At 65.5% G+C, this 230,686-nt stretch carries 172 protein-coding genes and 38 pseudogenes (2 of these 210 cut by a window edge); 126 read left to right on the top strand and 84 right to left on the bottom strand.

All coding sequences use genetic code 11. The annotated features are described in order from the left end of the window. From ACZK2V_RS20485 to radC, 4 genes are all read left to right on the top strand, one after another. A protein-coding gene (locus tag ACZK2V_RS20485) for a YqaJ viral recombinase family nuclease (RefSeq protein ID WP_101101288.1) crosses the window boundary here: on the top strand, positions 1 to 251 show its final stretch. It extends 727 nt beyond the left edge of the window; 251 of the gene's 978 nt are visible here — the last part of the coding sequence; its start codon lies off the left edge, out of view; its stop codon occupies positions 249 to 251. Positions 252 to 253: 2 nt separating this feature from the next. Beyond that, complete coding sequence (locus tag ACZK2V_RS20480) at positions 254 to 1,147, top strand: recombination directionality factor (RefSeq protein WP_101101481.1); 894 nt, start codon at positions 254 to 256, stop codon at positions 1,145 to 1,147. A 24-nt stretch (positions 1,148 to 1,171) separates the two neighbouring features. Further along, on the top strand, positions 1,172 to 1,330 hold the full coding sequence (locus tag ACZK2V_RS20475) for a hypothetical protein (RefSeq protein ID WP_153854607.1): 159 nt from the start codon (positions 1,172 to 1,174) through the stop codon (positions 1,328 to 1,330). Positions 1,331 to 1,476: 146 nt separating this feature from the next. Continuing rightward, positions 1,477 to 1,965: a RadC family protein gene (radC, locus tag ACZK2V_RS20470; RefSeq protein ID WP_228756292.1), complete on the top strand. Its 489-nt coding sequence runs from the start codon at positions 1,477 to 1,479 to the stop codon at positions 1,963 to 1,965. Positions 1,966 to 2,064: 99 nt separating this feature from the next. Here the strand turns inward: radC and ACZK2V_RS20465 are convergent, their stop codons facing one another. Further along, positions 2,065 to 2,970: a hypothetical protein gene (locus ACZK2V_RS20465; RefSeq protein ID WP_153854606.1), complete on the bottom strand. Its 906-nt coding sequence runs from the start codon at positions 2,968 to 2,970 to the stop codon at positions 2,065 to 2,067. A 171-nt stretch (positions 2,971 to 3,141) separates the two neighbouring features. On the opposite strand from ACZK2V_RS20465, the gene ACZK2V_RS20460 reads away from it, so the two are divergent. From ACZK2V_RS20460 to ACZK2V_RS20420, 9 genes are all read left to right on the top strand, one after another. Further along, on the top strand, positions 3,142 to 4,593 hold the full coding sequence (locus ACZK2V_RS20460) for a competence protein CoiA family protein (protein ID WP_101101282.1): 1,452 nt from the start codon (positions 3,142 to 3,144) through the stop codon (positions 4,591 to 4,593). A 198-nt stretch (positions 4,594 to 4,791) separates the two neighbouring features. Then, positions 4,792 to 5,037, top strand: coding sequence for a DUF4258 domain-containing protein (locus tag ACZK2V_RS20455; protein ID WP_101101280.1), 246 nt, complete (start codon positions 4,792 to 4,794; stop codon positions 5,035 to 5,037). A 2-nt stretch (positions 5,038 to 5,039) separates the two neighbouring features. Next, positions 5,040 to 6,935 carry an N-6 DNA methylase gene (locus ACZK2V_RS20450; protein ID WP_101101278.1) on the top strand — a complete coding sequence of 632 codons (1,896 nt, stop codon included), beginning with the start codon at positions 5,040 to 5,042 and terminating at the stop codon, positions 6,933 to 6,935. Continuing rightward, positions 6,932 to 9,112: an N-6 DNA methylase gene (locus ACZK2V_RS20445; RefSeq protein ID WP_153854605.1), complete on the top strand. Its 2,181-nt coding sequence runs from the start codon at positions 6,932 to 6,934 to the stop codon at positions 9,110 to 9,112. Before ACZK2V_RS20450 ends, ACZK2V_RS20445 begins: the two co-directional genes overlap by 4 nt. Further along, complete coding sequence (locus ACZK2V_RS20440; protein WP_153854604.1) at positions 9,109 to 10,269, top strand: restriction endonuclease subunit S; 1,161 nt, start codon at positions 9,109 to 9,111, stop codon at positions 10,267 to 10,269. Before ACZK2V_RS20445 ends, ACZK2V_RS20440 begins: the two co-directional genes overlap by 4 nt. Positions 10,270 to 10,340: 71 nt before the next feature. Continuing rightward, entirely contained in the window at positions 10,341 to 10,676 is a 336-nt protein-coding gene (locus tag ACZK2V_RS20435) for a type II toxin-antitoxin system Phd/YefM family antitoxin (protein ID WP_153854603.1), read from the top strand. Between the two features lie 3 nt (positions 10,677 to 10,679). Beyond that, positions 10,680 to 11,036 carry a type II toxin-antitoxin system RelE/ParE family toxin gene (locus ACZK2V_RS20430; RefSeq protein WP_153854602.1) on the top strand — a complete coding sequence of 119 codons (357 nt, stop codon included), beginning with the start codon at positions 10,680 to 10,682 and terminating at the stop codon, positions 11,034 to 11,036. A gap of 4 nt (positions 11,037 to 11,040) precedes the next feature. After that, on the top strand, positions 11,041 to 14,370 hold the full coding sequence (locus tag ACZK2V_RS20425) for a type I restriction endonuclease subunit R (protein WP_153854601.1): 3,330 nt from the start codon (positions 11,041 to 11,043) through the stop codon (positions 14,368 to 14,370). Positions 14,371 to 14,556: 186 nt separating this feature from the next. Then, entirely contained in the window at positions 14,557 to 15,417 is an 861-nt protein-coding gene (locus ACZK2V_RS20420; RefSeq protein WP_228756291.1) for a MobA/MobL family protein, read from the top strand. 213 nt (positions 15,418 to 15,630) lie between these two features. Here ACZK2V_RS20420 and ACZK2V_RS20415 read toward each other — a convergent pair whose 3' ends face one another. The 5 genes from ACZK2V_RS20415 to ACZK2V_RS20395 all read right to left on the bottom strand — a co-directional run bounded on the left by ACZK2V_RS20415 (position 15,631) and on the right by ACZK2V_RS20395 (position 19,415). Continuing rightward, the gene (locus ACZK2V_RS20415) at positions 15,631 to 17,091 is read right to left on the bottom strand and encodes a YfjI family protein (RefSeq protein WP_153854600.1); all 1,461 of its coding nucleotides are present in this window, start codon (positions 17,089 to 17,091) and stop codon (positions 15,631 to 15,633) included. Beyond that, complete coding sequence (locus ACZK2V_RS20410) at positions 17,088 to 17,486, bottom strand: hypothetical protein (protein WP_101101264.1); 399 nt, start codon at positions 17,484 to 17,486, stop codon at positions 17,088 to 17,090. Before ACZK2V_RS20410 ends, ACZK2V_RS20415 begins: the two co-directional genes overlap by 4 nt. Positions 17,487 to 17,492: 6 nt before the next feature. Beyond that, a complete protein-coding gene (locus ACZK2V_RS20405) occupies positions 17,493 to 17,711 on the bottom strand; it encodes a helix-turn-helix transcriptional regulator (RefSeq protein WP_099476181.1) in 219 nt (72 codons plus the stop codon). Positions 17,712 to 17,924: 213 nt separating this feature from the next. Further along, positions 17,925 to 18,455, bottom strand: coding sequence for a hypothetical protein (locus ACZK2V_RS20400; RefSeq protein WP_143570088.1), 531 nt, complete (start codon positions 18,453 to 18,455; stop codon positions 17,925 to 17,927). Between the two features lie 114 nt (positions 18,456 to 18,569). After that, on the bottom strand, positions 18,570 to 19,415 hold the full coding sequence (locus ACZK2V_RS20395) for an HNH endonuclease (protein WP_228756290.1): 846 nt from the start codon (positions 19,413 to 19,415) through the stop codon (positions 18,570 to 18,572). Between the two features lie 327 nt (positions 19,416 to 19,742). Here ACZK2V_RS20395 and ACZK2V_RS20390 point away from each other — a divergent pair, with 327 nt between their 5' ends. Together ACZK2V_RS20390 and ACZK2V_RS20385 are read left to right on the top strand one after the other, a co-directional pair. Next, entirely contained in the window at positions 19,743 to 20,276 is a 534-nt protein-coding gene (locus ACZK2V_RS20390) for a hypothetical protein (RefSeq protein WP_486322736.1), read from the top strand. 172 nt (positions 20,277 to 20,448) lie between these two features. After that, on the top strand, positions 20,449 to 21,120 hold the full coding sequence (locus ACZK2V_RS20385) for a hypothetical protein (protein ID WP_486322735.1): 672 nt from the start codon (positions 20,449 to 20,451) through the stop codon (positions 21,118 to 21,120). Between the two features lie 37 nt (positions 21,121 to 21,157). Here ACZK2V_RS20385 and ACZK2V_RS20380 read toward each other — a convergent pair whose 3' ends face one another. After that, a complete protein-coding gene (locus ACZK2V_RS20380; RefSeq protein WP_486322734.1) occupies positions 21,158 to 21,550 on the bottom strand; it encodes a DoxX family protein in 393 nt (130 codons plus the stop codon). 118 nt (positions 21,551 to 21,668) lie between these two features. On the opposite strand from ACZK2V_RS20380, the gene ACZK2V_RS20375 reads away from it, so the two are divergent. Together ACZK2V_RS20375 and ACZK2V_RS20370 are read left to right on the top strand one after the other, a co-directional pair. After that, positions 21,669 to 22,088, top strand: coding sequence for an H-NS histone family protein (locus ACZK2V_RS20375; protein WP_049423730.1), 420 nt, complete (start codon positions 21,669 to 21,671; stop codon positions 22,086 to 22,088). 49 nt (positions 22,089 to 22,137) lie between these two features. Beyond that, the gene (locus ACZK2V_RS20370; RefSeq protein ID WP_201117403.1) at positions 22,138 to 22,545 is read left to right on the top strand and encodes a hypothetical protein; all 408 of its coding nucleotides are present in this window, start codon (positions 22,138 to 22,140) and stop codon (positions 22,543 to 22,545) included. Between the two features lie 21 nt (positions 22,546 to 22,566). On the opposite strand, the gene ACZK2V_RS20365 is transcribed toward ACZK2V_RS20370, so the two are convergent. Then, positions 22,567 to 23,208 carry a glutathione S-transferase family protein gene (locus ACZK2V_RS20365; protein ID WP_486322733.1) on the bottom strand — a complete coding sequence of 214 codons (642 nt, stop codon included), beginning with the start codon at positions 23,206 to 23,208 and terminating at the stop codon, positions 22,567 to 22,569. Positions 23,209 to 23,335: 127 nt separating this feature from the next. Here ACZK2V_RS20365 and ACZK2V_RS20360 point away from each other — a divergent pair, with 127 nt between their 5' ends. Beyond that, positions 23,336 to 23,752, top strand: a complete 417-nt coding sequence (locus tag ACZK2V_RS20360; RefSeq protein WP_032128572.1) for a hypothetical protein — start codon at positions 23,336 to 23,338, stop codon at positions 23,750 to 23,752. A 7-nt stretch (positions 23,753 to 23,759) separates the two neighbouring features. On the opposite strand, the gene ACZK2V_RS20355 is transcribed toward ACZK2V_RS20360, so the two are convergent. After that, positions 23,760 to 24,563, bottom strand: a complete 804-nt coding sequence (locus ACZK2V_RS20355; RefSeq protein ID WP_486322732.1) for an AraC family transcriptional regulator — start codon at positions 24,561 to 24,563, stop codon at positions 23,760 to 23,762. Positions 24,564 to 24,628: 65 nt separating this feature from the next. Between ACZK2V_RS20355 and ACZK2V_RS20350 the strand changes: the two genes are divergently transcribed. After that, positions 24,629 to 25,522 carry a DMT family transporter gene (locus ACZK2V_RS20350; RefSeq protein WP_486322731.1) on the top strand — a complete coding sequence of 298 codons (894 nt, stop codon included), beginning with the start codon at positions 24,629 to 24,631 and terminating at the stop codon, positions 25,520 to 25,522. 8 nt (positions 25,523 to 25,530) lie between these two features. Here the strand turns inward: ACZK2V_RS20350 and ACZK2V_RS20345 are convergent, their stop codons facing one another. Together ACZK2V_RS20345 and ACZK2V_RS20340 are read right to left on the bottom strand one after the other, a co-directional pair. Continuing rightward, positions 25,531 to 26,559 (bottom strand): IclR family transcriptional regulator, encoded by a 1,029-nt coding sequence (locus ACZK2V_RS20345; protein WP_189720079.1) that lies wholly within the window; start codon positions 26,557 to 26,559, stop codon positions 25,531 to 25,533. Between the two features lie 258 nt (positions 26,560 to 26,817). Continuing rightward, a pseudogene (locus ACZK2V_RS20340) lies at positions 26,818 to 29,650 on the bottom strand (TonB-dependent receptor). Positions 29,651 to 30,204: 554 nt separating this feature from the next. Here ACZK2V_RS20340 and ACZK2V_RS20335 point away from each other — a divergent pair. Further along, complete coding sequence (locus tag ACZK2V_RS20335; protein WP_005419568.1) at positions 30,205 to 30,657, top strand: PA2169 family four-helix-bundle protein; 453 nt, start codon at positions 30,205 to 30,207, stop codon at positions 30,655 to 30,657. Between the two features lie 101 nt (positions 30,658 to 30,758). Here the strand turns inward: ACZK2V_RS20335 and ACZK2V_RS20330 are convergent. Continuing rightward, positions 30,759 to 32,148, bottom strand: a pseudogene (locus ACZK2V_RS20330) (MFS transporter). A gap of 188 nt (positions 32,149 to 32,336) precedes the next feature. Between ACZK2V_RS20330 and ACZK2V_RS20325 the strand changes: the two are divergent. Together ACZK2V_RS20325 and cml are read left to right on the top strand one after the other, a co-directional pair. Further along, positions 32,337 to 33,242, top strand: coding sequence for a LysR family transcriptional regulator (locus ACZK2V_RS20325; protein ID WP_032128595.1), 906 nt, complete (start codon positions 32,337 to 32,339; stop codon positions 33,240 to 33,242). 198 nt (positions 33,243 to 33,440) lie between these two features. Further along, positions 33,441 to 34,627, top strand: a pseudogene (gene cml / locus ACZK2V_RS20320) (CmlA/FloR family chloramphenicol efflux MFS transporter). 66 nt (positions 34,628 to 34,693) lie between these two features. Here the strand turns inward: cml and ACZK2V_RS20315 are convergent. Beyond that, positions 34,694 to 38,084, bottom strand: a pseudogene (locus ACZK2V_RS20315) (autotransporter domain-containing protein). A gap of 188 nt (positions 38,085 to 38,272) precedes the next feature. On the opposite strand from ACZK2V_RS20315, the gene ACZK2V_RS20310 reads away from it, so the two are divergent. Both ACZK2V_RS20310 and ACZK2V_RS20305 read left to right on the top strand, forming a co-directional pair. Continuing rightward, positions 38,273 to 38,473 (top strand): hypothetical protein, encoded by a 201-nt coding sequence (locus ACZK2V_RS20310; RefSeq protein ID WP_080291777.1) that lies wholly within the window; start codon positions 38,273 to 38,275, stop codon positions 38,471 to 38,473. 124 nt (positions 38,474 to 38,597) lie between these two features. Further along, entirely contained in the window at positions 38,598 to 38,948 is a 351-nt protein-coding gene (locus tag ACZK2V_RS20305) for a VOC family protein (RefSeq protein ID WP_032128579.1), read from the top strand. Between the two features lie 15 nt (positions 38,949 to 38,963). Here the strand turns inward: ACZK2V_RS20305 and ACZK2V_RS20300 are convergent, their stop codons facing one another. Then, positions 38,964 to 39,584, bottom strand: a complete 621-nt coding sequence (locus ACZK2V_RS20300; protein ID WP_032128580.1) for a TetR/AcrR family transcriptional regulator — start codon at positions 39,582 to 39,584, stop codon at positions 38,964 to 38,966. Positions 39,585 to 39,710: 126 nt separating this feature from the next. Between ACZK2V_RS20300 and ACZK2V_RS20295 the strand changes: the two are divergent. Beyond that, positions 39,711 to 41,181 (top strand): annotated as a pseudogene (locus tag ACZK2V_RS20295) (MFS transporter). 10 nt (positions 41,182 to 41,191) lie between these two features. Here ACZK2V_RS20295 and ACZK2V_RS20290 read toward each other — a convergent pair. The 3 genes from ACZK2V_RS20290 to ACZK2V_RS20280 form a co-directional block, all read right to left on the bottom strand. Next, entirely contained in the window at positions 41,192 to 41,497 is a 306-nt protein-coding gene (locus ACZK2V_RS20290; RefSeq protein ID WP_032128582.1) for a KGG domain-containing protein, read from the bottom strand. A 135-nt stretch (positions 41,498 to 41,632) separates the two neighbouring features. Next, a complete protein-coding gene (locus ACZK2V_RS20285) occupies positions 41,633 to 42,307 on the bottom strand; it encodes a CerR family C-terminal domain-containing protein (protein WP_486322730.1) in 675 nt (224 codons plus the stop codon). Then, positions 42,300 to 43,556 carry a M24 family metallopeptidase gene (locus tag ACZK2V_RS20280; protein WP_049423757.1) on the bottom strand — a complete coding sequence of 419 codons (1,257 nt, stop codon included), beginning with the start codon at positions 43,554 to 43,556 and terminating at the stop codon, positions 42,300 to 42,302. Before ACZK2V_RS20280 ends, ACZK2V_RS20285 begins: the two co-directional genes overlap by 8 nt. Positions 43,557 to 43,763: 207 nt before the next feature. Between ACZK2V_RS20280 and ACZK2V_RS20275 the strand changes: the two are divergent. Continuing rightward, a pseudogene (locus tag ACZK2V_RS20275) lies at positions 43,764 to 44,183 on the top strand (alpha-amylase family protein); the annotation flags it as partial. Between the two features lie 91 nt (positions 44,184 to 44,274). Beyond that, positions 44,275 to 45,246 (top strand): hypothetical protein, encoded by a 972-nt coding sequence (locus ACZK2V_RS20270; protein ID WP_486322729.1) that lies wholly within the window; start codon positions 44,275 to 44,277, stop codon positions 45,244 to 45,246. Positions 45,247 to 45,251: 5 nt separating this feature from the next. On the opposite strand, the gene ACZK2V_RS20265 is transcribed toward ACZK2V_RS20270, so the two are convergent. Then, positions 45,252 to 45,716 carry a MarR family winged helix-turn-helix transcriptional regulator gene (locus ACZK2V_RS20265; RefSeq protein WP_486322728.1) on the bottom strand — a complete coding sequence of 155 codons (465 nt, stop codon included), beginning with the start codon at positions 45,714 to 45,716 and terminating at the stop codon, positions 45,252 to 45,254. A gap of 50 nt (positions 45,717 to 45,766) precedes the next feature. Here ACZK2V_RS20265 and ACZK2V_RS20260 point away from each other — a divergent pair. The 3 genes and pseudogenes from ACZK2V_RS20260 to ACZK2V_RS20250 all read left to right on the top strand — a co-directional run bounded on the left by ACZK2V_RS20260 (position 45,767) and on the right by ACZK2V_RS20250 (position 50,410). Beyond that, positions 45,767 to 46,677 (top strand): annotated as a pseudogene (locus ACZK2V_RS20260) (S41 family peptidase). A 98-nt stretch (positions 46,678 to 46,775) separates the two neighbouring features. Beyond that, positions 46,776 to 47,669, top strand: coding sequence for an NAD-dependent epimerase/dehydratase family protein (locus ACZK2V_RS20255; protein ID WP_049401072.1), 894 nt, complete (start codon positions 46,776 to 46,778; stop codon positions 47,667 to 47,669). A gap of 210 nt (positions 47,670 to 47,879) precedes the next feature. Next, positions 47,880 to 50,410, top strand: a pseudogene (locus ACZK2V_RS20250) (methyl-accepting chemotaxis protein). Positions 50,411 to 50,505: 95 nt separating this feature from the next. On the opposite strand, the gene ACZK2V_RS20245 reads toward ACZK2V_RS20250, so the two are convergent. After that, positions 50,506 to 50,892: a DUF2628 domain-containing protein gene (locus ACZK2V_RS20245; RefSeq protein ID WP_049423770.1), complete on the bottom strand. Its 387-nt coding sequence runs from the start codon at positions 50,890 to 50,892 to the stop codon at positions 50,506 to 50,508. Positions 50,893 to 51,109: 217 nt separating this feature from the next. Between ACZK2V_RS20245 and ACZK2V_RS20240 the strand changes: the two genes are divergently transcribed. Beyond that, positions 51,110 to 51,280 (top strand): hypothetical protein, encoded by a 171-nt coding sequence (locus tag ACZK2V_RS20240; RefSeq protein WP_165929944.1) that lies wholly within the window; start codon positions 51,110 to 51,112, stop codon positions 51,278 to 51,280. A 58-nt stretch (positions 51,281 to 51,338) separates the two neighbouring features. Here the strand turns inward: ACZK2V_RS20240 and ACZK2V_RS20235 are convergent. Then, positions 51,339 to 53,382 (bottom strand): annotated as a pseudogene (locus tag ACZK2V_RS20235) (TonB-dependent receptor domain-containing protein). Positions 53,383 to 53,875: 493 nt separating this feature from the next. Between ACZK2V_RS20235 and mdoH the strand changes: the two are divergent. The 5 genes and pseudogenes from mdoH to hemC all read left to right on the top strand — a co-directional run bounded on the left by mdoH (position 53,876) and on the right by hemC (position 59,860). Continuing rightward, complete coding sequence (mdoH, locus tag ACZK2V_RS20230) at positions 53,876 to 55,801, top strand: glucans biosynthesis glucosyltransferase MdoH (RefSeq protein WP_032128590.1); 1,926 nt, start codon at positions 53,876 to 53,878, stop codon at positions 55,799 to 55,801. 50 nt (positions 55,802 to 55,851) lie between these two features. Further along, positions 55,852 to 56,511 (top strand): alpha/beta hydrolase, encoded by a 660-nt coding sequence (locus ACZK2V_RS20225; protein ID WP_486322727.1) that lies wholly within the window; start codon positions 55,852 to 55,854, stop codon positions 56,509 to 56,511. A gap of 3 nt (positions 56,512 to 56,514) precedes the next feature. Further along, positions 56,515 to 57,558, top strand: a complete 1,044-nt coding sequence (locus ACZK2V_RS20220; protein WP_185749935.1) for a sensor histidine kinase — start codon at positions 56,515 to 56,517, stop codon at positions 57,556 to 57,558. Between the two features lie 10 nt (positions 57,559 to 57,568). Further along, positions 57,569 to 58,296, top strand: a pseudogene (locus ACZK2V_RS20215) (LytR/AlgR family response regulator transcription factor). A 655-nt stretch (positions 58,297 to 58,951) separates the two neighbouring features. Further along, positions 58,952 to 59,860: pseudogene (gene hemC, locus ACZK2V_RS20210) on the top strand (hydroxymethylbilane synthase). A 114-nt stretch (positions 59,861 to 59,974) separates the two neighbouring features. Here the strand turns inward: hemC and ACZK2V_RS20205 are convergent. Both ACZK2V_RS20205 and ACZK2V_RS20200 read right to left on the bottom strand, forming a co-directional pair. Continuing rightward, entirely contained in the window at positions 59,975 to 60,751 is a 777-nt protein-coding gene (locus tag ACZK2V_RS20205) for a DUF481 domain-containing protein (RefSeq protein ID WP_010481298.1), read from the bottom strand. A 107-nt stretch (positions 60,752 to 60,858) separates the two neighbouring features. Continuing rightward, positions 60,859 to 61,461, bottom strand: a complete 603-nt coding sequence (locus ACZK2V_RS20200) for a LolA family protein (protein WP_049399177.1) — start codon at positions 61,459 to 61,461, stop codon at positions 60,859 to 60,861. A gap of 81 nt (positions 61,462 to 61,542) precedes the next feature. Here ACZK2V_RS20200 and ACZK2V_RS20195 point away from each other — a divergent pair, with 81 nt between their 5' ends. Then, positions 61,543 to 62,514 (top strand): helix-turn-helix transcriptional regulator, encoded by a 972-nt coding sequence (locus tag ACZK2V_RS20195; protein WP_010481302.1) that lies wholly within the window; start codon positions 61,543 to 61,545, stop codon positions 62,512 to 62,514. 26 nt (positions 62,515 to 62,540) lie between these two features. Continuing rightward, positions 62,541 to 63,335, top strand: a complete 795-nt coding sequence (locus tag ACZK2V_RS20190) for a MetQ/NlpA family ABC transporter substrate-binding protein (protein WP_049399178.1) — start codon at positions 62,541 to 62,543, stop codon at positions 63,333 to 63,335. Positions 63,336 to 63,430: 95 nt separating this feature from the next. On the opposite strand, the gene glpK is transcribed toward ACZK2V_RS20190, so the two are convergent. From glpK to ACZK2V_RS20175, 3 genes and pseudogenes are all read right to left on the bottom strand, one after another. Further along, the gene (gene glpK, locus ACZK2V_RS20185) at positions 63,431 to 64,930 is read right to left on the bottom strand and encodes a glycerol kinase GlpK (RefSeq protein WP_107433284.1); all 1,500 of its coding nucleotides are present in this window, start codon (positions 64,928 to 64,930) and stop codon (positions 63,431 to 63,433) included. Between the two features lie 79 nt (positions 64,931 to 65,009). Next, a pseudogene (glpD, locus tag ACZK2V_RS20180) lies at positions 65,010 to 66,489 on the bottom strand (glycerol-3-phosphate dehydrogenase). 173 nt (positions 66,490 to 66,662) lie between these two features. Beyond that, positions 66,663 to 67,298 carry an OmpW/AlkL family protein gene (locus ACZK2V_RS20175; RefSeq protein WP_032129052.1) on the bottom strand — a complete coding sequence of 212 codons (636 nt, stop codon included), beginning with the start codon at positions 67,296 to 67,298 and terminating at the stop codon, positions 66,663 to 66,665. Between the two features lie 186 nt (positions 67,299 to 67,484). On the opposite strand from ACZK2V_RS20175, the gene ACZK2V_RS20170 reads away from it, so the two are divergent. From ACZK2V_RS20170 to lpdA, 3 genes are all read left to right on the top strand, one after another. Further along, entirely contained in the window at positions 67,485 to 68,000 is a 516-nt protein-coding gene (locus tag ACZK2V_RS20170; RefSeq protein WP_049421431.1) for a DNA-deoxyinosine glycosylase, read from the top strand. A gap of 167 nt (positions 68,001 to 68,167) precedes the next feature. After that, complete coding sequence (gene aceF / locus ACZK2V_RS20165) at positions 68,168 to 69,880, top strand: dihydrolipoyllysine-residue acetyltransferase (RefSeq protein WP_486322726.1); 1,713 nt, start codon at positions 68,168 to 68,170, stop codon at positions 69,878 to 69,880. A 107-nt stretch (positions 69,881 to 69,987) separates the two neighbouring features. Next, a complete protein-coding gene (gene lpdA / locus ACZK2V_RS20160) occupies positions 69,988 to 71,796 on the top strand; it encodes a dihydrolipoyl dehydrogenase (RefSeq protein ID WP_486322725.1) in 1,809 nt (602 codons plus the stop codon). A gap of 456 nt (positions 71,797 to 72,252) precedes the next feature. Here lpdA and ACZK2V_RS20155 read toward each other — a convergent pair whose 3' ends face one another. Next, positions 72,253 to 73,071, bottom strand: a complete 819-nt coding sequence (locus tag ACZK2V_RS20155; RefSeq protein WP_010481314.1) for a hypothetical protein — start codon at positions 73,069 to 73,071, stop codon at positions 72,253 to 72,255. 459 nt (positions 73,072 to 73,530) lie between these two features. Here ACZK2V_RS20155 and ACZK2V_RS20150 point away from each other — a divergent pair, with 459 nt between their 5' ends. The 9 genes from ACZK2V_RS20150 to ACZK2V_RS20110 all read left to right on the top strand — a co-directional run bounded on the left by ACZK2V_RS20150 (position 73,531) and on the right by ACZK2V_RS20110 (position 80,747). Continuing rightward, positions 73,531 to 73,896 (top strand): hypothetical protein, encoded by a 366-nt coding sequence (locus ACZK2V_RS20150; RefSeq protein ID WP_006394654.1) that lies wholly within the window; start codon positions 73,531 to 73,533, stop codon positions 73,894 to 73,896. 31 nt (positions 73,897 to 73,927) lie between these two features. Then, positions 73,928 to 74,728, top strand: coding sequence for a F0F1 ATP synthase subunit A (gene atpB, locus ACZK2V_RS20145; RefSeq protein ID WP_010481316.1), 801 nt, complete (start codon positions 73,928 to 73,930; stop codon positions 74,726 to 74,728). Between the two features lie 73 nt (positions 74,729 to 74,801). Beyond that, complete coding sequence (atpE, locus tag ACZK2V_RS20140; RefSeq protein WP_005411133.1) at positions 74,802 to 75,107, top strand: F0F1 ATP synthase subunit C; 306 nt, start codon at positions 74,802 to 74,804, stop codon at positions 75,105 to 75,107. Between the two features lie 106 nt (positions 75,108 to 75,213). Further along, positions 75,214 to 75,684 (top strand): F0F1 ATP synthase subunit B, encoded by a 471-nt coding sequence (locus tag ACZK2V_RS20135; protein WP_005419512.1) that lies wholly within the window; start codon positions 75,214 to 75,216, stop codon positions 75,682 to 75,684. 2 nt (positions 75,685 to 75,686) lie between these two features. Continuing rightward, on the top strand, positions 75,687 to 76,214 hold the full coding sequence (locus tag ACZK2V_RS20130) for a F0F1 ATP synthase subunit delta (protein ID WP_005411131.1): 528 nt from the start codon (positions 75,687 to 75,689) through the stop codon (positions 76,212 to 76,214). A 44-nt stretch (positions 76,215 to 76,258) separates the two neighbouring features. Continuing rightward, positions 76,259 to 77,806 (top strand): F0F1 ATP synthase subunit alpha, encoded by a 1,548-nt coding sequence (atpA, locus tag ACZK2V_RS20125; RefSeq protein ID WP_005411130.1) that lies wholly within the window; start codon positions 76,259 to 76,261, stop codon positions 77,804 to 77,806. A gap of 97 nt (positions 77,807 to 77,903) precedes the next feature. Further along, a complete protein-coding gene (atpG, locus tag ACZK2V_RS20120; protein ID WP_005411129.1) occupies positions 77,904 to 78,767 on the top strand; it encodes a F0F1 ATP synthase subunit gamma in 864 nt (287 codons plus the stop codon). A 37-nt stretch (positions 78,768 to 78,804) separates the two neighbouring features. Then, positions 78,805 to 80,211, top strand: coding sequence for a F0F1 ATP synthase subunit beta (gene atpD / locus ACZK2V_RS20115; RefSeq protein ID WP_005411128.1), 1,407 nt, complete (start codon positions 78,805 to 78,807; stop codon positions 80,209 to 80,211). A 113-nt stretch (positions 80,212 to 80,324) separates the two neighbouring features. Then, positions 80,325 to 80,747, top strand: coding sequence for a F0F1 ATP synthase subunit epsilon (locus ACZK2V_RS20110; protein ID WP_005419509.1), 423 nt, complete (start codon positions 80,325 to 80,327; stop codon positions 80,745 to 80,747). A gap of 229 nt (positions 80,748 to 80,976) precedes the next feature. Here ACZK2V_RS20110 and ACZK2V_RS20105 read toward each other — a convergent pair whose 3' ends face one another. Continuing rightward, positions 80,977 to 81,360 carry a GtrA family protein gene (locus tag ACZK2V_RS20105; RefSeq protein ID WP_049460896.1) on the bottom strand — a complete coding sequence of 128 codons (384 nt, stop codon included), beginning with the start codon at positions 81,358 to 81,360 and terminating at the stop codon, positions 80,977 to 80,979. 83 nt (positions 81,361 to 81,443) lie between these two features. Here ACZK2V_RS20105 and glmU point away from each other — a divergent pair. After that, a pseudogene (glmU, locus tag ACZK2V_RS20100) lies at positions 81,444 to 82,809 on the top strand (bifunctional UDP-N-acetylglucosamine diphosphorylase/glucosamine-1-phosphate N-acetyltransferase GlmU). Further along, positions 82,778 to 83,311: a GNAT family N-acetyltransferase gene (locus tag ACZK2V_RS20095; protein WP_486322724.1), complete on the top strand. Its 534-nt coding sequence runs from the start codon at positions 82,778 to 82,780 to the stop codon at positions 83,309 to 83,311. Before glmU ends, ACZK2V_RS20095 begins: the two are co-directional and overlap by 32 nt. 47 nt (positions 83,312 to 83,358) lie before the next feature. On the opposite strand, the gene ACZK2V_RS20090 is transcribed toward ACZK2V_RS20095, so the two are convergent. The 7 genes and pseudogenes from ACZK2V_RS20090 to ACZK2V_RS20060 all read right to left on the bottom strand — a co-directional run bounded on the left by ACZK2V_RS20090 (position 83,359) and on the right by ACZK2V_RS20060 (position 91,140). Then, positions 83,359 to 84,711 (bottom strand): sensor histidine kinase, encoded by a 1,353-nt coding sequence (locus ACZK2V_RS20090; protein WP_049399192.1) that lies wholly within the window; start codon positions 84,709 to 84,711, stop codon positions 83,359 to 83,361. Next, positions 84,708 to 86,054: a sigma-54-dependent transcriptional regulator gene (locus tag ACZK2V_RS20085; RefSeq protein WP_486322723.1), complete on the bottom strand. Its 1,347-nt coding sequence runs from the start codon at positions 86,052 to 86,054 to the stop codon at positions 84,708 to 84,710. Before ACZK2V_RS20085 ends, ACZK2V_RS20090 begins: the two co-directional genes overlap by 4 nt. Positions 86,055 to 86,177: 123 nt before the next feature. Then, positions 86,178 to 86,555, bottom strand: coding sequence for a PDZ domain-containing protein (locus ACZK2V_RS20080; protein ID WP_486323347.1), 378 nt, complete (start codon positions 86,553 to 86,555; stop codon positions 86,178 to 86,180). 16 nt (positions 86,556 to 86,571) lie between these two features. Then, positions 86,572 to 87,774 (bottom strand): ABC transporter permease, encoded by a 1,203-nt coding sequence (locus tag ACZK2V_RS20075; RefSeq protein WP_486322722.1) that lies wholly within the window; start codon positions 87,772 to 87,774, stop codon positions 86,572 to 86,574. Positions 87,775 to 87,794: 20 nt separating this feature from the next. Beyond that, positions 87,795 to 89,098 (bottom strand): annotated as a pseudogene (locus ACZK2V_RS20070) (ABC transporter permease). 10 nt (positions 89,099 to 89,108) lie between these two features. Then, positions 89,109 to 89,829 (bottom strand): annotated as a pseudogene (locus tag ACZK2V_RS20065) (ABC transporter ATP-binding protein). 35 nt (positions 89,830 to 89,864) lie between these two features. Continuing rightward, positions 89,865 to 91,140 (bottom strand): annotated as a pseudogene (locus ACZK2V_RS20060) (efflux RND transporter periplasmic adaptor subunit). Positions 91,141 to 91,343: 203 nt separating this feature from the next. Between ACZK2V_RS20060 and glmS the strand changes: the two are divergent. Further along, positions 91,344 to 93,181: pseudogene (gene glmS / locus ACZK2V_RS20055) on the top strand (glutamine--fructose-6-phosphate transaminase (isomerizing)). Positions 93,182 to 94,526: 1,345 nt separating this feature from the next. Here the strand turns inward: glmS and ACZK2V_RS20050 are convergent. Then, on the bottom strand, positions 94,527 to 96,632 hold the full coding sequence (locus ACZK2V_RS20050; RefSeq protein WP_486322721.1) for a peptidase domain-containing ABC transporter: 2,106 nt from the start codon (positions 96,630 to 96,632) through the stop codon (positions 94,527 to 94,529). A gap of 74 nt (positions 96,633 to 96,706) precedes the next feature. On the opposite strand from ACZK2V_RS20050, the gene ACZK2V_RS20045 reads away from it, so the two are divergent. Further along, positions 96,707 to 97,866 (top strand): IS3-like element ISPa39 family transposase gene (locus ACZK2V_RS20045; RefSeq protein WP_086009122.1). Its coding sequence is split into 2 segments (ribosomal slippage): positions 96,707 to 96,965 and positions 96,965 to 97,866, totalling 1,161 coding nucleotides; the frame shifts between segments, so codons are not numbered across the junction. A 183-nt stretch (positions 97,867 to 98,049) separates the two neighbouring features. On the opposite strand, the gene ACZK2V_RS20040 is transcribed toward ACZK2V_RS20045, so the two are convergent. From ACZK2V_RS20040 to ACZK2V_RS20030, 3 genes are all read right to left on the bottom strand, one after another. Then, positions 98,050 to 99,192: an aKG-HExxH-type peptide beta-hydroxylase gene (locus tag ACZK2V_RS20040; RefSeq protein ID WP_486322720.1), complete on the bottom strand. Its 1,143-nt coding sequence runs from the start codon at positions 99,190 to 99,192 to the stop codon at positions 98,050 to 98,052. A gap of 114 nt (positions 99,193 to 99,306) precedes the next feature. Continuing rightward, on the bottom strand, positions 99,307 to 100,362 hold the full coding sequence (locus tag ACZK2V_RS20035; protein WP_486322719.1) for a radical SAM protein: 1,056 nt from the start codon (positions 100,360 to 100,362) through the stop codon (positions 99,307 to 99,309). A gap of 229 nt (positions 100,363 to 100,591) precedes the next feature. Then, positions 100,592 to 100,741, bottom strand: coding sequence for a hypothetical protein (locus ACZK2V_RS20030; protein ID WP_486322718.1), 150 nt, complete (start codon positions 100,739 to 100,741; stop codon positions 100,592 to 100,594). A 1,026-nt stretch (positions 100,742 to 101,767) separates the two neighbouring features. Between ACZK2V_RS20030 and ACZK2V_RS20025 the strand changes: the two genes are divergently transcribed. Next, positions 101,768 to 102,199, top strand: coding sequence for a CBS domain-containing protein (locus tag ACZK2V_RS20025; protein WP_046984986.1), 432 nt, complete (start codon positions 101,768 to 101,770; stop codon positions 102,197 to 102,199). A 67-nt stretch (positions 102,200 to 102,266) separates the two neighbouring features. Here ACZK2V_RS20025 and ACZK2V_RS20020 read toward each other — a convergent pair whose 3' ends face one another. Both ACZK2V_RS20020 and gloA read right to left on the bottom strand, forming a co-directional pair. Beyond that, positions 102,267 to 102,695: a VOC family protein gene (locus ACZK2V_RS20020; RefSeq protein ID WP_032129035.1), complete on the bottom strand. Its 429-nt coding sequence runs from the start codon at positions 102,693 to 102,695 to the stop codon at positions 102,267 to 102,269. Positions 102,696 to 102,787: 92 nt separating this feature from the next. After that, positions 102,788 to 103,306 carry a lactoylglutathione lyase gene (gene gloA, locus ACZK2V_RS20015; RefSeq protein WP_071228879.1) on the bottom strand — a complete coding sequence of 173 codons (519 nt, stop codon included), beginning with the start codon at positions 103,304 to 103,306 and terminating at the stop codon, positions 102,788 to 102,790. A 122-nt stretch (positions 103,307 to 103,428) separates the two neighbouring features. On the opposite strand from gloA, the gene ACZK2V_RS20010 reads away from it, so the two are divergent. After that, on the top strand, positions 103,429 to 104,541 hold the full coding sequence (locus tag ACZK2V_RS20010; RefSeq protein WP_107433291.1) for a PLP-dependent cysteine synthase family protein: 1,113 nt from the start codon (positions 103,429 to 103,431) through the stop codon (positions 104,539 to 104,541). A gap of 71 nt (positions 104,542 to 104,612) precedes the next feature. Here the strand turns inward: ACZK2V_RS20010 and ACZK2V_RS20005 are convergent, their stop codons facing one another. Then, positions 104,613 to 105,017, bottom strand: a complete 405-nt coding sequence (locus ACZK2V_RS20005; protein ID WP_049460886.1) for a hypothetical protein — start codon at positions 105,015 to 105,017, stop codon at positions 104,613 to 104,615. A gap of 170 nt (positions 105,018 to 105,187) precedes the next feature. Between ACZK2V_RS20005 and ACZK2V_RS20000 the strand changes: the two are divergent. Further along, positions 105,188 to 107,216 (top strand): annotated as a pseudogene (locus ACZK2V_RS20000) (M3 family metallopeptidase). Positions 107,217 to 107,384: 168 nt separating this feature from the next. On the opposite strand, the gene ACZK2V_RS19995 reads toward ACZK2V_RS20000, so the two are convergent. Both ACZK2V_RS19995 and ACZK2V_RS19990 read right to left on the bottom strand, forming a co-directional pair. After that, positions 107,385 to 108,188 carry an SDR family oxidoreductase gene (locus ACZK2V_RS19995; protein WP_132810809.1) on the bottom strand — a complete coding sequence of 268 codons (804 nt, stop codon included), beginning with the start codon at positions 108,186 to 108,188 and terminating at the stop codon, positions 107,385 to 107,387. Further along, a complete protein-coding gene (locus ACZK2V_RS19990; RefSeq protein WP_032129027.1) occupies positions 108,185 to 108,751 on the bottom strand; it encodes a DUF1415 domain-containing protein in 567 nt (188 codons plus the stop codon). The genes ACZK2V_RS19995 and ACZK2V_RS19990 overlap by 4 nt, the downstream gene beginning before the upstream one ends. A 193-nt stretch (positions 108,752 to 108,944) precedes the next feature. On the opposite strand from ACZK2V_RS19990, the gene ACZK2V_RS19985 reads away from it, so the two are divergent. The 3 genes from ACZK2V_RS19985 to ACZK2V_RS19975 all read left to right on the top strand — a co-directional run bounded on the left by ACZK2V_RS19985 (position 108,945) and on the right by ACZK2V_RS19975 (position 112,808). Further along, positions 108,945 to 110,411, top strand: coding sequence for a benzaldehyde dehydrogenase (locus ACZK2V_RS19985; RefSeq protein ID WP_071228883.1), 1,467 nt, complete (start codon positions 108,945 to 108,947; stop codon positions 110,409 to 110,411). Positions 110,412 to 110,428: 17 nt separating this feature from the next. Continuing rightward, positions 110,429 to 111,556, top strand: a complete 1,128-nt coding sequence (locus ACZK2V_RS19980) for an NAD(P)-dependent alcohol dehydrogenase (RefSeq protein ID WP_049399218.1) — start codon at positions 110,429 to 110,431, stop codon at positions 111,554 to 111,556. A 157-nt stretch (positions 111,557 to 111,713) separates the two neighbouring features. Beyond that, positions 111,714 to 112,808, top strand: a complete 1,095-nt coding sequence (locus ACZK2V_RS19975) for a helix-turn-helix domain-containing protein (RefSeq protein WP_240792089.1) — start codon at positions 111,714 to 111,716, stop codon at positions 112,806 to 112,808. A 35-nt stretch (positions 112,809 to 112,843) separates the two neighbouring features. On the opposite strand, the gene ACZK2V_RS19970 is transcribed toward ACZK2V_RS19975, so the two are convergent. Then, a complete protein-coding gene (locus ACZK2V_RS19970) occupies positions 112,844 to 113,326 on the bottom strand; it encodes a YajQ family cyclic di-GMP-binding protein (protein WP_006471121.1) in 483 nt (160 codons plus the stop codon). Between the two features lie 183 nt (positions 113,327 to 113,509). Here ACZK2V_RS19970 and ACZK2V_RS19965 point away from each other — a divergent pair, with 183 nt between their 5' ends. From ACZK2V_RS19965 to ACZK2V_RS19955, 3 genes are all read left to right on the top strand, one after another. Beyond that, complete coding sequence (locus tag ACZK2V_RS19965; RefSeq protein ID WP_107433295.1) at positions 113,510 to 114,406, top strand: DMT family transporter; 897 nt, start codon at positions 113,510 to 113,512, stop codon at positions 114,404 to 114,406. Between the two features lie 200 nt (positions 114,407 to 114,606). After that, positions 114,607 to 115,614, top strand: coding sequence for a methionine ABC transporter ATP-binding protein (locus ACZK2V_RS19960; protein ID WP_032129022.1), 1,008 nt, complete (start codon positions 114,607 to 114,609; stop codon positions 115,612 to 115,614). Next, a complete protein-coding gene (locus ACZK2V_RS19955) occupies positions 115,611 to 116,300 on the top strand; it encodes a methionine ABC transporter permease (RefSeq protein WP_032129021.1) in 690 nt (229 codons plus the stop codon). Before ACZK2V_RS19960 ends, ACZK2V_RS19955 begins: the two co-directional genes overlap by 4 nt. A 121-nt stretch (positions 116,301 to 116,421) precedes the next feature. Here the strand turns inward: ACZK2V_RS19955 and ACZK2V_RS19950 are convergent, their stop codons facing one another. Beyond that, positions 116,422 to 117,024 carry a lipocalin family protein gene (locus tag ACZK2V_RS19950; protein WP_010481371.1) on the bottom strand — a complete coding sequence of 201 codons (603 nt, stop codon included), beginning with the start codon at positions 117,022 to 117,024 and terminating at the stop codon, positions 116,422 to 116,424. Between the two features lie 127 nt (positions 117,025 to 117,151). Between ACZK2V_RS19950 and ACZK2V_RS19945 the strand changes: the two are divergent. Then, positions 117,152 to 117,476 (top strand): annotated as a pseudogene (locus ACZK2V_RS19945) (hypothetical protein). A 69-nt stretch (positions 117,477 to 117,545) separates the two neighbouring features. Then, positions 117,546 to 119,642 (top strand): prolyl oligopeptidase family serine peptidase, encoded by a 2,097-nt coding sequence (locus ACZK2V_RS19940; RefSeq protein WP_197615758.1) that lies wholly within the window; start codon positions 117,546 to 117,548, stop codon positions 119,640 to 119,642. A 136-nt stretch (positions 119,643 to 119,778) separates the two neighbouring features. Here the strand turns inward: ACZK2V_RS19940 and ACZK2V_RS19935 are convergent, their stop codons facing one another. Then, the gene (locus ACZK2V_RS19935; protein WP_049399229.1) at positions 119,779 to 120,966 is read right to left on the bottom strand and encodes a pyridoxal phosphate-dependent aminotransferase; all 1,188 of its coding nucleotides are present in this window, start codon (positions 120,964 to 120,966) and stop codon (positions 119,779 to 119,781) included. A gap of 192 nt (positions 120,967 to 121,158) precedes the next feature. On the opposite strand from ACZK2V_RS19935, the gene ACZK2V_RS19930 reads away from it, so the two are divergent. The 9 genes and pseudogenes from ACZK2V_RS19930 (at position 121,159) to hslU (ending at position 128,993) form a co-directional block, all read left to right on the top strand. Beyond that, the gene (locus ACZK2V_RS19930) at positions 121,159 to 123,270 is read left to right on the top strand and encodes a S9 family peptidase (RefSeq protein WP_486322717.1); all 2,112 of its coding nucleotides are present in this window, start codon (positions 121,159 to 121,161) and stop codon (positions 123,268 to 123,270) included. 54 nt (positions 123,271 to 123,324) lie between these two features. Continuing rightward, a complete protein-coding gene (locus tag ACZK2V_RS19925; RefSeq protein ID WP_049463222.1) occupies positions 123,325 to 123,750 on the top strand; it encodes a YbaN family protein in 426 nt (141 codons plus the stop codon). Between the two features lie 69 nt (positions 123,751 to 123,819). Further along, on the top strand, positions 123,820 to 124,092 hold the full coding sequence (gene lptM / locus ACZK2V_RS19920) for an LPS translocon maturation chaperone LptM (protein WP_005411097.1): 273 nt from the start codon (positions 123,820 to 123,822) through the stop codon (positions 124,090 to 124,092). Continuing rightward, a pseudogene (dapF, locus tag ACZK2V_RS19915) lies at positions 124,085 to 124,940 on the top strand (diaminopimelate epimerase). Before lptM ends, dapF begins: the two are co-directional and overlap by 8 nt. Further along, on the top strand, positions 124,937 to 125,611 hold the full coding sequence (locus tag ACZK2V_RS19910) for a DUF484 family protein (RefSeq protein ID WP_049463225.1): 675 nt from the start codon (positions 124,937 to 124,939) through the stop codon (positions 125,609 to 125,611). The pseudogene dapF and the gene ACZK2V_RS19910 overlap by 4 nt, the downstream one beginning before the upstream one ends. A 13-nt stretch (positions 125,612 to 125,624) precedes the next feature. After that, positions 125,625 to 126,515: a tyrosine recombinase XerC gene (xerC, locus tag ACZK2V_RS19905; protein ID WP_107433297.1), complete on the top strand. Its 891-nt coding sequence runs from the start codon at positions 125,625 to 125,627 to the stop codon at positions 126,513 to 126,515. Between the two features lie 77 nt (positions 126,516 to 126,592). Further along, complete coding sequence (locus ACZK2V_RS19900) at positions 126,593 to 126,793, top strand: DUF3079 domain-containing protein (RefSeq protein WP_032129030.1); 201 nt, start codon at positions 126,593 to 126,595, stop codon at positions 126,791 to 126,793. Between the two features lie 173 nt (positions 126,794 to 126,966). Next, positions 126,967 to 127,516, top strand: a pseudogene (gene hslV, locus ACZK2V_RS19895) (ATP-dependent protease subunit HslV). Between the two features lie 103 nt (positions 127,517 to 127,619). Then, on the top strand, positions 127,620 to 128,993 hold the full coding sequence (gene hslU, locus ACZK2V_RS19890) for an ATP-dependent protease ATPase subunit HslU (protein WP_014038532.1): 1,374 nt from the start codon (positions 127,620 to 127,622) through the stop codon (positions 128,991 to 128,993). Positions 128,994 to 129,047: 54 nt separating this feature from the next. Here the strand turns inward: hslU and ACZK2V_RS19885 are convergent, their stop codons facing one another. Both ACZK2V_RS19885 and smeT read right to left on the bottom strand, forming a co-directional pair. After that, a complete protein-coding gene (locus ACZK2V_RS19885; RefSeq protein WP_071229052.1) occupies positions 129,048 to 130,040 on the bottom strand; it encodes a Gfo/Idh/MocA family protein in 993 nt (330 codons plus the stop codon). A gap of 45 nt (positions 130,041 to 130,085) precedes the next feature. Next, a complete protein-coding gene (smeT, locus tag ACZK2V_RS19880; protein WP_107433300.1) occupies positions 130,086 to 130,745 on the bottom strand; it encodes an efflux transporter SmeDEF transcriptional repressor SmeT in 660 nt (219 codons plus the stop codon). A gap of 227 nt (positions 130,746 to 130,972) precedes the next feature. On the opposite strand from smeT, the gene smeD reads away from it, so the two are divergent. The 3 genes from smeD (at position 130,973) to smeF (ending at position 136,802) form a co-directional block, all read left to right on the top strand. Beyond that, entirely contained in the window at positions 130,973 to 132,157 is a 1,185-nt protein-coding gene (gene smeD / locus ACZK2V_RS19875; protein WP_071229051.1) for a multidrug efflux RND transporter periplasmic adaptor subunit SmeD, read from the top strand. Between the two features lie 12 nt (positions 132,158 to 132,169). Next, positions 132,170 to 135,292 carry a multidrug efflux RND transporter permease subunit SmeE gene (smeE, locus tag ACZK2V_RS19870; protein ID WP_486322716.1) on the top strand — a complete coding sequence of 1,041 codons (3,123 nt, stop codon included), beginning with the start codon at positions 132,170 to 132,172 and terminating at the stop codon, positions 135,290 to 135,292. A gap of 109 nt (positions 135,293 to 135,401) precedes the next feature. Continuing rightward, the gene (gene smeF, locus ACZK2V_RS19865; protein ID WP_125893439.1) at positions 135,402 to 136,802 is read left to right on the top strand and encodes a multidrug efflux RND transporter outer membrane subunit SmeF; all 1,401 of its coding nucleotides are present in this window, start codon (positions 135,402 to 135,404) and stop codon (positions 136,800 to 136,802) included. A 146-nt stretch (positions 136,803 to 136,948) separates the two neighbouring features. On the opposite strand, the gene ACZK2V_RS19860 is transcribed toward smeF, so the two are convergent. The 4 genes from ACZK2V_RS19860 to ACZK2V_RS19845 form a co-directional block, all read right to left on the bottom strand. Then, positions 136,949 to 137,371: a low affinity iron permease family protein gene (locus ACZK2V_RS19860; protein ID WP_032129005.1), complete on the bottom strand. Its 423-nt coding sequence runs from the start codon at positions 137,369 to 137,371 to the stop codon at positions 136,949 to 136,951. A gap of 76 nt (positions 137,372 to 137,447) precedes the next feature. Next, positions 137,448 to 137,774 carry a hypothetical protein gene (locus ACZK2V_RS19855; RefSeq protein ID WP_014038526.1) on the bottom strand — a complete coding sequence of 109 codons (327 nt, stop codon included), beginning with the start codon at positions 137,772 to 137,774 and terminating at the stop codon, positions 137,448 to 137,450. A 75-nt stretch (positions 137,775 to 137,849) separates the two neighbouring features. Then, positions 137,850 to 138,110: a hypothetical protein gene (locus tag ACZK2V_RS19850; protein WP_049421388.1), complete on the bottom strand. Its 261-nt coding sequence runs from the start codon at positions 138,108 to 138,110 to the stop codon at positions 137,850 to 137,852. A gap of 199 nt (positions 138,111 to 138,309) precedes the next feature. Further along, complete coding sequence (locus ACZK2V_RS19845) at positions 138,310 to 138,762, bottom strand: nucleoside deaminase (RefSeq protein ID WP_005411083.1); 453 nt, start codon at positions 138,760 to 138,762, stop codon at positions 138,310 to 138,312. 80 nt (positions 138,763 to 138,842) lie between these two features. Here ACZK2V_RS19845 and ubiE point away from each other — a divergent pair, with 80 nt between their 5' ends. From ubiE to ACZK2V_RS19825, 4 genes and pseudogenes are all read left to right on the top strand, one after another. Beyond that, positions 138,843 to 139,604, top strand: coding sequence for a bifunctional demethylmenaquinone methyltransferase/2-methoxy-6-polyprenyl-1,4-benzoquinol methylase UbiE (gene ubiE, locus ACZK2V_RS19840; RefSeq protein ID WP_005411082.1), 762 nt, complete (start codon positions 138,843 to 138,845; stop codon positions 139,602 to 139,604). 246 nt (positions 139,605 to 139,850) lie between these two features. Continuing rightward, a pseudogene (locus ACZK2V_RS19835) lies at positions 139,851 to 141,778 on the top strand (M1 family metallopeptidase). A gap of 122 nt (positions 141,779 to 141,900) precedes the next feature. After that, positions 141,901 to 142,632, top strand: coding sequence for a hypothetical protein (locus tag ACZK2V_RS19830; protein ID WP_019337678.1), 732 nt, complete (start codon positions 141,901 to 141,903; stop codon positions 142,630 to 142,632). Continuing rightward, a complete protein-coding gene (locus tag ACZK2V_RS19825) occupies positions 142,632 to 143,252 on the top strand; it encodes an HAD family hydrolase (RefSeq protein ID WP_486323346.1) in 621 nt (206 codons plus the stop codon). Before ACZK2V_RS19830 ends, ACZK2V_RS19825 begins: the two co-directional genes overlap by 1 nt. A gap of 208 nt (positions 143,253 to 143,460) precedes the next feature. Here ACZK2V_RS19825 and ACZK2V_RS19820 read toward each other — a convergent pair whose 3' ends face one another. Then, the gene (locus tag ACZK2V_RS19820) at positions 143,461 to 144,399 is read right to left on the bottom strand and encodes a carbohydrate kinase family protein (protein ID WP_107433306.1); all 939 of its coding nucleotides are present in this window, start codon (positions 144,397 to 144,399) and stop codon (positions 143,461 to 143,463) included. A gap of 283 nt (positions 144,400 to 144,682) precedes the next feature. On the opposite strand from ACZK2V_RS19820, the gene ACZK2V_RS19815 reads away from it, so the two are divergent. The 9 genes and pseudogenes from ACZK2V_RS19815 to ACZK2V_RS19775 all read left to right on the top strand — a co-directional run bounded on the left by ACZK2V_RS19815 (position 144,683) and on the right by ACZK2V_RS19775 (position 156,613). Beyond that, the gene (locus tag ACZK2V_RS19815; RefSeq protein WP_005419402.1) at positions 144,683 to 145,729 is read left to right on the top strand and encodes a rod shape-determining protein; all 1,047 of its coding nucleotides are present in this window, start codon (positions 144,683 to 144,685) and stop codon (positions 145,727 to 145,729) included. A 121-nt stretch (positions 145,730 to 145,850) separates the two neighbouring features. After that, positions 145,851 to 146,889 (top strand): annotated as a pseudogene (gene mreC / locus ACZK2V_RS19810) (rod shape-determining protein MreC). Next, a complete protein-coding gene (gene mreD / locus ACZK2V_RS19805; protein ID WP_049463232.1) occupies positions 146,886 to 147,371 on the top strand; it encodes a rod shape-determining protein MreD in 486 nt (161 codons plus the stop codon). The pseudogene mreC and the gene mreD overlap by 4 nt, the downstream one beginning before the upstream one ends. Before the next feature lie 3 nt (positions 147,372 to 147,374). Further along, a pseudogene (gene mrdA, locus ACZK2V_RS19800) lies at positions 147,375 to 149,448 on the top strand (penicillin-binding protein 2). Continuing rightward, positions 149,445 to 150,555 (top strand): annotated as a pseudogene (gene rodA, locus ACZK2V_RS19795) (rod shape-determining protein RodA). The pseudogenes mrdA and rodA (ACZK2V_RS19795) overlap by 4 nt, the downstream one beginning before the upstream one ends. A 192-nt stretch (positions 150,556 to 150,747) precedes the next feature. Next, positions 150,748 to 151,825: pseudogene (gene rodA / locus ACZK2V_RS19790) on the top strand (rod shape-determining protein RodA). A 1,059-nt stretch (positions 151,826 to 152,884) separates the two neighbouring features. Further along, positions 152,885 to 154,030, top strand: coding sequence for a lytic murein transglycosylase B (mltB, locus tag ACZK2V_RS19785; protein ID WP_049400491.1), 1,146 nt, complete (start codon positions 152,885 to 152,887; stop codon positions 154,028 to 154,030). Then, positions 154,027 to 155,301 (top strand): septal ring lytic transglycosylase RlpA family protein, encoded by a 1,275-nt coding sequence (locus tag ACZK2V_RS19780; RefSeq protein ID WP_071229501.1) that lies wholly within the window; start codon positions 154,027 to 154,029, stop codon positions 155,299 to 155,301. The genes mltB and ACZK2V_RS19780 overlap by 4 nt, the downstream gene beginning before the upstream one ends. Before the next feature lie 100 nt (positions 155,302 to 155,401). Next, entirely contained in the window at positions 155,402 to 156,613 is a 1,212-nt protein-coding gene (locus ACZK2V_RS19775; RefSeq protein WP_486322715.1) for a D-alanyl-D-alanine carboxypeptidase family protein, read from the top strand. A gap of 174 nt (positions 156,614 to 156,787) precedes the next feature. Here the strand turns inward: ACZK2V_RS19775 and ACZK2V_RS19770 are convergent, their stop codons facing one another. Beyond that, positions 156,788 to 157,861 carry a lipid A deacylase LpxR family protein gene (locus ACZK2V_RS19770; RefSeq protein WP_032130312.1) on the bottom strand — a complete coding sequence of 358 codons (1,074 nt, stop codon included), beginning with the start codon at positions 157,859 to 157,861 and terminating at the stop codon, positions 156,788 to 156,790. Positions 157,862 to 158,121: 260 nt separating this feature from the next. Here ACZK2V_RS19770 and ACZK2V_RS19765 point away from each other — a divergent pair, with 260 nt between their 5' ends. The 7 genes and pseudogenes from ACZK2V_RS19765 (at position 158,122) to gnd (ending at position 165,644) form a co-directional block, all read left to right on the top strand. Next, positions 158,122 to 158,400, top strand: a complete 279-nt coding sequence (locus ACZK2V_RS19765) for a YbeD family protein (protein WP_107433311.1) — start codon at positions 158,122 to 158,124, stop codon at positions 158,398 to 158,400. Continuing rightward, positions 158,388 to 159,098 (top strand): lipoyl(octanoyl) transferase LipB, encoded by a 711-nt coding sequence (lipB, locus tag ACZK2V_RS19760; protein WP_032130311.1) that lies wholly within the window; start codon positions 158,388 to 158,390, stop codon positions 159,096 to 159,098. The genes ACZK2V_RS19765 and lipB overlap by 13 nt, the downstream gene beginning before the upstream one ends. Before the next feature lie 18 nt (positions 159,099 to 159,116). Then, positions 159,117 to 160,125: pseudogene (gene lipA / locus ACZK2V_RS19755) on the top strand (lipoyl synthase). Between the two features lie 318 nt (positions 160,126 to 160,443). Beyond that, positions 160,444 to 162,621, top strand: a complete 2,178-nt coding sequence (locus ACZK2V_RS19750; protein WP_486322714.1) for a carboxy terminal-processing peptidase — start codon at positions 160,444 to 160,446, stop codon at positions 162,619 to 162,621. Between the two features lie 242 nt (positions 162,622 to 162,863). Beyond that, positions 162,864 to 163,472, top strand: coding sequence for a DUF2242 domain-containing protein (locus ACZK2V_RS19745; RefSeq protein WP_032130308.1), 609 nt, complete (start codon positions 162,864 to 162,866; stop codon positions 163,470 to 163,472). Between the two features lie 17 nt (positions 163,473 to 163,489). Then, entirely contained in the window at positions 163,490 to 164,728 is a 1,239-nt protein-coding gene (locus ACZK2V_RS19740; RefSeq protein ID WP_071229535.1) for a hypothetical protein, read from the top strand. 10 nt (positions 164,729 to 164,738) lie between these two features. After that, a complete protein-coding gene (gnd, locus tag ACZK2V_RS19735; protein ID WP_071229503.1) occupies positions 164,739 to 165,644 on the top strand; it encodes a phosphogluconate dehydrogenase (NAD(+)-dependent, decarboxylating) in 906 nt (301 codons plus the stop codon). Positions 165,645 to 165,922: 278 nt separating this feature from the next. On the opposite strand, the gene ACZK2V_RS19730 is transcribed toward gnd, so the two are convergent. Beyond that, entirely contained in the window at positions 165,923 to 167,035 is a 1,113-nt protein-coding gene (locus tag ACZK2V_RS19730; protein ID WP_486322713.1) for an oxidoreductase, read from the bottom strand. Positions 167,036 to 167,206: 171 nt separating this feature from the next. Here ACZK2V_RS19730 and ACZK2V_RS19725 point away from each other — a divergent pair, with 171 nt between their 5' ends. From ACZK2V_RS19725 to ACZK2V_RS19710, 4 genes and pseudogenes are all read left to right on the top strand, one after another. Continuing rightward, on the top strand, positions 167,207 to 167,590 hold the full coding sequence (locus ACZK2V_RS19725; protein ID WP_107433314.1) for a BON domain-containing protein: 384 nt from the start codon (positions 167,207 to 167,209) through the stop codon (positions 167,588 to 167,590). Between the two features lie 231 nt (positions 167,591 to 167,821). After that, complete coding sequence (locus ACZK2V_RS19720; RefSeq protein WP_071229505.1) at positions 167,822 to 169,639, top strand: sensor histidine kinase; 1,818 nt, start codon at positions 167,822 to 167,824, stop codon at positions 169,637 to 169,639. Further along, complete coding sequence (locus ACZK2V_RS19715) at positions 169,636 to 170,076, top strand: response regulator (protein ID WP_005411057.1); 441 nt, start codon at positions 169,636 to 169,638, stop codon at positions 170,074 to 170,076. The genes ACZK2V_RS19720 and ACZK2V_RS19715 overlap by 4 nt, the downstream gene beginning before the upstream one ends. A gap of 4 nt (positions 170,077 to 170,080) precedes the next feature. Beyond that, positions 170,081 to 171,590, top strand: a pseudogene (locus ACZK2V_RS19710) (two-component system sensor histidine kinase NtrB). Between the two features lie 779 nt (positions 171,591 to 172,369). On the opposite strand, the gene ACZK2V_RS19705 reads toward ACZK2V_RS19710, so the two are convergent. Continuing rightward, positions 172,370 to 173,113 (bottom strand): proteasome-type protease, encoded by a 744-nt coding sequence (locus ACZK2V_RS19705; protein WP_049421375.1) that lies wholly within the window; start codon positions 173,111 to 173,113, stop codon positions 172,370 to 172,372. A gap of 91 nt (positions 173,114 to 173,204) precedes the next feature. Between ACZK2V_RS19705 and folK the strand changes: the two genes are divergently transcribed. Then, positions 173,205 to 173,690, top strand: a complete 486-nt coding sequence (gene folK / locus ACZK2V_RS19700) for a 2-amino-4-hydroxy-6-hydroxymethyldihydropteridine diphosphokinase (protein WP_329894243.1) — start codon at positions 173,205 to 173,207, stop codon at positions 173,688 to 173,690. A gap of 31 nt (positions 173,691 to 173,721) precedes the next feature. Here the strand turns inward: folK and ACZK2V_RS19695 are convergent. Beyond that, positions 173,722 to 174,457: pseudogene (locus ACZK2V_RS19695) on the bottom strand (pteridine reductase). Between the two features lie 59 nt (positions 174,458 to 174,516). Here ACZK2V_RS19695 and ACZK2V_RS19690 point away from each other — a divergent pair. Next, on the top strand, positions 174,517 to 175,701 hold the full coding sequence (locus ACZK2V_RS19690) for a class I SAM-dependent methyltransferase (protein ID WP_486322712.1): 1,185 nt from the start codon (positions 174,517 to 174,519) through the stop codon (positions 175,699 to 175,701). Continuing rightward, entirely contained in the window at positions 175,698 to 176,090 is a 393-nt protein-coding gene (locus ACZK2V_RS19685; RefSeq protein ID WP_049421371.1) for a VanZ family protein, read from the top strand. The genes ACZK2V_RS19690 and ACZK2V_RS19685 overlap by 4 nt, the downstream gene beginning before the upstream one ends. A gap of 175 nt (positions 176,091 to 176,265) precedes the next feature. On the opposite strand, the gene ACZK2V_RS19680 is transcribed toward ACZK2V_RS19685, so the two are convergent. The 3 genes from ACZK2V_RS19680 to ACZK2V_RS19670 form a co-directional block, all read right to left on the bottom strand. Further along, positions 176,266 to 178,623 carry a beta-N-acetylhexosaminidase gene (locus ACZK2V_RS19680; RefSeq protein ID WP_486322711.1) on the bottom strand — a complete coding sequence of 786 codons (2,358 nt, stop codon included), beginning with the start codon at positions 178,621 to 178,623 and terminating at the stop codon, positions 176,266 to 176,268. A 111-nt stretch (positions 178,624 to 178,734) separates the two neighbouring features. Then, positions 178,735 to 181,443, bottom strand: a complete 2,709-nt coding sequence (locus ACZK2V_RS19675) for a TonB-dependent receptor (protein WP_049421369.1) — start codon at positions 181,441 to 181,443, stop codon at positions 178,735 to 178,737. Positions 181,444 to 181,586: 143 nt separating this feature from the next. Continuing rightward, entirely contained in the window at positions 181,587 to 182,606 is a 1,020-nt protein-coding gene (locus ACZK2V_RS19670; RefSeq protein WP_486322710.1) for a glucokinase family protein, read from the bottom strand. Positions 182,607 to 182,998: 392 nt separating this feature from the next. Between ACZK2V_RS19670 and ACZK2V_RS19665 the strand changes: the two genes are divergently transcribed. The 6 genes and pseudogenes from ACZK2V_RS19665 to ACZK2V_RS19640 all read left to right on the top strand — a co-directional run bounded on the left by ACZK2V_RS19665 (position 182,999) and on the right by ACZK2V_RS19640 (position 191,953). Continuing rightward, entirely contained in the window at positions 182,999 to 184,270 is a 1,272-nt protein-coding gene (locus tag ACZK2V_RS19665; RefSeq protein ID WP_486323345.1) for a sugar MFS transporter, read from the top strand. A gap of 39 nt (positions 184,271 to 184,309) precedes the next feature. Continuing rightward, complete coding sequence (locus tag ACZK2V_RS19660; protein ID WP_032128950.1) at positions 184,310 to 185,377, top strand: LacI family DNA-binding transcriptional regulator; 1,068 nt, start codon at positions 184,310 to 184,312, stop codon at positions 185,375 to 185,377. Positions 185,378 to 185,384: 7 nt separating this feature from the next. Next, a pseudogene (locus ACZK2V_RS19655) lies at positions 185,385 to 186,412 on the top strand (SIS domain-containing protein). Then, entirely contained in the window at positions 186,412 to 187,560 is a 1,149-nt protein-coding gene (gene nagA / locus ACZK2V_RS19650) for an N-acetylglucosamine-6-phosphate deacetylase (RefSeq protein ID WP_071229514.1), read from the top strand. Before ACZK2V_RS19655 ends, nagA begins: the two are co-directional and overlap by 1 nt. Next, a pseudogene (locus ACZK2V_RS19645) lies at positions 187,560 to 188,626 on the top strand (acyltransferase family protein). The gene nagA and the pseudogene ACZK2V_RS19645 overlap by 1 nt, the downstream one beginning before the upstream one ends. A 297-nt stretch (positions 188,627 to 188,923) precedes the next feature. Then, positions 188,924 to 191,953, top strand: a complete 3,030-nt coding sequence (locus ACZK2V_RS19640; RefSeq protein WP_486322709.1) for an autotransporter family protein — start codon at positions 188,924 to 188,926, stop codon at positions 191,951 to 191,953. 47 nt (positions 191,954 to 192,000) lie between these two features. Here the strand turns inward: ACZK2V_RS19640 and ACZK2V_RS19635 are convergent, their stop codons facing one another. Continuing rightward, positions 192,001 to 192,153 carry a hypothetical protein gene (locus tag ACZK2V_RS19635; protein WP_486322708.1) on the bottom strand — a complete coding sequence of 51 codons (153 nt, stop codon included), beginning with the start codon at positions 192,151 to 192,153 and terminating at the stop codon, positions 192,001 to 192,003. Between the two features lie 195 nt (positions 192,154 to 192,348). Between ACZK2V_RS19635 and ACZK2V_RS19630 the strand changes: the two genes are divergently transcribed. The 5 genes and pseudogenes from ACZK2V_RS19630 to ACZK2V_RS19610 all read left to right on the top strand — a co-directional run bounded on the left by ACZK2V_RS19630 (position 192,349) and on the right by ACZK2V_RS19610 (position 195,579). Further along, complete coding sequence (locus tag ACZK2V_RS19630) at positions 192,349 to 193,353, top strand: S41 family peptidase (protein WP_486322707.1); 1,005 nt, start codon at positions 192,349 to 192,351, stop codon at positions 193,351 to 193,353. Positions 193,354 to 193,356: 3 nt separating this feature from the next. Then, complete coding sequence (locus ACZK2V_RS19625) at positions 193,357 to 193,605, top strand: hypothetical protein (RefSeq protein WP_486323358.1); 249 nt, start codon at positions 193,357 to 193,359, stop codon at positions 193,603 to 193,605. 483 nt (positions 193,606 to 194,088) lie between these two features. Next, entirely contained in the window at positions 194,089 to 194,757 is a 669-nt protein-coding gene (locus ACZK2V_RS19620) for a S41 family peptidase (protein ID WP_486322706.1), read from the top strand. Between the two features lie 3 nt (positions 194,758 to 194,760). Beyond that, a pseudogene (locus tag ACZK2V_RS19615) lies at positions 194,761 to 195,095 on the top strand (hypothetical protein). A 49-nt stretch (positions 195,096 to 195,144) separates the two neighbouring features. Continuing rightward, positions 195,145 to 195,579, top strand: a complete 435-nt coding sequence (locus ACZK2V_RS19610) for an SseB family protein (protein ID WP_189720034.1) — start codon at positions 195,145 to 195,147, stop codon at positions 195,577 to 195,579. Between the two features lie 48 nt (positions 195,580 to 195,627). Here ACZK2V_RS19610 and ACZK2V_RS19605 read toward each other — a convergent pair whose 3' ends face one another. From ACZK2V_RS19605 to ACZK2V_RS19595, 3 genes and pseudogenes are all read right to left on the bottom strand, one after another. Then, entirely contained in the window at positions 195,628 to 196,848 is a 1,221-nt protein-coding gene (locus ACZK2V_RS19605) for a multifunctional CCA addition/repair protein (RefSeq protein WP_075676247.1), read from the bottom strand. A gap of 113 nt (positions 196,849 to 196,961) precedes the next feature. Next, positions 196,962 to 197,198, bottom strand: coding sequence for a hypothetical protein (locus tag ACZK2V_RS19600; RefSeq protein WP_071229519.1), 237 nt, complete (start codon positions 197,196 to 197,198; stop codon positions 196,962 to 196,964). A 106-nt stretch (positions 197,199 to 197,304) separates the two neighbouring features. Further along, positions 197,305 to 199,289, bottom strand: a pseudogene (locus ACZK2V_RS19595) (transglycosylase SLT domain-containing protein). 151 nt (positions 199,290 to 199,440) lie between these two features. Here ACZK2V_RS19595 and ACZK2V_RS19590 point away from each other — a divergent pair. Continuing rightward, positions 199,441 to 199,848: an ExbD/TolR family protein gene (locus ACZK2V_RS19590; protein ID WP_071229521.1), complete on the top strand. Its 408-nt coding sequence runs from the start codon at positions 199,441 to 199,443 to the stop codon at positions 199,846 to 199,848. A 9-nt stretch (positions 199,849 to 199,857) separates the two neighbouring features. Here the strand turns inward: ACZK2V_RS19590 and ACZK2V_RS19585 are convergent, their stop codons facing one another. Further along, complete coding sequence (locus ACZK2V_RS19585) at positions 199,858 to 200,457, bottom strand: hypothetical protein (RefSeq protein WP_486322705.1); 600 nt, start codon at positions 200,455 to 200,457, stop codon at positions 199,858 to 199,860. Between the two features lie 102 nt (positions 200,458 to 200,559). Here ACZK2V_RS19585 and ACZK2V_RS19580 point away from each other — a divergent pair, with 102 nt between their 5' ends. Then, positions 200,560 to 203,421 carry a TonB-dependent receptor gene (locus tag ACZK2V_RS19580; RefSeq protein ID WP_486322704.1) on the top strand — a complete coding sequence of 954 codons (2,862 nt, stop codon included), beginning with the start codon at positions 200,560 to 200,562 and terminating at the stop codon, positions 203,419 to 203,421. Between the two features lie 108 nt (positions 203,422 to 203,529). On the opposite strand, the gene fhuE is transcribed toward ACZK2V_RS19580, so the two are convergent. From fhuE to ACZK2V_RS19565, 3 genes are all read right to left on the bottom strand, one after another. Then, positions 203,530 to 205,674 (bottom strand): ferric-rhodotorulic acid/ferric-coprogen receptor FhuE, encoded by a 2,145-nt coding sequence (fhuE, locus tag ACZK2V_RS19575; RefSeq protein ID WP_486322703.1) that lies wholly within the window; start codon positions 205,672 to 205,674, stop codon positions 203,530 to 203,532. A gap of 172 nt (positions 205,675 to 205,846) precedes the next feature. Continuing rightward, positions 205,847 to 206,398 (bottom strand): M23 family metallopeptidase, encoded by a 552-nt coding sequence (locus ACZK2V_RS19570; RefSeq protein WP_486322702.1) that lies wholly within the window; start codon positions 206,396 to 206,398, stop codon positions 205,847 to 205,849. A 77-nt stretch (positions 206,399 to 206,475) separates the two neighbouring features. Beyond that, positions 206,476 to 206,958: an Lrp/AsnC family transcriptional regulator gene (locus ACZK2V_RS19565; protein WP_049400468.1), complete on the bottom strand. Its 483-nt coding sequence runs from the start codon at positions 206,956 to 206,958 to the stop codon at positions 206,476 to 206,478. Positions 206,959 to 207,030: 72 nt separating this feature from the next. Between ACZK2V_RS19565 and ACZK2V_RS19560 the strand changes: the two genes are divergently transcribed. Continuing rightward, positions 207,031 to 207,906, top strand: a complete 876-nt coding sequence (locus ACZK2V_RS19560) for an EamA family transporter (RefSeq protein WP_012512098.1) — start codon at positions 207,031 to 207,033, stop codon at positions 207,904 to 207,906. A 59-nt stretch (positions 207,907 to 207,965) separates the two neighbouring features. Here ACZK2V_RS19560 and ACZK2V_RS19555 read toward each other — a convergent pair whose 3' ends face one another. From ACZK2V_RS19555 to ACZK2V_RS19540, 4 genes are all read right to left on the bottom strand, one after another. Beyond that, positions 207,966 to 208,703, bottom strand: a complete 738-nt coding sequence (locus ACZK2V_RS19555; protein ID WP_206138664.1) for an endonuclease/exonuclease/phosphatase family protein — start codon at positions 208,701 to 208,703, stop codon at positions 207,966 to 207,968. A 53-nt stretch (positions 208,704 to 208,756) separates the two neighbouring features. Continuing rightward, on the bottom strand, positions 208,757 to 209,587 hold the full coding sequence (locus ACZK2V_RS19550) for a thiol:disulfide interchange protein DsbA/DsbL (protein WP_132810783.1): 831 nt from the start codon (positions 209,585 to 209,587) through the stop codon (positions 208,757 to 208,759). 106 nt (positions 209,588 to 209,693) lie between these two features. Then, on the bottom strand, positions 209,694 to 210,344 hold the full coding sequence (locus tag ACZK2V_RS19545) for a thiol:disulfide interchange protein DsbA/DsbL (RefSeq protein WP_049400466.1): 651 nt from the start codon (positions 210,342 to 210,344) through the stop codon (positions 209,694 to 209,696). Positions 210,345 to 210,450: 106 nt separating this feature from the next. Beyond that, a complete protein-coding gene (locus ACZK2V_RS19540) occupies positions 210,451 to 211,251 on the bottom strand; it encodes a c-type cytochrome (protein ID WP_486322701.1) in 801 nt (266 codons plus the stop codon). Between the two features lie 156 nt (positions 211,252 to 211,407). On the opposite strand from ACZK2V_RS19540, the gene yihA reads away from it, so the two are divergent. Beyond that, positions 211,408 to 212,010, top strand: coding sequence for a ribosome biogenesis GTP-binding protein YihA/YsxC (yihA, locus tag ACZK2V_RS19535; RefSeq protein WP_132810782.1), 603 nt, complete (start codon positions 211,408 to 211,410; stop codon positions 212,008 to 212,010). 73 nt (positions 212,011 to 212,083) lie between these two features. Here the strand turns inward: yihA and ACZK2V_RS19530 are convergent, their stop codons facing one another. The 3 genes and pseudogenes from ACZK2V_RS19530 to ACZK2V_RS19520 all read right to left on the bottom strand — a co-directional run bounded on the left by ACZK2V_RS19530 (position 212,084) and on the right by ACZK2V_RS19520 (position 215,254). Next, the gene (locus ACZK2V_RS19530) at positions 212,084 to 213,055 is read right to left on the bottom strand and encodes an MBL fold metallo-hydrolase (protein ID WP_486322700.1); all 972 of its coding nucleotides are present in this window, start codon (positions 213,053 to 213,055) and stop codon (positions 212,084 to 212,086) included. Positions 213,056 to 213,729: 674 nt separating this feature from the next. Then, positions 213,730 to 214,555, bottom strand: a pseudogene (locus tag ACZK2V_RS19525) (helix-turn-helix transcriptional regulator). Then, a pseudogene (locus ACZK2V_RS19520) lies at positions 214,552 to 215,254 on the bottom strand (VIT1/CCC1 transporter family protein). The pseudogenes ACZK2V_RS19525 and ACZK2V_RS19520 overlap by 4 nt, the downstream one beginning before the upstream one ends. Before the next feature lie 152 nt (positions 215,255 to 215,406). Here ACZK2V_RS19520 and ACZK2V_RS19515 point away from each other — a divergent pair. Beyond that, positions 215,407 to 216,771 (top strand): glutamate--cysteine ligase, encoded by a 1,365-nt coding sequence (locus ACZK2V_RS19515; RefSeq protein ID WP_486322699.1) that lies wholly within the window; start codon positions 215,407 to 215,409, stop codon positions 216,769 to 216,771. A gap of 130 nt (positions 216,772 to 216,901) precedes the next feature. On the opposite strand, the pseudogene ACZK2V_RS19510 reads toward ACZK2V_RS19515, so the two are convergent. The 4 genes and pseudogenes from ACZK2V_RS19510 to ACZK2V_RS19495 all read right to left on the bottom strand — a co-directional run. Next, positions 216,902 to 217,411 (bottom strand): annotated as a pseudogene (locus ACZK2V_RS19510) (GrpB family protein); the annotation flags it as partial. Positions 217,412 to 217,442: 31 nt separating this feature from the next. Then, positions 217,443 to 218,204 carry an NnrS family protein gene (locus ACZK2V_RS19505; RefSeq protein WP_486322698.1) on the bottom strand — a complete coding sequence of 254 codons (762 nt, stop codon included), beginning with the start codon at positions 218,202 to 218,204 and terminating at the stop codon, positions 217,443 to 217,445. Between the two features lie 55 nt (positions 218,205 to 218,259). Continuing rightward, positions 218,260 to 218,562 (bottom strand): annotated as a pseudogene (locus ACZK2V_RS19500) (NnrS family protein); the annotation flags it as partial. A 249-nt stretch (positions 218,563 to 218,811) separates the two neighbouring features. Then, positions 218,812 to 219,870, bottom strand: a complete 1,059-nt coding sequence (locus ACZK2V_RS19495) for an NAD(P)-dependent alcohol dehydrogenase (protein WP_032129891.1) — start codon at positions 219,868 to 219,870, stop codon at positions 218,812 to 218,814. Between the two features lie 107 nt (positions 219,871 to 219,977). Here ACZK2V_RS19495 and ACZK2V_RS19490 point away from each other — a divergent pair, with 107 nt between their 5' ends. After that, a complete protein-coding gene (locus tag ACZK2V_RS19490; protein ID WP_180845154.1) occupies positions 219,978 to 220,862 on the top strand; it encodes a LysR family transcriptional regulator in 885 nt (294 codons plus the stop codon). Positions 220,863 to 220,991: 129 nt separating this feature from the next. Beyond that, a complete protein-coding gene (locus ACZK2V_RS19485) occupies positions 220,992 to 221,654 on the top strand; it encodes an SMI1/KNR4 family protein (RefSeq protein WP_486322697.1) in 663 nt (220 codons plus the stop codon). Positions 221,655 to 221,705: 51 nt separating this feature from the next. On the opposite strand, the gene ACZK2V_RS19480 is transcribed toward ACZK2V_RS19485, so the two are convergent. Continuing rightward, entirely contained in the window at positions 221,706 to 222,368 is a 663-nt protein-coding gene (locus ACZK2V_RS19480; protein ID WP_049421841.1) for a TetR/AcrR family transcriptional regulator, read from the bottom strand. 75 nt (positions 222,369 to 222,443) lie between these two features. Between ACZK2V_RS19480 and ACZK2V_RS19475 the strand changes: the two genes are divergently transcribed. Further along, positions 222,444 to 223,139, top strand: coding sequence for a DAPG hydrolase family protein (locus ACZK2V_RS19475; RefSeq protein WP_107433164.1), 696 nt, complete (start codon positions 222,444 to 222,446; stop codon positions 223,137 to 223,139). Positions 223,140 to 223,151: 12 nt separating this feature from the next. Here ACZK2V_RS19475 and ACZK2V_RS19470 read toward each other — a convergent pair whose 3' ends face one another. Both ACZK2V_RS19470 and ACZK2V_RS19465 read right to left on the bottom strand, forming a co-directional pair. Beyond that, complete coding sequence (locus ACZK2V_RS19470; RefSeq protein WP_486322696.1) at positions 223,152 to 223,568, bottom strand: VOC family protein; 417 nt, start codon at positions 223,566 to 223,568, stop codon at positions 223,152 to 223,154. Positions 223,569 to 223,627: 59 nt separating this feature from the next. Next, positions 223,628 to 224,729, bottom strand: a pseudogene (locus ACZK2V_RS19465) (alkene reductase). A 130-nt stretch (positions 224,730 to 224,859) separates the two neighbouring features. Here ACZK2V_RS19465 and ACZK2V_RS19460 point away from each other — a divergent pair. Beyond that, positions 224,860 to 225,765 carry a LysR family transcriptional regulator gene (locus tag ACZK2V_RS19460; protein WP_201117306.1) on the top strand — a complete coding sequence of 302 codons (906 nt, stop codon included), beginning with the start codon at positions 224,860 to 224,862 and terminating at the stop codon, positions 225,763 to 225,765. Between the two features lie 8 nt (positions 225,766 to 225,773). On the opposite strand, the gene ACZK2V_RS19455 is transcribed toward ACZK2V_RS19460, so the two are convergent. Next, positions 225,774 to 226,271, bottom strand: coding sequence for an Imm70 family immunity protein (locus ACZK2V_RS19455; protein WP_293797536.1), 498 nt, complete (start codon positions 226,269 to 226,271; stop codon positions 225,774 to 225,776). 135 nt (positions 226,272 to 226,406) lie between these two features. Beyond that, complete coding sequence (locus ACZK2V_RS19450; RefSeq protein ID WP_486322695.1) at positions 226,407 to 229,496, bottom strand: TonB-dependent receptor domain-containing protein; 3,090 nt, start codon at positions 229,494 to 229,496, stop codon at positions 226,407 to 226,409. Between the two features lie 212 nt (positions 229,497 to 229,708). On the opposite strand from ACZK2V_RS19450, the gene frmR reads away from it, so the two are divergent. Further along, positions 229,709 to 229,984 (top strand): formaldehyde-responsive transcriptional repressor FrmR, encoded by a 276-nt coding sequence (frmR, locus tag ACZK2V_RS19445; RefSeq protein ID WP_005411009.1) that lies wholly within the window; start codon positions 229,709 to 229,711, stop codon positions 229,982 to 229,984. Positions 229,985 to 230,050: 66 nt separating this feature from the next. After that, a protein-coding gene (locus ACZK2V_RS19440; RefSeq protein WP_012512082.1) for an S-(hydroxymethyl)glutathione dehydrogenase/class III alcohol dehydrogenase crosses the window boundary here: on the top strand, positions 230,051 to 230,686 show its 5' portion. It continues 474 nt past the right edge of the window; only the first 636 of its 1,110 coding nucleotides appear in the window; its start codon is at positions 230,051 to 230,053; its stop codon lies beyond the right edge, outside the window.

Genomic DNA, 230,686 nt, shown 5'->3' with positions numbered 1-230,686 from the left:
TGCGCGACGAGATTGCGCAGATGGACAAGCGGGCAGAGCAGATGCGCCAGCAGCTGGAGCAGTCGATGGGGGATGCCTCCCGGGCGATCTTCCCGACCGGCGAGATCACCTACCGGCGCTCCAAGGACGGCACGAGCGTCGACCTCAAGAGGTTGACCGAGGCTCACCCGGATCTCGTGGTCGGTTTCACCGTTGAGCGTCCCGGATCCCGGCGGTTCCGGATCGTCCCCAACCAGAACGAAGGAGCATGATCATGCTGAAAGGCTTGGCGATCACACCGCCCGTGATCGGGCGGATCTCAATCGGCCGCGTGGTCGAGCGCAACGGCAAACGCCTGCCGGAGAAGGATGACCAGTTCACTCTGACGAGCCAGGTCCAGAATCGGGAAGGCTGGATTTTGCATCCGCTGGATGAAACGTTGCGCAAGGAGTCCGGCGGCAAGCTGCGTTCGATTCCGGTTTGCCTGCTCTTCAACGATCCCGGCTTGAACCTGCGCGCGGACTATTCGCTCTTTGACCGGACGACCGGCAGGCCGGTGTGTGTCGGCAACGGGGAGACCAGCCGGAGGATGGGCAAGGGCGGAATCACGCAGGAAGCTTGTCCTGGCCCCGACGGCTGCCCCTTCGCCATGGGCGAGTGCAAGGCGTACGCCCGCTTGAACGTGAGGGTCGGGGACGAGGACGAACTCGGAAGCTTCGTGCTCCGCACCACGTCGTACAACACGATCCGGACGTTGGCAGCCCGGTTGGCGTACTTCGATGCCGTCTCGGGTGGTCGTCTGGCGTGCATGCCGCTCGAACTGAAGCTCCGCGGCAAGTCCACGACGATGAGCTTCAGGTCGGCGATCTACTACGTCGACCTGGTGATCAGGTCAGGCCTGTCGCTGGAGCAGGCCATCGTGGAGGCGAGGACGCTTGACCAAGCCCGCAAGGACGCGGGATTCGATCAGGCGGCGCTGGATGAGGCCGCCAGGCACGGTTTTGCCAACGGTGCGTTCGAGGACCTGGTGGAGGACGTACCGGCCGTGGTGGAGGAGTTCTATCCCGCCGAGGCGGGTGTGGGCGGGAATGGCGTCACGAACGGGCCTGCAGGCGGCAACTTGCAGGACAGGCTGGAAAACAAGGTCGCCCGATTGGGGACCGGTTAGTCGTCAACGAATAGGAGAAAGACAATGCTGAAAGCGATTGGTGGGGCTGTGGTGTACGGCTTCGCGCTTTACGGCCTCAACACCTTCATGGAGAAGGTCAAGGTCATGCAGCGCGTCAAGCGACCGCTGGATCTGGGGGATCCCGGTCAGGTTGCCGGGCAGGAGGACGTCCCCGTCGCGTAGCGGGGGCTCGTCGGAACTGCCTGGCTTGCGGGCAAGGCAGGGCAACGTGAGGGCAGGGAACAAGGGGCGCATCCGCGCCCCTTTTCTGTTGCCGTCGAATCAGGACACGAAAATTCATCGAGGAGAACCAGATGGAGTCACCACCCATGAGCTTGCCCCCGCTGTACGTTCGAAGCGGCACGCGATCCTACAAGGTTGCCAGCGCCGACGAGGTCTTGGAGGCGGCCCGCGCCGTCGTCGGGCAGAGGATGCACCGTGGGGCCGCCTTTTCGGACCCCCAGACCGCCAAGGCATTCTTCCGCGACAAGCTGGGCGGGTTGGGTCAGGAGGTCTTTGCCGCTGCCTTTCTGGACACCCGTCACCGTCTGGTCGAGTACGTGGAACTGTTTCACGGAACCATCGATGGAGCCGAAGTCCATCCGCGGGAGGTAGTCCGTCATGCACTCCGCTGCAACGCCGCCGCGGTGATCGTGGCCCACAATCACCCTTCTGGTTCGGAACATCCCTCAGCTGCCGATCGCGCCGTGACAACACGCCTCAAGCAGTCGCTCGCCCTGGTCGATGTGCGCCTGATCGATCACGTGGTAGTCGGTGGACTGCAGACGGTGACCCTGGCGGAACGTGGCTGGCTTTGACTGCCACACGCGACGCCCGGTGGGGAGCGCAACCTGATCGACTAGCCTGCCAGCCAATGGGGGCTGGCAGGCTGGGGTCGAGTCTTCATTTTTTTGGTCTTACGAGGGTGAATTAGTCTCTTCGCGCGTTGTTTCGACCAGCGGCCGACCCACTAGGCGCACCGGGTCGAACGAGAACACGTGCTCCAGCGGTGCATCATGGCAGCGACCAACCAGCCGATCCGGGAACGCGGCCCGTCCGTGGTCGAGATCCACTTCGGCCGAGCAGATCGGGCACGTGCCCCAGTGGCGCACGACGGCGAATTCGCGGGACTTCAGCTTTCGACCAGGTGCCGGCATGGTGCGAAGCTGGCCGTAGAGCTCGCTCAGAGCCAGAAATGACGGCCCTGCCATGGTGACCCGCTGTGTGGGCAGCTGGAACACCGGCCGCGACAACCACCACAGCCCGGCTGTCACCAGCATCACGAGGCCGAGCTGAGCCAGTGTTGCGGTGGTCACAGGGGCGCTCCGGCCCCATGAGGAAAACAGCAAGAACCAGGCGATTCCCATCAGCACCATGTTCATGGCGGCACTGCCGATGAGCACGTAGCCACGCCAGGACTGCACAGGGAACGGCCGGCTGCCGACCGTCAGCCTTAGCCACAGCGCAGGCTTGACCGGATCCATTTGGTAGCGCATCGAGGTCGGGTTGACCTCGGGCGTCGTGTTGTCCTCAGTTTCCGCCTCACGCGTCGGGCGAAACCCGAAGGACAGCCGGGAGGGTAGGCCACGGCCGCCACCCTTCTTGACCACGAGGTCGGGGGTCAGGGCGCAGCCCTGCTGGGCGCACCGCTGTCGGAGCTGCTCCTGTCGCGAGTCCCACCATTTCTCCAGCTCGGTCGCCCGGAATACCTTGGAGAGGCCATCGCCGGTTCCTTCGAGTTGGTGAAAGAGTGCTCGAAGTGTCGTGGTGTCCGTCTCAGGAGGCGGTTCTCCGCGCGAGATCGCCGTCAGGGTCGTGTCCATGACCTCCCGGAGGACACGAGCGTTGCGCTGCTGGCCCCCCTCCCGATCAAGCCATCCAAGGGCCAACTGGAGGGATTCAACCTGCGGATTACCCGTTTGAGCGGGTTTAGATCTGTTTTCGTCCATGGCCTGCCGCGAATTTCTGCTTTCCCTCCGATCAAGGAAAGCACCATGGACACCATCCCAGAGCGGTTCTCACTCCGCAATCCGTCGGGCAATCCGCTGGCACGGCGCGGCGGGTTTCGCGTTCCATTTGGACTGAAAGATGGCCGTGTCTTAGCGCCGAGCGAGGTCCCGAAGGGCAAAGCGTGCGGCTGCGTTTGCCCGGGGTGCCATGCCCCCTTGTCCGCCAAGGCCCAAGAAAGCCGGCGCAAGCGCCCCCACTTCGCTCACCTGGTCGACACTGGCTGCCACACTGGTCGCGAGACCGGAATCCACGAGCGAGCCAAGCAACTGATTGCCGATCATCGGCGGCTGGTGATCCCGGCCTGGACCGGTGACCCAATAGACATGCCCAATCCGCCGCATGCCCGGGACGCAGATGGTCTGCTCCACTGGGGCCGCCAGATCGATCATCCGACCCGCGGCATGGAGTTGCGCGACATCGAGATTGAGCGATCGTTTGGCACCTACCAGCCCGACGTGGTTGCCCGAGATGAGGTCGGCGAGCTCCTGATAGAGATCCGCGTGACCCATGCCGTTGGCGACATCAAGGCGGCGCGAGTTCAAGCCGAGGGCCGGAGGATGGTCGAAGTCGACCTCTCCCAGCTGCACCGGGACATTCCTCACGACGTGGCGGCCTTCGAGCATGCGGTGCTTGTCGACCCCGCCAATCGCAGCTGGATCTCCTGCCCCAAAGCAGTTGCGGAGTGGCAGGCCTCCAAGCTGGAATTGGACGAGCAGGTTGCAGCCCGGAACCTGGAGATCGCCCAGCAGCGCGACCAAATGGTCAAGGCGGCCCAGGCACGCCAGGAGCGTGAGGCCCAAGAGACCAAGGACAAGGAGGGCCGGAAGGCCTACGTGCGTCGACAGAAGCGCGCGAAACACGCCGAGGACCTGGAGCATCTAATCGAGCTGACGTCGCCTGAGCGAATCGACCGGGTCCTGCGCGAGTACCGGATCAGTGCAGAAGATCGGGTCAGCGAGCTCCTGAACTCTGTGCCGGCGGCGGTGCGCTCGGCCTGTCTGCGCGCCCACAAGGATGCTTGGATCTTTGGAGTGGATCCGGTTCTCTGGCAGCTCCTGGCCCATGACCACTTCATCACGAAACGATCCCCAGGTGATCGGTTCAACCAGAGGGACGTCGCCACTTGGGTTCGCCGGAGCTTCTACACAGAGAGGGCGCTATACAGGCTCTTCGTCACCCAATATGCCAACCGAGCCGAGGCCCAACGCGCGGGCTTTCCCAAAAGGCGGCTGGCCTACTGGGTATTCACTGACGAAGAGAACGACCGGATTCCGAACTTCTACACCCCCGTCAACGACTTCATCGACCGGCTAGAGTCCGCCAGAGTCATTCGGCAACTGCCGGCGCCCAAAGGCGAGTGCGAAGTCCTTCCGCCGCCGTCTTCGGGCTTCACGCCTGCGGCGGCAGTGGCAATGGGGCCGCTTCCGCTCGGCTAGAAGGGGGAGCGCGGAGGGCCTCTGTTCCTCTTTTCTCTTTTTTTTTCAATAGGATAGAGTGCTTTTGGCACGCTAGCCTACCGAAAAAACTGAACATAATTTAAATAAACACAACCGCATTAGGCAATTACTGCAGCTTTCGCATTGACTTGCGCCGCGCATAGGTGCAGCCTACGCTTAACAGCGGAGGGAGCTGCAATGCATAAGACGAAGCACTTTCAGCAGCGGATGGGCCAGCGGGGCATCAACCAGGCGATGATCGATCTGGTTTTGGGGTACGGCGAAAACGAGGGCAGCAAGGTGGTCCTGAGCCGCAAGAAGTCGGAGCAGCTTCGCGAAGCGCTTCGCACCCTCATGAAGATCGTAGACAAGGGCGGCTTGGTGGTCGTTGCCGAGGGCGATGCCCAGATCACCACGTATAACTATGCGGGCAGGAGCCAGTGACTATGTCCAAGGACAATGCCGGACAGGTCCTGTTCCAGGTGATGGAGCACTTCCGCAGCACCTCTCTCAGCGTCGACGAGTCCAAGTTGCTCGCGTTCCAGTTGCTCACGTGGGCGCATCTGTCGGCAAAGGACAGGCTTGAGCCCAGTGTCACGCTTGATACCGCCGTGGCTCAGGGAGGCGTCGAGGGGCTGTTGAGCGTTCTGAAGAAACTGTTCTGGCAACCGGGCGCGCTCGGAATGGCGTTTTTCAATGCCAATCGATACGTCGAGCAGGCGAATGATGCGGTTTTCGCTGCGCTGAGAACGGTGAAGTACCTGGTCGACGGCGGTGTATTCGAGAGGTTCTCGCCGGTCGATGTCGCCGGTGACCTGGTCGGTGGCACTTTCGAGGGTTTCGATGTGCCCGTCGAGCTGGCGCGTCTGATGAAAGATGTAGCGGTCGGTGAGACTACGCGTGCGGCCTACTTGCCTTGGGAGACTAGCGGCCAGCTTGTCGGGGTGCTGATGGATCAGCCTGACCTCCGCGTCCACGCTGAAGCACATCTCGGATCGCAAGTTGCGGCATTGCTGGCCCTGTTTCGTGGAGCGCCTACAGACGTTGCGTCAAACGATCCGCTGCGTGCGCCTGCAGCAGTTCATGGCGGACACCTGGAAAGATTTGACGCAACTCTTTCGATTCCACCGATGGGCATGGCCGGCGGCGTCGATGACGTGGTGATGCAGGACATCTACAGCCGCTTTCCTGTGGTCAAGGCCAGCGTGACAGGTCTGATGGTGCAGCACATTGCAGCGCAGACACGTGGCATTGCCGCCATCGTTGTACCTAATGGCTTTCTCTTCAGCTCAGGCAAGGACAGGGACGTTCGCGAATACCTGTTGAAGCAAGGCTGGGTCGAGGCGGTCATTGCGCTGCCCAATGGCATCTTCCAATCCAGCGGGCTGGGAACATCCATGCTGGTGTTGAACACGCAGGCACGCCACCGTCGCGTTGGATTCGTCGATGCATCGTTGCCGCACTTCCGTGCGTCGATGGGCAGGGGGCGGGTTGCGCTGCAGAGTACTGGCCTCATTCTGGACTTCTGCAGGCAGGTGCGCGTCGAGTCTGATATCCAAGCGGCTGCTGGACGTCAAGAAGAGGACTCGTATACGCAAGTCGTCAGTCTGGACGCCATCTTCGACAACGATGCCACGCTGGATGTCGGTCGCTACGTCATTCCAGACCAGCAGCGTGAAGCGCAAGCGCGGATGGAAACCCTGCCAACCGAAACACTGGAAGATGTGGTCCGCATTCTCATTCCAATACCCAACAGGGACCGCGGAGTGGATGTGTCAGCAGGAGTCGATGTTCTCGAGGTCGGGGCCGTCGATCTTCCCAGCGCAGGCTACATCCGGACCCCCGAGAAGAGTGTCAGAGTGCAACTGGCCGCCAAGCGTTCCGGCGATGTAATGGATATCTTCCTGCGGCCGCATGATCTGCTGTTGGTCGTGAAAGGCACCGTTGGAAAGATTGGCATCGTGCCCGACAACGTGCCGCCACCCGGGGATGGTGGCTGGATTGCCGGACAGTCGTTCGTGGTCCTGCGGGGGGCAAAGCCCGGCGTGGACCTCCGTGGCCTGGGTTTGTGGTTGCGGTCGAAGATGGGCCAGCAGGTGCTGGACGGCATCAAGACCGGCGCGACCATTCCCATGATGTCCATCAGTACGCTGCGCAAGCTCAAGGTCTTTGCGCTGAACGCGGCATTGACTGAGGCCGCAGTCGAAATCATCGAACGAGAAAAAGAGCTGCAATGGCAGATTGAGAGCTTGCAGGATGAGCAAGCCGGGATTGCAGAGGACTTCTGGAAGGAACTTCTCGCACAGCTACAGCAGGTCGACAAGGGTCAGAACACCCCATGAACATCCAGCAACTCGAAAGCGACCTGTGGCAATCGGCAGACGACCTGCGCGCCAACTCCAAGCTCACCGCCAGCGAATACTCGATGCCGGTTCTGGGGCTGATCTTCCTGCGCCACGCCAGCAACCGCTTCAATGCCTACCTGTCCGGGATCACCGCCGGAATCGGCCCGAAGGTTCCCGCTTCACGGCGGGAAGCCCTCATCAAGCTCGGCTTCCAGGGCAAGGCCGCAATCTATCTGCCGGAGGCGGCGCGCTTCGAGAACATCGCCGCCCTGCCGGCGGGCCCAGGAGTCGGCGAAGCGATCGATGCGGCCATGGACAGCATTGAAGCCGAGCATGAAGTCCTGCGAGGCGCGCTGCCGCGTGGCTTCCCCGCGTTCGAACCGGACCTGCTGGCGCGGCTCATCAAGGTCTTCGACGGGGAGGCGATCCGCAACGCTACCGGCGACGTGTTCGGGCGCATCTACGAGTACTTCCTCAACAAGTTCGCCATGACTGGCGCCCAGGAGGGCGGTGAGTTCTTCACCCCGCCATCGCTTGTGCGGATGATCGTCAACGTCATCGAACCCGACCACGGCCTCGTGCTGGATCCGGCCTGTGGGTCGGCGGGCATGTTCGTGCAGTCCGGCCATTTCATCGAGGGCCGCGGGCAGGATCCGCTGGACTCCGGCGTGGTGTTTCACGGGCAGGAAAAGAGCGACACCAACACCAAGCTGGCGCGCATGAACCTGGCGGTGCACGGACTGGATGCCAGCAACATCCGCCAAGGCAATACCTTCTACGACCAGATTGAACCGCTGATTGGCGAGTGCGATTTCGTCATGGCCAATCCGCCGTTCAACGTGGACGGCGTGGAGACCAAGAAGGTCGAAAGCCAGGTCGCGCTCGGTAGCCGCTTGCCGTTCGGTCTGCCCGGCTTGAACGCCAAGACCGGGGCGATCTCCAATGCCAACAGCCTGTGGATCCAGTACTTCCACTCCTATCTGAACCCGACCGGCCGCGCCGGGTTCGTGATGGCGTCGAGTGCATCGGACGCCGGCAACAAGGACAAGGAGATCCGCGAGAAGCTGGTCAGGACCGGCGATGTGGACGTGATGGTCGCCATCGGCAACAAGTTCTTCTACACCCGCAGCCTGCCGTGCACGCTGTGGTTCTTCGACAAGGGCAAGCCGGAGTCGCGCAGGGACACGGTGCTGATGCTGGATGCACGCAACGTCTATACGGTCGTCTCCGCGCGTTCGCATGTCTTCACCGAGGAGCAGCTCGCCAACCTCAACGCGGTGGTGTGGCTGTATCGGGGGGAGGGCGACAGGTTTGCGGCGCTGGTGGCCAGCCATCAGCAGCAAGCGGATGGCTGGTTGGCGCAGCTGCCGCAGCGGCTGGCCGACGACACGGCGGCAATCGAGGCGCTGGCCCGGAATCTGACCGTGTTCGGCACAGGCGCGACGCTGGCCGAGCTCAATGACGGCGTTGACGACGAGGCCCGGCTCGATGAAACAACGCTGGAGGCCTTCAAGGCAGAGCTGGACGCGGCTCGGGAGGACGGCAAGGACACCGGGCAAGCCGTCGCAGACCTAGAGGCGGCGGTGAAGCTTGCACGCAAGGTCGTTGCGAAGGCCCGGCCGGACAAACTTGCCAGCGTGAAGGTCGCGCAGGCCGCGCTGGAAGACCTTGCGCCGCAACTGAAGGCCACGGCCCGGCAGCTTGAGGCCCGACACAAGCAATGGCTGAAGCTGCTGGACAAGGCTGAGAAGGAACTGCGCGGGCGCAAGAGCGACGCCTTCGATGCCAAGGCCATCCGAGAGGCCAGGCGCGCCTTGCTGGCCGCCGACCGAAATCGGAACGAAGAGGCCACGGTTCGCGACCTGGCGCTGGAGGCGCTCAAGCAATCCGGCTACTTCATCGCCCAGGGGCACTGGTTGCTTTCGAGATTTCCCGACGGCGTGTTCGTGGACGTTCAGGGCCTGTGCGCGGCCGTCACCCGCGAGCGCATCGGGCAGAACGACTGGTCGCTCACGCCGGGACGCTATGTCGGCGTGGCGGTTGTCACCGAGGATGACGAGGAAGGGTTCGTCGACCGGATGCGGATCATCCATGACGAGCTGGTGGAGTTGAACGAGAAGGCTTCAGAGCTTGCAGCGACGATCAGCGCCAACTTCGAGGAGTTGTTGGCGTGAGTTGGAAGTCAATGCGGTTAGGGGATGTGCTTCGCCTGAAACGTGGCCACGACTTGCCGAAAAATAGTCGAACTTCTGGCGATATCCCAATCGTGTCGTCCTCGGGCATCACTGGCTGGCACAACGTAGCTAAAGTTGCCGGGCCGGGCGTGGTGACGGGACGATACGGAACACTCGGCGAAGTGCATTACATTGAAGGCGACTATTGGCCGCTGAACACGGCGTTGTATGTGGAAGATTTCAAGGGAAATCATCCGCGTTTTGCCGCATATTTGCTGATGACTCTGGAGCTAGGGTCTCAGAACGCGGCCGGGGCGGTTCCAGGCGTGAATCGGAACACACTGCATCAAATGCCGGTGAGCGTGCCGGATGTCGAAACACAGAGACAGGTCGCTCAGGTGCTTTTCGCCTACGACGATCTCATCGCGACAAACCAGCGCCGGATCGCCCTGCTGGAGGAAGCTGCCCGCCGCCTGTACCGCGAATGGTTCGTGCACCTGCGCTTTCCGGGCCATGAGGCCGTCAATGTGGTGGATGGCGTGCCGGAAGGATGGGCAAGAACTGCTTTCTCCGATGTTGTACAGATCAATCCGAGAACACCGTTCGAGAAGGGTGTCGAACGCCCATTCGTCGAGATGGCCGCATTGTCCGAAAGGTCAATGGTGGTTGGGGAGCGCTCGTCGCGAGTCATCAGTGGCGGGGCGAAGTTCAGGAACGGTGATACGTTGCTGGCGCGTATCACCCCTTGCATCGAGAATGGAAAGACCGGGTTCGTCCAGTTTCTGGAAGGCGATGATGCGGTCGCCAGTGGGTCGACCGAGTTCATCGTTCTCCGCAATGCGAAGGTCAATCGATGGTGGGTCTACTGCATGGCACGCGAGGACAGTTTTCGCGAGCACGCGATTCGTAGCATGTCGGGTTCCGACGGTCGTCAGCGTGTGAACACAAAATCATTCTCACAGTTTGAAGTGCTGCTACCACCACAGAGTTTGCTGGCGCAGTTCGCGGAGATGGTGGGCGGCTCGTTCACTCAGATCGAGCAACTGGCCAGTCAGAACAGCATGCTGGCCAAAGCCCGCGGCGCCCTGCTGCCCAAGCTGATGAGCGGACAGCTGCACGTCTCCGGGCTCCCGCTGCCGCAGCCAGAAGCGGCGTAACCCGGCGGACGGATTTGCCAGACATAAACGAATACATTAAGGTTTGCATGTACTAACTCCCGGAGCCCGCCATGCCTATTACCTCGCAGGACATCGTGCCCTTCAATAAGGCCCGTGCCGACCTGACCCGGCTGGCCGATGAAGTCCGCGCCGGCCACGAAAAGATCATTACCCGCAACGGCGAGAGCTATGTGGCGCTGGTGGACGCACGCAAGCTGGACTACTACCACCGGCTGGAGCGCGAAACCCTAGCGCGGGCCAACTTTCAACTTGGCCTGCTGAACGACGTGGCCGCCGGTTTGCAGGACGTTCGCGCGGGTAAGCCCGGGATCCCGGTGGAGGAGGCCAGGTCGCGGTCGCAGGCCCGGCTGGACGCGGCCAGGGCCGCACGCAAGACGGACGCCTGACGCATGCAGGTCGTCCTGGGTGCGGCCTACGAGCGCAGACTGGACGAGGCCGTGGCGTACCTGATCGGCGTTAGCGCGGATGCCGCGGCGCAGGAGCTGCTGGACGACGCCTATGACGCCTTGCCCAAGCGCCTGGCTCAGACGCCGCGCATCGGGCGCGAATTCATCGCCCACAACCCTGAAGCGCCCGAAGTGCTCGCTGCCTGGACAGCCGTGCGCGACCTGCTGGGCGATGACATCGAGCTGCGCGAGTACATTCTGGAAGAATACCTGGCGCTGTATGCCATCCATCAGGACTGCATCCATCTGCTGACGCTGCGCCATCACCGCCAGTGCGGCTTCGACTTCAGCGAGGCGTAAGGCGATGAACGCACGGGGGGATTACAGCGAAGACGGCATGATCCAGAAGGATGCCGCCGCAATCCTGGGTGAGCTTGGTTGGTCGTCGATCCATGCCCAGGCCGAGACCGAGGACAGGCCGCATCTCACCGGACGTAACAACTTCACCGAGACGGTGCTCAAGCCCGACCTGCGCGCCGCGCTGGAGCGTCTCAATCCCGGTCTGCCCGAAGAGGCCTACCAGCAGGCCATCGACCAGGCGACCGCCCACGATCACGCCAAGACCCTGGTCGCCATCAACCAGGACAAGTACGAGCTGTTGCGCAACGGTGCGCTGGTCCGGTTCAAGGATGGTGCCGGGCGAGCCGTGGAACGCCGCCTGCGGCTGGTCGATTTCGTCGATCCGGACAACAACAGCTTCAAGGCCGTGCGCGAGCTGTGGGTGCGCGGGAGAAACTACCTGCGTCGCGCTGATCTGGTGGGCTTCGTCAACGGCCTGCCGCTGGTGTTCGTCGAGCTCAAGCGCTTCGACGTGGACTACCACGACGCCTACAAGAAGAACTACCGCGACTATCGCGGCACCGACGAATCCGGCAAGCAGGCCGCCATCGAGGGCAGCGTCGAGCAGTTGTTCCATTGGAACCAGTTCGTGGTGTTCTCCAATGGCCACATCGCCAAGTACGGCAGCATCACGGCCACGCCCGAGCATCACTATCAGTGGAAGCGGCTGGACGAGGACGATCCGGAGCCGGGAAAGAGCACGATGCAGCTTCCGCTGCTGCTGCGCGGAATGATGGACAGGGCGCAGCTGCTGGACATCGTCGAGAACTTCATCCTGTTCGACACCAGCGAAGGCGGTGCCGCGAAGATCGTGGCCCGCAATCACCAGTATCTGGGCGTGAACCGCGTCATTGCGCGCCTGCAGTCGGACGATGACAAGGTGAAAGCCGAGCTGGCGAAGGGCCAGCTCGGCGTGTTCTGGCATACCCAGGGTTCGGGCAAGTCGTACTCCATCGTGTTCCTGAGCGAGAAGATCCGGCGCAGGGTGTCGGCGGGCTACACCTTTGTTGTCGTCACCGATCGCAGCGAGCTGGATGACCAGATCGCCGGCACCTACACCCATTGCGGGCGCGCAAATGCCAAGGATGACCAGGCCCAGAGCGGCGCCAGCCTGCGGGCCATGCTCCGCGACAGCAACCGCAGCCATGTGTTCACCCTGATCCAGAAGTACCGCGAGCGCGTGACGGAGCCCTATTCGGAGCGCGGCGACATCATCGTCATCAGCGACGAGGCGCATCGCAGCCAGTACGGACGCCTGGCCCTGAACATGCGCAAGGGATTGCCCAATGCCAAGTTCATCGGCTTCACCGGCACGCCGCTGATCGAAGCGGCGGAGAAGCAGCTGACCCGCGAAGTGTTTGGCGACTACGTCTCTGTCTACGACTTCCAGCGTGCGGTCGCTGATGGCGCGACCCTGCCGCTGAAGTATGAGAACCACGGTGAGAAGCTGAAGATCGTTGATGATGATCTGAACGAAAAGATCACCCGCTACATCGAGGAAGCCAGGCTCGACTCCACGGCGGAAGACCCGTGGACGGACGAGAAGGAAGACAAGCTCTACAGGAAGCTGGCCAGGGAATACACCATCTTCACCTCGCCCACGCGCCTGGACGCGGTGGCGGAGGATTTCGTCAAGCACTACTCGCAGCGCCGCAATGCCGTTTCCGGTGGCAACAGCAAGGCGCTGATGGTCTGCATCGACAAGATCACCTGCGTGAAGATGTACGACCTGATCGCCGACAAGTGGAAGGCGCTGGGCGACATGCTGAAAGTGGAGCTGCTCGCCGACGAGGCGATCTTCAATGCCAAGTATCCCCAGCGCCCCTTGCCCAGGATCATGCAGCAAAAGCGCGAACGCCTGGAGTGGATGCGCGAAACCGAATTCTGCGTGGTGGTGTCCAGCGAGCAGGGCGAGGTGGAGGAGTTCACGAAGTGGACCAATCACCGTGGTGAGCCGCTCGACATCGCGCCGCATCGGGCCAAGATGACCTCGCGCAACCTGGAGCAGGAGTTCAAGAAGGCCGAGAACCCGTTCCGAGTCGCCATCGTCTGCGCGATGTGGCTGACCGGCTTCGACGTGAAGTCACTGGCCACCCTGTACCTGGACAAGCCAATGCGGGGCCACACCCTGATGCAGGCCATTGCCCGGGTGAACCGCGTTGGGGGAGGTAAGGCCAACGGCCTGATCATTGACTACAACGGCATGATCAAGAGCCTGCGCAAGGCGTTGGCGACGTTCGCCCAGGGCGACCGGGACGGCAAGCTGGAAGTTGGCGAAGGCGAGGACCCCGGCTATCTGGAAGACGACGCCGAAGGGATTGCCGAGTATGCCGCGAGCATCGAGCATGCGGCCGAGTTCCTGGCGGACCTTGGCTTCGAGCTGCAGGACGTGATCGACGCCCAGGGCATGGACAAGGGCGAGAAAATCCTGGAGGCCTGCGATCTGCTGGCGGCCAGCCATGAGCGGCGCAAGACCTTCATGGTGATCGTGGAGGACGTTGCGGCCAAGTATCGCGGCCTGTTCCCGAATCCCGGCCTGTTCGCCTATGACGAGCAGGAGAGCGCCCTCAACGCCATCTACAACAAGCTGCAGGCGGCACGCACGTCGCCGGATATCACCAGGCTGCTGCAGGGTTTCTATGACGTGGTGGACCTTGGCATTGGCCTGGAGCAGGGGGCCAGCAAGGCGCCTGCGCAGTTCGACCTGAGCACCATCGACTTCGACCGGTTGCGGGCGGAGTTCCAGAACATCAAGCAGAAGAATCTGGTCGCGCTGAACCTCATGGAGAAGATCGAGGAAGGGCTGAAGGCTATGGTGCTTGAGAACCCGACGCGGATCGACCTGTACGAGAAGTTCCAGCGCATCGTTGCCGAGTACAACACCGACAAGGACGAGGCTGAGATCCAGAAAGTGATGGGAGAGCTGTTCGCTACCCATGACGAGATGGACGAGGAAGCCAGGCGCTTCCAGCGGGAAGGCCTGGAGACCGAGCAGCAGCTCGCCGTGTTCGACCTGTTGCGGAAGAAGTCACTCAGCCGGAAGGACCGGGAGGCGGTCAAGAAGGCGGCCGTCGAGCTGCTGGCGAGGCTGGAGGAGCGCAATCTGCTGATGGGCCACCTGCGCGACATGGCAGCGAAGCAGGCGCAGTTGCGTCACGAGATCGAGAACCATCTGTGGGACAGCGGAATGGCCGACATGGGCTATTCCGAAGACGAGGTGGTGAGCAAGGGCGATGCCGTGTTCGCCTATCTGTTTGCCGGTGCTGCCAGCGGCAGTGCGCGGATGCTTCATTGACGCGTGTCGGTAGGCATCTCAGGCCTGGACCGCCGAAGGTCTGGCTGTGTTGCTCAAGCGAGCCGCTTTCGCCATCCAACTTCAGTGTCATGAAGAACCAGTAAAAGTAATTTTATACCTGCGTAACACTACCCTATGAGCAAGGGTGGGTTCGATGATTGGTAGTTCGCAGTAATCAGTGCTGGCTTGTCCCATATTGATAGGGGGGGCAAAGCCTTCGCGCACTTACCGTTTCCCCACGAATCACTTCAATTGCTCAAAGACCGGCCAAGGCAACCTGGCCGGTCTTTTCATTTCTACAACCAAGAAAAGGGTAGTGCGCTGATGGCAACGTTTCATGTTCAAATCAAGAGTGGAGGCAAAGGAACCGCAGGTGACCATGCGGATTACATCGCCAGAAATGGCTTTCACCGCAAACGCGACGATCTGGTTCATGCGAGCCATGGAAACCTGCCGCGGTGGGCGGACAACAATCCGAAGGTCATGTGGAGGGCCGCGGACAAGTACGAACGCAAGAACGGTGCCGCATACCGGGAGGCGATCATTGCGCTGCCTGCTGAGCTGACAGCAGAGCAGAACGCGGCTTTGGTGGACGATATCGTTGCGAAGCTGACGCCTGGAAAGCCATACCAGTTTGCAATCCATGCGCCATCATCCTCGCTGGAGGGTGAGGCCAATCCACATCTCCACCTGATGACGTGTGATCGCATGGATGATGGAGTCGAGCGATCTTCAGATCGCTTCTTCACTCGGTACAACAGTAAGCGACCGGAGGATGGCGGTCGCAGGAAAGCCAGTGGAGGACGCAATCGCATGCAGCTCAGGGACGAGGTCATCGCGATGCGAAAGTCGGTGGCGGACACCATCAATCAGCATCTTGAGATCAACGGGCATGCTGCGAGGGTCGATCACCGGACGCTCAAGGAGCAGGGCGCTGATAGAAGGGCTGAACGCCATCTCGGACCGGCGAGGATTCGAGGAATGTCACCGCAGGAGAAGGCTCAATACGTTTCGGTACGTCGAAATGGCGAGAGCGATTCGGCCTGACCTGCCGTGGGGGCTACGATGGGTTGGTGGGTCAGTGCCATGACCCTAGCGGCGTGCCGGTAGGCCTGCGCTGGGGGCGATTTGCGGCACTTGTAGCAGAATCGCACGTCGTGCAATCGGTTGTTCCCTCAAATCGGCCTTTCGGCAGGGGGATAAGGAGCGAGGCCGCCCCGTTAACGGGGCGGCCTCGGTCGCTGTAGTTGGCAGGGTCTCCTACTGGGTCGTGATCTGGCTGAAGACTGCCCCGTTCAAGTGGATCCAGAGCCTGCCTTTCCCTCGGGCGGCGTCTTGATGCATCACGCGGACAGAGTCCTCCATCTGCAGTTGATGGAGTGCCGCTTCGAAGCGTCCCTGGTTCCGGATCGGGCCGCTCTTTCGTACTTCGTTGCGCACAGCCGCCCCATATCCAGCACACCAGTAGCGCCTCCACAGGTACATGGCCAGAGTGCGGACATCCTTGGCCTGCTCAGGCTCGTGATTCCTGTCTCCAAATACATCGAGGAACTCTTGGAAGTGCCAGCCCACGACTTCCAGCGCTCGGCCCAGAGTTTCCTTAGTGATCAGGTTGCCCTCCTGTGCGCTGAAATGGTGCAGGATTGCGGCAACCCGTCCCGTGATCTCCATCGATTTTGATGCGAAGTCCCGAACACTGGACAGATCGCCATCCTGGCGCAGGCGCGGTTCGATCGCGTTCTGAGTGTTCACCCAAAGCTCTTTCGCCTCTTGCGTGAACGTGAGCGTCTTACGGGTGTTATCACCGGCGATACGACGTGCCTGTGCGGCCGTGAGAAGTTCGCTCACACGCTGATGGAATCGGGGCAGCTGCTCCCAGACAGGTTCCTCAAGCGACATGAAGCGGAAGCCCTGCGTGGACGCGGGCCACGCGACGAGGTATCGCGCGAGGTGACCGGACCCGCGAGCCACCTCACCCCGCTTGTTCATGAACTCCCTGAACACCCTTTCCTGCACCATCATGCTGATGGTCAGGCGAGGATTGTTGACCACGATGCTGTCGTCTGCGCGATCCAGCGTCAGTGTTTTGGCGCCGTCCCAAGCCTTGTTGAGCGTGCCAAACTTGTTCATGGCACCTCCCTTGAGCACGATTTCGCCTTCATCACTCAGGATTGCGATCGACTTGCCATCGCCCTGCATGCTTTCCATCAGGGGGCGTTCGGTGATGTTCTGGTGCACGATGCGACTGAGGACAGGCTTGGCGGGCTCGCACGCGCCATGGCTGATGAGTTCTTCGCGCAGTTGTTCGATGTCGTCGTCTGTGCCGCTGTCCAGTGCCTTGGCTACCCTGCGTTGCAGGGACGCCTCCTTGGCATCCCAAAGGCGCCGGTCTGCCTTGTAGGCGAGCAGGGCCAGGGCGTGATCTCTTGCCACCTTCTCGTCGTGCTCGTAGATGGGCGCGCCAACAATACTGTCGGTGGCCGACTTGCGTTCGCCGGAATCGGCAATGACCAAGACATCCAACGAAACCGGGCGGAGCTGGCCAGTGGGGAGTTCGACATCCACATCTCCCTGCGACGCGATGGACATCGCCGTGAGGAACGAACCGGCGATCAGCGCGTCGGGCGCTTTCAGGTTGTGCTGGACTTCCAGGATCGCGTCCCGGATGGCGCTGTACATAGCGTGGATGGGGTAGGCGCGAGGCAGATAGGGAGTGTTCATTCCTTACCCTCCTCTTCAACGCGGGAGCCCGAAATGCTGGGGATCTTCTGGGCCTCCATCGCCATCATCTCCTTGAAGCGGGCAGGATGGAGCTTCAGCCCCTTTTCCGCGAGGGTGGCCAGGATCGCTTTTTGTGTGACGTTCTTTTCCAGCATCTCGACGATCGCCGGATAGAGCAGCGAGAAGAGCTGGCCCTTCCGGTGCTGAGGGTTGGATTGCAATTCCCGAAGCGCTCCCATGATGTCGTCGGCTTCGAACTGAAGGTCATCGTTGATGTTGTGCTGCATTTTGTTTACCCAGAGTCTTGTGAGGTGGTCCGCCACGTTGTGTGGCGGGGTGTGGCAGGTAGCGTTTAAAACAACTCCCCGCAGGACAGTCGCGAACCAGTCGCGCATCTACTGTCAGTCCACACCCCCTCTGGCCTGCATCAGGCCAAGGATGTAGTCGTCAATTTCGTGCTCGATGAAGCCGACGCTTGAGCCGTAGCGCACGGGCTTCGGCAGGTCAGGGTCGAAGTAGGGTGATTTCCGATCGAGACGCGTGTAGAGCGTGGAGCGCGCAAGGTTCAGGCGCTTCGTAGTCTCGAGCAGGGAAATGATTTGGAGTGGCTGCGAATTCATGAGTGTGTCGGCAAGCTGATGCTTGGGACACACGCTAAAAATTCGGAGAGAAAGTGCCGATCCCTACTGGATGCAATCCGCTTTTATAGCGGCTATCGGGTTGAATAATAGCGGCAATTCAACGTCGTTGTGATGCACTCGGACGAGCGTGCCGCACGCTCGCCAGGAGTCCGCGATGTATCAGGAGCGCATTGGCCGGTACTGCAGATGCAATCAGCGGGTTCGCCTGCTCGTCGGAGGCAAGATTCTCTTGATGTCCTGGCGCTTGAGCAACGCGCGCCACTGATAGTCAGTTGCATTGAATCCGGAGACCTCGTCGGCCAGTTCGAAAAACTGCCGATGGACCTCTGGGCGGCTCTTCCATCCGTTCTTGGGTGTCGCGGCAATGAGTTTGCGGGCGACAGCGTCTTGAAGCTGCTTGGCGTTCTCGCCCTTCTTCAATCCGCCTTTGCGGCCATATTGCTCTAGCTTCGCATTGATGGCCTGTTCTGGCGTAGTCAGGGACTCGGCTTCATTGATGCCAATGAGGTACCCCAAGTGTTCCGATGCTTGGACGAGATAGGACCAGGCAGCAGGTTCTTGGTTCTCTTGGATGGCGCCGGCGGCTGCCTTCAGCAGATCGACTACCGATTCGCGCTTCAGCCCGTTGAAAAAGATGACGTCGCTGCGGCTGGACTTTTCGGGTGTACTGTCGAACATGGCTGCGAGTGCTGCCAAGGTTTCTTGAACGCTCTTCTGTTTCACCTGTACGACCATCCGCAACGATTCGTGTACTTGAGAAGCTTAACTCGACGGTCTGTGCGCTGGTTCGCTCGATGGAACACAGACACTTTGAGCAGCTCAAACAGTCGCATGGGTTCATGCTCTCGGATGGCCAGCTTGGCACCGCGCAGCGTGATGGGCGAGGTGAGCCGGGTTGGGGTGGTGAACCGATGCTGCAGGCAGGACCAGTGCCTTGTTCTGCAGGACAGCGTAGTCGGTGATCAGCAGCGATGGTGCCAAAGCCACCGTATGCTCGGGAGTGATCCAGAGCAGGTGGCAATCGAAGAGCGTGTGGAGGTCGGCGCGCAGCAACAGGCCGTTGTCCACCCGGTTCGTATGCGCGCCCTTGTAAGGCAGCACGTGCGCGGCTTCCAGCACCTCCAGCGCGGAGCACCCGGTGACAGCGCAGCGGCCGCCGTAGGCGTCCAGCAGCTTGGCGCGGAACAAAGGCTGGCCGCGGCGCTGGGCCACAGCGCGCATCGCCGAGACGCGGGCGTCGTGGTCGCTATCCACTTGAGCGGCGAACGCCCCTGCCTGCGCTTCGGCCTCCACCCGCGCTTGGTCGACCATGACCAGAGGCATGACCTTCCACTTTCCGTCGCCGCCCTTTAGCAGGTCCACGTGTCCGTGGTCCGCTGGGTTGAACAACACGTAGCGGGTGCGCCGCGGCGGGCCGGGATCGACCAGCTTGAACAGGCGGTCATGCGGGTGATCCTGGTCACTTCGCCAGTTGGTGCGCGAGTAGTTGTAATGGATTCGGCTGGGCGAGTTGACAGTGAACAGCTCCAGGTCGGCGCGGGCGTTGCCCAGCGGGTCGTGAGGGTGGTGCGACAGGTCCCACTCCTTGACCTCGGCCAGCGACGCGCTGCCCAACGCCTCAATGGCGTCGACGGCTCGCCAATACTTGACGCCATCGCGTCCCGGCTTCTGTGTAGCGGCCATCGGCTACGTCCCCTGCCCAATTGTCCCCACGGCCCATGGAGGTCGCCCCAAGCGCGGCGCCATGAAGAAGACTGGATAGTACTTTCCTGTACAGCGTGGGACTATTGCTCTACTGCTCACAGCGATCGTCAGGCTTCGAATCCCGTCCCCTTTTGGGGAATGTGAGTAACGGTGCGAGTAACCGCAGCTGGCCTTCTGAAGAAAAGGTCTTCCCTCACAATCTCTTGGGGGATGAATGTGATTGCTGGTGGGCCACCAACCCAGCGTGCATGAACCGCTGCTGGTCTGCCTTCAAGGCAACATCTGATCCACACGCAAGGATCGAACATGCCCGACACCCGCGCCCCGGTGGAAGACTTCACCACTGAAATCGAAGACAGCCGGCATCTGTTCGCCTGGTGCCTGGTGCGCTACGGCCAGATTCCCGAAGCGCTGGCAATCGAACAGGCACGCGAACGCTATCCGGACCAGACCGCCGGCCACGAATACGAGCACGAACTGCTCTTCCACGACGAGCCCTGGCATTGGGCGATGCTGCATGTGCTGGGCGAAGGGTACTGGCACCAGAACCCGGAACTGTTGCAGCCGTCGCTGGAGTACGACACCGAATCGGACGCGCTGTGCCTGGCGCGCGGCGAGCCGATTCCCTTGCTGGATGAGGATGAGTATCTCGGTGCGCTTGCGCACGCGCGCCATATGCATGCGTGGACGTTGATCCATCAGGCAGGGATTGACGAAGAGCAGGCACAGCGGCAGGCGCTTGAGTACTACGCGTACTTTCCGCCGCATCATCGCTGGCGCATGTGCGTCCACGATGCGCGCTGCATGGGTCGACGTGATGAGCGTGCTGCACATCAATGACTACTGGAGCCGGCCCGAACTGCAGAGGCCGCCTGAGGCGTACTGGCGCGCGTCACGTGCATTCGCCCTGGCACAGGGGCTCCAGCTGCCGGAAACTCCGCCTCCCTCATGAGAGGGCGCTGCAAGGGTGGCATGATGCGGCTTCCGCCGATCCGTACGACAAGGAGCCCGCATGAAGCGCAGTGCCCGTATGTTCGTCGCCCTGACTACCCTTGCGGCATTGCCTGCCGCTGCCGAGCCGTCCGACTCACCCAAGCGCCCGTCGGTTGACACCCTGCAACGCCTGATCGTCGACAAGGCACCGCAGACGCGCGTAGCAACACCGGACCACGAGCGCATCACCGCACGGCGCATCGATATCGTCGATGACACGGGGGTGATCCGCATGACGCTGTCCGGCAAGACACCGGCACCGATCATCGATGGCCTGCAGTACACGCGCGCCTTCAACGTTGCCGGCATGGTGCTGTACGACAACCAGGGCAGCGAGCGCGGTGGATTCGGCACCGCCGATGTCGACGGCGGCATGGCGGTGCTTGCGCTGGACCATCCGGCGATGGATGCGATCGGCTGGCGGGTATCACCCGATGGTGCGGTGAGCTTTTCGATCAACCAGGCGCCGAAACTGATCCGTGAGCCTGCATTGGGCAACAAGCTGATTCCTGGGGTGCAAGCACCGACCCGCATCGGTCTGGTGGTCGGGCCTGACGGCACCCCGGCCATTGCGTTGAATGACAAGGCCGACCGCGCGCCTGCGCCTGACCGTCACTGCGGAAGGCTACGGCGCGATCGAGTTCCTCGATGCGCAGGGCAAGGTGATCCACACATTGGCGCCGGAGGCTGAGCTTCGGCGCTAGCGCGTGCGGGTCGCCGATCGGCGCTTACCCGCGCCGCCCCCTGCCATCAATGCTGTAGCGCCCGGCGCCGGTACAGGCCAGCAGCAGGAAGCCACCGGCCAGCCCCAGGTCCTTCAGGAACATGATCTGTTGGGTCTGGTCGGCGAAGTTGTGATGGAAGATGAAGGCGGTGACCAGGCTGAAACCCACCAGCACGATCGACACCAGCCGGGTCTGGAAGCCGAAGAGGATGCACAGTCCGCTGCCGATCTCGAAGGCGATGGTCGGCCAGAGCAGGATGCCGGGCACGCCCATCGCTTCCATGTAGCCCTGGGTGCCGCTGAGATCACCGAGCTTGCCCAGGTCGGAGATGAGGAACAGCGCCATCAGCAGGATGCGTGCAAGCAGGTAAGCGAGCGAATGGGATGAGTGGCTCACGTCGGTGTCCTCGGAGATGGCCGGCGAAGGCGATCGGAGCCCACCGGCAGTGAAGCCCGTGTCTACGCCAAGGGCAAGGCGCCTTGACAGCTGGCCGTCCGCAGGAGACCTTTCTCCCATGACGATTGATATTGAATCGCTCAGCCTTCGGGAGCTGGGCGCCTTGGTGGTTGCCGCTGAACAGCGGAAACAGCTGATTTCCAGCCGCCGTCCGGCCAGTGCGGTACGGCGGATGTTGAAGGCCGCAGCAGCAGAAGCGGGGTATACCCTCGAAGAGCTGTTCGGCGGAGAGGTGAACGAAGAGGCCGCTCCCCGCCGGAAACCGGCACGGCGCAGAACCGGGAAAGTGGCTGCCAAGTACCGTGACCCGGAGTACAAGCGCCTGACCTGGTCTGGCCGCGGGCGCATGCCGCGCTGGCTGGCGTCCAAGGTGCAGAAGGGCCACAAGGTGACCGACTTCCTGATTCCCGGCCTGGCCCGGCCGACGGCGCGCAAGAGCAGCCCGATCGGCAAGCGCACGGTCTTCAAGAAGGATTGAACCTGCCGCGCTGCTACCCTGCCAGGGTCTTTGAACGAAGGAGCGCGCGATGGCACACGATGGCAGCCTGACGATCTCACCCAGAGTCCTCTACATCGCCGCAGGCGCGGCGGTGCTGGTCAGCCTGCTGGCCTGGGCGGTGGAATGGAGCGGGATGGCCTATGTCTGCCCGTACTGCCGCGTGCAGCGCACGGTCATCGGCGTGCTGGGTGTGCTGACGCTGTTTGCGCGGCCGGGCGGCCTCATCGTGCCGTGGTTGTCGTATACCGCGGGCGGCTTCGCATTCGTGGTCGCGGCGATGCAGCACTTCAACGGCTGGAAGCGTATTTCCGCCGGAGATTTCAGCTTCAACGCGCAGTGGTACATCGACCCGTGGCTGCTGTCAGGTTGCGCGATGCTGATCCTGGTGGCGCAGCTGATGCTGGTGCAGGCCGCATGCCGGCGCAGTCTGCACTGAGGCTTGCCCACGGGCGTAGCGTCAGGCGTTCTGGAACACCGCCAGCTGCGCAGCAAACGCACGCTGGTAGGCGGGGCGCTGCGTTGCACGGCCCACATAGGCCACCACCTGCGGGTACTCATCGAGGAGGCCGCTGCTCTTCAGGCGCAGCAGCACCGAAACCATCATCAGGTCGCCGGCGCCGAACTCGCCCTCCAGCCACAACGCCGATCCCAACCAGGCGGACAGCTGCGCCAGCCGCATACGCACACGCTCATCGAGCATTGGCAGACGCTGCGCATACCAGGGCTGCTCGTGCTCCAGCACCCAGGCCATCGAGCGCTCGACGATGGGCGGCTCCACCGTATTCAATGCAGCGAACACCCACATGATCGCGCGCATGCGTGCATCTGGATCAGCAGGAAGCAGGCCGGCATGCTGCTCGGCCAGGTGCAGGACGATCGCGCCGGATTCGAACAGGATCTGGCCGCCGTCCTGCCAGGTGGGGATCTGCCCGAAGGGGTTGCGGGCCAGGTGCGCGGGCTGCTTCAGCTCGGCAAAGCCGAGCAGCTGCACGTTGTAGGGCACGGCCAGCTCCTCCAGCGCCCAGCGTACGCGCATGTCACGGGCCAGGCCCTGGCCGCGGTCCGGGGAAGTGGCGAAGGCGGTGAGGATCGGGCACATCGTGGCACTCCTGCAGGTCGAAGGGCCTGCCTTTCCTGTTCCGACGAACCATGGGGCGGGAAATCGACACCCTTCCCGGGACGGCGGGCGATACACTGCCCGCCACCCACCACTCCTGTGCCTCCTCATGTGGCAGCGCCGCACTTCCCTGGCCGAACTGCAGCAGCAACGCGATGTGCTGCAGGCTGAGATGGATGCGGACGCCCAGCGATGGGTCTCACAGCTTCCGCCGGATGATCTCGTGGCAGCGCTGATGCCGCAGGCGCGCCGGCTTCAGGAGCTCAATCAGCTGATCCTGCGGGCTACACCGCCGCGTGAGCTGATGAAGCGCCTGAAGGCGCTTGAGCGCCAGCTGCTCGAACCCGGTACACAGAACGCAGGCGTGCGGAGGGGACTGGAAGATGAACTGCGCGATCTGCACCTCTATTTCAGCAATCCCCGCCGTCGCCCATTGACGGCAAAGGTCATTCTCATCCTGTTCGCCTGCGTTCTGGCCGCCTTGTTCCTGCCAAGGCTGCTTGTGGACCTGCTGATCGCTCTCTAGGCCGCCCTCACCCCGCCCGATGCAGCTTCCGGTACTGATCCGGTGTGCACTGCGCGTGTCGCTTGAACATCTCGGCGAAGGCGCTGACGCCGGAATAGCCCAGCTCCTCGGCGATCCGGCTGATCGGCCGGCGGGTGCACAGCGCCTCGGTGGCGCGCACGAACTTCACCCGTCCACGCCAGTCGCCGAGCGACATGCCCAGCTCGCTGCGTGCCATGCGCTCCAGCTTGCGCACGCTCATGTGGTGGCGCAGCGCGATTTCGGCAACCGATTCGGCCATCGACAGGTGTTTCTCCATGTACTCCATCACCTGCTTCAGTGCATCGCTGCTGGCGATCGGCAGGAAGCTGGGCAGTACGGCCGCATTGACGATCTGGTCGATCACCACGGCGGCCATGCGCCGCTGGGCCGGGGTCTGCGGATCGGTCACGCCCTGCCGTGCCAGTTCGTGCAGCAGCTCGCGCAGCAGCGGGCTGACTTCCAGTGCACGGCAGCGATCAGGCAAGCGGCGTGACAAGGCCGGCGACAGATAGGCCGAGCGGTAGGCCAGCTGCGAGCGGTTGCGCGAATAGTGGGCCATTCCCGGTGGAATCCAGATCGCGTAGTGCGGCGGGGACACCATCCATTCGCCGTCGATCTTCATCTCCATCACACCCTGCGCGACGAAGTTGAACTGGCCCCACGGATGGCTGTGCGTCCCCCAGTCCGTGGGCTCCATCGCACCCTGCCGGAAGTAGATCGGACCGGGCAGCTGGCGGAAGGTGGGGATTGGCTCCATCGGTTGCCGCAAGCCGGGGTCGGTGTGGCGCATTTTCGGGATGTCCTCGATATGCGCCAAGCGTACGCTGGGCAATCCCCCACGTACACCCGCGTTCCGTGAACTATCTTTTCCCGATCCTTGCCTGCCTGCTGTGGGGCGCGAACACCATCGTTACCAAGCTTGCTTCGGGCTCGGTCGGTCCCATCGACATCGGCTTCTTCCGCTGGCTGGTCGCGGCGGTGGTCCTGCTGCCGTTGGCGCTGCCACGTCTGCGCGAAAGCCTGCCGACCGTGCGCGCCAATCTCGGGCGCTTCCTGGTGCTGGGCTGCCTGGGTGGGGTGATGTACCAGTGCCTGGCCTACTATGCGGCGCACTTCACCTCGGCCACCAACATGGGGGTGATCCAGGCGCTGATTCCGTTGATCGCGCTGGCGCTGTCGCGCGTGTTCATGGGCCATCCGGTGCGAGGCACTTCCATTCTTGGCGCGGTGATCTCCACTGCCGGTGTGGTGGCGGTGGTCTCGCAGGGCGACCTGGCGCGGTTGGCAGCGCAGGGCCTGAACCGCGGCGACGCGATCATGCTGATCGGTGCATTGGCGTTCGCCGCCTACAACGTGCTGATGCAGCGCTGGAAGATTCCGCTGTCGGTGCTGGAGTCGCTGTTCCTGCAGGCCACCGCTGCATCGCTGATCCTGTTGCCGGTACAGCTGCTGGTCGGCACCGGGGTGAATAACCTCACGGCGGTCGGCTGCATCGGCTTCGCCGCCGTGTGCGCTTCGATCCTGGCGCCGCTGACCTGGATGACCGGACTGTCACGCCTGGGCGCTGCGCGCGTCTCTGGCTTCTTCAACCTGGTGCCGATCGTGACCGCCGCGCTGGCTGTACTGCTGCTGGGAGAATCGCTCAGTGGCTGGGTACTGGGCGGTGGCCTGCTGGCGGTGTCCGGCGTGGTGTTCGCTGAGTACAGCGCCAGGCGCGCCGCCGCAGTGCCGAGCGAGCAGCCCGCATAGGGCTTCGGTCATCCGGGATACGTGTCTCCGCTCAGCGCCTGTTCCACTCGCTGTTGCAGCGCGTCTGCATCATGGCCGCGTTTGCCCTGCAGGCTGAGATACAGCGAAAGCGGGTCCACCACATCGCCAATACTGGTGAATGCCGGCGGATAGGCCCAGATCTGCAGCCGTGCGCTCTGGAGGCAGTCCGGGCCGGGCATGGGAAGTGCGCCCAGCAACCGCCACGCATCGATGTGCAGTGCGCGGGTGCCACCGATTGGGGGCGGTGACGTTTCAGCAAGCGCATCGAGGCCTGCCATCGGCGCCGGATGCCCCGCATCGCGGAGTGCCTCGGCGGTCGGGCCCCAGCAGACATCCACTTCCTTCAGGATGGGGGAACGCAGGAACGGCTGTGCCCTGGCCCAGACCTCGTCGCGGTTGCCGGCCAGCTTCAGGAAGCGCTCGCGGCCCCCGGTGGAGCGTTCAACCAGGCCGCGACCGACCAGTTCGGCAGACAGGCGCGACGCCGTCATCGAGGTGTAGCCGGCGACGGCACTGATCTCGCGCGGCGACCACCAGCGCGACTGGCCGCTCAGCAGCACATGGATCAGCACGGCCTGCGCCGAAGGCAGCAGCGAGATGGCTTTCTTCTCATGATCGGGGTCGTCGCGGAACTCAATGGCCAGGCTGGGCGCGAACAACTGGGTGTGCGGGACCACGAAGTCGATGTGGTTCTCGACCAGGAAGCGGCGCTGGGTCGGCGTGAGATAGGGCGAGACGTACAGCACCAGTGCATTCGCTGCAGAGCGCAGGCAGCGCACATCCTGGATCACGCGGGTGCTGGACTCGCCCGGCTCGCGGGCCACGGCGAGCATGGCGGGGGTTTCCCCGTACAGCATCAGCCCTGCGAGGTGGTAGCGCGATGCCATCGCGTGGGGAATGGCATGCAATGAAGCAAGTGGATGCACTGCCGAGGCGAGCCCGGGGAGAATCCTGCGCAGGTACCGCTGCGCGTCAGCGACCAGGTCGGTCAGGCCGGTGCGAACTGCCGTCGTCATCTCGTACTTCCCTTGCGGCGGCATGTCCGGAAGATCGGAACCCGGCCACACCGTCACATTCAGTGGTGAACCTGGAGACGGGTGTGCAGTGTCGGGGCGCGTGGCGATCCATGCGGTCCTGCTCCTTAGCCGTCATGACATCAAGTGTTGCCGGGAACCTTGGAGATTCCGTCGAAAAACGATGGAGATTGGGTGGAGGCGGTGTGCATCGTGGCCGGCGGACTCCCCTTCCGCCGGCCACGAGCACGGACCTGCCCGTCAGAAGCGCTGCGAGTACTTCACGTACACGGTGCGGCCGATATCGAAGCCGCCGTAATAGGGGAAGGAGCTGGACGGCTTGGAGAACATGATCGGGCCTTGGTGGTTGAACACGTTGTTCGAACCCAGCGCCACGGTGCCGTCCCACGGCAGCTTGTAGCTGACCTGGATATCGTGGAAGGCATTGGAACCGACCTTGCGCAGGGCATCCGGCTCACCGTAGGCGTAGCGGTCGGGCAGGGTGCACGGACGGTTCGGTACGCAGTTTTCAACCATGCCGGAGTAGTAGCGCACGGTGTACTGCGTGCTGAAGTTGCCGAGCTGCCAGTTCACACCCAGGTTCGAGCGCAGGCGGGAAATGCCCGGCTGGCCGATGCGGCCCATCATGATCGTATCGCCGGCCGAGTTCTGGTTCTCCTCGTCGTACTTGGAGACATAGCTGTTCTGCAGGTCGATGGTGAAGCGGCCGAACGAGAACTCGGGCAGGCGGTAGCGGATACCCAGGTCCCAGCCTTCGGTTTCCATCGAGCCCAGATTGGCCAGACCGTAGAACATGCTGGTGATGTGGCCATCGCCAGCGCGCTTGACGCTGCCACAACGCGAAGCGTTGCCGAGCACGTAGCAGTCACGCAGGATGCGGTCGACGCTGTCCTGGATGATCATGTTGGTGATCTTGTAGCTGTACCAGTCGAGGTTGATGTCCAGCCCGTCCACCCAGCGTGGGCTCCAGACCACGCCCACGGTCTTGCTCTTGGACTCTTCCGGGCGCAGCTTCGGATCGGAGCCGGTGGTGAACTCGTCAGGCGTGGCGCACGGATAGCTGGCGCAGGGCTTCAGGCTCTGGTTCAGCTGCTGGTAGCCCAGCGGGACGCCGGCGGCGTTGCAGGCGGCATTGCCGTTGACGCTGTTGGTGGCGCCGATGCCGCACGGGTCGACATAGGTTTCGAAGCTGGTGCCCAGGCCGCCATACAGATCGGAGATGCTCGGTGCGCGGAAGCCTTCGGCGAAGGTGCCACGGATCATGAGCTCTTCGATCGGACGCCAGGCGAAGCTCGCCTTGGAGTTGGTGGTGCTGCCGAAGTTGCTGTAGTCGGAGTAGCGCGTAGCCAGGTTCACGGTCAGTTCCTTGGCGAACGGCAGGTCGCGCAGGATCGGCACGTTCACTTCGGCGAAGAACTCGTTGAGGCTGTAGTCACCGGCGGTGGTGGATGCGCCCAGTGCAGTGCTCTGGCGCGACTGGGCGAAGGCATCGGGCACGAAGCGGCCTTCTTCCTTGCGGTACTGATACCCCAGGGCGACGGACAGGTCACCGGCAGGCAGTTCGATCACCGGGCCGGAGATGTTGGCGAAGTAACTGCGGGTCTTGGTGATGCCGGTATCGTTGAACGTCGGGAACAAGAAGCGCTGCAGTTCGGGATCGGAGAGAGAGCCAGCCCCCGCGACCCCGAACGGCAGCAAAGGATTCCAGGCCAGGCAACCCGAGACCGGCGATGCCGCCGTGCCACACCGGGCCACACCGTTGGCATCGAGGTAGGAGGGCCCCAATGCCTGCCGGGAAGCGATCAGGCTCATGTCGCCACGGCCTGTTTTTGTAACTTCATTGCGGTTGAACAACGCGCCGACTTCCCAGTCGTACGTCTTGGTCCCCAGCTCGAAGTAGCCGGACAGACTGGGTGCAACCCGCAGCGACTTCAGCTTGCTTTCGGTCGTGCGCGGCACTTCCCACAGGCGTCGATTGAACGCGATTCCGTGGTCGAGCGGGTTGAATACGCTGGCCGCGTCCAGGGGCGTGCCGAACTTGGTCGACTGGTACGGGTAGCCCGCGATCTGCTGGTCGGTGGTGCGCTCGTTGTAGCCGATGTCGGCAGTGAACTTGATCTGGTCGGTCAGCGCATAGTCCGTGCTCAGGAACAGCGAGCGGCGCTCGATGCCGGTCTGCAGGTGCATCTGGTCGTTGCCGTTGGCGAACTCGGCCGGCGTGATCGGGTGGTAGTCGTTCGGGTTCTTCGGATCGCCGCCACGATTGAGGGTCTTGAATACGGCATCACCGGTATTGCACTTGTAGAGCGCCGGGTCGCACCACGAACCGTTCTGGCTGATGTTGCTCCAGTCCGCGCCCGGGTAGTTGGGGCCGGCGCCGCCGTACCGGGAGAACTCCCGGTCGCGGGCAAACACCGGGTCTGACTTCTGGTATTCCAGTGCGAGCGTGTACCCGCCACGCTCCCCACGGGCGCCGGTGACCAGCGAGAACGTGCTGTCCTTGCCATCGCCCTGGCTGAACTGCCCGTGCTGCATGGACACTTCCAGGCCTTCGTAGTTCTTGCGGGTGATGATGTTGACCACGCCAGCGATTGCATCCGAGCCGTACAGCGAGGAGGCGCCGTCCTTCAGCACGTCGATGCGTTCCACCGCGCTCATCGGAATCTGGCTGAGATCCTGCAGGCCGCTGGTGGTCGCGCCGAGCCGCTTGCCGTTGACCAGAACCAGGGTGCGCGTGGCACCCAGATTGCGGATGTTGACGTAGTAGCCGCCAACGTTCTCGCCGGACGCCAACGCGCGCACGCGAGATGGTCGGCGCGCCGGTGGAGGTCAGGTTCTGCAGCAGGTCGGCGATGGTGGTGAAGCCCTGCTGCTCGATCATCGCGCGGGTGATGGCGATGATCGGCTGCTGCGTTTCGATATCCACGCTGCGGATGGCCGAACCGGTAACCTGGATGCGATCGAGGTTCTTCGGAGTTTTATCGCTGCCATCCTGCGCATGCGCGGCCGGTGACCAGGCAGCGGCCAAGGCCGTGCCCACTGCCAGGGAAAGCAGGGTGTACTTGTAGTGCATTTGGCTCTCTCCAAATCCAGTTGAATGGGTTTCCGCATCGCTGCGTGGAAACCGATCTGAAATCCCGCTGTGCGGAATCGGAAGGAACCTAACACTCCGTTTACAACTCAATTACGTTATGGACGCGTTATCGTCGCGCGCCGGATACAGCGTTCATGCACAGGCCATGCACGAAACCGCGACGCGCACCAAGGGTGCTCTGCTTCAGTCTGGCTGCGGGCTGATGACAGACTCCAGGAGACATCCGATGAATACCCCCGGCAAACCAAGACCCACGTGGAAGCAGTGGCATGTGCTGTTGCTGGTGCTTGCCATCGCACTGTTGGTGACGCTGATCATCGTCATCGCGCCATGGTGAATCGTCGGCGTTCTGCTCAAGTACCGTGAACGCGGAAATGCGACGGGATGAAGGAGTCAGGGCGCGTTGAGGGTGGTGATGCATGCATCAATTCGTACTCACCCAATCGGCACATTCAAACCTCCACAGTGGTCCCGAAGGCAACGCACTCGCGCTGTCATTCTCCATAGACCATCGAGCACACAGGAGCGATTCCATGAGCACCCAGTCCACCATCGAACACCGCCTCAACGATCTGATCGAGATCGCCCGCGACGGAAAGTCGTTCTACGAGGAAGCTGCGACCAAGGTGAAGGATGCCGAACTGTCGGCCCTGTTCACTCGTATTGCCGGCGTCAAGGGCCGCATCGTCGCCGCACTGAGTGGCTCCGTTGCTGCCAGCGGTGGCAAGCCGGCCGAGCACGGCACCGTGGTCGGTTCGATGCAGCAGTTCTATGGCAAGGTCCGCGCTGCATTCGGCGACACCAACTATGGTTACGTGGCCGAGCTGGAAGAGTCCGAAGACCGGCTGCTTGGCGCGTTCAAGGACGTGCTGAAGGACAACGAACTGCCGCCGGCCGTGCGCCAGGAAGTCACCCAGCTTCTGCCTGAAGTGCAGGAGTGCCATAACGTGATGCGTGCGCGCAAGCACGCCATGAAGGCGGCCTGACGATCATCGGCGGCCTTCTCCCCGGGGCCGCCACGGTCGGGGCAGCGTGGCTGCCCCGGCCATCTTTGCAACCAGCGCTCCAACATCATCGCCGCGTGGTGCTACGGCCCAGCAGCAACACCGCAAGGCCGGCCAGCAGCGCGGCGATGGCCGACGTCCACAGTGCACTGGCAAATCCGTGGCTGTAGATCGCCTGTGCGAAGGCGGCGGTGCGCGTATCGGCGAAGGCGCCGGTAGCGATCGCATCGGCCATGGGCAGTACGTCGCGCGGGAACCGCCGCGGACAGTGCGCTGCGGATGCCCAGGCTCAGGGCACTGGACAGTACGGTGAATCCGAGCAGGATGCCGACAAAGCGCGTGGTCGCGCTGATGCCTGAGGCCATGCCGGCGCTCTCGCGCGGTGCCGCGCCGATGATGGCTTTGGATGTCTCGCCATTGAGGATGCCGCCGCCGGCACCGATCACCACCATTGCGACGAGTGCCAGCCAAGGCAGGTGCTGCCACGCGGCCAGTCCGGCCACGGCATTGCCCGCGGCGGTGACCGACAGCCCGACCGCCAGCACCGCCGGACTGGTCAGATGGCGACCGAGCCGCCGGCCCACGCTGGGAAACAGCAGCATCGCCGCAGCGAACGGAAGCATGCCAGCACCGGCAGCCAGTACGCTCAGGCCGATGCCGTTCTGCAGGTACTGCGGCAGCATCGATGCCATCACCTGTGCGCTGACCGAATAGCCGACCATGGCAATGAGTGCACCGACGAAACGCGGACTGGCCAGCAGCCCGAGATCGACCATGGGATGTGACCGTGTCCGTTCAACGATGACGAAGGCAACTGCCATGATGATGGCCAGGCCCAGCCCAATCAGCGCCGGCGCCGATGTCCATCCTTCTGCCAGTCCTTCCACCAGGAAGAACACGATGCCGAAGATGGCAGCGCTGAACGTGATGATGCCGGGTGGATCGAGCGGGCGGACCACGCTGTCTGACGACTCGGGTATCCAGCGCAGCGTGCCGTAGCCGAGCAGGCCCAGGAACGGCAGGATCGCGACGAACACCGCGCGCCAGCCCCAGAGTGCGGACAGCACGCCGCCGATCAGCGGTGAGAGCACCATCATCACGCCCATGGCTGTGCCCCAGAACGCCCATGCAGTGTCCTTGGCGGCCCCCTCGTGGTACGTGTGGCCGATGATCGACAGCGAGGGTGCCAGCAGAAAGGCTGCACCAATGCCCTGCAGAGCGCGCCAGGTAGAGCAGGGCAGCACCGGGCGCCAGTGCGCAGAGCAGAGAGGTGAGGGCGAACAGGCTGATGCCGATCAGCAGCACCCGGCGGCGGCCGTAGCGGTCGGCGACAGCACCGGCGGGAAGCAGCAGTGAGGTGAAGGACAGGATGTAGGCACTGATCACCCACTCGATATCCGCGAATCCGGCGTGCAGGTCACGCGCGATGCTGGGCAATGCGACCGCGACGGCATTGGTCTCCAGCACGGTCATCGTGCAGCCCAGCGAGGCCACCAGCAGGACCGCGTCAGGCAGCGTGTGCCGTGCAGGCAAAGGGGGAGGAGAGGGCGGCACCGGTCACTCGCAGGAAGGGGAGGACGGCCATTCCATCAATGATCGGTGTTTGTTTCATTCTCGGTGTTTTCTGGTTACGTTAGCTTGAACCTAACGAAATGCCGCCCATGGAACGCCGTCACCTGGAGTACTTCGTCACCCTGGCCGAGGAGCTGCACTTCGGTCGTGCGGCTCTGCGCCTGGGAATTGCCACTCCCACGCTGAGCGTGCAGATCCAGGACATCGAGCGTCGGCTCGGCACGCGCCTGTTCGACCGCGGCCGGCGCGAGGTGCTGCTGACCTCGGCAGGCGAGGTGTTCCTCGCGGAAGCCCGCGATGTGCTGCGCCGGTTCGAACAGGCCGAAACCCTGGGCCGGCGCGCGGGGCGGGGTGAGATCGGCAAGATCGAGATCGGCTACGTCGGCTCGGCGCTGTATGCCGGAGCATTGCAGGATCAGCTCAGCCGGTTCCGCAGCCGCTACCCGGGCGTGGAACTGCAGGTGAGCGAATGGCCGATGGGCGAGCTCCCGCAGCTGCTGCAGGAAGGACGGGTGGATGTGGTGTTCTGCCGGCCTCCGATGGATGTGCCCGACAGTTTCGGCGAACACACCCTGGTCGAAGACCAGTTCTGCGTGGCCCTGCCGGAAACCCATCCGCTGGCGCAGGCCCGGTCGCCGGTTCAGCCGGCGTCATTGGCCCGGGAGGGTTTCGTCATGCCGGAGCAGCCGGTGGGCGCAATGGAAGTCGGGCGCCGCGGCGGGTTCATTCCACGTATCCGTTCCCAGCCCGGGCATCTGGCGGCGGTGTTGGCCGAGGTGTCGGTCGGCGTTGGTTCGGTGGCGATCGTGCCATCGGTACTGCAACGCACGCTGGTGCTGCCCGGAATGATCTATCTGCCACTGGCGGGCCCCACCATCGTCTCGACCATCGCTGTGCAGTACCGGCGGGCAGAGACTTCGCCCGTGGTGCGACGGCTGATCGAGCAGGTGAAGGAGACACCGTGCAGGCGCATCGACATGTTGCCCCTGGCCTGAGCGCCGCGCGGCAGGTGGACGATTGCTACACTGGTGCCACCTGCATTCGCATTCGATGGACACCATGAACAACGGGAACGGTCCGCAGACAGTTCGCTGAGCCGCAACAACGATGCAGACGTTGTTGCGGTGATCATCCCTGCGATGCACGCGAATTGGATGGATCACCGCCGGATTCACTCTGGGCGGAGACTCCCCATGTTCAATCGACAGGCCCCGCGTTGGGCCCACCCGCTGCCATCGGCCATTGTGCTGATGGCGCCGTTCGACCTCCTGGCCTCGCTGGCCATGGACATCTATCTTCCTGTGGTGCCGGTGATGCCGCAGGCATTGCAGACATCACCGACGCTGGTGCAGCTCACATTGAGCATCTACCTGCTGGTACTTGGCCTCGGCCAGTTGCTGTTCGGCCCGTTGTCCGACCGCATCGGGCGGCGGCCGGTCCTGTTGCTGGGGGCGTTGCTGTTCGCGCTTTCGTCGTTCGCGCTGGCCATGTCCAGCAGTGGCGCGGCATTCCTGGCCTGGCGAACCGTACAGGCGGTGGGGGCGTCGGCGGCACTGGTGGCGACCTTTGCCACGGTGCGTGATGTGTATGCTGATACAGCCGAAGGCGCGTCGCTGTACGGGCTGTTTGCCTCGATGCTGGCCTTCGTGCCGGCGCTGGGACCGATCCTCGGCGCGCTGCTGGCAGGCGCCTTCGGCTGGCGCGCGATCTTCGTTCTGCTCGGGGTACTGGGCATGATCGCCGGCATGGCGCGGTACGGCATTGGCAGGAAACCCGCCCGCAGTGCCGGGACGCGTCGCGACCCGCGCTACGACGCATCCTCGGCAGCGGCGCGTTCTGGGTCTATACGCTGGGCTTCAGTGCGGGCATGGGCACGTTCTTCGTGTTCTTCTCGGTCGCGCCCCGGCTGCTGGTCGGGCGCATGCAGTACTCGCCGCTGTCGTTCAGCCTGGCCTTCGCCACGGTGGCGCTGGTGATGATCGTCACGGCGCGGATGGCGAACGTGTGCATTGCCCGCTGGAACGTGCGCGGTACCTTCCTGCGTGGCCTGTGGGTGATGGTGGCCGGCGTACTGCTGATGGCGTTGGCCGCAGCGTGGCCTCCCTCGTTCGTCGGAGTGGTGCTGCCCATGTGGGGCATCGCGGTGGGGCTGGTGATGGTGGTTTCGGTGGCTGCAAGCGGCGCGCTGCGTGATTTCGCCGATGCGTCAGGTACGGCGGTGGCCCTGTACTACGCCGTGCAGAGCCTGATCGTGGCAGGCATCGGCACGCTGGTTACCCTCGTGCTGCCCGGCGATACCGTGTGGCCGCTGGTGGCCTATGGGTTGCTGTTGCCACTTGCCAGCCTGGCAGGTGCCGCCGCGCTGCGGCATCGCGCATAACGCTGGGTGGCGGGCAAAAAAGGGGGCGGCCGCAAGGCCGCCCCAACCCGTCAAGAGAGCACGTGTTTAGAAGCGCACAGACCAGCGTGCGGTGGCGCCATGGTCGCGGCTTTCACTGCCGAACTGGCCGCTGTAGCCCAGCTCCAGCTGCTGCCGCGGGGTCAGCCACGCTGCCAGGCCCAGCTCGGCCACGACGGCGTTGTCGGCAATCGGTGCGCCCTCGACTGCAAAGGTGGTGCTGCTGTTGGCGAAGGCCAGGTTGGCCACCTGGCTGCGGTCACCGAAGGCGCGGCGATAGCCCACGCCACCGCGCAGGTGCAGCCAGCTGTCCTGCTGGAACGATGCCTTCAGGCCCTTGTCGAAGCGCAGGCCAGCGGTGGCGATGGTGGTGCCGGTGTCGTCCACCTTGCCGTGCAGTGCGGCCGCGCCGCCACGCTCGTTGATCTGCTTCAGGTCCACTTCCACGCGGGCGACCTGCAGGTATGGCTCCAGCCCGCCTTCCGCATTGCCGAAGCGGTAGCCCGCTTCGATGAAGGCCTGGCGCGTACGTGCGTTGTAGCGCGCTGAGGCTGTCGCTGAAGCCGGCGAAGGCAACATCACGCGTGCTCTTCACTTCGTTGCGGCTCCATGCCACGCCACCACGCAGGCCGAAGCCGCCCCAGGTGTGGCTGGCATAGGCGCCGAAGTGCGTGTTGTCGATCTTCGACTTGGCACGACGCTCTTGCTGCTTCACGTCGGTGCGGCCTGTACCGGCCAGCACGCCGATCTGCCAGCCACCGAACTCGCGGTCGATGCCGACCAGCAGGCCGTTGCTGTTGGCGTCGGTGCGCGCGGTGTTGCTGTTGCCATCCAGCTTGCTGTTGCCGCCCAGTGCCTGCACCCAGGCGCCGGTGGCATCACCCGCATCGGCACCGGGTGCGGTGGCACCGGCACGACGTGACAGTGCGGCATCGCGCACATAGCGGCTGCCCTCGACCAGGGCCAGCGCCGTGGCCGGATGCAGCTCGCCGCTGAGGCCATCGAGCACGCCACCCACCTGTTGCGGGAACAGTTGGGTCAGCGGCTTGGGCAGGCCCTGGTTGATCGCCAGTCCATCGGCCACCGCCGCGGCCGCACGCTGGTTCGGCGTGGTGGCGGCGCTGGCGAGCGAGGCACCCCGAGCCACGTCGATGCGGGTGCCATTGGCGCCGTAGGCCAGGCTGAACTGCAGGAACGGCGAGAACGCGCTGAAGTCGGTTTTCGCGAACTGGCCGCTGACACCGCCGTCGGCGCGGATGAAATTGAACTGCTCGCCGAGGTAGTAGGTACCCGGCTCCGGCAGTGCGACCAGGGTGCCGCCGAGAGTGGCGGTGCCGGTTACATGCAACTGGTCACTGCGGCCGCCCGGGGCAAGTTCGGCGGCATAGACGCCGGTTGCGCCCTGCACGTAGTTGCCGTTGATGGTCAGCGTGCCGATCGAATTGCCGGGCGCGATGATGCCGTCCACACGGGTGTTGCCCAGCGTGCCGATGCCCTTCAGCAGGCCGTTGGCACCGACCGTGGTGGTGCCGCCGGTCTGCGTGCCGTTGAAGGACACCACGCCACCGTTGACCGTCAGGTTGCTGTCCTTCAGCAGGCCGCTGCTGCTGACCGTGCTCACGCCTCCGGTGGTGTTCAGGGCCGTGGAGACCAGCGAGCCGTTGAGCAGGAACTGGCCACCCTGGACCTCGACCGCTGACGTGAGTGTGTTGGTGCCGTTCAATTCCAGCGTGCCGTCCTGCAGCACTGCGCCGTTGAAGGTGTTGCCACCACTCAGGCGCAGCCAGCCGATGCCGGACTTGGTCAGCTTGCCGGGGCCGCCGATGTCGTTGGTCCAGTCATCCCAGGCATCGCCTTCCCACACCTTCAGGCCACCGGCCTTCTGGTTCATCACCACGTTGGTGTCCACGCGCAGCGAGCCGTAGCCTTCGATGGCCTTGCGCAGGTCGACCATGCCCCAGCCGTAGATCTCGTCGACGCCCGGTGCGCCAAGATCGCGCGCAGTGGTCAGCAGCACGTCGCGGACCTGTGCGCTATCGAGATAGGGGAAGCGCTCAAAAAGCAGCCCGAGAGCACCGGTAATGTGCGGGGCCGCCATGGACGTTCCGCTCTTCTCTCCATAGCCGTGCGTCGGCACGCGCTGAGTTACGTCAAGCGAGATGTTGCCATTCGCATCGGTGCGAATATCTGCCGTTGGCGGGGCAGAGGGGTCGTAGGTAGTTGAGTTGATGTCTGTCCCAGGCGCCGCAATGCACCAGTTGGCGCTCAGGCCACATTTGTTTGATCGATTGCTCAGCGTCAAGTCCTCCTGGACGTTGACCACGCTGAGCCAGTACCGCTCGATGTCGGGAAGGGCTCGCGGCAAGGTTGCATATATGCCGGCAATCGGACTTTCCTCAGGCGTGGGAATTTCCACATCAGTGTTGCCGGCTGCCCAGACCTGAATCATGCCCCTGGCGCGTGCGCCGTCCGCGAAGATGGAGAGTCTCTCAAGCCATTCGGGATCGCTGTATCGGCTATCAAATTCAGCTGCTGACTTGGGCTCTTCAGCCAATCCCCAGCTGTGATTGATCGCACGCACGCCCTGGGTATTCATCTGATCGTATAGATCGACAAGCGCCGAATTCTCTGGCCCTGTGGACTTAACCCGCGTATCAAGACCGAGTCCTTTGAGATAGATCTCGGTGACGCTGTTAAAGAACAATCTGGCGACGGTCAGATCTGCACCGAATCCCACGCCATGCATGCCTGCGCCATCCCGATTGGCAGCGATGGTGCCACCCACATGGGTGCCATGATCCTCATAGGATGCGTTTCGCAGGAGCTCGCTGATCTGCGGGTCGCGCAGAATCAGATCGGCAATGAACTTGGGCATCTTGGGATCAAGCGTATACCGCTGAACCTGCACCTCATCGCCAGCACTGGAGAAGCATGCATCCGGACCCGTCAATGCAGTCCTGTTCGTACACCGGCTGCCATCGCTCAACAGATCAGCAATAGTGACGCTGCGATGATTCTTGCCGGCGAATTCCGGGTGATCCAAGCCGGTGCCGCTATCGAACACCCCCAGCCGGACGCCAGTGGCGGTCAGCCCCCGCGCGTACGCAAATTGGGCATTCATTGCACCCAGACCCCAGTCGGCATTGAATTCGTCCGTGCGCCAGCTGGCCGGGTCACCCGGCTTACCGAGAATCGAAGTGGTGCTGGCTGCTGCTGCGGCTGCTGCAACCGGCAACTGAAGGGACGTGGAAGAGGGCGCCGACGTGGCAGGTTGCGCCCAGGCCGCCTGCAATTGTCGCTGTTGTTGCCAGGTGTCGAGTGATTCGCTGGCGATGGCGGGCGTAGCAGCCAGCAGCAGGGAACTGGCTACAGCCAGTGCGAGGCGGCTATGCATCGGAGAACGGGAGTGGGACGAACGGCCGTGCAGCGGGTGATTCATCGGACAACTTCCTTGGATGACGGACTACAAAGCCGTTAACGCCAAGGCACGGCGATACCCCCCAGCTATGTGGCAGGAATTTTATGAACACGTTAATTGGGCGTGACGCTGGCGTTCACTCCATCTCCCGGAGGCCTCGCTACCGTGGCCCGGCCTGGGCTCACCAGGCTTATCAAGGAGTGATGTCGATGCGTACTTTCAGGAAAATGATCGCGGGTGCGGTGTTCGCCTTGGCCTGCAGCGGTTCGGTTGCTGTGGCTGGGCCGATTCCGCCATGCGATCTTCCCTGTTGGAAGGCTTACCAGGCGTGTCTGTCCGGTGGCGTTGATGCGATGGAATGCCAGTACGAATACGATCGTTGCATCATGGATCGCTGCGGCGCTGTGTAAGCAGTGGCAATGCAGGATTGATGACGAGCCCCGTCCCTGACGGGGCTCTTCTGTTTCAGTGCCGCCCGCTTGCAGGCCATGCACGCAGCGGCGAGGATGGGGAATCGCATCGGAGCCGCCGCACATGGCCGTCAAACGTGTCGTCGCCAACATCGCCACGCCTGACCCTGCGCGTGCTGCAGCGTTTTATGGCGAGCTGCTGGGCATGCCGGTGGTGATGGACCACGGCTGGATCGTCACCCATGGCGGCGAGGGCAGCGCGCTGGCGCAGGTCAGCTTTGCCACTGAAGGGGGATCCGGCACGGCGGTGCCGGATCTGTCGATAGAAGTCGACAATCTGCAACAGGTACTGGAGCGCATGCGCGCGGCCGGCATCCCGCTGGAATATGGCCCCGCCGATGAGCCCTGGGGCGTGCGCCGCTTCTTCGTCCGTGACCCGTTCGGGCGGTTGTTGAACATCCTCGCCCACACCTGAGCGGCAGAAAGTCTGTCAGCGCCGTTTGGCACTGGTCGGTGGCACGCCGACCATGCGCAGGCAATCATCCACCACGGCGGCGATGAAGGCATCGGCATCCTGTGCGGGTGTGGCGATCAGGTCGTCGGTGGCGCCGTGCACGCCGGCATAGATCAACGAGGCGGTGACTTTGGGCGCTGGAAGCTGCCACAGAGCTGCGGCATTGCCTGCTTCGAGGATGCCCAGCAGTTGCTGCTGGATCGCATTGCGTTCGGCGTTGCCACGCTGGTGGTGATGATGGTTGGCGTACACCACGTCGTGCAGTGCATGGGTGCGCACATAAAGTTCGATGTTGGCGCGGATCCAGGCGCGCAGGCGCGCTACGCCATCGCTGGCCGGGTAATGCTGCACGGCGCGGTCGACGTCTTCCATGAAACGCCGGGTATAGCGCTGCGCCAGCGCCTGCAGAATCTCGGTGCGCGAGGCGAAATAGGTATAGAAGGTGCCCTTGGCAACGTCGGCTGCGGCGACGATGTCGCTGATGGTGGTGGCATCCACTCCCTTTGACAGGAACAGCGCCTGCGCGGCGTCCATCAGTTCTTCCTGGCGGGTTTCCGCAGGTTTGGTGCGTGGCCTGGCGACAGCTGGGGTCTGCATGTGGGAGGGATCCGGGTGCGACGGGAGCCATTCTAGCTTGCCTGTGGCATCGACTGACCGTCAGTCATTGACCGACGGTCAGTCAGTGGCTACGATGCGCACACATCCTTCCCCCGGGAACCGTACATGCGACGTTTCCAGCGGCCGGCCCTGTTGCTGGCGGCCTACCTCGGCACATTCCTCGCCTCGCTGGACATCAGCATCGTCAACGTCGCCCTGCCGACCCTGCAGCAGGCGTTGAATACCAACATGGCCGGCCTGCAGTGGGTGATCAATGCGTATGCAATCGCGCTTTCGGCGTTGATGCTGTCGGCGGGGCCGCTTGGGGACCGTTACGGTCATCGGCAGATGTGGCTGCTCAGCGTCGCCACCTTCACGCTGGGGTCGCTGCTGTGCGCCTGTGCCGGCAATCTTGCGACCCTGGTAGCCGGGCGTGCAGTGCAGGGCATCGCTGGCGCGTTGCTGATTCCCAGCGCGATGCCGATTCTCAGCCATGCATTCCCGGATCCGCGCCAGCGCGCGGGCGATCGGTGGCTGGTCGGCGTTCAGTGCGTTGGCCCTGGTGCTTGGGCCGTTGCTGGGTGGGGTGCTGGTACAGCGCGTCGGATGGCCCAGCATCTTCCTGATCAACCTGCCGTTGGGCCTGCTCGCGCTGGCGCTGGGCGCCTGGGGAATTCCGGAGCGGCGGCATCCGCAGCACGCTGCGCTGGACCCTGCCGGGCAGCTGCTCAGCGTCGTCGCGCTGGGTACGCTGAGCTATGGCCTGATCGCGATCGGCGCGCATGGCCTGCTGGCCCCGGTGACGCTGCTGGCGCTGGGCGTGGCAGCTGCCGGGTTGATCCTGTTCGGCATCGTCGAACGCCGGGTGGCACGCCCATTGCTGCCGCTGGACCTGTTTGCCGACCGCCGCTTCGGCATGTTCAACCTGGCCTCGTTCGTGCTGGGCTTCACTGCCTATGCCAGCCTGTTCTTCCTGTCGCTGTTCTTCCAGCAGGCACAGGGGCACAACGCTGCGCTGGCAGGCTCCCAGTTGGCCCCGCAGTTCCTGTTGATGGGTGCCGTCTCGCTGTTGTTCGGTCGTCTGGTCGCCCACCTCGGGCTGCACGCCGCGCTGGTGCTGGGCTATGCCCTGGCCGGGGCGGCGCTGTGCGCGATGGCCACGTTCGAACCGGCTACTTCGCACGCCTATTCCAGTGCTGTGCTGGTGCTGCTTGGCATTGGAATGGGGCTGGCAGTGCCGGCGACCGGCATGGCGGTCATGGCCAGCGCGCCGGTCGAGCGCGCGGGTATTGCCTCAGCCACGATGAACGCGTTACGTCAGGCAGGCATGAGCCTGGGCATCGCGCTGCTGGGCAGTCTGATGGGCCAGCGCGCCGTGCAGCAGTTCGCCGCGTCCGCGCAGGCGGCCGGGCAGCGGGAGCTGGCGGCACAGGCGCGCGAACTGATCCTGCAACCGGGCTCGATGCACGCCACGCCGCAGATGCTGACGTGGTATCGCAGTGCGATGGCCAGTGGTTTCGGATGGGCGATGGCTGTGGCCGGTGCGCTGGCCCTGCTTGCGGCGCTCGGGCTGTATCGGCAGCGCGCACAGGCCTGACGCGCTGCATTCAGCCCTGCTGGCGTTGCGGACCCGCTGCCGTGCGTTCGATCTCCTGAGGCTGTTGTTGCTGCTGGCGCGCATTGGCGTGGCGAGCGTGTCCACCTTCACGACCGATCTCGGCCATGTGCTGGCGGTTGCGGCTGATCGCCTCGCCGCCTTTGCGGCCTGCGACACGTGCCTCGGCCGGACTGAATTCATGCGCGTTGCCGGAGGCATGTGCGGCGCGCCCGCCCTTGGCAGCGATCGCGCGCTGCTTTTCCTGGTCCATTGATGCGAAACCCCGGTTGGAGCTGCGCGGGTTCTGCTCAGTCATGTGAAATCTCCTGCGGTGTGGGCGTCGCCTTCGTAGACGACGGCATCCATGCTTGGCCATCGCACGCTAAGTCCAGGTCGCCATCTTGGCCCTGGTTTTCACGCGCCCTGCGCACGGGGCTGTTCAGGCAGCCATTCAGGCGGGCGCTGACTTCGCTGCCGCCAGTGCCATGCCACTGACCACCGACCCGATCGTCTCTACGTCTGCCAAGGGAGCTCCCTGGTTCAGTCGCGCCTGCAGAGCTCCGTGGGAGACGGCGAAGACGATCGCTTGGCCGAGCAGGGCGTGGGTACGCAGCACCGTCTCGGCGCTGGATGGTTCGCTGCCGCGCAGGCACGCTACGCACGCGGCCAACGTGGAGTGCAGGGGTTCGAACAGCGTACGGTGGGCACTGGCGAACGCCGCCGTCGGTTGGATCTGTTCGCGCGCCAACAGCAGCGTGCGTGGACCTGCATCCGGCGCCAAAAGCAAGGCATGGACGAATGCCCGCATCAACTGCTGCAGCTGCTGCGCGGCCTGCCGCGCGCCGTTGGGTGGCGTTGCCGGCAGCGGCAATCGCTCGGCAATGGCTTGAGCGCAGCGCTGCAGTACGGCGGCATACAGTTCCTGCTTGCCACCGAAGTGATAGGGAATGGCTGACTGGCTGCAGCCGGCCATGTCCACCAGCTGGCGGGTACGCACACCCTCCACGCCGAACGCGCTGAACAGCTGCAGCCCCGCGTGCAGCAGTCGGGCTCGGGTCTGCCCGCTGCGCGTCTCGGCCGCGCGCCGCCGTGCCGGTGTCTGCAGATGGGCGATGAACTCAGGCATCGGCCTGCATCAGCCGTGTCGAGTTTTCATTGAGCGCGGTACCCGCGTCCGCGCCGACGATGACCGTACCGCCGATGTTGGCCATGTGCCGGCCGAATGCACAGTTCGGTTCGAAGGCGAAGCACATGCCGGCCTGGAGGGGCAGTTCGCGCCCGACAGTCGGCAGCGGCGCGATGTGCGCATAGCGCGCGGCCTCCGGCAGCGCTTCGATGCCCGGTGCACGGCCGAAGCCAATCGGTCCATAGGGGTTGAGGCTGTGGACCAACGGATGCACGTGCCAGCCGCCCGCCTCCAGCAGGGGCGCTTCCATCGCGTCGACGACATCGCCGAAGGTATTGCCCACGCGCAGTGCGGACAGGCCTGCTTCGTAGCTGCTGCGGGCGACGGCAGCGGCGCGATGGATGTCGTCGTGCACCTCGCCAATGGCAACCGCGGCCTGATGCTGGGTTTCCATCAGCCCGTACAGTGCGAAGATCTCCGACAGCACCAGGTCACCATCGCGCAGAATGCGCGGCGGCTGCGCACGATACTGCCAGGCGGGTGGTCCCCAGCCCACATACTCGGGACCCGAGCCGAGCAACACCTCGGCGGTATAGCCCCCCAGCGAGAAACAGGCGGCGGTCACTGCGGCAACCAGTTCGGCTTCCGAAACACCGGGGCGAGCAGTGGCACGCAGCGCCTCGCTCATGGATTCACCGATCCAGGCGGCATGCGCAATCAGCGCCAGTTCCTCCTGGCTCTTTACCGAGGCGCGCTGGAAGAACGCACGATATACCGGTACGAATTCCGCGTTCGGCACCGCCGCCTGCATGCCCTGCAGGGTGCGCGCGGGCATCGCGCCGTCGAAGTAGAACGGTGGATAGGGCTCCAGCCCCAGCACGCCGATACGTGCCGTGTGCAGGCCACATTGCTGCAGCCAGCGGCCAACCTCCAGACCGGATTTTCCAACCCACAGCTGTTCGGGTGCGATCCACTGCAGGTCGCCGCGCAGGCAGGCCTGCAGGTGGTCGGCAATCATCAGCGAGGCAAAGGTGAACACCCGTGGCGGCTGGTCGCCGACGAACACCACGATCGAGCCGGGCCGGTCATTGGTGAAGTAGCAGTCCGGCGAGAACCCGGCCGGTGCGGCGGCTTCCCGGTCGCCATGCACAACCAGGGCATCGAGGCGTTCACTGGCCATGAGGTCGCGGGCCAGGGCCCAGCGGCGGTCGCGTTCCATCAGGCTGAGCGGTGCGGGCGGCGTGCGCATGAGGAGTATTCCAGGGGAAGGAGCGCGCAGGCTCGATCACGCAGTTGAATGAATCAACCGCTTGAATCGGCATTGCACGTGCGCTGCTGCGGGGGCAGCTGAAGTCGGCGATTGCGCAGTGTTGTCGATGATCGTGATGGGGCCACCGTCGCTGTTGATAGGATGCGCAACAACGCCACTCGCCTGGCCACGACAGGGACGTAGAACATGAACAGGATTGGATTGATCGCAGTGCTGGCCTGTACCGCTCCCGTCCACGCAGCCAGCCCTCTGTTGTCCGGCAGCTTCGTCCACGTTGGCTACTCGGGCAGCGACGAACAACTTCCGGCCGCGCAGTTGCCGCTGTTCCTGGATGAACTGCAGGACCTGGGCAACGACACGATCATCCTCGGTCAGGTGCGTGCCACCCGTGCCGGCGTCGGCTGCGCCAGCGGCGTGCAGGATTTCGAATGGATTGCCGGCTTTCCCGGCAAGCTCGGCACCGTGCTCGATGCGGCGGCCGCGCGCGGCATGAAGGTCGTGGTCGGCACCACCTACAGCTCGGGGCAGTGCGCCACCTTCTGGCAGGGGCAGAACGCAACGGCCGTGGCACAGGATGCGGCGCAGTCGCTGGCCCAGCTGGGCCAACAGTACGGATCGCATCCGGCGTTCGCTGGCTGGTACATCACCGACGAGCCAGCACAGGTGCCGGCTGATCGCGCCGTTCTACCGTGCGATCGTGACGGCGCTCAAAGGCAGTACACCCTCGCGGCCGGTGATGGTGGCCCCCTACCTGGTGTCATCCAGCGTGGATCCGGCCAGCGTGGGCCGGGCTGCTGCACAGTTCCGTACGGCCACCGGCGTGGATGTGCAGATCTGGCAGGACGGCATCGGCGCCGCCTCGCATGCACGCCTGTTCCAGTGGGATCGCCCAGGTCATTCCACCGAGGCGTATTACGAGGCGCTGTCGGCGGCGCTGGGGGCCAGCGGCCTGTGGGCCGACATCGAACTGTTCAACCATGGCAGTCCCTTGTTCCTGGAAACCGGCAACGGATTGTCCGGTGCCTATCGCTCCGCGTCGGTGCAGCGCATCAACCAGCAGTTGTGGAGCGCGCGTTTGGCCGGCAAGCGCGTTGCCTGGCTCAACCAGTACCACATGTCCGAGGTGGTCGGCCCCGGCCAGGGCTATGCCGAATCTCCGCGGTTGATGAACACCTATCGCGGGCTGTATGGGCTCGGTGCGTCCTACAGTGTCGATCCCGTGCAGACCACCTACAGCTACAGCGTGGCGCCGGATGCAAACTATCCCGACAGCACCGGGCATGAACTGTTCGATCGCCGGGTGGGGGATCCGCGCAACCCGATGGATGCCGGCTGGGTAGGCGTGCATGGCAACGCCAGCATCACCATCGACCTGGGCCAGCGCCGGCGGGTGGACTGGATCGGCCTGCATACGATGACCCGCCCGGCGTGGGGCATCGTCACGCCGACAGCTGTGGAGGTGATGTGTGCCGAGCCGGGCGCCGCTGCGGTGAAGATCGGTGTGCTGTCGGCGCCATTCCCCCAAGCCGGACTGAGCGGTTCGACCGAAGAGGAATACGTGCTGGGCAACGCCGCGCCGCTGGCCGCGCAGTGCCGCACGCTGGAGCTGCGGTTGGCCAATGGCAGCTGGACGTTCCTCAGTGAAATCGAGATGGCGGCCGAGCAGTAAGCGCCTCAGCGTTGGGGCGTGCCACGCAGTCGCTGCGCCAACGGCCGCTGTTCAAGCGCCTGCAGTGCCTCGCGCAGCACCTGCTCCAATGACTGTCCAAGATCGGCATCGAGGCTGCGCGCCGCGCGTGCCGTGGCCCGCCACTGCGCCTGCAGCGCCGGCAATGCCTGCAACGCGCGCGGGCTCATCTGCAGGATGCGCTCGCGGCTGTCTTCACCGACCGCAGCGTGCAGCCAGCCGTCGCGCACCATTGCTGAAACCGTCTGGCTGAGCGCCGAATGGCTGAGCCCGCAGGCCAGTGCGAGATCCTTGATGCGGCAGGGTCCCTGCGCCATCAGCGTGCGCAGCACCGGGGTGTAGCGCGGCCGGTAGTCCAGCTTCAGGTCGCGGTAGGCCTGCTCGACCGCCGGGTCCAGCTGGTCGAGCAGGGCCCGCAGCAGTGTTCCCAGGGTGGCATGTTGGAGATCCATGGTGGCGATGATATATAAGCACTTACATATCATCAACATGGGGTGCGGTCATGGCGGTTTCGTGGATGCTGGGCGCGCTGCTGGCGGCGTCCTGCCCGGCCCAGGACGCGGTGCTGCAGGCGGCGGCCACGGCGATAGAGGCGCAGTACCTGGACGTGGCCGAAGGCGCGCACTTGCCGAGGCCGTGCGCGGCTGGTCCACCCAGCAGCGCTATGTGGACAGCTGCGCGGACCCCAAGGCGTTCAGCGCACGCTTGAACCAGGATCTGGACGTGTTCGATGGCCACTTCCATGTCGAGCGGGTGGATGCCCGCGCCGGCCAGGACGACTGGCTGATGGCCTGGCGCGCGGATGCGCGCAGCAATGGTGCGGGCGTGCGCGAGGTGCGGGTGCTGGAAGGCAACATCGGTTACCTGCGCCTGAGCACCTTCTATCCGCTCGATCTGGCCCGGCCGAAGCTGGCCGCAGCCTTCACCCTGCTGGCCGACTCCGACGGCCTGGTGCTGGACCTGCGCCAGAACGGTGGTGGCGATGACGGCAGTGCGGACCTGCTGGTGCGGACCCTGGTGGCGGCGGAGATCACCCAGGTGCAGTCACTGCAACGCCGTGGCCAGCGCAGTCCGGTACCGTTGCCACCGGCGAGCCTGGGGCTGTACCTGAAGCCGCTGGTGGTGCTGATCGACCGCCGCACCGGGTCGGCCGCCGAATTCGTCGCGTACTCGCTGCAGGCGCAGGGGCGGGCACGTGTCGTTGGTAGTCGAAGTGGCGGTGCGGCACATATGTTCGATGATCCTGTGCTATTGCCGGATGGCTATCAGATCAGCATTCCCGACCGGCAGCCGATCAACCTCCGTACCGGAACCAACTGGGAACGCACCGGCGTCACGCCTGATGCAGCAGGCGGTGACGATCCGCTGTTCGTCGCCCGGCAGCTGCTGGCCCGATCGGCATCGCCAGAATGAACGCACAATTGCAACCGCGCCCTATCGCAGACGACATGCAGCGTGCCTAGAATCGATGCATCCCGGTAGTTCCCGGGCGCTTCGAGTGAATGGACTCAATGAAGATTCTGTTGACCGGCAGTTCCGGGCGGATCGGGCGTGCGATCTTCGGCGCGCTGGCGGCGGCCCACGAAGTGGTGGGGCTGGATCGCAGCCCATTCGCCACCACCCGCATCATTGCCGATGTCACCGATCGTCAGGCCGTGAAGCGGGCAGTGCAGGGCGTCGACGCGGTGATCCATACCGCCGCCCTGCACGCACCCCATGTCGGCCTGGTGCCGGATGCGGTATTCCAGCAGATCAATGTGGAGGCGACCGCACACCTGTTGCAGGCTGCCCGCGAGGCCGGTGCACGCCGCTTCGTGCTGACCAGCACCACGGCGCTGTATGGCCATGCGGTGGTGGCGGGCGGTTGCCGCTGGATCGATGAAGATACCGAGCCGCTGCCACGCACCATCTACCATCGCAGCAAGCTGCAGGCCGAGGCATTGGCTGAAGCCGCTGCGGCGCCGGGCTTCAGCGTGCGCGTGCTGCGCATGGCCCGCTGTTTCCCCGAGCCACCGGAGCGGATGGCGATGTTCCGCCTGCACCGCGGCATCGACGCGCGCGACGTGGCCAGCGCACATGCCGCGCTGCTGCACGATGAGGGCGCTGCCTTCGCACGCTACATTGCCTGCGCACCGACGCCGTTCCTGCGCGAGGATTGCCTGGAACTGGCGACCCAGCCGCGCAGGGTGCTGGCCCGCCGCGCCCCGCAGTTGCTGGCCGAGTTCGAGCGCCGTGGCTGGCCGCTGCCGCTGAGCATTGACCGCGTCTACGACAGTGCACTGATGCGCAGCACACTGGGCTGGCAGCCGCGCTTCGGCCCGGACGACGTGCTGCAGCAGTACGCGGTTGGCAGCATCGAGGTGCTGCCGCGGGCCGAATGGATCAAGGACCGCGTGGCCGAATAGGGCGGCAGCGGGGCGGGTTCCTGACCCGACCCTGAGCAGGTTCAGGAATGTGCAGATGGACCGCCTCAACCTCGTTCGCAGGCGGCCGCTAACCCGGTGCGCTTCCAGCGCCGGGCGTGTCCCGGCGGCCGGTGGCCTGCGCGACGGATCGCGCACCTGCGCGGTGCCCTCGCGGTGCCGGTCGTCCTGAACTGCCTTGCGGACCCTTCCATGCCTTCTCCCCGTTCCGCCGCTGCCCGCCGCCCGGGCAGCATCGCCCACAAGCTGATGCTGGGCACCGCTGCGATCGCGCTGCTGTGCTTCGGCCTGACTGCGTTCCTGATCTACCGCCAGGCCAGCGCCAGCCTGATCGACGCCTCGCGCCAGACCATGGCCAGCGAAGCCACCGCCGAAGCCCGCCAGGTCGCGGCCGATCTGGGCACCGCCTTTGCCAGCAACGACGCCATGGTCGAGGCCGTGCTCGCCCAGCGCGGCGCGGCGATGTTCCGGACCGTGCCAGCCTGGCTGCCGTGCTGGGCGAGCAGCTGCGCACCCACCCCGAGTGGCTGGGCAAGAGCACCATGTGGGAGGCCGACGCCTTCGATGGCAAGGATGCCGAGTTCGTCAACACCGAAGCGCACGATGCCACCGGTCGTTACATGAGCTACTGGGCCTGGCACGACGGCAGGCCGCAGCAGTCGACGATGACCGACTACACCGAGACGGCCAGTGGCTCCGGTGACTGGTACATGGTGCCCAGCCGCGACAAGCTGGCGAAGGTAAGCGAGCCCTATGCCTACGACATCGGTGGCCAGCAGGTGCTGATGAGCACGCTGAGCACGCCGATCATCGAAAACGGCCGGTTCCTCGGTGTATTCACTGTGGACTTCTCGCTGGCGGCACTGCAGAAGCACCTGGCCACGCTCAAGCCGATGGGCGCCGGGCGCGTCGAACTGCTCTCGCCGAATGGCGTGGTGCTGGCCTCGGCCAATGCCGCCGAAATCGGCAAGCCACGTGGCGACGCATTGACCCGCAGCATGCTGGCAGACATCGCCGCCGACCGCCGGTTCGAAGCCTTCACTCCGGATGCCGCCGGCAACGTGCGCGTATACGTGCCGCTGCGTGTGGGCGATGCGCCGCAGCGCTTTGCACTGGGTGTGGTGATGCCGCACGCGGTGATCGTGGCCGAGGCGCGCCAACTGCTGTGGCTGACCCTGCTGGTTGGCGTGGTGGCCGCGCTGACGCTGAGTGCCGGTGTCTATGTGCTGCTGCGCCGGCTGGCGATCCGCCCACTGGCCGAAGCCGTGCGCGTGGCCGGCGACGTCGCCGCGGGCAAGCTGGACAGCACCCTGCCGGCACGCAGCAACGACGAAGTGGGCCGCCTGCTGGACGCGATGCAGGGCATGCGGGGGCAGCTGCAGTCGGTGATGGCGGCGCAGGCGGAAATGGCGCGTCGCCATGACGCCGGTGAAATCAGCTACCGCATGGACGCCTCGGCGTTCCCTGGTGAGTACGGTCGGATGGTGGCTGACAGCAACCAGCTGGTGGCCTCCAGCAACGCCGTCACCCAGCGCCTGGTCGACGTGATGCAACGCTATGCGGTGGGTGACCTGAGCGTGGACATGGAAGCGCTGCCGGGCGAGAAGGCAGTGTTCACCGCTGCAATGGCCACCACCAAGAACAACCTGGCGGCGATCAACGATCAGATCCAGCAGCTGGCCGCTGCCGCCGCCGCCGGCGATTTTGCGGTGCGCGGCGACACGCTGCGTTTCGACCACGACTTCCGCCGCATGGTGGAAACCCTCAACACCATGATGCAGGTCAGCGACCACAACCTGGCCGAGCTGTCGACGCTGCTGCGCGCGATTGCCGCAGGCGACCTCAGCGCGCGCATGCAGGGCGACTTCCACGGCGTGTTCGCGGTGATGCGCGACGATGCCAACAGCACCGTGCAGCAGCTGACACAGATCGTTGGCCAGATCCAGCAGTCGGCGGCCAGCATCCGCCTGGCGGCGGGTGAGATCGCCGCCGGCAACAGTGACCTGTCGCGCCGCACCGAGCAGCAGGCGGCGAACCTGGAAGAGACCGCGGCCTCGATGGAAGAGCTGACCTCCACGGTGCGCCAGAATGCCGACCACGCGCTGCAGGCCAACACCTTGGCCGGCTCCGCGGCGGGCGTGGCCAGCGAAGGCGGGCAGGTGGTCAGCCAGGTGGTGCAGACCATGGAACAGATCGAGGCCTCCTCGCAGCGCATTGCCGAGATCATTTCGGTAATCGATGGCATCGCGTTCCAGACCAACATCCTGGCGTTGAACGCGGCGGTGGAAGCGGCGCGTGCCGGCGAACAGGGCCGCGGATTCGCCGTGGTCGCCAGCGAAGTGCGTGCGCTGGCCCAGCGCTCGGCAGGCGCGGCCAAGGAGATCAAGGAGCTGATCGACGCCTCGGTGGCGCAGGTTGGTGCCGGTGCGCAGCTGGTGCACGGCGCGGGCCGCACCATGCAGGAAATCGTCGGCCAGGTCGGCCGAGTGAACGAGATCATGGCCGAGATCTCGGCAGCCTCGCGCGAGCAGTCGGCGGGCATCGAGCAGGTCAACCAGACCGTGGTGCAGATGGACGAGACCACCCAGCAGAACGCCGCACTGGTGGAAGAGGCCAGTGCCGCCGCGCGTGCGATGGAAGAACAGGCCGAGCAGCTGGCGGTGGCGGTCTCGCGCTTCCGCCTGCAGGCCGAGCCGGTGGCTACGGTCCGCCGCGCGGCCTGATCCCGTTGCGCGCACATGAAGACGCCCGGCCAAGGCCGGGCGTCTTCATTTCTGCTTGATGCTATGCCAGGCCGGAGTGCGGCGGCAGCATCGCGTCAGAACATGCCTTCGAAGGGATTCCAGCTGGCTTTGCCCTTCACCTGCTCCAGGTAGTAGCTGTAGTTGGTGCTGGCGGCAACCAGGAAGTTCATGGCGATGAACAGCGGGCGCGCGATGATGTCCGGCAGGAACAGGGACACGATGCCCAGCACGAGGCCGATGCCGATCACCACCAGCGCCTTGCGCCACATGCCCAGAATGAACAGGTAGATGAAGCCGAAGAAGAAGGCGAAGAAGTTGATGTTGATCTTGAGGCGGTCGCCGAAGGACAGCGCCTTCCAGGCTTCCTTGAAGCGCGGCTCCTTCGGAGCGCCGTGCTGCTGGAAGAAATTGAAGCGGAACTGCCACTTCGGGCTGAAGCGGGAGAGGTCGACGGTGTTCATTGACGATTACGTCCTTGTAGGAAAACGGTTACATGATACGAGGCCGACGGTTCAGGAAACTACCCTCAACCGTCAAAAATGTGACGCGCCCGGCATGTGCAGGCCTGCGGCGGGGCGCCGCACCGTCACCCATCCGCCTTGTTTTTAGGATAGGGTGCGCAGTTCCGCTGCCGCCCCAGCTGAACCCGGGCGGCGGCGGGATGTCCATGGAGGTTGCATGACCACACCTGCTATACCGGAAAACGCACCGGGACCGGTGCTCCTGCCGACACCTGAAGTGGTGCAGGCACAACAACTGCTCGCACGCCAGCAACTGGCGGTAGCGATGGACCGTGCACGCACGGCCGCTACGCAGAACGCGGCCGCGGCCGCGCTGGAAAGCGAGTAATCCGCAACACCGCCGATCGCGCTGGCGTGCTGCCAGCGCGATCGCGGCGCGCCGCCGGTCAGAACCGCGCGGTCATGCTCATGAAGTAGCTGCGCCCGGCCACGAAGTAGTCGGTGGAGCCCTCCGCATACAGCTTCTTGTCGGCCAGGTTGCTGACGCCGCCGCGCAGGGTCAGTACCTCGTTGACGTTCCAGGCTGCGGTCAGGTCATACAGGGTGTAGGCCTTGAGGAAGGTCGTGGCGGTACCGGTCTGCTTGCCGGTGTACTGCGCCGACAGGCTGCTGGAAAACACCGTATTGGGCGTCCAGTCCAGCGACGAATAGCCGGAAAACTCCGGCGTATCGATCAGATTCCTGCCGGTGGTCAGGTTCTTGGCTTCCTTCATCCAGGTGGCCGAGGTGCGCCAGCGCCACTGCTCGCCGAAGCGGACATTGAAGTTGCCTTCCATGCCACTGGTGCGCGCGCTGCACGTTGCTCATGCGCGTCCACCAGATGCCGTTGAACTTGCCCAGGGGCGCGTACTCGATCTTGTTCTTGAAGTCGGTATGGAAGTAGGTCAGGCCGGCATCGAACAGGTCATTGTCGAAGCTGATGCCGATCTCTCGGTTGGTGCTGGTTTCCGGGTCCAGGTCCGGGTTGCCGGCCATGTAGCAGCCACCGCGGGTATAGCCCAGCGGAATCAGCGAGGTGCAGCCGCGGCCGCCGGACTGGGTGGCCGCGCTGGGCGAATTCTCGGTCAGGCTGGGCGCGCGGAAGCCCTTGGAGACGCCACCGCGGATCGTCCACTGTTCGGCCGGGTGCCAGACCAGGTACGCACGCGGGCTGACGTGGCTGCCGAACTTCTCATGGTGATCCAGGCGTGCGCCCACGGTCAGCGCCAGCGTGCGGTGCAGCTTCAGTTCGTCCTCGACAAACAATGCCCAGGTATCCACTTCCAGGTTGGAGCCGCTGACGGCATTGCCGGCATAGTCGATCGGCGCGCGGCCGATGGTATCGGTATTGGTCAGTTCCTGGCGCTTCCACTGGCCACCGACGGCGAACTGGTGTTCAACGCCCAGGGTGAACGGCGTGGTCAGGCTGCCTTCGATGATGGTATCGGTGGCCTCGGAGCGGCCGGTGGCACCGATGTCGTTCTTGTACTCGGTCCAGTACGCGCTGAGCTTCGAGTTGCCGAAACTCCACTTGCCATCGTGGTTGAGTGCCAGCGAGCTGCGCTTGAGTTCGCTGGCACCCCAGGCGCCTTCGTCCTGCTTTTCCAGCGATGCGTCGATGAAGGCCTGCTGCACGCCGTGGCCGGCTTCCAGCGACAGTTCCTGCGCATCGCTGAGCTTCCACTGCAGCAGCGCGTCGACATTGCGGTCCTTCTCGCCGGCGTAGGCATTGCCATAGACACCACCGTTGGAGCGGTCCGAGTCGCGGCGCATGCTGTTGGCACCGATGCGCAGGCCGAAGCGCTCGCCGAGCGGGCCGGAGAACGTCGCACCGATCTGCTGGGTATCACCGCGCTTGCCATCACCCGGGCGGGTATAGCTGTGGGTGGCGCTGCCGTTCCAGTCATCACCGATGCGCTTGGTGATGATGTTGATCACGCCGCCCATGGCGTCGGAGCCGTACAGTGACGACATTGGTCCGCGCACCACCTCGATCCGTTCGATCTGGTCGGGCGAGATCCAGTTCAGATCCTGGCGGCCGAGGTCGGGACGGTAGTTGGTCGAGGCCGAGCTGCCCATGCGCTTGCCGTCCACCAGCACCAGCGTGTAATTGGACGGCATGCCACGCAGCTTGATCTTGGACTGCTCGCCGACCGCGCTGAGGCCACCGGTCACGCCCGGCACGCGGCTGAGCAGGGTGGCCAGGTCGTGCACCGGCTGGCGCTCGATGTCCTCACGGCTGATCACGCTGACGCTGGCCGGTGCATCCTTGATCCATTGCTGGTTGCCCGAGGCGGTGACCACCACGGTATCCAGATCCTTGGTGGAGGCATCGGCGCTGGCCTCTGCGGCGGCCAGGCCGGGCAGGGCCAGCAGGCAGGCGGTGGCCAGAGCGCAGGCCAGGCGGGTGCGCGGCAGGCGCGCGGAAGGGGTACGGAACGACAGGGACATGACGGCTTCCATCGGAGGAGGGGGACCCGGTGGAAGCAGCAGGCGCACGCAGACAGCAGGCAGCCCCCTTCCATGGGTCGTTGGGCGCTGGGTGGGAACCGGCGCAGCTGGGTGGGTCTCGGCCGTGCGGAAGACGGTGACCTGCCTGGTTAATGAAATGATAACCGTTCGCGTTTGTTACGATCCAGTACCTGGGGCGACCAAGTGACATCCGTTCCCCTGCCCCGGCACTCGCCTGCTGTTTGCTGAATGGGGATAAATCCCGGCGTAGACCTTCGCACTCGGCTTACATCCGGCGCCCTAGACTGAGCCGCATTTTCGATTCCGCCCCGTTGGAGATCGTGTGGGTTCCGGTAGTGACAGACAGCGACTGCGTGGCGTGACGCCGACGCAGCCAGGACAAGTGCGGGCGCCGGGAAAGCGCGCCGGGAACCTTGGTGCATGCAGCCCGGCCGGGATGGCCGGCCGTGCCGACTGCGCGGAGTAGGCGGCAATGGAGGTGCAGACCATCCATGCGGAAGCAGATACGTCCCGGCTTGATGCCGGCTGGACGCTGCTGCCGGCCGAATCGCCGTTGCAGATGCCTGAGCAGACCCTGCGCGAAGGCCAGCTGAAGGTTCGCCGCCACCGCACCTCGCCGCGGCTGATCGGCCTGCGCCGGTTCTATATCTTCGGCGGCACGCTGGCGATGACCGCCATCGCTACCCGGATGATGTGGCGGGTGCTGTCGGCCAATGGCATCAGCGTGCTCGAGGCCTGCCTGCTGGTGCTGTTTGTCGGCCTGTTCGCCTGGATCGCGCTGTCTTTCGCCAGCGCCGTGGCCGGCTTCCTGACTGCCGTGTTCGACCGGGGGTATCGCCTCGGCATCGACCCGGACAAGCCACTGCCGACGGTGCACAGCCGCACCGCGCTGCTGATGCCGACCTACAACGAAGATCCGCGCCGGCTGCTGGCCGGCCTGCAGGCGATCTACGAGTCGGTGGCCGCCACCGGCCAGCTCGACCGGTTCGACTTCTTCGTGCTCAGTGATACCCGGCGCGAAGACATCGCGCGGGCCGAGGAGCAGGTGTTCGCCGAACTGCGCGAGCGCGTGCCCGATGGCCAGGCGCGGCTGTTCTACCGCCGCCGTGGCGACAACAGCGGGCGCAAGGCCGGCAACATCGCCGACTGGGTCCGCCGCTTCGGCGGCGCCTACCCGCAGATGCTGATCCTCGACGCCGACAGCCTGATGACCGGCGACAGCATCGTGCGTCTGGTGGCCGGCATGGAGCACAACGCCGACGTCGGCCTGATCCAGACCCTGCCGTCGGTGATCGGCGGGCGCACCCTGTTCGCGCGCATGCAGCAGTTCGGCGGCCGTGTGTACGGGCCGGTGATCGCCCGTGGCGTGGCCTGGTGGCACGGTGCCGAGAGCAATTACTGGGGCCACAACGCCATCATCCGCACCCGCGCCTTCGCCGATCAGGCCGGGCTGCCGGCGCTGCCGGGGCGCAAGCCATTCGGTGGTCACGTGCTCAGCCATGACTTCGTCGAAGCGGCGCTGATGCGTCGTGGCGGCTGGGCCGCGCACATGGTGCCGTACCTGGGCGGCAGCTATGAAGAAGGTCCGCCGACCCTGACCGACCTGCTGGTGCGCGACCGCCGCTGGTGCCAGGGCAACCTGCAGCACGGCAAGGTGGTCGGCAGCCGTGGCCTGCACTGGATCAGCCGCATGCACATGCTGATCGGCATCGGTCATTACTTCACCGCGCCGATGTGGGCGATGCTGATGCTGATCGGCATCGCCATCCCGCTGTTCCAGGAAGGCATCGATTTCAACGCCCTGCTGCACCTGTCGCCCAGCGTGTACTGGCGGGCCCAGGACGAGGAACAGGTGGTGCGCCTGTTCGCGGCGACCATGGCGGTGCTGCTGCTGCCCAAGGTGCTGGGTTACCTGGCGATGCTGCTGGACCCGGTCGACCGCCGCGGGTGTGGCGGTGCCCTGCGCGCGTTCGTCTCGATGCTGGTGGAAACCGTATTGGCCGCGCTGATGGCGCCGGTGGTGATGTACGTGCAGTCGCGCGGCGTGGCCGAAGTGCTGTCCGGCCGCGATTCGGGCTGGGACGCGCAGCAGCGTGACGATGGTGGCATTTCGTGGCTGGCGCTGATCCGTGGCTACGGTGGGCTGGGGGTGTTCGGCGCCTTCATGGGCATGCTGGCCTGGGCGGTGTCGCCATCGCTGGCCGCGTGGATGGCGCCGGTGGTGATCGGCATGGTGCTGGCGGTACCGGTGGTGGCACTGACGTCTTCGCGTGGCCCCGGCGCCTTCCTGCACCGTCTTGGCCTGCTTGATATCCCCGAGGAGAACATCCCGCCGCCGGTGCTGGTACGCGCCGCGCAGCTGCGCCGGGAAGCGGCCGAACAACCGCCGCTGTACTGATCGTCCCGCGGCAGCGGCATAATGCGGCTCGAACTTGAAGGAGCCGCATCATGCTGCAAACGGTGGAACAGGAGACCGGCGCCTCGCCGCAGTGGTCGGTGATCTGGCTGCACGGCCTTGGTGCCGATGGCCACGACTTCGCGCCGATCGTGCCGGAGCTGGTGCGTCCGCATTGGCCGGCGCTGCGCTTCGTGTTCCCGCATGCACCGGTACGGCCGATCACGATCAACAACGGCGTGCCGATGCGCGGCTGGTACGCCATCGTCGGCATGGATTTCCGTTCGCGCGCCGACATGGTGGGCGTGCAGGAATCGGTGGTGCAGCTGGATGCGCTGATCGCGCGCGAGATCGAGCGAGGCATCGCGCCGGAGAAGATCTTCCTGGCCGGTTTCTCGCAGGGGGGCGCGATCATCCTGACCGCCGCGCTGTCACGCACTGCGTCGCTGGCCGGCCTGATCGCGCTGTCCACCTACCTGCCCGAAGCCGACGGCGCAAAGCGCGCTGAAGGCGCCGTGCAGGTGCCGGTGTTCATGGCCCATGGCAGCAGCGATCCGGTGATTCCGCAGGCGGTGGCCGCACACAGTGCGCAGGCACTGCAGGCGCTGGGCCTGGAGGTGGAATGGCACAGTTACCCGATGGCCCACCAGGTCTGCGCCGAAGAGATCCAGGCGCTGGGTGACTGGTTGCAGGAACGCCTGGGCGCTGCCTGACCCATGCCGCCGGCCAGCGCCCCGCCCTGGATGCCGGAACTGTGCCGCCTGCCGCGGCTGGCGGCGATGCTCGGCCTGGCCGAACTGGTGGTGGTGGTGCTGGCCCTGGCCCCGGATGGCAGCCGCCACTGGACTGTGGGCGAACTGCTGTCGGCCAGTGGTTTCGCGTTGTGGCTGGCGCTGGCCGTAACGGCCAGCCTGTGCCTGCTGCGGAACGCGTTGTCGAGGTTGCCACAGGTTCTGGGGGCGGTCTCGGCCATCGCACTGGCGACGCTGATCGCGGTGGTCTGCGCGGGCATCGTGCATGCCCTGTACGCGGTGCTTGGCGACAACTTCGCCCGCGGCATCAGCTTCTGGCGCTTCACGCTGGGCAGCGCGGCGACGACGGCGCTGATCACTGCCTTGGCCCTGCGCTACTTCTATGTGAGTGATCGCTGGGCCGCGCAGGTACAGGCCAACGCACGCGCACAGGCCGATGCCCTGCAGGCGCGGATCCGCCCGCACTTCCTGTTCAACAGCATGAACCTGATCGCCAGCCTGCTGCATCGCGACCCGGTCGTGGCCGAGCGTGCGGTGCTGGACCTGTCCGATCTGTTCCGTGCCGCGCTGGGGGCGGGCGAGGGTGATTCCACCCTGCGTGACGAATGCGAGCTGGCCGAGCGCTACCTGTCGATCGAATCACTGCGCCTGGGCGAGCGCCTGCAGGTGCGCTGGCAGCGCGACGAACCGCTGCCCTGGGATCTTCCCCTGCCTCGCCTGGTACTGCAGCCGCTGGTGGAGAACGCCGTGCTGCATGGCATCTCGCGGCTGCCCGAGGGTGGCACCATCGAGTTGCAGCTGATGCGCGAGGGTAATGAACTGCAGATCTGCGTGCGCAATCCGGCGCCCGACCCGCAGGCCCCCGGGCTGGCCCTGGCGCGCGGTGCCGGCCATGCCCAGCACAGCATCGGCCATCGGCTGGCCTGGCGCTTCGGCAGCGCCGCGCGGATGACGGCTGGCTGGAGCGAGGGCTACTATGCCTGCCAGGTGACAGTGCCGATCCAGTGAGGGAGCGATCGTGAGGGTAGTCATCGCCGATGACGAACCGCTGGCGCGTGAGCGCCTGCGCAGCCTGTTGGCCGCGCAGGACGGCGTGGATGTGGTGGCCGAGGCCGGCAACGGCGAGCAGGCCCTGCACGCGTGCGCGGAGCTGCAGCCGGACCTGGTCCTGCTGGATATCGCCATGCCCGGGCTGGATGGCCTGGAAGCCGCCCGCCACCTGGCCAGCTTCGAGCCGCGGCCGGCGGTGGTGTTCTGCACCGCTTACGATGCGCATGCGCTGTCGGCGTTCGAGGCGGCCGCGATTGATTACCTGATGAAGCCGGTACGTGCCGAGCGTCTGGCCGCGGCCATCGCGCGCGCGCACGTTCCTGGCCGGCCGCGATGGCCAGCCACAGGACCACCGCGGGCAGCAGGCGCGCAGCATGCTGTGCGCGCGCCTGCGCGGCAGCCTGCGCTTGATTCCGCTGGACGACATCCATTACCTGCAGGCCGAAGAGAAGTACGTGGTGGTGCACCACGCGCGGCGAGGACCTGATCGAAGAGTCGCTGAAGTCGCTGGAAGAAGAGTTCGCCAGCCGCTTCATCCGCATCCATCGCAACTGCCTGGTGGCGCGCCACGAACTGGTCGAGCTGCGCCGTGGCACGGGTGGGCAGGTGCAGGCGATGTTGCGCCATGGCAAGCAACCGCTGGAAGTCAGCCGCCGCTGCGTGGCGACGCTGAAGCAGGAATTGCGGCATCTGTGAGTGTTCCGCGCGGCCTGCGGCCGCGACTGCTTACAGATCAACATCAACATCAAGATCAACAGCAACAGCAACAGCAACAGCAACAGCGGGTCATGGCTCGGTATTTCTACGTGCTGGGTCGGGCCGGGGTGGGGTGGCGGGACACGCTGCAAGTACATCCCTGTAGCCCGATGGCGCCTTGCTCGTGTGCGCAATCCTGCGCACACAGCAAGACCGGGGTTGGGCGTCCTGCCCAACCCGCCCGAGGCATGCCTCGGGCCCATGGCGCCAACGGTCCCGCCACCCCACCCCGGCCCAACCCTCTCGTTCTCCACTGCATCGGACAGCAAAAGCATTGTTGTTATCGGGTGGGGAGAGAAATGTAGAGTCGAGCCATGCTCGACTCAGAGCGAAGCGACCCGCTGTTGCTCTGCTTTTCTTTTGATCTTCCGTGGCTGGCGCGCACGGAAACTGTCATAGGTCGGGCGGGATGGGCTGCGCAGGGGCGTGAGCCGCATGGATGCGGCGACCGAGCTTACATGGACGTACTTGCAGCGGCCCCTGCGCAGTCCATCCCGCCCGGCCAAGCACGGCTGTTGCTTTCACGCCCCCCCCAGCCAGCCACGAGGGGCTCCGCCGTTGGCCGTATCCGCGCCGAAGGCGCGATAATGACCGGATGGAAACCGTCCGCATCGCCACCCGCAAGAGCCCGCTCGCCCTCTGGCAGAGCGAACACGTCGCCGATCGCCTGCGCCAGGCCCACCCCGGCCTGCATGTGGAACTGGTGCCGATGAGCACCCGCGGTGACGAGGTGCTGGACCGCTCGCTGGCCGCCATCGGTGGCAAGGGCCTGTTCCTGAAGGAACTGGAGCTGGCCATGCTGCGTGGCGAGGCCGACTGCGCCGTGCATTCGCTGAAGGATGTGCCGATGGAACTGGATGAACCCTTCGCGCTGCCGGCGATGCTGACCCGCCACGATCCGGCCGATGGTTTCGTCTCCAACCTGTACGCCTCGCTGGATGCGCTGCCGATCGGTGCGCGGGTTGGCACCTCGTCGCTGCGCCGCCAGGCCTCAGCTGCGCGCTGCGTCCGGACCTGGAACTGCTGGACCTGCGCGGCAACGTCAACACCCGCCTGGCCAAGCTCGACAACGGTGGCTACGACGCCATCGTGCTGGCCGTGGCCGGCCTGGAGCGTCTGGGCCTGGGCGCGCATCGTCGCGCGCCTGCAACCGCCGCAGTGGCTGCCGGCCCCGGCGCAGGGCGCGGTAGCGGTGGAGTGCGACGGTGGTAACGCGCGCCTGATGGCGCTGTTCGCGGGCCTGGATGACGCGGAAACGCGCGCCTGTGTGGAAGCCGAGCGGGCAATGAACCGCGCGCTGCATGGCAGCTGCCACGTGCCGGTGGCGGCGATCGCGCAGTGGCAGGGCACCGACCTGCACCTGCAGGGCCTGGTCGGCAGTGCCAGTGATGGCCGTGCGGTGCGTGCCGAGGCGATCGGCCCGGCCAGTGACCCGGAAGCACTGGGCCAGCGCGTGGCGAAGATGCTGCTGGATGCCGGTGCCGGCGAACTGCTGAACGTCTGAGCCATCGCAGGTAGTGCCGGCCGCTGGCCGGCAACCTCTGCTCCGATTGAATGCAGTTGCCGGCCAGCGGCCGGCACTACCGAAAGAAGAACGGGCGCCTTCGGCGCCCGTTTCTTATTTGAATTTGTAGACCACGTTCATCGTGGTCAGCGTATCGGTCTTGCGCTTGTCCTCGGCCACGTCACTGTTGTAACGCGCCTGCCAGCCGGCCTTCAGCGCCAGATGTTCGTTCATGCTCACCGAAACACCGAAGTCGTTCTGGCCGAAGGTGTTGTAGGAACCCGACTCGACCAGCAGGGTGTTGACCAGGTCGGTGTTGTCGGTCAGCGAGTACTTCATGTCGAACAGGCCGCGGCCGATCATGCCGGTGCGGGTGCGGTCGTCCTCGGTGCTGTGGGTGCGGCGCACACCGGGGCCGATCTGCGCGTCGAACGAGAAACGCTCGGTGTTCCACAGGCGGGTGCCGTAACCCAGACCGAACGAGCTCTGGCGGTCGTAGGTGGCGAAGTCATCGCGCTCGGTACGCACCGTGGCCGTCAGCTGGCGGTGCTCGCCCAGCTGCAGCGCGCTGCCGGCACTGCCGGTATAACGGTTGGCGGTGGTGTTGTTGCGGCGGCTGGTGGAGCCGTCGTCGCGGGTCTCGATCACCTTGGAGCTGGAACGCAGGCCAGCCAGATCCATGCTGTGCACCCAGTCGCCATCGGTGTAGCGCAGGCGCAGGCGGCCGTTGAAGCTCTCGGTGCTGCTGTTGCCGCGTGCCGAAGCGAAACCGAGCTCGCCGCCACTGCCGCTCCACGGCGAGGACATCGCCGCCAGTTCGGAGGCATCCTGCGCATACGCGAGCGGTGCGCACAGCAGCAGGGGGATCAGCAGGGACACGCGCAGGGACATCGGGGCTTCTCCGAAGCGGTTGACAGCCGGTGATGATACTGGAAGCGTGATGGCGGTCCGAATCGATCCAAACGGTTTCTTCAGCAGGCGTTGCCGCGATCGCCTATTCAGGGCAGATCGACGCGCAATGCCGGGTCGTTGAAGCGTGAATAGCGCAGGCGCAGCTGGAAGCTGCGGCCATTGCTGCTGCCGCTGCGTACGATCTGCCGCGGCAGGCCCTGCGCGTCCACCCAGTACTCCAGGCGTTCGCCGGGCTGCGCGCCACGCAGGCGGTAGTGACGCGTCTCGACCCCGTCCAGCGACTGGCTGCCCAGGTCTTCGGCCTGCAGATCGGCGGGCAGGGCATCGGCCGGCAGCGGGTTGCGCCATTGCTCGAGCAGGCCCGGCGGGGTCGGCACCTGCCGGATCGCGTCGTCGGCCTGCAGGAACATGGTGTCGCCGATGATCGTCTGCGGACCGGCCGGGGTCTGCACCCGGAAGCGGTCGGGGGCGACGAAGTCCATGGCGCTGCGCACCGGCTGCGGCGCGCCCAGCACCTCCAGTTCGGCGTGGAAGCTGCGCAGGGCCGAGAAGCGCTGGCTGGCGCCCAGCACCGCCTGCGCCGGATCCGCCGCAGGCACGGGCGCTTCGGTGCTGGCCGGCGCGGGCGCGCGATCACAGGCGGCCAGCAGCAGGCAGGCCAGCAGGGACAGGGCAGGCAACCGGCGCATCGGGTGTTCCAGAGGGGTGGGGGCGACCACGATAGCCCAAACGTCCCACACAAGACCCGCGACTCGGACATAATCGGGGGTATGGACCGATACGAACGCATCACCGCCCTGCATCGTCTGCTCAAGTCCGCACGCTATCCGGTGACGGTGGCGACCCTGCAGGACAAGCTCGGTTGCTCCCGTGCCACCGTCTACCGCGATCTGGCCTTCCTGCGCGATGCGCTGATGGCACCGATCGAGGGCGACGGCGAAGCCGGCTTCCGTTACCAGGCCGACGAGAGCGACCGCTTCGAGCTGCCCGGCCTGTGGCTGAGCTCGGAGGAGCTGCATGCCCTGCTGGCCTCGCAGCACCTGCTGGCGCGGACCGGCGGCGGCGTGCTGTCCTCGGTGCTGGCACCGCTGCAGCAGCGCATCGAGAGCCTGCTGGCGGCCCAGGCTGGCGTTTCCAGCTGGCCGGTGGACCGGGTGCGGGTGATTCCGCACCGTGGCCGCAAGTTCGATGAAGGCAGCTTCCGCAGCGTGGCTTCGGCGGTGCTGGAGCGCCGCCAGCTGGCGTTCGAGTACCGCGCCCGTTCCACCGACGAGCCGACCAAGCGCACCGTTTCGCCGCAGCGCCTGACCCACTATCGCGACAACTGGTACCTGGATGCCTGGGACCATGACCGCGAGGCGCTGCGCAGCTTTGCCGTGGATCGCATCCACAAGGCGCGGGTGATCGACAGCACCGCCCGCGACGTGGCCGACAGCGAGCTGGACGAGCAGCTCGGGGCCAGCTACGGCATCTTCTCCGGTGCGCCGAAGGGCTGGGCGACCATCCTGTTCAGCGCCAAGGCCGCGCGCTGGGTGGCCGACGAGCACTGGCATTCCAAGCAGCAGGGCCGCTTCCTGGCCGATGGCCGCTATGAACTGAAGGTGCCGTACAGCGTCTCGCGCGAGCTGCTGATGGACGTGCTGCACTACGGCTCGGATGCCGAGATCGTCGAACCGGTGATGCTGCGCGAGCAGGCCAAGGCGCTGCTTGAGCTCGCCCTGAGCAACTACGACAACTCCTGACACTCCCCCCGAGAACCCTTCCGCCCATGAAGAAGACCCTGTTGCTGCCCCTGCTCGCCGCTGCGCTGGCCCTGACCGCCTGCGGCAAGTCCGGCGAGCCCTCGCAGAAGCTGGTGGTGGCCGCCACGGCCGTGCCGCATGCCGAGATCCTTGAAGTGGTCAAGCCCATCCTCAAGCAGGAAGGCGTGGACCTGGACGTGCGCGTGTTCAACGACTACGTGCAGCCCAACGACCAGCTGGTGCAGAAGCAGGTGGACGCCAACTACTTCCAGACCGAGCCGTATCTGGATGCCTACAACCGCGATCGCAAGACCGATCTGGTGAAGGTGATCGGCGTGCACATCGAGCCGTTCGGTGCGTATTCGCGCAAGATCAAGTCACTGGCCGAGCTGCGCGAAGGTGCCGACGTGGTGATCCCGAACGACCCGAGCAACAACAGCCGTGCACTGATCCTGCTGCACAAGGCCGGTGTGATCGAGCTGAAGGATCCGACCAACGCGCTGTCGACCCAGCGTGACATCAGCGCCAATCCGAAGAACCTGAAGTTCCGAGAGCTGGACTCGGCGATGCTGCCGCGCGTGCTGGACCAGGTCGACCTGGCCCTGATCAACACCAACTACGCACTGGATGCGGGCCTCAACCCGACCAAGGATGCACTGGCGATCGAGAGCAAGGACTCGCCGTACGTGAACTTCCTGGTCGCACGCCCGGACAACAAGGACGACGCCCGCGTGCAGAAGCTGGCCAAGGCCCTGACCAGCCCGCAGGTGAAGGCCTTCATCGAGACCAAGTACAAGGGCGCGGTGCTGCCGGCGTTCTGACGGCCGCTGGCCATGTGGTAGTGCCGGCCGCTGGCCGGCAATCTCCAGGCGCCCCCAAACATCATAGGGTTGCCGGCCAGCGGCCGGCACCTCCGTCAGTCGACGTGGAAGGCGAGGGTGGCCGCCACGGCCTGCTGCCATCCCGCATACAGTTTCTCGCGCCGCGCCACCTCCATCTGTGGCTCGAAGCGCCGGTCCAGGCCCCATTGCGCGGCGATCTGTTCGCGGCTGGACCAGAACCCCACCGCCAGCCCGGCCAGGTAGGCCGCGCCCAGTGCGGTGGTTTCGGTCAGCCGCGGCCGCAGCAGTGGCACGCCAAGGATGTCGGCCTGGAATCCGGCCAGGAAGTCGTTGCCGATCGCACCGCCATCGGCGCGCAGCTCGGTCAGCGCGATGCCGGCATCGGACTGCATCGCATCGAGCACGTCGCGGGTCTGGTAGGCCATCGCCTCCAGCGCCGCGCGCACGAAGTGCGCCTTGCCGGTGCCACGGGTCAGGCCGAACATCGCGCCGCGCACATCACTGCGCCAATAGGGCGCACCGAGGCCGACAAATGCTGGTACCAGGTAAGCACCGCCACTGTCGGGCACCTGCGCGGCCAGCGCCTGGCTGTCGCTGGCGCGTTCGATCATGCGCAGCCCATCGCGCAGCCACTGCACCACCGAGCCGGCGATGAAGATCGAACCTTCGAGTGCATATTCCACGCGCCCGTCCAGGCCCCAGGCGATGGTGGTCAGCAGGCCATTGCGCGAACGCACCGCCTGCGCGCCGGTGTGCATCAGCATGAAGCAGCCGGTGCCATAGGTGTTCTTGACCATGCCCGGCTGGAAGCAGGCCTGGCCGAACAGCGCCGCCTGCTGGTCACCGGCGATGCCGGCGATCGGGATCGGATGATCGAAGAAGAACTGCGGCCGGGTATGCGCGTACACCGCGCTGGAATCGCGCACCTGCGGCAGCATCGCGCGCGGGATGCCCAGCAGCGCCAGCAGGTCGTCATCCCAGTCCAGCGTGTGGATGTTGAACAGCAGCGTGCGCGCCGCGTTGCTGTAGTCGGTCACATGCGCCTGGCCACCACTGAGGTTCCAGACCAGCCAGCTGTCGATGGTGCCGAACAGCAGCTCGCCGCGCTCGGCACGCTGCTGCGCGCCCTCGACGTGGTCGAGGATCCAGCGCACCTTGGTGGCGGAGAAATAGGCATCGATCAGCAGGCCGGTGCGCTCGCGGATCAGCGCCTCATGCCCTTCGGACTTCAGCCGCTCGCAGATGGCGTGGCTCTGCCGCGACTGCCAGACGATGGCGTTGTGGATCGGCTGTCCGGTGGCACGGTCCCAGACCACGGTGGTTTCGCGCTGGTTGGTGATGCCCAGTGCGGCGATGTGGCGCGGGTCGATCTGCCCGCGGCTGAGCAGTTCGGTCAGCGTGGCATAGACGCTGGTGAGAATCTCGCGCGGGTCATGCTCGACCCAACCCGGCTGCGGGAAGATCTGCGCGAATTCGCGCTGCGCGCTGCCGACGATGTCGCCGGTGCGGTCGAACAGGATCGCGCGCGAACTGGTGGTGCCCTGGTCGATGGCCAGCACGTAGCGGGGCGTCATGCAGCGTCTCCGGTAGCGATGGTGTTGGTAGAGTCGAGCCTGCTCGACTGCTTTTCATGTCAGTCGAGCAAGCTCGACTCTACCGTCTATCGATCCACGCCTGCAGCCGCGCCACCTGCGCAGCATCCAGCCGCAACCCCAGCTTGCTCCGCCGCCACAGCACGTCCTCGGCGTCCCAGGCCCATTCGTGGTCGCGCAGGAAAGCCACTTCCCGCGCATGCAGGCCGCCGCCGAAGTTCTCTCCAAGATCATCCATGCCCCGTACACCCTGCAGAAGGGCGGCGCTGCGGCTGCCGTAGGCTTCGGCCCAACGCCGTGCGATCTCCACGGGCAACCACGGTGCCAGCGCCTGCAGGCGGGAGCGCGCCTGTGTGGCATCACCCCAGTCGCTGCCCGGCAGCGGGTCTCCGCCTGCCGTCCAGGCCGGTCCCATCTGTGGCAGGGCAGGGCGCAGCAGGTTCAGCGCTTCCTCGGCCAGCACGCGGTAGGTGGTCAGCTTGCCGCCCAGCACATGCAGCGCCGGCGCCGGGCTGGATTGCAGCTGAAGGCGGTAGTCGCGGCTCAGCGTTGCCGCACGCGGGTCCGGGTCGGCCAGCAGTGGCCGCACACCGGCGAACTGCCAGACCACGTCTTCCGGAGTGATCGGCTCGCGCAGATAGCGGCTGGCGGCCGCGCACAGGTAGCTCACCTCGGAAGGCAGCACGCTGCAGCGCGCCGGGTCACCGCGGTAGTCGGTGTCGGTGGTGCCGACTAGCAGATGCTCGTGGGCGAACGGCAGCAGGAACACCACGCGGCCATCGGGCTGCTGCAGCAGGCAGGCACTGTCATCGGGCCAGGGGCGGCGCAGCACGATGTGGCTACCCTGTACCAGGCGCAGCGCGGGGCCGCCGCTGCGGGCCTCCATCTGCTCCAGCAGGCCACCGGCCCATGGGCCAGCCGCATTGGCGACGGGCGCGCGCGGTCACATGCTGCTGGCCATCGGCGGATTCCAGCACGGCCAGCCAACGGCCCTGCACAGGGCGCAGCTCGATGCAGCGGCTGCGCACATGTACCTGTGCGCCACGCCAGGCAGCATCCAGGGCATTGAGCAGTACCAGACGCGCGTCATCGACCTGCGCGTCGGCGTAGCTGAAGGCCTGCCGCAGATCCGGGGAGAGCCAGGGGCCGAGCGGATCACGCTGAAGGTCCAGGGCGCGCGAGGCGGGAAATGCCGGGCTGCGTGGGCCCAGGTGGTCGTACAGCCACAGTCCCACGCGCAGCATCCAGCGTGGGCGCAGGTGCGGTTCCCACGGCAGCACGAAACGCAGCGGGCGGACCAGGTACGGTGCCTGCCGGCGTACCACTTCGCGTTCACCCAGTGCCTTGCGCACCAGTCCGAACTCGCCCTGTTCCAGGTAGCGCAGGCCACCGTGGATCAGCTTGCTGCTGGCGCTGGAGGTATGCCCAGCGAGGTCGTGCTGCTCGCACAACAGCACGCGCAGGCCGCGGCCGCTGGCATCACGGGCGATGCCGGCACCGTTGATACCGCCACCGATCACCAGCAGGTCGACGTCGTGCATCGCGCCTCCGCATCCTGTGTATGTAGAGTCGACTGCTCTTGCAAAAGTCGAGCAAGCTCGACTCTACGAAAGGCAGTCGAGCAAGCTCGACTCTACAGAACGCGGGTGACGGAAACGACGACGGGCCCCGAAGGGCCCGTCGCGCTACATCAGTGAAGCAGGTGCAGCCTGGATCAGAAGCGGGCGCCGATGCCGAAGCCGACGGTCCACGGATCCATCTTGGCTTCGCCGATCTTCTCGCCGCCAACCTTCACGTCCGGGCGGGCGCGCATGTAGCGGGCGTCAGCACGGGCGAACCAGGTGGAGTTGATGTTCATGTCCACGCCGACGGTGCCGATCACGCCCTTGGCATCCTTGAAGCGGATGTCGGTGTCAGCGCCGTTACCCAGCTTCTCGTTGCTGAAGCTCGACTGGTAGTAGCCCACGCCCACGAACGGACGGAACACGTTGTCAGCCTGGCCGAAGTGGTACTGGCCGCTCAGCGCGATCGGCTGCTGCTCGACCGAGCCCAGGCGGGCGTTGTTCGGGCCCTTGAACTTGTTGTCGAACTTGTCGGCAGCGCCCCACAGTTCAACGGCCCAGTTGTCGTTGATGTAGTAGCTGAAGCTGACGGTCGGCGCCGGGCCACCATCGGTCTTCTTGACGCCGGTGATCGGATCGTTCTTCGGTTCCAGCAGCGAGATGCCGCCAACAACGGCAAAATGCTTGCCCGAAGCGGTGTCGGTGCTGCTGCTGTCCTGGGCGAAAGCGGCCGGCGCGAAGGCGGCGGAGGTCAGCAGGGCGAGACTCAGGATACGGATGGAGCGCATGGGGGTATCTCCTAATGTTTCTTGTTTTGGGCCCCCGGTTGCGGGGCGAGCACACCGTAGTCGCCCCAACATGAATCGAATCCGACGCACGTTAAAAAATAGTTTCCCTTGTTCAGCGACTGGAGCGAAAAGCCTGTTTTCATGGGCTTTTCGGCCCTCGGCGACATTCATGCAGTTGGAGAAGATGTGAGCGAAGCAACGGTGTGCATCGGCCTGCAAGCGCAGGTGAACATGGAGTGCAGGGTGCTGCTGCTGGGTTCGATGCCCGGCGTTGCGTCATTGCAGGAGCAGCGCTACTACGCGCATCCGCGCAATCGCTTCTGGCCTGTGCTGGCCGATATCTGTGGCTTCGATGTGGCCCTGGCGTACCCGCAACGGCTGCGCGCACTGCAGGCAGCCGGTGTGGGTCTGTGGGATGTGATCGGTCAGTGCGAGCGGCGTGGCAGCCTGGATGCCGACATCGTGCGTGGCACGGAAGTACCCAATGCGCTGCCGGCATTGATCGCTTCGCTTCCTGAGCTGGAGCTGATCGGCTGCAACGGTGCGGCATCGCTTAAGGCATTCCAGCGTTGGGTGCTGCCCGGCCTGGAGGCGCCGCCAAGGCTGCTGGCGCTGCCGTCCACCAGCCCTGCCAACGCGGCCTGGTCACTGCCGCGGCTGCGCCAGGCCTGGCAGCCGGTAGCCGACGCACTGGCGACATGAAGCGGACATCGTCCGGACAATACGCTACCGACTGGTCGCGGCCGCAACCCATGAGCAACAGCGTGTCCCGGCTGCGTGAGTACTGAAAACACCTGTAACGGTTGGCGCTGGCCCCCGCTGGCCGCACAATAGACGTTTCCCTACACCAGATTGCCGGAGTTATCCCCATGGCCGAAATCAAGGAAGCACTTGTCCCCGATATCGGTGACTACAGCGATATCCCGGTAATCGAGGTGCTTGTCGCCGTCGGCGACACGGTCAAGAAGGACCAGGGCCTGGTGACGCTGGAAAGCGACAAGGCGACCATGGAAGTGCCGTCGGCCGTGGCCGGCGTGGTCAAGGAGATCAAGGTCAAGGTCGGTGACACCCTGTCCGAGGGCAAGGTCGTGGCGCTGATCGAAGTGGCTGAAGGCGAGGCTGCCAAGCCGGCAGCTGCCGCGCCGGCACCGGCCAAGGCCGCAGCGCCGGCTGCCGCCACCCAGAGCGCGCCGGCCCCGGCCGCAGCTGCGCCGGCCGCTCCGGCTGCCAGCGGTGGTGCGGTTGAAGCGCTGGTGCCGGATATCGGCGACTATTCCGGCATTCCGGTCATCGAAGTGCTGGTCGCCGTCGGCGACACGGTCAAGAAGGACCAGGGCCTGGTCACGCTGGAAAGCGACAAGGCCACCATGGAAGTGCCGTCTTCGGTGGCTGGCGTGGTCAAGGAACTGAAGGTCAAGGTCGGCGACACTCTGTCGCAGGGCAATGTGGTCGCCATCATCGAGGCCGAGGGCGCTGCCGCGCCGGCGCCGACCAAGGCAGCCGCTGCTGCCGCTCCGGCTGCCGCCGAGACCGCCACCAAGGTCGAGCCGGTCGCTGTGCCGGCGCAGCCGGACAAGCTGGCGGCCCGCGAGGTCGCCTCGGCCGGTACCCCGTCCAGCCCGCCGGTGCAGTTCAACGCCGATGGCGTGCTGCCGGCCAAGGTGCCGTATGCCACCCCGGCGGTGCGTGTGTTCGCCCGCGAACTGGGTGTGGACCTGCTGCAGATCAACGGCACCGAGAAGGGTGGCCGCATCACCAAGGGTGACGTGCAGAAGTTCGTCAAGGCCGCACTCAGCGGTGGCGTGCCGGCTGCCGGCGGTGCTGCTGTCGCTGCCGGTGGTGGCCTGAACCTGCTGCCGTGGCCGAAGGTCGACTTCAGCAAGTTCGGCGAGATCGAAGTGCAGCCGTTGTCGCGCATCAAGAAGATCTCGGGTGCGAACCTGGCCCGCAACTGGGCCATGATCCCGCACGTCACCCAGTTCGAACAGGCCGACATCACCGACCTGGAAGGCCTGCGCGTGGCGCTGAACAAGGAGAACGAGAAGGCCGGCATCAAGCTGACCATGCTCGCCTTCCTGATCAAGGCCAGCGCCGCGGCGCTGAAGAAGTTCCCGGAGTTCAACGCCTCGCTCGATGCCAGCGGTGAAAACCTGACCCTGAAGAAGTACTTCCACATCGGCTTCGCCGCCGACACGCCGAACGGCCTGGTCGTGCCGGTCATCCGCGACGTGGACAAGAAGGGCGTGGTGCAGATCGCGCAGGAAACCGGCGAACTGGCCAAGAAGGCACGCGACGGCAAGCTGGGCCCGGCCGACATGAGCGGCGGCTGCTTCTCGATCAGCTCGCTGGGCGGCATCGGCGGCACCGCGTTCACCCCGATCGTCAACGCACCGGAAGTGGCCATCCTCGGCGTCTCCAAGTCGTCCATCCAGCCGGTCTGGAACGGCAAGGAATTCGCACCGAAGCTGATGCTGCCGCTGTCGCTGAGCTATGACCACCGCGTCATCGACGGCGCCCTGGCCGCACGCTTCACCACGTACCTGTCGCAGGTACTGGCCGACATGCGCCGCGTGCTGCTGTAAAGCACCGCTTCGCCCCCACCGTGCGGCCGCAGCCCCTGGCGCGGCCGCGTGAACAGATGCAGTGACAGCCCACCGGCGCCGCCGGGCGGGCACGAGGAAAACCCACCATGGCCACGATTGAAGTCAAGGTTCCCGACATCGGCGATTACAGCGATGTGCCGGTGATCGAAGTGTTGGTCGCCGTCGGCGACACGGTGAAGAAGGATCAGGGTCTGGTGACCCTGGAATCGGACAAGGCCACCCTGGAAGTGCCGTCCTCGGCTGCCGGCGTGGTCAAGGAAATCAAGGTCAAGCTGGGCGACACCCTGTCCGAAGGCGCCGTGGTCGTGGTGCTGGACGCCGAAGGTGCCGCCGAAGTCCCGGCCAAGGCCGCCGCGCCGGCCCCGGCAGCGGCCGCTCCGGCCAGCAAGCCGCCGGTGACCCCGTCGCACCGCGCCCCGGCTGAACCGGCTGCGCCGAAGCCGGCGCTGTCCAGCGGCAAGCCAGCCGACATCGAATGCGAAATGGTCGTGCTGGGCTCCGGCCCGGGCGGCTACACCGCCGCTTTCCGCGCTGCCGACGTCGGCCTGGATACGGTGCTGGTCGAGCGCTACGCCAGCCTAGGCGGCGTCTGCCTCAACGTGGGCTGCATTCCGTCCAAGGCGCTGCTGCACGCTGCAGCGGTCATCGACGAAGTGGCCCACGCCGGTGATTTCGGCGTCGAGTTCGGCAAGCCGACCATTACCCTGGACAAGCTGCGCGAGTACAAGGAAAAGGTCGTCAACCAGCTGACCAAGGGCCTGGCCGGCATGGCCAAGCAGCGCAAGGTCCGCAGCGTGCAGGGCGTCGGCAAATTCGTTTCGGCCAACGAGCTGGAAATCACCGCCGCTGATGGCAGCACCCAGCTGCTGCGCTTCCAGAAGTGCATCATCGCCGCCGGTTCGCAGGCGGTGAAGCTGCCGAACTTCCCGTGGGACGACAAGCGCGTGATGGACTCCACCGACGCGCTGGAGCTGGCCGAAGTGCCGGGCTCACTGCTGGTCGTCGGCGGCGGCATCATCGGCCTGGAAATGGCCACTGTGTACAGCGCGCTGGGCAGCAAGGTCACCGTGGTCGAGTTCATGGACCAGCTGATGCCGGGCGCCGACAAGGACCTGGTCAAGCCGCTGGCCGACCGCCTGAAGAAGCAGGGCATCGACGTGCACCTGAAGACCAAGGCCTCCGGCGTCACCGCCGATGCCAAGGGCATCACCGTCACCTTCGAAGCGGCCGAGGAAGGCCAGGCGCCTGCGCTGGCGCAGGGCACCTTCGATCGCGTGCTGGTGGCCGTGGGCCGCTCGCCGAACGGCAAGAAGATCGATGCCGAAAAGGCCGGCGTGCAGGTCACCGACCGTGGCTTCATCCCGGTCGATCGCCAGATGCGCACCAATGTGCCGCACATCTTTGCCATCGGCGACATCGTCGGCAACCCGATGCTGGCCCACAAGGCCACGCACGAGGGCAAGCTGGCTGCCGAAGTGGCCGCCGGCCACAAGAAGGAATGGGTGGCCCGCGTGATCCCGTCGGTGGCCTATACCAACCCGGAAATCGCCTGGGTCGGCGTGACCGAGACCGAAGCCAAGGCCAAGGGCCTGAAGGTCGGCGTGGCCAAGTTCCCGTGGGCCGCCAGTGGCCGCGCGATCGGCATCGGTCGCACCGAGGGCTTCACCAAGCTGATCTTCGACGAAGAGACCCATCGCATCATCGGTGGTGCGATCGTTGGCGTGCACGCCGGTGACCTGCTGGCCGAGATCGGCCTGGCCATCGAGATGGGTGCGGAAGCCGAGGACATCGGCCACACCATCCACGCTCACCCGACGCTGAGCGAATCGGTGGCGATGGCCTCGGAAATCTACGACGGCACGATCACCGATCTGTACATGCCGAAGAAGAAGTAAGGCGCCCGCGCCTTCGCGAACGAGAAGCCCCGGCATCTGCTGGGGTTTTTTGTTTCTCCGCTCCGGATTTTTGCGAGCGGTGGGGCCGCTGCGCGGGTGGCAGGCGTTTGGACAAATGTCCCCCGTCGTCCGCCTGCGGCGGTCGCCTCCTCCTTTACTTTGTCCAAACGCCTGCCACCCGCGCAGCGGCTCGGCTTGCGGGGACAGTCGAGAGCCACCGCCTAGGCCGCCTGGACGCCTGACACGCGGAGGGAGAGGGGGCTGGGTGCGAAGTAAAGGAGGAGGCGTCGGCCGCAGGCCAGCGCCGGGGGACATTCGCACCCAGCCCCCTCTCCCTCAAGCGCTCGACCCAGCTGCTCTTGCTCCTGCACGCAGGGAAAAAAGTACAAAAAAGCGCGGCCCCGATGTTCCGGAGGCCGCGCCAGGAGAGCAGTGTGCCGTGGAAGGGGCGGGGGATCAGAACACGAAGCTGACGCCGGCCACCGGGCCCTTGAATTCCTGCTTCAGGCCGATGGTGCCGTCGCTGCCCTTCTTGTCCGCGTCGAGCTTGAACCAGTCGTAGCCAGCGAACACACCGAAGTTCTTCGTGAAGCGGTAATCCACGATGGCGTTGGCGCGGCTCAGGTCGCCCTTGTAGTCATCGAAGCTGCCCCAGCGCGTGTTGAGATACTGGCCCTGCAGCGTGATCATCCACTTTTCCGACGGGGTGAAGCTCAGGCGCGCACCGACCACCGGCGCCACGCCGTCGGTCTTCTCATTGAGGAACTGGCCTTCGTAGACAGTGCCCAGATCGGCATAGGCCTTGGTGCTGACCTTGGCGTACTCGGCACCCAGCTGCAGGCCGAGGTCGAAGGTATCGGTGTCCACCACCGAGTAGTCATAGACCAGGCTGGCGACCTGGTACTTCAGTTCACCCTTGACGAAGCTGCCGGACGGCACGTTGACGTCACCGAAGGAGATGTCCTGGCCAAGGGTCTCGCGGCGGTCCTTGTCGTACTTGAAGTAGTTGAACAGCAGGCGCTGGCGGTTGCTGATGCGGAACATGCCGTCAATGCGCGGTTCCCACTCCTTGCCACCCAGCTTGAAGTCCTCGGAGAAGCCGATGTCCTGGCCGGCGACGTTGGTCTTGCCGCGAAGGGTGTTGTCCGAGTCGATGTTCATCGCACCCAGGCGCAGGGCGAAGCGGTCGTCGCCTTCAGCGGCGTGGGCGGCAGTGGCGAACGAAGCGCCAGCGGCGAGCAGGGAGAGGGCGAGCAGGGTGGGTACGGGGCGCATCGAAGAGTCCTTGCAGTGGTTCATCAGAATGAAGACCACTGTGCCGGACAGGCCCGTCCACCATCCGTGAACGTATGGTCCACGAAGTGTGCACGGTTCAGCGCTGTCGCGACGATGCAAAAAGATGGCCCCGGAGCCGGGCTTCGGGGCCATCGTGGGACCTGCGGGGCGGAGCGTCGACGAGGTTGCTGCAGGCAGGTCGAAAGATCGGACCGGCGCATTCGGTGAAAGTTCCGCGGCCTGCGACCAAAGTTCAATACTGCGCTGCAACATCATGCGGACGTCATTGTCCCCTGGGTGGCACGCAAAAATGTAACCGTTACCGCAACTTGCGGCCTCCCGGGATGAACAGGGAGCGGTTGTCTCGCAAATTGTCCCATTGCTATAATTTGGCGGCTCGATGAGGCCCCCCTGCTGTAGTCGCCTCAGCCCTCCACTTGCAACCACGCGGGACGTCCTGTGCTGAACTCCGTTGATGCGGGTCGGCGACTGATGCTGCGCGCCGCGGTCTACCCGCTGGCCGCAGTGGCTGTCCTGGCCCTGGCCTTCCTGCTGGTAGGTCCGAAATATGCCCTCGGCGCGCTGGCGTCCGGTGTGGCCATTTCGGCCGGTGGCTGGGTGGCGGCACGGATGGCCCTGGGCGGTGGGGCACTGGCCGCAGGATCGGCGATGGCTCGCCTGATCATTGCGATCGTGGCCAAGTGGGTGGTGGTTTTCGGCGTCCTGCTGGTGGGGTTTCTGGTCTTCAAGCTGCCTGCATTGGCGCTGTTGGCCGGTATCGCCGTCGGCTTGATGTTCCAGGTCCTGGCGATGGCCAGGCGTTGACAGAATTCAATTAACTGAAGGTTCCGGACACATGGCGGGCGAGGCTCTAACCCCTACCAGCTACATCCAGCATCACCTGCACAACCTGACCGCGCCGGTCGGCAAGGGTGAGGGTATGTTCTGGCATATCCACGTCGATACCTTCCTCACCGCTGTCCTGATGGGCCTGGTGATCGTTGTCGCGTTCTGGCTGGGCACCCGCAAGGCCACCGCCGGCGTGCCGGGCAAGTGGCAGGCCTTCGTCGAGATCTGCCTGGAGTTCGTCGACCGCCAGGCCAAGGACACCTACCACGGCAAGAGCAAGCTGGTCACGCCGATCGCCATCACGATCTTCTTCTGGATCCTGTTGATGAATCTGCTGAAGATGATCCCGGCCGATTTCATCGCCAAGCCGCTGGAATGGGTGGGCGTGCACTACTGGAAGCCGGTCCCGACCGCTGACGTCAATGCCACCCTGGGCATGGCCATCAGCGTGTTCTTCCTGATGCTGTTCTTCGCGCTCAAGTCCAAGGGCCTGGGCGGCTTCATCAAGGAATTCCTGACGGCGCCGTTCGGCAAGTGGATGATGCCGTTCAACCTGATCCTCAACATCGTCGAGTGGCTGAGCAAGCCGATCTCGCTGGCGATGCGACTGTTCGGCAACATGTTCGGCGGCGAAATCGTGTTCCTGCTGATCTGGGTGCTGGGTGGTGCCGGTTTCTTCGGTGCCATTGCCGGTGGTGTGTTCGGCCTCGGCTGGATGCTGTTCCACCTGCTGGTGATCCCGCTGCAGGCCTTCATCTTCATGATGCTGTCGATCGTGTACCTGAGCCTGTCGGAAGACGCTCACTGAGTTTCAAGCTTCAACGCGTTTCAACCTTCATCCGTTTCATCACCCTTAGCAACTTAAGTTCCTGGAGATAACCATGTACTTCGCCGTCCTGACCAACTTCGCGCAGATTCAGAGCTCCACCGCCCTTGCCGTCGGCATCATGATCGGCCTGGCCGCGCTGGGCGCCGGTCTGGGTCTGGCCATCATGGCTGGTAAGTTCCTGGAGTCGGCCGCCCGCCAGCCGGAACTGATCCCGGTCCTGCAGGTCCGCATGTTCATCACCGCCGGCCTGATCGACGCCGCGTTCATCATCTCGGTCGCCGTTGGCCTGCTGCTGGCCTTCGCCAACCCGCTGTCGGCTGCCTTCGCTGGCGCCGTCACCAAGGCTCTGGCCGGCTGATACAGCGGTTTGAGACGACCGGGTGCTGATGCACCCGGTTTCGGATGAAGGCCGGATGTGCCGCTACGGCGGCGCGTCCACCCCGAAACCAGCGATCGAGCTAACCATGAATATCAATTTCACCCTTCTTGCGCAGGCGCTGGCCTTCGCTGGTCTGATCTGGATCATCGCGACCAAGATCTGGCCGCCGCTGATGAACGCGATCGAAGAGCGCCAGCAGAAGATTGCTGAAGGCCTCGCTGCTGCCGACCGCAGCCAGAAAGATCTGGCCCAGGCGCAGGAGAAGGTCAACGAAGCGCTGAAGGAAGCACGCACCAAGGCCAACGAGATCATCGATCAGGCTCACGCGCGTGCCAACCAGATCGTTGATGCTGCCCGTAACGAAGCGATCACCGAAGCCACCCGTCAGAAGGAACTGGCCCAGGCTGAAATCGACGCCGCCGCCAACCGTGCCCGTGAAGATCTGCGCAAGCAGGTGTCCGCGCTGGCCGTGACCGGTGCCGAAAAGCTGCTCAAGCGCGAAATCGACGCCAACGCCCACAAGGCGCTGCTCGACGAGCTGGCCTCGGAGATCTAAGGATGAGCCAGGCCCTCACGCTTGCCCGCCCGTACGCCCGCGCCGCGTTCGCGACCGCGCGCGACGAAGGCGCGTTCGCGCCGTGGTCGGACGCCCTGGCGTTCTCCGCCCACGTCGCCGCCGACCCGCGCGTGGCGGCCCTGCTCGCCAACCCGGAGCTGGGTCGTGACGACGCCGTCGCCCTGCTGGCGCCGGTGTCCCACGGCGAGACCTACTCGCGCTTCCTGGCCATCCTGGCCGAATCGCATCGTCTGCCGCTGCTGCCGGAGATTTCCGGCATGTTCGACGCCCTGCGCGCCGAAGCCGAGCACGTGGTCAAGGCCACCGTCACCTCGGCCGCCGAACTGTCGGCCGGTGAGCTGGACGCGATCAAGGTCGCGCTGCGCAAGCGCTTCAACCGCGAGGTCGACGTGACCACCGCGGTCGATGCCTCGCTGATCGGCGGCGCCGTGATCGACGCCGGCGACGTGGTCATCGATGGTTCGCTGAAGGGCAAGCTGGCCCGTCTGCAGACCGCGCTCGCTAACTGAATTCATTTAACGTCCGGCCCCGCTGCCGGCACTAGGACTTGACGATGGCAACCACGCTCAACCCCTCCGAAATCAGCGAACTGATCAAGAACCGCATCGAGAAGGTCAAGCTGGCCGCGGAATCGCGCAACGAAGGCACCGTGACCAGCGTGTCCGACGGCATCGTGCGCATCTTCGGTCTGGCCGACGTGATGCAGGGCGAAATGATCGAACTGCCGAACAACACCTTCGCCCTCGCCCTGAACCTGGAGCGCGACTCGGTCGGCGCCGTGGTGCTGGGTGACTACGAGCACCTGCGCGAAGGCGACGTCGCCAAGACCACCGGCCGCATCCTGGAAGTGCCGGTCGGTCCGGAACTGCTGGGCCGCGTCGTGAACGCGCTGGGCGAGCCGATCGACGGCAAGGGCCCGCTGGGCACCGACCTGACCGCTCCGGTGGAGCGTGTTGCGCCGGGCGTGATCTGGCGCAAGTCGGTCGACCAGCCGGTGCAGACCGGCTACAAGTCGGTCGACTCGATGATCCCGATCGGCCGTGGCCAGCGCGAGCTGATCATCGGTGACCGCCAGACCGGCAAGACCGCGATGGCGATCGATGCCGTGATCAACCAGAAGGGCACCGGCATCAAGTGCGTGTACGTTGCGATCGGCCAGAAGGCTTCGACCATCGCCAACATCGTGCGCAAGCTGGAAGAGAACGGCGCGCTGGCCCACACCATCGTGGTGGCCGCGACTGCTTCCGAATCGGCTGCCATGCAGTACATCAGCGCCTACTCGGGCTGCACCATGGGTGAGTACTTCATGGACCGCGGCGAAGACGCGCTGATCGTGTACGACGATCTGTCCAAGCAGGCCGTTGCCTACCGCCAGATCTCGCTGCTGCTGAAGCGCCCGCCGGGCCGTGAAGCCTACCCGGGTGACGTGTTCTACCTGCACTCGCGCCTGCTGGAACGCGCTGCCCGCGTGTCCGAGGAATACGTCGAGAAGTTCACCGAAGGCAAGGTCACCGGCAAGACCGGTTCGCTGACCGCGCTGCCGATCATCGAAACCCAGGCCGGCGACGTGTCCGCCTTCGTTCCGACCAACGTGATCTCGATCACCGACGGCCAGATCTTCCTGGAAACCGACCTGTTCAACGCCGGCATCCGCCCGGCCGTGAACGCCGGTATCTCGGTGTCGCGCGTCGGTGGCTCGGCCCAGACCAAGATCATCAAGAAGCTGTCGGGCGGCATCCGTATCTCGCTGGCCCAGTACCGCGAGCTGGCTGCGTTCGCGCAGTTCGCCTCGGACCTGGACGAAGCCACCCGCAAGCAGCTGGAGCGTGGCCAGCGCGTCACCGAACTGATGAAGCAGAAGCAGTACGCGCCGATGTCGATCGCCAACCAGGCGCTGTCGATCTACGCCGTCAACGAGGGTTACCTCGACGACGTGCCGGTCAACAAGCTGCTGGCGTTCGAAGAAGGCCTGCACGCCCACTTCGCCAACACCCAGGGCGAGCTGGTCAGCAAGGTCAACGCCACCGGCGGTTGGGACAACGACATCGAAGGTGCCTTCAAGAAGGGCATCGCCGAGTTCAAGACCACCGGCAGCTGGTAATCGCGGTCCTGTAGAGCGGAGCCTCTGGCTCCGCTGGACCAGATGACAAACGGTTGAACAACGCGGGGCAGCAGCCCCGCGCCACGGGAAACAAGAGATGGCAAGCGGACGCGAAATCAAAACCAAGATCAAGAGCGTGCAGAACACCCGCAAGGTGACGCGCGCCCTGGAAATGGTCTCGGCCTCCAAGATCCGCAAGGCGCAGGATCGGATGAAGACCTCGCGTCCGTACGCGCAGGCGATGAAGCAGGTGATCGGTCACCTGGCCCAGGCCAGCACCGACTACCAGCATCCGTTCCTGGTCGAGCGTGAGCAGGTCAAGCGGGTCGGCTTCATCGTGATCTCCTCCGATCGCGGCCTGGCCGGCGGCCTGAACAACAACCTGTTCCGCAAGATGCTGGGCGAAGCCAAGGCATGGCAGGACAAGGGTGCGGAAGTGGACCTGGTGACCATCGGCCAGAAGGCTTCGACCTTCTTCCGCCGCGTGAAGGTCAACATGGTCGGCAGCGTGACCCACATCGGCGACGTGCCGAAGCTGGAATCGCTGATCGGTGTGATCAAGGTCATGCTCGACGCCTTCACCGAAGGCAAGATCGACCGCGTGTACCTGGTCTACAACCGCTTCGTGAACACCATGGTGCAGAAGGCCAGCTTCGATCAGCTGCTGCCGCTGCCGCCGGCTGAGAAGCAGGTCGCTCACCACGACTGGGACTACCTGTACGAACCCGATGCCGCGACCGTGCTCGAGCACGTGATGACGCGTTACATCGAGTCGCTGGTGTACCAGGCACTGCTGGAAAACGTCGCCTCCGAGCATGCGGCACGCATGGTTGCGATGAAGGCGGCGAGCGACAACGCCAACAAGCTGATCGGCACCCTGCAGCTCGTCTACAACAAGGCGCGCCAGGCAGCGATCACCCAGGAAATCTCCGAAATCGTCGGCGGCGCGGCAGCAGTCTGACCGCGTTCGTTCAAAGCACACATTAGAGGATGCAGCAATGAGTCAGGGCAAGATCGTTCAGATCATCGGCGCGGTCGTCGACGTCGAATTCCCGCGTGAATCGGTGCCGAAGGTGTACGACGCACTGAAGGTGGAAAACACCGAGATCACCCTCGAAGTCCAGCAGCAGCTGGGCGACGGCGTGGTGCGTACCATCGCCCTCGGTTCCACCGACGGCCTGAAGCGCAACCTGGTTGCCGTCAACACCGGCCGTGGCATCTCGGTGCCGGTCGGCGCTGGCACCCTGGGCCGCATCATGGACGTGCTCGGCCGTCCGATCGACGAAGCCGGCCCGGTGGCCGCCAGCGACAGCTGGGAAATCCACCGTGCGGCCCCGTCGTACGAAGACCAGTCCCCGGCCACCGAACTGCTGGAAACCGGCATCAAGGTCATCGACCTGATGTGCCCGTTCGCCAAGGGCGGCAAGGTCGGCCTGTTCGGCGGCGCCGGCGTCGGCAAGACCGTCAACATGATGGAGCTGATCAACAACATCGCCAAGGCGCACAGCGGTCTGTCCGTGTTCGCCGGCGTGGGTGAGCGTACCCGTGAGGGCAACGACTTCTACCACGAAATGAAGGACTCCAACGTCCTCGACAAGGTGGCGATGGTGTACGGCCAGATGAACGAGCCGCCGGGCAACCGTCTGCGCGTCGCCCTGACCGGCCTGACCATGGCCGAGTACTTCCGCGACGAGAAGGACGAAAACGGCAAGGGCAAGGACGTCCTGCTGTTCGTCGACAACATCTACCGCTACACCCTGGCCGGTACCGAAGTGTCGGCACTGCTGGGCCGCATGCCGTCCGCCGTGGGTTACCAGCCGACCCTGGCCGAGGAAATGGGCGTCCTGCAGGAGCGCATCACCTCGACCAAGAACGGTTCGATCACCTCGATCCAGGCCGTCTACGTTCCCGCGGACGACCTGACCGACCCGTCGCCGGCAACCACCTTCGCCCACCTGGACTCGACCGTGACCCTGTCGCGTTCGATCGCCTCGCTGGGTATCTACCCGGCCGTCGATCCGCTGGACTCCACCAGCCGCCAGATGGACCCGCTGGTCATCGGCCACGAGCACTACGACACCGCCCAGCGCGTCCAGCAGACCCTGCAGAAGTACAAGGAACTGAAGGACATCATCGCGATCCTGGGCATGGACGAACTGTCCGAAGAGGACAAGCAGGCCGTGTCGCGCGCCCGTAAGATCGAGCGCTTCTTCAGCCAGCCGTTCCACGTGGCCGAAGTGTTCACCGGTTCGCCGGGCAAGTACGTGCCGCTGAAGGACACCATCCGTGGCTTCAAGGCCATCGTCGATGGCGAGTACGACCACCTGCCGGAGCAGGCGTTCTACATGGTTGGCGGCATCGAAGAAGCGGTCGAGAAGGCCAAGAAGATGGCCGAGAAGGCCTGATCCGGGGCGGGCGGGAGCGATTCTGCCCGACCTGACGCCGGCGCCGGGCAACCGCCCGCGCCGGTGGACTCCCACGGTGGCATTGCGCCGCCGCGAACAGCGAAGAGATTTGCATGAGCACGATCCGTTGCGACATCGTCAGCGCCGAGCAGGAAATCTTCCGTGGCGAAGCGACCCTGGTCGTGGCCACCGGTGAGCTGGGCGAACTGGGCATCGCGCCCAAGCACGCGCCGCTGATCACCCGCCTGAAGCCGGGCAAGGTGGTGGTGACCACGCCGAATGGCGAGCAGCTGGATTTCGCCATTTCCGGCGGCATCCTGGAAGTGCAGCCGCAGGTGGTGACCGTGCTGGCCGACACCGCGATCCGCGCGCAGGACATCGACGAAGCCTCGGTCCGCAAGGCCAAGGAAGAAGCCGAGCGCATCCTGGCCAACCGCGGCGAGGCGATGGAAGTGGCTGAAGCCCAGCAGAAGCTGGCCGAAGCCGTCGTCCAGCTGCAGGCGCTGGAGCGCCTGCGCAAGAACCTCAAGCACTGAGGTTTCTCGCGCTGCATCCGCGAGAACGCCGGCCCTGTGCCGGCGTTTTTGTTTGTGCGAGGTAGAGTGTCGGCTGGGCAGAGTCGACTATCGCGCGCAGCGCGGGATTTCCGCAGTCTGATGGAAGAGCAGTCGACCAACAGTCGACTCTACTGATCCCGATCCCGATCCCGATCCCGATCCCGATCCCGATCCCGATCCCGATCCCGATCCCGATCCCAGCGCCGTATCAGCGGTAGACCACGCAGCGCATCAGCAGGAAGGAAACGCACGCCAGCCCGCCTTCCACCAGCGGCTTGGCCAGCCAGGTGTACTGCAGGCCCAGCGCGTGGTCGACCAGGCTCACCAGCAACGTGCTTGTCGCGGTCAGCAGCAGCCACAGCCCGAAGAAGCGTGAAAATCGACGCCAGCCAAGGCGCGCATCACCTGCGTTGGCAAAGGTGTAACGGCCGTTGAGCCAGAAGCCCAGCAGCATCCCGGCCAGGCGACCGGCAATGTTGGCAGGCACCACCGGCAGGCCCAGCGCGGTCGCGGTGACGAACACCAGCCAGTCGAGCAGCAGCTGCACGAGCCCGATGATGAGATAGGTGCTTCCCTGGCGGACGAGGCCCATCAGTGCGGTGAAGGAGGTGGGATGCACATGTTAACGGCCCACGCTCTAGAATCATCGGCAACGAACCACGGACTGCCGTTTCCATGACCCAACCCCTGCACGTCATCATCCTCGCCGCTGGCGCGGGCAAGCGAATGAAGTCGGTGCTGCCGAAGGTGCTGCAGCCGATCGCCGGCCAGCCGATGCTGGCGCATGTGATCGATGCGGCCCGCGAACTGCAGCCCTCGGCGATCCACGTGGTCTACGGCCATGGTGGTGAAGCGGTGCGCCAGTACTTCGCCGACCAGCCCGACCTGCAATGGGCTGAACAGGCACGGCAGCTGGGCACCGGCCATGCGGTGGCCCAGGCGATGCCGCAGGTGCCTGACGCCGCGCAGGTGCTGGTGCTGTACGGCGACGTGCCACTGATCCGCGCGCAGACCCTGCGCGACCTGCTGGCGCAGCCGGGTCGCCTGGCGGTGCTGGTCGCCGATGTCGATGACCCGACCGGCTACGGCCGCGTGCTGCGCGATGCCGAAGGCAAGGTGGGCTCCATTGTCGAGCAGAAGGACGCTACCGACGACCAGCTGCGTGTGCGCACGATCAATACCGGCATCATTGCCGCCGAGTCGACCGCGCTGCGGCGCTGGCTGTCGCAGTTGTCCAACAGCAACGCGCAGGGCGAGTACTACCTGACCGACGTGTTCGCCTTTGCCGCGCACGAGTACACCCCGGCCGAAATGGCACTGGTGGCCGATGCGCAGGAAGCCGAAGGGGCAAACGATCCCTGGCAGCTTTCGCAGCTGGAGCGTGCCTGGCAGCGCCGCGCGGTACGGGCCCTGTGCGCGCAGGGCGCGCGTGCGTGACCCGGCACGACTGGATATCCGTGGCACCGTCACCGTGGGCAGCGATGTGCTGATCGATGTCGATGTCGTTCTGGAAGGCCACATCGTGCTCGGCGACGGCGTCACCGTGGGCCCGTTCAACCGGCTGAAGGACGTCAATCTTGGCCCGGGCACCGAAGTGCGCGCGCATTGTGATCTTGAAGGCGTGGTCACCGAAGGTGCTGCGCTGGTAGGACCGTTCGCGCGGCTGCGTCCGGGGACCGTGCTCGCCGACGGCGTGCACGTGGGCAACTTCGTCGAGACCAAGAAGGTCACCCTCGGTGTTGGCAGCAAGGCCAACCATCTGACCTACCTGGGCGATGCGGTGATCGGCAGCAAGGTAAACATCGGTGCCGGCACCATCACCTGCAACTACGACGGCGTGAACAAGTCGACCACCACCATCGGCGACAACGCCTTCATTGGTTCCAATAGTTCGCTGGTAGCGCCGGTGACCATTGGCGACAGTGCGACGATTGCCGCCGGTTCGGTCATCACCCGCGACGCCCCGGATGGCAAGCTGACACTGGCACGTGCACGACAGGAAACCATCGATGGCTGGAAGCGCCCGCTCAAGAAGTCCTGAGCCACGCATCCCGCATGCCGACGAACTCGGCATGCTGCCGGCAATTGAACAACGTGCCGGTGAACTGCTGAAGGGTCACCAGGCCTACCCGGTGTTTGCCGGGCATGGTCTGGACCTGCCGACGCTGCAGGATGGCCTTCAACGTGGCCAGTTGTGGGTGGTGGATGCGGCTGACGGTGGTATCGCGGGTTACCTGCTGGCCGGCGAACTCTGCGGTGAATTCCATGTGCTGCAGATGGACGTGGATCCCGCACACGCGCGGCGTGGCCACGGCCGCGCTTTGCTGCGCCATGCCTTGGCGCAGGCGAGGGTGGGAGGCTATGCGGCCGCGGTGCTGACCACGCTGTCCGATGTGCCGTGGAATGCGGCCTTCTATGCCAGCGAAGGATTCGACGTAGCGCCCGAGGCGCAGTGGAACGATGGCCTGCGCGCGGTGATGGCCGAAGAGGCTGCGCTCGGGTTCCCGATGCACCTGCGGGTGGCGATGCGGCAGGTTTGGTAGGTGCCGACCTTGGTCGGCACATCCGCGCATGACGTGGACCTACCCGCTCAACCCACCGGCAACAGGATCGACACGCACAACCCGCCATCGCCGCGATTCTGCAGTGATACCCGGCCGCCATGCGCTTCCACGATCTCGCGGGTCAAGGCCAAGCCCAGCCCGGTACCATTGCGCTTGGTCGAATAGAACGGCATCAGCGCATTCTGCAGCACCTGCTCGTTCATGCCCTTGCCGCGATCCAGTACGTCCAGGCGCAGCCACTGCGGCAGCCGCGTGAGTTGCACCTGTACGTCGTCGTTGGGCGGTTCTGCTTCGGCGCAGGCTTCGTGCGCGTTCTTCAACAGGTTCAGCAGTGCCTGCCCGAACTGGGCGATGTCGATGCGGCTGCTCAGTTCCTCGTCCGGCTCACGTTCCATGCCGAATGGGATCTGCTGGCGCAGGCTGGACAGGAAGGGGGCCCAGTGCACGGTCTGCAACTGCGGTTGCGGCAGCTTGGCAAAGCGCGCATAGCCGCGGATGAAGCCTTCCAGGTGGCGTGCACGATCCTCGATGGTGGTGAAGATCTCCGGCAGCCGGTCAAAGCGCTCACGCTGCACCAGTACACCGCCGGAGTGGGCCAGCGAGGCAATCGGTGCCAGCGAGTTGTTGAGCTCGTGGCTGATCACCCGGATCACCTTCTTCCAGGTCTGTACTTCCTGGCGGCGCAGCTCGGCGGTCAGCAGGCGCACCAGCAGCAGGTCGTGCGGACGACCATTGAGCTGGAAGGCGCGGCGCGAGAGGTGGTACACCTGCTCGTCGTCCTCATCGCCGTCCTCGCCCTCGGCATGCACCGCGAACAGGCTGTCGCCACCGCGGGCGATGGCATCGCGCAGCTCCACCGGCACCTGTTCCAGCACGTCCTCCAGGCGCTGGCCTTCCAGCTTCCAGCCGCCATGCAGCAGCTTGCGCGCAGCCAGATTGGAGAACACCACGCGGGCGATGCCATCACCGCCCGAGGCGATCAGCAGCATCGCCACCGGCGTGTTCTGCACCATCGTGTCCAGCAGAAGTTCGCGTTGCACCAGGCCCTGCCGCTGTGCACGCAGCACATCGCCCAGTTCGCGGTGTGCCTGCACCAGGTCGCCGAGCTCGTCATTGCCGGGCCAGTGCACGCCGAAGTTGTATTCGCCGTCGCGATAGCTGCTGGTGGTGCCCGCCAGGGCCCGCATCAGTGACCGCACCGGGGCGGTAGCGCGACGCAGGGTCCACCACATCAGCGACAGCAGGATCAACGCCGACACCGTGGTCACCACCCAGCCATGGTCCATCCAGTAGGCCAGCAGCCACGGCAACGCGGCGGCCAGCGCCAGCACCGGCAGCAGGCGCAGGAACAGGCGGAAAGTGAACGAGCGCCGTTTCATTCTCGCGGGATACCGTGGCGGTCCATGCGCCGGTACAGCGCCTGGCGGCTCAGGCCGAGTTCGGCGGCGGCCTGGGCGATGACGCCATGGTTGCGCGCCAGTACCTCTTCGATGCGCGCGCGGTCGGGGTCATTGCCCGCACTGGGGGCCGGGTGCGGTGCTACGGCTGCGCGCGGCAGGTTCAGGTCGGCCACTTCAATGCGGTTGCCGATGGCCAGCAGTTCGGCGCGCTGGATCACGTTGCGCAGTTCGCGCACGTTGCCTGGCCACGGGTGCCGCAGCAGGGCGGCGGTGGCGGCGCTGGACAGGGGTTTGCCAGCGGTCAGGAAGCGCTCGGCCAGCGGCACGATGTCGCCCGGGCGATCGGCCAGCGGCGGCAGCACCAGTTCCACCGTGTTGAGGCGGTAATAGAGGTCTTCGCGGAAGGTGCCGTCGCGGATCATCGCCGGCAGGTCGGCATTGGTCGCGCTGACCACGCGGACCTTGACCTGGCGTTCGCGGTTGGAGCCCAGGCGCTCGAAGCGGCCGGTTTCCAGCACACGCAGCAGCTTCATCTGCCCGCCCAGCGACAGGTTGCCGATCTCATCCAGGAACAGGGTGCCACCATCGGCGGCCTCGAACTTGCCTTCGCGCGCCTTGTTGGCGCCGGTATACGCACCGGCCTCGGCACCGAACAGTTCGGCCTCGATCAGTTCCGAAGGCAGCGCGCCACAGTTGACCGCCACGAATGGACCCTTGGCCACCAGGGAATTGGCCTGGATGATCTGCGCGATCTTCTCCTTGCCGGCACCGTTCGCGCCGGTGATCAGTACCGGCAGTTCCGAGCGTGCGACCTGGCAGGCGAGAGCGATGACGCGCTCGCTGGCGGGGTCGGCGAAGACCGCGCCGCACAGGTCATACTTCTCTTCCAGCGCATTGCGCTGGCGCAGTTCACGGCTGCGGCGCCGGTCCAGTTCGCGGCGCGCCTCGGACAGTTCCAGCAGGTTGTTGACCGTGGTCATCAGCTTGCGGTCGTCCCAGGGCTTGGCCAAGTAGTCGGCCGCACCGGCCTTGACCAGATCCACCGCGCTGCTGAGGTGGGTCCAGGCGGTCAGCAGGATCACCGGCAGATCGGGATGGCGCGCGCGGATCTGCGCGAACAGGGCCTCGCCTTCTTCGCCGGAGGTGGTGTCCTCGCTGAAGTTCATGTCCTGGATCACCAGGTCGACCGGCTGCGACTCCAGCAGGGCCAGCCCTTCGGACGGGCTCTGCGCCTGCAGGGTGTCGATGTCGTGCAGGGAGAACAGCACGTCCAGCGCGGTACCCACGCTGGCGTTGTCGTCGATGATCAGGATCGCAGGCATCAAGCGGTTCTGCAGAAAGGGATGGGCGGCGCCGTTGGAGCCGTTCGTGTCCACGCACCGGGAGAGCCCGGCGCCACCCATCAAGCATAGCCAAACCCGTGGCTGTGCAGGAGCGGCCCTCGCTCAGCGCCGGGGAGGCGCCGGGGGCCGTGGGGGCGCAGGTGGCGGCGGCACCTCCAGCGCCTGGCGCCAGGCTGCGGCGTCGACCACCACCGTCAGTTCGCGCTTGTCGCGGCGCAGCAACAGATAGGCGGTGGCTGCATTGGAATGACGCAGGGCCTCGGCAAGGTGTTCGACCCGGCGCACCGCCGTGTCGTCCACGCGCAGGATGCGATCGCCACTGCGCACGCCGAAGCGCATTTCCGGGCTGGCGGCCTCCACGCGCACCTGGCCCTCCGTTGAGCGCAATGACAACCGCGCGGCATCCTGGCGCCACTCCAGTGTCTGCGCACTGCCACCGCCGGCCAGCGCCGGCAATGGCAGGAGCAGCATCAGGCACATCGCGCGGGCACGCATCTCACGCGCCCCGCGTGGCGACCGCAGGCGGCACCGCTGCCGCACGCCGCGCCGGCCCGAACACGGCGATCTGGCCCAGCACCCACAGCAGCAGTGCACCCAGCGGCAGGTAGTACAGCGGCATGCGCGGCAGCTCGTACAGGTTCATCAGTGCCAGGTTGATGGCGTAGGCCGCCAGCATGCCCAGCACGATGCCCAGCGTGGCCAGCAGGAAGTTCTCGGTCTGGAAGTAGCGCAGGATCTGCCCGCGGGTCGCGCCCAGCGCACGGCGGATGCCGATCTGCTTGCTGCGCTGCTGCACCCAGAAGCTGGCCAGGCCGATGATGCCCAGCGCGGTGACCACCAGCAGCGAGATGCTGACGGTGATCAGCAGGCCGACCATCGCGCGGTCGTTCTTGAAGAAGTCCTTGCGCTGGTCTTCATAGGTCAGCTTGTCGCGCATCAGCCGGTTGGGGTCGTTGCGTTCCAGCGCGGCCAGTGCGGCCTTGAGCACCTCGTCGCGGCGCGCCGGGTCGGTGCGCAGCATGTAGATGCCATCGCCGAAGACGCGGCGCACCGGCATGATCATCGTGTCATCCCAGTTGTTGCCCCAGCCATTGGGTGTGACCAGCGTATCGACGATGCCGATCACGTTCACGGTCTGCTTGCCTATGTAATACGTCTTGCCCAGCGCATTGCCGTCGGGGGCCATCTTGTGCGCCGCCGCCTGGCTGAGGATCACCGGCGTTCCGTTGGCCTTGCTCAGGTTGTCGAAATCGAAGTACTCGCCCGGCTGGAAGTCGCGACCGGCAATCAGGTTCAGGCCCAGGGTGCGTAGCGCGTCTTCAGAGAACGTGTACATGCCGACGCTGGCGGTGGGGAGCTCCTGGTTCATCTCGCGCGAGATGCTGGTGTTGGACGAGCTTTTGCGGAACGGTACTTGATTGATCACGCTGACCGCAGTGACGCCGGGAATGGCGCGCAGCGAGGCCAGGTCTTCGCGGGTGCGGGCCATGGCGTCGGTCTGCTTGCCGATGCCACTGACGCGCAGCATCACCAGTTCGCTCTCGGCGATACCGCTGGGCATGCTGATCTTCTCCACGCGCTGGCTGACCAGGAACAGCGCGTTGCAGACGATGGCGCAGGTCAGTGCGACTTCCAGCACGATCAGGGCAGCGGCAGTCTTGTGCCGGCGCAGCGTGCTGAGGATGGGGCGGATGTCCATGGGAGTCCTCGTTCGGGTGCTTACTGCGACTTGAGCTGGATGGCCGGGGTGACCTGCATGGCGCGCCAGGCGGGCAGAAAACCGGCGGCGACGCTGGCGAGGAGGGTCAGGCCGAGCGCGAGCAGTAGCATGTTGCCGTCCAGATGGGCCAACTGTGCGTAGCTCACCGGTTGCTGGCGCACCGCGAACAGGCCAAGCAGGGCCAGGCCGATACCCAGCACGCCACCGACCACGCCGATCGCACCCGCTTCCACCAGGCACTGCAGGAAGATCTGGCTGCGGCTGGCGCCCAAGGCGCGGCGCACGCCGATTTCACCACTGCGACGCAGGAACTTGGCCAGCAGCAGGCCGACCGTATTGACCAGACAGACGCCGAGGAAGCCCAGCGCCAGCCACAATTGCAGGCGCACGTCGCTGGGCACCGCTCCCTTGAAGTCCAGCCATTCCATCACGGTGCGTAGACGAACATTGACCGGGCGCTCGAAGCGGCCAGCCTGGCGCTGCTGGCTGGAGTAGTTCTCCAGGTAGCGACGGTAGTCGCCGGCCTTGGACGGATCCATTTCCGCCCAGAACTGCAGGTAGGCACACGGTGCGTTGAGTGAGTAGCTGTTGGCACCATCGGGGTTCTCACCGAAGCAGTTCATGAGGCCATTGCTGCCCAACTGCAGTTCGAAGGAGGTGGAGGCCGGTGCCAGTAGATCCTCTTCCTTGCCGAACGCGCCGGTGGTCAGGTCGAAGAAGTGCGGCTCCGGATTCCATTCCTTCATGACGCCGACGATGCGCAGCGCGTTGCCCTCAAGCCGGATTTCGCGGCCTACGCTGTTTGCCCCCTGGAACAGCTTCTCGTTGAGCGTCTTGGAAATGACCGCCACGCGCGCCGCCCGTCATCGTCTTCACGCGTCCACGGGTGGCCGTACTGCATGGGCACGTTGAACATCGGGAAGAAGTCGGCCGAGGTCCAGCGGGTATCGATGGAGAAGGGCTTGAGCGTGCTGTTGTCCGGTTCGATCGTTGCGTCGCCGACGGTCATCATCACCTGGCGCTCGGCCTTGGCTTCGCGCAGCAGTGCTTCGGCGTCGTAGCGCGTCATCTGCTCCTCCGGCTCTTCCTCAAGGCCGAAGCCGTTGCGCGGGCGGGGGTCGATCTGCGCGTAGAACAGGCGCTCACTCTTCTCTGGGATGGGGTTTCCGGAAAGTACATGGAACACCGTCAGCGTGGTCATCGAGGCGCCGATGCCGAGCGCGATAGCGATCACCATCAGCGCGGTCAGTACCTTGTTGCGGCGGAAGCTGCGCACCGCCAATCGGGCGTAGTAGGCGAACATGGTCGGGCCCTCACTCGTTGACGGCGACGATGTGGCGCGGCGGGGTGGCCAGCACCGGCTCGCGCACCAGGTCGGTCACCTGACCATCGACGATGTGCACGTTGCGCTGCGCGCGGCCAGTTCCGGATCGTGGGTGACCATCACGATGGTGGTGCCGGCAGCGTTGATCTCCTCCAGCAGTTCCATCACGCCGCGGGCCATCTGCGTGTCCAGGTTGCCGGTCGGTTCGTCGGCCAGCAGCAGGCGCGGGCTGCCGGCAAGCGCACGCGCGATGGCCGCGCTGCTTGCTGGCCACCCGACAGTTCATTCGGATAATGCTTCATGCGCGAGCCGAGGCCGACCTGGCTCAGCGCCTTCTCGATACGTTCGCGGCGCTCGTTGGCGCTCATCTTCCGATAGCGCAGCGGCACGTCGACGTTGTCGAACAGGTTCAGGTCGGGGATCAGGTTGAAGCCCTGGAAGATGAAGCCGATCTTCTGGTTGCGCAGGCGGCTGCGGGCGTCGTCGCCCAGCGTGCTCACGTCCTGGCCGTCAAGCATGTAGGTGCCGCTGGTGAAGGTTTCCAGCAGGCCGGCGATGTTGAGGAAGGTGGTCTTGCCGGAGCCTGACGGGCCGGTGACGGCGACGAACTCACCTTCCTTGACCTGCAGTTCCAGCGAGCGCAGTGCGTGGGTTTCCACCTGTTCGGTGCGGAAGACCTTGGCGACCGAACGCATTTCGAGCATGTACATGGGGTGTCCTCTCTCCAGGATTCAGGTATCAGGTATCAGTTGACGGAGACGCGTTCGGCGTCCTTGAACAGGTCGCTGCCAGAGACCACGATGCGGTCGCCCGGCTGCACACCCGACTTGATTTCCACTTCGCCCAGGCTGCTGACGCCCAGTTCCACCGGACGCCGCACTGCGGTGCGGCCATCCATCACGTAGGCGATGCCGTTGCCCTGTTCGACGAACGGGCCGCGCTCGACCTTCAGCACGTCCTTGCGGGTGTCGAGCAGCACGCGCACCGACATCCGCTGGCTCTGGCGCAGGCCTTCCGGCTGCGCGCTGGCGAAGCGCACGCGGGCGTTGACCTCCCCGTTGACCACTTCCGGCGACACCGCACTGATCTCGCCCGGGAACGGCTTGCCGTTGCCGCCGGTCAGCTGCGCCGGCATGCCGATCGCCAGGTCGCGGGCGAAGCTCTCCGGTACCTTGATCTCAACCTCGAACTTGGACAGGTCGACCACGCCCAGCACGGGCGCATTGGCGGCCAGGTTGGTGGACTGGACGGCCTGCACCTGGCCGACCTGGCCGTCGAACGGCGCGCAGGGTCAGCGCGTCCACCTGGCGCTGCACCTCGGCCACCACCGCCTTCTGGCGGTCGGCCAGCAGGCGCTTGTTGCGGGCGTCCAGGTCAGCGCCCTGGCTCTGCAGGCGTGCATCGGTGGTGGCATTGGCCAGCGTGATGTCGGCCTTCTTCAGCGAGTCCTTGGCCTTGGCCAGATCGATCTGCGGTACTGCACCGCCGTCGTAACCGCGCTGGTAGCGCTGCAGGTCGCGGTCGGCGGCCTGGCGCTCGATGGTGGCCTGGTCGGTTTCCTTGCGCGACTTGGCGCGGGCCAGGGTGGCGTCCAGCGCGGCGCGGCTGGCCTCGGCTTCCAGGCCGGCCAGGGTGGCCTGCTCCTGGGCCAGCTTGCTGCGCAGTTCCGGGCTGTCGATGACCGCCAGCTCCTGGTCCTTCTTGACCACGTCACCGGCAACGACTTTCAGGTCCACGGTACCGGCCGAGATGGCGTACAGGATCGGGCTGTTGGCGGCGATCACGCGGCCGTCGGCGGCGATGTCGCGGACCAGGTCACCGCGCTTCACTTCGGCGATGCGCACGCGGCTGCTGTCGTAGGAGCGGCTGGCGTTGGACCAGGCGTACACGGCCCAGCCGATGCCGGCCAGCAGCGCGATGGCGCCCAGTGCCGGCCAGCGGTAACGCTGCCAGTTGGCGCGGGTGGTGCCGGCCGGGGCGGAGGAAACGATCTGGTCCTGTGCGGAGGTGTCGCGGATCATCGGGTGCGTGCCTGACGGTGGTAGTGGGTACCAAGCACGTAGCGTGCCAACTTTATTTCCTTGTGGGTCAATGGGTTGGGAGGCGCCCTGAAGTGTCCGGGTGTCCGCGGACACCTTTCCGGACACTTTCATTAAGCGGACAGGAGGGGGAGCGCGGGCCCGCAGGCTAGAATGCGGCGATCGTCTTCAAGGAAACGCGTGACATGTGTGGAATCGTGGGTGCGATCGCTGATCGCGACGTAGTGCCGGTGCTGATCGAAGGCCTGAAGCGCCTTGAGTACCGTGGTTACGATTCCTCGGGCATCGCGGTGATCGACCATGCCGAACGGCCGGATGTGCGCCGCGTGCGTCGTACCGGCCGTGTGTCGGAAATGGCCACTGCGGCCGAGGCCGAGGGCTTCAATGCAGTGCTGGGCATCGGCCACACCCGCTGGGCCACCCATGGGGGCGTCACCGAGGCCAACGCGCATCCGCACATCAGCCACGGCGTGGCACTGGTGCACAACGGCATCATTGAAAATCACGAGGAGCAGCGCGAGAAGCTGCGTGCCCTGGGTTACACCTTCGAGTCGCAGACCGACACCGAAGTCATCGCGCACCTGATCCATCACCACCTGAAGGACGGCGACGACCTGCTGGTGGCGCTGCAGCATACGGTGAAAGAGCTGACCGGTGCCTACGCGCTGGCCGTGGTCAGCCGCGCCGAGCCGGAACGCTTCGTCTGCGCGCGCATGGGCTGCCCGCTGCTGATCGGTCTGGGCGAGGGCGAGAACTTCGTGGCGTCCGACGTTTCGGCCGTGATCTCGGCCACCCGCAAGGTGATCTTCCTGGAAGAGGGCGACACCGCCGAAATCCGCCGCGACGGCGTGCGCATCTTCGATGAGCATGACCAGCCGATCGAACGCGAGGTGCACCTGTCCGACGTATCGCTGGCATCGCTGGAGCTGGGCCCGTACCGCCACTTCATGCAGAAGGAAATCCACGAGCAGCCGCGCGCGCTGGGCGACACCATCGAGGCAGCGATCGACGCCGGTGGTTTCCCGGCCGAACTGTTCGGCAAGAATGCCGAGGCCGTGCTGTCAGGCATCGAAGGCGTGCAGATCATCGCCTGCGGCACCAGCTATTACGCCGGCCTGACCGCGCGCTACTGGATCGAAGCCATCGCCGGGCTGCCGTGCAGCGTGGAGATCGCCAGCGAGTACCGCTACCGCGCCGCGTATGCCAACCCGAAGCACCTGATCGTCACCATCTCCCAGTCCGGCGAAACGCTGGATACGATGGAAGCGCTGAAGTACGCCAAGTCGCTGGGCCACAAGCACACGCTGTCGATCTGCAATGTGCCGGAAAGCGCGATTCCGCGCGCCAGCGAGCTGGTCTGCTACACCCGTGCCGGCGCCGAGATCGGCGTGGCGTCGACCAAGGCCTTCACCACCCAGCTGGCCGCACTGTTCCAGCTGACCGTGGTGCTGGGCAAGCTGCATGGCCGCATCGACGCGGCGCAGGAAGCGGACTACCTGGAGCAGCTGCGCTTCCTGCCGGGCAGCGTGCAGCACGCGCTGAACATGGAGCCGCAGATCGCCGCCTGGGCCGAGCGTTTCGCGCGCAAGAGCAGCGCACTGTTCCTGGGTCGTGGCCTGCATTACCCGATCGCGCTGGAAGGCGCGCTCAAGCTCAAGGAAATCTCCTACATCCACGCCGAGGCCTATCCGGCGGGCGAGCTGAAGCATGGCCCGCTGGCGCTGGTGGACGAGGACATGCCGGTAGTGGTGATCGCGCCCAACGACAGCCTGCTGGAGAAGGTGAAGTCGAACATGCAGGAAGTACGCGCGCCGGCGGCGAGCTGTTCGTGTTCGCCGACCAGGACAGCAACTTCAACGAGTCCGAAGGCGTGCATGTGATCCGTACGCCGCGCCATGCCGGCGTGCTCAGCCCCATCGTGCACACCATCCCGGTGCAGCTGCTGGCGTACCACACCGCACTGGCACGTGGCACCGACGTGGACAAGCCGCGCAACCTCGCCAAGAGCGTGACGGTGGAGTAAGGCTTCGCGAAATTGTCGGCTGCATGGTCAGATGTATTGGCTAGTCCGGCTGGTCCGGCTGGTCCGGCTGGTCCGGCTGGGACCGCGGGGCGGGAACGTTTGCCAATTGCTTGCTCAAGAAGCTAGGTGGCCTTTCAGGGCGCAGGGTAGTTGAATAGCTGTCGAAGTTGAGCGAAGGAGGGGGCGCATAGGTACCAGTAGGTGTGCTTCACGAAGCACATCAAACAGACGCCCGTGCTCAGAGCAATTCGAGCCACGTACAGCCTCCGTTCGACCAAATGATGTAGCTTGCCCGTGTCTAGGCGTAGTTGGCGCGCGCGGTAATCGCTCGCCAGAACAGGCGCGTTGGCGTCAGCGGTGTGCTGTCGTTGACGATGGTACCCAAAGGAGAAGAACCTTAGAAAGCCGCCGTATACTTTGCATGGGGGAAGAGTCAAGCACGCCTTCATGAAGCAACACGCAGACGAGCTCGGCTTGGCGGCGATGTGGTGAATGCTTGGTGGCCGTCCTGGCGGCTACTGTGCCTGACTCAGGGCGCCTGCAAGTGGACACGAGAAGGATGACCGGCGATGCCTGAGACTGCCAAAGCACAGCTGGCTTGAAAGCGACTCTCTGTATGGATACCTTGATATGACCACAGATCTGCACGAGCTTGGCTAGGCGTTTAATCGCCACCGCGTGGCATGCTTGACGAGCGAACAGGGCGGGCTACCGTCGGCGCCTCGCCCGCTGAGTGTCCAAGTCGGAACAGTCGCAAGGAATGTTCTGGCTCGTGGCTTCACGGTCAGTGAACCAAGTCGCGCTTGAATAACGGGCGTCGTCTGCATCTGGACGTAACACACGTCTTGTACTTGGCGATGGTGCTTCATCTGTTCTCACATCAGGCCATTGGATGGGCAGTCCGACCAACTCAGTATATCGACTTGGCTCTAGACGCGTCGCTAGCTGCCGCCTCGCGTCGCAAGTCTGGCTCTTGACCCTTATGCTCCAATCGGACTGGGAGAGGCAGTTCACCAGTGATGGCTGGCAGACTTCCTGCGTGTGCACGACATTGATTGCAGCATAAGTCGGCGAGGCAATTGCCATGGAAATGCAGCGGTGGTGGGCTTCTTTCAGTTGCTGAAACGGGAGCGGAGGATCTACAGCAATCACAGCGAGGCGCGTGCTGATGTCTTCCAGTACATTGACCAGGTCCAAGCAGCGGGACAACTCCAACGACTGCTTGCTCGCCGGTAAAGTATGAGAGGTCCGGGGCACTAAACGGCTCACGACTTTCTGGGGACTTGCTTGCTTTCATAAAAGAATTGGGCTGGGATTGCTCTGAGCCTTGGAGAAATCCATTAATTCAAACGCAATTTGAATGCCGTCTTTTCTTCTTGAATGCCGTCTTTTCTTCTGTGATATCCACGATTGATCCGTCACGCAGTTCAAGAACCCGATCAGCATAATCCATAAGAATTGAGCGGTGCGCAACAATGATTCGGGTTGCATCAAGCTTAGACAGTGAGTCTGCCACGAGCCTTTCACATTCGGTGTCAAGGTGAGATGTGCCTTCGTCAAAGACTACTATCGGACATTGTCTGTAAAATGCGCGAGCAAGAAGTACGCGTTGACGTTGGCCAGCTGAGAGAATGTTCTCGCCCTCGGCTAAGTGGGTTAGGTAACCCATGGGGAGCGCTTGAATATCATCATCAATATTCGCTTCTGCAGCCGCTTTGCGAATTTTTTCCAAATCGATGAAGCCGTCAAACAGGGCAATGTTCTCGGCGACTGAGCCACTAAATAAGATGTCTTCTTGCAGGACCGCAGCAATATTGCTTCGCCAACTGGATAGGTCGCAATCCAGAATCGACTGTTCGCCGAAATTAATCTCGCCCGAAGTGGGGGTGGCAACTCCAAGAAGTAGCCTGAGCAAGCTGGACTTTCCGCACCCTGAGGGGCCGGAAATGACTACGAATTCCCCAGGTGATATTGTAAGGTTTAATGAAGAAATAACAGGTGGGGTGTGCGTGTTGTATGAGAACGAGACGTTCTTGAATTCAATAGCCATATGGTCGCCTGATATGGAGGGCGACTCTCCACCGCGATCAGGCTGAGCGTATCTGATATGATCGATTCGACCAAGCATCTCGCGGAATGAAAAAAAGCTGGGCACTAAGTTGGTCACACTCAGTGCCCGCTCTTTAATGATCGATCGGAAAGCGAAAATTCCGAAAAGCGCTGCGACTCCGGGTGCCGTGACTGCATTGGTTGAGGTAAAAAATATTAAGCAAGAAAACTCTATCGGTAATAGTATAGATGAAAGCGAGTTGCGAATTGCGCGTTCATGAGCGATTTTTGACTCAATGTCCGCAAGCTCAATGACGCGACTTTCCCATTGAGCGAATCGGGTAGCCTCTCCGCCAGCAAGCTTTATGGACTGGAAGCCCCGAACTGCTTCTTGAAGGTAAGCGCTTTGTTGCAGTCGTGCGTCAATTAATTTTGCCGCAGAAATCTTTTCTGAAGAAAATCCGGAGGCGCGAATGAAGAAATCAACTAAAATGCTAGATGTAACTATTGCCGCGGCAATAGGATTAAATACATAAAGTAGAATTGATGCGAATACAAGAACTGCCAAGTCCACTGCTCCCGGCAGGAACTCGTCCACCAACATCTTCCGCATCGTCTCTAATGATTGTACCTGCTGCGCTACCGCACTATCTGATCTTGCGTTAATATATTCAGGGGGGAGTTTGAGGATTATTCTCATGGCCCTCAAAGAGAATCGTTCAGCCACGCCCCGTCCGGCTACGTCCAGCGCATGAGCGCGAGCAACGTTTGCGGTGAAGTGAAAGACCATCAGCATGCCCAGGCCAATCAGCAGGGCAATGGCGCTACCCTGCGGCCAACTATCAATCGCAATTGAGAGCTCCCGCAAAAAAAAAGGTTGCGCAAGGAGTACAAGCTGAAATATGAATATGATGGATACGGTCCTGGTTGCGATCTTCGTGAGCCCCCAGTCGATCGCAAAGAGACTGGTGGGGGGGCGGCGTGACGCAAGGCCCTTTGAATGATGCTCCTCCCACCCTTCCTGTAGCCTAAATTCCACAGCGACACCCGTGAATCTTTCCTCGGCATCTTCAATTCGGATTCTGATCATGCCTTTCCCAGGGTCGGCAATATCAAGCCAATCGTTGCCAACCCTTGTTAATACCACGAAATGATTCATGTCCCAGTGCAGGACTGTGGGTAAGCGAAGATCTGCAAGTCGATGTAGTCCTACTCGCACCGGCCTTGCAACTAGCCCTAAAATCTCAGCAGCTTTCACAAACTGTGAAAGCCCAACGCCCCTTGTCATAGGTCCGAGAACTGGTGCGAGATCGGACAAGGAGACATCAAGTCCGTGTGCGCGCGCAATCATCGACAGGCAGGCAGCTGCACAGTCATTTGGTGCTGATTGATAGACATGCACCACTTTTCGTGACCTGCCCCCCGTTTTCCGGGCCAACCTGATCTTAGTAGAGTCCGTCTCACAAGAGGACGGACATGAAGAAGCGATACACCGAAGAGCAGATCATCGGCTTCCTGAAGCAGGCGGCCGCCGGCACGCCGGTCAAGGAGCTTTGCCGCAAGCACGGCTTCAGTGACGCGTCGTTCTACCTGTGGCGGCGCAAGTTCGGCGGCATGGATGTGCCCGACGCCAAGCGCCTGAAGGCACTGGAAGCGGAGAACGCGCGGCTCAAAAAGCTGTTGGCCGAGTCGATGTTGGACAACGAAGCGCTGAGGATCGTGGCGCGGGGAAAATACTGAGCCCGCCGACGCGACGGGCTGCCGTCGCGGACGTGCGGGCGAAGCTGGGCCTGTCGGAGCGGCGGGCCTGCCGGGCACTGGGCTTGTCACGCAGCGTGTTGCACTACCAGCCGCGCATGGCGAACGCGCCGTTGCAGGCCAGGCTCGTTGCGTTGGCGGGCGAACGTCGCCGGTTCGGCTACCGACGGCTGCACATCCTGCTGGAACGGGAGGGCTGGATCGCCAACCACAAGCGAATCTACCGGCTGTACCGCAACGCTGGCCTGGCGGTGCGCAAGCGCCGCAAGCGCGATCGCGTGGCCGTCGAGCGCCGTCCGCTGCAGCTGCCGTCGGGGCCCAACCACACCTGGTCGATGGACTTCGTCTTCGACGCCCTGGCCAACGGGCGCCCGATCAAGTGCCTGACGGTGGTGGACGATTGCACCAAGGAAGCGGTGGAAATCGCCGTCGGCCGGAGGATAAATGGCCAGAACGTGGCCGACATCCTGGATGCGGTATGCCGTTTCCGCGGCTACCCCGCGGCGATCAGGACCGACCAGGGACCCGAGTTTACCGGCCGGGCGCTGGACCAGTGGGCGACCGCCAACGGCGTGACGCTTGTGCTGACCCAGCCAGGGAAACCCACGCAGAACGCCTATGTGGAGAGCTTCAACGGCAAGTTCCGGGACGAATGCTTGAACGAAAACTGGTTTATCTCGCTCGAGCACGCACGGGCGGTAATCGCCATCTGGCGCAAGGACTACAACGAGGTGCGTCCGCACAGCTCACTGCCCAAATGCACGCCTGCCGAGTTCGCCGCCGCGCTGCGCAACGAAGGTGCCTTGACTGGTTCGACCGCTGATCGAAACCTGACCCACCGGAGCGGTATGCTCCCCAACCTGGACTCTACTAAGTAGCTAGTGGCCCTGAGAAAGGGGGCAGGTCATTCGTGTTGCGATCGGAGCATCGCCTCTTAGCCAACCACGAAAATTCGTCGCAATTCCTGCGCGCTTAAGAATTGGATTTCCGAGCGTTCTAATTAAGGCGGCGCGCTGCGCAGCCTTTCTAAAATTGTACGGCATAACATGCGACCTTCATTGTTAGACGCGGAACTCTTTCTGATAGGCTTCGGACGACTCCCTCCAAATTTCGCGGCCGAATTTCGTTAATGTCTTAGCAGAGGCGATACTTTTGGAATACGTTGCATGCCATTCCTTCCATGTGTCTAGCTGGCGACGCTCATCTTGCTTAAGTCCGATTGCAACCTCTGCCCTTCGAAGGAACACAGCCGTATTAATGGTTGCATGTGCGGCATAGAGAACAAGCTCCAAAGGACGCGCTATACCTTTGATTGGCGAGTAGTGCATTTCATCGGTGCCCGGCTCAATCAATGGCGAAATGCAGGAGGCTGCACCGAGGGCCACATGGGAGGCCTCATGCACTAGCGCCTCAGCGGTGAGAAGCGGCGTGGGATGGGGATTAAGATAGATGATGGCGGGAAATGCCATCGTGCTTCCCGATGTATCGGCGGTAGTGCCTTTAAGCGTCGCCAGCATCACCTGTCGCACAAGGTGGTCAACCCAGGTTGCGTGGATGTCCGAACAAAGGTGAAGAAGCCTTACTGATTCATAGAAGTGCTGGACGTCGATGGCGAGTGCCGAGCAATCAGCCGCACGGGGCTGAGCAGCGGGGTACTCCCAAATATTGGGGAAAGAGTCGGCTTCGACTTCGACACCTGTTTCAGTCAGACCGAATTTGACGCCCTCGGCGGGTGGGTAGGCTGGCCAACCTACGTTCACGGAGGAGGCAAACACCAGCGGATGCGCAGACATCTGCTGGGTGGGGCCAGTTGGCAGTACGCTTAAATTGGCGCGGGCACTCGAACCACCCTTGCCAGCTCGCACGAAAGTGCCTCCATAGTAAATCCAGTCACCAGTGAGCTCTCCTGCCTCGTCCCCCAAGTCTAGCCCTAAGTGAGCAAGAAACGCATGCATTTGCAATGCCGCTAGATCCAGTCGTCCGTCCTTCACTAGCCTGTCTGCGATGGCCATCTCGGGCGACCAAGCTGCTGGGTTGGCACTTTTCCTGATGTGATTCTCGAACTGAGCTACAACGTGGCTAGGGATGCCTGCTTGCCTCATTACATGAGCACTTCTGATACGTCCTATTTCGCTCAAGAGGCGAGGTAGCCTAGGGGCGCCGGGTGCGGCAAAGGCCTTGGCGTACGTCAGTGCAATCGTCATGTGGCACATCCCAAATTTCTCTCAATGATTGCGCTACTTACTGAGTTTGCAATGAGCATTGATCGAATTTCAGAATATAGTATTCGCAATTCGTCGCAATAAATGGATGGATTGTCAAAGCCAGCGCTGCTCGAGAAGCGAGTCGGCGGGTTCCCCCCCCCTGCAAACTCGACGCCATTCGCAGGGGCGACAGGCCCTGGGTCCCTCAAACGCTCCTTGGAGCTCACCCCAAACATCCGAATCAAAGATGAGGTCAGGGCTTTCATCAAAAACAGAGAATGGCATATCGCGAAAGCGGTCGGCTAAACCATGAAGTGTATCTTCTGGGCCAAGCTTGCCGTCGGATGATACGACCAATAGGTGGCGAAAATCATAGGGAATTAGTTTTTCTGCGCCTGGCTCCGTCGATGCCATCATTAGCAAGAGCTGCCTCAGGAATCTAATGTTAATTGCAGGGCGTCGTAATCTTGCCCACTCCCTTAATACCGCACGCAAGAATCGCCCGACACCTTCCACGTAGGCTTTCGGAACGTTGCTGTCGTGCGAATAATCAGGGACTAGAAAGTTCATGTGCGTGACGCCCAGGTCATTCGCAAAATGTCGCACCGTCTCTGCCCCATCCTCCTCTGGATTGATAACGCAAAGTAGAGCTGGCTGGGATCCGAGTCCAGATCGTGCACCCTGCTGTAGTAATTCTATTCCGCGGACTGTCTTCTTGTAAGTGCTACGCCCTCTCTTATCAAGCCGAAAAACGTCATTCTGAGCTTTGGTGCCGTCGATAGAGACTCCCACCCCGATCTTGTGATGCCCGAGCAACTTCACCCACTCTTCATCAATCAAGGCGCCATTGGTCTGAATGTTAAAAGAAAAAGTAAAGTCGCTTTCATAGCTCCTCAAAACCTTGCACATGTTGTCAAATCGCGCCTTCTTCATCAGAAGAGGTTCGCCACCATGAAAGTTGATAGTTACCCGCCGCAGTCCATAGCTGCGCGCACATTTTGCGGCGTAATTTCCCAAGGCATGTATCACCTCATCTGATACCAGCGGCGCGCGGTCACGCCATGTCTCATCACCGCTATAGAAAAAATAGCAATACTTACAGGTGAGGTTGCAGCGTTCACTAATCTTGAAGACGATGCCTAGGTTATCAATAGGTCGATAACTTGCCATGCTGACCACTCCATGAAGATCCCCCTTCTCATATCGAAAAAGGGGGAGGCCAAACACGCTGTCCTTCGCGCGCAAGTCATTTGCCCCCAAAGGCAAGCGCGACACGCCGTCTGTGATTATGGCGCGTCATGCTTCACCGTAGGCGATAACTCTTGATGAAAATGGCTACGGAGCGGAGGAGCTGCGCTGTGCTAAGTTGCGAGTCACCCATTTGTTCTGGGTAGGTTCTTTAGATGCAGACGTTATCTGGGCATTGCCCAGTAAAGTTACTGTTGTGTTGGGCGAACTGAGCATTGCCAGCCGAAACTTGGTCAATGTTCTCGCTAATCAGGTCCTGAATGCCCAGAAAATCCTCGTTCTGCGGTTCAATGTTGTTCACTGTCTATCCTCCAATGATGTTAGTGCATGTGCCGCGGCGCGGCGGCCCAGTATTGCTTCATTCACATCTCCCTGGTGTAATATTGGGGTGAATTTATAAGATATTTTGCGTTAATTAAGCGCGCGCGTTTTCACGCGCATTGCTCATGCCGAAGAGGCGGGTATCGATGCGCTGTCTGCCACGGTCTCACGGCGCGTTTGCTTTCGTGGGTCGCGCTGGTAGCGCTCAGCACCACCGTCTCGGGGGAATACTGGTGAAGTTCGTAGGCCGGGCCGACAGGACTGACTTGCTGACAGCAGTTCTTTCGCTGCGCGGGCCTTCGCCGGATCGCGTCTGTGCGATCAGGCACTGTGCGCATCGGGCAGATCATGCTGTTGGCCGACAGATAGTGCTGGTAGTCATCGCCGCGGAACTGACTGGCACGATCAGAATATAGGGTCTCGACGTAGTCGCCTTGGCCGTAGCCAGACCGCCATCTGCAGGTTGAGGATCACAATTGTTTCATGCAGCAGTCGACTGTTTCATGCAGCAGTCGACTGAGATGGGGTGTTCGTCTCTGGTGCGAAGCTGAGCGTGGTACTGAAGGCGGAAGGCAGCAGCGAGGTAGTGCAGTTGAAGGTGGCCCAGAACGGCCATTATTCGAAGCATGGGCGGACAACTGGGACAACCGCAAGGCGTTATGTCCGCCATCGGCAGCAATCAGTCAATCTTTAACGCGCGACATCGCCTGTATTCAGCGGCGGTTTCAGCCGCGGTGCCATTCTCTGGATCGTCAGTTGGTTCCCACGACGAACTGTCCTATCGATGCCGGTAGTGACCGATGGTCGCAGTCGTAGAATCGATTTGACCGAGGGCCGGGTTGAGCGGTTGAACCCACCTCGTTCGCGTTGCAGCACGTCGTCTGCCGATCCATTTCCACCGGCAGCCGGGTGCGCCAGACGTGCGCTGAAAGGTCTGTTCCCGGGGAGGGGGCTTATCGGAAGAGCACACTTTTTTGACTTCAGTGACCTGCACCAGGAAACAAGAATGAACGTCCGCGAACTCCTGCAATCCAAGAAAGAAGCTGTCATCACCATCGACGCCGAAGACACCATCGGTGCCGCCGCCCACAAGATGAGCGCGAACAGGATCGCTGCGCTGGTGGTGATGAAGGACGATGCCCCGGTCGGCATCATTTCCGAGAAGGACATCGTGCGCACCCTGGCCGACGACGGCCCGCAGGCCGGCCGCCGGGTGATTTCCAGCCTGCCGTCCACCGGCCTGGAAGGCATTGCGCCGGAAGCGACCCTGAAGCAGGCCATGTCGCTGATGACATACTCGCGGCGCCGTCATCTGATGGTCACCGAAGGCACCCTGCTGGTGGGCATCCTCAGCCTGGGCGACATCGTGAAGAACCTGCTGGGCGAGCTGGAGCTGGAAAAGGCCGTGCTGCAGGACATCTACATGGCCGCCCACTGAGGGCTGGACCCTTGGATGCAGAGAAGCCGGGCATTGCCCGGCTTCTTCGTTCACGGCTTCGGTGATATCAGAAAGTGACCTTCACCGAATCGGCACTGTAGTTCGCCGGACCGTGATAGACCACTTCGATGTTGTTGCCATCCGGATCGAGCACGAAGGCGCCGTAGTAGCCGGGATGGTAGGGGCGCTCGCCGGGTGCGCCGTTGTCCTTGCCTCCGGCGGCGATCGCGGCGGTATGGAAGGCATCGACGGTGGCGCTGTCGCGGGCCTGGAAGGCCAGATGGTGGCGCCCGGTCAGCTGGCCGGCGGCGGCCTCGCTGCTGGCGCTGGAAATGAACAGCTCATCGGCCCAGAAGTAATCCTCGCCTTCGCCGGCGATCGGGATGCCGATCGTATCGAACACCGCCTGGTAGAAGCGCCGGCTGGCGGCCAGGTCGCGCACCACCAGCTGGATGTGGTCGATCAGGCGGCCACGGTGCAGTTCCATCGTTTCCATACGAACCTCGCAAAAAAGGGGACGGAGGGGATTAAGTCGCTTCCAGCCAATAGTGCCAGAAACGACTTAATCCCCTCCGTCCCCTTTTTGGGTCAGACGTTGGCGATGATCTCGACCCAGTAGCCGTCCGGGTCCTTGATGAAGGCCAGGTTCTTCATGCGGCCGTCGGTCAGGCGCTTCTGGAAGGTCACGCCCAGGTCCTCGAAGCGCTGGCAGGCGGCTTCGATGTCCGGCACGGACACGCAGATGTGGCCGAAGCCGCGCGGGTCGCTGTTGCCGTCGTGGTAGACCGCGCCGTCCTGGGTTTCGGTGCCGTGGTTATGGGTCAGTTCCAGCACACCCGGCAGGCCGGCCATCCACACGCGGCGCTGGCTGTCGTCTTCCGGCACCACCGCGCCGGCCGGTACGTAGGCCAGGAAGTACAGGCTGAACTGGGCTTCGGCGAAGTCGCGCTTGTCGATCAGCTGGTAGCCGAGCACGCGGGTGTAGAAGTCCAGCGAGGCGGTGATGTCCTTCACCCGCAGCATGGTGTGGTTGAACACGAAGCCGGTGGTCTCGGCCGGGGCCTGGGCGGCGACGCCGGGGACATCGCGCAGGGCGGGAATGGTCATGGGGGAGGTCCTTCAGACAGGGCCGTTGCTGGCCGGATGGGGCCATTCTACCGGCCGTCCCCTGACGGCACCGCGACGTACAATGGGCGGATCGCACCGTTCCGTTCTGAGCATTGCCCGCCATGTCGCAGCGTGAATGGGTGGCTGCCGCCATCCGCAAGATCGAAGCCGATTTCAACCGTTCCGCCGATACCCACCTGATCCCGCTGGCGCTGCCCGGGTTCGCGGGCATCGATGTGTACCTGAAGGATGAATCGAGCCATCCCACCGGCAGCCTGAAACACCGGTTGGCGCGCTCGCTGTTCCTGTATGCGTTGACCAACGGCTGGCTGCGCGAAGGGCGGCCGGTGATCGAGGCTTCCAGCGGGTCGACGGCAGTGTCCGAGGCCTATTTCGCGCGCCTGCTGGGGGTGCCGTTCATTGCGGTGATTCCGGCCACGACCTCCCCAGAGAAGATTGCGGCCATCGAGTTTCACGGGGGCCGCTGCCACCTGGTCGAGCGTGCCTGTGAACTCAACGGTGAATCGGAGAAGCTGGCCCGCGAAACCGGCGGCCACTTCATGGACCAGTTCACCTACGCCGAGCGCGCTACCGACTGGCGGGCCAACAACAACATTGCCGAGTCCATCTTCAAGCAGATGGCCGAGGAGCCCAGCCCGGTTCCGGAATGGATCGTGTGCAGCCCCGGTACCGGCGGTACCGCAGCGACGCTGGGCCGTTATGTCAGCTACCGCCGGCATGACACCCGCATCCTTTGCGCGGACCCGGAAGTGTCGGTGTTCTTCGATGGCTATCAGGCTGCCGTGGCCGGCCAGCAGGACTGGCGCGGCCTGACCTGCAGCGGCGGTTCGCGCGTGGAAGGCATCGGCCGGCCGCGGGTGGAGCCGAGCTTCATCCCGACCAGCGTCGATGCGATGGTGAAGGTGCCCGACGCGCTGAGCCTGGCCGCGATGCGCCATGTCAGCCGCCAGCTCGGTCGACGCGTGGGTGGCTCCACCGGCACCAACTTCATCGGTGTGCTGCAGGCCGCGCAGTGGATGCGTGAGGCGGGCCACCAGGGCAGCATTGTCAGCATCCTGTGCGACAGCGGCGAGCGCTATGCGCAGAGTTATTACGACCCGGCGTGGTACGTGCGCCAGGGCATCGATGTCGACGGTGCCGATGCACAGCTGGCAGCGGCGGTGGCTGGGCAGGGACTGCCCGAACTGCCGTGGTGCAGCCTGGAAGCGTTGTAGCGTCCTCGTAGAGCCGAGCCGTGATCGACACTCCGGGAAAGAGCCGTCGAGCATGGCTCGACGCTACAGATTCAATACCCCGCCGCGGTGAACGCGTCCAGCACTGCATCTCGCAGCGCATCGGGCAAGGCCTCGATGTCCATCGCGCGATCATCCAGATGCAGGCTCGGGTCCAGGATGCTGGCACGGCCCTGGGCCAGCGCCTGCAGCCACAGCAGCACGCAGATCACGAACTCGCGCTCATGGCCCAGCCGCAGCTGGCTGGCGCCGCGTTCGATCACCTCGAACGGGTACCACTCCTGGGCATCGTTGAACGTGCCGCCCTGCTGCAGCACTGCCTGCAGTTGATGCAGGTGACGCGGGGCGTCGTCGCCGGCATCGCACAATGCGGCGATCCATGTCAGTTCGGCCGGGCTGGCGGACAATGCCAGTGACCGGGCCGGTGAGGCGGATGCAACTGCAGCCAGACCTTCCATGTAGGGCCTCGTTCGGTGCGTACCGCTGCGGACTCCCCCGCAGCCAGAGCTTCAGCGCGGGACCGTAAGGCCGACGTGAATGCCGGGCCGTGCCCCCTTGTCAGCCCCGCCTGCCAGCGCCATATCTACCAAGCTGCCCGCCCGCCGGGCCCGTTCCCTGGAGACCTGCCGTGACCGTTGCCAACCCCCTGCTCGATTTTTCCGGCCTGCCGCGCTTCGAGGCGATTCGCCCCGAGCACGTGGCGCCGGCGCTGGACGTGCTGCTGGCCGAGGCCGAAGCCGCCGTCAGCACGGCCGAGCAGGTGCAGCCGGTGCGCTGGGAGACCTTCGTTGCCCCGCTGGACGATGCCACCGAGCGGCTGTGGCGCGCCTGGGGCCTGGTCGGCCACCTGCAGGGCGTGGTCAACACCCCGGAACTGCGCGAGGCCTACAACAGCAACCTGCCGCGGGTGACCCGCTTCGCCAGTGCGCTCAGCCAGAACCTGGCGTTGTACCGGCAGTACCAGACACTGGCCGCCAGCACCGAGGCGGCGCGCTTCGACGAGGCCCAGCGCAAGGTGCTGGACAACACGCTGCGTGACTTCCGCCTCGGCGGCGCCGAGCTGGCGCCGGAGGCGCAGCAGCGCTTCGCGGCGATCAAGGAAGAACTGTCGGCGCTGTCGGCGAAGTTCTCGCAGAACGTTCTTGACGCTACCGATGCCTGGTCGCTGATCGTCGAGGACGAAGCGCGATTGAAGGGCCTGCCGGAAGACGTGAAGGCCGCCGCGCATGCCGCAGCACAGAAGGACGGCAAGTCTGGCTGGAAACTGACCCTGCAGATGCCGTGCTACCTGCCGGTGCAGACCTGGGGTGAGGACCGCGACCTGCGCGAGATCCTGTACCGTGCCAGCGCACAGCGTGCGTCCGAATTCGGCGATGACACGCTGGACAACAGCGGCAACATCGACCGCATCCTCGCCCTGCGCGCGGAACTCGCCGCACTGCTCGGCTTTGGTTCGTATGGTGATTATTCGGTGGCGACCAAGATGGCGCAGGACCCGGCCGAGGTGCTCGGTTTCCTGCGTGACCTGGCCTCGCGCGCCAAGCCGTTCGCGGCCAAGGACCGTGCTGAACTGGAACAGTTCGCACGCGAGCAACTCGGTATCGACAGCCTGCAGGCCTGGGACCTGGCATTCGCTGCCGATCGCCTGAAGCAGGCGCGTTACAGCTATTCCGAACAGGAGGTGAAGCAGTACTTCACCGAACCGAAGGTGCTGGGCGGCCTGTTCTCGGTGATCGAGCAGCTGTACGGCCTGCGCGTGCAGGAGGACAGCGCGCCGGTGTGGCACGAAGATGTGCGCTTCTTCCGTCTGGTCGATGCGCAGGGCGCGCTGGTTGGCCAGTTCTACCTGGACTTGTACGCGCGCGAAGGCAAGCGCGGTGGCGCGTGGATGGACGATTGCCGCAACCGTCGCGCGCGTGGGGATGGCAGCGTGCAGACGCCGCTGGTCTACCTGGTGTGCAACTTCGGCCGTGGTGCCAACCGCAAGCCGGCGACCTTCAGCCACAACGAAGTAACCACGTTGTTCCATGAGATGGGCCACGGCCTGCACCAGCTGCTGACCCGCATCGGCGAACTGGGTGTGGCCGGCATCAACGGCGTGGAATGGGACGCGGTGGAGCTGCCCAGCCAGTTCATGGAGAACTTCTGCTGGGAATGGGACCACCTGCAGGGCATGACCGCGCATGTTGAAACGGGTGAGCCGCTGCCGCGCGCGCTGTACGAGCGCATGCTGGCTGCACGCAACTTCCACAGCGGCATGGCCACCGTTCGCCAGCTGGAGTTCGGTCTGTTCGACATGCTGCTGCACAGCCAGTTCGAGCCGGCGCAGGACAGCGTTCTGGCACTGCTCGATCGTGTGCGCGCGGAAGTGGCGGTGAACCACCCGCCGGTCTGGAACCGCTTCCCGCATCAGTTCAGCCACATCTTCGCCGGCGGCTACGCAGCCGGTTACTACAGCTACAAGTGGGCCGAGGTGCTGAGCGCCGATGCCTATGCGGCGTTCGAGGAGGCGCCGCAGGCGCTGGCTGAAACCGGCGCGCTTCCGCGAAGAGATCCTGTCGCGCGGTGGCAGCCGCCCGGCGGCGGAGAACTTCAAGGCCTTCCGCGGCCGCGCACCGCAGATCGACGCGCTGCTGCGCCACTCGGGCATGGCGTAAGGTGTTTGGTAGGTGCCAACCTTGGTTGGCACGTTACCGCTATCCACGCATGGCGTGGATCTACCGGAATGTTCGGACATGGCGTAACGCCTTGGTAGGCGCCAACCTTGGTTGGCGAAAAGCCCAGGCCAACCAAGGTTGGCCTCTACCGGGCGTCGCGCCTTGGGGTCATTCGGCGTAGATCATCTTCCGGGTCATGCCGCCGTCCACGATGAAGTCCTGGCCGGTGGTGAAACCGGACAGCGACGACAGCAGGTACACCGCCAGTGCACCGATGTCTTCGGGGCGGCCGACCCGGCCGACCGGGTGTTGCGCATGGTCGATGGCTGAGTATTCCGGCGCGTGGCGCTGTGAGGGTGCCTGCCACGCAGTGGTGCCGATCCAGCCGGGGCTGATGCTGTTCACCCGCACCGCCGGGCCGGCGCTGATCGCAAGTGCATGGGTGAAGGCCACCAGCCCACCCTTGGCTGTCGCGTAGGCTTCGCTGTGTGCTTCGGATTGCCAGGCCCGGGTGGAGGCGATGTTGATGATCGCACCGGCGGCGCTGGCGGTCAGTGCTGGCAACGTGTGCTTGCTGCACAGGAATGCACCGTGCAGTGACGACAGCCGGCGCTGCCACTCGTCCCAGTCCATATCCTGCAACCCTGTGCCGTGTGGACCGGCGATGCCCGCGTTGTTCACCAGTCCGTCGATACGGCCGAAACGCTGCAGGGCCACGGCGATGAAGTCGCGCACGCTGGCTTCGTCGGTGATGTCCAGGCGCTGGAACGCGGCATCCTCGCCGCGCTGCCATTCCGCCAGACACGCTTCTCCGGCCTCCACGTCCAGGTCGCCGATCAGCACGCGTCCTCCGGCACCAAGTACGGCCTGGGCAATACCACGGCCGATGCCGTTGGCACCGCCGGTGACCAGCACAACCTTGCCCGACAGTGGCGCGGCCGGCCATGCGGCAATCGGCGGCACCGTGCTCACGTCAGGTCTTCGCCGCGCAGGCGGCGATGCCAGCCGTCCACACCGATGCGGTCCAGGGTCTGGATGTTGCGCTCGACGATCACGTCCGGGTCCGGATAAACATCCACCGCGCGTGCCACGCTGTCTTCGCGCAGCAGGTGCAGGGTGGGGAAGGGCGCGCGGTTGGTGTAGTTGCTGGCGTCGTCCGCGGCCACGCCATCGAACTGGTAGTCCGGGTGGAAGCTGGCCACCTGCAGGATGCCCTGGAGGTCCAGTGCCTCGATCGCCGCATCGGCGTTGTCGAGGAAATCGTTGTAGTCGAGGAAATCGGTCAGCACCTGCGGATGCACGATCAGCGTCGTGTCGATCTGCTCGGCCGGGGTATCGCGCAGCAGCACCAGCTCCTCGGCCAGCTGTTCAACCAGGGCTTCCGGCGTGGTCGCATCGCTGAGCACGATGCGGACCTGGTCCTTCACGTACACCGCCTTGGCGAACGGGCACAGGTTCAGGCCGATGACGATGCGCTCCAGCCACAGGCGGGTGGCGGCGATCGGGTCATCGGTGGGCAGGTGGGAATCGGTCATGGCGGGCACGTGGGCTGGCGGGGCCGCCATTGTAGGCAGTGTGCCGGTGCTGCGCTGTCCACTGTGCAGGAACTGGACAGTGGCGAAGCTGGAAATTCCTGAAGATTCAAACCGTTGCGCGCTACCGATGGATGGCCGATTGCCAGTCCGGGGCGACGGGCGTGGAATGGATGCACGACACAGGAGGACACCCATGACTGCATCTTCCCCGTGGCTGCCGGACGCCCTCTGGGCCGGCGCCTTCTTTGATGGCCACTGGCAGGCTGCCCCGCAACGGCACCCGGTGATTGAACCGGCCACCGGCCAGGAGTTGGGCGAGATCGGCCTGGCCGACCCGGCGCAGATCGCGCGTTCGGCGGCTGCCGCGGCACAGGCGCAGCAGGCGTGGGCGGCGGCGCCCTACGAACAGCGTGCCGACGTGCTGCGCAAAGCCGCGCGTCTGGCCGAAGAAAACATCGACACCCTGGTCGAGTGGCTGGTGCGCGAAAGCGGCTCGACCCGCCTGAAGGCCGGCTTCGAGGCCAAGGTGACGATCAAGGCGCTGCACGAGGCCGCCGCACTGCCGTCGCGCAGCACGGGTGAGATCCTGCCCTCCGAGCCGGGCAAGCTGAACCTGGCGCGGCGCCGCCCGCTGGGCGTGGTCGGGGTCATCTCGCCGTTCAACTTCCCGCTCTACCTTGCGATGCGCGCGGTGGCCCCGGCGATCGCGCTGGGCAACGCTGTGGTTCTCAAGCCGGACCCGCGTACGGCAGTGTGTGGTGGCGCGGTGATCGCACGCCTGTTCGAGCAGGCGGGCCTGCCGGCAGGCGTGCTGCACATGCTGCCCGGCGATGGCGCGGCCGGGGCCGCGCTGACCAGTGACCCGCACGTGGCGATGATCCAGTTCACCGGTTCCACCGCCGCCGGGCGCAAGGTCGGCGAAGCGGCGGGCAAGCACCTGAAAAAGGTTTCGCTGGAGTTGGGTGGCAAGAATTCGTTGATCATCCTGGACGATGCGGACCTGGACCTGGCGGTGGCCAACACCGCGTGGGGCGTCTACCTGCACCAGGGCCAGATCTGCATGGCGACCGGCCGCGTGCTGGTGCACCGGAAGATCCATGACACGTTCCTGCAGAAACTGGTGGCCAAGGCCAACGCGCTGAAGGTAGGCGACCCGGCACGTGAGGACGTGGCGATCGGCCCGCTGATCAATGCCGGCCAGCGCGACCATGCTGCACGCGTGGTCGAGCAGGCGGTGCAGGCCGGTGCCACGCTGGAAGCGGGCGGCACGCACCGGGAGCTGTTCTTCGCACCCACCGTGCTCGGCAACGTTGCGGCCGACAATCCGGCCTTCAGCGAGGAAATCTTCGCGCCGGTAGCGGTGGTGGTGCCGTTCGACGATGACGACGAAGCCGTGCGCCTGGCCAACGACAGCGAGTACGGGCTGTCGATGGCGATCGTGTCCAGCAACGTCGGCCGCGCGCTGAAGATCGGCGAGCGCCTGCGTACCGGTCTGCTGCACATCAACGACCAGACCGTGAATGACGAGGTGATCAACCCCTTCGGCGGCGTCGGCGCGTCCGGCAACGGCACCAGCATCGGTGGCCCGGCCAACGGCGAGGAGTTCACCCAGTGGCAGTGGTTGACCGTCAAGGGCGAAGCGCCCGCTTACCCGATCTGATCGAAGGAGCCATCACGATGAACGACAACAACGCAACGCGTGAGATCACCGCCGCCGTGGTACGCGGCAAGGAGCAGCCCTTCGTCATCGAGCAGGCGACGCTGCGCGGTCCCCAGGACGACGAGGTGCTGGTGAAGGTGGTGGCCACCGGCCTGTGCCATACCGACCTGATCGTGCGCGATCAGTACTATCCGGTGCCGCTGCCGGCGGTGCTGGGCCATGAGGGGGCGGGCATCGTCGAAGCGGTTGGCCCGAACGTGCGCGACCTCAAGGCGGGGGATCACGTGGTGCTGACCTACGGCGCCTGTGGTCACTGCAATCCCTGCCGGGGTGGACACGGTGCTTACTGCAGGGATTTCTTCGCCCTGAACTTCGGTGGCGATGATGGTCACGGCCATACCGCGATCACCGATGCGCAGGGCCAGCCGCTGCACGATCACTTCTTCGCCCAGTCCTCGTTTGCCACCTACGCGCTGGCCCGCGAGATCAATGCGATCAAGGTGCCTGATGACGCACCACTGGAACTGCTGGGCCCGCTGGGGTGCGGCATCCAGACCGGTGCCGGTGCGGTGCTCAACTCGCTGCAGGTGCGGTCGGGCAGCAGCTTTGCAAGCTATGGTGCCGGTGCGGTGGGCCTGAGCGCGGTGATGGCGGCCAAGGTGGCCGGGGCCACCACCATCATTGCCATCGACGTGGTGCCTTCGCGCCTGGAGCTTGCTCTGGAGCTGGGGGCCACCCACGTGGTCAACAGCCGGGAGACCGATGTGGTCGAGGCGGTGCGTGCGATCACGGGTGGGGGTGCTGACTTCGCGCTGGAATCGACCGGTCGTCCGGACGTGCTGTCCGCTGGCGTCGAGGCGCTGGGTGGGCTGGGCATGATGGGCGTGGTCGGTGCGCCGAAGCTGGGCACCACCGCCAGTTTCGATGTGAACAACCTGCTGCTCGGCGGTCGCAGCATCCGCGGCATCGTCGAGGGCGACAGTGTGCCGCAGGTGTTCATTCCGCAGCTGGTGACCCTGTTCCAGCAGGGACGCTTCCCGTTCGACAAACTGGTGAAGTTCTATCCGCTGGAACAGATCAACCAGGCCGCCGAAGACAGTACCCGTGGCATTACCCTGAAGCCGGTGCTGCGCATCGCGGCGTAGTTTCCCTTGTTGGTAGTGCCGGCCGCTGGCCTGCATGGGGCAGATCCGTTTTCCATAACGGCTCTGCCCCTTTGTTTGAACGCGTCTTGAAACGGAAACGCTCCGTTGCCGAGACGTAACATGGCGTTGCCGCTGGCGGGTGTACGCTGCGTCCATGATGGCCACGACAGTCGGGCAGCAACAACTGGTGGCGGCACGTGCCGCTTTCGCCGACGGCGATGCGCGCTCATTGGGCGTGTTGCCGCTGCCGCTGCAGCAGTCATGGCTGCGTTCGCGCGCGGCGGGCCTGCAGCCGGGGCAGGAGCCGGACTATCGGCCGCTGCTGGGCGATGGCCGCCATCTGTCCCATCCCGATGACCGGCGCCTGGCGCGTTGCGTGCAGCCGGAGCTGGAACAGCTCTGGGCGGCCTTCGGTGGGCGTGGCTGGACGATGTTCTGCGCCAACCGCGACGGCATGGTGATCGCGCAGCAGGCCCACGGACTGGAAGATGCTCCCTTGCTGCGGCCGATCCAGGTCGGGCGACAGCTGGGCGAGACCGAGATCGGCACCACCGCGCCAGCGGTCAGCCTGGCCGACGATGTGCCGGCACTGGTGCGCGGCAACGAACACTACCTGCAGCGGTTCGCGCCGGTGTTCTGCCTGAGCGAGCCACTGCACGATCTCGACGGTCGGGTCTGCGGAGTGATCGATATCACCGGTCTTGGCGAGCGCGATCCCGCGCTGCTGCAGGGCTATTTCCGGCAGGCTGCGCTGGCCAGCGAAAATCGCTTGTTCCACAGCCTCACTGACGTACACCTGCTGGCCGTGCAACATGATCCGCGCTGGCTGGCGTCACCGCTGCAGGGACTGCTGGCGGTGCAGGAGGATGGCCAGCTGCGTGCAGCCAACCGCGTTGCACGGCGCCTGCTGGGCCTGCCACGGCGCGGGCCGTTGCCGCTGCTGGGTCTGGAAGCGCTGTTTTCCGGTGCCAGTGCGGCGCAACGGCGTCGGCTGCTGCAACCGGGCGCAGCGCATCGGGTCCGGCTGGGCGAGGGCAGTGCGGTCTACCTGCAGCGTCTGCAGGGGCCGCGGGGCGCGGCGCACCGGTCTACTGTGCGGAGCACCCCGGCAGATCCAGGCGCGCCGCTGCTGCGTGACCAGCAGCGTGAGGCCGCGCGTCGCGCGGCCCAGGCCGCTGACGGCAACCTCAGCCTGGCCGCACGCCAGTTGGGAATCTCGCGTACCACGCTGTACAAGCTGCTGCGCGATTGACCGCGTAGTCCACCGGGCAGGGCCCGGCGGGGGCATCAGTCGCGGAAGTTGTTGAACTGCAGCGGCAGTTCGAACTTGCCGGCCTTGAGCACGGCGATGGCGTCCTGCAGATCGTCGCGCTTCTTGCCCTGCACGCGCAGCTTGTCGCCGTTGATCTGGCTTTCCACCTTCAGCTTGGCGTCCTTCAGTGCCGCCGCGATCTTCTTGGCGATCTTCTGCTCGATGCCCTGCTTGACGGTGATCTTCTGCCGGGCTTGGGCCAGGTTGGTTTCGATGTCGCCGAACTCCAGGCTGAGCACGTCGATGCCGCGCGCGGCCAGGCGTGCGCGCAGGATGTCGTTCATCTGCTTGAGCTGGAACTCGGTCGGCGCCGTCTGGTTGATGACATCGCCATCGCGTTCGAACTTGGCGTCCACGCCCTTGAAGTCGAAGCGGGTGGCCAGTTCACGGTTGGCCTGGTCGATGGCGTTGGTCAGCTCGTGGGTGTCGACTTCGGACACGACGTCGAAGGAAGGCATGGGCGGTGCTCCGCAGAATTCAGTGGCGGTCATTCTATCGCGCTGGCTGCATACCCGTTTTGTGGAGTCGAGCTTGCTCGACTCGCTCCCTCCCTTGTAGCGCCGAGCCATGCTCGGCGGCTTTGTGAAGAGCAGTCGAGCAAGCTCGACTCTACAAACCGGTGCTGTCGGCGATAATGGGCCATGAACGTGCAACGCTCCCCTTCGCGTGCGGTGGCCTGGATGGTCGCTGCGGTCGCCTGTTTCTCGCTGATGGATGCTGGCATGAAGCAGCTGTCGGCCAGCTATCCCACTCTGGAAGTGACCTTCCTGCGTGGGGCGGCTTCGTTGCCGTTCGTGCTGGTCTGGGTGCTGGTCAGCGCCGGCCCGCGCTCGCTGATCCCGCGCCGCTGGGGCCTGCACCTGCTGCGTGGTGGGCTGGGCATGGCGATGATCGGCTGCTTCGTGTTCGCCCTGCGTGACCTGCCGCTGTCCACCGCCTACACCATCTATTTCGTTGCCCCACTGCTGATCGCCGCGCTGTCGGTGCCGTTGCTGGGTGAGCGGGTTGGCCCGCGGCGCTGGGTGGCCATCGGCATCGGCCTGGTCGGCGTGCTGGTGGTGCTGCGGCCGGGCGTGGACGGCTTCATCTCGGTGCCGGGGTTGATGGTGCTGGCGGCGGCCACCGCCTATGCCATCGCCGCGATCACGGTCAGCCTGCTCACCCGCACCGATACCTCGCAGTCGATGGTGGTCTGGTTCCTGGTGATCATGGCCATCGGTGCCGGTCTGTTGGCCCTTCCCGGCTGGGTGCCACTGCAGCTGGCGCATGCGCCGCTGATCGCCGGCATGGGACTGGCTGGGGCGCTGGGCCAGATTGCCCTGACCAAGGCGTTCCAGCTGGGCGAGGCCTCGATGATCGCGCCGTTGGAGTACAGCGGCCTGGTCTGGGTGATCGGCTGGGACCTGGCCTTCTGGGGCCAGCTGCCGGACAGCTATACCTGGGTGGGCGCGGCGATCATCGTCGCCTCGGGGCTGTACCTGCTGCACCGTGAGCGGGTGAACCGGCAGGAACCGCCGAAGCCGCTGGATCATCCCTGAGCCGGGGTAGTGCCGGCCGCTGGCCGGCAACTCCTTGCCCCGGAGGGATCGCTGCAGGTGCCGGCCAGCGGCCGACACTACCGGGTGCGGGCGACTTAGAACCAAAAGGAATAACATTCTGGCCCATGGCGCGGGCGCGCGACCGCCTGCGCTGGTAGGCTGCACGCCCCCTTCCGTCACCCAGCCGGTGAGCCACGCCCGTGATCGAGTTCCAGCGCCTGCACAAATCCTATGCCGTTGCCGGCCGCGCAGTCAGCGCGCTGCAGCCGCTGGACCTGACCATCGAGGCCGGTGAGGTATTCGGCATCATCGGCCATTCCGGCGCCGGCAAGTCGACCCTGATCCGCATGATCAACCGCCTGGAAGAGCCCAGCGGTGGTCGCCTGCTGATCGGTGGCGAGGATGTCACCGCACTGGATGCGGACGGCCTGCGCGCGCTGCGCCGGCGCATCGGCATGATCTTCCAGCACTTCAACCTGCTGTCGTCGCGCACGGTGGCCGGCAACGTTGCCTTCCCGCTGGAGCTGGCGGGCACGCCGAAGGCGGAGATCGATGCACGCGTGGCCGAGCTGCTGCAGACCGTGGGCCTGGAGGCGCACGCGCAGAAGTACCCGGCACAGCTGTCCGGTGGGCAGAAGCAGCGCGTCGGCATCGCCCGTGCGCTGGCGACCCGCCCGCAGATCCTGCTGTGCGACGAGGCCACCAGCGCGCTGGATCCGCAGACCACGGCCTCGGTGCTGTCGCTGCTGTCGAAGATCAACCGCGAGCTGGGCCTGACCATCGTGCTGATCACCCACGAGATGGATGTGATCCGCCGTGTCTGCGACCGTGTCGCCGTGCTCGACGCCGGCCAGATGGTCGAGACCGGGCCGGTCACCCGGGTGTTCCTGCATCCGCAGCACCCGACCACGCGCCGTTTCGTCAGCGAATCGGAGCACGTGGATGAAGGCGCGCTGCATCGTGATTTCGATGCCGTCGGTGGCCGCATCGTGCGGCTGACCTTCCTCGGCGGAGACACCTACGAACCCCTGCTCGGCAGTGTCGCGCGGGAGACCGGGGTCGACTACAACATCCTGTCCGGCCGTATCGACCGGATCAAGGACACCCCGTATGGCCAGCTGGTGGTCGCCCTGGTGGGCGGTGACCAGTCCGCCGCGCAGGCCGCGTTCGTGGCCGCCGGCGTGCACGTTGAGGAGCTGCGTCGATGATCATCGCCACTGCCGGCGGATTCTTCCGCCACCTGGATGCGGGCAAGTGGGCCGACATCGGCCAGGCCACCATCGACACTCTGCTGATGCTGCTCGGTTCGCTGCCGCTGACCCTGGCCATCGGCCTGCCGCTGGGCGTGCTGCTGTACCTGTTCGGCGCGCCGCAGATGAAGCGCCGTCCGTTCGCCTACGGCGTGCTGGCGCTGGTGGTGAACCTGTTGCGCTCGGTGCCTTTCATCATCCTGATGATCGTGCTGATCCCGGTCACCCTGTTCCTGATGGGGACGTCGCTGGGGGTACGCGGTGCGATCGTGCCACTGGTGATCGGTGCCGCGCCGTTCTACGCGCGCCTGGTCGAAACCGCACTGCGCGAAGTGGACCGTGGCGTGATCGAAGCGACCCAGTCGATGGGTGCAACCACCTGGCAGCTGGTCACCCGCGTGCTGCTGCCCGAGGCGCGCCCCGGCCTGATCGCCGGTGCGACGGTCACCACCGTGGCGCTGATCGGCTTCACCGCGATGGGCGGTGCGATTGGTTCCGGCGGCCTTGGTGATCTGGCGTTCCGCGATGGCTACCAGCGTTCGCACACCGACGTGGCCCTGGTTACCGTGGTCCTGCTGTTGGTTCTGGTGCAGCTGCTGCAGATGCTCGGCGACCGCCTGGTCGCGCATTACAGCCGCAAATGACGAGGCGCCGGGGCGCTGCCCCGGCGTCGCCCGGTGCATCGCGGCAGCCGGCCAGCGGCCGGCTCTACCCCATTGCCTGGAAACGGTAGTGCCGGCCGCTGGCCGGCAATCCCACCTGCAATCAACGCACGTTCGGTACTTCGTAGCCCAGCTTGCCGACCTGCTCCGGGTGCTGCGGCACGCGCTTGAGCTTGTCGGTGTTCACGCCGTACTCGTCACGCAGGCGCTCGGCCAGCTCCTTGTACAGGGCTTTGTCCATGTCCGGTGTACGCGAGAAGATCCAGGCCATTTCGCGGCCCGGGTAGCCGATCAGTGCCCACGAGTAATCCGGCGCTACTTCCAGCACCCTCGAATGGGTGGGCACCACGCGGTAGAACCAGGTGCGCCAGCCGTGGTTGCCACTGTCCGGGTCGACGCTGGCGCGGGCACGCACTTCCTGCAGCGGTTCGCCGAAGCCATCACGGTAGCGGTAGGTGATGCCGACCTTGTGCGCATCGCGCAACTCGTACTCGTTGACGCTGGCGACATGGCCACGTTCGATGAAGTTCGGTACGCGGCCGATCACGTACCAGGTACCCATGAAGCGCTTCAGGTCGATCGGTGCGTCCAGGGCAGCCGCACCAGAGGCGCTGGTACGGGGCGACGGCGGCTCACTGGCGGCCACGGCGGGGCCGGCCAGGGAAAGGGCCAGCAGCGCGGCGCAGAGCGGGCGGATCGAAGTCATGCGGGAGCGGGCTCCAGTGGGCTTGCACGCGCATGGTCGACTGTGTGCACGCGATCCGTCAATGGTGTCGCAACCTGTGAGAAGGGGGTTGCCCATGCTGTGTTGCATTGTCCACCGGAGAAGCCCCATGAACGCACGTTCCGTCCGCCGCTCTGCAACTGAACGCGTCATTCTCGAGCGTGCCGACCCGCGCCTGCTGCGCAGCGTGCAGCAGCTGGCCCTGGCCGGTATGGCGCTGGTACTGGTCTGGCCGGCCGCGCGGCAGCAGTGCCTGGCTGGGCTGGCTACCCATGTGGCTGGTGGGCATGCCGCTGGTGGCCTGGTGGGCGTTGCTGCGCTTTCCGTTGCCGCGCCTGTCGTGGCTGCGGCTGGCGCGTCGTACCGGTGGACAGGCACGTCGCCGTAGCGGCGGGGCGGCGCGAGGCCGTCGCGGCTCCACCGCCGCGGCCTGACCTTCGACACGGGGGCGGCCGCGGCGATCCATGCTAGCGTTCCACGGCTTATGACTGCCTGGAGCTGCAATGTCTCGACTCGCTTCCGCCTGCCTGCTGGCCGGCATGATGACCGCTGCCTCGGTGGGGACCGCCGTGGCCGCTGAAGACACCGATCGCTACGCCTGGCTCGAAGACGTCACCGGCGACAAGCCGCTGACCTGGGTCAAGGAACAGAACGCCAAGTCCGAGGCGCGCCTGGCGCAGACCCCGGCCTTCAAGCAGATGGAGACCAGCATCCGCGAGGTGCTCGACTCCGATGCCAAGATCCCCGGCGTGCAGAAGATCGGCGACTACTACTACAACTTCTGGAAGGACCAGCAGCACGAGCGCGGCCTGTGGCGGCGCACCACCCTGGCCGAGTACCGCAAGGCCTCGCCGCAGTGGGAAACCGTGCTCGACCTGGATGCGCTGAACAAGGCCGAGGGTGAGAACTGGGTCTGGCATGGCGCCGATTGCCTGCGCCCGGACTACAGCCGCTGCCTGATCGCGCTGTCGCGCGGCGGCGCCGACGCCGACGTCACCCGTGAGTTCGACCTGGCCAACAAGACCTGGATCAAGGACGGCTTCTTCCGTCCCGAGTCCAAGGGCGGCCTCAACTGGGTCGACCGCGACACCGTGTTCGTCTACACCGACTTCGGTGCGGGCTCGATGACCACCTCCGGCTACCCGCGCGTGGCCAAGCTGTGGAAGCGCGGCACGCCGATGACCTCGGCCACCGTGGTGTACGAAGGCAAGCCGGAAGACATGTACATCGCGGCGATGCACGATGACACCCCGGGCTTCGAGCGCAACCTGGTCAGCCGCACGCTGGCGTTCTACAACAACGAGCTCTACCTGCGTGGCGACGACGGCACGCTGACCAAGATCGACGCGCCGAACTCGGCCGAGAAGGGCCTGCACAAGCAGTGGCTGACCCTGGAACTGCGCGATCCGTGGACCGTGGGCGGCAAGACCTACGCGTCCGGTTCGCTGCTGGCCACCAAGCTGGATGACTACCTGGCCGGCAAGCGCGACTTCGAGGTGCTGTTCACCCCGACCGCGACCACCTCGCTGGCCGGCGCCACCTGGACCAAGAGCCACCTGGTGCTGAACGTGCTGGATGACGTCAAGAACCGCCTGTCGGTGCTGACCCCGGGCGCCGATGGCTGGCAGACCAGCCGCTTCGTCGGCGCGCCGGCCTTTGGCACGCTGGCCGTGGGCGCAGTGGACAGCAACGACAGCGATGCGGTGTGGCTGACCGCCACCGACTACCTGACCCCGACCACGCTGGCTCTGGCCGAGATCGGCCAGGCGCCGGAAACGTTGAAGACCATGCCGGCCTTCTTCGATGCCAAGGGCAAGGTGATCGAGCAGCACTTCGCCACCAGCAAGGACGGCACCCGCGTGCCGTACTTCGTGGTGCACGACAAGGCGATGAAGCTGGACGGCTCCAACCCGACCCTGCTGTACGGCTATGGTGGCTTCGAGATCTCGCTGACCCCGAATTACTCCGGTGGCATGGGCCGCGCCTGGCTGGAGAAGGGCGGTGTGTACGTGGTCGCCAACATCCGTGGTGGTGGCGAGTACGGCCCGCGCTGGCACCAGGCAGCGCTGAAGCAGAACCGTCACAAGGCCTATGAAGACATGGCTGCGGTGGCGCGCGATCTGGTCAAGCGCAAGATCACCAGCGCCAAGCACCTGGGCGTGCAGGGTGGCAGCAACGGTGGCCTGCTGACCGGCAACATGCTGACCCAGTACCCGGAACTGTTCGGTGCAGTGGTGGTGCAGGTGCCGCTGCTGGACATGAAGCGCTACAGCCACCTGTTGGCCGGTGCCTCGTGGATGGCCGAATACGGCAACCCGGACACCAGCGACTGGGAGTTCATCAAGACCTTCTCGCCGTACCATCTGTTCAACGAGAAGAAGAACTACCCGCCGGTGCTGTTCACTACCTCCACCCGCGATGACCGCGTGCACCCGGGCCATGCCCGCAAGATGGCGGCGAAGATGATCGACGCCGGCAAGGACGTGACCTACTACGAGAACATCGAAGGTGGCCACGGCGGCGCAGCCAACAACGCGCAGGCCGCACACATGTCCGCACTGGCCTACAGCTTCCTGTGGGAGCGGTTGGGCGGCAAGTAAGCAGAACGGAAAACGCCGCCCCAGGGCGGCGTTTTTCGTTGGGTTTACGTATCCACGCATGGCGTGGATCTACCTACGTATCGTGCGCTGGGTCAGTAGATCCACGCCATGCGTGGATGCCGTTCGCGCAGATCGATCAGGCGCCCCAGCTCTTCAACCCGCGTGCAATCCGCGCCACCGCCTCCTGCAGCCGCGGCACTTCCTGGGTATAGGCCAGGCGCACATGCTGATTGGCGCGATGGAAACCGAAATCCAGGCCCGGGGTGAACGCCACGTGTTCGGTTTCCAGGAAGTGCGCACAGAACGCCTGCGCGTCATCGGTGAACGCGCTGACGTCGGCGTACAGGTAGAACGCACCCTGCGGTTCCACTTCGATGCGGAAACCAAGCTCGCGCAGCGCCGGCAGCAGATAGTCGCGACGCTGGCGGAACGCCTCGCGGCGCTGCTCGAAGATCGCCATCGATTCCTCGCTGAAGCAGGCGAGTGCGGCATGCTGGGCGATGCTCGACGCGCTGATGTACAGGTTCTGTGCCAGCTTCTCCAGGTCCGGCACCGCCGCCGGCGGAGCCACCAGCCAACCCAGCCGCCAGCCGGTCATGCCGAAATATTTGGAGAAGCTGTTCAGCACGAACGCGCTGTCATCCACCTGCAGCACGCTGGGTGCATCCAGGCCGTAGGTCAGGCCGTGGTAGATCTCGTCCACCACCAGATGGCCGCCACGCGCGTGCAGGGCCTGCGACAGTGCCGCCAGTTCGTCGGCGGACAGCACGGTGCCGGTCGGATTGGCGGGGGAGGCCACCAGTGCGCCGACGCTGTCGGCATTCCAGTGCTGTTCCACCAGCGACGGCGTGAGCTGGTAGGCGGTGTCCGGGCCGACCGGAACCAGCTGTGCACCGCCTTCCACCAAGCGCAGGAAATGACGGTTGCAGGGATATCCGGGGTCGGCCAGCAGCCAGTGGCGGCCCGGATCGACCAGCAGGCTGCTGGCCAGCAGCAGCGCACCGGAGCCGCCGGGAGTGACCAGGATGCGTTCGGGATCGATATCCAGCCCGTAGTGGCTGCGATAGAAGCCACTGATCGCCTGGCGCAGGGCCGGCAGGCCACGTGCGGCGGTGTAGCGGGTATGGCCGGCGGCCAATGCGGCCTGGCCGGCACGCACGACCGGTTCGGCCGTGGTGAAGTCCGGTTCGCCGATTTCCAGATGGATCACATCGTGGCCCGCCTGTTCCAGCGCCTGCGCGCGGGCCAGCAGGGACATCACGTGGAACGGAGCGATTTCATGGCTGCGCCGGCTGTAGCCCGGCGTGTGGGGCAGGGTACTCATGTGCCCATGGTACGCCGCGCGTCCTGGTAGTGCCGGTCGCTGGCCGGCAACCACCCGCCTCTGTTTATCCCGAGGTTGCCGGCCAGCGGCCAGCACGACCCATGACCATCCGCAGGGTTGCCCGCAACCCTCCTGCAACCCAGACTCGAGCACAAGGACGCCATTGCATTGCGGCTCAAGGAGCCTTATCTCATGAAATCCACCCTCTGCCTGTTGCTTGCGAGCCTGATGACCACCACTGCCACCGCCGCCACGCCGCCCGTTCCGCCGGATGCCGCCAAGCATCCGCATGTGGTCAAGGCGCCGTTCGGCGCGACCCGCAACGACGACTATTACTGGCTGCGCGACGACAAGCGCGAGAACAAGGACATGCTGGCCTACCTGCAGGCCGAGAATGCCTATGCCGACCAGTTGCTGGCGCCGTTGAAGCCGCTGGAAGACACCCTGTACAAGGAGATCGTCGGCCGCATCAAGCAGGACGATTCCAGCGTGCCGGCGCGCGAGCGTGGCTACTGGTACTACAGCCGCTTCGAGACCGGCCAGGACTACCCGATCCACGCACGCCGCAAGGGCGGCATGGATGCCGCCGAGGAAATCCTGCTGAACGTCAACACGATGGCCGCCGGCAAGGGCTACTTCAGCGTCGGCTCGATGGAAGTCAGCCAGGACAACCAGCTGCTGGCCTGGGCCGATGATGATGTCGGTCGCCGCCAGTACACCATCCGCTTCAAGGACCTGGCCACCGGCAAGGTGCTGCCTGATGCGATCACCGGCAGCTCCGGCGACCTGGTCTGGGCCGACGACAACCGCACCGTGCTGTATGTCGAGAACGATCCGGAAACCCTGCTGACCGTGCGCGTGAAGAAGCACGTGCTGGGCACTCCGGCCAGCGCCGACACCGTCGTCTACGAAGAGAAGGACGACAGCTTCTACATGGGCATCGGCCGCACCCGCGACGATCGCTTCATCACCATCGGCGTGCACAGCACTGTGTCCTCGGAAGAGCGCTACGCGCCGGCCAGCGACCCGACCACGTTCACCGTACTGGCGCCGCGCCAGCGCGATGTGGAGTACGACGCTGACCACTACGACGGCCGCTGGGTGATCCGCACCAACGACGGTGCGAAGAACTTCAAGCTGGTCACCGCACCGACCGATGCGACCTCGCGCGCACAGTGGAAGGACTGGATCGCGCATGACGATGCGGTTTTCATCGAAGGCTTCGAGCTGTTCGATGCGTACACCGCCATCGCCGAACGTTCCGAGGGCCTGGAACGCATCCGCCTGCTGTTCAAGGATGGCCGCAGCGACTACGTGAAGGCCGATGAGCCGGCGTACTCGATGGGCCTGGGCGACAACACCGAGGCCGATACGCCGTGGCTGCGCTACGTCTACACCTCGATGACCACCCCCACCACCGTGTTCGAGCTGAACACCGCCACCGGCGAGCGTCGCCAGCTGAAGGTGCAGCCGGTGATCGGCTATGACGCGTCGAAGTACGAAACCGATCGTGTCTGGATCACCGCACGCGATGGCGTGAAGGTGCCGGTGTCGCTGGTCTACCGCAAGGGCTACCAGAAGGACGGCAAGGGCGCGCTGTTCCAGTACGCCTATGGCAGCTACGGCATGTCGATGGATCCGTACTTCAACCAGACCGCGGTGAGCCTGCTCGATCGTGGCGTGGTGTATGCCATCGCCCATATCCGTGGCGGCCAGGAGATGGGCCGCGACTGGTACGAGAACGGCAAACTGCTGCACAAGCAGAACACCTTCAACGACTTCATCGACGTCACCCGCGGCCTGGTCGCACAGGGCTGGGCGGCGAAGGATCGCGTCGCCGCGTCCGGCGGCAGCGCCGGTGGCCTGCTGATGGGCGCCGTGGCCAACCAGGCGCCGCAGGACTACCGGGTGATGGTGGCGCAGGTACCGTTTGTCGACGTGGTCACCACCATGCTCGACCCGACCATTCCGCTGACCACCAACGAATACGACGAGTGGGGCAACCCCGAGCAGAAGCAGTATTACGACTACATGCTGTCCTACTCGCCCTACGACAACGTGAAGCAGCAGGCGTACCCGGCGCTGTTCGTGGGCACCGGTCTGTGGGATTCGCAGGTGCAGTACTGGGAGCCGGCCAAGTGGGTGGCCAAGCTGCGTGACGACAACACCGGCCATTACCCGATCCTGTTCCGCACCAACATGGAAGCCGGCCACGGCGGCAAGTCGGGGCGCTTCCAGCGCTACCGTGAACTGTCCGAGTCGTACGCGTTCGTGCTGCAGCAGCTGGGCATCGCCCAGCCGTAATGGTGCAGGGGTGCCGGGCGTTGCCTGGCATCCCGAACCGGTATCCTTGCGGCCATGAGCCAGCCCGACCCCTCCGCATCCCGCGATGCTGCCACGCCACCGCGCGTGGTGCGTTTCCGCTGGGCGTGGTGGCTGCTGGCCTACGTCAGCCTGGGCACCGGTATCGTCGGCATCTTCGTGCCGGGCCTTCCCACCACCGTATTCATCCTGATCTCGGCCTGGGCTGCCTCGCGTGGTTCCGAGCGCCTGCACAACTGGCTGCTGCAGCACCCGCGCTTCGGCCCGGCCATTGCCAACTGGCAGGCACACGGGGCGGTCAGCCGCTACGGCAAGTGGATGGCCACGATCACCATGGCAGTGTGCGCCGGCATCATGCTGTGGTGCGTGCCGATCGCCTGGGTGAAGTGGTTCTCGATCGGCAGCATGACCGTGGTGGCGATCTGGCTGTGGACCCGGCCGCTGCCGCCACCGGAGCGGTAGTGCCGGCCGCTGGCCGGCACCCCGGTTCCCTGCACCAACCGCTCAGCCGCCAATGGCTATACTCGGGGCATGAAGATCCCCCATCGAAACGCCATCCTGATTCCGCTGGCAGCGGCTTCGCTGCTGTTCCTCGCCGCCTGCGGCAACAAGGGCCCGCTGGTACTGCCGCAGAAGCCGGTGCCGGTGGAAGAAACCGTCGAACCGGTTGCCGAGCCCGCTACCGAAGCGACCCCGGCGCAGACCGAAGGCAGCGGCACCCCGGCCACGACCGTGGAGCCGGCTGCACCGACCACGCAACCGGCGCCTGCGCCTGCGAAGAAGGTGGGCGGCGGGAATGAGTAAGGCCGGTTCCAAGGCCCTGCGCTTCAGCAAGATGCATGGCGCGGGCAATGATTTCGTAGTGATCGACCTGCGTGACGGCACTGCGCCGCCCACGCCTGAACTGGCCGCGCGCCTGGCCGACCGCCACACCGGCGTCGGCTGCGATCAGATCCTGACTATCGAAGCGCCGCGCGCGGAAGGCTCGGTGGCGTCGTACCGCATCTGGAATGCCGACGGTTCCAACTCCGAGCAGTGCGGCAACGGCAACGGCGCGCTGCATTGCGGCCTGGCTGGTGCGTGAGGGCAGTGCGCAGGGGGATCAGTTCGTCATCGACAGCCCGCTGGCCAGTCATGAGGTGAAGGCCCTTGGCGATGGCCAGTTCGCGGTGACCATGGGCGTGCCTGCGTTCGAGCCGGTCAACGTGCCGCTGGTGGGCTTCGCCCATGCACGCGAGGAGTACCTGCTGCCGTTGCAGGGCGAGAGCATACGCTTTGCCGCGGTGTCGATGGGCAATCCGCATGCGGTGATCGAAGTGGGCCTGATCGATGCAGCACCGGTCGAGCGCGTCGGTTCGCTGCTGCAGCAGCATGCCTCGTTCCCGCGCTCGGTGAACGTGGGTTTTGCCCAGGTGATGGGCCCGGCGCATGCACGTCTGCGTGTGAATGAACGTGGCGTCGGCGAAACCCTGGCCTGCGGCAGCGGCGCCTGCGCCGCTGCGGTGACCCTGATGCAGCGTGGCCGCCTGCAGCGCGACGCGCGCATCAGCCTGCCCGGGGGTGACCTGCGCATCCAGTGGCCGGGCGATGGCCAGCCGGTGGTGATGGCCGGCCCGACCGCATTCGTCTTCGAAGGGGAGTGGATCGCATGACCGAAACCGTCGACAAGCTCGGGGCCCATGAAGTCGCTGCCTGGTTGCGGCGACATCCCGGCTTCCTCAAGCAGTTCCCGGACCTGGCCCTGACCCTGGTGGTGCCACGCGACGACGGCCCGACCGCGTCGCTGGCCAGCTACCAGCTGGAAGTGCTGCGCGAGAAGAACCGCGAGCTGGCACGACGGTTGGCCGATCTGGGTGCCACCGCCCAGGTCAATGAACGCCTGGCAGTGCGCACGCATCAGCTGACCCTGGCGCTGATGAAGCAGGACAACGCCGCCGACACCCTGCGTGCGATGGCAGCCTCGCTGCAGGAAGATTTCGCCGGCGACCTGGTGCGATTGGTGGTGCACGCGCCGGTGGCTGGGCTGGAGCAGGCCGACTGGCTGCAGGTGATTGCTGCCGATGATGCGCAGCTGGGCCCGTTCCGCGATTGTCTGAACGACGGCGAGCCGATCTGCGGCCGCCTGCAGCCGGAAAAGAACGCCGTGCTGTATGGCGTGCGCAGCGAAGAAGTGCAGACCACCGCGCTGTTGCCGTTGCCGGGCGTGGGCCTGATTGCTGTGGGCAGCCACGACCCGAACCGCTTCTACCCGGGCATGGGCACGCTGTTCCTGCGCATGATGGGCGATGCGTTGGCCACCGGCCTGAAGCGCTTCCCGGGCTGAGCAGGACACGACGATGAGCGCGGTACAGGCCTTCCTGCAGCATCTGCAGGTAGAGCGGCGGATGTCGGCGCATACGCTCGATGCCTACCGCCGTGACCTGGACGCGTTGTCGGTCTGGGCCGAGCCGCGCGGTGTTGCGGTGGACGCACTCGATGCCGAGGCGCTGCGCCAGTTCGTTGCCGACGAGCACCGCAGAGGCCTGTCAGCCAAGAGCCTGCAGCGCCGCTTGTCGGCCTGCCGCAGCTTCTATGCCTGGCTGCTCAAGCACGGGCGCATCGAGGTCAGTCCGGCGGCGACGCTGAAGGCGCCGCGTGCGCCGCGCCGGTTGCCGCAGGTGCTTGACGCCGACGAAGCCGTGCAGCTGGTCGAGCTGGAACCGGAAGGTGAACTCGGCCGCCGTGACCGCGCGCTGCTGGAATTGTTCTATTCCTCTGGCCTGCGCCTGAGCGAAGTCTGCGCGCTGACCTGGCGCGACCTGGATTTCGACAGCGGCCTGGTCAACGTGCTGGGCAAGGGCAACCGCCAGCGTCGCGTACCGTTCGGCCGGCCGGCACGCGAAGCGCTGCAGGCGTGGCGTGCGGAAAGTGGCGGCGGCCCGGCCTCGCCGGTGTTTCCCGGTCGCAACGGGCCGATCAGCCAGCGTGCGGTGCAGATCCGCATCCGCCAGCTGGCGCAGCGCCAGGGCCTGTTCAAGCACGTGCACCCGCACATGCTGCGGCACAGTTTCGCCAGCCACATCCTGGAATCGTCCGGCGACCTGCGCGGTGTGCAGGAACTGCTTGGCCATGCCGACATCGCCACCACCCAGATCTACACCCACCTCGATTTCCAGCACCTGGCCAAGGTCTACGACGCCGCGCATCCACGTGCGAAGCGCCGCGGCAAGGACGACAAGGCTGAATAGCGCGCCCTTGATCTGGATCAGGGCAGGGCGGGCGCTATCGGCGCATCGTGGCCGCAGGCCACGAGGACACCGCCACCATGGCGAAGCCCATACCGTTGCATCCCAAACACCCCGAGCGCATCTGCTGGGGCTGCGACCGCTACTGCGCGGCTGACGCCCTGGCCTGCGGCAATGGCTCCGGCCGCACCCAGCACCCGATCGAGACGCAGGGTGAAGACTGGTACCTCGCCTGGGGCATCGAGCCGAATCCGGACCGGCCGTCGCAGGCCAAGCGCTGAACGGCAGGCGTTCCACGTTCGGGCGGTGGGATCCGCGCGCATTGCGATGCGCTCGTCAGAAAGGCGCCCTCCTGTCGATGGGGCGCGGCCAAGCGCTGAACGGCAGCCATCCGCACAGGCTTGATCGCACCCGGCGCTGTCCCCATGTCCCGGGAACAGCTATCGGAGGCCGCATGGACCCCAGTCAGAATCCCAACGTTTTCCACGCCACCACCATCGTCTGCGTCCGTCGCGGCGAGCACGTGGCCATTGCCGGCGACGGCCAGGTCACGCTGGGCCACACCGTGATGAAGGGCAATGCGCGCAAGGTGCGCCGCCTTGGCCGTGACGGCCAGGTGCTGGCCGGCTTCGCCGGTGCCGCCGCCGATGCCTTCACCCTGTTCGAGCTGTTCGAGGCCAAGCTGGAAAAGCACGGCCAGCTGCAGCGCGCTGCGGTCGAACTGGCCAAGGATTGGCGCACCGAGCGCCGCCTCGGCAAGCTCGAGGCCCTGCTGGCAGTGGCCGACAAGGAAACCTCGCTGATCATCAGCGGCACCGGTGATGTGATCGAGCCGGAGGACGGCATCATCGCCATCGGTTCCGGTGGTTCCTATGCACTGTCGGCCGCGCGCACTGATGGCGCACACCGAACTGGATGCGCGCACCATTGCCAGCGAAGCGATCGGCATTGCCGGCGACATCTGCATCTACACCAACCGCAACGTGGTGGTCGAGGAGCTGTGAGGGTCGTGCCGGCCGCTGGCCGGCAACCTCATGATCCCCCGCACGCGTGCCTGGTTGCCGGCCAGTGGCCGGCACTACCGACAATGAATCCGTGAGCACATCCATGTCGAAGATCGAAGTTTCCTCCGCCACCATGACCCCGCGCGAGATCGTGCAGGAACTGGACCGGCATATCGTGGGCCAGCACGACGCCAAGCGCGCCGTGGCCATTGCCCTGCGCAACCGCTGGCGCCGCATGCAGCTGGTGCCCGAGCTGCGCAATGAAGTGATGCCGAAGAACATCCTGATGATCGGCCCGACCGGCGTCGGCAAGACCGAGATCGCGCGTCGACTGGCCACCCTGGCCAACGCGCCGTTCGTCAAGGTTGAAGCCACCCGCTTCACCGAAGTCGGCTACGTCGGCAAGGACGTCGAGCAGATCATCCGCGACCTGGCCGATACCGCGGTCAAGCTGTACCGCGAACAGGCCAAGGTGCGCGTGCGTACCCAGGCCGAGGAGCGCGCCGAAGACCGCATCCTCGATGCGCTGCTGCCGCGCCGCAGCGGTGGCATCGGTTTCGATCCGGAAGTCGCCCGCAACGAGCCGTCGGCGCAGGACAACGAGACCCGCATCAAGTTCCGCAAGATGCTGCGCAACGGTGAGCTGGACGAACGCGAGATCGAGCTCGACCTGGCTGCCAACGTCAGCATGGACATCATGACCCCGCCGGGCATGGAGGAAATGGGCCAGCAGCTGAAGTCGATGTTCGCCAACCTCGGCGGCGGCGCCAAGGCGCACAAGCGCACGCTGACCATCAAGGCCGCGCGTCCGCTGCTGATCGAGGAAGAAGCCGGCAAGCTGGTCAACGAGGACGACATCCGCACTGCCGCGATCGAGGCCTGCGAGCAGCACGGCATCGTCTTCATCGACGAGATCGACAAGGTCGCCAAGCGTGGTGACAACGTGGGTGGTGGCGACGTCTCGCGCGAAGGCGTGCAGCGCGACCTGCTGCCGCTGGTGGAAGGCTCCAACGTGTCCACCAAGTACGGCACGATCAAGACCGACCACATCCTGTTCATTGCTTCGGGTGCGTTCCACCTGGCCAAGCCCAGCGATCTGATTCCGGAGCTGCAGGGCCGCTTCCCGATCCGCGTGGAGCTGGGTGCGCTGAGCAAGGGTGATTTCGTGCGCATCCTGACCGAGCCGAAGGCCGCGCTGACCAAGCAGTACGAAGCGCTGCTGGCCACCGAAGGCGTCAAGGTCAGCTTCACTGCCGATGCCATTGATCGTCTGGCCGAGATCGCCTTCCAGGTGAACGAGCGCCAGGAGAACATCGGTGCCCGTCGACTGCACACCGTACTGGAGCGGCTGTTGGATTCGCTCAGCTACGAGGCACCGGACCGCGACGGTGAAACCCTCGCCATCGACAGCGCCTACGTCGATGCACACTTGGGCGAGCTGGTGCAGGACCCGGACCTGAGCCGCTACATCCTGTAATGCCCGACGCTGCAAAGCATGAGGCCGCCGAAAGGCGGCCTTCTGCGTTGGCGGTCAGCGCGAGTGCCGCGTGCGGTAGGCCTGCAGCACCTGGTCGATCACCGCGCTGGTGCGGGCGGCGCTGATGCCGTTCGATGGCGAGTGGCCGTTGCCGCGCAGCTCATCCACCAGAGTGGCGATCAACGGCTGCTGGATCGACGGCGGGTTCGGGATATCGAACGCCTGCACGCCGGCCTCGGTCTCCAGAACCACTTGAACATCCTCAAAGGTGGCAAAGCGCAGCTGTCCGCGATCGCCGGTGATTTCGATTTCATCCTGGCGGCGGAACGCGCAGAAGCTCCATTGCGCGATGCCGTGCGCCCCCGTGCCGGTGCGGAAGCACATCGAGACGCTGTCCTCGGCGACGTAGGCGCCGGTCAACGAGCTGGCCAGGCCACGCACATCGCTCAGCGGCCCCAGCAAATGGTCCAGCAGGTCCAGGGTATGCGAGCCCAGATCGACGAACAGCCCGCCGCCGGCGATCGCCGGATCGGTTCGCCAGAAGTCCGGCGATGCAGCGTTCGCCGAATGCGGCCGGTGCAAGGTGGCGCGCACGCTGCGCGGCGTGCCGATCGCGCCGCTGTCCAGCAGCTGCTTCACCTGCGCGAAGCGGGGCAGGGCGCGACGGTAGTAGGCCACGAACACCGGCACGCCGCTGCGCGCGCTGGCTTCAATGATGCGCTGGCACTCGCCGTGGTCCATGGCCATCGGCTTTTCGATGTAGACCGGCTTGCCCGCGGCAATCGCCTGCAATGCGTAGTGCATGTGCGTGGAGGGCGGCGTCGCAACATAGATCGCGTTCACTTCCGGGTCGGCGATGAGTGCATCGGCGTCCGCGTACCAGCGGGGAATCGCATGGCGCCGCGCATAATCCTCGGCCAACGCCGCATTGCGGCGCATGACCGCCGCCACCCGTGAGCCCGGCGTGTTGGCCAGAGCCGGCCCGCTCTTCTTCTCGGTGACGCTGCCGCAGCCGATGAAGCCCCACACCACGTTGTCCAGGATCATGGGTCCGTCCTCAGATGAGTGTCGCGGTGGCGGCAGCAGCTCTACTCACGCTTCGGGCAGCGGCTCGGGCACCGTCCCGGGCACGAACACGCCTTCTTTCACGTAGGCGGCCAGGGTCATGTCCAGCGCAAGCATGCCGTCGCGCTTGAGGTCCATCAGTTCCGGTTCGACCATCGCGCCATGCAGTACGCCCAGCACAGTGGCGTGCAGCATGCGCGAGGCGATCTTCGGGTCCGCGCCTTCGCGCAGCTGGCCCAGGTCCTGGGCCCGGCGCAGGGCGCGCTCCATCCGGTCCAGCGCATCGCGGAAGCCGGCCTGCTGCATTTCGGTCAGCACCTTGGTATCGGCCGAGGCGTCACTGCGCAGCATGATCTCCATGGTCTTGCGCAGGCGTTCGTCCTCGGACAGCTCGATGAACGAGTGGATCATCACTGCGCGCAGGTCGTGCACCGGTGTGTCGCGCTGGTCGGTGGAGGTGCGCTCCAGTTCCTGCATGAAGGGCAGGTGCACCCGTTCGACGATCGCGGCCAGCACCTCGCTCTTGTTCTTGAAGTGCCAGTACACCGCGCCACGGGTATAGCCGGCGCGGGCACCGATCATCTCCAGCGTGGTACGGGCCACGCCATGTTCATGGAAGCAGGCTTCGGCGGCGTCAAGGATGCCTTCCCGGGTTGCCTGGGTGTCCTCTTTGGTCTTGCGGGCCATGGGTGTGGGTACGAGTGCGGGTGAAACGTGGCTGAATTGTACCGGTTTACAAACAAACAAGCATGTATGTATATTTCGCACCCATCATTCCCGTCGTGTGCGTGGCAGGCCCGTCCGGCTCCCACTCCACCCGGGTGGGCGCTGTTCGCACGGTCTTCACCTTCGCTGGTGGAGGGTCCGCCGTATCAGCGCTGGCTGAGACCCTTTCCTTCAAGAGCCTTTCCGTCATGTTGCTGAGCCGAATCCGACCCTTTGCACTGTCGCTGGCAATCGCCGCGACCGTGGCTGCCTGCGGCGGCCAACCCCAGGCCCCCGAACAGGGCCCGGGTGACGTCACCGTGGTCACGCTGAAGTCCGAGACCGTGGGCCTGACCCGCGAGCTGCCGGGCCGTACCAACGCCTTCCTGGTCGCCGAAGTGCGTCCGCAGGTCAACGGCATCGTCGCCAAGCGCCTGTTCACCGAGGGCGGCATGGTCAAGGCTGGCGAGCCGCTGTACCAGATCGAGGACGCCAGCTACCGCGCACAGGCCAACAGTGCCCGTGCCCAGCTGGCGCGTGCCGAGGCCACCGCCAACGCCGCGCGCCTGAGCGCCAAGCGCATCACCGAGCTGGCCAAGGTCGATGCGGTCAGCCAGCAGGACCTGGAAAACGCGGTGGCCGCGCAGAAGCAGGCCGAGGCTGACGTCGGTGCCGCCAAGGCCGCGCTGGATGCGGCCAACGTCACTCTGGGCTACGCCCGCATCACCGCGCCGATCAGCGGCCGCATCGGCAAGTCCAGCGTCACCCAGGGTGCGCTGGTCAGCGCCGGCCAGGCCAATGCGCTGGCCACCGTGCAGCAGCTGGACCCGATCTATGTGGACCTGACCCAGTCCTCGGCCGAGCTGCTGCAGCTGCGCCGCGAGCTGGCCGCGGGCCGCCTGCAGGACAACCAGACGCTGCCGGTCAGCATCCTGATGGAAGACGGCAGCACCTTCGAGCACAAGGGCACGCTGGAGTTCTCCGAAGTCAGCGTCGACCCGGCCACTGGCAGCTTCGGCCTGCGCGTGAAGGTGGACAATCCGGACGGCCTGCTGATGCCGGGCACGTACGTGCGCGCGGTGATCGGTGGCGGCGTGCGCAGCGATGCGGTGCTGGTACCGATGCAGGGCATCGCCCGCGATCCGAAGGGCGACACCACCGCCATGGTGGTCGGCAAGGACAACAAGGTCGAAGTGCGCCCGGTCAAGGTCAGCCGTACGGTCGGCGACAAGTGGCTGGTCGAGGACGGTCTGAAGGCCGGCGACAAGGTCATTGTCGAAGGCCTGCAGAAGATCGGCCCCGGCATGCCGGTCAAGGCCACCGAGAAGGGCGCTGCTCCGGCCAAGCCGGCAGCGGCCGCCCAGCCTGCCGCCCCGGCCGGCGACGCGAAGTAAGCGGAGAACCCCATGGCACGCTTTTTCATCGATCGACCCATCTTCGCGTGGGTGATCGCCATCATCATCATGCTCGCCGGCGGCCTGGCCCTGTTCAAGCTGCCGGTCTCGATGTACCCCAACGTCGCACCGCCGGCGGTGGAAATCAGCGCCACCTACCCGGGTGCATCGGCCAAGGTGGTCGAGGACTCGGTGACGCAGATCATCGAGCAGAACATGAAGGGCCTTGATGGCCTGATCTATTTCTCCTCCAACAGCTCGTCCAACGGCCAGGCCACCATCACCCTGACCTTCGAGAGCGGCACCAACCCGGACATCGCCCAGGTGCAGGTGCAGAACAAGCTGCAGCTGGCCATGCCGCTGCTGCCGCAGGAAGTGCAGCGGCAGGGCATCAACGTGGCCAAGTCCAGCTCGGGCTTCCTGAACGTCATCGCGTTCGTGTCCGAGAACGGCAGCATGGACGCCAACGACATCGCCGACTACGTCGGTTCCAATGTCGTCGACCGTCTGAGCCGCGTGCCGGGCGTGGGCAACATCCAGGTGTTCGGTGGCAAGTACGCCATGCGTATCTGGCTGGACCCGAACAAGCTGCATACCTATGGCCTGTCCGTTGCGGAAGTGACCGCAGCAGTCAAGGCACAGAACGCCCAGGTGGCCATCGGCCAGCTCGGCGGCGCGCCGTCGATCAAGGGCCAGCAGCTCAACGCCACCATCAATGCGCAGTCGCGCCTGCAGACCCCGGAACAGTTCCGCAACATCATCGTGCGCGGCGCGCAGGACGGTGCCGAACTGCGCCTGGGCGATGTCGCCCGTGTCGAACTGGGTGCAGAGTCCTACGACTTCGTCACCCGCTACAACGGCCAGCCGGCCAGCGGCCTGGCGGTCACCCTGGCCACCGGCGCCAACGCGCTGGATACCGCGGCCGGCGTGGATGCCGCGCTGCAGGACATGAAGAGCTTCTTCCCGGCCGGCCTGAAGGCCGAGATCCCGTACGACACCACCCCGTTCGTGCGCGTGTCGATCAAGGGCGTGGTGCAGACCCTGATCGAAGCGATCGTGCTGGTGTTCGTGGTGATGTACCTGTTCCTGCAGAACTTCCGCGCCACCCTGATCCCGACCATCGCCGTGCCGGTGGTGCTGCTGGGTACCTTCGGCGTGCTGGCCATGCTCGGCTTCTCGGTGAACATGCTGACCATGTTCGCGATGGTGCTGGCGATCGGCCTGCTGGTGGACGATGCCATCGTGGTGGTGGAGAACGTCGAGCGCATCATGTCCGAGGAAGGACTGTCGCCGCTCGAGGCGACCCGCAAGTCGATGGGCCAGATCACCGGCGCGCTGGTGGGCATCGGCCTGGTGCTGTCGGCGGTGTTCGTGCCGATGGCCTTCATGAGTGGCTCCACCGGCGTGATCTACCGCCAGTTCTCGGCCACGATCGTCTCGGCGATGGCATTGTCGGTGCTGGTCGCGATCGTGCTGACCCCGGCGCTGTGCGCGACCATGCTCAAGCCGCTGAAGAAGGGTGAGCACCACGTCGCCCACCGCGGCCTGGCCGGTCGCTTCTTCAATGGCTTCAACCGTGGATTCGACCGCACCAGCGAAAGCTACCAGCGTGGCGTGCGCGGCATCATCCATCGCCCGTGGCGCTTCATGGGCATCGTGGCGGCGCTGTTCGTGCTGATGGGCGTGTTGTTCGTGCGCCTGCCCAGCTCATTCCTGCCCAACGAAGACCAGGGCGTGTTGATGGCGCTGGTGCAGGCCCCGGTGGGTGCCACCCAGGAACGTACGCTGGAATCGATCGCGGCACTGGAAAACCACTTCCTGCAGAACGAGAAGGATGCGGTGGACTCGGTGTTCTCGGTGCAGGGCTTCAGCTTCGCCGGCATGGGCCAGAACGCCGGCATGGCATTCGTCAAGCTGAAGGACTGGAGCGAGCGTGACGCCGACAATGGCGTGATGCCGATCACCGGTCGCGCGATGGCGGCACTGGGCCAGATCAAGGATGCCTTCATCTTCGCCTTCCCGCCGCCGGCCATTCCGGAACTGGGTACCGCGTCGGGCTACACCTTCTTCCTGAAGGACAACAGCGGCCAGGGCCACGAGGCACTGGTGGCCGCGCGCAACCAGCTGCTGGGCCTCGCCGCCGGCAGCAAGAAGCTGGCCAACGTGCGCCCGAACGGCCAGGAAGACACGCCGCAGTTCCGCATCGACATCGATGCAGCCAAGGCGACCTCGCTGGGGCTGTCGATCGACCAGATCAACGGTACCTTGGCCGCCGCATGGGGCAGCTCGTACATCGACGACTTCGTCGATCGTGGCCGCGTCAAGCGTGTGTTCGTGCAGGCCGACCAGCCGTTCCGCATGGTGCCGGAGGACTTCGATCTGTGGTCCGTGAAGAACGACAAGGGCGAGATGGTGCCGTTCAGCGCGTTCGCCACCAAGCACTGGGACTACGGTTCGCCGCGTCTTGAGCGCTACAACGGTGTGTCGGCCATGGAAATCCAGGGCGAACCGGCCCCGGGTGTCGCGTCCGGTGATGCCATGGCCGAGATCGAACAGCTGGCCAAGCAGCTGCCGGCGGGCTTCGGCATCGAGTGGACGGCGATGTCCTACCAGGAACGCCAGGCCGGCTCGCAGACGCCGCTGCTGTACACGCTGTCGCTGATGATCGTGTTCCTGTGCCTGGCCGCGATGTATGAAAGCTGGAGCGTGCCGACCGCGGTGCTGCTGGCGGCCCCGCTGGGTATCCTCGGCGCGGTGCTGGCCAATACCTTCAAGGGCCTGGAACGCGACATCTACTTCCAGGTGGCGATGCTGACCACGGTGGGCCTGACCAGCAAGAACGCGATCCTGATCGTCGAGTTCGCCAAGGAAAACCTGGAGAAGGGGGCCAGCCTGATCGAGTCGATCATGCACGCCGTGCGCGACCGCTTGCGCCCGATCGTGATGACCTCGCTGGCCTTCGGCATGGGCGTGGTGCCGCTGGCAATCTCCACCGGTGCCGGCTCCGGTGCCAAGCAGGCGATCGGCACCGGCGTGCTTGGCGGCATGATCGTCGGCACCGTGCTCGGCGTGTTCTTCGTGCCGCTGTTCTTCGTGGTGGTGCAGCGCGTGTTCAAGCGCAAATCCTCCACGTAAGCGAAACGGTAGTGCCGGCCGCTGGCCGGCACCTACTGCCCGCGTGATGTGAATCCAACGAGGTTGCCGGCCAGCGGCCGGCACTACCTCCTGCCATCCGGCAGTACCGATGGAAGTCATTCCCATGAAAAGTGCATCCCTGTTTCTTTCCATTGCCGCCGCGCTCGCGCTCGCCGGCTGCTCCACCCTGGTGCCGAAGAACACCGCCGTTGCTCCGGCCATTCCGGCGCAGTGGCCGGCCGAGGCCGCGCAGGGCGAGGTGGCCGATGTTGCCGCCGTCGGCTGGCGCGACTTCTTCACCGATGCGCGCCTGCAGCAGGTGATCGACCAGTCGCTGCAGAACAACCGCGACCTGCGCGTGGCCGTACTCAACGTTGAACGCGCGCGCGGCCAGTACCGCGTACAGCGCGCCGACCGTGTGCCCGGCGTGGCCGTCACCGGTCAGATGGACCGCCGTGGTACCGACGCCGGTGTCACCGAGCAGTTCACCGCCGGTGTTGGCGTAGCCGAGTTCGAGCTGGATCTGTTCGGCCGCGTGCGCAATCTCAGTGAAGCGGCGCTGCAGCAGTACTTCGCCGTGGCCGCCAACCGCCGCAACGCGCAGCTGAGCCTGGTGGCCGAGACCGCCACGGCGTGGCTGACCTACGGGGCGGACGCGCAGCGGCTGAAGATCGCCGATGCCACGCTGAAGACCTACGAGGATTCGCTGCGGCTGGCCGAGGCCCGCCACGAGCGTGGTGGCAGTTCGGCGCTGGAGCTGACCCAGACCCGTACCCTGGTCGAGACCGCACGTACGGATGCTGCACGCCTGCGTGGCCAGCTGGCCCAGGACCGCAATGCGCTGGCGCTGCTGGCCGGTGGCCAGTTGGATCCGGCACTGCTGCCGGACAGCATCGAACCGCAGCTGCTGGCACTGGCACCGCCGCCGGCCGGCCTGCCCAGCGACGTGTTGCTGCAGCGCCCGGACATCATGGCCGCCGAACACCAGCTGCTGGCGGCCAACGCCAACATCGGTGCGGCACGCGCGGCGTTCTTCCCGAGCATCTCGCTGACCGGCAGCATCGGTAGTGGTTCGAGCGAATTGTCCAACCTGTTCGACAGTGGCACCCGCGTGTGGAGCTTCCTGCCGAAGATCACGCTGCCGATCTTCCAGGGCGGCAAGCTGCGCGCCAATCTGGCCATCGCCAATGCCGATCGTGACATTGCGCTGGCGCAGTACGAGAAGTCGATCCAGGTGGGCTTCCGCGAAACCGCCGATGCGCTGGCGTTGAACGTCAGCCTGGATGAGCAGGTGAGTTCACAGCAGCGCCTGGTGGAAGCGGCCGAACAGGCCAACCGCCTGTCGCAGGCACGCTACGACGCTGGCCTGGACAGCTTCGTGACCCTGCTTGATGCGCGGCGTACCGCCTACAACGCGCAGCAGACCCAGCTGCAGGCGCAGCTGGCCCAGCAGGCCAACCGCATCACCCTGTACAAGGTGCTGGGCGGCGGCTGGCACGAGCGCGGGTAAGCAGTGCTTCTGGTAGGTGCCAACCTTGGTTGGCACGGATGCGTCAGCGCAGGCGGCTGGCCCTGTGCCAACCAAGGTTGGCACCTACCTGGAGATCGAGGGTAATGCCGGCCGCGGGCCGGCATTGTCATTCCAGAGCGTGTGCGCTACACCGCTTCATCGTCGCGCCGCGCTGCATGGCAGGCGCGCACACGCGCCAGCGCGTCGCCGGCTTCGCGGGCCATCTGCTCGTACTCACGGCGGATTTCTTCCAGCCGCTCCTCGTCCAGTTCTTCCAGATCCAACAGTTCGTTGTTGGCTTCGGCCGTCGCGCGGATCAGCTCGTCCAGCTTGATCTGCATCGCGGCGGTATCTGCGTTCTGCGTGTGCTGGATCAGGAACACCATCAGGAAGGTGATGATGGTGGTGCCGGTGTTGATCACCAGCTGCCAGGTGTCGTTGAAACCGAACACCGGACCGCTGATGCCCCAGATCACCACGATCGCTACCGCAGCCAGGAAGGTCCACGGCGAACCGGTGGCGGCCGCGGCCTTCTTGGCGATCGTATTGAACAGATTGCGTGCTTTCATCGTCGTCGTCCCACTCAGGTGACGAGGATGATCGGCAGTAGCTCGTGCAGGGGCCGTGCAGCCGCCGCGAGGCAGCTCAGGCGCGCAGGCGCGGGGCGTCCTGCAGGCGCACCGGGCTGGTCTGGTAGACGTGCTGCCAGCAACGGTCGACGAATTCGCGGGCCTGGGCTTCGCTCAGGCGCGGCATGATCTGCAGGGCGTACTGGGTCTGGAACATCTCGTCGCGCTGCGCATTGCTGGCGCGCGGCTGGGTGATCAGCGAATCACAGGCGAACTTGATCCACGGCACGTAGGAGCCGAACGAGTTGTGCGGTAGTGCGCCGTCGGCATGCTGGCGACGCCAGTGGTCAAGCTCGGCGTCAACGTTGATGACCGGGGGAATGGTGGGGACTTCAGCGTGCATGACAATCCAGTTCGGTTGAGTGGAAAGGGAGTGGGGGTTCATCCGAGTGTGGCCGATGAGGCAGTGGATGCCGCGTCAGCGAGATGTGGAGCCGGCGTTGCGATTGCCTATCAACTGCGCATGCTCGACCGCGCCGAGGTCTTCGGCGATGTTGGCCATCGCATTGCACAGGCGCTCATGGTCGAGCGGATGGCCACGCACCAGTTCCAGCTGCAGGCCCTGGTAGGCGGTCCAGAACAGCGCGCCGCGCTGGTGCAGCGCGTACTGCTGCTGCAGGCGCTCGCGGATGGCATCAAGCATCGGGTCGGGCGTGGGGCGGACGGCGTGCGCGCACATGGCTGGCTCCGCCGGGGAAGGAAGGTCCCGGTAGCCCCACCCTAGGCGCGGCAGCCGGGTAGGGTGTTACCGCAGCGTGTGCGCGTTGCGCAGCTGACTGTGCGCGGGTTCACGGCAATGGCCGCAAACGCTGCCGGCACTAGGGCGTGCCGGCACTGAAGCGTTCATTAAGCGGGTTCAACAGGACACTGCGTGGTGTTCATTCACCGATGTCTTCGTTCCAGATCTCCGGGTGTTGCGCAATGAAGCCGCCCAGCAGGTCCACGCATTCCTGGCTGTCCAGGTCGATCACGTTGACGCCGTTTTCCCGTAGCCAGTCGATGCCGCCCTGGAAGGTGCGCGATTCGCCCACCACCACGGTGCCGATGTTGAACTGGCGCACCAGGCCCGAGCAGTACCAGCAAGGCGCCAGCGTGGTGACCATGATGGTGTCCTGGTAGCGGCGCTGGCGGCCGGCCTTGCGGAACGCATCGGTTTCGCCGTGCACCGACGGGTCGCCTTCCTGCACGCGGCGGTTGTGGCCGCAGCCGAGCAGGCGGCCGTCGTTGTGGTACAGCGCCGCGCCGATCGGCACGCCGCCTTCGGCCAGGCCCTGGCGGGCTTCGGCGATGGCGGTCTGCAGCAGGGCCTGGTAGTCGGGCGTGGTGATCATGCGGGGCTCCGGTAAGTCGTGGCCCGCCATGATACGGGCAGGGGGTGCCGCTGGCCCCCGGCGGTGCGATAATCGGGGCCATGAGCGAATCCCCCTACAAAGCCGGTACCACCCATTTCGGGTTCCGCGACGTCGCCGCCAAGGACAAGCAGAAGCTGGTCGGCCAGGTGTTCACCTCGGTCGCGCGCAACTACGACCTGATGAACGACCTGATGAGCCTGGGTGTGCACCGGGCGTGGAAGCGCTACTACGTGGCGACCGCGCAGGTGAAGCCGGGCGACCGTGTGCTCGACCTGGCCGGCGGGACCGGCGATATCGCCGCCCTGCTGAAGGAGCGCGTCGGCGCCGAGGGCTCGGTGGTGCTGGGCGACATCAACGCCGGCATGCTGTCGGTCGGTCGTGACCGTCTGACCAACCGCGGCCTGGTGCTCGGCCTGGACTACGTGCAGTGCAACGCCGAGGCCCTGCCGTTCCCGGACAACAGCTTCGACCTGGTGACCATTGCCTTCGGCCTGCGCAACGTGACCGACAAGGACGCTGGCCTGCGCGAGATGTACCGCGTGCTGAAGGTGGGTGGCCAGGCCCGCGTGCTGGAATTCTCCGAAGTCACCGCCGACTGGTTCAAGCCGATCTACGACTTCCACTCGTTCAAGATCCTGCCCAAGCTGGGCAAGCTGTTCGCCAACGATTCGGACAGCTACCAGTACCTGGCCGAGAGCATCCGCAAGCATCCGCCGCAGGACGAACTGAAGGCGATGATGGGGCAGGCCGGCTTCGAGCGCTGCCACTACAAGAACCTGACCGGCGGCATCGTTTCGATCCACTCCGGCTACAAGCTGTAAGCGCTGGACGGGGAAACCCCGGTATCTGCTCTGGTAGGTGCCAACCTTGGTTGGCACAGCGCAGGCCGCGAGCGATGAAAGATCCGTGCCAACCAAGGTTGGCACCTACCTGTAGAAGCCAACCTTGGTTGGCATGCGCCGGAGGTGCAGGATCGGCCCCGGCCGCCATTACCCCGCACCGCGCAACGCCTGCGGAGCCGGAGGGAGTTACCATTGGGGGTCTGATCCCCGTAACGGTCCCGATTCATGCGTAATCCGCTGATGCTCCTTCCGCTGGCCGTGGCCCTGGCCGCCGGCTGCTCCCAGGAGGCGGCCGCGCCCGCCGCCGTCCCGACTGCCGAAAAGGCCCCCGCCGCCCCCGTGAACGCCGAGAACCGCAGCCACGACGAAAGCTCGTACGCCGAGCCGGACAAGGTCGTCATCAAGGACATCGCGCTGGATCTGAAGCTGGATTTCGACCAGAAGCAGATCGGCGGCACCGCCACCTACACCCTGGAATGGAAGCAGAAGGATGCCAAGCAGCTGGTGCTCGACACCCGCGAGCTGACCGTGTCCAAGGTCGAGGCCGTCGCTGCCGATGGGCGCGCAGCCCGTTGAAGTTCGAGCTGGCCGCCGCTGACAAGGTGTTCGGCAGCAAGCTGACCATCGAAGCCCCGGAACAGCCGGCCAAGGTGGAAGTGACCTACCACACCGCACCGACCGCCTCGGGCCTGCAGTGGCTGGCGCCGTCGATGACCGAGGGCAAGAAGCTGCCCTTCATGTTCAGCCAGTCGCAGGCCATCCACGCCCGTTCCTGGGTGCCGCTGCAGGACACCCCGAGCGTGCGCTTCACCTACAGCGCGCACGTGGTCTCGCGCCCGGACGTGATGGTGCTGATGAGCGCCGACAACGACCCGAAGGCGGCGCGTGACGGTGACTACACCTTCAAGATGCCGCAGCCGATTCCGTCGTACCTGCTGGCCATCGCCGCCGGCGACCTGGTGTTCGAGCCGATCTCCGGCCGCTCCGGCGTCTGGGCCGAGCCGACCATGGTCAACAAGGCCGCCAAGGAATTCGAAGACACCGAGAAGATGATCGGTGCCGCCGAGAAGCTGTACGGCGAATACCGCTGGGGCCGCTACGACATGCTGGTGCTGCCGCCGTCGTTCCCGTTCGGTGGCATGGAGAACCCGCGCCTGACCTTCGCCACCCCGACCGTGATCGTCGGTGACAAGTCGCTGGTCTCGCTGGTCGCCCACGAACTGGCGCACAGCTGGTCGGGCAACCTGGTGACCAACGCCAGCTGGAAGGACATCTGGCTCAATGAAGGCTTCACCACCTACGTCCAGGGCCGCATCACCGAAGCTCTGTACGGCAAGGAAATGGCCGAGATGGAGAAGCAGATCGACCAGACCGACCTGCTGGCCGAAGTGAAGGACATGAGCCCGGCCGACCAGGCGCTGGCGCTGCCGCCGCTGAACGAGCGTGACCCCGACGAAGCCCTGAGCCAGGTCGCCTACGTCAAGGGTTCGTGGTTCCTGGAATTCCTGGAGCAGCGCTTCGGCCGGGAAACCTTCGATCCGTTCCTGCGTGGCTGGTTCGATGACCACGCCTTCCAGAGCGCGAACACCGACCAGTTCGTCGCGTACATGAAGAAGAACCTGCTGCCGAAGAATCCGTCGGCCGTGACCGAGGCCGAACTGACGGCGTGGCTGGACGAGCCGGGCATCCCGGCGTTCGCGGCCAAGGCGCAGTCGCGCAACTTCAGCAGCGTCGATACCGCGCGCATCGCGTTTGCCAGCGCCGGCACCGTGCCGAGCAGCCAGGTCATCGCCGACTGGAGCACGCAGGAATGGGTGCGCTTCATCGACGGCCTGGGCGCGACCCAGCCGCTGGACAAGCTGGCCACGCTGGACAAGGCGTTCCACTTCACCGGCACCCCGAATGGCGAGATCGCCATGCGCTGGTACCCGCTGGCAATCCGCAGCGGCTACGAGCAGGCCAATGAAGGCGCGGCCGCCTTTATCGAGCGCGTCGGCCGTCGCAAGCTGATCCTGCCGATCTACGCCGAACTGGTGAAGACGCCGAAGGGGCTGGAGCTGGCCAAGCAGGCCTTCGAAAAGGCCAAGCCGGGCTACCACCCGATCACCACCGCCTCGGTCCAGGACATGCTGGCCAAGGCCGAAGCCAAGTAAGAAAACGCGCCGGGCATCCCCCGGCGCTTTTTTTGTAGAGTCGAGATTGCTCGACTGGCTCTTCAACAGCAGTCGAGCAAGCTCGACTCTACAGATATGCGAAAACACGAAGGACCTCCGCCATGAAACGACTGATCCTGCTCACCGCCTGCACGCTGGCCCTGGCTGCCTGCAGCAACCCCGAGGAAGAGCGCAAGGCGCAGGAAGCCGCCGCGGCCGCCGTGCAGGCGCAGAAGGAAGCCAAGGCCGAAGACGTGGCCAAGCAGTACGACATGGCCGTGGCCGCACAGGACTGGGAGCGTGCGCGCCTGCATGGCGCCTCGCTGCTGGATCAGTACAAGGACACCGCCGCCGCCGAGCGCATCGCCGCCGGCTTCGACGAGGTCAAGGCCAAGGGCGATGCCGCGCGCGACCTGCGCCGCATGCAGGCGCTGTGGCAGTACAACCAGATCCCGGTGGGCAACAAGGGCAACCAGGTCTCGGCGCAGATCTACAGCAAGGAACGGGTGGACGTGGATGGCAGCGGTGCCAAGCCGGTGCAGCTGGTGTTCCGCGATCATCCGGAGTGGAAGCGGCATGCCTACCTGGTGCTGCAGGCTGGCGATTTCCGTTGCCCGCAGTGCACGGTGAAGGTGACCGTGGACGACGGCAAGCCGATTTCCATGGCGGCCTGGCGCCCGAAGACCGATGAAGCCATCGCGCTGTTCATCACCGACCAGAAGGCGCTATGGAAGCTGGCGCGCAAGGGCAAGTCGATCAGCATCGAGTTCCCGGTCAAGGCCGGCGGCACGCGTACCGCCGTGTTCGAAACCGGTGGTGTCGACGCCAGCCGCATGCCGCAGTGGTGGCAGTGATGGTTGCGGCGGGCAGCGCAGTGCGCGCGTTGTCCGCGATCCGGCACTGGGTGTTCGACATGGACGGTACCCTGACCGTCGCCGTGCATGATTTCGCCGCGATCCGCCGCGCACTGCAGATCGCCGCGGAGGAAGACATCCTCGACCATATCGCGGCGCTGCCGGATGCACCGGCGCAGGCCAAGCGTGAGTGGCTGCTGGATCACGAGCGCACGCTGGCCGAGGACGCGCTGCCGGCACCGGGCGCGGTGAAGCTGCTGCGCTTGGCGGCGGCGGGCTGCCGGCTGGGCATCCTGACCCGCAACGACCATGCGCTGGCGAAGCTGACCCTGGACGCGATCGGGGTCGGGGAACTGTTCGACGATGCCGACATCATCGGCCGCGATGAAGCGGTGCCCAAGCCGTCGCCGGATGGCCTGCAGCAGCATCTTCGACGCTGGGGAATCGGGGCTGCGGAGGCGGTGATGGTCGGAGACCACGCCTATGACCTGGAGTGCGGGCGCGCCGCGGGCGCCCATACCGTGCTGGTCAACCTGCCGGAGAACCCGTGGCCAGGCAGTGCCGACTGGCATTTCGCCGATTGCCGTGCACTGTTGGCGGCCTGGCAGCAGAAGGGGTAGTGCCGGCCGCTGGCCGGCAGTGTCGACCAGGGTCGACACCTACCAGAGCAAAGCGTGTCGACCAAGGTCGACACCTACCAGAGCAAAGCGTGTCGACCAAGGTCGACACCTACCAGAGCAAAGCGTGTCGACCAAGGTCGACACCTACCAAGGCACAGCGTGTCGACCAAGGTCGACACCCACCGAGCGGGTGCGCGGGCAGTTCGGTTTACGCGTTCAGCGCGTAACCGAACTGCTGCTTGAACTGCTCGTTGAACTCTTCGAAGGTGAAACGCTGGTTCTGGGTGCCCGGGTGCTCCACCTTCAGCGCGCCCATCAGGTTGCCCATGCGGCCGATGGTCAGCCAGTCGTAGCCCTTCTGGATGCCGTAGATCAGGCCGGCGCGGAAGGCGTCGCCACAGCCGGTCGGGTCGACCACGCGGCGCTCGTGCGCCGGCGGGATGTCGTAGCTCTTTTCCGGGGTGTGGATGACCGCGCCCTTCGGGCCGCGGGTGGTGATGTAGGCCTTGACCCGGCTGACGATCTCCTTCTCGTCCCAGCCGGTGCGTTCCTGCAGCAGGTTCGACTCGTAGTCGTTGACCACCACGTAGTCGGCCTGCTCGATGAAGGCGCGCAGCTCCGGGCCGTTGAACAGCGGCATGGCCTGGCCCGGGTCGAAGATGAACGGGATGCCGTCTTCGTGGAATTCCTGCGCGTTCTGGATCATGCCTTCGCGGCCGTCCGGGCCGACCAGGCCCAGGGTCACGCCCGGCACGCCACGCACGTGGTTCTCGTAGGAGCGCATCATCGCGCCCGGGTGGAAGGCGGTGATCTGGTTGTTGTCGTGGTCGGTGGTGATGAACGCCTGCGGGGTGAACAGCTCATCGATCACGCGCACGCGCGACAGGTCGATGCCCAGGCCGTCGAAGTATTCGCGGTACGGGCCGAAGTCCGAACCCACGGTGCCCATCGGGATCGGCTGGCCGCCCAGCAGGTGCAGGTTGTAGGCGATGTTGCCGGCGCAGCCGCCGAACTCGCGGCGCATGCGCGGCACCAGGAAGGACACGTTCAGGATGTGCACCTTGTCCGGCAGGATGTGATTCTTGAACTGGTCCGGGAACACCATGATGGTGTCGAAGGCAAGAGAACCACAGATCAGAGCGGACATCGATGTAAGCCTATGCGGTGAATTTTGGGGTGGGCCGGCCCGGTTCGGCGGGCAAGCAAACGGCGCCCTTGGGCGCCCGACGGCGCAAAGGTTACCCGCTGGTGCCGCTCAGGGCCAGAACCGGGTGAGACCCGATCAGGCCGAAAGCCTGTGAAGACGCGGGTTCAGCTAGTTTTTTCCTTGCTCGGCGGCAGGCGGGTTGCTAGGCTTGTCGGCCTCGATTTCTGCCCATTTTTTCGCCATCCCGCGGCGGGCACGACACCCCTCAGGACTCCTTCCTCAGATGTTCAAGAAACTCCGTGGCATGTTCTCCAACGACCTGTCCATCGACCTGGGCACGGCCAACACCCTCATCTACGTGCGCGGGCAGGGGATCGTGCTGAACGAGCCATCGGTCGTGGCCGTGCGTCAGGACCGTGCCATTGGTGGCACCCGCTCGGTGGCAGCCGTAGGCGCCGAAGCCAAGCAGATGCTTGGCCGTACCCCGGGCCACATCACCACCATCCGCCCGATGAAGGACGGCGTCATCGCCGATTTCACCTACACCGAGGCGATGCTCAAGCACTTCATCAAGAAGGTGCACAAGTCGCGCGTGCTGCGCCCGAGCCCGCGCGTGCTGGTCTGCGTGCCGGCCGGCTCGACCCAGGTCGAGCGCCGCGCGATCAAGGAATCGGCCGAGGAAGCCGGTGCCCGTGACGTGTTCCTGATCGAAGAACCGATGGCCGCTGCGATCGGCGCCGGCATGCCGGTCACCGAAGCTCGTGGCTCGATGGTCATCGACATCGGCGGCGGCACCACCGAAGTTGCGGTGATCTCGCTCAACGGCATCGTCTATTCGGCCTCGGTCCGCATCGGCGGCGACCGCTTCGACGAGTCGATCACCAACTACGTGCGCCGCAACCACGGCATGCTGATCGGTGAAGCCACCGCCGAGCGCATCAAGGTCGAGCTGGGCTGCGCCTACCCGCAGGCGGAAGTGATCGAAATGGAAATCTCCGGCCGCAACCTCGCCGAGGGCGTGCCGAAGATGATCAAGATCAGCTCCAACGAGGTGCTTGAAGCCCTGCACGAGCCGCTGTCGGGCATCGTCAGCGCGGTCAAGCTGGCGCTGGAGCAGACCCCGCCGGAACTGTGCGCCGACGTCGCCGAGCGCGGCATCGTGCTGACCGGTGGTGGCGCCCTGCTGCGTGACCTGGACCGCCTGATTTCCGAGGAAACCGGCCTGCACGTGCAGGTGGCGGACGACCCGCTGACCTGCGTGGCCCGCGGCGGTGGCCGTGCGCTGGAGCTGGTCGACATGCACGGCAACGAGTTCTTTGCGCCGGAATAAGCCGTCCCGGCTGCCTGCGCCCGCAGCGCCCCTCCGGGGTGCGGCCCACCATGAGGGTAGGCCGGCACCGGCGGGGCGTCCGCGTGTTTCCCTTCCGCCTTCTGCCAGTTGAATCGTTGCCGTGCCGCCCTACGCCGGACCTCCCGTTGCTTCCCGATCCGGTGATGCCGCCAGCCCGCTGCGTCTGCTGGCTTATCTCGCACTGGCCATCACCCTGATCGTGCTTGACGACCAGGCCGGCTGGCTTGCGCAGCTGCGCGGGCAGGCCAACAGCCTGGTGCAGCCGGTATGGGCACTGGCGGGACTGCCGGGCAAGCTCGGCAACCAGGTCAAGGACTCGGCGGCGAGCCACGGCCAGCTGGTCAACGAGAACCGTGAACTGCGCAACCAGCTGCTGCTGGCCAACGCCCGCCTGACCCGCCTGCAGACCGCCGCGCTGGATAACGCCCAGCTGCGTGAACTGCTGAACGTGGCCGAGCGCAGTGGCCTGGACGTGCAGCTGGCGCCGATCCTGGACATCGACCTGGATCCGGTGAAGCAGCGCCTGGTGCTCGACGCCGGCAGCCGCGAAGGCGTGCACGTCGGCCAGGCGGTGATCGATGCCGGCGGTCTGATGGGCCAGGTGATCAGCGTCACTGGCGGTACCTCCACCGTGCTGCTGCTGACCGACCCCGACCATGCCGTGCCGGTGACGGTGGCCCGCAACGGCGTTCGCCTGATCGTCTACGGCCGCGGCGACAAGCTGGAACTGCGCGACATCCCGCTCAGCGCCGGCGTGGAGGTGGGCGATGAGATCGTCACCTCCGGCCTCGGTGGCCGCTTCCCGGCCGGGTTCCCGGTCGGCACCATCACCGGCCTGCGCCCGGACGACACGCACGCCTTCCTGGTCGGCGAACTGAAGCCGGCGGCGCAGCTGGACCGCGGCCGCGACGTGCTGCTGCTGCGCCCGGGTGCAGCAATTCGCTTGCCTGCGGCCAGCGAATTGCTTCAGCCAAGTTTGCCTTCGGCAAACCAGGCTGCCGGGGGGGCATCCCACACTTACCCCCGCGCCTTCGGCGCGCCCCCCTCAACAAGAGGGGGGCTCTCCACCCGATGCTGGGTCGGCGACGGTAGTGCCGGCCGCTGGCCGGCAACCGACCGCGCCGGAGGCCCAGCGATGAGCCGCCTGCGCGACAACCCGTGGGTGCTGCCGGCCAGCCTGGTGGTGGCGCTGCTGCTGGGCCTGCTGCCGTTGCCGGCGCTGCTGCAGCCGCTGCGCCCGTACTGGTTGGCGCTGGTGCTCGCGTACTGGGTGATTGAAGCGCCTGAGCGTGTCGGCCTGGGCGTCGCTTTCGCCAGTGGCGTGATCGCCGATCTGCTGTACGGCGGTGTACTCGGCGAACAGGCGCTGCGGCTGGTGATGCTGGCCTTCATCCTGCAGCGCTTCCGCGCCCGCATCCGCTTCTTCCCGATGTCCCAGCAGATGCTGGCCATCGGCGGCCTGCTGTTCAACGACCGCATCGTCAGCGCGCTGGTCCACATCGTGGTGGATGAGCCGACCCTGCCGTGGTCGTACTGGTGGGCACCGCTGCTGGGCATGGGCCTGTGGCCGCTGGTATTCGTGCTGCTGGACGCGGTGCGTTTCGGCAAGCGCGGGCGCTGAGCCATGATCCCGCGCCGCCAGGTCAAGAATCCGCACGCAGAAGCCGAACAGTTCCGCCGCCGCGCGGCGCTGGGCTTCCTGGGTGTGCTGGTCTGCCTGCTGGGCCTGGGCGGCTGGTACTTCAAGCTGCAGGTGCTGGACCACGACGTCTACGCCACGCGCTCGGAAGCCAACCGCATCAAGCCGCGGCCGGTGGTGCCCGGGCGCGGCATGATCTACGACCGCAACGGCCGCCTGCTGGCCGAGAACGTGCCGGCCTTCCGCCTGGACGTGACCCCGGACAAGGTCAAGGACATGGACGCCACCCTGGAAGGGCTGGCGAAGATCATCAGCATCAGCCCGGAAGAACTGGAAGCGTTCAACAAGTCGCGCAAGGCGCGCCGCAAGTTCCTGCCGGTCACGCTGAAGCTGCGCATGAGCGACGAGGAGATGGCGCGCTTTGCCGTCGACCGCTGGCGCTTCCCCGGCGTCGAGCTGGAACCCTACCTGACCCGTCGCTATCCCTATGGCGATCTGTTCGCGCACATCATCGGTTACGTCGGCCGCGTCGATGACAAGGACCTGGAAATCCTCGGCGAGGGCAATGCCGCGCTGACCCACATCGGCAAGTCCGGCCTGGAGCGTTATTACGAGCAGCAGCTGCGCGGCAAGGTCGGCTACGAGCAGGTCGAGACCAACGTGCAGGGGCGTGCGATCCGCACCATCGGCCGCGTCGCCGCGCAGTCCGGCGCCGACCTGCGGCTGTCGATCGACGCCGACCTGCAGCGCGCCATGGTGGCCGCCTTCGGCGACCAGGAAGGCTCGGCGGTGGCGATGGACCCGCGTACCGGCGAGGTGCTGGCGATGGTCAGCCTGCCGTCCTACGACCCCAATCTGTTCGTCAACGGTATTTCCCATGCCGACTTCAAGGCGCTGAACGACAACCCGTCGCGGCCGCAGTTCAACCGCCTGGTGCTGGGTGGCGTCGCCCCCGGTTCCACGCTGAAGCCGCTGATCGGCCTGGCCGGCCTCGATTCCGGCGTGCGCCGCCCGGAAGACAAGGTGCTGTCCACCGGCATGTTCTACCTGCCCGGCACCTCGCGTGGCTGGGGTGACTCGCACCGCGGCGGCCACGGCTGGACCGACCTGCGCAAGTCGATCGCGCAATCGGTCAACACGTATTACTACAAGCTGGCGCTGGATCTGGGCATCGAGCGCTTCGACCATTACATGGAGTACTACGGCTTCGGCCAGCCGACCGGCATCGACCTGACCGGCGAGATCGGCGGCATCCTGCCGTCGCCGGCCTACAAGCGGAAGAGCCGCAAGGAAGCCTGGTATCCGGGTGATACAGTCAACATCAGCATCGGCCAGGGTGACTGGAAGGTCACTCCGCTGCAGCTGGCGCGGGGCGTCAGTGGGCTGGCCAACGGGCAGCTGCGCACGCCCCATCTGGTGATCCAGCAGCGTGCGGGGTTCGACCATGACTGGATGGCGACCGACCCGGGCGAGAGCAAACCGGTCAGCCCGAACCCGAACAACCTGCAGGCGGTGCGCGAAGGCATGATGGCCACCATGCTGCCTGGCGGCAGCGCTGCGCGAATGGCGGCTGGCGCGCCGTACACGATGGCTGGCAAGACCGGTACCGCGCAGGTCGTCAGCCGCAAGGGCACCGCCGCAGTAAACCCGAAGAGCCTGCCGATGCACCTGCGCCACCGCGCGCTGTTCGTCGGTTTCGCGCCGGTCGACCAGCCGGTGATCGCGCTGGCGATCGCGGTGGAGGGTGGTGGTTACGGCGGTGCGGCGGCCGCACCGATCGCACGCAAGGTGTTCGACGCCTACCTGCTGGGCAAGATGCCCGAAGGCATGCAGCCGCTGGACAGCGAGCGCGGCACCACCGCCATCGGTGCAACCGCATTCGACAACGAAGATGTGGGCGCGCCAGGCCGGTGACCTTGCTGCGGCACAACTGGGGGAACACCCCGTGCTGATTGGCGTGCCTGCGCCGGAACCGGCACCCGCACCGCAGCCGGGGACGCCGGCCGCCGCGGCGCTGCCGACCACGCCACGCCCGACCACCGCGGAGCCCGCACGATGAGAGTGTTCCTGCGTTGGGCCGGCGACATGCTGCGCCGCTTTTTCAGCACGCTGGACTGGGTACTGTGCCTGGCCCTGGGCGCGCTGATGGTGATCGGCCTGGCCACCTTGAAGAGTGCCGGTGGCGACGGCCTGGTGATGGCCCAGGGCGCGCTTTGCAGTGGGCATGGCCGCGCTGTGGGGCATCTCACGGGTACCGATCCTGCGCATTCGCTCGGCAACACCGATGATCTACGCGATCTCGATGATCCCGTTGCTGGCGGTGTTCGTGCTGGGCACCGGCAAGTATGGGCGGCAGTGGCTGGACCTGAAGTTCTTCTACCTGCAGCCGGCCGAACTGCTGAAGGTCAGCCTGCCGATGATGGTGGCCTGGTATCTGCACAAGATGCCGTTGCCACCGCGCTTCAATACCGTACTCGTGTCCCTGGTCATCATCGGCGTACCGACCGGCCTGGTGATGCTGCAGCCGGACTTCGGCACCGGCGTGCTGATCGCCGCCAGTGGCGTGTTCGTGCTGCTGCTGGCCGGCTTGCCGTGGTGGTGGGTTGGCCTGGGCGTGGGCGGTGTGGCCGCGGTCGCACCGGTGGCCTGGTTCTGGCTGCTGCGGCCGTACCAGAAGGACCGCATCATGATGTTCCTGGACCCGGAGATGGATGCGCTGGGTGCTGGCTGGAACATCATCCAGTCGAAGATCGCGATCGGTTCCGGTGGCTTCGATGGCAAGGGCTGGGGCGAGGGCTCGCAGTCACATCTGAACTTCATTCCCGAGCAGACCACCGACTTCGCGTTCTCGGTGCTGAGCGAGGAGTTCGGCTGGATCGGCGTGGCCACCGTGCTGGCGCTGTACCTGGTGGTGATCGGGCGCTGCCTGTGGATCGCCAGCCAGTCGCGCGATTCCTATTCGCGCCTGCTGGCCGGCGCCACCGGCCTGGCGTTCTTCGTCTACGTGCTGGTGAACGGCGGGATGATCTCCGGCCTGCTGCCGGTGGTGGGCGTGCCGATGCCGCTGATCAGCTATGGCGGTACCTCGGCGGTCTCGCTGCTGGCCGGCTTCGGGTTGGTGATGGCCGTGCGTAGCCACAATCCAGTGCACGGCGGCTACGGGTAACAACGGCCGCGCCTTTCATCGCGCTTCCATATGCTCGATTGCTTCTCGCTGTTCTGTAGAGTCGAGCCGTGCTCGACTGCTTCTGCTGCATGAAGGGCAGTCGAGCACGGCTCGACTCTACAGACGCAGAAGCACCCTGACAGCTTCACGCAAGCGCGCGTTGTTACCGTGGCCAGCGTGGACTGGAAACGAATGCTTGGCGGCTGCCGTGAGGCGGTGCGCACGATCGACCTGCCGTTGCTGGTCGCGCTGTTGATCCTGATGGGCGCGGGGCTGGCGGTGCTGCACAGCGTGTCCGGTCCGGTCACCGGGCAGGCGGCGCGCTTCGCCGGTGGCCTGCTGGCGATGTGGCTGCTGTCGCGTGTTTCGCTGCTGCGCCTGCGCGCGTGGACACCGGCGCTGTACGCGCTGTCGATGCTGCCGCTGATGGCGGTGTATGTGATCGGCACCGGCAAGTACGGGCAGCGCTGGCTCAACCTCGGCGTCTTCTACCTGCAGCCCTCCGAGCTGCTCAAGCTCAGCCTGCCGTTGATGATGGCCTGGTACCTGCACCGGCAACCGCTGCCACCGTCACCACGCACGGTACTGACGGCCGCAGTGCTGATCGGCGTTCCCGCCGTGCTGATCCTGATGCAGCCCAACCTCGGCACCGCCACGCTGGTCACCGCCAGCGGCGTGTTCGCGTTGTTGCTGGCGGGCCTGCACTGGGGCTGGGTGGCCACCGGCGCGGTGGGGCTGGCGGTGGCCGCGCCACTGGCCTGGCTCGGCGTGTTGCGGCAGTACCAGAAGGATCGCGTACTGACCTTCCTCGACCCGGCAGCAGACCCGCTCGGCACCGGCTGGAACATCCTGCAGTCGCGCATCGCGATCGGTTCCGGTGGCTGGCAGGGACGTGGCTGGGGGCAGGGCACCCAGGCCACGCTGGATTTCCTGCCCGAGTACACCACCGACTTCGCGTTTTCGGTGCTGGCCGAGGAATTCGGCTGGATCGGTGTGGCGACGCTGTTCGCGCTGTACCTGTTCGTGGTCGGGCGTTGCCTGTGGATCGCAGTGCACGCGCGACACCCATGCGCGGTTGCTGGCCGGCAGCCTGGGGCTGGCGTTCTTCGTCTACGTATTGGTGAACGGTGGAATGATTTCCGGCCTGCTGCCGGTGGTGGGCATTCCGATGCCGTTGATCAGTTATGGCGGGACATCAGCGGTCTCGCTGCTGGCCGGCATCGGACTGGTGATGGCGGTGCGTGGGCACCGGCCCGTGCACGGGGGATAGGGTTTCCAGCCAACGGCGCAGCCCCTCGTGGGTGGTCGTGTAACGCGGCTCATGTGTGGGGCGGGCGCGGTGGGTTCGCGGGACACGCCGTAAACCCGTCCTTGGGGGCTCGATGGCGCCATCCATGGCGCCAACGGTCCCGCGAACCCACCGCGCCCGCCCCCTGACAGTTTTCGGGCGTGTCCACCCACGGAAAAGAAAAAGAAGATCAAAAGCAAAACCAGCTTGGCCGCCCGCTTCATTGCTTCCTGTAGAGCCGAAGGCAGCGGCAGGAGCCGCTGCCAACGTCGCCCATGGCGACGGCCCGAAGGGTGCCGGTCAGGACGACCGGCATAGCCATGCTCGGCTCTCGAGCAAGCGCAGCGCGCGACCCGCTTGTGATCTTCTCTTTCTTCTCCGTGGGTGGCAGACCACCGAAATCTGTCAGAGGGCGGTCGGGTTGGGTATGCGGGGGTGTCAGCCGCATGGATGCGGCTGCCAAGCCTCCAGGGACGGATTCACGGCGTCCCCCGCGTACCCAACCCGACCGGCCCAGCGGCGGCTTCTGCTTTCCGCAACACACCCCACCCACGAGGGGCTGCGCCGTTGGCTGGAAACTTCCTGACTCTGCGCAACGCCCGTTGTGGAAGCGTTCTCACAACGATGCACGGCAGCACGCCCACTGACCAAAGTCCGGAAAAAGCGTTAGCTGGTTCACACTTTTACAGCGCGTTGATCCTGATCAATGGACTTGTCGTAATCGGCCTGCACAATGGCGGCCCGTTCGGCACGGCGCGCCGTCAATCGTTGCAGCGCGAGGGGGCGTCGGGCGGGAAGCAGTACTGATCCAACGGGTACAGGGAGCGCGGAGCACTGCCACTGGGGAGCGGCAGCCGCGCGGGTACCGACCGGATCCGGTCGCCGGTTGCGTCTGCGGGGATGGGGACGCAACCGGCAACCTCTATCTGAATGGGGAAGTGTGATCACGACGTCTTCACATTTCCCGCTGCTCGCAGGCAAATCGTTGTGATTCATGGTGTTAGGGGTTTTAATTCATCCATGACCTGCTAACCTGCGACGATGATTCGACGCACTCTGGCCTGCATGCTCACCCTCGGCCTGGTCGCCTGCGCGACCCAGCCGAAGTCCCCACCGTCTTCGCCCCAGGCCAGCAGTACGCCGCGCCAGCCCGCCGCCAAGGCCCATGGCCCGGCCGAGGCCGCGCCCGAAGCTGCTGCCGCCACCGCGCCGCCGGTCGATCTCACCCCGGTGCCGTTCGAGGTCGCACGGGCCCGCTTCATTGCCGATACCGCCAAGCGCTATGGCCTGAAGCCGGAGCAGATCAGCAGCGTGCTCGACCAGGCGCAGGTGCGCCAGCCGATCATCGCCGCGATGTCGCGCCCGGCCGAACGGGTCAAGCCGTGGAACGAGTACCGGCCGATGTTCATCAGCAAGGCACGCATCGATGGCGGCCGCGCGTTCCTGGCCCAGCATCGCGCCGAACTGGATCGCGTCCAGCAGCGCACCGGTGTGCCGGCCGAGGTGATCGTGGCGATCATCGGCGTGGAAACCAGCTACGGCAAGAATGCCGGCAGCCATCGCGTGCTCGATGCGCTGTACACGCTGGCGTTCTATTACCCGCGCAGCGGCGACCCGGCCAAGCTGGAGCGCGAAGTGCGCCGCGAGCTGTTCTTCCGCGATGAGCTGGCCAAGTTGTTCGAGCTGGGCCGCGAAGAAAACCTGGACATCACCACGCTCAAGGGCAGCTATGCCGGCGCGATGGGCATGGGCCAGTTCATGCCGTCCAGCTACCTCGATTACGCCGTGGACGGTAATGGCGATGGCCGTCGCGACCTGTTCACCAGCTACGACGACGTGTTCTCGTCCATCGCCAACTACTTCGTGAAGAAGGGCGGCTGGGTGCGTGGCGGGCAGGTGGCCGTGCCGGCCACGCTGGCGCCGGGCCGCGAGGAGTTCAATCCGACCGAATGGATGCCGACCTGGTCGCTGGCCGACCTGGCGAAGCGTGGCTACCAGCCCAGCGCAGCGGTGCAGCCGGGCGCCACCGCCACGCCGATCACGCTTGAAGGCAGCACCGGCAAGCAGTACTGGCTGGGCTTCCAGAACTACTACGCGATCACCCGCTACAACCTCTCGAAGATGTACGCGATGGCCGTGTTCCAGTTGTCCCAGGCCATCGCCGGACAGGAGCTGCCCCCGGCATGAACATCAGATGGCTGGTCCCAGGCTTGATCGTCCTCGCGCTGGCTGCCTGCAGCAGCGCGCCGAAGAAGCCGGCCACGGCCGGCCATGGTGGCAAGTCCGGCGGCACTCTGGTGCAGGGTCGTGGCTCGCGCCCGGCACACTGCCCGGAAGGGTCGCCGTACGCGGCGGCCAAGGAAGACCTGAGCACCCGCGGCAATTACACCGCTGGTGGCCTGTACAAGCCGGGCGTGCGCGACAGCACGCCGGATTACATTCCCAACGTGGCCTGCATTCCCGAGCCGGAAGTGACCGCCGAGGAGCGCTCGGCGATCGGCAACAAGTCGCCGTACGTGGTGCTGGGCAAGTCGTACAAGGTGCTCGACGATACCCGCAACTATGTCGAGCGTGGCACTGCGTCGTACTACGGTGCCAAGTTCCACGGCCGCCTGACCTCCAACCGTGAGGTCTACGACATGTACCAGTTCACCGCTGCGCACAAGACGCTGCCGCTGCCCAGCTTCGCCCGCGTGACCAACCTCGACAACGGTGAGTCGGTGATCGTGCGCGTCAACGATCGCGGTCCGTTCCATGATGGCCGCGTGGTCGATCTCAGCTATGCCGCCGCTGTGCGCCTGGGCATCACCCAGCGCGGCACCGGCAACGTGGAAGTGCGCGCGCTGCAGCCGGGTGAGGGCAACCTGCTGGCGCAGAAGCCGTCGCGCCGCGAGCGTCGTGCTGCGGAAGCGGCCGCCGCCAGCGCTGTAGCCAGTGCGCGCCCGGCACCGACCGCGCGTGCCGCCGCCGACAGCGACATCGATCGCCTGGTCAAGGGGCTGCCGGCCGATGGCATGCCGGCGCGTGGCCAGCCGGCCACCACCCAGGGCGTGGCCAGCACCGTGCCGGATGTGGCGGTCAGCAGCCTGCCGCCGAGTGCTCCGCCGGTGCGCAGCACCGCATACGCGCCAGCTCCGGCGGTCGTTGCCAGTACCACGCCGCGCGCCGCTGCGCAGGCACCGGTCCGCACCGCCGCCGCTACCCCCAGCCTGTCGCAGCAGGTGGTGGGCGCAGTCATGGTGCAGGTTGCCAGCTTCTCCAACCGTGACAACGCCAACCGCGCGATGGGCCAGCTCAACGCCGCCGGCATCGTCGGTGCCACCATCAGTGACATCGCCGCCGGTGGCCGTACCCTGTTCCGCCTGCGCGTTCCCGCCAGCGACCATGCCAGTGCCGCGGAACTTGTCGGCCGCATCGCCGGTCTGGGGCTGGGTTCGCCGCAGATCGTCAAGGATTGATCCACCCGGGCCGGTGCTGCCGGCCCATGCTGCCCCGGCCTTACAATGGCCGCTACGTTCCACCCTCCATTCCCGGCCGTCCCCTGGAGCCTGCTGTCCAATGAATTTCCGTTCCGCCGCCACCGCCCTGGCCGCCACCCTGGTGGTGGGCCTGGCTTCCGCCCAGACGCCGCTGCCGACTCCGGCCACGCCGGCGCCTGCCGCCGCCCCAGCCACCGTCGCCACTCCGCCGGCGCCGGCGCCGAGCGTGTCCAAGGCCTGGGTGCTGATGGATTACGCCACCGGCCAGGTGCTGGCCGGTGAAAACATCAACGAACAGCTGGCTCCGGCCAGCATCACCAAGGTGATGACGTCCTACGTGATCGCCGCCGAGGTCAAGAACGGCAAGGTCCGTGCGGATGACCAGGTGATGATGAGCGAGCGCGCCTGGCGCGAAGGTGGCGCGGGTACCGATGGCAGCTACAGCGGCTTCCCGGTCAACCAGACCGCGCGCCTGGAAGACATGGAAAAGGGCATGGCGATCCAGTCCGGCAACGACGCCGCGATTGCCCTGGCCGAGCATGTGGCTGGCAGCGAGGAAGCCTTTGCGTCGCTGATGAACAGCTATGCCGCGAAGATCGGCATGAAGAATTCGCACTTCGTCAACGCCCATGGCCTGACTGCGCAGGGCCACCACAGCACCGCCTACGACCTGGCGCTGCTGGGCCGTGCGATGGTGCGCGATTACCCGGAAACCTACGCGTACAACAAGATCAAGGAATTCCAGGTCGGCAACATCAAGCAGCCGAACCGCAACCTGCTGTTGTGGCGCGATGGCAGCGTGGACGGCATCAAGACCGGCCACACCTCGGAAGCCGGCTACTGCCTGATGAGCTCGGCCCAGCGCGGCGACCAGCGCCTGATCGCCGTGGTGCTGGGCGGCCAGTCGGAAAAGCAGCGTGCCGATGACAGCCTGGCCCTGCTGAACTGGGGTTTCCGCTTCTTCGAGACCCACCGCCTGTACGAGCCGGGCAAGGCCGTGGCCGAGCACAAGGTCTGGAAGGGCACCACCGACAAGGTGCAGCTGGGCGTGGCCCAGCCGATGCTGGTGAGCGTGCCGCGTGGCCGTTACAACGACCTGAAGCCGAGCATTGACGTGCCCAAGACCCTGGAAGCACCGTTCACCGCCGGCCAGCAGATCGGCACCGTGAAGGTGATGCTGGATGGCAAGCTGGTGGCCGAAGCACCGCTGGTGGCGGTGGCTGCCGTCGAACAGGCCGGCTTCTTCAAGCGCCTGTGGGACAGCTTCTGGATGTGGTGGGAATCGGAATGATCCACGCCCCGGCGTGGTGAAGGAAAAGGCCGGCAAATGCCGGCCTTTTCTGTTTCGGGATGCCGCTTGCGCATGAATCCTGCCGGATGTGGGTAGTGCCGGCCGCTGGCCGGCTCCCCATGAATCCATCCGGATATGCCGGCCCCGGTGTGCCGACCAACAGTCGGCACCTACCTACAGCGACCGGCTGATGGTGAAGCTGCCGAACACCGGCGCTTCGCGCTGGCCGTTGAACTCGCGCGTGCTGTGGTAACGCGCCGCAGCGAACTTCCAACGTCCGTACATCACCGCCACGCCATAGCCGCCATAGGCCACCACATGGCGCTTGTCCACACTGTGGCTGTTGCGGAACGTGTTGCCATCCAGCGTGATGTCACGGATCACCCAGGCGGCGTCCGAGGTCGCGAACAGGTGCCAGGACCAGCCATTGGGACGGCCGCCGCGGGTCGGCGCAGTGTTCTCACCGGCCGGGCGCAACGGCGTGCTGCCGAAGTCGTCCGGCAGCTTCCAGCCAAAGCGCACTTCACCGCCGAGATTGGCCTTGGTTTCCAGGTTGCCGATTGATCCGCCGTAGTGGCTGATGGCGTCCCAACCCCAGCCGTCGGCATTGACGCTGGCATCGCCCGGCCAGCGGCGCATGCGCTCATGGGTCAGCATGAACAGCGGCTCGTTGTGCAGCTGGTTGTCCCAGCCCTTGAATTTCTCGTCACCCAGCACTTCGTGCACGGCATTCTGCACCTGCTTGCCCTGTGCCCACGGGCCAACCACGCCCAGCGTCAGCTGGGTGGTCTGCAGGCGGTCGCCGCTGCGCGCATTGAAACCGAAGTTTGCGATCAGTACGCCGGCGTAAGGGCGGTCGTCCTCGATCAGGTCCCTGCGGCTGAAATCGGTCGGGGTGAAGATGCCCTGGCCGATGCTGAAGATCATGTTCTGCTGTTCGAACTTGCCCGGATGCAGCCCTTCCAGATACTGGTTCACCCAGCGGGCCATGCGTGGCAGGCAGGGGTCGTCGGTGTAATCGACCAGATTGGGCGAGACCAGGGTCAACAGTGCACCATTGGTATAGCCCTGGTCCTGGTGGCGGCCGCCGAACAGGTCGTTGTCAACGCGGAAATTGACCTGCGGAGGGTGGTCGCGCATCGCGTCCGGGCCACATTGTTCGGCCGCCTGGGCGGCGAGGGGGAGGGCAGCAGCCAGCAGGCCGGACAGCCCGAGGGCTGCAAGGCGGCGTTGGGAAGGGGGGCTCATGTGGAGGTTTTTTCTGTCTGTCGTTATATGCCGCGACACGGTACTCGTGCGGGCGTGATGGAACGAGCGCGTTCGAATCACTTGTCTGTTCCGAAAACGACATTGTCTCGTGAAGACAATCCTGCACTGTCCTGCGGCGCCCCAAGGGCAACGGCCAATGCTGAACGGCCGTTCAGCTGCAACGCAGCGACTCACCGGTGCACTGTTTGACGTTGATGAATACTCTTGGGTTTGTTGGCCTGCGGCCCGATAATGGGGGCATGGAAATCAAGTCCGACAACCCCGACCACGGCTTCCAGTTCCCCGGCCAGTTCGAGCTCAGTGCCATGGGCCCGGCCAACCGCGGCCTGGAACATGAGCTTCCCCGCCTGCTGCTGGCTGCCGGCATCGATGTGGTGAATGAACGCATCAGCTGGAAGCATTCCTCCAACGGCAAGTACGTGTCCGTGCGCATCGTGTTCAGGGCCGAGAGCCGCGAACAGTACGACCTGGCGCACCAGGCACTGCGCGACCACCCGGAAGTGAAGTGGACGCTGTAGCCGACAGCTGCCCGGCCGAAGCCGCCCCGGAAGACCGTGCGCCGCGCCCGGCGCTGGTCCGCGACCTCGGCCGCCAGGCCTATGAACCGGTGTGGCGCGCCATGCAGCGCTTCACCGACCAGCGCAGCGAGGCCGACGCCGATGAGCTGTGGGTGGTCGAGCACGACCCGGTATTCACCCTGGGCCAGGCCGGCAAGGACGAGCATGTGCTGGCGCCGGGCGAGATCCCGGTGCTGCACGTGGACCGCGGCGGCCAGGTGACCTATCACGGCCCCGGCCAGCTGGTGGTCTATCCGCTGCTGCGCCTGCCACGGCTGGGCATCGGTGTGCGCGACTACGTGTGCCGCATCGAGCAGGCCATCATCGATACCCTGGCCGAGTGGAACATCGGCGCCGAACGCCGCGAGGGCGCCCCGGGCGTCTACGTCGGTGGCGCCAAGATCGCCGCGCTCGGCATCCGCGTGCGCCGCGGCTGTACCTTCCATGGCCTGGCCTTCAACGTGGCCATGGACCTGGAACCTTTCCACCGCATCAACCCCTGTGGCTATCAGGGGTTGCAGGTGACCTCGGTAGTAGACTTGGGCGGGCCCTCCGGGATGGAGGCCGTCAAGCCGGTGCTGCTGGACCACCTGGCCCGCCAGTTCGGCCTGCTGCTGCAGCCCACGCCCGAACTGCCTGATCTTTCTGCGGCCGCCTGACCGCCCCCCGGAACTGCCATGACTGAAACCACCGCCCGTTCCATTCCCCTGCAGATCGTGCAGGGCGACTCTCCGTCCGCCGCGCCGTTGCAGGCCGGGGTCAAGCAGCTGGGCGGTGACAAGATCAACCGCTCGCCGGTGCAGTTCGCCGACGCGCCGGTGCTGCGCAAGCCGTCCTGGATCCGCGTGCGCATTCCTTCGGGCAATGCCGTGCAGAACCTGAAGGCCAAGCTGCGCGAGAACCGCCTGGTGACGGTGTGCGAGGAAGCCAGCTGCCCGAACATCCACGAGTGCTTCGGCCACGGCACGGCAACGTTCATGATCCTCGGCGAAGTCTGCACCCGCCGCTGCTCGTTCTGCGACGTGGCCCACGGCCGCCCGAAGCCGCCGGATGCCAACGAACCGGCCAGCCTCGGCCAGACCGTGGCCGACATGGGGCTGAAGTACGTGGTGGTGACCAGCGTCGACCGAGATGACCTGCGCGACGGCGGTGCCCAGCACTTCGTCGACTGCATCAGTGCCATCCGCGCGAAGTCGCCGGGCACCCGCATCGAAGTGCTGACCCCGGACTTCCGCGGCAAGGGCCGCATGGAGCGCGCTGGAGATCCTGGCGCAGAACCCGCCGGACGTGTTCAACCACAACATCGAAACCGTGCCGGACCTGTACCGCAACGTGCGCCCGGGTGCGGACTACCAGTGGTCGCTGAACCTGCTGAAGAACTTCAAGGCGCAGCACCCGGACGTGCCGACCAAGAGCGGCATCATGCTGGGCCTGGGCGAAGACTTCGAACAGATCAAGGCCACCCTGCGCGACCTGCGCGCGCACGACGTGGACATGATCACCATCGGCCAGTACCTGCAGCCGACCGCGCACCACCACCCGGTGCTGAAGTACTGGACCCCCGAGGACTACAAGGCGCTGGAAGACTACGGCTACGAGCTGGGCTTCAGCCACGTGGCCTCCGGCCCGATGGTGCGCTCGTCGTACCACGCCGACGTGCAGGCCAAGGGCGCCGGCGTCCGATAAGCGGTTGCGCGATGCGCGCTACCGCTTCCCACGCTGCGCTGCGCACACCGTGGGCCCCGGCTTACCACCACCCACACCCCCGCCGCTTCGCGGCCGCCCCCTGACTCAGGGGGCTTGCAACCCCATGCCCTCTGCAACCGGACAGACGGCGCCGCTGGGTGCGCCGCTCTTCAGCCATTCACAATTTGCTACACCGGCCCGGCTAGGCTGGTTTTCCACCGAGCGCGGCCGGGTGACAAACCCGGCAACTTTCGGCACTGTCGTGGTGTCTTAACACCCCGCAGTCTCCCCCTTGGCAAGGCGCCTTCGAGCACGTCAATGAAATTCAAAGCCCCCGCATTCCTGATGGCCCTGGCGCTGGTCGCGCCGCTGGCGCTGGCGGCCAAGGCCGATTCGCCGGCATTGCCCGCTGCGGCAACCGCCGATCAGGTGACCACCTCCAAGCTGGTGTACGGCCTGCTGTCCGACAGCCGCTACGCGTACCGCCCGCGTGCGCTGGACGAGGCCACCTCCAAGGACGTGTTCAAGCGCTACCTGGAGACGCTGGACGGCGGCAAGCAGTACTTCACCCAGGCTGACGTGGCGCGCTTCGCGCCGTTCGAAGCCAACATTTCCTCGGCCATCCGTGGCGGCGAGCTGGAGCCGGCCTTCCAGGTGTTCGCGGTCTACAAGCAGCGCGTCGGCGAACGTGTGGCCTACGCGCGCAAGCTGCTCAAGCAGGAGCCGGACTTCACCACCGACGAGCGCTTCGAATACGACCGCAAGAAGGTGCCGTGGGCGGCCAGCAGTGCAGAGCTGGATGAGCTGTGGCGCAAGTCGGTCAAGAACGACTGGCTGCGCCTGAAGCTGGCCGGCAAGAAGCCGGACGACATCCGCAAGACGCTGGACAAGCGCTACGCGACGCTGGAGAAGTCGGTCAATGAACTGAAGGGCGAAGACGTCTTCCAGTTCTTCATGAACTCGTACACCAGCGCCGTTGACCCGCACACGGATTACTTCACGCCGCGCACCGCCGAGAACTTCAACCAGGCGATGTCGCTGTCGCTGGAAGGCATTGGTGCGCAGCTGCAGCGCCAGGACGACGTGGTGGTGATCCGCGAGATCATCGCCGGTGGCCCGGCCGCAGTGGATGGCACGCTGAAGCCGGGTGACCGTATCGTCGGCGTCGGCCAGGGCAAGTCCGGCCTGATCGAGGACGTGATCGGCTGGCGCATCGACGACGTCGTGGCCAAGATCCGCGGCGCCAAGGATACCCAGGTCAAGCTGGAGTTCATCCCGGCTGCTGAGGGCGCCGACGGCAAGCACCACACCCTGGTGCTGACCCGCCAGAAGGTGCGCCTGGCCGAACAGGCCGCCAAGGGCGAGACCATGACCATTCCGGCCGCCAATGGCGAGCCGGCGCGCAAGGTCGGCGTGATCAAGCTGCCGACCTTCTACCAGGACTTCGAAGGCCGTCGCCGCAACGCGGCCGACTACGCCTCGGCCACCCGCGACGTGGCCAAGCTGCTGGCCGGCTTCAAGAACGACAAGCTGGACGGCGTGGTGCTGGACCTGCGCAACAACGGTGGTGGTTCGCTGGATGAAGCCATTGAACTGACCGGTCTGTTCATCGAGCAGGGCCCGGTGGTGCAGGTGCGGGAGTCCGGTGGCCGCGTCACCGTCAACAGCGACCGCAACCAGGGCGTGGCATGGGACGGCCCGCTGGCAGTGCTGATCAACCGCGGTTCGGCCTCGGCTTCGGAAATCTTTGCCGGTGCCATCCAGGATTACGGCCGTGGCCTGGTGATCGGTGAGACCAGCTTCGGCAAGGGCACCGTGCAGAACATCGTCGACCTGGACCGTTGGCCGAGTGGCGAGACCCAGCGCTTCGGCCAGGTGAAGCTGACCATCGCCCAGTTCTTCCGCATCAGCGGCAGCAGCACCCAGCACAAGGGTGTGGTGCCGGACCTGGCCTTCCCGGCCAGCGTCGATGCCACCGAGTTCGGCGAGAGCACCTACGACAACGCGCTGCCGTGGACCCGCATCGCTGCCGTGCCGCACACCCAGTACGGCAACTTCGCGCCGCTGCTGCCGAAGCTGGAAACCCGCCATGACGCGCGCATCGCCGCCGACAAGGAATTCCAGTGGTGGAACGAGGACGTGCAGCAGTTCCGCACCGAGGCCGCGAAGAAGTACATCTCGCTCAACGAGGCCACCCGCCGCGCCGAGCGTGAGCGCCAGGACACCCAGCGCAAGGAGCGCCAGGCGATGCGCAAGGAGCTGGGCCTGGCCCTGGACCCGCTGGCCGATGACAGCAACGACGACGGCCTGACTGGCAACGAGCGCGACATCGTCAAGGATGCCGCCCGCGAGAAGGCTGCCGAGAAGCGTCCGGACCCGCTGCTGCGCGAGTCGGCCTCGATCCTGGCCGATGCGGTGAACCTGCTGGCCAATGATCGCCCGCTGTCGGCGCAGGTGCTGCCGCAGTCGACCGGCGCTGGTCGCTGGGCGGACTGAGCCGGCGACGGCATGTGATACCCGAGGGGCCGGCATTGCCGGCCCCTTTCTGTCTGGGGACCTCGTTCACGGTAGCGCCGGGCCATGCCCGGCGAGCGAAGTGCCACAAACGACTTAATCCCCTCCGTCCCCTTTTCTGTGCATGAACCGGCAGCAACGGGGTGACTCGGTCACGCCGGTTTCAACCTGCCGCACACGGCCGCAGGGCTACCCTTGGCGGTACCGTCCTCGCAGGAGTACCCATGCGGGCCTCCCGTCTTTCCAGTGCTGCCGTGGCGCTCGCCAGCGCCCTGATCCTGTCGGCCTGTGGTGGCCGCGCCGCCGACAGTACGTTGCTGCGCGAATCCTTTGATTCCGGCGACACCTTCTCGCGTACCGTCGATGGCCGCCCCGGTGACGCCTGCGAGGCCGCGCGGCGCACCCTGCTCAGCCAGGGCTACGCCATCGCCCGCTCCGACGAAGCGCAGGTGGAAGGCAACAAGAACTTCCAGCCACGCGAGGACGACCACGAGCAGCTGGTGCTGCGCATCTCCTGCGCGCCGCGTGGCAGCCAGACGCTGGTGTTCGTCAGCGCGGTGCAGGACCGCTATGCGTTGAAGAAGAGCCCGACGTCGGCCAGCGTGGGCGTGGGTGCATTGGGCTCGGTGTCGCTGCCGTTCGGCAGCAATGACGATTCGCTGGTGAAAGTGGCCAGCAGCACCGTCACCGATGCCGGGTTCTATCAGCGCTTCTTCCAGCGCCTGCAACAGTACCTGCCTGCGGATGCTGGCAAACCCGCACCGCCTGCGCTCGCACCGCCCGAGCCTGCATCGTCCGAGCCCGCACCGGCCCGCAGCACGGATCAAGGGTGATCGTGCGCGGCAGGTTGATGGGTGTGGCACTCCTGCTGATGCCCGCGCTGGGCATTGCGTCCGCAACGCCGGACTGCACGCAGGGCCTGCTGCAGCGGCTGGGATGGCGCTTTGACGAGGTCACGGCCGGTGCACCACAGGTGCACGGCGGCCCGGTGTGTACACGTGCCTCGCTGGCTGAAGCACAGGCGGTAGGCGATCTGCGCGTGGGGTGGCCGGCCGGAATGTCCGCTGCAGCACGCCAGGCGTTGCTGCAACAGTTGCTGGACGATCCAGCCACGGTCTGCGCCTATGCCTTCGAACTGGGCGCGGCCACGCAACGTGCGGCTTCGGCACTGCAGGACAACCCCACCTTCCGCTTCTCCGGCCCGCAGCTGGGCTGGATCGGCTTCGGCCTGCAGGGCCCACGCGCGCAAGGCTGGCAGCGCACACGCAGTTTCGGTCGTGGCTTCGTGCCGAGCGCGGGTAACAGTCATGCACTGGAGGCGTTCTACAGCGGTGCCGTGCGTGCCGAATGCGGGGTCGGCCGCCAGGTCGCGCAGCTGGCCACGCAACGAGAACTTTATGGTGATGCCGCGTTCGATACGGAGTTCGCAGCGGATGAACTGTCGATCGGCACCTTCCTCGCCCTGCACGAGACCGACAGCATCCTGCTCGGCGCACATGCCGGCGATTTCTTCGCCGATGGCAAGGCGGTGCGCACCTCGGCGATGGGGCGGCAGGCCTTCGTTGGCGTGCCCGGTTTCATCGAACATGTGTACGACAAAGGCACGCTGGACGACCTGAGCAACCAGGCCGAGAACTTCGTGGTAGCCGACGTGGGCGCAGACGCTGCGCAGGCACTGGCGATGCACGGTGGGCTGGCCTGGTACGACCAGCGCAATGTCGAACTCTGGAAACTCGCGCAGGGTATCCCGCGCATCGGCCAGCGCTACTTCGAGCGCCTGCTGTTCGAGCGCGATCCCAACCTTCGTGCACGGCTGGAACCGCGCTACCACGACACGCTGGCACGCATGGACCAGCTGCTGGACGATCCGTTCTACCAGCAGTTCGTGATCTATGTGCATCCACGCGGTATACGTCCCATCGGCTACCACATCGCCCGCCTGCTCGATCGCAACCCGCGAACGCCGTTTTCGATCGACCTGGCGGTGCACAATCTGCATACCACGCTCTACCGGCGTTGGCGCGAGGCGCAGCTGCGCCACTGCGCGGCTACCGGCAGGCCAGGCAGCCTGACCCTAGACCCCAACTGAAGGTGAAACAATGGATATTGCAATGATCGGCCTCGGCCGCATGGGCGCCAACATGGCCCAGCGCCTGCATCGCGGCGGCCACCGCGTGGTCGGCTACGACCCGGGCGAGGGTGCCCGCCAGCGCGCTGCCGAGGCCGGCCTGGAAGTGGTTGATTCGCTGGCCGCCGCGGTTGCCGCGCTGCCGGTACCGCGCGTGGTGTGGCTGATGGTGCCGGCCGGCGAAACCGTCGACCAGACCCTGGGCCAGTTGACCCCGCACCTGGCCGAGGGTGACATCGTCATCGATGGCGGCAACTCCAACTACCAGGACTCGATCCGTCGCGCCAAGGCACTGGCCGAAGACGATCTGGACTACGTCGACTGCGGCACCAGCGGTGGCGTGTGGGGCCTGCAGGAAGGCTACAGCCTGATGGTCGGTGGCGAAGCATCGGTGGTGGAGCAGATCGCACCGCTGCTGCGCACGCTGGCCCCGGCCGAAGACCGCGGCTGGGCGCGTGTCGGCCCGTCCGGCGCCGGCCATTTCACCAAGATGGTCCACAACGGCATCGAGTACGGAATGATGCAGGCCTATGCCGAAGGCTTCGCGCTGATGGAGCGCAAGCAGGAGATGGAGCTGGACCTGGCCCAGGTGGCCGAGGTGTGGCGCCACGGCAGCGTGGTGCGTTCGTGGCTGCTGGACCTGAGCACTGAAGCCCTCAAGCGCAATCCGTCGCTGGATGGCATCGCCCCGTACGTGGAGGATTCCGGCGAAGGCCGCTGGACCGTGGCCGAAGCGATCGCGCTCGATGTGCCGGCACCGGTGATCACCCTGTCGCTGCTGGAACGCCTGCGCTCGCGCGAATCGAATTCGTTCACCGACCGCCTGTTGTCGGCGATGCGCAATGAATTCGGCGGCCACGCCATCAAGAAATCGTAAGCACCGCGGTGGGGTCGGAGCCCTTTCCGCAGGAAAGGGCTCTGACCCCTTGCAGCCAGTCGAGCATGGCTCGACTCTACAAAAGCGTTCTCCGATCGTTTCCACGTCATCCACGCATGGCGTGGATGTGTCGACCAAGGTCGACACCTACCGTCGGGCGCGGGAATCTGTCGAAGGCGGGGTGGGTCCGGTTGCGGGGGCGTGAGCGCCATGGATGGCGCGACCGAGCCTACAGGGACGTATTTACGGCGTCCCCCGCAACCGGACCCACCCCGCCATCACACGGATAGCTTGCCTTTGACGTTGACGTTGCCGTTGATTCGGCAGGTGCAGGGCGCAGCCCTGCCGGTCACCCCAACTGAACCCGCCGCCCTTCGCGCGCTGTCCATGCCGGCCTGCAGCAACCGCATCAGCTGCAGTGCCTGCACCGGGCTGACCGTCGGCTCGCCATCGCCGTGCATCGCCGCCGCGAACTGCGAATACAGCCGCCGGTAGTCGCCCGGCAGGTTGTCCACGGTACTGCGCTGCACATTGTCCTCAGTATCGCAGCGCACCAGCTCGCCGTGCCGTGGGTCGATGCCCCAGCCTGGCGCTCCTGGCCCAACACCGCGCCGCAGCTGTGCCTCCTGCACGTCCAGCCCATGCTTGATCCAGCTGCCACGACTGCCATGCACACTGAAGTGCGGCGTGGGGGCCGCCACCAGCGAACCGGCATGCACGATCGCGCGATGCCTCGGGTAGTGCAGTACCGCGTGGAAGTAATCGATGCCGCTGCCACCTTCGCGTTGCACGGCCAGATCGGCATCGATGGCCTCGGGCCAGCCGAACAGCACCAGCATCTGGTCCAGCAGGTGCGGTCCGAGGTCGTACCACAGGCCGCTGCCCGGTCCGTCCTGCTCGCGCCAGCGGTCGCGCACCTGCGGCCGGTAGCGGTCGAAGTGCGCATGGCACTCGGCCACGTTACCGAGCGTGCCTTCGGCCAGCAGCGCCTGCAGGGTGAGGAAGTCGGCATCGAAGCGCCGGTTCTGGAACACGGTCGCGATGCGTCCGGCATCACGTGCCGCAGCCAGCACCGCTTCGGCTTCAGCGACATTCAGCGCGAACGGCTTGTCGACCAGCACGTGCTTGCCCGCGGCCAATGCCGCGATCGCCAGCGGTGCGTGTTGTGCGTTCGGAGTGGCGATCACCACCGCGTCCACCGCCGGGTCGTCGAACACCTCCTGCGGCGTGGCGCGCACGTGCACGTCGCTGAACGCGCGCAGCAACGTGTCGCGCTGCGAACTGACGATGCTGTGCAGCACCAGGCCGGGCGTGTGCTGGATCAGCGGCGCGTGGAAGACGCGGCCGGCGAGGCCGTAGCCGATCAGGGCCAGTTGCAGGTCGGGGCGCATGAGACGGCTCCGGCAATGGGGAAGGGCAGGGTAAACGACACCTGCGTACAGGCCAAAACTGAACCGTTGCCGTTGGAATCGCCTCGATTCACAGCGGCATGACCGCAACGCCACGCCTGCTCTACGGCGGCTTGTCCAGACTGGCAGCACATCCCGAAGGAGTACGACACGATGAGCAATACCACCCGCACGCTGATTGCTTCCGCCCTGACCCTGGGCCTGGCGCTGTCCTCCTCGGCTGCCTTCGCCAAGGACCCGGCCGCGAAGAGCCCGCCGACCAGCACTCATCCGACGACCCATGCCGATCGCCATGACTCAAACGAGCCGGTGACCGACAGCTGGATCACCACCAAGGTGAAGGCCGACCTGCTGGCCAGCAGCAACGTTCCGGGCACTGAAATCAAGGTTGAAACCGTGAATGGCGTGGTCAGCCTGAGCGGCGCCGTGGCCACCCAGGCCGAGAAGGACAAGGCGGTCACCACCGCCAAGGGCATCAAGGGCGTGACCCGCGTCGATGCCGCCGCATTGAAGGTCAGCGCTGCCGCCAAGCGCTGAACCGGGCGGGCGCCCCGGTGCGGGGCGCCCGCTGCCTGGGTAGAGTCGAGCTTGCTCGACTGCCCTTTGGGTTGCAGCCGAGCACGTCTCGGCTCTACCGTGGGTTTCCGCAACCCGTTCAGCCAACCAGGCTGGAAACTCCAGAGTTGTGACCGCCTGCGCTATATTGCCCGTTCCGCCGCAGCCGGGCCGGTATCGGCCTACGCTCCGCGGCTGTGCTGACGAGGAACTATGGCGCTGGTTTTCAGTGATGACATCTGGGACCGTTGGCGGTTGCCGGCCTTGGCGCTGGCCGCCGCCGCGATCATCGTGGTGCCGTGGTTGACCCTGCGCCAACTGCAGCAGGACAGCGAAGATGCGATGGCCTGGGTCAATCATACCCAGGCCGTGGGTGTGGCCCTGCAGCAGCTGCAGGCTGATGTACGCGATGTCGAATCGGCTGCGCTGACCCTGTCCAAGGGTGTGGATGCGCCTGGCCTGCGCGAGCGCATGGCCAAAGCCAATGACCTCCCCGGTCGCCTGGCTGAACTGGGCCGGATGACCCGCGACAATCCTGAGCAGCTGATCCGCATCGGCCGTATCGAGTCGATGCTGGAAGGGCGCATGGCGCTTGCCCGCGAACTGGCAAAGTCCGAACCCAACAGTGATCAGCGCGAGCTGGTGCAGGACCTGAGCACGCGCTATCCGATCCGTGGCCTGGTGGAGGAACTGCAGGCGAGCGAGCAGAAGCTGCTGACACAGCGCGCCGAGCAGGCCGCACGCCAGCGCAAGCAGACCGAGCTGGTGTCGTGGAGTTCGCTGGTGATCCAGCTGGCGCTGCTTGGCCTGGTGCTTTGGCTCCTGCAGCGGCAGATCGGGCGGCGCCTGCACGCCGAACGCCAATCGCTGCGCTCGGCGGCACGCGCGGCATCGGTGTTGCAGACCGTGCGCGAACCCATCGTGCTGCTCGACCGCGACCTGCGCGTGCAGTTGCATAACCCCGCCTTCGCCGAGCTGTACGGGCTGCAGGACGAACGCGCCGATGGCCTGCTGCTGGAAAGCGTCGGCGACGGCGCCTGGAAGGACGCCGTCGTGCGCCAACGCCTGTCCGACGTGCTGCTGCGCGGCCGCGAGCTGTGGGATTTCGAGCACGAACAGCGCACCGCCGACGGCATGGCGCGCTACATGCTGCTGAACGCACGGCGCATGCCGCTGCCCGATACCGATGATGAAGTGGTGCTGCTGACAGTCAGCGATGTCACCATGCAACGCGCAGTCCAGCTGCGCGTTGAAGAGCTCAACCGCCAGCTGGAAGGCAAGGTCGCGCAGGTGTCCGAGGTCAACAGGGAACTGGAAGCCTTCAGCTACTCGGTCTCGCACGACCTGCGTGCACCACTGCGCCACGTGGCGGGTTTCTCCGACAAGCTGTCGCGCCACCTGGGCGACGCCGCCGATGACAAGAGCCGCCATTACCTGGAGGTGATCTCCAGTTCGGCGCGGCGCATGGCGGCACTGATCGACGACCTGCTGGTCTACTCGCGGCTGGGCCGCGCGGCAATGCGCCAGCAGGCGGTGGACATGCAGTCGCTGGTGGCCGATACCCGCGCCATGCTCGATTCCAACCTGCAGGCCGAGGCCGAGAACAGCGGCCATGCGCACCACGTGGAGTGGAGCATCGCGCCGCTGCCGATCGTGGTGGGCGATGAGAACATGATCCGCCAGGTCTGGCTGAACCTGCTCGGCAACGCGGTGAAGTACTCGGGCAACCGCGAACCAGCGAAGATCCGCGTGGACTACCAGCCGCAGCCTGACGGCGGTCATCAGTTCACGGTCAGCGACAATGGTGCAGGCTTTGACATGGCCTACGCCGGCAAGCTGTTTGGTGTCTTCCAGCGCCTGCACAAGGCCAGCGACTACCCGGGTACCGGCATCGGCCTGGCCAGCGTGCGCCGCGTGCTCACCCGTCATGGCGGCCGTATCTGGGCCGAGGCCGAACCGGACGTCGGCGCCACCTTCCACTTCTACCTGCCTCCCGCGATCGATGCGGACAAACAAGGGCCTTCTGCATGACCACTCTGCGCACCATTCTTCTCGCCGAAGACAGCCCGGCTGATGCCGAAATGGCGATCGACGCCCTGGAAGAGGCGCGTCTGGCCAACCCCATCGTGCACGTCGAGGATGGCGTGGAAGTGATGGACTACCTGTTGCGCCGTGGTGCCTTCGCCAACCGCGAGGAAGGCCTGCCGGCGGTGCTGCTGCTGGACATCAAGATGCCGCGCATGGATGGCCTGGAAGTGCTGCGGCAGATCCGCGAGCACGAAGAGCTCAAGCGCCTGCCGGTGGTGATCCTGTCGTCCTCGCGCGAGGAAAGCGACCTGGCCCGCAGCTGGGACATGGGCGTGAACGCCTATGTGGTCAAGCCGGTGGACGTGGACCAGTTCTTCGGCGCGGTGCAGACCCTGGGCAAGTTCTGGGCGTTGATCAACCAGGCACCGGAACTCGAGTGAGCCCATGCCCCTGACCGGTCCCGCCCTGGGGGCGCTGCGCATCCTGCTGGTGGAAGACTCACCGGAAGATGCCGAGCTGATGTCCGAACAGATGCTCGACGCGGGCCTGGAAGCCCGCTTCGAGCGTGTCGAGAGCGAGGCCGAACTGCGCCAGGCACTGGCCAGGTTCCAGCCGGACATCGTGCTGTCCGACCTGAGCATGCCGGGGTTCTCCGGTGATGACGCGCTGCGCATCGTGCGCGAGACCTCACCGGAAGTGCCCTTCATCTTCGTCTCCGGCACCATGGGTGAGGAGAATGCGGTGGCGGCGCTGCAGAAGGGCGCCAACGATTACATCATCAAGCACCTGCCGGCGCGCCTGCCGTCGGCGGTGGCGCGTGCGATCCGCGATGCACGCAGCGCCATAGAGCGCGCGGGTGGAAACCGAACTGATGCGCGCGCAGCGCCTGGAAAGCCTGTCGCTGCTTGCCGCCGGCCTCAGCCACGACCTGCGCAACATCCTGCAGCCGCTGCTGATCATGCCGGACCTGCTGAAGGCGCGCACCGAGGATCCGCAGCTGCACCATCTGGCCGATGTCATCGCCGAGTGCGGCCGCCGTGGCCACGAGATGGCCGAGTCGATGCTGTCGTTCGTGCGCGGCTCGCGCAAGCCCAGCGAGCGCATCGAGATCGATGGCCTGTTCGATGCGGTGGCGCTGCTGTTGCGCAGCAACGTGCCCGATGCGGTGCGCCTGGAGTTGCAGGTGCAGGACGAAGGTCTGGTGGTCGACGCCAACTACACCGAACTGCAGCAGGTGATGCTGAACCTGGCGCTCAACGCGATCCAGGCGATGCCCAACGGCGGGCGCCTGAGCCTGACTGCCAGCCATGCCGGCGAGCGCGATGGCGTGGACTGGATGCAGATCTGCGTGGCCGATGAAGGCATCGGCATGGATGCGGACACGCTGTCGCACCTGTTCAATCCGTTCTTCACCACCAAGGCCGATGGCACCGGCCTGGGGCTGATTTCCTGCAAGCGCATCGTTGAAGGCGCCGGTGGCAGCATCCACGTCAACAGCCAGCCGGGGCAGGGCACCTGCTTCGAACTGCGGCTGCCGATGCATGAGGCCATCGATGGCAGCGAGCCGATCGAGCAGCTGGTGGCGCTGGGCAGTGGCCAGTCGATCCTGGTGGTTGACGGCGAAGCCACACGCCTGTCGCTGCTCGGCAACGCGCTGTCCAGCCAGGGTTACCAGTTGCAGCTGGCCTCCGATGGCCCGGCGGCGTTGCGCTGGATGCAGCAGGAGGCGATGCCGGCGCTGGTGATTGCCGATGCCGGCTCCAAACTGCTGCCGGCCAGCCAGCTGCTGGGCGAGATGGCCACGCTTGGCTACCGCGGTCCGGCGCTGGTGCTGGAGGATCCGGCGGTGCCAGTCGCGGCGGACGCGTTCCCGGCCGGTGTGGAGGTGCATGTGCTGCACAAGCCGCTGCAGATGCAGCAGGTGTTCCGCGCGGTGGCCGAAGCGCTGGGCTGACGCCCCGATAGTGCCGGTCGCTGGCCGGCATCGCCGTGCGGTGGGATCACTGCGGTTGCCGGCCAGCGGCCGGCACTACCGGTCCCCGGTTTCCCTGGAGATGCGTGGCTGGTATTGGCCGCTGCCGATGCAGCAGGTCTTCCGCGCGGTGGCCGAAGCGCTGGGCTGATGCCGCGGTAGTGCCGGCCGCTGGCCGGCATCGCCGTGCGATGGGATCACTGCGGTTGCCGGCCAGCGGCCGGCACTACCGCTCGGCAGTTTTCCAGGGGAAGCATGGCAGGGCGTCCACCGCCTGTTCCAGCCGCTGCAGATGCAGCAGGTCTTCCGCGCCGTGGCCGAAGCACTGGGTTGATGCCCCGGTAGTGCCGGCCGCTGGCCGGTATGCCTGTGTGGTGGAATCAACGCGGTTGCCGGCCAGCGGCCGGCACTACCGCTCGGCAGTTTCCCAGGGGAAGCGTGGCAGGGCGTCCACAGCCTGTTCCAGCCGCTGCAGATGCAGCAGGTCTTCCGCGCGGTGGCCGAAGCGCTGGGCTGATGCCGCGGTAGTGCCGGCCGCTGGCCGGCATCGCCGTGCAGTGGGATCACTGCGGTTGCCGGCCAGCGGCCGGCACTACCGGTCCAGGGTTTCCCTGGAGATGCGTGGCTGGTGTTGGCCGCTGCAGATGCAGCAGGTGTTCCGCGCGGTGGCCGAAGCGCTGGGCTGATGCCGCGGTAGTGCCGGTCGCTGGCCGGCATCGCCGTGCGGTGGGATCACTGCGGTTGCCGGCCAGCGGCCGGCACTACCGGTCCAGGGTTTCCCAGGGGAACCGCGGTAGTGCGTCCACCGCCTGTTCCAGCCGCCGCGACCAGTTCTGGTGAATATCGGCATACAACGCCGAATCCGCGCCCAGCCGCAGCTGCTGGCCGATGCGCAGCTCGCCGTCGCGCAGCAGCGCCAGATCGATCGGCAGGCCCACCGACAGGTTGGAACGGATGGTGGAGTCCAGCGAGACGATCGCCGTGCGCGCGGCATCCTCCAGGTGTGTGGCCGGGCTGAGGATGCGGTCGAGGATAGGTTTGCCGTACTTGGACTCACCGATCTGCAGGTACGGCGTCTCCGGCGAAGCAGCGATGGCGTTGCCGAGCGGGTAGATCATGTACAGCCCGGGACGCTCGCCGGCGATCTGGCCGCCGAAGATCAGCGTGGCCTGGGTGTTGACCCCGTCATGGCCGTGTTCGCTGTGGCTGCTGTGCACCTGGCTGTCCACCAGCAGCTGGCCGACGTACTCGGCGGCTTCGAACAGATGGGCCATGTCGCGCAGGTTGGGCGTGCGCCGTTCGCCGGCATCGCGCCCCAGGCGCGACACCAGCAGCTGGGTGGTGGCCAGGTTGCCAGCCGCCATCAGCACGTAGGCTGCCTGGCCGGGGTACTCGAACACGTGCAGCTTGCGGTGCACGCGCACATCGTCCAGCGAGGCATTGGTCCGGGTGTCGGCGGCGAAGACCAGGCCCTCGTCCACCTCGATTCCAACGCAATAGGTCATGTCGGTGCCCTATCATGTGCGTCCCGGATTGTAGGCAGGCCGCCGTGACGACGGCATGTCCACGCCCCCCAAGTGCCGTCACCTGAACCGCATGACCACCGTGCTCCTGAGCCTGGGCAGCAACGTCCAGCCCCGTCGCTACCTCCACGCCGCGGTGGCGGCCCTGCGCGAGCGCTTCGGCGCGCTGCAGGTGTCGCCCGCCTACCGTACCGCCGCGGTCGGCTTCGATGGCCCGGCCTTCCTCAACAATGCGGTGGCGATCGAAACCGACCTGCCGCTGCAGGAACTGGACGACTGGCTGCATGCGCTGGAAGACGCACACGGCCGCGACCGTAGCGGGCCGCGCTTCTCCGACCGGACCCTGGACATCGACGTGGTGTTCTACGGGGATCTGGTGGTGGAAGGTCCCGGCCACCTGCGCATTCCGCGCCCGGAGCTGAAGCACGCCTTCGTGCTGAAGCCGCTGGCCGACATCGCGCCGGGCTTCATCGACCCGGTCAGCGGGCAGGACCTGGCAACGCTGTGGCGTGCGCACAGACAGTTTGGCGAGGCGTTCGAGGTGGTGGACCTCGGATGACGGAGGTTGCCGGCCAGCGGCCGGCTCTACCTCAACTGACCGTGCGTCCACCATCCACGCGCAGGGTGTGGCCGGTGACGAAGCTGGCTTCGGCCACCAGCCAGTAGACCGCCTCGGCGATCTCCTCGACCGTGCCGATCCGTGCCAGCGGCGTGCGTGCCAGCAGCGCCTCGCGGGCGAAATCGTCCTTGCCCTGTTCCGGCCACAGGATCGCCCCCGGCGCTACCGCATTGACCCGCACTTTCGGCGCCAGCTCCAGCGCCAGCGAGCGGGTGGCCATCTCCAGCGCGGCCTTGGCCATGGTGTAGGCGATGTGGTCGCGCATCGGGTCGGTGCCGTGCAGGTCGGTCAGGTTGACGATGCAGCCCTGCTGGCGGCGCAGGTAGGGCGCCGCCGCCTGTGACAGCAGCAGTGGCGCGCGCGCGTTGACCGCATACAGCTCGTCCATTGCCTCGGCAGTGACCTGTCCGATCGGGGTGGGGAAGAAGTTGGAGGCGTTGTTGACCAGCGCGTCCAGTCGCCCGAAGTGGGTGACGGCCTGTTCCACCAGGTCGGCCAGGGCGTCGGCGTCACGCAGGTCGGCCTGCAGGGCCAGCACGCTGCCCGGGCGCACGTTGTCGAAATCGAACGCGGCCTGCTGCAGCTCGGCGCTGGAGGTGTTGGCATGCAGCACCACCGACCAGCCACAGGCGTGGAACTGGCGGGCGATGGCCGCACCGATCCGGCGCGCTGCCGGTGATCAGGACCACGGGGTGGGTGTCGCTCATCGAGGGTCCTCCAAGGCTCGGCTATCCTGTGCACCATTGTCACCGCATTCGAAGACGCCATGCAGCCCACCTTCCCCCTGCCCGAAGCCGATGCCCTGGCCCACAGCGACCAGCTGGCCGCCGCCCTGCGCGCCGAAATCCTTGCGCAGGGCGGGGCGATGCCGTTCTCGCGCTTCATGGAACTGTGCCTGTACACCCCCGGCTGGGGCTATTACAGCGCCGGCGCCAGCAAGTTCGGTGGCAGCGGTGACTTCACCACCGCGCCCGAGCTCGGCAGCCTGTTCGCGGGCAGCGTGGCCAATGCGCTGGCGCCGGTGTTCGCCCAGCTGGGTACGCAGGCGCGCATGCTGGAGCTCGGCGGTGGTACCGGCGCCTTCGCCGAGGCGGTGCTGCTGCGCCTGGCCGAGCTGGACGCACTGCCGGCGCGCTACGCGATCCTTGAGCCCAGCGCCGACCTGCGCGAGCGCCAGCAGCAGCGCCTGCAGCAGAACCTGCCGGCCGAGCTGGCGGCGCGCGTGGACTGGGTCGACCGGCCGTTCGAGGAGGACTGGGAGGGCGTGGTGTTTGCCAACGAGGTGATCGACGCATTGCCGACGCCGCGCTTCCTGATCCGGGATGGCGAGGTCTACGAGGAAACCGTCGAGCTGGATGCCGAAGGCAACTTCATCCGCGGCGCGCAGCCGGCCGACATCCTGCTCAATGGCGCGGTACGCCACATCGAGCGCTACCTGGAAAAGCCCTTCGCCGAGGGCTACCGCTCCGAAGTGCTGCCGCAGCTGCCGTACTGGCTGCAGGCGGTCGCCGGTGGCCTGCAGCGTGGCGCGATGCTGTTCGTCGACTACGGTTACAACCGCGGCGAGTTCTACCAGCACGACCGCGACGATGGCACCGTGCGTGCGTTCTACCGCCACCACGTGCACAACGACGTGCATCGCTGGCCGGGCCTGCAGGACATCACGGCGTCGGTGGATTTCACCGCGATGGCCGAGGCCGGCATGCACGGCGGTTTCGAGCTGGCCGGTTACTGCAGCCAGGCCAGTTTCCTGCTTGGCAACGGCCTGGACCAGGTGCTGCTGCTGGCCGAGGAACGCACCGATGAAGTGGGGCGCATCCAGCTGCGCGACCAGGTGAAGAAGCTGACCCTGCCGACTGAAATGGGCGAACGCTTCCAGGCCATCGGCCTGCAGCGCGGCGTCGATTTCGAGCCGGCCTTCGAGCTGGGTGACCTGAGCTGGCGCCTGTGAGCCACGCGTTGCCGGTGATCAAGCCGCTGCGGCGGCCCCGGCTCTGGGCCGCGCTGTGGGCGGTGGCAGTACTGCTGGTGATCGTGGTCTGTCTGATCCCACCACCGCCGATTCCGTTGCCGGAAAACAGCGACAAGGGCGAACACTTTCTCGCCTATTTCATCCTGGCCGGCAGCGCGGTGCAGCTGTTCCGTCGGGGCCGCCCGCTGCTGTGGGTGGGCGTGGGCCTGGTGCTGATGGGCATCGGCATCGAGTTCGCGCAGGGCGCGCTGACCAGCAACCGCATGGCCGACCCGATGGATGCGCTGGCCAACACCATTGGCGTGCTGGCCGGCATGGCCACCGCACTGACCCCGATGCGCGACCTGCTGCTGCGCTGGCGCGGATAAAGGCGTGCCAACCAAGGTTGGCACCCACCTGTAGATCCACGCCATGCGTGGATGGAATCAGTAGATCCACGCCATGCGTGGATGGAATCAGTAGATCCACGCCATGCGTGGCCATGCGTGGATGAACTGCCCGGGGTGCCGACCAAGGTCGGCACCCACCATGACAGACCTGCCATCACTTCCCCAGCGTCATCTCATCCAGCACCCACATCGCAGGGCGCGTATCGCCGGTGAAGTTGATGCACAGGTCACCGGTGCCCTGGGTACCCTTCGGCAGCGCTGCACGCAGTCTCACGAAGCCATCGGCACCGGGCTTGGCCGGCAGCGGTACCTCAGCCAGCACCTTGCCGCTGCAGTCGCCGCGACGCACCTGCATCTCGCCGTGGGCACGCTTGGCCTTTTCGAAACGGCGCTTGGGTTCGTCGTGGGCCAGTTGGAAGTAATACGGGATGCGACCTGCACGCACTTCCACGCTGCCGATGCCGTCCAGCTGCGCCTGCGGCCAGCGCCAGCACGGCTGGAAGATGTCCACGTTGAACACCGCACGGTTGCCTTCGCGTGGGCCATCGTCTTCCAGGCGCAGCACCAGGCCCTTCTTGCCCACGCAGCTGAGCAGCTCATCGCTGCGGCGGCTGAGCAGCGACTGTGCGGTGAAGGTGGCAATGGTCGGTTTCGCCGCCAGCATCTGGCCCTGGTCGAACGCGGCAGCCTGCACGGTGGTTGGCAGTTTTCCGGTCAGCGGCTGCTGGTACAGCGGTGACTGCGCGGTCACCGGCTGGCCATCGGTGCTGTAGCGCACTTCATAGCCCAGCGGATTGGCCAGCGACACCGTCACCGTGTTGTCCGCGCGATTGTCGGTGTAGTCCACGCCTACTTCGAACGGGGTCTGCGCATAGGACAGGCCCCAGGCACGGTAGCGCTGCAGCTGCGCCGGCAGGCGTGCGAGGAAATCGCGGAAGTCGCGATGTTCCGGCGTGCTCCAACCGGTCTCGGCCACAGCGGCCAGGCGCGGGAACAGGTTGTGCTGCAGGCGCGCATAGCTGCGTGTGTGCTCGGTGAACATGTTGGCCTGCAGGCCGAGAATGTGCCCGCGCTTGTCGGCGGCCAGTTCGGCCGGCACCGGCTCGAAGTTGTAGAGCTTGCCGAGGTTGACCTGGGTCGGGCGGCCAGGCGGTTCGTTCGGCGAGGCCGTCTGCAGGTAATCCAGATAGAGGTAGCCGACCGGCGACATGATCACGTCATGGCCGGCACTGGCTGCAGCCAGGCCACCTTCGGTGCCCTGCCACGACATCACCGTGGCCTGCGGCGGCAGCCCCCCTTCGAGGATCTCATCCCAGCCGATCAGGCGCCGGTCGTGTTCCTCCAGGAACGTCTCCAGGCGCTTGATGATGTGGCTCTGCATGGCCATCTCATCCTTGATGCCCAGTGCACGCATGCGCTGCTGCACCTGCCTGGAGGCTTCCCACTGGTCCTTCACCGCCTCGTCGCCACCTACGTGCACGTACTTGGCCGGGAACAGTTCGATCACTTCCTCCAGCACGTTCTCGAGGAAGGTGACGGTGCTGTCTTCCACGTTGAACAGGTTGGGGAACACGCCCCATTCGCTGATCGGCTTCAGCGGGGTATTGATCGAACCCAGCTCCGGATACGCAGCAATCGCGGCGGTCGCGTGCCCCGGCACATCGATTTCCGGAATCACCTGGATATGCAGCTTCGCGGCATAGGCGATCACTTCGCGGATCTGGTCCTGCGTGTAGAAGCCGCAGTACGGATGCTCCTGGCCGCTGACCGGATCGATGCCACCGTCGCCGGCCGGCAGGCGGCAGCTGCCCACTTCGGTCAGCTTCGGGTAGCGCTTGATCTCCATGCGCCAGCCCTGGTCATCGGTCAGGTGCCAATGGAACGTGTTGAGCTTGTGTGCGGCCATCGCGTCGAGCACGTGCTTGATCTCGTCCAGGCTCTGGAAATGCCGCGCCGAGTCGAGCATGAAGCCGCGCCAGCTGAAGCGCGGTGCATCCTGGATCTGCACCGCCGGCAGCACGCCGTTACTGCCGCCGGTGGCGAGCTGGGCGAGGGTGGTCGCGCCGTAGAACAGGCCGGTCTCGTTGCCGGCCTGCACCAGCACGCCTTCTGCGGTGCTTTCCAGCGTGTAGCTTTCGCCGCTGTCGCGGAAGGTGGGCACGATCTGGAAGCGGATGCTGCCGGTCTTGGCTGCAGCCTTGCCCTTGGCCGGTGCAAGGCGCGGACCGCCGCTGCGGGCCAGCAGGTCGGCGAACTGGTTGGCGACGCGCTGCGCGACTTCGCCTTCGGCCTGCAGCACGGTGTCGGCGCGAACGGTGATGCCGCTGCCCTGGCCGGCCTGCACATTGCTGGGGGCGGGAATCAGCATCAGGCTGCCGGCACGCAGCTGCGGACCGGGTGCTTCAGTGGCGGGTGTGGGGTCGGCGGCAAGTGCCGGCAGTGCCGGCAACAGGGCGAGCAGGCTGCCCAGCAGCACTGCGCTGCGCATCCGGGCGCGGGAAGGCTTGACCATCGGTACGACTCCTTGGAACGGTGCGATGAACGCTATACATGAAAAACGCCGGGCCCGGAATGACCCAGGCCCGGCGTGCGTGCACGACTCGGCGATGTTGCCGCCGCTGGATCAGTACTTGAAGCGGAAGTTGAGGTAGTACTGGCGGCCGTTGCTGTAGAACGAGGTCGGGATGGCCGCGGTCTGGTAGTACTTGTAGGTCGGGTTGTTGAGGTTGAGCGCATCGAAGCTGATGCTCAGCCAGTCGGTGGCCTTGTAGCTCAGCGACGCCGACAGGGTGCCGAAGTCATCCTGGTAGTACGGGTTGGCGCCGGACAGGCCGATCAGGAACGACGAACGGCGGGTGTAGCTGACGCGTGCACCGAAGGTATCGTTCTCGAAGTATGCACCGACGTTGTAGGTGTTCTTCGAAGTACCCAGCAGGTTGTCGCTGCCATCGGCCCAGGTGTGGTCGGTGCTGCCATCAGCGTAGGTGTAGTTCGCGTTGACGCCGAAGTATTCGCCGATCGGCTGTTCATAGGCCACTTCAATACCGCGTACCTTGCCGTCGGCATTGCGCGGGCGGGAGATGTTGTATTCCTCGAGGCGGTTGGTCAGCTCGCTGAACAGCATTTCCTTCTCGGTGCTGAAGGCCACGTAGTCCTTCAGGCGCATCGAGTAGGCACCGATCGACAACATGCCGCGCGGCATGAAGTACCACTCCAGGTTGGCGTCGAAGTTGGTCGACACCACCGGCTTCAACTTCGGATTGCCGCCACCGCCGGTCCGGTTCAGGTCCGAACCGTACGACGAGGCACCCAGTGCCGAGAAGTCCGGCAGGGTCTGGGTCTGCGAGGCGGCCACGCGCAGTACCAGGTCGTCACGCAGGTCGTACTTGAAGTTGGCGCTCGGCAGCACACGGTTGTGCTTGTTCTCGAATGCTTCGCGGGTCCACGCGCCGAACAGGCTGCTCACGTCCGGCACGGTCGAACCGGTGGCGGCGGCGTAGGTATCGATATCCTGCTTGATGTTGACGTAGCGCAGGCCGACGTTGCCGCTCCAGCGGTCGCCGCTGAAGTTGCCCTGTACGTAGGCAGCGAAGTTCTTCTCGGACACCGTCCACTCGGCGCCGTAGTTGTGGCGGCCGGTCGGGCCGTCATTGCCGGACAGCCAGGTGGAGTTGTTGGTCACTGCTTCCTTCAGTGCGCCCGGGGTGAAGTACCACAGGTCACGCGGGAAGCTGCCACCGATGCCGTTGGCGAAGCCACCGGGGAAGTTGGCGGTGGCGCCGTTCTTCAGCGCATTCCAGATCGCGCCCGGGGTTGCGCCTTCCGGCGACTTGGCCTCGCGCTTGTGGTCGCCGAAGCGGGCGCCGAAATCAATCGAGTTCAGTACGCCAGCGTCGGCGAAGTACTGGTTGAAATCGAGCGTGGCCCACTTTTCCTTGTCGATCGCGGTGACCTGCTGGTTGCCCCAGGTGCCGAAGTCGGTCACGCCGCTCGGGCCGATGTTGCCCCCGACGTTCCAGTCGATCGGCGAGCCGTTGCCGTGGGTTGCCCAGGTGGCGCCGCCACCACGGGCCAGGTTGACTTCGGCGATGTACTGGCGCGGCGTTTCGCCGGTGCCCTTGGTGCTGCCAGCCTGGAATTTCATGCCCAGGTTGTCGCTGATCTGCCAGTCGGCATCGAAGGTGATGTAGTTGGTCTTGGCCTTCGACTCGCGGTAGATCATGTCGTACACCGCGTAGTCGCGGTCGGCCTGGCCGGCGAAGGTGGCGTTGGACAGCACGCCATCCTTGATGACGTAACCCGGATTCGGGGCCTGGCCCGGAATCAGGATCTTGTTGCCATTGGCATCTTCAACGGTGCGGTCATTGAGGATGCGGCCACCCCACAGCATGAAGTTGCGGTTGTAGTTGTTCGCCTTCAGTTCCGAGCTGAAGCCTTCCAGGCCCAGGGTCAGGTTGTCCATCGGCTTGAACTGCAGCGACACCAGGCCGCCCTTGCGCTCGCGGGTCTGTTCGAACAGGGTCGAGCCGAGCAGGCCCGGGGCATAGACGCCGGCCAGGTCCGGGTTGGACTTGGCCACGGTGCCATTCGGATCGATCTGGAAGAAACCGCCCGGGATTTCCTGCGCTTCGCGGCGCAGCTCGCGCTTCTGGCTGAAGGCCTGCACCATCACGCCGAAGTTGCCTTCGTCGTTCTTGTAGTTGAACAGTGCCGACAGCTGCGGGTCGTTGGACTTGGCCTGGTCCGAACGCACCATGCCGACGGAGCCTTCCGCAGTGAGCTGCTTGGAGAATTCCAGCGGCTTGCGGGTGAGGATGTTGACGGTACCGGTGGTGCCGCCGTCCTGCAGCTTGGCCTGCGAGGACTTGTTCACTTCCACCGAGCGCACCAGTTCCGACGGCAGCAACGAGTAGCTCACGCTGCGGCCGACGTTGTTGCCCTGGCTGAGCACGAACCAGTCGGCGGTGCCGACGGTGTGGCCGTTGATCAGGGTCTGGGTCAGGCTCGGGCTGGTACCACGCAGGCTGACGCGGTCGGCTTCGTCGAAGCCGCCTTCGTCGGCGCTGGACGAGCTGATGTTCACGCCCGGCAGGCGCTGCAGGGTGTCGGCGACGTTGTGCGCGGGCAGCTTGCCCACGTCTTCGGCGGTGACCACTTCCACGCGCGCATTGGCTTCGCGCTTGGTGTCCAGCGATTTTTCCATCGACCCACGGATGCCGGTGACCTGCACGGTATCCAGGTCGGTGGCGGTCTGGGCGGCCTGCTGCGCATGTGCACTGAAGGCGATGCAGCTGACGATGGCGGCCGAAAGCAGGGTCTTGCGGGTGTTCATGATGTCTCTCCTCATCACTCGATTGGATGCCGGCGGCGGTGTTCGATTACGGTTGCGATGACATGCGCGGGGCGGCGGCGAAGTCCCGTGCGTTGGCGTGCCACGTACTGCGTGCTGCGATTGCGTTGAAGCCTGTTGCGGTGTCAGGCGGCCGACTGCTGCTGCAGGTACCAGCTGGCAGCGCCGACCACGCCCAGCTGGCCGTGCTCGACGACCTTCACCGGGATGCGTGCCAGCGCTTCGCCCATCGGCCCCTTCTGCAGGTAGCGTTCGACGAAGGTGCTGGCGTGCAGGTATTCGCGGATCTGCGGCAGGATGCCGCCGGCCAGGTAGACGCCACCATGGGCGCCGTAGAACAGCGCCATATCGCCGATGGTGCTGCCGAGCAGGCCGCAGAACACATCCAGCGCCTGGCGCGCATGTGCATCGCTGTCGGCCATGGCCGCAGCGGTGACCGCGTCGGGGCTGGCCAGGGTCGGCGCCTGGCCCTGCAGTGCGCACACCGCGCGGTACAGGTTCATCAGGCCCGGGCCGGAGATCGCATGTTCGATCGACACATGCGCGCGGTCGCGCTGCATGTGGCGGACGATGGCCATTTCCAGTTCGGTGCTGGCGGCCAGGGTCGGCTGGCCGGCTTCGGTCGGGAGCACCACCGGGCCGTGCGTGGTGGGGATCCACAGCGCGGCGCCGAGGCCGGTACCGGGGCCGACCACCAGGGTTGGGCCCCGGGCGGCGGTTTCCGGTCCGCACAGGTGCAGCACGCCACTGGCGTCAACCTGCGCGGCGGCGTAGGCCACGGCTTCGAAGTCGTTGACGATGTAGACCCGCTGCAGGCCGACGTCGGCTTCCACCTGGCGCGCCGACAGCGGCCACGGCAGGTTGGCGGTGATCACCGTACCGTCCTCGCGGGCGTAGCCGGCACTGGCGACCACGCAATGCGTGGGCCGCGGGCCTTCGCCGAGGAAGTCGGACAGGATCGCGCTGAGGCCGGCATGGTCGGCGTTGCGGTATTTGCGGTACTCCAGCACCTGCACCGGATGGGCGGCATCACCGCTGGCCTGGACCCGGGCCACGCGCACATGGGTGCCACCGACGTCGGCGGCCAGGAACGTCGGCGCGACTCGGGACAGGACATGGGCCGGGGCGGGGTGGCTGGCGGTCACGCGGGCTCCTGCTGCAGGTGGGGCCGGCCCCGGGATCGGGGGCGGCGATTGGGGCGGAGTCTGTAACCCCGCTGACAACGATGTCAACGAGTTCGTGACACTTTCGTTGCTGCATCGCAACGAATGCGACATGCAGTAAACGTTTACATGGCGTGAGTGCGGGTTTCACGTGGGAACCGTTGCCGCACATGGGCCAAGGCCTTCGGCGCATTCAGCACGATGCGTTGCGATCGGGTTGCGCAGTGCAGCACGAGGTTCACAGGGCTGCGTGTGGAAGTTGACAAACCGCAGCTGTCCATCGAAAGAATGTGACAACGTTGTTCCCAGCCACTCTCCGACGCCGTGTTCTGCGGCCGTCGCCGCAGGAGCCCTCCTGATGTCCGCCGTCCCCGCTGCAAGCGCGCCCGAACGTGGCCACCTCCATCGCCATCGTTGGCGTGTTGTTCTTCCTGATCGGCTTCTTCACCTGGCTCAACGGCCCGCTGATCACCTTCGTCAAGCTCGCCTTTGAACTCAGCGAGGTCGGCGCCTTCCTGGTGCTGATGGTGTTCTACCTGTCCTACTTCTTCCTGGCCCTGCCGGCGTCCTGGATCCTGCGCCGCACCGGCATGAAGAAGGGCCTCAGCCTGAGCCTGCTGGTGATGGCCGGTGGTGCTGCGTTGTTCGGTGAGTTCGCCACCCAGCGCTGGTACCCGGGCGCGCTTGGCGGCCTGTTCGTGATCGGCAGCGGCCTGGCCCTGCTGCAGACCGCGATCAACCCCTACATCTCCATCCTTGGCCCGATCGAGACGGCGGCACGCCGCATCGCGCTGATGGGTATCTGCAACAAGATCGCCGGCATGCTGGCGCCGGTGCTGATCGGCACGCTGGTGCTGCACGGCATCGGTGACCTCGATGCACAGGTGCAGGCCGCAGATGCGGTCACAAAGGCCGCGCTGCTGAACGAGTTTGCCGCCAAGATCCACACCCCGTACCTGGCGATGGCTGCGCTGCTGGTGGTGCTGGCGGTGGCGGTGCTGTTCTCGCCGCTGCCGGAAATCAAGTCGTCCGAAGCCAACGCCACGCCGGCGGCTGCCGGTGCCGCCGAGCGCCGCAGCATCTTCCAGTTCCCGCATCTGTGGCTGGGCGTGCTGTGCCTGTTCGTCTACGTGGGCGTGGAGGTGATGGCCGGTGATGCGATCGGCACCTACGGCCATGGTTTCGACCTGCCGCTGGACCAGACCAAGATGTTCACCTCGCTTACCCTTGGCGCGATGCTGGTCGGCTATGTGGTCGGCCTGCTGTTGATCCCCAAGGTCGTTTCGCAGTCGCGCTACTTGACCATTTCGGCGGTGCTGGGCGTGGTGTTCTGCCTGGGCGCCTGGGCCACCCACGGCTATGTATCGGTGGCCTTCGTGGCCCTGCTGGGCTTCGCCAACGCCATGATGTGGCCGGCGATCTTCCCGCTGGCGATCCGCGGCCTGGGCCGTTTCACCGAGACCGGCTCGGCCCTGCTGGTGATGGGCATTGCCGGTGGCGCGATCATTCCGCAGCTGTTCGCCGTGCTCAAGCAGCACATCGACTTCCAGCTGGTGTTCGTGTTGCTGATGGTGCCGTGCTACCTGTACATCCTGTTCTACTCGGTGGTCGGCCACCGCGCCGGCCTGCCGCAGGACAAGGCCTGATCGGCGATGATGGACGGCAGCCAACCCCAGGGAAAACCCATGCGCAGAGCGACCATCAAGGACGTTGCGGAAAAGGCCAAGGTCTCGCTGAAGACGGTCTCGCGGGTGATCAACAACGAGCCTTCGGTGATGCAGGCCACCCGTGCGCGGGTGCTGCGTGCCATCGCTGAACTCGATTACGAACCCGATCCATCCGCGCGCAACCTGCGCAGCGGCACCACCTTCGTGATCGGGCTGGTCTACGACAACCCGAACCCGTACCACATCATCGGCGTGCAGAACGGCGTACTGGCCGCGTGCCGCGAGACCGGTTTCGGCCTGCAGATCCATCCCTGCGATTCCAGCTCGCCGCTGCTGGCCGATGAGCTGGCCGACTGGGTGCAGCGTTCGCGCCTGGCCGGGTTGGTGCTGACCGCACCGATGTCCGAGCGCCGCGACCTGATCCAGGCACTGACCGCGCGCGGCATCAAGCTGGTGCGCATCATTGCCGCCACCGAAGACCCGGCCGACGGCGCCTGCGTGTTCGTCGACGACCGCGAGGCCGCCTACGAGATCACCGAGCACCTGATCCAGCTGGGTCACCAGCGCATCGGCTTCCTTTGGGGCGGCATCTCGCACCGCTCATCGGGCGAGCGCTATGCCGGTTACGAAGCCGCACTGAAGGACTACGGCATGACCGTGGACAAGCACCTGGTGGTGCAGGGTGACTACACCTTCGACGACGGTTTCCGGGGCGCACGCCGCCTGCTGGCGCTGCGCGAGCCGCCCACGGCCATCTTCGGTTCCAACGACGAAATCGCCGCCGGTGTGCTGGCCGCCGCCAAGTCGGCCGGCATGAACGTGCCGTATGACCTGTCCATCGCCGGTTTCGAGGACAGCCCGTTCTCGCGCCAGTCGTGGCCGCCGCTGACCACCGCCAAGCAGGCCACCGAAGACATCGCCCGCCACGCCGCGCGCCTGCTGATCGCACAGCTGCGCAGCGACGCCTATGACGATGCGCCGGCACCGCTGCACAACCAGGGCTTCGTGCCGCAGCTGGTGGTGCGCGGTTCGACCGCGCCGATGCGCCCGGTCGGCGCACGCCCCCTTCCTTCCGATCCTGCCTGAGCCTGCCATGTCGCTGTCAGACCCCACGTCCACCCTGATGTTCGCCGAGGCCGCTGAAGCGGCCGACGTGGTCGCGCGCCAGTTCTCGCGCAACCACGCCACCATGGAAACCCTGGCCGCCAGCCTGCGTGCGGCGCCGCCGCCGTTCGTGGTCACCTGCGCACGCGGCAGCTCCGACCATGCCGCCACCTATGGCAAGTACCTGCTGGAAACCCAGCTGGGCCTGGTGGTCGCATCGGCTTCGCCGTCGGTGGGTTCGGTCTATGCCGCACCGCTGCAGCTGCGTGGCGCGCTGTTCATCGTCATCTCGCAGTCGGGCAAGAGCCCGGACCTGCTGCGCAACGCGGAAGCTGCCAAGGCCGCCGGCGCGCGGTGATCGCACTGGTCAACGTCGAGGATTCGCCGCTGGCGCAGCTGGCCGATACGGTCATTCCGCTGCACGCCGGTGCCGAGAAGAGTGTGGCGGCGACCAAGAGCTACCTGGCGTCGCTGGCCGCGCTGCTGCAGCTGGCTGCCTACTGGAAGCAGGACGCAAGCCTGCGTGCGGCGCTGGACCTGCTGCCGGACGCGATGCGCGAGGCCTGGCAGTGCGACTGGACGCCGGTGACCGAGGGCCTGGTCGAGGCGACCAACCTGTTCGTGCTCGGCCGTGGCCTGGGCCTGGGCGCGGCGCAGGAAGCCGCACTGAAGTTCAAGGAAACCTGCAGCCTGCATGCCGAAGCCTACAGCTCGGCTGAAGTGAAGCATGGCCCGATGGCGCTGGTCGACCGCGGTTTCCCGGTGCTGGCCTTTGCCCAGCCTGATGAAACCGGCGCCGGCACGCGTGCCGTCGTCGAGGAATTCACCGCGCGCGGTGCACAGGTGTGGATGGCCGGTGCCGGTGGCAACCTGCCGGTAGCGGCCGCGCCGCATCCGCTGTGCGCACCGCTGCTGACCGTGCAGAGCTTCTACCGCGCGATCAACGCGCTGGCGCTGCGTCGTGGCTTCAATCCGGATCTGCCGCCGCACCTGAACAAGGTCACGGAGACGGTGTGATGGCCACGGTCCTGCGCAATGCCCGCATCCTGGCAGGCGACGAGTTCCGCGATGATCTGGCGGTGGTGATCGAGCACGGCCGCATCAGCGCGCTGCTGCCCGATGCAGCGCCGCAGCTGGGCCAGGCCGCCGAGCAGGTTGATCTGGGCGGTGGCTGGCTGCTGCCCGGTTTCATCGATGTGCAGGTCAATGGTGGCGGCGGCGCGCTGTTCAACAACACGCCGGACGTGGCGGCACTGCGCACCATCGCGCAGGCGCACCGCCGCTTCGGTACCACCGCGATGCTGCCGACGCTGATCAGCGACGACGTGGGCGTGATGCGTGAAGCCATCGATGCGATGCGCGAGGCGATCGCGCAGGGTGTGCCAGGCGTGATCGGCATCCATCTGGAAGGTCCGTACATCGCGCCGGCCCGCAAGGGTACGCACGATGCCAGCAAGTTCCGTGTGCCAGACGAAGCAGAGATCGCGCTGGCCGCATCGCTGGACAACGGCGTGACCCTGCTGACGCTGGCACCGGAACGCGTGCCGCTGGAGACCATTCGCGCGCTGGTCGAGCGCGGCGTGGTCGTTGCCGCTGGGCATACCGCAGGCACCTACGAAGAGATCCGCGCCGGTCTGGATGCAGGCGTGCGTGGCTTCACCCACCTGTACAACGCGATGTCGCCGCTGCAGGGCCGTGAGCCCGGCGCGGTGGGCGCTGCGCTGGAAGACCGCGACAGCTGGATCGGCATCATCGTCGATGGCGTGCATGTGCATCCGGCCAGCCTGCGCGTGGCGCTGGCAGCCAAACCGCGTGGTCGCCTGCTGCTGGTCACCGATGCGATGCCGCCGGTTGGCGCCGACGATCCCAGTTACGTGCTGTATGGCGAAACCATCACCGCCATCGATGGCGTGGTGCGCAATGCCGCCGGTTCGCTGGCGGGCTCGGCGCTGGACATGGCCACCGCCGTGCGCAACACCGTGCAGCTGCTCGGCCAGCCGCTGGCCGAAGCGGCGCGGATGGCCTCGACCTATCCGGCACAGTTCCTCAATGTCGACGACCGCCTCGGCCACATCGCCGAGGGCTACCAGGCCGACCTGGTGCTGCTGGACGATGCCCTGCAGGTGCGTGGCACCTGGATTGCCGGACAATACGAGGCCGCCTGATGAACAGTATGCCGCCGCGCCGCCTGGGCTCGATCGATGCCCTGCGCGGCATCACCGTGGCGGCAATGCTGCTGGTCAACAACCCGGGTGACTGGAGCGCGGTGTTCGCGCCGCTGCGTCATTCGGAATGGCATGGCTGCACGCCCACCGATCTGGTGTTCCCGTTCTTCCTGTTCCTGGTGGGCGTGTCGATGGCCTTCAGCGTGGCGCCACGCGCGCTGGACACGGCGGCGCGACCCGCGTTGGCGCGCGGCGTTCTGGAGCGCGCACTGCGCATCCTGGTGGCCGGTGCGTTGCTGCACCTGCTGATCTGGTGGGCGCTGGATACCCATCACTTCCGCATCTGGGGCGTGCTGCAGCGGATCGCGGTATGCGCGGCGCTGGTGGGCGTGCTCGCGGTGTATGCGCGTCCGCGCGCACAGGCGGCCGTACTGGTCAGTCTGCTGGTGGGGTATACCGTGCTGCTGCTGGGCGTCGGCGATCTGGCGCCGTGGACCAATCCGGCCAGTCGTCTGGATACCGCGCTGTTCGCACCGTGGATCTACCAGTGGCATGCCGATACCGGGCTCGGACATGACCCGGAAGGATTGCTGAGCATGCTGGGCGCGCTGGCCAGTACCGTGCTCGGCCTGTTGGCCGGTGGCCTGCTGCGCAACGGGCGTTCGGCGGCATTGGCAGGGCTGGGCGTGGCGACCGCTGTGCTGGGCCTGCTGCTGGCCGTGGTGCTGCCGTTGAACAAGCAGCTGTGGACGCCCAGCTACGTGCTGTGGACCGGCGGCCTGGCCGCGCTGGCACTGTGGCTGGGCCACGTGCTGATCGACCAGAAGGGCTGGCCCGCGCTGGGCCGGCGCTTCGGGGTCAATGCAATCACCGCGTACCTGGGGGCATCGGTGATGTCGGTGGTGCTGATGGCCACCGGGATCTGGGGGGGATCTGGCAGCAGCTGGCCACCGCGATGCCGCAGGCGCTGGAGCTGGCGTCGATGCTGCAGGCGCTGGTGTTCGTCGCACTGTGGTGGGGCGTGGCGTGGTGGCTGGATAAGCGGAAGATCTACCTGAAGATCTGACCCCATCCGCCAACGGCATCCACGCATGACGTAGATTTACCAGTGCCGTGAGCGAATCGATTGGCGATGCAGGATCCGTAGATCCACGCCATGCGTGGATGCTTTGCGCGTGATTCCGGATGGCGGAAAAATGAACGATTTCAGCCACATCACATCGGCGTGAGGGCCGGGCGATTTCCCATCTGAACTGTGATTTCCCGCACGCAAGTTCACCTGTCGAAACGGTTCACCACACGGCAGACTGCAAGCGCAGTGCCGCACATACGCAGTTCCTGATTTCCCGTCCAGGAGTGCCCCATGTCCCGTGCCGTTCCGCGTGCGTTCCGCCCGCGCCGCCTTGCTGTTTCCGTGTTGCAGGCCCTCGCCGTTCCCTCCCTGCTTCTGACGACCGCCAGCGTCGCCTGGGCCGGCTGTAACAACTCGACACCGACCGCCGGCCAGACCGTCACCTGTGATGCCAACGCACCGAATCCGCAGACCACTCCCGTTACCGCCAGTGGCGCGGCTGGCGTCACCGTCAACGTCGGCAATGGTGCCCAGTTGCAGCAGAGTGGTGGTGGATCGGCCCTCGTGCTGGTCGGTGCCGGTGGTCACCTGCTGTCAAACCAGGGCACGATCAGTTCGGTGGGCGGTGCGGCCGTGCAGCTTGGGGGCGGCAGCCGCGTCGACAACCGCGGCAGCATCAGCACCGGCAACAACATTGCCCTGCAGTTCATCGGCGCAGGCGACAGCGTGCTGGTCAATCGGGGAACGATCAGTGGTCAGACCGGCGTGCAGTTCGATGCGGGCAACGATCGCCTCGAGATGCAGGCCGGCAGCATCACCGGAGGCGTCCTGCAGGGCGATGGAAACGATGTGCTGCTGCTCAGTGACGGCACGATCGACAGCGTCGACCAGGGCGGTGGCGATGACCAGATGACTGTCACCGGCGGCACCGTCACCGGCGTGGTGGTGCAGGGCAGTGGCCGCGATGATTTCGTCATGAGTGGCGGTACGATCGGCGCGCTGCAGCAGGGCGACAACATCGATACCTTCCGCATGAGCGGTGGCCGCATCGTCGGTGCGTTCGAGGATGGCGACCAGGCCTGGATGACCGCTGGCCGCATCGGCCGCGTCAACATGAAGCTGGACAAGAATCTGTGGGATCAGTCCGGCGGCATCGTTGAGGGCAACGTGGTCACCGGCTTCGACACCGACACCATCATCATCTCGGGTACGGCCTACATCGGCGGCAACATCAGTGTCAGTGGTGGTGCCGACAGCGTGACCATCACCGATGGCACCGTGCGCGGCCAGGTACTGCTCAGCACCGGCAACGACACCTTCAACTGGAGAGGTGGCGGCATCGTCTATGGCGCGATCGACATGGGTCCTGACAACGACGTGGCCAATCTCGCCAGCCTCAACCAGGGCAACCTTGGTGCAGTGCCGCTGTTCGACGGTGGCAGTGGCATCGATCAGCTCAACTTCAACAACGTCAAGGCTGCAGGCATGGGACGCTTCCAGAACTGGGAGGCGATCAGCCTGGCCAACAGCACCGAGCTGAGCTTCGATGGGGATCTGGTGCTGGGTGACAGCGGAACCGGCACCGGCACGCTCACGGTGGATGACACCAGCACTGTCTACGCGGGCAGTGGCGGCCATGCCGTCCGTCCGTTCAACAGTGGCACACTGGTGGAGATGGTCAATGCCGGGCGCATCGACCTGACCGGTACCGGCGCTGGCGACGTGTTCACCGTGCGTGGCAACTACCGCGGTGACGGTGGCGGCCTGTACCTGCGTACCGTGCTGGGTGCGGACAATTCCGCCAGCGATCGACTGGTGATCGATGGCGGTGTCGCCACCGGCACGACCGGCATCGGCGTCATTAATGCTGGAGGCAGTGGAGCGGCCACGTTGGCCGATGGCATCCTGGTGGTGCAGGCCCTGAATGGTGGTCGCACCGCGCCGGGCGCGTTTTCGCTGTTCGCACCGGTTGCGGCCGGTGCCTACGAGTACTTCCTGTTCAAGGGCGGTGTCAGTGCCGGTACCAGCGAGAACTGGTACCTGCGTTCGACCGTGGTGGCCGGGCCTGCACCGGCGCCCAACGGAAGCGGTATCAATGGCGTGCCGCCGCCGCCGACGCCACCCGTCGCACCCCCACCACCGATCACCCCGGCACCGCCGCCGCCGCCTGAAGGCGCCACCGATCCGGATCTGACCGCAGGCGAGACCGCGCCGCCACCACCGCCGCCGGAACCCGTGCCGGTGGCGCCGCCCAGTGATCCGGCGGTGCCGGACGTACCGGTGGCGGGTGGCAGCCTGCCCGGTACCGGTGCGCCGCCGACGCCGGGTGCACGCCCCGCCGAGGGCGCAGTGGTGCCGCTGTACCGCGTGGAAACCGCCACCTACGCCGTGGTGCCGCCGCTGCTGCGCGAGACCTCGCTGGCCAGCCTCGGCACGTTCCATGAGCGGCAGGGCGAACAACGCCTGCTGTACAACCAGGGCGCATTCCGCACGGCCTGGGGCCGGTTGGTGGGGCAGAGCAGCGAGATCCATTGGAAGGGCGATGCGAAGCCCGGCTTCGATGGCGATGTGATGGGCCTGCAGGCCGGTCTGGATGTGTGGGCCGCAGCGTCTGACAATCATCGCAACCAGATCGGCGTGTTCGTCGGCCGCACCCGCGCGCAGGGCAAGACCACCGGCCTGGCACTCGGCTGGGAGAACGTGCAGGTGGGGCAGAACCGCTTGGACGACAAGCACGTGGGCCTGTACTGGACGTTCACCGACAGCAGCGGTGGCTACATCGACGCCGTGGCGATGCAGAGCCGTTACGACGGCCGCGTACGCTCCTCGCGTGGGCTAGGCTTCGGGATCAAGGGCGATGGCACCAGCGTGTCGGTGGAGGCGGGCAAGCCGCTGCTGCACTTCGGTCAGTCCGCATGGTGGCTGGAACCGCAGGTGCAGGTGATCTGGCAGCGCACCTCGCTGGACGACCGCCGCGATGAAGTATCGAGCGTGCGTTTCGACAACGACAATGCCTGGACCGGCCGCATTGGCCTGCGCCTGGCCGGCGACTACCAGTTGGCCGACAACGGCTGGCAACCGTACTTCAAGCTCAACTACTGGCATGGCCGTTCCGGCGAGGACCGCGTCAGCTTCGACAACGACACGATCATCAATTCGCAGCGCTCGCGTGCACTGGAAGCAGGCGTAGGTGTGGTCGGGCGCTTCAACCGCACCATCAGCGCCTATGCCGTGGCCGACTACACGCGCGAACTGGGCGGCAACCGCAACGAGAAGCGCCGCATCATCGAAGGCAACATCGGCCTGCGCGCGGACTGGTGACCACCGCAGGCTTGGGTAGGTGCCGACCTGGGTCGGCACTCATCCCGTCACCGCCATGCTCCGCTCTGGTAGGTGTCGACCTTGGTCGGCACGGATTCCACCGGCGCCATGACCCTGCTCTGGTAGGTGCCGACCTTGGTCGGCACGGATTCCACCGGCGCCATGACCTTGCTCTGGTAGGTGCCGACCTTGGTCGGCACGACTCTCTCCGCTGCCATGACCCTGTAGAGCCGAGCCATGCTCGGCTGCTTCGGTCCAATCCCACAGAGCCGAGCATGGGCTCGGCTCTATAGAACAACGGTGCGTGGCGAGATCGATCCCGCCACGGCTATCCTATGGCTTCGATACATGACAAGGAGTCGTCGATGCTGGACCTAAGGAATGTTCGTGCCGCCATGCTCGCCACGCTGCTGCTTTCATCTGCGGCTGCTGTTGCAGAGGAAACAGTGGAGCTGCCGTCGCCCGAAGCGCGTGAGCAGATGCTGCAATTGTTGGAAACCCAGTCCTTGTACCGTGGCCGCGTCGATTGGAACGACGTGCGCGCGCGCCTGAACGCCGCAGGTGATGACCGCGCACAACAGCGCCGTGTTCTGGATGAGGCCGCCGCACGCAGCAGCGGAGGCCACGGCCGTTGGTTTTCACCAAGCGAGCAGCGTCAGCGCTCCGAACGTGCTCAGCGCTTGAATGCCGCTCAGGCGACCGACCTCGCTGCCCCCAGGCACGCCAATCCCCGCATCGGCGTGCTGCGGGTGAGCCCCTTCGTGGAAGACCTGCAACGCAGCGGATCGGAACGTTATGAAGCACGCAAGGTCTACGCGCTGGCGTTGCAGGAGCGTATCGCTGGCCTGGATGACGGCATGCGGTGCGGCTGGGTAGTGGATGTAAGCAGCAATGGCGGCGGCAACATGTGGCCGATGTTGTTTGGTTTGTTGCCATTGCTGCATGGAACGCCGGATACGCAGGGAGCGTTGATCGGTGCTTTCCGTAGTGCCAATGGATTGCTGTGGTGGCGGCAGGCGGAAGGTGAAGTCGTGCAAGGCAACGCATCGATGCTGCGTTCACGACAGGGCGCGTATCGGCTGCGTGCGGGCACGGCACCGGTGGCGGTGGTGATGGGGGCAGGCACTGCCAGCTCCGGCGAAGCAGTGGCACTCGCGTTTCGAGGGCAACCAGGGAGTCGTAGTTTCGGTCAGCCGAGCGCGGGCTTTTCCACCGGCAATCGACCGACGACGCTGGTGGACGGTACCACCTTGCTCTTGACCCACAACGTCATGACCGACCGTAACGGCCAGGGTGACGGTGGCAGGATGCAGCCGGATCAGGCTACCCCCAGCGGACCGGCCACCCTTGCCGCCGCCCAAGCCTGGCTGCTGGCCCAGCCCGCCTGCCAGGGCAGCTGATCCATGATCCTGATCGGCCAGCACGAACGGGTGGTGACCGTCGGCCCGACCGAAGCCCACCACTGCCTGCGCTGCCAGACGGAAACCGAGTTCGCCCCCCAGCTGCGCTACAAGATGGCGCGCATCGACCTGCTGTTCGCCTCACCTACCATCGCCGCTACGAGACCCGCTCTGGTAGGTGTCGACCTTGGTCGGCACAGATTCCACCGGCGCCATGACCCTGTAGAGCCGAGCCATGCTCGGCTGCTTTGATCGTGTCCCATGCAGCCGAGCATGGGCTCGGCTCTACAACGGCTATCCGCATAATGGCGCGGCATGATTCGCCACGGTTATGCTGAGAACCTGACCCAACGACAAGGAAACGTCGCATGCAAATGTGCAAGGGAGTGCCTGGGAATGGCGCGCTGATACTGACCCTTCTGGCAGCCAACGCAACGGCCGCCATCGCGTCCACCACCGAAGTACCTTCGCCGGAAGCGCAGGTACAGATCCTGGATCTGCTCGAGCATGAAGCCTTGTACCGCGATAAAGTGGACTGGCCTGCCGCTCGTAAGCGACTGGCGTCGTTGCAGGCGTACCCGGGTGCGTTGCATACCGCTCTGCGTGAGATCATCGTGGAGAGCACCGGGGGGCATGGTGTCTGGATGACGCTTGCACGCAAGCGTGAAGCCACGGAGCGCTCGAAGCAGGTCGGCGCTGAGGCCGTTGCCAAGGCGAAAGTGACTGGTGCCGTCGATGCACGCATTGGCTGGGTGGTCATCGAAGGCTATGCCGCCACGCCGGGGGCTGCGCGGCAGGACGAGTTCAATCAGGACATCCAGCGCGCTGCAATGGCAGGATGTCATCCGTGGCAAGGACAGCGGCGATCGCTGTGGCTGGATTGTCGATCTGCGCAGCAACCATGGGGGCAACATGTGGCCGATGCTGCTGGGTGTTGCGCCGTTGCTGCGCACGTCGTCGACAGGCGTGGAAGAGGTCGGGTGGTTTGCTACTGCCCACGGGTCGCGGCGCTGGAGTCTGACGCCGACCATGGTGCAGGTTGATGGTCGTCCCAGGCTGGGATTCGGTCGACCGGGGTATTCCCTCAAGCAGCCCGGCGCGCCCGTCGCCGTTCTGGTCGGGTCGAATACCGCCAGCTCTGGCGAAGCGACGATGCTGTCATTCAGGGGGCGCCCCCAGACGCGGAGTTTCGGGCAGTCGACAGCGGGCTTCTCGACAAGCAACGATACGCGGCCCTTGGTGGATGGCAGTGTGTTGGCGGTGACGACCGCGGTGATGAAAGACCGCACTGGCGCTGGCGCCGGTGCCAGGATTACTCCGGATGAATTGACGACAGGCGATGCGGCCACCCTTGCCGCCGCCCAAGCCTGGCTGCTGGCCCAACCCGCCTGCCAGGGCCGCTGATCCATGATCCTGATCGGCCAGCAGGAACGGGTGATGGTGGTCGGCCCGACCGAAGCCCACCACTGCCTGCGCTGCCAGACGGAAACCGAGTTCGCCCCCCAGCTGCGCTACAAGATGGCGCGCATCGACCTGCTGTTCGCCTCACCTACCATCGCCGCTACGAGCTGGCCTGCACCCGGTGCGAGCACGGCTGGGTGCTGGATACCGAGACCATGGACCAGCAGCTGGGCGGGGTGCCGATCCCGTGGCGGCACCGCTTCGGCCTGCCGCTGATGCTGGTGGTGGTGGCCGGTCTGGCGGCGTTGGGCTGGCTGTGGCGGCATGGATTCCTCGGTTGAGGAGCGGGCCTGTTAAAGTCTGCCCTGCAATCACGTACCGGAACCGACCATGGACCACGACACCCCGTTCGAACCCCTCAACGACCTCGAGGTGCGCCTGCTGCAGGCCCAGGACGGCACGCTGGCCGCAGCGCAGTTTCTTGACGGCCTGCTGACCTCGACGGCGTTCGTGCTGCTGGACAAGGCCATCGGCGAAGATGGCGCCTGGGACGAGAGCATCTCGCCGCTGGTGCTGACCAGCGAGAGCGGTGAGCCGATGTTCGCGGTGTTCACCGCCCCCGAGCGCGCCGGCCTGTGGCACGAGCAGCTGCCGCAGTTTGCCCATGCCATGCCGATCGCGGTGCACGCGCTGCTGGCCGGTATCGGCGACGGCGTCGGCCTGGTGCTGAACCCGGGCCTGGACGTGGGCATGGAGATGATTCCCGATGCCGTGGCCCAGCTGAAGCAGCGTGCGGCGGCGATCACCCGCGGCATGGCGCACTGAATCCAGGGATTGTCTGGGTGCCGGCCAGCGGCCGGCACTACCAGGGCTTCAGCGGGCGGCGGCGATGGCTTTCACCCGCGCCTTGGCCAGTGCTTCGCCGATGGCCGGGCCCTTCAGATGTGTGGTATCCAGATCCCGCGCCTGCACTGACAGCGCCGCCTGGTGCAGGCGCTTGAGCGTTTCGCCCTGTGGGTAGTCGGCATCCTCGAAACCGAGCCGACCGCGCTTGTCGGCCTCGCAGCACAGCGCGATACGAGCCACGCGCTCTGGCCTGCGCAGTGCATCGCAGCGGCCCAGCAGTTCCAGCACGGTGGCATCGCGCAGTTCGTCGATGCGGTGCACGTTCAAGTGCTCGCGGCAGACCGCCTCGGCCAGTTGCTGGTGCTCGGTGGGAATCTTCAACCGCGCGCACAATGCCTTCAGCGGTTTGATGCCGCGCTGCTCGTGCATGATGTGGCGTGGCCATTCCTCCGGCGGGGTCAGGCCCTTGCCGAGGTCGTGGGTGAGGGCAGCGAAGCCGACCAGGTCATCACCCGGTGCCAGTTTCGCGGCCATGTCGCTGACCATTTCCTGGTGGATGCCGGTGTCGACTTCCGGATGGAATTCGGCACGCTGCGGCACGCCATACAGCGCTTCCAGTTCGGGCAGGATCGGGCCCAGTGCCTGCGCATCGTGCAGCGTGCGCAGGAAGGCGGAGGGCCGTTCACTGACCAGCGCCTTGCGCAGTTCCTGCCAGACGCGTTCCGGCACCAGCGCGTCCAGCTCGCCACTGGCGGCGACCTCGCGCATCAGCGCCATGGTCTCTTCGGCGACGGTGAAGCCCAGTGGCGCGAAGCGCGCCATGAAGCGCGCCGCGCGCAGCACGCGCAGTGGATCTTCCACGAACGCCGGGCCGACGTGGCGCAGCACGCGCTGCTCAAGATCGCGAACGCCACCGTAAGGATCGACCAGTGTGCCGGTCTCCTCATCGCAGGCAATCGCATTGATGGTGAAGTCGCGGCGCTGCAGGTCTTCTTCAAGGGTGACCGCCGGATCGGCATCGACCACGAAGCCGCGATAGCCACGGCCGGATTTGCGCTCGGTGCGCGCCAGCGCGTACTCCTCGCCGGTCTTCGGGTGCAGGAACACCGGGAAATCGCGGCCGACGGCGGTGTAGCCCTGCGCCTCCATCTGCGCGGGCGTGGCACCGACCACCACCCAGTCGCGGTCGCCGGCAGGGCGCTGCAGCAGGCGGTCGCGCACGGCGCCGCCGACAAGATAGATCTTCATGGGGGGATGATCGCACGGTAGGTGCATGAGCATCGGTAGTGCCGGCCGCTGGCCGGCAACCCTTGGACAATGGCGGTTGCCGGCCAGCGGCCGGCACTACCGATGAAGAGGAATCACGGCAGGCCGCGCCACTCCGGCACGAACAGGCCAGCCAGGAACCACAGGCCGTAGACGATCCACAGGCAGAGGAAGTACAGCTTGATCTGCGATTCGTCCCACAGGCTGCCCCAGCTGTCGATGAAGGCCAGCGACTTCCAGCCTTCCATCCAGGCCGCGCCACCCCAGCGCAGCACCCAGGTGGCGAACAGGCTCCAGGCGGCGAATATCCCGATCCAGGCCAGCAGGCTCATCGCTTTCCCCTCCCCGGGAAACGGATGCCGGGTAGTGCCGGCCGCTGGCCGGCAACCCTTGGATGATGGCCGAAGCCGGCCAGCGGCCGGCACGACCGCATTGCAATCAATCGCCGTCCTGGTCAGCGTTGGCGGCGCAGCTGAAGCTCTTGCGCTTGTCCACCAGGCGGCCCATCAGACGGTCGCTCAGAGGCAGCGCATCACCATTGAGGCGCCAGTCGTAGATCACGCTGAAGGCCAGCACGCGTGCGACGTACTCGCGGGTTTCCTTGTAGCTGATGGTCTCGATCCACAGGTCCGGGTCATAACCCGGGCGCTGGCCCTGCCAACGCGCGGTCGGGGTCGGGCCGGCGTTGTAGGCGGCGATGGTCACGTACGGCAGACCGTCGTACTTGTTCATCAGCTGGCGCAGATAGGCGGTACCGATGGCGATGTTGGTGTCCGGGTCGTACAGGCTGTCGGCGCCGCCGTAGCCGGTCAGGCCGATCGACTTGGCCACGCCGGCACCGGTGGCCGGCAGCACCTGCATCAGGCCCATGGCGTTGGCAGGCGAGGGCGCGCGGGGGGTGAAGGTGCTCTCGGCGCGGATCTCTGCCGCCACCCAGGCCGGATCGATCGCGTTGCGTGCCGATTCGCGGCGGATGGTGGCGTCGTGGTGCAGCGGGAAACGCAGGTCGTACAGGCGCTGTTCCTGCGGCTGCTTGCCGAGTGCGAACACGGCGCGGTCGAACCAGCCATTGTCCTGCGCCACGCGAACGGCGAGGCGGCGCTGGGTGTCATCGAAGCGCGACAGCGCACTGTTCCATTCGGCCACGGCCCAGCCGGCGCGGTCGATCTGGTACAGCGCCATCGCGCGCTGGATGGCTGGGTGCGCGCGATCACCGCCTGTGCCTGCGCGCTGTCGTTCGGCTTCCACGGGCACAGCGTGTAGCCCTGCTGCAGTTTGTCGGCGGCGAGGAAACCATGGAAGGTCGGTGCGCGCGCGGCCTCGCGGAACAGCGGCTGCGCCTGTTGGGCCTGGCCGGTCTTCTCCAGCATGCGGCCTTCGAAGTAGCGCCAGCGCGGGTCGCTGCGCTGCTTGCTGCCCATCTTGCGGATCGCGGTCAGCGCCGCCGGCCAGTCACCGCGCGACATCGCTTCGCGCACGCGCCACTCGTGCAGGCGTTCGTCGTACGCCGATTCTGGCACCGCGTTGAGGCGCCGCGCCGAATCGGGCAGGTAGGACGCCACCGTCCACAGTGCGATCTGGTACAGCACCTGGCCCTGCTGCTCGGCACTCAGGCCCAGTGCCTGCGCGTACTGCGGCAGCTGCTGTTCGGTGGCGCCGGGATCGGCCTTGGCCAGCTTGGCCAGGCCATCGGTGGCGATGCGCCGGCTGCGCTCGTTGCGCGGCCAGTTCAACGCGCTGGCGTTGGGCTTGTCGACAAAGGCGGCGTAATTGTTGGCCAGCGCCAGGTCGGTGGCAGGCAGGCCCCGTGCGGCGCTGCGCATCACAGCGGGTTGCTGGGCGTCGGCGGCGGCATCGATGCGTTCCCAGCGCAGCGCGTCGCTCAGACCACCCTGCGCCTGCAGCACGGCGAAAACGGCATCACAGCCGTCCGGCAGCGACTTGCCGTTCTTGCGCCACAGATCCTGCGCTTCGCTGATCCACTGCGGATCAACCTTGCCGGTCACCTGGCGCGCGGTCAGCTGCGCACAGCGCAGGCCGGCGTTGTCGGTGGGCGCCCAGTTGGCGAGCAGGGTCGGCCAGTCCTGGCGGCGTGCGACCGAGGGCAGCCATACGCTGCGGAACGTGGTGGCCACGGCCTGGCCGTCATAGCGCTTGAGGAAGGCCTGCGCCTGCGCGGTATCGACGGTGTCGATGTTGCGGCGCAGGTTGGCGTACTCCAGCCAGCCGTATGCCGGATGGCGGCTGAGTGCGGCGGCTTGGCCGGGATCGAACTGGCCGCGTTCGGCGGCAGCGATCGCGGCCTTCAGCTGTGCGTTCTGGGCGTCGAGGGACTGGGCATTGGCGCAGCCGATCAGCAGCGTGGTGGCCAAGGGCAGCAGGGACAGGGCGGTCGAAGAGCGTCGGGTCATGGCGGGCAGCATAGCGGGCAATGGCTGAATTCAGTTTCGCATTGCGTGCACGCGATGGGTCGGCAACGGCAGCTGAATGCTCGTGCTGCAGGCACTGCCTCGCGAGCCTGCGGGCGACGTAGTGTCGAGCTTGGGCGAACGGCCCGGCTGCAGGGAGCGGCACATGGCGTTCAGTAGCGCAGGAAGAAGCGGCCCGCTGGCGGACATCAATGTCACGCCACTGGTGGATGTGATGCTGGTGCTGTTGATCATCTTCATCGTGACCGCGCCGATCGTGGCCCGGCCGATAGCCGTGCAGTTGCCACAGGCCACCGATCGCGTGGTCGACCGTCCCGAACCGCCACCGCCGATCGAGCTGCGCCTGGACGCTGCCAACCAGCTCAGCTGGAATGGTCAGCCGATGGTGATCAGTGAGCTGCAGGCGCGCCTGCAGGCACAGGCGGGCGAACATGCCGGCAACCTGCCGGAGCTGCGTATCGCCACCGATCCGGCGGCCGAATACGAAGGCATGGCGAGGATTCTGGCCGCAGCCGAGGCGACCGGCATGGAGCGCATTGCGTTCGTGCGGTAGTGCGATGTCTCACTGCCGCTCATGCGGTGATTGCCGCATGGGCGGCGCTTCCCCTGCTGACAGCGTCGCATCCAGGATCCGCAGAAAGGCCATTTCAATCTGCGCTGGAACCGGGGTTGGATGTGCTCGCCACCTTCCGGTCCCAGGGGCACGTTCAACGTCGAAAGCAGTCAACTCGGCTCTCTCGAAATCCACCACAACCGTCAATCCCTCTCCCGAGGCCAAGGCCGCATCGCTGGGAGAGGGGCAGTTGTTGCACTCGATCACGCCGCCTGCTCTCGATTCGCCCGCCAGGGAAAAAAGCAGCGTCATCACCGTCGTGACACCCAGCACCGCACTCACCGCTTTCATGATCGACCCTCCCGCGAATGGCTGGAGGTGCGAGTCTGCGCTGGATCGACTAGCGGCGCCTTCTGAAAGAGGGAATTTCAAACTATTCCTGAAACGGTCCGGCAAAGACCTTTTCCATGAATGTGGCAGCCCCCGGGCGCTGTCGCAGCCGGCATCAAGGCTGCCTGTCGTGAACAATATCGTCCGGTCATAACCTGCAGCCATCTGACGCAATCGGCCTGCAATTGCGTCAATTCCGCGTGAAAGAGTGTCGATCATCACGCCGCGATTTTTACTACTTGTTTACAAAGGAGACGGCGCCGCCATGCAGGGAGGGAGTGCGGCAGCCCATGTCCCGACATTCCTTTGGAGAGAGAGCGAATGAATCACCTGCACCACCGCCCTTTGGCGGTTGCCGTCGCGCTGTGCGTGATGACCCTGGCACCGTTGGGTGCCGCTGCACAATCCACCACCAACCTCGATGCGGTGGAAGTCACCGGTACCCGCATCAAGCGCGCTGAAGTCGAAGGCCAGGTGCCGATCCAGACGCTGACCCGCGGTGATATCGAACGCACCGGCCTGACCTCGATCGGCGAAGTGCTGCAGCAGCTCACCGGTTCCGGTTCCGCGCTCAATGCCAAGTTCAATTCGTCCGGCAACTTCGGCTTCCCGCCCGATGGCAGTGGTGTAGGTGCTGGCTCGGCGCAGGTGGACCTGCGCCATCTGGGCGCCAAGCGCGTGCTGGTGCTGGTTGACGGCATCCGCTGGGTCAATGAGTCGTCCGCCTCCGGTGTGGGCTCGGCCACCGACCTCAACACCATTCCGCTGGCCATCGTCGAGCGCATCGAAGTGCTGGAAGATGGCGCGTCGTCGCTGTACGGCTCCGATGCCATTGCCGGCGTGGTCAACATCATCACCCGCCGCGACTTCGATGGCGGCCAGGTGACCCTGAACTACGGCGAGTACAGCAAGGGCGACGGTACGCAGAAGGGCGTGGACCTGGCCTGGGGCAAGAGCGGTGATCGCTTCAGCCTGTTCCTCGGCGCCAGCTGGACCAAGCAGGATCCGGTGTTCGCCAAGGACCGCGAGCAGTCGCGCTTCCCGATTCCCGGCACCGGCCTGGCCTTCGGCAGCGGTGGCATTCCGCAGGGCCGTTTCATGTTCACCGACCCGAACACCGGTGCGGTGCAGAACATCGTGCCCAATACCGGCGTGAGCAACCCGCGCTACGACGGCAGTGCCGGCTGCGCGCGCACCGATGACTATCACTGCTTCACCAGTGCTGATCGCTTCAACTTCGCCGAATACAACATGGTGCTGACACCCTCGGAGCGTAAGGGCCTGTTCGGCCAGTTCCGCTTCGACATCACCGACAACGTTCAGTGGTACGTCAAGGCACTGGGCAACCGCCGTGAGTCGACCAACCAGGCCGGCCCGGAGCCGCTGTTCTTCGGTCCCGATGGCGCCACCGGCAATCCGCTGGCCGACAACATCACCGTGTCTGCGCTCAACCCGTACAACCCGTTCGGCTTCGACCTGGTCTCGGGTGACAACCTGAGCCTGATCGGTCGCCGTCCAGTAGAAGGCGGCGCGCGCGTGTTCAAGCAGGAAGTGGACACCACGTATTTCGCCACCGGCTTCGTCGGCAACTTCCAGGCGGCTGACCGCAGCTGGTACTGGGACGTCAACGGCATGTACAGCAAGAACAAGGCCGAACAGACCAACTACGGCAGCTACAACATCTACAACGTCAACATGGCGCTGGGCGATCCGTCCGTCTGTGCGGCGACGCCGGGCTGCGTGCCGCTGAACATCTTCGGCGGTGCCGGTTCGATCACTCCGGACATGCTGAAGTGGATCCAGCCGGTGGTGCGTGACCGCAGCCAGAACGAACTGAGCCTGTTCACCGCCAACCTGTCCAGCGACCTGTTCACGCTGCCGGCCGGCCCGGTGTCGTTCGCTACCGGCTTCGAGTATCGCAAGTACGAGGGTTCGTACCAGCCCGATCCGCTGACGGTGGCGGGCCACTACAACGGCGTGCCTTCGCAGCCGACGTCCGGCTCGTATGACGTCAACGAGGCCTATCTGGAGTTGAGCGTGCCGATCTTCGCCGACTCTTCATTCGGCAAGAAGCTGGACCTGAGCCTGGCCGGCCGCTATTCGGACTACTCCACCTTCGGTGGCGAATTCACGCCCAAGTACGGCCTGCGTTGGCAGGTGACCGACGATTTCGTGCTGCGCACGACCTATGCCGAGGGCTTCCGTGCACCGTCGATCGGTGAGTTGTACGGTTCGGCCGCGCGTGCCGACCTGCAGTTGTTCGATCCATGCTCGGTGGGCCTGGGCGGTACGCCGCCGCGCGGCAGCGCCGCCAACTGTGCCGCGCTGGGCGTGCCGGCCGGCTTCCAGCAGGCCAACTCGCAGATCTCGGTGACCACCGGCGGCAACCGCGAGCTGGATCCGGAGCGCTCGCGCAGTTTCAGTGCCGGTTTCGTGTGGAGCCCGTGGTTTGGCAACAACACCTCGTGGTCCGAGCGCTTCGACGTGGAGGTGACCTTCTATCGCCATGCCATCGATGGCGCGATCCAGGCAATCAACGCGCAGACCCAGCTGGACCTGTGCGTGGAAACGCTGGATCCGATCTACTGCGATGGCATCACCCGCGCCAATACCGGTGCAGTGAGCAGCTTCAACAACCGCCTGACCAATCTCGGCTCGATCAAGACCGATGGCTGTGACGTGGATCTGTTCTGGACGTTGCCGCAGAGCTCGATCGGCCAGTTCAAGCTGGGCTGGAAGAACACGTTCGTCGGCCGCTACGAGGCCACCGGTGCGGCGGGCCAGAAGCAGCCGCAGAAGCCGGGCGTGGAAGTGGCCGACAGCTCGATTCCGGAATGGACCAGCAATGCCAGCATCGGCTGGACGCTGGACCGCTGGAGTGCCAACTGGACCGTTCGGCATATCTCCGAATTGACCGAGAACTGCGGTGACGCCTCTGTATTCCCGGTCTGCAGCAACCAGGCCGCAGGCACCAATACGCTGTCGGCCACCACCTTCCATGACATGCAGGTGGGCTACAAGATCGACTGGATGAAGGGGCTGCAGCTGACCGCTGGCCTGAACAACGTGTTCGACAAGGATCCGCCGATCTGCCTGTCGTGCTCGTTGAACGGTTACGACGCTTCGACCTATGACATCCCGCGTGGCCGCTACTGGTACCTGCGCGCGGACCTGCGTTTCTGATGAAGGGACGGCGCCGGGCTCAGCCCGGCGCCGTTGTGGTGTCGAGCCGTGCTCGACTACCCCGTGTGATCGAGTCGAGCATGGCTCGACGCTACAAGGCCGATTGGATCAGAACGCCCAGGTGAACGTCAGCGAGCCATTGCGGCCGTCGCCGTAGGCACCGTAACCGGTGATCTGCGAGTAGTACTTCTTGTCCAGCAGGTTGTTGAGGTTGGCCTGCACGCTGAACTCCGGCGAGATGCGGTAGCGCACGAAGGCACTGACCAGCGCGTAGCCTTCCTGTTCGAAACGGCCCACTACCGGCGCAGCGTAGTAGATGCGGTTCTGCCAGTTGGCACCGCCGCCGACGGTCAGTGCCTGCAGCGATTGCGGGGTGTAGCTGGTGAACAGCTTCAGCGCGGTCTGCGGCAGGTTGGTGTTGATGTCGGCGCCGTTGATGTCCTTGGCCACGTAACGTGAAGCACCGAAGGTCGCGTTCCAGCCCGGTGCCAGTTCGCCGTTCACTTCGAACTCGAAGCCGCGGCTGACGGTGCCACGTGCAGCGATGTAGGCGGTCTCGTTCATTTGCCCGTCGACCTTGTCCATGGTTTCCTGGCCAACGTTGTCCTGCTCGATGCGGAACACTGCCACGGATGCATTCAGCCGGTTGTCGAACCACGCGCCCTTGACGCCGACTTCGTAGCTCTTGCCATCGACCGGATCGAGGTAGCTGCCCTGCTTGTTGCGCAGCGTCTGCGGCTGGAAGATCTCGGTATAGCTGGCGTAGGCGGAGTAGGTATCGTTGATGTCGTAGACCAGGCCGGCATACGGCGTGGTCACTTTGTGCGAGCGGTCGTTGCCTTCGTCTTCGCTCTTCCAGTCGGTGTAGCGCGCACCGATGATCAGCTTCAGTGGATCGGCCAGCGACAGGCGTGCGGCGGCATAGCCGGCCTTCTGGGTGATGGTGCCCTGGCTGGCAAGCTTCAGCGGTCGCCAGTTCGGCTGCGGGAAATCACCGGTCCAGCCGAAGTAGCTGGCCAGCGGCAGGTACTGTGCATTCGGATCGTTGAAGTCAGGCTGGAAATCACCATAGTTGGCGAACTCACGCTTGTTGTAGCTCAGGCCGGCCATGAACTGGTGCTCGCGGCCGAACAGCTGGAACGGCCCATCGATGTAGCCATCGATGCCATCAACCTTGCGCTCGGTGTTGTAGAAGCCGGCCATCGGCGTGATGCCGGCGCCCGTGGTCTTGTTGAACGCGGTGTAGGCCGGATAGAACAGCTTGTCGTCGGCCTTGGTGCGGTCGTGGGTGGCGCCGATCTTGAACTTCCAGCCGTTGCTGAAGGCATGCTGCAGGGTGGCGAACGCACGCTTGCTGGTGGTGTCCCAGTAGGTCCAGTCCGGCGACGGATTGAACGAGGTCGGATAGTTGGTCGGGCTGCCATCGGCGTACCACATCGGGAAGCCGCCCCAGGTCGCGCCGTTGGCGCGCTTCTGCTGGTAGTCGTAGCCCACGCTGAGCTGCGTGTCCGGGGTCAGGTCGGCGTCGATGACGGCATAACCCAGCGACTTGCGCTGGTTGTAGCGGTCCATCTGACCATCGGTGTCCAGGTAGCTGCCGATCACCCGGCCGCGCACCGTGCCACTGGCGTTCAGCGCCGTGCCCACGTCCACGGTGGTGCGCGTGCGGCCCCAACTGCCGACGTTCACCGAGATGCTGCCGGTCAGTTCTGCGCTGTCGGCGTGTTTGCGGATGAGGTTCACCGAGGCGGACGGATTGCCGGCACCGCTGAGCAGGCCGGTAGCGCCGCGTACCACTTCCACGCGGTCGTACAGCGCAAGATCGAGGCCGGAATCGCCGTAGCTCCAGTTCTGCACCATCTGCGTCGGCAGGCCATCGAACTGGTAGGCATCGATGTAGAAGCCACGCGCGTAGAACTCGGTGCGCTCGCTGTCGGACTGGGTGCTGGTCACGCCGGTGGTGTTGGCCAGCACGTCGATGATGTCGTCCAGCTTCTGATCTTCGATGCGCTGGTGGCTGATGATGCTGACCGACTGCGGGATCTCGCGCGGTGCCAGATCGAAGCGGGTACCGGCCGAGGTGCGGCGCACCGAATAGCCTTCGGCACGTTCGCCCTTGACCACCACCTTGTCCAGCGTGGTCGGATCGGCGGCGGTGTCGGCGAAGGCGGCCGGGGCCACGGCGCAGAGAACGGCAAGCACGGCAACGGACAGCCGCTGCGGCTGCAGGGTACGGAAGGCGGGACGGGTCATGGGGGTCCTGGACGAGCACGCGCGTTCGGCCGGCATCCAGGAGGCGAGGCGCTACGGGTAGGGGAAGGGCGGGCAGGCCGTCCTGGCACCACCGGAAACGAAAGAAATGGTAATACGAACCATTCCTATTTACAAACCATGAACGGTTCGGTGCGCGGGTGCGCCGTGGCGATCAGCGCAGCAACGGCAACGGGTTGCGGGGGCCGTTCGTGCCGTAGATGCCCCAGTGCAGATGCGGCGGCGTGCCCTTGGCATTGCCGCTGTCGCCCACGTGGCCGAGCAGGTCACCGGCCTGCACCACCTGGCCGCGCGCCAGGCCCTCGGCCCAGCCTTCCAGATGCGCGTAGTAGTAGCGTTCCCGCCCGGGCCCGATCACCCAGACCTGGCGACCACCGAGGCCGCGTTCGCTGACATCCGCGATGACGCCGGCAGTGACGCTGCGCACCGGCGTGCCGCGCTGGGCGAAGATATCGATGCCGGCGTGGGAGCGGTCGCGGCCGCGCGGCGCGCCGAAGGTATCGACGATCTGGCGGGGGCGCACACCCTCCACCGGCACCGGGAGTTCGGTGGCCGGCGGCATCTGCGCGAGTGTCCACAGCATCTTTGGTGCGGCGGCCCAGGGACTGTTCCACAGCGCCATCGCGGCAACGACGGCAATGGCCAGCCACAGACCGCGCAGCAGCCAGCGGCGCAGGCGACCGGCAGGAGAGGACGGAGTGCTCATGGTCTCCGACTGTAGCGTCGAGCCATGCTCGACGGCTGTTGCTTTGCGGTAAAAACGCAGTCGAGCATGGCTCGACGCTACAGAACCGGTGCCAGCGGGACCTCGAAACTCCGCTTCAAGGTGCCCAGTGCCACCGAGGTACGGAAGCGCTCGATGTTGTCATCGCCACCGAACAAGCGCTCGGTGATCGCCTCGTACTCCTCCATCGACGCCGCCGAAAGCAACAGCAGGAAATCGCCATCGCCGGTGATCGAGTAGCACTGCTGCACGGCCGGGTCGTCCTGCACGCGACGCTTGAACGGCGCCACGCGTTCGCGCTGCTCGCTGACCACGCGCACCTCGACGATGATGGTCAGCGGTCGTCCGACCTTCGCCGCAGCGACCACGGCCACATTGGCCGCGATCACACCGCTGTCCTGCAGGCGCTTGATCCGGCGCTGCACGGCCGGGGTGGACAGGTGCACGGCCTCGGCGATTTCGCGCTGCGGCAGGGTGTTGTCCCGCTGCAGCAGGTCGAGGATGGCGCGGTCGAAGCTGTCGAGCACGGGGGCGGTGGCCATGGCGAGCAGAAGTTGCACGAACGGGCCGTCAATTGAGCCAAGTGCTCGGCACCGGCGCAATAGACTTTGCGCATGCAGACTTCACGATTCGCGCCGATGTTGCCGGCGCTGGCGGTGCTCGGCTCGGTCACCTCGCTGGCCATCGGCACCTCCTACGCAAAACACCTGTTCCCGCTGATCGGTGCCCAGGGCACCAGCGCGCTGCGCGTGGGCTTTTCGGCGCTGTTGCTGCTGCTGTTCTGGCGGCCATGGCGCTGGAAGACCAGCCGCGTGGATGCGATCACCATCCTGCGCTACGGGCTCACCCTGGGCCTGATGAACCTGCTGTTCTACATGGCCCTGCGCACGATTCCCTTCGGCATCGCGGTGGCCATCGAGTTCACCGGGCCGCTGACGGTGGCGATGCTGTCATCACGGCGACCGATCGACTTCCTGTGGGTGGGCTGCGCGGCGGTGGGGCTGCTGTTGCTGTTGCCGATCGGTGGCGGCCCGGCGCTGGATCCGGCCGGCGTGCTGTATGCCATGGGTGCGGCGGCGTGCTGGGGCCTGTACATCGTGTTCGGAAAGCGTGCCGGCCATCTGCACGCCGGGCATTCGGTGTCGCTGGGGCTGCTGGCGGCGTCGCTGGTGGTGGTGCCGGTGGGCGTGGTGCATGCCGGCGCCGCACTGCTCGATCCGAAGATCCTGGCCGCTGGCCTGCTGGTGGCTTTGGTGTCCAGCGCGATCCCGATGTCGCTGGAGATGATGGCGCTCAAGCGCCTGCCCAAGGAGACCTTCGGCATCCTGATCAGCATGGAGCCGGCAGTGGCCGCGCTGTGGGCGATGCTGCTGCTGCACGAGCACCTGCATGGATTGCAGTGGCTGGCGATCGGCTGCACGGTGCTGGCCTCGGTGGGCAGCACGATGACCGCGCGGCGGCTGAAGGTGCCGGTGGTGCAGGCGGGGTAGCGCCGGGCCATGCCCGGCGGAGAGCGTGCCAACCAAGGTTGGCACCCCACCAGGAGCGGTCAGCGCAGGGCGTCGTCCGGGACGTCGATCTGCATCGCCAGGGCGAGGTGATCGGAGAACGCGGCCGGTACGGCTTCCACGGTGCGGGTCTGCAGGCCGCTGCTGACCAGGATGTGGTCGATGGCGCGATCGGGGCGCCAGCTGGGGAAGGTCGGCACGATGCAGCCGGGGGGCTGCAGCCGGGTCTTCTGGTACAGCACCTGCATTTCCGGGCGTTCGGCCAGGCAGTTGAAGTCGCCCATCAGGACGGCATTGGGATGGTCGGACAGCAGCTCGGCAATGAAGCCCAGCTGCGACATCCGCGAGCCCGCGCCCAGCGACAGATGGGCCACCGCTACCGCCAGGCCATCGGCGCCGTCGCCGAACTTGGCCAGCAGCACGCCGCGCCCGCCGATGCGGCCGGGCAGGGCGTGATCCTGCACTTCCACCGGTTCCAGCTTGCTCAGCAGGCCGTTGGCGCTGGAGGCGACCCCGCCCATGCGCCGGTTCGGCTGGTGGCTCCAGTAGTTGAAGCCGGCACGCTGGGCCAGGTAGTGGGTCTGGTTGGTGAAGCCCGAGCGCAGGCTGCCCGGGTCGGCCTCCTGCAGGCCGACGATGTCATGTTCGCGCGCCAGGGTGGCGATCGCGTCCAGGCTGCTGCGCTTGCGGCCCGCCGGCAGCGCATGTGACCAGCTGCGGGTCACATAGTCGCTGTAGCGGCGGGTACTTGAGCCGGCCTGGATGTTGGCCGTCAGCAAGCGCAGGGTCCGTGTACGGGGGGAATTCACGGCCGGGAAACGCTTCTCTTGGATCAGTGAGCCTGGGCCGCACCGCGTTCGCGGGCGATCAGGTGGTCGGCAATGCGCAGCATGTCCGGGAAGCTCTTGCCCTTCACCAGGTACTTGCCGTTGACGATGATCGACGGGGTGCCGCTGATCTGGCTGCGCTGGGCGAACTGCTTGGCCGAGTTGGTCTTGGCATTCACCGCGAAGCTGCCCATGGTGGCGGCGAACTGCTTCGGATCCACGCCGTAGGCACCGTAGAACTTGGCGATGTCGTCAACCGAATCGGTGCCGCGCTCGCCCTTCAGGGTCTTCTGCGAATGGATGGCAGCGTACAGGGCTTCGTGGGTCTTCTCCTGCACGCCCAGGGTCTGCGCGGCGTAGAAGGCACGGGCGTAGTTGTCCCAGGTACCGCCGAACATGGCCGGCACGTAGACGAAGTTCACGTCGCTCGGCAGGCCGGCCTTCCACGGGCCGACCAGCGGCTGGAACGCGGCGCAGGCCGGGCAGACATAGCCGAAGATCTCGGTCACTTCGATCTTGCCGGCGGCCGGCTGGAACGGCTGGCCGTTCGGGATCACCTGGTAGTCGGCGCCTTCCACCGGGGCCGGGCCGGTCAGTGCGGTGGTGGTCGGGGCCGGTGCAGCGGCCGGTGCGGCTTCAGCCGCGTCCTTCTCGCCTTCGGCAGCGGCCGGGGCGGCGCCTTCGGTACCCGCGGCCGGAGCGGCCGGTTCGGTGGTCGCCGGAGCTGCAGCCGGTTCGGCCGGGGCCGCGGTGGTGTTGGTGCTGCCGTCGTCGGCCTTGCAGGCCGCCAGGATCGGCAGCAGCGCTGCGAGGGCGAGGGCGTAACGGATCTTCATGGAAACGTCTCCAGCATCTGGAAAGGTGGGGCCGGCGTCATGCGCCGGCCAGGGGGAAATGATGACACGCGGCGGCGAAAGCGCCGTGTCGGTGGTGGGTGTTGGTTCAGCGGCCGCGGGCGGCGCGGGCCTGGGCGATCAGCGCCGAGGCGATGCGCAGCTGGTCGTCGAAGCTGTCGCCACGGACCAGGTACTGGCCGTTGATGATCAGCGCCGGGGTCCCGGGGATCTTGGTGCGCTGGGCGAACGCGCGGGCGGCATCGACCTTCTTCTGTACGGCATCGCCGCGCAGGGCCTGCAGGTAACGGTCCGGGGTCACGCCGTAGGCCTTGTAGAAGGTGGCGAGCTCATCGGCCGAGACGTTCTGCATCGGCAGCGAGCCGTCCTGGTGCAGGGCCTTGAACACGGCGCCATGGCTGCGCTTGGCCACGCCGACTTCGTCGGCGGCGTAGTAGGCCAGTGCCCAGGCATCCCAGGCGCCGCCGAAGGCTGCCGGAACCGGAGTGAAGCGCACATCGGCCGGCAGCTTGGCTGCCCAGGCTTCCAGCTGCGGTTCGAAACGGGCGCAGTGCGGGCAGGTGTAGCCGAAGACCTCGACCACCTCGATCTTGCCGGCCAGCGGCTGGAACGGGCCCGGCTGGGCGATGCGCTCGTAGTCCTTGCCTTCGACCAGCGGGGCATTGGCGGGGGTGGCGGCGCAGGCTACCAGCGGCAGCAGCACCAGCACAGACAACAGCAGGCGGGAAATCAACCTCATCGACACGCATCTCCGTTGAAAAAAGCAACGCCGGCGCGGTCGCCGGCGTGAAGGAAACATACCGCAGCCGCGGGCCGGCGTGGCGACCCGGGCCGACCAGTGGTGGTCAGGGGGCGGCAGCCGGTTGTGCCGGCGCGGTGGCAACGGCCACGTCGTCGGCCTTGTTGTGCAGGCCCTGCAGGTAGCTCGACAGCGCCTGCACCTCCTGCTCGCTCAGCTTCTGCGCAACCGCAGCCATGATCTGGAAGTGCGCCTTGTCGGTCTCGTTGGTCTGGCCGGCCTGGTATTCCTGCAGGCGGCGCGCGACATAGCTGGCATGCTGGCCACCGATGTGCGGATAGGCCGGCCCCGGATTACCGGCGCCACTGGGGCCGTGGCAGGCCATGCAGGCCGGCAGGCCACGCTTGGCATCGCCGCCACGGTACAGCTGCTGGCCGATCTCGTAGAACTTCATGCCCTTGTAGGGGCCGTCGGTGACCGCCGTGTCATCGGCGATGCCGGCAGTGGCCTTCTGCGTGGCGAAGAACGCGCCGATGTCGCGCATGTCCTGCGGGGTGAGGTTCTGCACGAACGGCACCATCGCCACCGCCGCGCCGGAGCTGCGCTGCCCATTGGCGATCAGGGCCATCTGCTGAGCGACGTAGCGTTCGCTCTGGCCGGCGATGGACGGGTACATCTCCACCGTGGAATTGCCGTCGGCGCCATGGCAGGCCGCGCAGGTCGAGGCCTTGGTCTGGCCGGCCTTGGCATCGCCCCAGTGGGTCTTGCTGAAATCGACCTCCAGCGAGGCGGTGTTGATCGGCCCGTTGTCGGGCAGCGGGGTCAACGTGGTCTGCGCGAACGCAGCAGCGGCAACAACTACGGCAGTGGCAAGGGCGGATACGGCAAGAACGCGAGCGTGGCGCATGCTAAAGCTCCGTATGGACCGGGCCGGGCGGTGGCCGCCGGCATCGCCCGGATTATCAACGCCGTTTCCGCGCACGGTCAACGCAGCAGTGCAGCAAAATGCCCGCAAAGGCCGCCGGCACGGGCGCGCGGTGCCGCAACATGCGATCCTATGCACATGTCATTGCTCATCGAACGCGCCCAATACCACCTCTCTGCCCACAACATGGGGCAGCTGCCGCCCGATGAGGGGGCCGAAGTGGCCTTTGCGGGCCGCTCCAACGCCGGCAAGTCCAGTGCCCTCAACGCATTGACCCGGCAGAACAGCCTGGCCCGTGTCTCCAAGACCCCCGGCCGTACCCAGCAGCTGGTGTTCTTCCAGGTGACCCCGGAAGCCCATCTGGTCGATCTGCCCGGTTACGGTTACGCCAAGGTGCCGCTGGACCTGCAGGCGCACTGGCAGGCCTTCATCGACCGCTACTTCCGCACCCGCAATGCGCTGAGGGGCCTGGTGGTGGTGATGGATATCCGCCACCCGCTGAAGGACTACGACCGGCAGATGCTGGCCTATGCCGTGCAGCGTGGCCTGCCGGCGCATGCGTTGCTGACCAAGGCCGACAAGCTGAGCCGCAGCCAGCAGATGCAGACCCTGCAGAAGGTGCGCAAGGAACTGCACTCGGCCTACGGCGACAGCGTCAGCGTGCAGGTGTTCTCCGGCGAAGACCGCACCGGCGTGGACGAAGCCCGCGGCGTGATCGGCGGCTGGCTGGGGTTGGAGTAAGCGCTCCCCCGTCGCCCGGCTGGCAGCCGGGCGCTACCGGATCGGGTGGGTGCCGACCTTGGTCGGCACACCCTCACAACGGCGAATATTCCGCCGGCACCCAGGCATAGGCCTGGCCTTCGCTGCGCACATGGCCCAGACCGGGGAACGGCAGGTGCGCACCGGCCACCCACCAACCGTTGGCGGTGGCCTGCTGCAGCAGGCCGCGACGGCTGGCGATGGCCGCTTTGCGGTCCGAATCGGCCTCGAAGGCCGCCTCCGGGTGCGCGAACTGCACCGCGTGGAAGTGCAGCACATCGCCCCACACCAGCAGTGACTGGCCCTGGCTGTCGAACCGGTAGGAGACATGGCCGGGCGTATGGCCATGGGTGTCCATCGCCACCGCGCCACCGGGCAGGGCATCGCCGGGGTTGAAGGTACGCAGGTGGCCGCTGGCCTGGTAGGGCGCTACCGCGTTGCGCGCCAGCGGGAAGGCAAAACGCACGCCCTGCGGCGCGGTGGCCTCGCTGGCTGGGTTGAGCCAGTAATCGGCATCCGCCTTGGACAGCCACACCGTGGCATTCGGGTAGGCCGGCTTGCCCTGCGCGTCGAGCACGCCGCACAGATGGTCCGGATGGGCGTGGGTCAGCAGCACCTCATCCACCTCGGCCGGGTCCACGCCGGAGGCGCGCAGGTTGCCCAGCACCTGGCCCAGGCCGGGGCCGAAGCACTGCGCGGTACCGGTATCGACCAGGGTCAGGTGGTTGCCCTGGCGGATCAGGAACGCATTGATCGCGGTCTGCAGGCCCTTCTTGTCTTCCGGCACGTAACGGCCTTCCAGCAGGCGGCTGACCAGCGTCGGCGGCACGTCCACCACTTCCTGCCGACCCAGCGCGACCACGCCGTCGAACAGGGCGGTGACCTGCAGCGCACCGACGCGCTGGTGATAGACGCCGGGCACCTGCTGGGTGGGAGCGGGCGAGGTGGCTTCGGCCAGTGCGCACAGCGGCAGGGACGACAGGGCCACCAGCAGGGCGCCGCGCAGCGGCAGGGGACGCAGGGTCATGGCGGTTCTCGGTGGATGACGGGCGGTTCCGTTGTGCCCAGAGTGCCGTGGCCGGCGTGTGCGCGGCGCTCAAACCACTGCGCGGAATGCTCAGGGAAGGGGTGTTGTCTGCAGGGTTGCGCCCTGCACCCGCAGAGGCAACGGCCGCAGCCAAAGCAACGTCAAAAACTGGTTTCCTGTGGGATGGCGGGGTGGGTCCGGTTGCGGGAGACGCTGCAAGTACATCCATGTAAGCTCGGTCGCCGCATCCATGCGGCTCACGCCCCCGCAACCGGACCCACCCCGCCTTCGACAGTTTTCCGCGATCTGTTGGAACGACGTATTGCCCCGGTGGGTGTCGACCTTGGTCGATACAGTAGATCCACGCCATGCGTGGATGACTCATTCGATATCTGACAGATGTGTCGACCAAGGTCGACACCTACCAACAGCCGCGCGGAACAAAGCCGCAGTTGCCAACAGCCGAGTGAACCTGTCGAAGGTGGGGCGGTGTGGGTGGGCAGGACCGTTGGCGCCATGGATGGCGCCATCGAGCCCCCAGGGACGGGTTTACGGCGTGTCCTGCCCACCCACACCGCCCCGCCATCCCACGGAATGCACGCTGTTGCTGTTGCTGTTGCTCCGGCTCTTGCTCTCGCTTCGGCGGGTGCAGGGCGCAGCCCTGCCGAACCCCTTCAAATGTCTGTGGGAGCCAGTCCGTATTGCTCGGCGAAGCGCTTGCTGAAACTCGCCGCAGACCGGTAGCCCGCGCGTGCTGCGACGGTCTTCAATGGCAGGTCCGTGGTGTAGAGCAGCTGCATGCCATGCGCCAGCCGGGCCTCGGTAAGCAGCTGGCGCAGGCTGGTGTCCTCGGCGGCGAGACGACGACGCAGGGTCGCACCGCTCAGCGCGAACTGTTCTTCCACATCACGCGATTGCCAGTCGCGTGCCGGTTCGGCGGCGATGCGGTCGCGGATCTGTTCGCCCAGGCTCGGCGCCTGCGGCAGCAGCAGGTTGCCGTGGCCCTGCCGGCACAGGGTCAGCACCAGCGAGGCCAGCGCCAATCGTGCCTCGCTGTAGCGGCCGTCCTGCAGCGATTGCCGCCACTGGCGCAGCACTGTGCCATGGTCGATCAACGGCAGACGTGCCATCGCCTGGCCCGGCGCGGGAAGGTCCTCGCTCCACAGCGTGCGTGCGGCCGCCAGCACTTCGGCACACAGCGGCACGATGGCACTGAGGTAGCGGCCGGTCCCCGGGTCGGGCGTGTTGACCACATCGATCCGGCAGCGCTGGGTCAGCAGCAGGATGTCGCCGGGGATGAATTCCAGCGACTGGTGCGCGGTGCGCACCTGCTTGCGGCCTTCCAGCAGGATCGCGAACTGCGGTTGCGGAATCTCCACCGAGCTGGCGCCATGCTCGCGACGGGCGGTGATGCAGGCATAGCCTTCGGCGGCGCTCACAGCCCGCCAGACTGGCCATCTCGGCCAGCAGTGCGGTGGCCGGGGGCAGCATGGCGGTCATGTCACGTGTGCGCCGAGCAGGCGACCGACGCCGGCGGCCGCGGCCATCGCCAACGCGCCCCAGAACATCACCCGGATCGCGCCGCGTACCGGCGGTGCGCCGCCGGCCTGGGCCGCCATCGCGCCGGTCAGGCACAGGCCGAGCAGGGTGCTGGCGGTGGTCATCATCGCGACCTTGTCGACCGGCGCGAGCAGCGCGGTCAGCACCGGCAGTGCCGCACCACAGGTGAAGGCGCCGGCCGAGGCCAGCGCTGCCTGCAGCGGGCGCGCGCAGGGTATCGGTGATGCCCAGCTCGTCGCGGGCGTGGGCGCCCAGTGCGTCGTGGGCGGTGAGCTGCTCGGCCACCTGCCGCGCCAGCGCCGGCTCCAGGCCGCGGTGGCGGTAGATCGCGGCCAGCTCTTCCAGCTCGCTGTGCGGGTCTTCGTGCAGTTCGCGCTTTTCCATCGCCAGGTCGGCGTCTTCGGTGTCGGCCTGGGTCTGCACCGAGACATACTCGCCGGCGGCCATCGACATCGCGCCGGCCACGGTGCCAGCCACGCCGGTGGCCAGGATGGTCGCCGCGGAGGCGCCGCTGGCGGCCACGCCGACCACCAGGCCGGCCACCGAGACGATGCCATCGTTGGCCCCCAGGACGGCGGCACGCAGCCAGCCGACGCGCTCGGAGCGGTGCAGTTCGGGGTGTCGTGAATGGCGGCTCATGGCCCCGAGTGTACGAGGGTCAAGAGGGCGTCGGTAGGATGCTGAAAACCGTCTCCGTCGCATGACGCAACGGGTCGCCACGCTATAGTGCGCCCTTGCGATGGAAGGCCCCGGGCCCCACATCCCCCGCCACTGTCCAGCGAGCCTTCCCCTTGTCGAGCCCCAGCCACGTCGCCGATACACCCATTACCGACCGCTCGCAGCTGGTGGAGGTGATCGCCTCCGGCGAGAAACCCCGCGCGCAGTGGCGCATCGGCACCGAGCACGAGAAGTTCGGGTTCCGCCTGGATGACCTGCGCCCGCCGACCTTCGAGGGCGAGCGCGGCATCGAAGCGCTGCTCAATGGCCTGGTCCGCTTCGGCTGGGAGCCGGTGCAGGAGAACGGCAACACGATCGCCCTGCTGCGCGATGGTGCCTCGGTGACGCTGGAACCTGCCGGTCAGTTGGAACTGTCCGGCGCGGCGCTGGAGACCATCCACCAGACCTGCGTGGAGACCGGCACCCATCTCAACGAAGTGGCACAGGTGGCCGGTGAGCTGCAGCTCGGCTTCCTCGGCATGGGCTTCCAGCCGAAGTGGAAGCGCGATGAAATGCCGTGGATGCCAAAGGGCCGCTACAAGATCATGCGCGGCTACATGCCCAAGGTCGGCTCGCTGGGCCTGGACATGATGACCCGCACCTGCACGGTGCAGGTGAACCTTGATTACGCCACCGAAGCGGACATGGTGAAGAAGTTCCGCGTGTCGCTGGCGCTGCAGCCGATCGCCACCGCGCTGTTCGCCGATTCGCCGTTCACCGAAGGCAAGCCCAACGGCTACCTGAGCTACCGCTCGCACATCTGGACCGACACCGACGCCGACCGCACCGGCATGCTCGACTTCGTGTTCGAGGATGGCTTCGGTTACGAGCGCTATGTCGATTACCTGCTCGACGTGCCGATGTATTTCTCCTACCGCGATGGCATCTACCACGACGCCAGCGGGCAGAGCTTCCGCGATTTCATGCAGGCCAAGCTGCCGGTGCTGCCGGGCGCGCTGCCGACGCTGCGCGACTGGTCGGACCACATGACCACCGCGTTCCCGGAAGTGCGCCTGAAGAAGTATCTGGAAATGCGCGGTGCCGACGGTGGCCCGTGGAGCCGCCTGTGTGCGCTGCCGGCATTCTGGGTGGGCCTGTTGTACGACGACACCGCACTGGATGCGGCCTGGGACCTGGTACGTGATTTCACCCTGGCCGAGCGCCATGCACTGCGCGATGGCGTGCCGAAGCATGCGATGAACCTGCCGTTCCGCACTGGCAGCGTGCGCGACCTGGCCCGTGAAGCGGTGAAGATTTCCGTCGAAGGCCTCAAGCGCCGCGCGGCGCGCAATGCCGACGGCCAGGACGAGAGCAAGTTCCTGGACGTGCTGCAGGAGATCGTCGAGTCCGGCCTGACCCCGGCCGAACGCAAGCTGGCGCTGTTCCATGGCCGCTGGCACGGCGACGTCGATCCGGTGTTCCGCGAGTTCGCGTACTGACACTGTTCCGGCGGGTGCCAACCGGGGCCGGCACCTGCCGTTGCGTCACCACCCGCGCTGCGAACAGGCGCGCGTAGATGCCGCGAACCACATCCTGCTTGCTGCGGTTGTAGGCCTGCACGTTGGCATTGCCCTGCAGTGCTGCCTGCTTGGCCTGTGCATAGCGCCTGCGGTCATCTTCATGGCTGCGCAGCCAATCGCGGAACAAGCAGTGGCGGAGGTGCTCGGCGCAACCAGGTGCGAACACGTGCAGGTTCACGCGCGGCACGTGCAGTCGCAGCATGCGGTGCTGGTACCACGAGGGTTCGCGGATGGTAAGCACGTAGCCCAGTGCCTGCAGCGCTGGCAGCCAGGCCGCTTCGTCGGCGGGATCGGCAACCAGCAGGTCGATGTCCAGTACCGGTTTGGCCGGCAGGCCCGGCACCGCGGTGGAGCCGACATGTTCAATGCCCAGCGCGGTGTTGCCGAGTGTCGCCTGCAGCTGCGTGCGCTGCTGCTCGAACTGGTCGGCCCACAGCGTGGACCAGGGCACCACCTGCAGCGCTTCCGGCTGCGGCGCGCCGAGAACCCAGGGATTCTCCTCAGGGTCGCCATCGGCGAAGGTGGTGATTGCGGTGGGATCGAACGGGATATCGGACATGCCCACCATGGTGCCATGCCCGGCGTCGATGTCAGCCCGGCTTGCCGTCGCGCCGTGGGCACAGGTAGATCCAGCCCAGCCGCGCCACCCACGGTGCCAAGGCCAGCAACCAGCCGATGGCTCCGGCGAAATGCCACGCATAGGCGTCGGGCATCAGTTCGGCAGCGATGCGCATGATCGCCACCGCCTGCAGCGCGACGAACGCAAACCAGGCCACTGCCGGCATCACCAGCGGTCGGCCGGAATGGCCCTGGGTGACCCGGGTCACCATCGCCACCAGCAGGCTGCCGAACAGGCCCACGGCGAGGGCATGCAGCGGCGCGCGGCCGAGCAGTTGCGGATGGCCCAGCATCTGGCCGATGTCCTGCAGCAGATACAACGCGAAGCTGATCGGCAGCCACGCCAGTGCCAGGAACAGGGCGGCAAGCAGGCCCGGCATCGGCCCGCGTGGCCACCAGTGCCATAGCGCCTGCAGCGACAACATCAGCAGCGGCCCATCGGCCAGCCACAGCAGGTGGTCGACCTGCAACGCGCTCAACAGCAGGCGCAGCATCAGCAGCGCCCACATCGCAGCCAACCAGCGCAGCGGGCGCCACGCCACATAGCCATCGACCACGTTGTTGGCGAAGAACGGGATCATCCGGTGCGCGACGGTGAGGTAGACCGGCAGCAGCAGGCCGAAGGTGCCGAGTGCCACCGTGACCGGCATCAGCGTGGCGTGGCCGCGCCCCACCGCCATGAACAGCAGCAGCCCCAGCCAGCCCAGCAGCAGTGCGGCATAGCAGGCGCGCATGCCAGTTGCGGTTGGGACCGGCGGCCTTGAGCACGCGTCCCAGCACGATCAGTCCGGCGCTCCAGCCGGCCAGTGCCAGCAGCAGGCCGGGCCACAGCCCGGGTGTCCACCCGCAGGCGGCGGCAATCAGCAACGCCTGCCCACCAAACAGGCCGATGCCGACCGGCGCATAACGGCTGCGTGGCAGCTCCGGCTGTGCCATCCAGCGCGGGAACACGGTGAGCAGGAAGCCGAAGATGAAACTGGGCAGTACCAGGTACTGCATCAGCAGCGCGTGCAGCCAGGCCGGAGGCAGCGGCGATGGCTGCGGCGTCCACAACCCGCGCAATGCGCCCAGCCACAACGCCCACCACAGCATTGCCAGCAGCAGGTTGCTGGCGCCGATGAAGAACAGCAGCCGGTGCGGCGCGCATCAGCATCGCAGGGGAGGGCAGGCGGGCCATGCAGCGAGTCTGCGCCCGGCTGGTGGCCGGGTCCTTGATCTTCGTCATGCCCAAGGAGGGAGGCAACCGCTTCGCTCGCCGGGCCATGCCCGGCGGACGGGCCGTGCAACGCAAACAAGAAACCCCGGCAGTGCCGGGGTTCTTCGTTCACAGTCGCCGATCGATCAGGCGGCGTTCTTCATCGTCGCCATGTCGATCACGAAGCGGTAGCGCACATCGTTCTTCGCCATGCGCTCCCAGGCTTCGTTGACGTTCTTGATGTCGATCATCTCGACATCGCTGACGATGCCGTGCTCGGCGCAGAAATCCATCATTTCCTGGGTTTCGGCCATGCCGCCGATCGCCGAGCCGGTCAGGTGCTTGCGGCCGAAGATCACGCTGCCGCCGGTCAGCGGCGGATCCAGTTCGGTCAGCACGCCGACCAGGCACATGGTGGCCTCGCGCTTGAGCAGGCCCATGTACGGGTTGGTGTCATGGCCAACCGGAATGGTGTTGAGCAGGAAGTCGAAGCTGCCGGCGTGCGCCTTCATCTGCGCGGCATCGCGCGAGACCAGCACTTCATCGGCGCCCAGGCGCTTGGCATCGGCACCCTTTTCCGGCGTGGTGGTGATCATCACCACGTGCGCGCCGAGGGCCTTGGCGAACTTCACGCCCATGTGGCCGAGGCCACCGAGGCCGATCACGCCGACCTTCTGGCCCGGGCCGACCTTCCAGTGGCGCAGCGGCGACCAGGTGGTGATGCCGGCGCACAGCAGCGGGGCGGCGGCCTTCAGGTCCAGCGTTTCGGACACCTTCACCACGAAGCGCTGTTCGACCACCACGTGGTCGGAATAGCCGCCATACGTCGGCGCGCCGCTTTCGCGCTCACGGCCGTTGTAGGTCCAGGTCGCGCCTTCGGCGCAGTACTGCTCCAGGTCGTGCTCGCAGGCGTCGCAGTGGCGGCACGAGTCGACCATGCAGCCCACGCCGGCGTGGTCGCCCACCTTGAAGCGGGTGACGTTGCTGCCGACCTCGGTGACGCGGCCGATGATCTCGTGGCCCGGCACCATCGGGTAGATCGAGCCACCCCAGTCGTCGCGGGCCTGGTGCAGGTCGGAGTGGCAGATGCCGCTGTAGAGGATCTCGATACGTACATCGTCCGGGCCGACCGCGCGGCGTTCGAACTCGTAGGGGATCAGCGGGTCGGTATGTGAATGGGCGGCGTAACCACGGGCGAGGGACATGGGGAATCCTTGGCAGGGTTTGTCGAAAGGCGCTTTACAATACGCCCCGTACCCAGTGGCAAAAAGCCCGGATATCGGCATGATTCATCAAGTGAAACTGCACAATCATGGCCACTGACAATCTCTCCCACCTGGCTGCGTTCGCCGCAGTCGCCCGCCACCGCAGCTTCCGCCGTGCCGGCGCCGAGCTGGCGCTGTCGACCTCGGCGGTGAGCTATGCGATCCGCGCGCTTGAAGAACGGTTGGGGGTGGGCCTGTTTCATCGCACCACCCGCAGCGTGGCCCTGACCGAGGCCGGGCAGCGCCTGCTGGAGCGCCTGCAGCCGGCCTTGGGGCAGGTGCACGATGCGTTGGAGGAGATGAACCAGTTCCGTGCTGTCCCGGCTGGCCTGCTGCGCATCAACGCCACCCGTGCTGCGGTGGCGACACAGCTGGGACCACGGCTGGCGCGCTTCCTGCACGCCCATCCTGACGTGCGGGTGGAGCTGACCGAGAACGACGGCCTGGTCGACATCGTCGCCGAGGGCTATGACGCCGGCGTGCGCCTGCACGAGTTCGTGCCCGAGGACATGGTGGCAGTGCCGATGGGGCCACCACTGCGCGGGCTGATTGTCGGCTCGCCGGAGTATCTGCGGCGGCATCCCGCGCCACAGCATCCGCGCGATCTCGCTGCACACGAATGCATCCGCTTCCGCTTCGCCAGCGGGCATCTGTACAAGTGGCAGTTCGAGCGCGGTGGGCAGGCGCTGGAGATCGACGTGCCCGGACGGCTGACGCTGGGCGAGCAGGGCACCGTGGTCGGCGCGGTACTCGATGGCATCGGCCTGGCCTACGTGCTGGAAGACACCGCGCGGCCCTACATCGAATCGGGGCAGATGGTGGCGGTGCTGGAAGACTGGAGCGAACCGTTCGCCGGCTTCGCGCTGTACTACCCGAAGCAGCGGCAGATGCCCGGTGCGCTGCGTGCGTTCGTGGATATGCTGCGCGAGTGAATCGCGGTGGATGGCGCAGTGCCGTCCAATGACCGGCTCCAACGAGAGCTTTCCGAGTGGATCCGCGCCATGCGGGGATGGCGTTCACCCGCTAGAGTGAGTCTTCTCAACAAAAGGACGTCATTGAGCATGCTCGCCGATCTCGAACAGGCTTCCGGCCAGACCTTCCCGCCGTTGTTCCGCCAGCTGGTGGAAGGCAACCGTTTCAGCTGGGGCGAGCAGGGCCCGAACTGGTACCGCACGGTGTTCCCGCAGGTGCAGCCGCAGCCGCCGGTACTGCTGTATGCCAACGACTATGAACCGATCGAGCCGAGCGAACTGCGCGCAGCGTGGGAAGATCTGACTGCCGAAGATCATTACAACCCGCTGCGCGATGACCTGAAACTGCTGCCGTTCGCGCGCACCGGCGCGGGTGATCATTACTGTTTCTGGACCAATGCACCGGGTTCCAGCGAGTCGCCGGTGCTGCTGGTCTGGCATGACGATGATCGCGCCGATCTGCTGGCCGCGAACTTCCAGGACTTCCTGTTCCGCAAGATGGCCGAAGCGGTGGCGGAGCTGGAGGAAGAGGATTCGCTGCTTTCGGAGGGCGATATCGGAACCAATCTGCAGGCTTGGCTCGGTACCCATCGTGGCTGGCTGCGAGGGGACCAGGTAGCGGCGCTGGAGGCGTTGTATGCACGCGTGGATGACATCACTGCGGGTGAGATCAGTGACGAGGACGTGCAGCCGCTGCTGCAGCTGATCGCGTTCGACGGTATCGACAGCGAAATGCCCTACGTGCAGGCGTGACCTGATCCGAAGCGCTGCTGGTAGAACCTCGCCATGCGTGGATGCGGCCGGCTACGGCACCTGCAGTACGGGTGCCAACAATTCCAGGCAATCACGCAGATGCACCTCTACCGGCGCATCCTCGGCCACCACACCGATCACGCGTTCGCGCAGCGGCTCGGCCACGGCCATCGCCAGGATCAGCCGCGCCATGCACGCGGCATCTCCCTCGCGCAGCAGCCCGCGCTGCTGCTGACGCGCCAGCCAGTCGGCCAGCAGCGCACGGCCGCGTTCGATGCCATTGTCCAGATAGGCCTGCAGCAGCGCGTCCTTGCCAGGAAAGTCGGTGGCCAGCAGGCGGAATACCTGCACTGCCTGCGCCGACAGTGCCTGCGCGCACACCGCGTGCAGGATGGCCTGCAGCAACGGCATCACCTCGTCGGCGTCGTGCGCATCGCGCTGCAACTGCGGCGCGAAGCCGTCGGTCCACTCGCGCACGGCCAACCCGACCAGTTCTTCGCGGTTGCTGGCGTGGCGGTACACGGTCTTCTTCGCTACCCCGGCGTGCGCCGCCACCGCTTCGATGGTAGTGGCCTCGTAACCCTGTGCCAGCAGCAGCTCCAGCGTGGCCTGCAGCACGGCGTGGCGGACTTCGGCTTCCGGCCGCGCAGGGCGGCCGCGGCGGCGGATTGGTGAGGGTGGCTCGGGCAGGGTGGTGCTGTTCATTGCGCCCATCTTACCGCATTTGGATAATTGAGAAACGAAAAACGTTTCCGTATTGTCAGGTCTCCCGACATGCAGGAGACCCCGATGGATACCGCTGTGAACGCCCGCGCCTGGCTGGACCACCACGATCTGCTCGACCCCGCACCGATGCGCTTGGAAACCGGCATCCAGCGCCGCGAAGATGGCACCCTGCTGGTGGCGGTGCGTACCGATCTGCACGGTTGCAAGGGCCGCATGCTGGACTGGTGGTTTACGTTCTTTGAGACCACCCAGCACATCCGCTGGTGGCATCCGGTCGATCATGTCGAGCATCGCGGCTGGGACGCGGCCTGGCAGCGCGGACGCAGCTACCACGGTGCCAGCATCCACGCGGTGGAATCGCTGGCCGACATCCCGCCGGTGGCGGCACGTCTGAAGTTCCATGACCCGCGCACGTTGCTGGTGCCCGAGCGCCTGCAGGTGGCACAGGATGCAGGCGATGTATCGGCAGTGATCGCCGCGCGCATCGGCTTTGGCGACCACGTACGCCTGGATGCAAACGGTGATCCCTGCGACGGGCAGATGCTGCACGTGGCGCGCGATACGCCGTTTGGCTGTGTGCTGCGCAGCCGCTTCGTGCTCGGCCTGGACAGCACCGATCCGCACTGCGATGCCGGCGATGCGGTCGGCCTGGGCCTGCTCAAGCACTGCTACACGGAGTTCAGTTTCCTCTCGCGCCTGCTGCCGTCGCTGTACTACGGTGAGCGCGCCAACGGTGAAGCAGTGCCGTTGCCGTGGTGAACGGCGCACCGGTCATTCGACCAGCGCGTCGTAGCCTTCGCCGCTGAACTGGATCAGGCAGAAGCCATGCCCGAACGGATCGGCCAGCACGGCGATGCGGCCCCAGCGGCGCTCGCGCACAGGCTGTTCGAGCGTCGCCCCGGCCGCAACCGCACGTGCCAGTGCCGCCTCGATGTCATCCACCACCCAGTCCAGGTGCAGCGGCGTCCAGTGACGCTCGTAGTCGCGCACGTCGCCATCCTCGGTGGCTGCGCTGCCGGCCTCGTTCTGCAGCAGGTACAGCGGCGTTGGCCCACCGAGCAGCTCCACGGCGCCCGGGCCTAGACGGCGCCCGATGCTCAGGCCGAAGGCTCGGATGTAGAAGTCCTCGGCAGCGGCAAGATCGGGGACATCGAGGTTGACGATGAACGATGCGGTGGGCGTATCCATGGGCAGATCCAGTGGATGCGGGTGAGCAGTGTACGCCCGCATCCACGCATCGCGTGGCTCTACTGCGCGCGCGGGTAGTCGAGGTAGCCTGCCTCGCCGCCACCGTAATAGGTATTGCGGTCGGGCGTGGCCAGCGCGACGTTGTGCTGCAGGCGTTCGACCAGATCCGGGTTGGCGATGAACGGCTGGCCGAATGCGGCCAGGTCGATGGTGCCGGCCTCGACCAGCTGCAGGGCGCGTTCGCGGGTCATGCCACCGGCCAGGATCAACGTGCCACCGTAGACCTGCTTGAACTGCTGCAGGAACGCCTCGCCCAGCACCGACTGCCCCGCCTGCAGGTTGTCGTTGAGATGCACATAGGCCAGCCCGCGCTTGCCCAGTTCCTCGGCCAGGTACAGATAGGTGGCCTCGTTGTCGGGGTAGTACGGCATGTCGAAGGTGAGGTTGTTCGGTGCCAGGCGCACGCCGATGCGGTGGGCGCCGATGCGCTGGGCCATCGCATCCACCGTCTCCAGGATCAATCGCGCGGTTCGGCAGCGAGCCGCCGTAGCGGTCGTCGCGCTGGTTGATGAGCGGGTTGAGGAACTGTTCGAACAGGTAGCCGTTGGCGGCATGCAGTTCGATGCCATCGAAGCCGGCGGCAATGGCGTTGTCCGCCCCGCGTACGAAGTCGTCGATGATGCCGGGGATCTCCGCAGTCTCCAGTGCACGTGCCGGGGTGGGATCGGCATGGCCGCGGCTGCCGTCGTCCAGATAGACGAACGAGGTGTTCTTCGGTGCGCTGGCCACCGGGCGGGTACCGGCGCTGACCGGTTGTCCACCCCCGGGCTGCAGCGAGGAATGCGACATGCGGCCGACGTGCCAGAGCTGGGCGAAGATCGTGCCCTGCGCGGCATGCACCGCCTCGGTGACGAGCTTCCACCCGGCCACCTGCTCGGCCGACCAGATACCCGGCACGTCGATGTAGCCCTGGCCCTGCGGCGAGACCGGCGTGCCTTCGCTGATGATCAGGCCGGCGCTGGCACGCTGCCGGTAGTACTGCGCGGTGAGCTCATTGGCGACCGAGCCGGGGTTGCGGGCACGGGTCATCGGGGCCATCGCGATGCGGTTGCGCAGGGCGATGCCTGTCAGGTCGAACGGGCGGAAGAGGGCGGTGGTCATGTCGGTCATCTCGGTGCGGGGGAGAGGCGCCAGCGGCGCGATGCACACAGGATGGAGTTGACATGCAGGCGCATAAAGCGCTTCGATCCCCCTTGGTGCGGGACTATTTGTCCCCAATGGAGTGCGAACGATGCTGCCGCTGGAATCCTTGAATGGCCTGGTCACGTTCGTCACGACCGCACGCTCGGGCAGCTTCACCGAGGCGGCAGACGCGCTGGGCATCTCGCGCTCGGCGGTGGGCAAGGCCATCGCCCGTCTGGAAGCGCGGCTGGGGGTGCGCCTGTTCCATCGCACTACGCGGCGCATCGCACTGACCACTGATGGCGAGGCGTACTACGCCTCCTGTGCGGCGGCGCTGGAAGAAATCTCCGCGGCCGAGGCCTGTCTGGGTTCGGCGGGCCTGCCCAGCGGGCGGCTGCGCATCGACATGCCGTCCTCGTTCGGGCGGCTGGTGGTGCTGCCGGTGCTGCTGCGGTTGTGCCGCCAGTATCCGGACCTGCAGTTGACGATGACCTTCACCGATCACTTCGTCGATCCGGTCGAAGAGGGCATCGACCTGCTGATCCGTTTCGGTGGGCTGCACCAGGCCGAGCACCTGGTCGCGCGCCGGCTGGGGCGCCAGCGCCTGGTCACCTGCGCATCGCCGGAGTACCTGCAGGCGCATGGCGTGCCGCGCACGGTGCAGGAACTGGCGCAGCACCGCAGCATCGTCGGCTTCCGCCACGGGCAACCGATCTGGTGGCGGATCGGCAGCGAGGAGGACGAGGGAACGTTCATTCCCAGTGCGCCCTATCAACTCAATGATGGCGACGCGGTGATCGAAGCGGCCATCGCCGGCCTCGGCATCTGCCAGATGCCCATTTCACTGGTGCGCCGCCATCTCGATTCCGGCGTGCTGCAATCGGTGCTGGACGAACACATGCAGCGGCACATCGACATCCATGCGCTGTGGCCACCGACGCGTCACCTGCGGCCGAAGGTGCGCTACGTGGTGGATGAGCTGACCCGGTTGGCGGGTGAGGGCGTGTTTGACTGAGCTGGGTATCAGTAGTCGACGATCCGGGCGGACGTGTCTTCGCCTTCCTGGAGTGCTTCAAATACCTCAGCCAGAAGAGCAATCAGATCGCGTCCATGTGCGGTCACGAAGTAGGTCGCCAGGCTGTCGATGTCGGGAGCGATATCGTCTCCCCACGGTGGATGCTGGGTTCGATCCTCGAGCGACCAGATGACACGGGCTGGCGGCAGATCGGCCAGCTCACGTCGAACCATATGCAGTTCGGCCAGTGCGTCGGCAGCATCTGATTGCTGCAGTCTGCCGGCATATAGCTGCCTCATGAGGATAGGGAATCGGCTTCCCCATCCATCCGGTTCGAGATTCCCGGAGATGGTTGAGAAGAACGCGTACAGGAAGCTGGAACTTCCTATCTCATCGGTGATCTGTCCAAGCCGGATGCCGACTGTCATGCGCGTGAACCCCAATGACTCGCCGGAGCTGCAGGCAGAATGTAGGCGATCTTCTGGTGGTGCTTCATCGATTTTCATTCCGCGTGATGTTCCCTTGATGGTCGGCCCCGCTAGAGGGGGACGTCCATACGAAACATTGCAGAATCCAAGGGCGAACTGAAAAAAGGCGGGGCCCGTACACCGGGCCCCGCCTGTGGAAACGCTGCGCCAGGCCTACTTGAAGTTGTAGCGCAGGCTGGCCATGTAGCGACGGCCCAGTGCATCCAGCACATACGGGAACGGCCCGATGTCGTCGCCCACGTTGATCACCGACAACGTCACGCGCGCGGCGTCGGTGATGCGGTAGGTGACGTTGGCGTCCCAGGTGGTCCAGCTGTCGCGGTAGAAGTACTGACGGCTTTCCGGGGTATCGGTCATCGTGTACTGGGCGCGGCTGGTGTAGTTGGAGGCCACGCCGTAGTTCCAGTTGCCGATGCGATGCTGGGCCGTCCAACGGAACTGGCGCTTGGGCTCGTTGAAGCTGCCCGCCTGTTCGACGAACGGCACGTCCCGGTTCGCGGCCTGGCCACGGTTCTTCGGCATGTAGCCGTAGAAGTCCAGGTCCAGTACGCCGAAGCGCGACAGGTCCCAACGGTAGCCGACTTCGGCGGTCCAGCCACGGAACATCAGCACCGGGCCGTTGCCATACTCGGTCTTGATGCTGGTAGCCACGCCGGTGTTCGGATCACGCGTCACCAGGCTGCAGAAGCGGTTGGCGTTGGGCACGTTGGCGGCGTTGAAGTCGGCAGTGTCGAAGCAACCGGTGATGATGTCGTTGGCGCTCAGCGACGTGATCACGTTGTTGATCTTGATGTCATACCAGTCGGCGGCGACGCGCAGGCCCGGGATCCATTCCGGCGCGAACACGATGCCGGCCGTCCACGACTTCGCCGTTTCGTTCTGCAGGCGGGTGCTGCCGTTGGTCGAACCCAGCGTATTGGTCGGCTGCTGGCGGAAGGTGTTCGGATCGGCACCCGGGTAGGCGGCGAAGAACGCCTCGCAGTTGCGGCGACGCACCGCCGGATTTGAGCCGCCGCTGATGTTGTCCAGCGAGCACACTTCCGGGATGTTGTAGTAGGCCGGCTGCTGGGTGGTGTAGAGCTCGGCGATGGAGGGCGCGCGTAGTGACTGGGTCTTGTTGCCGCGCAGCTGCAGGCCGGCGATCGGTTCGTACTGGATGCCGTAGGTGAACGCATTGAACGCGCCGGCGACGGAGTTGTCGACGCGGCGGAACTTGGCGGTCAGATCCAGGCGATGCAGGCCCGGGATATCCCAGTCGGGATTGAACAGCGGTGCCAGCACTTCGGCGAACACTTCGTTGGTGTGGTACTTGCCCTCGGCCGCCTGGGTCGGCACCGAACGGCCCTGGCCCAGGCGCTGGTACTCGCTGGGGGTGAAGGAGCCTTCTTCGCGGCGGTGCTCGAAGCCGGCCGCCGCGGACAGCTCGCCGCCGGGAAGATCGAACAGGCCGCCGGATACCGACGCATTGATGACGGTCTGGCGGGTCTGCGCCTTGGCCACGGTCCGGGTGGAGACATAGTCCAGGGCTTCGCGCGACGCCTGGTTCTCGCCGAACAGATTCAGCGGGCGGCAGTTCGCATCGGCCGTGGTGCCCGGGCGGGTGGCATCACAGATGATGCGCCCGCTGGCGTCGGTGGTGACGTTGATCGCATTGATGAAGTTCTGCTGGATCAGGCCAGTGCCGAGGTAGTCGAAGTCACCGCGGCCGTGGGTGACGCTGGCTTCCCAGTTGAAGCTGCGTTTTCCGACCTCGAAGAAGCCGTTCAGGCCGAGCACCGCACGGGTCAGGCGGGTTTCGGTGCTGGCGTTGTTCATCGACAGGTCGCGCGAAGATCGCGACAGGCGGAACGAGGTGATGCCGTTGTCGGCGAGGATCTTGCGGGTTTCCGCACTGAGGAACGGATTGCTGGCGCTGAAGGTCAGTGCACCGCTGGCGGTACCGCCGCCGTCCAGGCGCGCATTGCCGAAGGACACCGCGTTGTAGACGTTCTGGTCGAGGGTTTCGCGGGCGGTCGCTTCGTATCGCGAAAGTTCGAAGAAGCCGCGCACGTTGTCGGTGAAGTCGAAGCTGCCGGTGGAGAATACCGAGCGTCGTTCGAGGTCGGCGATCAGCGGCACCGTCTCGAACAGGTTCAGGCCGTCACCGCCGGAGGCGTTGCCGCCCGCGTAGCTGGTGCCGGGATTGAACTCGACCAGCTTGCCCTCGTTGTTGAACTGCCACAGTTTGTCTTTGTTCGGGCCGAAGCCAAGGATGTCGCCCAGGCCGTTGCGCGTGTAGCTGCCGGTGGCCGGCATCACCAGGCCACCGAAGGTCATGCTGGCAATGCGCCGGTTGCGGATCCAGACCTGGTCGGGGATACCATCGCGGGGACCGGTGTTGAACGGAATGCTGCCGTCGATGCGGCCATCATTGGTCGGCCGGCGCAGGGGCTGGGCAGTGGCATTGGCCGCCGTGGGATTGGCCTGCAGGCTGTAGCCCTGGCGGTAGAAATCGCGTTGCAGCGCGTTCACCCCATCGGCATTGTCCAGTTCCGCCGCCACCACGATGTGGCCACGCCCATCAGCGAAGTCGGTACCGAAGATGGCCGACCAGGAGTAGCGCTCGTTGTCGTTCTTGCTGGTCCTGCCGTAGCCCAGTTCGACTTCGGCACCCTCGAACCGGTCGCGCAGGATGATGTTGTTGACGCCGGAGATCGCATCCGAGCCATAGGTGGGTGCACCGCCAACGCTCAGGCTTTCAATGCGTTGCACCATGACGCTGGGAATGGCGTTCATGTCGACCTGGATGCCCGAGCCGCCGCCGGCTCCGAAGATGGTGGGCGGTGTAGAGGTGACGAAGCGGCGTCCATTGACCAGGGTCAGCAGGCGATTGCTGCCCAAGCCGAACTTGCTGGCGAAGTTGACGCCTGCACCGAAACCGGCCTGGTCGCCGCGCGAACTGACGCCGGCACTGACCCCGGGAATCCGGGTCACCGCATCGATGAGGTTGGTGTCGCCATAGTTCTCGATCGATTCACGGCTGACCACCGCGGCGGGCTCGAGCGTGTCGAAACCGGCGCGGTAGATGCGCGAGCCGGTGACGGTCATCCGGTCCAGCTGGACGGGGGTCTTGCTGCTGGCGGGCTCGGCCTTCTGTTCCTGCGTGGCGGCCTGCTGCGCCATGGCCGGTGCGGCGGCCACCAGCACCAATGCCGAACCCAGCGCGACAGACAAGCGACTGCGGGCGAACAACGGTCGGTACATGATTTCTCCCTGGTCACGCCAATGTGACTCGGGGGTAAACGCGGGCGGAAGGCAGGCACCCTACGTCATGAAAAAGTAACAAATGAATCTATTTACTGTTCATTCATATTCTGGGCTGATCTGTCCCTGGGACATGCCCCGGCAGCACCAGATGGCTTCATTCGCCCCTCTGTGTATACTATCCCCCAGTATAGTTCCGAGGTGGCCCCGCCATGCCGCACTCCCCCGAAGAGAAGAAGAAGGTCCTGGCCCGCGTGCGCCGTATCCGCGGCCAGTGCGATGCGCTGGATCGCGCGCTGGAAGCCGGTGCCGACTGCGGGCCGGTGCTGCAGCAGATCGCGGCCATCCGTGGCGCGGTCAACGGCCTGATGTCCGAGGTGATGGAGGCCCATCTGCGCGAGGAGTTCGGCCAGCCTGCGGCCTCCGATGAACAGCGCGCCGAACGCGTGCGCGACATGAGCGCATTGATCCGCTCGTACCTGAAATAAGCATCGGCGCCATATCCCGCCGATCGTCCTGCCATTCCCTTTCCGCCTGATCCTGGAGAAGCCACCATGAAGTCCCGTGCCGCCGTCGCCTTTGGTCCCGGCCAGCCGCTGCAGATCGTCGAGATCGACGTCGCCCCGCCGAAGAAGGGCGAGGTGCTGGTCAAGATCACCCACACCGGTGTCTGCCACACCGATGCCTTCACCCTGTCCGGCGATGATCCGGAAGGCCTGTTCCCGGTGGTGCTGGGCCATGAAGGCGCCGGCATCGTGGTGGAGGTCGGTGAGGGCGTGACCAGCGTCAAGCCCGGCGACCACGTGATTCCGCTGTACACCGCCGAGTGTGGCGAGTGCCTGTTCTGCAAGAGCGGCAAGACCAACCTGTGCGTGTCGGTGCGTGCCACCCAGGGCAAGGGCGTGATGCCTGACGGCACCAGCCGCTTCAGCTACAACGGCGAGCCGCTGTACCACTACATGGGTTGCTCGACCTTCAGCGAGTACACCGTGGTGGCCGAAGTCTCGCTGGCGAAGATCAATCCGGACGCGAACCCGGAGCACGTCTGCCTGCTCGGTTGTGGCGTCACCACCGGCATCGGCGCGGTGCACAACACCGCCAAGGTGCAGGAGGGCGACAGCGTGGCGGTGTTCGGCCTGGGTGGCATCGGCCTGGCGGTGATCCAGGGTGCGCGCCAGGCCAAGGCCGGC

The sequence above is a fragment of the Stenotrophomonas sp. 93052_Sma genome (assembly GCF_056481145.1).
The sequence above is the reverse complement of the archived record's forward strand: the minus strand, read 5'-3'. Positions and strand labels throughout refer to the sequence as shown.

Coding starts and splice junctions, on each gene's coding strand:
- xerC (WP_107433297.1), top strand. CDS start 125,625: ATGAGCGCGGTACAGGCCTTCCTGCAGCATCTGCAGGTAGAGCGGCGG.
- ACZK2V_RS20335 (WP_005419568.1), top strand. CDS start 30,205: ATGAGCACCCAGTCCACCATCGAACACCGCCTCAACGATCTGATCGAG.
- ACZK2V_RS20205 (WP_010481298.1), bottom strand. CDS start 60,751: ATGTCCCTGCGCGTGTCCCTGCTGATCCCCCTGCTGCTGTGCGCACCG.
- ACZK2V_RS20345 (WP_189720079.1), bottom strand. CDS start 26,559: ATGACGACGGCAGTTCGCACCGGCCTGACCGACCTGGTCGCTGACGCG.
- ACZK2V_RS20410 (WP_101101264.1), bottom strand. CDS start 17,486: ATGCGCGACTGGTTCGCGACTGTCCTGCGGGGAGTTGTTTTAAACGCT.
- ACZK2V_RS19765 (WP_107433311.1), top strand. CDS start 158,122: ATGGAAATCAAGTCCGACAACCCCGACCACGGCTTCCAGTTCCCCGGC.
- ubiE (WP_005411082.1), top strand. CDS start 138,843: ATGAGCGAATCCCCCTACAAAGCCGGTACCACCCATTTCGGGTTCCGC.
- ACZK2V_RS20370 (WP_201117403.1), top strand. CDS start 22,138: ATGGCACACGATGGCAGCCTGACGATCTCACCCAGAGTCCTCTACATC.
- smeF (WP_125893439.1), top strand. CDS start 135,402: ATGGAAGTCATTCCCATGAAAAGTGCATCCCTGTTTCTTTCCATTGCC.
- ACZK2V_RS19450 (WP_486322695.1), bottom strand. CDS start 229,496: ATGTACCGACCGTTGTTCGCCCGCAGTCGCTTGTCTGTCGCGCTGGGT.
- ACZK2V_RS19560 (WP_012512098.1), top strand. CDS start 207,031: ATGCAGACTTCACGATTCGCGCCGATGTTGCCGGCGCTGGCGGTGCTC.
- ACZK2V_RS20245 (WP_049423770.1), bottom strand. CDS start 50,892: ATGAACACCGTCGACCTCTCCCGCTTCAGCCCGAAGTGGCAGTTCCGC.
- ACZK2V_RS19885 (WP_071229052.1), bottom strand. CDS start 130,040: ATGATCCTGGACAACGTGGTGTGGGGCTTCATCGGCTGCGGCAGCGTC.
- ACZK2V_RS19845 (WP_005411083.1), bottom strand. CDS start 138,762: ATGATCACCACGCCCGACTACCAGGCCCTGCTGCAGACCGCCATCGCC.
- ACZK2V_RS19580 (WP_486322704.1), top strand. CDS start 200,560: ATGAATCACCTGCACCACCGCCCTTTGGCGGTTGCCGTCGCGCTGTGC.
- ACZK2V_RS20425 (WP_153854601.1), top strand. CDS start 11,041: ATGAACGCACGGGGGGATTACAGCGAAGACGGCATGATCCAGAAGGAT.
- aceF (WP_486322726.1), top strand. CDS start 68,168: ATGGCCGAAATCAAGGAAGCACTTGTCCCCGATATCGGTGACTACAGC.
- ACZK2V_RS20085 (WP_486322723.1), bottom strand. CDS start 86,054: ATGCCTGCGATCCTGATCATCGACGACAACGCCAGCGTGGGTACCGCG.
- ACZK2V_RS19935 (WP_049399229.1), bottom strand. CDS start 120,966: ATGAGTACCCTGCCCCACACGCCGGGCTACAGCCGGCGCAGCCATGAA.
- ACZK2V_RS20455 (WP_101101280.1), top strand. CDS start 4,792: ATGCATAAGACGAAGCACTTTCAGCAGCGGATGGGCCAGCGGGGCATC.
- ACZK2V_RS20075 (WP_486322722.1), bottom strand. CDS start 87,774: ATGGACATCCGCCCCATCCTCAGCACGCTGCGCCGGCACAAGACTGCC.
- ACZK2V_RS19590 (WP_071229521.1), top strand. CDS start 199,441: ATGGCGTTCAGTAGCGCAGGAAGAAGCGGCCCGCTGGCGGACATCAAT.
- ACZK2V_RS19680 (WP_486322711.1), bottom strand. CDS start 178,623: ATGGTCAAGCCTTCCCGCGCCCGGATGCGCAGCGCAGTGCTGCTGGGC.
- gloA (WP_071228879.1), bottom strand. CDS start 103,306: ATGACCATTCCCGCCCTGCGCGATGTCCCCGGCGTCGCCGCCCAGGCC.
- ACZK2V_RS20105 (WP_049460896.1), bottom strand. CDS start 81,360: ATGGGCCTCGTCCGCCAGGGAAGCACCTATCTCATCATCGGGCTCGTG.
- ACZK2V_RS20460 (WP_101101282.1), top strand. CDS start 3,142: ATGGACACCATCCCAGAGCGGTTCTCACTCCGCAATCCGTCGGGCAAT.
- ACZK2V_RS19485 (WP_486322697.1), top strand. CDS start 220,992: ATGCTCGCCGATCTCGAACAGGCTTCCGGCCAGACCTTCCCGCCGTTG.
- radC (WP_228756292.1), top strand. CDS start 1,477: ATGAGCTTGCCCCCGCTGTACGTTCGAAGCGGCACGCGATCCTACAAG.
- mltB (WP_049400491.1), top strand. CDS start 152,885: ATGATTCGACGCACTCTGGCCTGCATGCTCACCCTCGGCCTGGTCGCC.
- ACZK2V_RS20090 (WP_049399192.1), bottom strand. CDS start 84,711: ATGAAACGGCGCTCGTTCACTTTCCGCCTGTTCCTGCGCCTGCTGCCG.
- ACZK2V_RS20465 (WP_153854606.1), bottom strand. CDS start 2,970: ATGGACACGACCCTGACGGCGATCTCGCGCGGAGAACCGCCTCCTGAG.
- ACZK2V_RS20135 (WP_005419512.1), top strand. CDS start 75,214: ATGAATATCAATTTCACCCTTCTTGCGCAGGCGCTGGCCTTCGCTGGT.
- ACZK2V_RS19900 (WP_032129030.1), top strand. CDS start 126,593: ATGGCGAAGCCCATACCGTTGCATCCCAAACACCCCGAGCGCATCTGC.
- ACZK2V_RS20480 (WP_101101481.1), top strand. CDS start 254: ATGCTGAAAGGCTTGGCGATCACACCGCCCGTGATCGGGCGGATCTCA.
- ACZK2V_RS19545 (WP_049400466.1), bottom strand. CDS start 210,344: ATGAGGTTGATTTCCCGCCTGCTGTTGTCTGTGCTGGTGCTGCTGCCG.
- atpE (WP_005411133.1), top strand. CDS start 74,802: ATGTACTTCGCCGTCCTGACCAACTTCGCGCAGATTCAGAGCTCCACC.
- ACZK2V_RS19480 (WP_049421841.1), bottom strand. CDS start 222,368: ATGGGCGCAATGAACAGCACCACCCTGCCCGAGCCACCCTCACCAATC.
- ACZK2V_RS19490 (WP_180845154.1), top strand. CDS start 219,978: ATGGCCACTGACAATCTCTCCCACCTGGCTGCGTTCGCCGCAGTCGCC.
- ACZK2V_RS20375 (WP_049423730.1), top strand. CDS start 21,669: ATGACGATTGATATTGAATCGCTCAGCCTTCGGGAGCTGGGCGCCTTG.
- smeE (WP_486322716.1), top strand. CDS start 132,170: ATGGCACGCTTTTTCATCGATCGACCCATCTTCGCGTGGGTGATCGCC.
- ACZK2V_RS20360 (WP_032128572.1), top strand. CDS start 23,336: ATGTGGCAGCGCCGCACTTCCCTGGCCGAACTGCAGCAGCAACGCGAT.
- fhuE (WP_486322703.1), bottom strand. CDS start 205,674: ATGACCCGTCCCGCCTTCCGTACCCTGCAGCCGCAGCGGCTGTCCGTT.
- ACZK2V_RS19620 (WP_486322706.1), top strand. CDS start 194,089: ATGCACGCATTGGCTGGGTGGTCATCGAAGGCTATGCCGCCACGCCGG.
- ACZK2V_RS19630 (WP_486322707.1), top strand. CDS start 192,349: ATGCTCGCCACGCTGCTGCTTTCATCTGCGGCTGCTGTTGCAGAGGAA.
- ACZK2V_RS19475 (WP_107433164.1), top strand. CDS start 222,444: ATGGATACCGCTGTGAACGCCCGCGCCTGGCTGGACCACCACGATCTG.
- ACZK2V_RS20020 (WP_032129035.1), bottom strand. CDS start 102,695: ATGGAAACGATGGAACTGCACCGTGGCCGCCTGATCGACCACATCCAG.
- ACZK2V_RS20010 (WP_107433291.1), top strand. CDS start 103,429: ATGTCGCAGCGTGAATGGGTGGCTGCCGCCATCCGCAAGATCGAAGCC.
- ACZK2V_RS20310 (WP_080291777.1), top strand. CDS start 38,273: ATGCGTACTTTCAGGAAAATGATCGCGGGTGCGGTGTTCGCCTTGGCC.
- ACZK2V_RS20355 (WP_486322732.1), bottom strand. CDS start 24,563: ATGCGCCACACCGACCCCGGCTTGCGGCAACCGATGGAGCCAATCCCC.
- ACZK2V_RS20200 (WP_049399177.1), bottom strand. CDS start 61,461: ATGCGCCGGTTGCCTGCCCTGTCCCTGCTGGCCTGCCTGCTGCTGGCC.
- ACZK2V_RS20025 (WP_046984986.1), top strand. CDS start 101,768: ATGAACGTCCGCGAACTCCTGCAATCCAAGAAAGAAGCTGTCATCACC.
- atpA (WP_005411130.1), top strand. CDS start 76,259: ATGGCAACCACGCTCAACCCCTCCGAAATCAGCGAACTGATCAAGAAC.
- ACZK2V_RS19975 (WP_240792089.1), top strand. CDS start 111,714: ATGGCCACGACAGTCGGGCAGCAACAACTGGTGGCGGCACGTGCCGCT.
- ACZK2V_RS19570 (WP_486322702.1), bottom strand. CDS start 206,398: ATGAGCACTCCGTCCTCTCCTGCCGGTCGCCTGCGCCGCTGGCTGCTG.
- ACZK2V_RS20285 (WP_486322730.1), bottom strand. CDS start 42,307: ATGCCTGAGTTCATCGCCCATCTGCAGACACCGGCACGGCGGCGCGCG.
- ACZK2V_RS19930 (WP_486322717.1), top strand. CDS start 121,159: ATGAAATCCACCCTCTGCCTGTTGCTTGCGAGCCTGATGACCACCACT.
- ACZK2V_RS19705 (WP_049421375.1), bottom strand. CDS start 173,113: ATGACCTATTGCGTTGGAATCGAGGTGGACGAGGGCCTGGTCTTCGCC.
- ACZK2V_RS19550 (WP_132810783.1), bottom strand. CDS start 209,587: ATGAAGATCCGTTACGCCCTCGCCCTCGCAGCGCTGCTGCCGATCCTG.
- nagA (WP_071229514.1), top strand. CDS start 186,412: ATGGCCACGGTCCTGCGCAATGCCCGCATCCTGGCAGGCGACGAGTTC.
- lptM (WP_005411097.1), top strand. CDS start 123,820: ATGAAGATCCCCCATCGAAACGCCATCCTGATTCCGCTGGCAGCGGCT.
- ACZK2V_RS19940 (WP_197615758.1), top strand. CDS start 117,546: ATGTCTCGACTCGCTTCCGCCTGCCTGCTGGCCGGCATGATGACCGCT.
- ACZK2V_RS19925 (WP_049463222.1), top strand. CDS start 123,325: ATGAGCCAGCCCGACCCCTCCGCATCCCGCGATGCTGCCACGCCACCG.
- hslU (WP_014038532.1), top strand. CDS start 127,620: ATGTCGAAGATCGAAGTTTCCTCCGCCACCATGACCCCGCGCGAGATC.
- ACZK2V_RS19460 (WP_201117306.1), top strand. CDS start 224,860: ATGCTGCCGCTGGAATCCTTGAATGGCCTGGTCACGTTCGTCACGACC.
- ACZK2V_RS19540 (WP_486322701.1), bottom strand. CDS start 211,251: ATGCGCCACGCTCGCGTTCTTGCCGTATCCGCCCTTGCCACTGCCGTA.
- ACZK2V_RS19585 (WP_486322705.1), bottom strand. CDS start 200,457: ATGATCGACACTCTTTCACGCGGAATTGACGCAATTGCAGGCCGATTG.
- ACZK2V_RS20240 (WP_165929944.1), top strand. CDS start 51,110: ATGACCACACCTGCTATACCGGAAAACGCACCGGGACCGGTGCTCCTG.
- ACZK2V_RS19910 (WP_049463225.1), top strand. CDS start 124,937: ATGACCGAAACCGTCGACAAGCTCGGGGCCCATGAAGTCGCTGCCTGG.
- ACZK2V_RS20290 (WP_032128582.1), bottom strand. CDS start 41,497: ATGACTGAGCAGAACCCGCGCAGCTCCAACCGGGGTTTCGCATCAATG.
- ACZK2V_RS20080 (WP_486323347.1), bottom strand. CDS start 86,555: ATGTGCCTGATGCTGCTCCTGCCATTGCCGGCGCTGGCCGGCGGTGGC.
- ACZK2V_RS20035 (WP_486322719.1), bottom strand. CDS start 100,362: ATGGCAAGTTATCGACCTATTGATAACCTAGGCATCGTCTTCAAGATT.
- ACZK2V_RS19950 (WP_010481371.1), bottom strand. CDS start 117,024: ATGACTTCGATCCGCCCGCTCTGCGCCGCGCTGCTGGCCCTTTCCCTG.
- ACZK2V_RS20445 (WP_153854605.1), top strand. CDS start 6,932: ATGAACATCCAGCAACTCGAAAGCGACCTGTGGCAATCGGCAGACGAC.
- ACZK2V_RS20220 (WP_185749935.1), top strand. CDS start 56,515: ATGCCGCCGGCCAGCGCCCCGCCCTGGATGCCGGAACTGTGCCGCCTG.
- ACZK2V_RS20365 (WP_486322733.1), bottom strand. CDS start 23,208: ATGTGCCCGATCCTCACCGCCTTCGCCACTTCCCCGGACCGCGGCCAG.
- ACZK2V_RS19970 (WP_006471121.1), bottom strand. CDS start 113,326: ATGCCTTCCTTCGACGTCGTGTCCGAAGTCGACACCCACGAGCTGACC.
- ACZK2V_RS19850 (WP_049421388.1), bottom strand. CDS start 138,110: ATGTGCGCGCACGCCGTCCGCCCCACGCCCGACCCGATGCTTGATGCC.
- ACZK2V_RS19830 (WP_019337678.1), top strand. CDS start 141,901: ATGAAACGACTGATCCTGCTCACCGCCTGCACGCTGGCCCTGGCTGCC.
- atpG (WP_005411129.1), top strand. CDS start 77,904: ATGGCAAGCGGACGCGAAATCAAAACCAAGATCAAGAGCGTGCAGAAC.
- ACZK2V_RS20450 (WP_101101278.1), top strand. CDS start 5,040: ATGTCCAAGGACAATGCCGGACAGGTCCTGTTCCAGGTGATGGAGCAC.
- ACZK2V_RS19775 (WP_486322715.1), top strand. CDS start 155,402: ATGAATTTCCGTTCCGCCGCCACCGCCCTGGCCGCCACCCTGGTGGTG.
- ACZK2V_RS20265 (WP_486322728.1), bottom strand. CDS start 45,716: ATGGATCTCCAACATGCCACCCTGGGAACACTGCTGCGGGCCCTGCTC.
- ACZK2V_RS19825 (WP_486323346.1), top strand. CDS start 142,632: ATGGTTGCGGCGGGCAGCGCAGTGCGCGCGTTGTCCGCGATCCGGCAC.
- ACZK2V_RS19750 (WP_486322714.1), top strand. CDS start 160,444: ATGAAATTCAAAGCCCCCGCATTCCTGATGGCCCTGGCGCTGGTCGCG.
- ACZK2V_RS19495 (WP_032129891.1), bottom strand. CDS start 219,870: ATGTCCCTCGCCCGTGGTTACGCCGCCCATTCACATACCGACCCGCTG.
- ACZK2V_RS20395 (WP_228756290.1), bottom strand. CDS start 19,415: ATGGCCGCTACACAGAAGCCGGGACGCGATGGCGTCAAGTATTGGCGA.
- ACZK2V_RS20225 (WP_486322727.1), top strand. CDS start 55,852: ATGCTGCAAACGGTGGAACAGGAGACCGGCGCCTCGCCGCAGTGGTCG.
- ACZK2V_RS20280 (WP_049423757.1), bottom strand. CDS start 43,556: ATGCGCACGCCGCCCGCACCGCTCAGCCTGATGGAACGCGACCGCCGC.
- ACZK2V_RS19815 (WP_005419402.1), top strand. CDS start 144,683: ATGTTCAAGAAACTCCGTGGCATGTTCTCCAACGACCTGTCCATCGAC.
- ACZK2V_RS19955 (WP_032129021.1), top strand. CDS start 115,611: ATGATCATCGCCACTGCCGGCGGATTCTTCCGCCACCTGGATGCGGGC.
- ACZK2V_RS20005 (WP_049460886.1), bottom strand. CDS start 105,017: ATGGAAGGTCTGGCTGCAGTTGCATCCGCCTCACCGGCCCGGTCACTG.
- ACZK2V_RS19455 (WP_293797536.1), bottom strand. CDS start 226,271: ATGAAAATCGATGAAGCACCACCAGAAGATCGCCTACATTCTGCCTGC.
- frmR (WP_005411009.1), top strand. CDS start 229,709: ATGCCGCACTCCCCCGAAGAGAAGAAGAAGGTCCTGGCCCGCGTGCGC.
- ACZK2V_RS19780 (WP_071229501.1), top strand. CDS start 154,027: ATGAACATCAGATGGCTGGTCCCAGGCTTGATCGTCCTCGCGCTGGCT.
- ACZK2V_RS19565 (WP_049400468.1), bottom strand. CDS start 206,958: ATGGCCACCGCCCCCGTGCTCGACAGCTTCGACCGCGCCATCCTCGAC.
- ACZK2V_RS19605 (WP_075676247.1), bottom strand. CDS start 196,848: ATGAAGATCTATCTTGTCGGCGGCGCCGTGCGCGACCGCCTGCTGCAG.
- ACZK2V_RS20255 (WP_049401072.1), top strand. CDS start 46,776: ATGAAGATTCTGTTGACCGGCAGTTCCGGGCGGATCGGGCGTGCGATC.
- ACZK2V_RS19740 (WP_071229535.1), top strand. CDS start 163,490: ATGGGTGTGGCACTCCTGCTGATGCCCGCGCTGGGCATTGCGTCCGCA.
- ACZK2V_RS20040 (WP_486322720.1), bottom strand. CDS start 99,192: ATGACGATTGCACTGACGTACGCCAAGGCCTTTGCCGCACCCGGCGCC.
- ACZK2V_RS20435 (WP_153854603.1), top strand. CDS start 10,341: ATGCCTATTACCTCGCAGGACATCGTGCCCTTCAATAAGGCCCGTGCC.
- ACZK2V_RS20110 (WP_005419509.1), top strand. CDS start 80,325: ATGAGCACGATCCGTTGCGACATCGTCAGCGCCGAGCAGGAAATCTTC.
- folK (WP_329894243.1), top strand. CDS start 173,205: ATGACCACCGTGCTCCTGAGCCTGGGCAGCAACGTCCAGCCCCGTCGC.
- ACZK2V_RS20195 (WP_010481302.1), top strand. CDS start 61,543: ATGGACCGATACGAACGCATCACCGCCCTGCATCGTCTGCTCAAGTCC.
- ACZK2V_RS19855 (WP_014038526.1), bottom strand. CDS start 137,774: ATGCACGCTGAAGTCCCCACCATTCCCCCGGTCATCAACGTTGACGCC.
- lpdA (WP_486322725.1), top strand. CDS start 69,988: ATGGCCACGATTGAAGTCAAGGTTCCCGACATCGGCGATTACAGCGAT.
- smeT (WP_107433300.1), bottom strand. CDS start 130,745: ATGGCCCGCAAGACCAAAGAGGACACCCAGGCAACCCGGGAAGGCATC.
- ACZK2V_RS19625 (WP_486323358.1), top strand. CDS start 193,357: ATGATCCTGATCGGCCAGCACGAACGGGTGGTGACCGTCGGCCCGACC.
- glpK (WP_107433284.1), bottom strand. CDS start 64,930: ATGACGCCCCGCTACGTGCTGGCCATCGACCAGGGCACCACCAGTTCG.
- atpB (WP_010481316.1), top strand. CDS start 73,928: ATGGCGGGCGAGGCTCTAACCCCTACCAGCTACATCCAGCATCACCTG.
- ACZK2V_RS19600 (WP_071229519.1), bottom strand. CDS start 197,198: ATGAGCCTGCTGGCCTGGATCGGGATATTCGCCGCCTGGAGCCTGTTC.
- ACZK2V_RS19715 (WP_005411057.1), top strand. CDS start 169,636: ATGACCACTCTGCGCACCATTCTTCTCGCCGAAGACAGCCCGGCTGAT.
- atpD (WP_005411128.1), top strand. CDS start 78,805: ATGAGTCAGGGCAAGATCGTTCAGATCATCGGCGCGGTCGTCGACGTC.
- ACZK2V_RS19640 (WP_486322709.1), top strand. CDS start 188,924: ATGTCCCGTGCCGTTCCGCGTGCGTTCCGCCCGCGCCGCCTTGCTGTT.
- ACZK2V_RS19470 (WP_486322696.1), bottom strand. CDS start 223,568: ATGGATACGCCCACCGCATCGTTCATCGTCAACCTCGATGTCCCCGAT.
- ACZK2V_RS20175 (WP_032129052.1), bottom strand. CDS start 67,298: ATGCGCTCCATCCGTATCCTGAGTCTCGCCCTGCTGACCTCCGCCGCC.
- ACZK2V_RS20430 (WP_153854602.1), top strand. CDS start 10,680: ATGCAGGTCGTCCTGGGTGCGGCCTACGAGCGCAGACTGGACGAGGCC.
- ACZK2V_RS19980 (WP_049399218.1), top strand. CDS start 110,429: ATGAACGACAACAACGCAACGCGTGAGATCACCGCCGCCGTGGTACGC.
- ACZK2V_RS19675 (WP_049421369.1), bottom strand. CDS start 181,443: ATGAACACCCGCAAGACCCTGCTTTCGGCCGCCATCGTCAGCTGCATC.
- ACZK2V_RS19505 (WP_486322698.1), bottom strand. CDS start 218,204: ATGCGCGCCTGCTATGCCGCACTGCTGCTGGGCTGGCTGGGGCTGCTG.
- ACZK2V_RS20095 (WP_486322724.1), top strand. CDS start 82,778: ATGGCTGGAAGCGCCCGCTCAAGAAGTCCTGAGCCACGCATCCCGCAT.
- ACZK2V_RS19725 (WP_107433314.1), top strand. CDS start 167,207: ATGAGCAATACCACCCGCACGCTGATTGCTTCCGCCCTGACCCTGGGC.
- ACZK2V_RS19820 (WP_107433306.1), bottom strand. CDS start 144,399: ATGTCCGCTCTGATCTGTGGTTCTCTTGCCTTCGACACCATCATGGTG.
- ACZK2V_RS20300 (WP_032128580.1), bottom strand. CDS start 39,584: ATGCAGACCCCAGCTGTCGCCAGGCCACGCACCAAACCTGCGGAAACC.
- ACZK2V_RS20305 (WP_032128579.1), top strand. CDS start 38,598: ATGGCCGTCAAACGTGTCGTCGCCAACATCGCCACGCCTGACCCTGCG.
- gnd (WP_071229503.1), top strand. CDS start 164,739: ATGGATATTGCAATGATCGGCCTCGGCCGCATGGGCGCCAACATGGCC.
- ACZK2V_RS19860 (WP_032129005.1), bottom strand. CDS start 137,371: ATGAAAGCACGCAATCTGTTCAATACGATCGCCAAGAAGGCCGCGGCC.
- ACZK2V_RS20385 (WP_486322735.1), top strand. CDS start 20,449: ATGAAGCGCAGTGCCCGTATGTTCGTCGCCCTGACTACCCTTGCGGCA.
- mreD (WP_049463232.1), top strand. CDS start 146,886: ATGAGCCGCCTGCGCGACAACCCGTGGGTGCTGCCGGCCAGCCTGGTG.
- mdoH (WP_032128590.1), top strand. CDS start 53,876: ATGGAGGTGCAGACCATCCATGCGGAAGCAGATACGTCCCGGCTTGAT.
- ACZK2V_RS19690 (WP_486322712.1), top strand. CDS start 174,517: ATGCAGCCCACCTTCCCCCTGCCCGAAGCCGATGCCCTGGCCCACAGC.
- ACZK2V_RS19965 (WP_107433295.1), top strand. CDS start 113,510: ATGAACGTGCAACGCTCCCCTTCGCGTGCGGTGGCCTGGATGGTCGCT.
- ACZK2V_RS19660 (WP_032128950.1), top strand. CDS start 184,310: ATGCGCAGAGCGACCATCAAGGACGTTGCGGAAAAGGCCAAGGTCTCG.
- ACZK2V_RS19720 (WP_071229505.1), top strand. CDS start 167,822: ATGGCGCTGGTTTTCAGTGATGACATCTGGGACCGTTGGCGGTTGCCG.
- ACZK2V_RS19770 (WP_032130312.1), bottom strand. CDS start 157,861: ATGAGCCCCCCTTCCCAACGCCGCCTTGCAGCCCTCGGGCTGTCCGGC.
- yihA (WP_132810782.1), top strand. CDS start 211,408: ATGTCATTGCTCATCGAACGCGCCCAATACCACCTCTCTGCCCACAAC.
- ACZK2V_RS20325 (WP_032128595.1), top strand. CDS start 32,337: ATGGAACGCCGTCACCTGGAGTACTTCGTCACCCTGGCCGAGGAGCTG.
- ACZK2V_RS20475 (WP_153854607.1), top strand. CDS start 1,172: ATGCTGAAAGCGATTGGTGGGGCTGTGGTGTACGGCTTCGCGCTTTAC.
- ACZK2V_RS19985 (WP_071228883.1), top strand. CDS start 108,945: ATGACTGCATCTTCCCCGTGGCTGCCGGACGCCCTCTGGGCCGGCGCC.
- ACZK2V_RS20130 (WP_005411131.1), top strand. CDS start 75,687: ATGAGCCAGGCCCTCACGCTTGCCCGCCCGTACGCCCGCGCCGCGTTC.
- ACZK2V_RS20405 (WP_099476181.1), bottom strand. CDS start 17,711: ATGAATTCGCAGCCACTCCAAATCATTTCCCTGCTCGAGACTACGAAG.
- ACZK2V_RS19990 (WP_032129027.1), bottom strand. CDS start 108,751: ATGACCGATTCCCACCTGCCCACCGATGACCCGATCGCCGCCACCCGC.
- ACZK2V_RS20190 (WP_049399178.1), top strand. CDS start 62,541: ATGAAGAAGACCCTGTTGCTGCCCCTGCTCGCCGCTGCGCTGGCCCTG.
- smeD (WP_071229051.1), top strand. CDS start 130,973: ATGTTGCTGAGCCGAATCCGACCCTTTGCACTGTCGCTGGCAATCGCC.
- ACZK2V_RS19530 (WP_486322700.1), bottom strand. CDS start 213,055: ATGACCCTGCGTCCCCTGCCGCTGCGCGGCGCCCTGCTGGTGGCCCTG.
- ACZK2V_RS19745 (WP_032130308.1), top strand. CDS start 162,864: ATGCGGGCCTCCCGTCTTTCCAGTGCTGCCGTGGCGCTCGCCAGCGCC.
- ACZK2V_RS20155 (WP_010481314.1), bottom strand. CDS start 73,071: ATGCGCCCCGTACCCACCCTGCTCGCCCTCTCCCTGCTCGCCGCTGGC.
- ACZK2V_RS20390 (WP_486322736.1), top strand. CDS start 19,743: ATGCCCGACACCCGCGCCCCGGTGGAAGACTTCACCACTGAAATCGAA.
- ACZK2V_RS20415 (WP_153854600.1), bottom strand. CDS start 17,091: ATGAACACTCCCTATCTGCCTCGCGCCTACCCCATCCACGCTATGTAC.
- ACZK2V_RS19730 (WP_486322713.1), bottom strand. CDS start 167,035: ATGCGCCCCGACCTGCAACTGGCCCTGATCGGCTACGGCCTCGCCGGC.
- ACZK2V_RS19610 (WP_189720034.1), top strand. CDS start 195,145: ATGGACCACGACACCCCGTTCGAACCCCTCAACGACCTCGAGGTGCGC.